Source organism: Escherichia sp. WS1152 (assembly GCF_046487665.1).
Lineage (GTDB): Bacteria > Pseudomonadota > Gammaproteobacteria > Enterobacterales > Enterobacteriaceae > Escherichia > Escherichia coli.
In genome coordinates this window covers 114,155-320,445 of record NZ_JBJQJA010000005.1, presented here as the reverse complement: position 1 = coordinate 320,445, position 206,291 = coordinate 114,155, and the positions used below count along the sequence as shown (strand labels likewise).

Below are 206,291 nucleotides of genomic sequence, written 5' to 3'. Positions count from 1 at the left end.
TGTGTTATCGCGCAGCTGTAAGCGGATATCCGCAGGCATTTTCCAGCCGGGGCCGAGGCTCCCCACCGGCGCGGGCGTTTTTGTCCGGTAACTGCTGTAGGTGCGGGAGAGGATGAACGGCAGCGGGGCGGGCAGGGCGATGTCGGTTTCACCGGGAAGGACCTTTGCACCGAGCAGGGGATTGACCGGATGGCCGGACGTCACTCCGCCGGGGCACCCCGAACAGGCCACACCGGTTGGGGCACCGATGCGCACCCCGGCTGAACCCTGAACAATGCTACCGCCATACTGCGTCATGTCGCCCTGACGCGCCGCCGGTTTTCCGCTCATCTGCTCATCCTTGTTTTATCGAGTTATTTGTCTGCTTCCAGGCAAAACCCTACAGATTTATAAGAAAGCCTTAAGTGAGATATCCATCAGATAGAAACAATTAGGAAAATATTTATATCACCATGATAAATATGTGATTTATTTGGAAGTAACAAACCATCAACATTTTCTGCCCTTTTTCCCATCACCAGGCCATACTGATATTTTTCCTCGCACAAAGGACTCGGCATGAAACTCGTCGGTAGCTACACCAGCCCGTTTGTACGCAAACTTTCTATTCTGTTGTTAGAAAAGGGCATAACTTTCGAATTTATTAATGAACTGCCCTATAACGCGGACAACGGCGTGGCGCAATTTAACCCGTTAGGAAAAGTGCCGGTGCTGGTGACCGAAGAGGGCGAATGCTGGTTTGATTCGCCGATCATCGCTGAATATATTGAATTAATGAATGTCGCTCCGGCGATGTTACCGCGCGATCCGCTGGAGTCGTTGCGGGTGCGCAAAATTGAGGCGCTGGCGGATGGCATTATGGATGCCGGGCTGGTATCGGTGCGTGAACAGGCGCGTCCAGCGGCGCAGCAGTCTGAAGATGAATTGTTACGCCAGCGGGAGAAAATCAACCGTAGTCTGGATGTGCTGGAAGGATATCTGGTCGATGGCACACTTAAAACCGATACGGTCAATCTGGCGACTATCGCCATTGCCTGTGCCGTCGGATATCTCAATTTCCGCCGCGTTGCGCCAGGCTGGTGTGTCGACCGCCCACACTTAGTCAAACTGGTCGAAAACCTGTTTAGCCGCGAAAGTTTTGCTCGCACCGAACCGCCAAAGGCTTGATGCGCGATATGTCCTCCTGACCCATCTCACGTTACAATCCGTGGTTATGTTAAACGCCCTTCTCCGTGTGAGAGGGCCTTGATCAGCCAGGTTTCCTATGACAACCGAAACGCGTTCCCTCTATAGTCAACTTCCGGCTATTGATCGCTTATTGCGCGATAGCTCCTTCCTTTCTTTGCGTGATACTTATGGTCACACCCGCGTGGTGGAATTGTTGCGTCAGATGCTTGACGAAGCGCGAGAAGTGATTCGTGACAGCCAGATGCTGCCCGCGTGGTGTGAAAACTGGGCGCAAGAAGTCGATGCCCGGTTGACGAAAGAGGCGCAGAGCGCGCTGCGTCCGGTGATCAACCTGACGGGAACCGTGCTGCATACCAATCTTGGGCGAGCTTTACAGGCGGAAGCTGCGGTGGAAGCCGTTGCGCAGGCTATGCGTTCGCCAGTGACCCTCGAGTACGATTTGGACGACGCCGGACGCGGACATCGCGATCGGGCGCTGGCGCAGCTGCTGTGCCGCATTACCGGCGCGGAAGATGCCTGTATCGTTAATAACAATGCGGCGGCGGTGTTATTGATGTTGGCGGCCACTGCCAGCGGGAAAGAGGTGGTGGTTTCTCGCGGCGAACTGGTGGAGATTGGCGGCGCGTTTCGTATTCCCGATGTTATGCGTCAGGCAGGCTGCACCCTACACGAAGTAGGGACCACCAACCGCACGCACGCGAATGATTATCGTCAGGCGGTGAATGAAAATACCGCACTGTTGATGAAAGTACATACCAGTAACTACAGCATTCAGGGGTTCACCAAAGCGATAGACGAAGCTGAACTGGTGGCGCTCGGCAAAGAGCTGGATGTTCCCGTAGTGACTGATTTAGGCAGTGGCTCGCTGGTCGATCTTAGCCAGTACGGTTTGCCGAAAGAGCCAATGCCGCAGGAGTTGATTGCGGCGGGCGTCAGTCTGGTGAGTTTCTCCGGCGACAAGTTGTTAGGCGGGCCGCAGGCAGGAATTATCGTTGGTAAAAAAGAGATGATCGCCCGCCTGCAAAGCCACCCGCTGAAACGTGCATTACGCGCGGATAAAATGACCCTCGCGGCGTTGGAAGCCACGTTGCGTCTTTATTTACACCCTGAAGCTCTGAGTGAAAAATTACCGACCCTGCGCCTGCTTACCCGCAGCGCAGAGGTCATTCAAATCCAGGCACAACGTTTACAGGCTCCCCTTGCCGCACATTACGGCGCGGAGTTTGCGGTACAGGTTATGCCATGTCTTTCGCAGATTGGCAGTGGTTCGCTGCCGGTTGATCGCCTGCCGAGCGCGGCATTAACGTTTACACCCCATGATGGACGCGGTAGCCACCTTGAGTCATTAGCCGCCCGCTGGCGTGAATTGCCAGTGCCGGTGATTGGTCGTATTTATGACGGACGATTGTGGCTGGATTTACGCTGCCTTGAAGATGAGCAACGGTTTTTGGAGATGTTGTTGAAATGATTATTGCGACTGCCGGACACGTTGACCACGGCAAAACAACCTTATTGCAGGCGATTACTGGCGTAAATGCCGATCGTCTGCCGGAAGAAAAAAAGCGCGGCATGACCATCGATCTCGGCTATGCCTACTGGCCGCAGCCGGATGGTCGTGTGCCTGGTTTTATCGACGTACCCGGTCATGAAAAGTTTCTTTCCAACATGCTGGCGGGCGTTGGTGGTATCGATCACGCGCTGTTGGTGGTGGCGTGCGATGACGGCGTGATGGCACAGACCCGTGAGCATCTGGCGATTTTGCAGCTGACCGGTAACCCGATGCTGACAGTGGCGCTGACCAAAGCCGATCGCGTGGACGAAGCGCGTGTTAATGAGGTTGAACGCCAGGTAAAGGAGGTGCTGCAGGAATACGGTTTTGCTGAGGCAAAACTGTTTATCACCGCAGCAACCGAAGGTCGGGGAATTGATGCCCTGCGCGAGCATCTGCTTCAGTTACCAGAACGTGAACACGCCAGCCAACATAGTTTCCGCCTCGCGATCGACCGCGCATTTACCGTAAAAGGTGCCGGGCTGGTCGTCACCGGTACGGCGTTAAGCGGGGAAGTGAAGGTAGGCGATTCACTATGGCTGACTGGTGTAAATAAACCGATGCGCGTGCGTGCGCTGCATGCGCAAAACCAGCCAACAGAAACCGCTCATGCCGGGCAGCGTATCGCGCTTAACATCGCGGGGGATGCGGAAAAAGAGCAGATTAACCGTGGCGACTGGCTGCTTGCCGATGTGCCGCCAGAGCCGTTCACGCGGGTGATTGTCGAGCTTCAAACCCATACGCCGCTGACCCAGTGGCAGCCGCTGCATATTCACCACGCCGCCAGCCACGTTACGGGACGCGTTTCGCTGCTGGAAGATAACCTTGCCGAGCTGGTGTTCGACACGCCGCTGCGGCTGGCGGATAACGATCGCTTAGTGTTGCGCGATATCTCGGCCCGCAATACGCTGGCGGGGGCGCGTGTGGTGATGCTTAACCCGCCGCGTCGCGGTAAACGTAAGCCGGAATATCTGCAATGGCTGGCGTCTCTTGCACGGGCGCAGAGCGATGCCGATGCGTTATCTGTTCATCTGGAACGCGGAGCGGTTAACCTTGCGGATTTCGCCTGGGCGCGCCAGCTCAACGGCGAAGGGATGCGCGAACTGCTGCAACAGCCGGGCTATATTCAGGCTGGTTATAGCTTGTTGAATGCGCCAGTTGCCGCCCGCTGGCAGCGGAAAATTCTTGACACATTAGCGACTTATCATGAGCAACATCGCGATGAACCTGGTCCTGGGCGCGAACGTCTGCGACGTATGGCGTTGCCAATGGAAGATGAAGCGCTGGTACTGCTGCTGATTGAAAAAATGCGCGAAAGCGGCGACATCCACAGCCATCACGGCTGGCTGCATCTGCCAGATCACAAAGCGGGCTTCAGCGAAGAGCAGCAGGCCATCTGGCATAAAGCAGAGCCGCTGTTTGGTGACGAACCGTGGTGGGTGCGTGACCTGGCAAAAGAGACGGGAACCGACGAGCAGGCAATGCGTCTGACGCTACGCCAGGCGGCCCAACAGGGGATAATTACCGCGATCGTCAAAGATCGTTATTACCGTAACGATCGGATTGTCGAGTTTGCCAATATGATCCGCGATCTCGATCAGGAATGTGGTTCAACCTGCGCGGCGGATTTCCGCGATCGCTTAGGGGTTGGGCGAAAACTGGCGATTCAAATCCTGGAATATTTTGACCGCATTGGCTTTACGCGGCGTCGCGGAAATGATCATTTATTGCGCGACGCATTATTATTTCCGGAAAAATAAGGAAATGATTAATTAAGTTTTAAAATAAATTAATACAAAATTCTTATGATTTTAAAAAAAGCACATTGTTTAATGAATACAATGTGCTTTTTATTAGATTAATTTTGCTAAACAATAATACTGATCATATTTTCGAATGAAAATCCTCAGTAAGCTGCCCGCCCTTTTTTACACTTTCAGGAGTGTGTTATGGCAGCTTCAACCTTTTTTATTCCTTCTGTGAATGTCATCGGCGCTGATTCATTGGCTGATGCAATGAATATGATGGCAGAATATGGGTTTCGCCGTACATTGATTGTCACTGACAGTATGTTAACGAAATTAGGTATGGCGGGCGATGTGCAAAAAGCACTGGAAGAACGCAATATTTTTAGCATTATTTATGATGGCACCCAACCTAACCCCACCACGGAAAACGTCGCCGCAGGTTTGAAATTACTTAAAGAAAATAATTGCGATAGCGTGATCTCCTTAGGCGGTGGTTCTCCGCACGACTGCGCAAAAGGTATTGCGCTGGTGGCAGCCAATGGCGGCGATATTCGCGATTACGAAGGCGTTGACCGCTCTGCAAAACCGCAGCTGCCGATGATCGCCATCAATACCACGGCGGGTACGGCCTCTGAAATGACCCGTTTCTGCATCATCACTGACGAAGCGCGTCATATCAAAATGGCGATTGTTGATAAACATGTCACTCCGTTGCTTTCTGTCAATGACTCCTCTCTGATGATTGGTATGCCGAAGTCACTGACCGCCGCAACGGGTATGGATGCCTTAACGCACGCTATCGAAGCGTATGTTTCTATTGCCGCTACGCCGATCACTGACGCTTGCGCACTGAAAGCCGTGACCATGATTGCCGAAAACCTGCCGTTAGCCGTTGAAGATGGCAGTAATGCGAAAGCGCGTGAAGCAATGGCTTATGCCCAGTTCCTCGCCGGTATGGCGTTCAATAATGCTTCTCTGGGTTATGTTCATGCGATGGCGCACCAGCTGGGCGGTTTCTACAACCTGCCACACGGTGTATGTAACGCCGTACTGCTGCCGCATGTTCAGGTATTCAACAGCAAAGTCGCCGCTGCACGTCTGCGTGACTGTGCCGCTGCAATGGGAGTGAACGTGACAGGTAAAAACGACGCGGAAGGTGCTGAAGCCTGCATTAACGCCATCCGTGAACTGGCGAAGAAAGTGGATATCCCGGCAGGCCTGCGCGACCTGAATGTGAAAGAAGAAGATTTCGCGGTTCTGGCGACTAATGCCCTGAAAGATGCCTGTGGCTTTACTAACCCGATTCAGGCAACTCACGAAGAAATTGTGGCGATTTATCGCGCCGCAATGTAATCATCATTCCAACAACGGCTGGCAAATTGTCAGCCGCTTTTTCAACTATCTCTGTAATCCTTGCCCGTAAATTCGTGATAGCTGTCGTAAAGCTGTTACCGACTGGCGAAGATTTCGCCAGTCACGTCTACCCTTGTTATACCTCACACCGCAAGGAGACGATCATGACCAACAATCCCCCTTCAGCACGTGTTCAGCCCGGCGAGTATGGTTTTCCTCTTAAGTTAAAAGCACGCTACGACAACTTTATTGGCGGCGAATGGGTAGCCCCTGCCGACGGCGAGTATTACCAGAACCTGACGCCGGTGACCGGGCAGCTGCTGTGCGAAGTGGCGTCTTCGGGCAAACGAGACATCGATCTGGCGCTGGATGCTGCGCACAAAGTGAAAGATAAATGGGCGCACACCTCGGTGCAGGATCGTGCGGCGATTCTGTTTAAGATTGCCGATCGAATGGAACAAAACCTCGAGCTGTTAGCGACAGCTGAAACCTGGGATAACGGCAAACCCATTCGCGAAACCAGTGCTGCGGATGTACCGCTGGCGATTGACCATTTCCGCTATTTCGCCTCGTGTATTCGGGCGCAGGAAGGTGGGATCAGTGAAGTTGATAGCGAAACCGTGGCCTATCATTTCCATGAACCGTTAGGCGTGGTGGGGCAGATTATCCCGTGGAACTTCCCGCTGCTGATGGCGAGCTGGAAAATGGCTCCCGCGCTGGCGGCGGGCAACTGTGTGGTGCTGAAACCCGCACGTCTTACCCCGCTTTCTGTACTGCTGCTAATGGAAATCGTCGGTGATTTACTGCCGCCGGGCGTGGTGAACGTGGTCAACGGTGCAGGTGGGGAAATTGGCGAATATCTGGCGACCTCGAAACGCATCGCCAAAGTGGCGTTTACCGGCTCAACGGAAGTGGGCCAACAAATTATGCAATACGCAACGCAAAACATTATTCCGGTGACGCTGGAGCTGGGCGGTAAGTCGCCAAATATCTTCTTTGCTGATGTGATGGATGAAGAAGATGCCTTTTTCGATAAAGCGCTGGAAGGCTTTGCACTGTTTGCCTTTAACCAGGGCGAAGTTTGCACCTGTCCGAGTCGTGCCTTAGTGCAGGAGTCAATCTACGAACGCTTTATGGAACGCGCCATCCGCCGTGTCGAAAGCATTCGCAGCGGTAACCCACTCGACAGCGTGACGCAAATGGGTGCGCAGGTTTCTCACGGGCAACTGGAAACCATCCTCAACTACATTGATATCGGTAAAAAAGAGGGCGCAGACGTGCTCACCGGCGGGCGGCGCAAGCTGCTGGAAGGCGAACTGAAAGACGGCTACTACCTTGAACCGACGATTCTGTTTGGTCAGAACAATATGCGGGTGTTCCAGGAAGAGATTTTTGGCCCGGTGCTGGCGGTGACCACCTTCAAAACGATGGAAGAAGCGCTGGAGCTGGCGAACGATACGCAATATGGCCTGGGCGCAGGTGTCTGGAGCCGCAACGGTAATCTGGCCTATAAGATGGGGCGCGGCATTCAGGCCGGGCGCGTGTGGACCAACTGTTATCACGCTTACCCGGCACATGCGGCGTTTGGCGGCTACAAACAATCAGGCATTGGACGCGAAACCCACAAGATGATGCTGGAGCATTACCAGCAAACCAAGTGCCTGCTGGTGAGCTACTCAGATAAACCGTTGGGGCTGTTCTGATGTAAGAAGCTGGTCGCATCGGGTATTCATTGCCTGATGCGACGCTTACGCGTCTTATCATGCCTACGGGGACCTGACCGTAGGCCGGATAAGGCGTACACGCCGCATCCGGCATAAACAAAGCGCACGTTGTTACAATTTACGTTTTAAACCTACGTGTGCAATAACCCAGACTACGCCAACAAAAGTGCGTTTCTGGGGCGTGTTTTGCCAGGAGTTTAATCTCGCGTTTCGATGGTGAGCGGGCAAACCAGACCGTAAATCACCATTGGTATTCCGAGGACAATCAGCAATAAACGGTAGATTATTGAAGGTTTAATACGCTTAATCTGCATTGTGGATGTTTTACGGTTTTTAATCATAAATTTGGCCAATAGTTCCATTATTTCAATATGATAAGCCTCGACCTGTTAAAAAGCCAGGCAGCACACTTCAGGAAGTATATAAAAAACAATATGTCGTTATATAAATAAGGAAATTGCACTGCATCATGGCATTTCATAATATGCGTTAATTGTTCTTTTTTATATTCTCTGAGGGAAATATGTTCCTGGACTATTTTGCACTGGGAGTGCTTATTTTTGTATTTCTGGTGATATTCTATGGGATTATTATTTTACATGATATTCCCTACCTGATTGCTAAAAAACGTAATCATCCTCATGCCGACGCCATTCATGTTGCAGGTTGGGTGAGTCTTTTTACGTTACATGTTATCTGGCCGTTTTTGTGGATTTGGGCCACGCTTTACCGCCCGGAGCGGGGATGGGGAATGCAAAGCCATGATTCATCCGTTATGCAACTGCAACAGCGCATTGCCGGGCTGGAGAAACAGCTCGCCGACATCAAATCCTCTTCTGCCGAGTAATACTTATGGATTTACTGATTATTTTGACCTATGTGGCTTTTGCATGGGCAATGTTTAAGATCTTCAAAATTCCCGTAAATAAATGGACCATTCCCACAGCGGCCTTGGGTGGAATATTTATTGTCAGCGGTCTAATTCTGTTAATGAACTATAACCATCCGTATACCTTTAAAGCGCAAAAAGCGGTTATTTCTATTCCTGTTGTCCCACAGGTGACTGGTGTGGTGATTGAAGTGACGGATAAGAAAAATACGCTGATTAAAAAAGGTGAAGTGCTATTTCGACTGGACCCGACGCGTTATCAGGCGCGGGTGGATCGGCTGATGGCGGATATCGTTACCGCAGAACATAAACAGCGGGCGTTGGGCGCAGAGTTAGATGAGATGGTGGCGAATACTCAGCAGGCAAAGGCCACGCGGGATAAATTCGCTAAAGAGTATCAGCGTTACGCACGCGGCAGCCAGGCGAAAGTAAACCCGTTTTCAGAACGCGATATCGATGTGGCGCGGCAAAATTATCTGGCGCAGGAAGCCTCCGTAAAGTCATCGGCAGCGGAACAAAAACAGATCCAGAGCCAGCTGGATAGCCTGGTGTTGGGTGAACATTCTCAAATCGCCAGCCTGAAAGCGCAGCTCGCGGAAGCAAAATATAACCTTGAGCAGACGATAGTGCGTGCGCCGAGCGATGGTTATGTGACCCAGGTACTGATTCGTCCGGGTACCTATGCCGCGTCGCTGCCGCTACGTCCGGTGATGGTGTTTATACCCGATCAGAAACGACAAATCGTGGCGCAGTTCCGTCAGAACTCCTTGCTGCGCCTGGCTCCCGGCGATGATGCGGAAGTGGTATTTAACGCTCTGCCAGGCAAAGTGTTCAGCGGTAAGCTGGCAGCCATTAGTCCAGCTGTTCCCGGCGGAGCTTATCAGTCGACCGGCACCTTACAGACGTTAAACACAGCGCCGGGTTCAGATGGCGTTATCGCGACCATTGAACTGAATGAGCACACTGATTTGAGCGCTTTACCAGACGGTATTTACGCCCAGGTGGCGGTCTACTCTGATCATTTCAGCCATGTCTCGGTGATGCGCAAAGTGTTATTACGTATGACCAGCTGGGTGCATTACCTTTATCTCGATCATTAATCTTCGCTTTCCGCCGCTTGTTCAGGCCGCAATTGCTGCGACTGAGCAAGCTGGTGGCGAATTTCACGCAGCATTTCATCCAGCACATACTGGACCCGCCAGGGCTGGTATTCCCGTTTACGGAAGATAGCCACCAGATCCAGCCACCATTCATACGGGTGCTGAAAGCAGGGCACCAGCGTGCCGTCTTGCAGATCGCTCTGCACACTTTTGTCTGGCGCAAACACAATCCCCAGGTGATTTCGTGCCAGCTCCAGCGCCGATTGCGTGTTGTCGCAAACGTAATTTCCCTTCACGCGATAATCCCGCACCTCTTTACTCCCGGCGACGTTGAAGCGCCAGATATTCGCGTCGTCGATCATCATCGAGTCGATCAAAATACAGGAGTGATGTTCGAGTTCGTCAGGACGGCTAATAGGATGTTTCTCAAGATAGCGCTGGCTGGCATAAGCGGTTACGGCATATTGTGTAATAAAACTGGCAACCAGCGATTCATCTTTTGGTGGAGCGTAGCTGATTAAAACATCACAGTCATCAGGAAATTCGACGCCTTCATAAAAGGCATTACGCTCAAGATTGCAGGTTTTTAGCGATAAGGTGATATCACCGATATCTTTAATTTTATCGATTACATGTTTGGATAAATAGGTAATTATGCCGGTTGGGGCGTAGATGGTGACCCGACCACGTTTCTCATGCTTATAATCTGCAATAAAATTATTAAGCTGCTCGTTTCTGTCCAGCATGTCGTTGATGTACGGTAACAGCGCGGTACCAAAAGGTGTGAGCATCAGCTGCCGGGTGGTTCGGTCAAAGACTTTTAAACCCACTTTTGATTCAAAATCAGCAAGATATTTGCTGACGTTGGCCTGTGCGATGCCAAGTACAGTCGCGGCATGGCTGATATTTTCACTGGCAGCGATTACCGAGATAATTTTTAACTCCCGGTACTTAAGTTGTAATTTTGTCATCGCAACAGCCCAATTATATATAATTTTATATATTACTATATAAATATGAATCTTGCACCGGAGAAATTGTAAGCATTACTATGCCGACTCTTTTTTATCTTATTTTAAAATGGAATACCGGACATGTTAATTAACCGCAATATTGTGGCGTTATTTGCGTTGCCTTTTATGGCAAGCGCAACTGCTTCTGAATTATCCATTGGTGCTGGTGCGGCTTATAATGAATCGCCTTATCGCGGTTATAATGAAAATACAAAGGCAATTCCGCTGATTAGCTATGAAGGTGATACTTTTTATGTTCGTCAGACCACGTTAGGTTTTATTCTGTCGCAAAGTGAAAAAAATGAACTTAGCCTGACCGCATCCTGGATGCCGCTGGAATTTGACCCTGCCGATAATGACGATTATGCCATGCAACAGCTTGATAAGCGTGATAGTACGGCTATGGCGGGGGTTGCCTGGTATCACCACGAGCGTTGGGGAACCGTGAAAGCCTCTGCAGCTGCGGACGTTCTGGATAACAGCAACGGCTGGGTGGGGGAGCTATCGGTATTCCACAAAATGCAGATAGGTCGTCTGTCGCTGACACCTGCGCTGGGCGTTCTCTATTATGACGAGAATTTCAGTGACTATTACTATGGCATTTCAGAGAGTGAGTCCCGTCGTAGCGGTCTGGCAAGTTATTCCGCGCAGGATGCCTGGGTGCCCTATGTCAGCCTGACGGCAAAATACCCGATAGGAGAGCACGTCGTATTGATGGCGAGCGCAGGATACAGCGAGCTGCCGGAAGAGATTACCGACAGCCCGATGATTGATCGTAATGAGAGTTTTACCTTCGTCACCGGCGTGAGCTGGCGTTTTTAATTCACCGGTGGATGTCGGTGCGGCTGGCCTACGCTCTCGCACCGACTTGTATGCCTGATAAGACGTGTTAAGCGTCGCATCAGGCAATGTGCTCCTTACGTTGGATGCGGCGCGAGTGCCTTATCCAACCTACGGATGGCAATGCTTTTCCTCATTCACCCAGATCCGCATTTCGCCTTCACCCCGGTTGGCCCAGCTAAACCACGGGATAAAGGTCAGAGTTTGCGTCTGGCGTTTGGCTGGCGCGCTGTCGTAATGCCACAGCGGTTGCTGCTCTGGATTGCTCTGTTCATACCGGTAACCCGGTGCCTGGATTAAGATCTTATGGCTAAACAATCCATTGCCTTCAAATGTCGTAAATGGCGCATCGGTGGGCAGCCACAGATTATGCAGTGACTCGCCGTTGTCGGCCTGTTCCAGGCAATACACCAGCGGGCCGCGCTGAATCGCCACTTTTCCGGCGACGTGACGCACCAGCGGGTTACCGTAAACGCGACGTACTGGCATCGGCAAAGTCAGATTCAGCGTGTCGCCCTCCTGCCATTCGCGGGTAATGTGCAAATACCCTTTACGAATATCCTGCTCGACCTCTTCCCCATTCAATATGATCTGCGGCTGTGTGCACCAGTCCGGCAGACGTAAAGCAAGTGTATGACGCACCGGCTGGGGCGATTCGACCGCAATCGTCACCTGTTCCTGCCACGGATAGTTCCCGCTAACCCGCAGGCGCAGCGTGCCATTTTCTACCGGCACTTCCATGCTGTTTCCTGCGTATATGTTGATATACAACGCATCTTCTCGCGGCGTGTAGAGATAATGACCAATCGAGGTCAGCACGCGGGCGATATTTGGCGGACAACAAGCGCAGCCAAACCAACGCTGGCGGATCGGTTTAACGTGATCGTAGATATGGTTGAATTTCAGCGATTTTGGATGTACTTCCAGCGGATTCACATAGAAGAAATGTTTGCCATCCAGCGCCATGCCGCCGAGCACGGTGTTGTACAGTGCGCGCTCCATCACATCGGCATATTGACTGTCGCCTTCCATTTCCAGCATTCGTCGGGCAAACATCATCAGGCCGATGGAGGCGCAACTTTCAGCGTATACCGTGTCATTCGGCAGATCGTAATCGCTGCTGAACGCTTCACCGCTGCTCTGTGAGCCAATGCCGCCGGTAATATATAACTGACGCTGGGCCATATTGTTCCACAGCCGCAGGCAGTTCTGACGCTTGCTGTCATCGTGACTTAAACGCGCGAGATGCGCGACGCCGGTCATCAGATAGACAAAACGTACCGCGTGACCGATGGCGGTTTGCTGTTGCGCAAGGGGCAAATGTGCCTGGCTGTAGGCTTTGTCTTTCACCATCCACGCCGGGCCGTAGGTGTGCCAGTGCGATGTCTGCCCGCGCTTTTCATATTCCTGGTCGTAATAGTGCGGTTGCGCACCACGTTGTTCGACAAAATAGTTCGTCAGTGCCAGGTAGCGCGGCTCTTCGGTCACTTCATACAGACGCATCAGTGCCAGTTCAATTTCCGGGTGACCAGGGTAACCGTGTAACTTACTTTCATCTGGACCAAACACGCTGTCGATATGATCGGCCAGACGGCAAACCACTTCCAGCAAGCGCCGCTTGCCCGTGGCCTGGAAGAAGGCGACTCCAGCTTCAATCAGATGACCTGCGCAGTAAAGTTCATGACACTCCGCCAGATTGCTCCAGCGTTCTTCGGGTGCTTTTACCGTAAAGTAAGTATTGAGATAGCCGTCTTCGCATTGGGCGGAGGCGATCAGTTCGATTACCTCGTCGGCGGTTTTTTCCAGTTCGGCGTCTGGCTTCTGGCACAGCGACCAGGCTACCGCTTCCAGCCATTTGGCGACATCGCTGTCCTGAAACACCATCCCGTAAAATTCACCCTCCTGAAGTCCGGCGGCAATGCGAAAGTTTTCAATCGCATGGCTGGGTTCCGCTTCTGGTATACGATCGTTCAAGGCATCCCACTGATAAGGAATCACCACGTCGCGGACCAGTTGTTGGTACTGACCGAGAAACGGATCGCTGACCGTCAGTTTATGCAGATCGACTTCCGAAATGTTCATCTTGTGCTCCTTAAGGCTGTACATGACGCTGACGCAGGTCGGTAGCAATGCGTGACATCATAGGGTTATTGAGTTTGCAAAAGCGGATCGCCCCTGCCAGCAGCAGGTGGAATAGCGCAGGCAGTAATGTTTCCATCGCCGTGATCCCGCCAAGCGAACTGGTGGTCTGGTTTTCCACGCCTGGCTGGTAGGCGACAAAAATAAACAGCAGGCTGATGATCCCGGCGCTGGAGGCCCAGGCCAGCTTGATGAAAAACAGATTGAAGGCGAAGTTCATGCCGGAAGAACGTACGCGGGTTTTCCACTCGCCGTAGTCATCGGCAAAGGCCATCAATGAGAAGTGCAGTGGCAATGTGAAGCCAAGAATCACGCCATTACCGAGGATCACCGCCAGCCACAGCGTTTGATAAGCCGGGCCGGAGGGCAGGAACCACATCAACACCGCCAGTGCAGCGAGGAGCAGGTTGGTGTAGTAATAAATTTTGACGGTATCGAAACGCCGCGTTAACGGGCTGACAATCACCGAGCCGATAATGGAGGCGAAGGTGACCATGGTGAAGAACAGCGACGTGTAGCCCGTGCTGCCTTGTAAGACGTAGGTAATGAAGTACATATACCCACCGCCGCGAATATTAAAGACGTTAATCAGCAGGAAAGACATGACCAGCATCAGCAGCAGTTGGTCGTTGTTCCGCAGCCCGGCAAGATGTTCGCGCAGGGTAAATTTCCCCATTGTGGAGAGTGGCACCCGTTCACGAACCCAGAAAAAACAGCACAGGAACATCACCACGGCAATGGCGCACAGCACGCCGACGCCCAATTGATAGCCGCGCGCGGCATTACCCTGACCGAAGAGATCTACCATCCACGGTAAGCCTACCGAAACCAGAAATCCCGCTACGCCACAGAGAACGAATCGCCAGGACTGGCAGGAGATCACTTCATTGTGGCGGGTGGTCATGGTGTTGATCAGCGCGCAGTACGGTACGTTGATGGCGGTATAACCGACTGAAAGGAGCAGGTAAGTACCGAACGCCCAGGCGATTTTTACTCCCATGCTGGCATCTGGCACGGTGAACGTCAGGATGCCGATAATGCCGATGGGAATGGCAATCCATAGCTGCCACGGACGAAAGCGCCCCCAGCGACTTTGCGTCCGGTCGGCAATGACGCCCATCACCGGGTCGGAGATGGCATCAAACACGCGCAGTGCAATAAACAGCGTGCCAACCAGCGCCGGAGTTAATCCAAAAACGTCGGTGTAGAAAAAGGTGAGAAAGTTCATGATCAGGCAAGTTATTACGGTGCCGCCTGCGTCACCCAGGCCGTAGCCTATTTTTTCCCGTACCGATAACGCATCGTCAATTTTACCTTTAGCGATATCAGCGGTAGTAATCGGTGTAGAGGTCATAGATATTCCTCGTGAATAGGGAGCAATTTTTAGTTTTATTGAAATGACCTGATTAATTCTGCCGTGAACGGGAATATCAACAAGGCGAGAAAAGAGTAAAAAAAGGTGACGATTCCGACCTGAATTTAAAAGTGTGAAATGGATCAGGTGAAATTAATGTTTTTTATTAATAATCAAAAGGTAATGTGTTTTGTCATTAATGAAGAAGCGGGAAATTACATATCAATGCTCGAATTATCCATGACGTTACCGATTAAAGTGCAAAATGGTGGATTATTTATTTCCCGTGGCGTAGGGAGGCATCCTGCAAGGCGGCTGGAGTCATGGGAAATTATCTTTGTCGAAAAAGGTCGATTAACGATTCAGGAAGAAGAACGGATATTTCTGGTCGATGCGGGAGAGAGTTTATTACTCTGGCCGAACCGACAACATGTTGGGGTGGAGGATTTTCCCGCCGATCTCAAATTTTACTGGCTGCATTTTGAGGTTAAAGCGCCGGACAACGACCCTCGCTGGCTTACTCATCTTAGCGTGCCGCAACAAACGAAGGTTGTCGATCCGCAGGCGCTGGTGGCCCTGTTTCGCCAGTTCTTAAGCGAACAGGAAAAGCATCAACGCACTCCGGCGCTGGAGTTTATTGTGCTGCTCATTTTGCAGCAGCTCACCCGTGACGCGCGTCTTGATGAACAGGCCGATGGCGCAGGCACCACCCTTGCCTGGAAAGCGCAGAAACTGATCCGCACGCAATATCATCGCCCGCTTTCTACGGTGCTTCTGGCCCGCGAGCTGTACTGCAATGCCGATTATCTTGGGCGCGTCTACCGGCGGGTGTTTCATCTGACGTTAACAGAAGCAATCCATCGCCAGCGGGTGCGCGAAGCCGAAAAGCTGTTAATTAGCGAAGCGCGATCGCTCACGGAAGTGGCGGCGTTGTGCGGGTTTAATGACGTTGGCTATTTCCGGCAGATTTTTCGCAAACACACCGGTTTAACGCCAGCAGCGTGGAAGCGGCGTTACAGCAAGGAACATATCAATTCGTAGTGCCGTGTCGATTTCGCTTTCGACATCACGTCTGAAACAGGTGGGGGAGAAAAATCTCCTGAAACCACTGCGTGAAACCGCGCAGGCTATTTCTAATGAACTGGGATTTACTGTCAGGGATGACCTTGGCGCGATCACATAACGCTTTGGACAAGTGCCAAAACTTTAACATTTCCTTCGTTGGATCAAAGCAGTAGGGACGTGCTCTCTGGCACTCTGCTGTTTTAGTGCAAAGGAGTGATCATGAACCGGTTTATTATTGCGGATGCGACGAAATGTATCGGTTGCCGTACCTGTGAAGTGGCTTGCGCAGTGTCGCATCAGGAGAATCAGGATTGCGCTGCGTTGTCACCAGACGAGTTTATTTCCCGTATTCGTGTTATTAAAGACCACAGCTGGACCACGGCAGTAGCCTGTCATCAGTGTGAAGATGCACCGTGCGCGAATGTCTGCCCTGTTGACGCGATAAGCCGCGAACATGGGCATATTTTCGTTGAACAATCACGTTGCATTGGCTGTAAAAGCTGTATGCTGGCTTGCCCGTTTGGTGCGATGGAGGTCGTTTCTTCGCGCAAAAAGGCGAGGGCGATTAAGTGCGATCTGTGCTGGCATCGGGCGACGGGACCGGCCTGTGTTGAAGCCTGCCCGACAAAGGCGTTGCAGTGCATGGATGTCGAGAAAGTGCAGCGGCATCGGCTACGGCAGCAGCCTGTTTGAAACGTTTTTCCGGCGTTTCTCAACGCCGGAATAGCGTATTAATGGCTTTCAGCCCAGGCGCGTTCAATCTCTTCCGCCAGAATCTTCACACCCGCCTCAATTTTCTCCGGCTCCGGCACGTAGTTCATGCGCATACATTGATGTGTATGTGGCCACGGTTTATCCAGTCCTGGGAAGAAGTTGTGCCCCGGCACCATCAGCACGCCGCGTGCTTTCAGGCGCTGATAGAGCTGCTCGGTCGTAATGGGCAAATCCTTAAACCATAGCCAGAGGAAAATGGCTCCTTCCGGTTTATGAATCAGGCAGCGATTTTCCGGTAAATAGCGGCGAATGATGGCGATAGTTTCCTGAACACGCTGGTAGTAAAACGGTTTGATGACTGTTTCAGACAGGCGCAGCAGATCGTTACGCTTAATCATTTCACACATCATCGCCGGACCAATACCGCCAGGTGCCAGGCTGATAATGCCGTTCATATTGGTGATGGCGGTGATGATTTTTTCATTGGCGATGATAATGCCGCAGCGGGAGCCAGGTAGACCCAGCTTGGAAAGACTCATGCACAGCACGATATTCGGATTCCATAGCGGGCGCGCTTCACTGAAGATGATACCCGGGAACGGGACGCCATAAGCGTTATCAATCACCAGCGGAATGCCGTGTTGATTCGCCAGCGCGTCAAGCTTCAGCAACTCTTCGTCAGTAATCACATTGCCTGTTGGATTCGTCGGCCGGGAGACGCAAATCATCCCGGTTTCTTCGCCAATATGCAGATGCTCAAAATCGACGTGGTATTTAAACTGGCCTTCAGGCAGCAGTTCAATATTCGGACGCGCAGAGACAAACAGATCTTCTTCCAGTCCGGCGTCAGCGTAGCCAATGTATTCCGGTGCCAGCGGGAACAGCACTTTTTTGACCCGACCATCGGCACGGCGTCCGGCAAATAGATTAAATAAGTAGAAAAACGCGCTCTGGCTGCCGTTTGTTAGTGCAATATTCTGTGGTTCGATATCCCAACCCAACTTCTCGTGCAGCATTCCGGCAAGCAGTGTGAGTAGCTCCGTTTTCCCCTGTGGACCGTCGTAATTGCACAGTGCATCAGTCGCTTTGCCACTTTCCAGCATGTCGGTCAGTAGCGTCTGGAAGTAGTCCTGCATTTCCGGGATCTGCGCCGGATTACCGCCGCCGAGCATAATCGCGCCAGGCGTGCGTAAACCGTCGTTCAGATCTTCCATCAGCAGCGTAATGCCGGAGTGGCGGGTAAATTTGTCACCAAAAAGGGAGAATGTCATAGCGGGATATCTGTCGAACTCTGTAGCAAGGAAGGTAACAATAACGCTACATTTGCTGGGGTGCAAATCAGTCTGTTGAAGAGTGAGTGGTGCTTTATCCTGCAACGCTGATTAGGGCTGACATTTTATCCTGGTTGGCGGCTTCCCGAGGTACTGACTAACGGGAAGCCGGAAAAGTCACTGTTGCCCAGCCCAGATGACCAGCACTTTATCGTCGCCATGCTCACGAACAAAGCCGTAGCCCTGCTTCAGCGAAAGTGTCGTTTGTTTGCCCGCGCCAATTGCGGGATGACGGGCGCGGAACTGGCTGATTTTCTGCCAGTGCGCGACGCTGGTGGCAGATTTACCGCTAACATCCTGCCAGTTCATATCCGAACGCGTACCTTGCAGCGGATCAGAACCGGTAGGACCGAACGGACGCGAGGATTCATCACCATAAAAGATTTGTACCGCGCCTGGCGCTAATAATAATAACTCTGCTGCTTTGTCGCCCCCTTCACGGAACAGGCGGGTATCATGCGACGAGAGGTAGCTCAACACGTTGAAACCCTGCAATTTCTCCGCCATTTGCTGCCAGGTCGTATCCATCTGCGCCAGACAATCGACTGCTTTCGCCGCCTGCTCCTGATAATCGAAATTGATCATCGCATCGAAGCCGTGGCGATAGTAGTCACTTTGCATCACGCCGTGGCCCCAGGCTTCACCGGTCATCCAGAAAGGTTTGTCATCTAATGCTTTGTCGGGGTTAGCTTTTTTCCATTCGCGAAGCGCGGCGCTGGCTTCGGTTTTCAGTTGCTGCCAGGCGGGCAACTCAACATGTTTGGCGGTATCGACTCGAAAACCATCAATCCCATAGTCGCGGACCCACTGACTTAACCAGTGGGTTAAGTAATCGCGAGGGGTAAAGCCGTCGATGACTTTAGCGTGGGTATCCGTTTTGTTTTTATAGAACACCGGCAGACCAGAAGCGGTCGTTGATTCGGTTTTGATATCCGGCAAAAAGGCCAGCGACATAGTGAGATCGTCAAATCCAGGATTGTCGTAATCGCCGATATCCGTTCTGATCCAGTTTTTTCCCCACCATTTATCCCAGCCTGTTTTGTCGCTGAAATTAATGTAATCGTTAAAGCTATGCCAGGTTTGCCCGGCGGCAGGTTTCCAGTCACTCCAGCGTTCACCCAGCGTTTTTTTCAGCTCGTCACCAGAAAGATATAACGCGCCAAACTGATACTCCTGCATATCCGCCAGCGTGGCATAGCCGGTGTGGTTCATCACGACATCAAAGAGAATACGAATACCGCGCTGATGCGCGCTATCAACCAGCGTCCGTAGATCGGCTTCGTTGCCCATATTGGCATCAAGATTCGTCCAGTCCTGTGTGTAATAACCGTGGTAGGCATAATGCGGGAAATCACCTTTTGTACCGCCGCCGACCCAGCCGTGAATTTGCTCAAATGGGGCGCTTATCCACAAAGCATTGACGCCCAGCTGCTGGAGATAATCCAGTTTGTTGGTCAGGCCGCGTAAATCGCCGCCGTGAAAAGTACCTATTTCCGCCATACCGTCTTTATGACGTCCGTAACTCTGGTCATTACTGGGATCGCCGTTTTCGAAACGATCTGTCAGCACAAAGTAAACCGTGGCGTTATGCCAGTCGAAAGGGGCAGGGGCGTCAGTTTCTGCCCGTTCCAGCAGGAGTAAACCGTTGCTGGTGGCAGCGGGTTGTAACGTTATTTGACCGTTCTTCACTATCGCAATTTGCTGGCTGTAATAATCCCGTACGGCGGCTCCTTCCGGAAAAGTGGCGCTGACATCCAGCGTGAGCGGTAATCCATCCCATTTCGGGCATACACGGACCTGGCTTGCTACCGGTTCGGCGGCGTTCTGGATGGAAATCATCAATGTTGGCGTGCCGGAGCGGGTGTCTATTTGCAGCGTATATTCGCCGTCCCTGAACAATCGCCATTGAGGCGGCGTGTTGCTACAAGGTTGCAGGGAAAGCATCTGATTGAGTTTTATCGCATCCGCAGGCTGCCAGCACTGTTGGTCAAAATTTAGCGTTAGTGGACGCGTACCTTTGGGCAACTGCGCGTGGCTGACAAATGTTCCCGTTCCCTGTTCACTAAAGGCAGGGAACCCCGGAGAAGTCCAGCTGGCGGCAACGGCGAAGCCAGGAAGGAGTGTCAGAAAACAGGCGGCGAGTTTCATGGCGGATGAGTCCTTATTGCTGCGATTTCAGACAGTTTGCCAGCGATAAGCCATACAAAACTCATCCCTGAGCGGTAAGTCCACAGGATGAGAAGCAAGGGTGAGCGATCTCGCGCAAAAAACGGCTGAATTTTGCGATAAACCCCACATTTTCTGCGATTTAGCGCCAATCTGAATCGTTAACACGTGACATAGTTTCAGATTTGGACTATTCCTTGGGGTGCTCTTGACAGCTATTTTTGATATGATTTGAGATTCAACTCTCAAATTTGTGAAAAATATAAGGTGTTGGAATGATTAAATCCGACCAGGAGACCTGATGATTTTGACTCCCATACGACGATATGGGGCGATGATTCTTATGTTACTCACTCTGGTGTTTTCGAGTGAGGTGTTAGCGAAGACGCACACAACAACAGCGAGTCAAAAGTCCCACTTAACTAAAGCTAGTAATAAACAGGTAAGCAGTAAACAAGAGTATTCTCGCAATAGTGCAAAGAGTAGTTCACTTCCTGATTTGCGAAAATACCCTTCCGGAACACCAAGGAAAAAGGCGTTTCTCCGGACCGTAATGCCTTACATTACCAGCCAAAATGCAGCCATTACTGCAGAACGTAACTGGCTGATTTCAAAACAGTATCAGGGCCAATGGTCACCTGCTGAGCGTGCGCGTCTGAAAGACATCGCCAAACGCTACAAGGTGAAGTGGTCTGGTAATACGCGAAAAATCCCGTGGAATACCTTGCTTGAACGCGTAGACATTATCCCTACCAGTATGGTGGCGACGATGGCTGCAGCAGAAAGCGGTTGGGGAACGTCGAAGCTGGCGCGCAACAACAACAATCTTTTCGGCATGAAATGCATGAAAGGACGTTGTACCAATGCGCCGGGTAAAGTGAAAGGGTACTCACAGTTTAGTTCTGTCAAAGAATCGGTGAGCGCCTATGTCACTAACCTCAATACGCATCCGGCTTACTCTTCGTTCCGTAAATCGCGTGCGCAGCTGCGTAAAGCTGATCAGGAAGTGACTGCCACAGCGATGATTCACAAGCTGAAGGGCTACTCGACCAAAGGGAAGAGTTATAACAACTACCTGTTCGCAATGTACCAGGATAACCAACGGTTAATCGCGGCGCATATGTAATTGTATTTCCTCGAGCCTTATCCGACTTGTCGGTCGGATAAGGCTTTTGATCGCATCAGGTGGTTGTGCTGAGTTACCTGATGCGACGCCGACAATTCTCATCATCGCTACAACATGACCTCGCTATTTACATCGCGATACTCTTTTGGCGTCGTGTCATATGCTTTTTTAAAAACAGAGTAGAAATATTGCAGCGATGGATAACCGCACATTTGCGATATCTCATTGATCGACAAGGTGGTTGAAATCAGCAGACTGCGCGCTTTCTCCAGCTTCTCGGCATGAATCATGGCATGGATGGTTTCACCCACCTCTTCTTTAAAACGCTTCTCAAGATTGGAGCGCGAGATCCCGACCGCATCGAGTACCTGATCCACTTTAATCCCTTTACAGGCGTGATTACGAATGTAATGCATGGCCTGAATAACGGCGGGATCGGTCAGCGAACGGTAATCTGTTGAGCGCCGTTCAATGACGCGAACTGGAGGGACCAAAATCCGCTGTAGCGGCATTTCTTCTTTATCTAATAATCGATGCAACAGTTTTGCCGCCTGATAGCCCATTTGCCGCGCGCCCTGAGCGACCGAAGAAAGGGCGACACGCGACAGATAGCGGGTCAGTTCTTCGTTATCGATGCCAATCACGCATAATTTTTCCGGTACGGGAATGTGTAGATGTTCACATACTTGCAGAATATGCCGCGCCCGGGCGTCAGTAACGGCAATAATCCCGGTTTGCGGTGGCAGCGTTTGTAGCCAGTCTGCCAGCCGATTTTGCGCGTGTTGCCAGTTCTCTGGTGCGGTTTCTAACCCCTGATAAACCACTCCGCGATACTTTTCTTCGGCGACAAGCTGACGAAATGCATATTCGCGTTCAGTGGCCCAACGTTTGCCGCTTGATTCCGGAAGACCATAAAAAGCAAAGCGGTTAACGCCTTTCTCTTTTAAATGCAAAAATGCGCTTTCAACCAGCGCATAGTTATCGGTGGCAATGTAATGAACGGGTGGGTAACTTTCTGCAAGGTGATACGAGCCGCCAACCCCAACAATGGGGACGTCGACATCAGCCAGCGCTTGCTCGATTTGTTTGTCGTCGAAGTCGGCAATGACGCCATCTCCTAACCAGTCCTTGATTTTATCAATGCGGGCGCGGAAATCTTCTTCAATGAAAATATCCCATTCCGATTGTGACGCCTGTAAATATTCCCCTACGCCTTCTACTACCTGCCGGTCATAGGCTTTATTGGCATTGAACAGTAATGTGATGCGGTGACGTTTAGTAAACATGGTTCTTTTCCTGCTGAATCATGCAAAAACTCAAAACCGGTAATACGTTACCGGCTTTGAGAAAATTTTTATCAAAATCAAGAACGGCGTTTGGTTGCGGAGTCCATCCATACTGCCAGCAACAGAATCGCACCTTTAACGATATACTGCCAGAAGGTCGGTACATCCATCATACTCATACCGTTATCCAGTGAAGCCATGATGAATGCCCCCATTACCGCTCCAGCCACGCTCCCGACGCCGCCTGCCAGACTGGTGCCGCCAATCACGCATGCTGCAATTGCGTCCAGCTCGGCGATATTCCCCGCAGAAGGTGAACCAGCGCCAAGTCGAGAACTGAGGATTAATCCGGCGATGGCTACCATTAATCCGTTAATAGCGAACACGGCAAGTTTGGTGCGTTCAACGTTAATCCCGGAGAGACGTGCTGCTTCCAGATTGCCGCCGATGGCATAAATGCGTCGTCCAAATGCTGTCCGCGTTGCCATAAACATTCCGCCGAGTAACAGCAACGTCAGCAGCAGAACAGGAGTGGGAACGCCACGATAATCATTCAACAGCCAGATTGCGCCTAATACGATGATAGCGGTTAAAGCCTGGCGACCGACTACTGCGGTAGAGGCCGGAGACTGCAAACCCAAAGCCTGACGGCGCATTCTTCCGCGCCATTGCCAACCAACAAAAGCCATTAAGCCAAGCGCGCCAATGATGAAGCCGGTGCTGGCGGGGAGATAGCTTTGCCCAATTTGTGACATCGCGGCGCTGGTGGGGGATACTGTCGTGCCGTTGGTGATGCCAATGAGTATGCCGCGAAATGCCAACATGCCCGCGAGGGTGACAATAAATGAAGGAACTTTACGATACGCGACCCACCATCCGTTCCAGGCACCGAGAAGCAGTCCCAGAACCAGCGTCACAATGATGGTAAGTGGTAAAGGCCAGCCTAGCCAGACGTCACAAATCGCCGCGACGCCACCTAATAGCCCCATCATTGAGCCGACGGAAAGGTCGATTTCAGCAGAAATTATGACGAACACCATTCCTACCGCGAGGATGCCGGTAATCGCGGTCTGGCGTAACAGGTTGGAGACGTTACGGGCGCTTAAGTAGGCACCATCGGTGGTCCAGGTAAAGAACAGCATGATTGCGATGATAGCTGCAATCATCACGAAGACCTGCAAATTCAGTGATTTCAGCCCGGAGAAGCCACCGGATGTCGGTACGGCCAATTTCACTTCAGACGGATTGCTTTTCGACATGATGTTCGCTCCTCAATGCGGCTTCCATCACCTGCTCCTGAGTCAGGTTATGATTTATCAGGTTGGCTTTTAGTTTCCCTTCATGCATCACTAGTACACGATCGCTAAGGCCGAGCACTTCAGGTAATTCAGAAGAGATGACAATAACGGCAATACCCTGCTGGACGAGTTGGTTAATTAATTTGTAGATCTCGTATTTCGCGCCAATATCGATACCCCTGGTGGGTTCATCAAGAATGAGAATGCGCGGGTTAAGTAACAGACAGCGAGCGAGGATCGCTTTTTGCTGATTGCCGCCGCTCAAACGTCCAATAGCAAGGTCGGGGGACGACGTTTTAACTTTGAGTTGCTGGATTGATTCCAGAATACATTTTTGCTCTGCCGCGTCATCAAGCTGGCTAATGCCACCGGTAAATTTATTGAGTGCGGCGAGGGTAATATTTTTACCAACCGCCATTACCGGAACGATGCCGTCGCGCTTTCTGTCTTCGGGGACCATCGCAATCCCCTGGGCGATGGCTTGCTGACAGTTACGAATATCTACCTGTTTGCCATCAATATAAATTTTTCCTTCCCATTGTCCGGGCCACACACCAAACAGGCACTGAATGGTCTCGGTACGTCCGGCACCAACGAGTCCGGCAATACCCAGTATTTCGCCACGTTTCAGGGAAAACGAGACATCATTAACTCGTTTAATATGACGATTAACCGGATGCCATGCCGTCAGATGTTCAATACGTAATATTTCATCTCCGGTGGTATGTGGTTCATTAGGGTAAAGCGCGGTTAACTCTCGCCCGACCATCATGGTGATAATATCGTCTTCACTCATTCCGGCAGCATCACGCGTACCAATGTGCTGTCCGTCGCGAATAACGCAAATCGTATCGGAAATCGCTTTGACTTCGTTGAGTTTGTGCGAAATATAAATACAGGCGATACCGTGCTGTTGTAGATCGCGAATAATATCCAGTAAAACCGACGTTTCCTGCTCAGTTAATGAGGCTGTCGGTTCATCGAGAATTAACAAGCGCACCTGTTTATTAAGTGCCTTGGCAATTTCAACCAGTTGTTGTTGCCCAAGCCCTAAATCGCCAACGCGGGTATCAGGTGAAATGGATAAACTGACCTGTGCGAGCAGCTTCTGACAGCGTAGCGTCATCAGGTCATAATCCATAATGCCATTGTGGGTTATTTCGTTACCCAGGAAGATATTTTCCAGCACGGTCAATTCTTTCACCAGGGCCAATTCCTGGTGAATGATGGCGATACCTTTGCGTTCGGTATCGCGGATGTGACTCGCCTGAATCTCTTCTCCCGCAAAAATAATTTCGCCTTCGTAGGAGCCATGGGGATAAATACCACACAGCACTTTCATCAGCGTTGATTTACCAGACCCATTTTCCCCACAGAGTGAGACGATTTCGCCAGCATTCAACCGCAAGCTGACGTTATCAATCGCCTTCACACTGCCGAAGGTTTTGGTAATGTTCTTCATTTCAAGTAGATAAGGCATAACGACTCCACCTAAGCCAATTCATTCACGCGGCATGGAGAGAAATCACGCCCCCGCTCCGCGCTGGGGCGTAACGCTTACAACTCGCTCTCTTTGTGGAATCCGTCTTTAATTACCGTATCTTTGATGTTGTTTTTATTCACATCTATCGGTGTCAGGAGGCGGGAGGGGACATCTTTCAAGCCATTATTCAGTGAGGTATCTGCTTTTGGCTCCTGACCATTGCCCAACTCAACGGCAATTTCTGCGGCAGTATTTGCCAGCAATGTAATAGGTTTATATACCGTCATAGTTTGCGTACCGGCAGCAATACGTTTAATACCTGCGAGATCCGCATCCTGGCCGGAAATTGCTACTTTCCCTGATAAACCTTGCGCGCTTAATGCCTGAATTGCCCCACCTGCGGTGGCATCGTTTGAGGCAACTACAGCATCAATTTTGTTATTATTGGCGGTTAGCGCGTTTTCCATAATTTTCAATGCGTTTTCCGGTAACCAGCCATCAACCCATTGGTCACCAACGACTTTAATTTTTCCGGAATCAACGTAAGGTTTTAACACTTTCATTTGTCCGGCGCGGAACAGCTTGGCGTTGTTATCTACCGGCGAGCCGCCCATCAGGAAGTAATTACCTTGTGGAACAATATCGACCAGGGCTTTTGCCTGCAGTTCACCGACTTTTTCGTTATCGAAAGAAATATAAAAATCGATATCCGCATCGTTAATCATACGGTCGTAAGCTAATACTTTAATGCCTTCTTGTTTGGCTTCTTTTACAACGTTACTTAATACCTGACCGTTATACGGAATAATGACAAGAACATCGACACCCCGGTTTATCATGTTTTCAATCTGCGACATTTGTGTTTCTTCATTGCCATTTGCAGACTGTACAAATACTTTCGCGCCGAGAGATTCTGCCTTTTTCACAAAGATATCTCGATCTTTTTGCCAGCGTTCAAGACGGAGATCATCAATCGCCATACCTATTTTGACTTCTTTGGCGTGTGCAGCAACGTTGGTAAGCAGGAGTGAGGTGCAAAGGGTGAGTAGAATGTTCTTTATTTTCATGGTGTAGGGCCTTCTGTAGTTAGAGGACAGCTTTAATAAGTAACAATCACCGCGATAAACGTAACCAATTTTTAGCAACTAAACAGGGGAAAACAATTACAGATTTTTATCTTTCGATTACGATTTTTGGTTTATTTCTTGATTTATGACCGAGATCTTACTTTTGTTGCGCAATTGTACTTATTGCATTTTTCTCTTCGAGGAATTACCCAGTTTCATCATTCCATTTTATTTTGCGAGCGAGCGCACACTTGTGAATTATCTCAATAGCAGTGTGAAATAACATAATTGAGCAACTGAAAGGGAGTGCCCAATATTACGACATCATCCATCACCCGCGGCATTACCTGATTATGGAGTTCAATATGCAAGCCTATTTTGACCAGCTCGATCGCGTTCGTTATGAAGGCTCAAAATCCTCAAACCCGTTAGCATTCCGTCACTACAATCCCGACGAACTGGTGTTGGGCAAGCGTATGGAAGAGCACTTGCGATTTGCCGCCTGCTACTGGCACACCTTCTGCTGGAACGGGGCGGATATGTTTGGTGTGGGGGCGTTTAATCGTCCGTGGCAGCAGCCTGGTGAGGCACTGGCGTTGGCGAAGCGTAAAGCAGATGTCGCATTTGAGTTTTTCCACAAGTTACATGTGCCATTTTATTGCTTCCACGATGTGGATGTTTCTCCTGAGGGCGCGTCGTTAAAAGAGTACATCAATAATTTTGCGCAAATGGTTGATGTTCTGGCAGGCAAGCAAGAAGAGAGCGGCGTGAAGCTGCTGTGGGGAACCGCTAACTGCTTTACAAACCCTCGCTATGGCGCGGGTGCGGCGACGAACCCAGATCCAGAAGTCTTCAGCTGGGCGGCAACGCAAGTTGTTACAGCGATGGAAGCAACCCATAAATTGGGTGGTGAAAACTATGTCCTGTGGGGCGGTCGTGAAGGTTACGAAACGCTGTTAAATACCGATTTGCGTCAGGAGCGTGAACAACTGGGCCGCTTTATGCAAATGGTGGTTGAGCATAAACATAAAATCGGCTTCCAGGGCACGTTGCTTATCGAACCGAAACCGCAAGAACCGACTAAACATCAATATGATTACGATGCTGCGACAGTCTATGGCTTCCTGAAACAGTTTGGTCTGGAAAAAGAGATTAAACTGAACATTGAAGCTAACCACGCGACGCTGGCAGGTCACTCTTTCCATCATGAAATTGCCACCGCCATTGCGCTTGGCCTGTTTGGTTCTGTCGACGCCAACCGTGGCGATGCTCAACTGGGCTGGGACACCGATCAGTTCCCGAACAGTGTGGAAGAGAATGCGCTGGTAATGTATGAAATTCTCAAAGCAGGCGGTTTCACCACCGGCGGTCTGAACTTCGATGCCAAAGTACGTCGTCAAAGTACTGATAAATATGATCTGTTTTACGGTCATATCGGCGCGATGGATACGATGGCACTGGCGCTGAAAATTGCAGCGCGCATGATTGAAGATGGCGAGCTGGATAAACGCATCGCGCAGCGTTATTCCGGCTGGAATAGCGAATTAGGCCAGCAAATCCTGAAAGGCCAAATGTCACTGGCAGATTTAGCCAAATATGCTCAGGAACATAATTTGTCTCCGGTGCATCAGAGTGGTCGCCAGGAGCAACTGGAAAATCTGGTAAATCATTATCTGTTCGACAAATAACGGCTAACTGTGCAGTCCGTTGGCCCGGTTATCGGTAGCGATACCGGGCATTTTTTTAAGGAACGATCGATATGTATATCGGGATAGATCTTGGCACCTCGGGCGTAAAAGTTATTTTGCTTAACGAGCAGGGTGAGGTGGTTGCTTCGCAAACGGAAAAGCTGACCGTTTCGCGCCCGCATCCACTCTGGTCGGAACAAGACCCGGAACAGTGGTGGCAGGCAACTGATCGCGCAATGAAAGCTCTGGGCGATCAGCATTCTCTGCAGGACGTTAAAGCATTGGGTATTGCCGGCCAGATGCACGGAGCAACCTTACTGGATGCTCAACAACGGGTATTGCGCCCTGCCATTTTGTGGAACGACGGGCGCTGTGCGCAAGAGTGCACTTTGCTGGAAGCGAGAGTTCCGCAATCACGAGTGATTACCGGCAACCTGATGATGCCCGGATTTACTGCGCCTAAATTGCTATGGGTTCAGCGGCATGAGCCGGAGATATTCCGTCAAATCGACAAAGTATTATTACCGAAAGATTACTTGCGTCTGCGTATGACGGGGGAGTTTGCCAGCGATATGTCTGACGCAGCTGGCACCATGTGGCTGGATGTCGCAAAGCGTGACTGGAGTGACGTCATGCTGCAGGCTTGCGACTTATCTCGTGACCAGATGCCCGCATTATACGAAGGCAGCGAAATTACTGGTGCTTTGTTACCTGAAGTTGCGAAAGCGTGGGGTATGGCGACGGTGCCAGTTGTCGCAGGCGGTGGCGACAATGCAGCTGGTGCAGTTGGTGTGGGAATGGTTGATGCTAATCAGGCAATGTTATCGCTGGGGACGTCGGGGGTCTATTTTGCTGTCAGCGAAGGGTTCTTAAGCAAGCCAGAAAGCGCCGTACACAGCTTTTGCCATGCGCTACCGCAGCGTTGGCATTTAATGTCTGTAATGCTGAGTGCAGCGTCGTGTCTGGATTGGGCCGCGAAATTAACCGGCCTGAGCAATGTCCCAGCTTTAATCGCTGCAGCTCAACAGGCTGATGAAAGTGCCGAGCCAGTTTGGTTTCTGCCTTATCTTTCCGGCGAGCGTACACCACACAATAATCCCCAGGCGAAAGGGGTTTTCTTTGGTTTGACTCATCAACATGGCCCCAATGAACTGGCGCGAGCAGTGCTGGAAGGCGTGGGTTATGCGCTGGCAGATGGCATGGATGTCGTGCATGCCTGCGGCATTAAACCGCAAAGTGTTACGTTGATTGGTGGCGGGGCGCGTAGTGAGTACTGGCGTCAGATGCTGGCGGATATCAGCGGTCAGCAGCTCGATTACCGTACGGGGGGGGATGTGGGGCCAGCACTGGGCGCAGCAAGGCTGGCGCAGATTGCGGCGAATCCAGAGAAATCGCTCATTGAGTTGTTGCCGCAGCTACCGTTAGAACAGTCGCATCTACCAGATGCGCAGCGTTATGCCGCTTATCAGCCACGACGTGAAACATTCCGTCGCCTCTATCAGCAACTTCTGCCATTAATGGCGTAAACGTTATCCCCTGCCTGACCGGGTGGGGGATAATTCACATCTATATATCTCAGCAATTAATTAATATTTAGTATGAATTTATTCTGAAAATCATTTGTTAATGGCATTTTTCAGTTTTGTCTTTCGTTGGTTACTCGTAATGTATCGCTGGTAGATATGGAGATCGTTATGAAAACCTCAAAAACTGTGGCAAAACTATTATTTGTTGTCGGGGCGCTGGTTTATCTGGTTGGGCTATGGATCTCATGCCCATTGTTGAGTGGAAAAGGCTATTTTCTTGGCGTGTTAATGACAGCAACTTTTGGCAACTATGCATATCTTCGCGCAGAAAAACTCGGGCAACTGGATAATTTTTTTACCCATATTTGCCAGTTAGTTGCGTTAATCACTATCGGTCTCTTGTTTATCGGTGTTTTAAATGCACCTATCAATGCTTATGAAATGGTGATCTACCCCATCGCCTTTTTTGTCTGCTTGTTTGGTCAAATGCGTTTGTTTCGCTCGGTATGAGCAACATAAAGCTCTTACACATTCAGGAATGAAAGGAATACTGTGATGGACAACAAAATATCAACCTATTCACCGGCCTTTAGTATTGTGTCATGGATAGCTCTCGTTGGTGGTATCGTTACCTATCTGTTAGGGCTATGGAATGCAGAGATGCAGTTAAATGAAAAAGGATATTATTTTGCCGTACTGGTATTAGGACTGTTTTCTGCGGCGTCTTATCAAAAGACCGTTCGGGACAAGTATGAAGGCATACCGACCACTTCCATTTATTATATGACCTGCCTGACTGTCTTTATTATCTCTGTTGCATTACTGATGGTAGGTCTGTGGAATGCGACATTATTACTCAGCGAAAAAGGTTTTTATGGACTGGCTTTCTTCTTAAGCTTGTTTGGTGCAGTAGCGGTGCAGAAAAATATTCGTGATGCCGGAATAAACCCACCAAAAGAAACACAGGTTACCCAGGAAGAATACAGCGAATAACTCACGTAAGCCCGGTCAGTCCAATGTGACCGGGCTTTTACTTAACTCACTAATCTGTTTCTGTCGATTCGTTGTACCAGCATAGAAAGTAACAAACTCGCTGCCAACGTCGCGCAAAAAATCCAAATAATATCCAGTATTGGCCAATTTTTAAGCTCAATTCCCCGGGTGCGCAGCGCATGAATAATCAAGGCGTGGAATCCGTATATACCCAACGAATGGCGGGAGATTAAGCCAAGTCCGCGAATGGTACGCGTATCCAGCGTGTTTTTAACCAGAGTCAATAGCGCGATTGCGCAGATAAAAACCATCGGCCCACTGTAAAGATACCAGGTATCGGCAAAATTTCCGCGCCACTGCAATTCATATAATGTCCCGCGAGAGATAATAAAAACTCCCGTCGCAAACAGTGCGGCGCTCACCCACGACAGTGCTTTATGCTGTGTGTCCATCATCCCTATAGCGCGGCCCAACATGCCATACAGAATGTAGTAAAAAGTATCGCCATTGATATATAAGTTAATTGGCAGCCATTCAAAACCGTCGATTTTCTGCGGCACGGTGTTTGGGTTAGCGATGATACCAATCACCACCATTAGCACCAGCAACATTTTTCCGCCGACGTTCTTCACCTGAATCAGCGGTGAAACCAGATAAATCACCGCAATCGCGAAGAAAAACCATAAGTGGTAAAACACTGGCTTTTGCAGCAGGTTTTTCAGCGCTAACTCCACATTAATGGAGGTAAACAGTGCAATGTAGAGCAGCGCGATTGCGCTATAAAAAAACAGACATAAGCCGATACGCAAGAAATGGCGCGGCTGGGCGCTGCGTTCGCCAAAAAAGAGATAGCCGGAAATCATGAAAAATAGCGGCACGCTGACACGAGAGGCAGAGTTCAGAACATTGGCGATATCCCAGGTGACGGGGCTAACACTATGAGCATTGGTCACATACCAGGTAGTGGTGTGAATCATCACCACCATTAAACACGCTATCCCTCGCAGGTTATCAATCCAGTAAATTTTGGGCTGCATCTGTGTCTCTGTATCTGGTTAAAAAAAGTCTGACCGATAAATCATTCAGTTGGCGCACTGGAATAATCTGAGTTTTAACACTACAGCTTATAGAGGCTTAAGGAAATTCGTAAGATATCAGCCACTATACCGATATAAATAATAAGACTCACCTGCAAACCAGACGGTAATTTAATGATGATGAACGCTTTCTTTCCGGCAATGGCGCTTATGGTGCTAGTGGGTTGTTCTACACCGTCACCCGTGCAGAAAGCACAACGGGTAAAGGTTGATCCTCTGCGTTCGTTGAATATGGAAGCGTTATGCAAGGATCAGGCGGCAAAACGTTATAACACCGGCGAGCAAAAAATCGACGTCACCGCCTTCGAACAGTTCCAGGGAAGCTATGAAATGCGCGGTTATACCTTCCGTAAAGAGCAGTTTGTCTGTTCTTTTGACGCAGATGGCCATTTTTTGCATCTTTCCATGCGTTAAGCCCTGCTTTTTCCCGTTTCATACTGTATATCTTCCATCCAGCGGGTATACTGATCCCTTCCTTTAAATCCACACGTATCCAGCACGAAATAATATGCAAAAGTTTGATACCAGGACCTTCCAGGGCTTGATCCTGACCTTACAGGATTACTGGGCTCGCCAGGGCTGCACCATTGTTCAACCATTGGACATGGAAGTCGGCGCGGGAACCTCTCACCCAATGACCTGTCTGCGCGCGCTGGGGCCAGAACCGATGGCGGCTGCTTATGTTCAGCCTTCTCGTCGCCCGACCGATGGTCGCTACGGCGAAAACCCCAACCGTTTACAGCACTACTATCAGTTCCAGGTGGTCATTAAGCCATCGCCGGACAATATTCAGGAGCTGTACCTTGGTTCTCTGAAAGAGCTGGGCATGGACCCGACTATCCACGATATCCGTTTCGTGGAAGATAACTGGGAAAACCCGACGCTGGGTGCCTGGGGACTGGGCTGGGAAGTGTGGCTAAACGGCATGGAAGTGACGCAGTTCACTTACTTCCAGCAGGTTGGTGGTCTGGAGTGTAAACCGGTTACCGGCGAGATCACCTACGGTCTGGAACGTCTGGCCATGTACATTCAGGGCGTAGACAGCGTTTACGACCTGGTCTGGAGCGACGGCCCGCTGGGTAAAACCACCTACGGCGACGTGTTCCATCAGAACGAAGTGGAGCAGTCCACTTACAACTTCGAATACGCGGACGTGGACTTCCTGTTCACCTGCTTCGAGCAGTACGAGAAAGAAGCGCAGCAGCTGCTGGCGCTGGAAAATCCGCTGCCGCTGCCAGCTTACGAGCGTATTCTGAAAGCCGCCCACAGCTTCAACCTGCTGGATGCGCGTAAAGCCATCTCCGTCACCGAGCGTCAGCGCTACATTCTGCGCATTCGCACCCTGACCAAAGCAGTGGCAGAAGCATATTACGCTTCCCGTGAAGCCCTCGGCTTCCCGATGTGCAACAAAGATAAGTAAGAGGCGGCTATGTCTGAGAAAACTTTTCTGGTGGAAATCGGCACTGAAGAGCTGCCACCAAAAGCACTGCGCAGCCTGGCAGAGTCCTTTGCTGCGAACTTTACTGCGGAGCTGGATAACGCAGGCCTCGCACACGGCACCGTTCAATGGTTTGCTGCTCCGCGTCGTCTGGCGCTGAAAGTAGCTAACCTGGCGGAAGCGCAACCGGATCGTGAAATCGAAAAACGCGGCCCGGCGATTGCCCAGGCGTTCGACGCTGAAGGCAAACCGAGCAAAGCGGCAGAAGGTTGGGCGCGTGGTTGCGGTATTACCGTTGACCAGGCTGAGCGTCTGACTACCGATAAAGGCGAATGGCTGCTGTATCGCGCCCATGTGAAGGGCGAAAGCACTGAAGCACTGCTGCCGAATATGGTTGCGACTTCGCTGGCGAAACTGCCGATTCCGAAACTGATGCGCTGGGGTGCAAGCGACGTGCACTTCGTGCGTCCGGTGCACACCGTGACCCTGCTGCTGGGCGACAAAGTCATTCCTGCAACCATTCTGGGCATTCAGTCCGATCGCGTGATTCGCGGCCACCGCTTTATGGGCGAGCCGGAATTCACCATCGATAACGCCGATCAGTATCCGGAAATTCTGCGTGAGCGTGGGAAAGTCATCGCCGATTACGAAGAACGTAAGGCGAAGATTAAAGCCGATGCCGAAGAAGCAGCGCGTAAGATTGGCGGTAACGCTGACTTAAGCGAAAGCCTGCTGGAAGAAGTGGCTTCGCTGGTGGAGTGGCCGGTCGTTCTAACCGCGAAATTTGAAGAGAAATTCCTCGCGGTGCCGTCTGAAGCACTGGTTTACACCATGAAAGGTGACCAGAAGTACTTCCCGGTGTATGCGAACGACGGCAAACTGCTGCCGAACTTTATCTTCGTTGCCAACATCGAATCGAAAGATCCGCAGCAAATTATCTCTGGTAACGAGAAAGTCGTTCGTCCACGTCTGGCTGATGCCGAGTTCTTCTTCAACACCGACCGTAAAAAACGTCTGGAAGATAACCTGCCGCGTCTGCAAACCGTGCTGTTCCAGCAACAGCTGGGTACGCTGCGTGACAAGACTGACCGCATCCAGGCGCTGGCTGGCTGGATCGCCGAACAGATTGGCGCTGACGTTAACCACGCAACCCGTGCGGGCCTGCTGTCTAAGTGTGACCTGATGACCAACATGGTCTTCGAGTTCACCGACACCCAAGGCGTTATGGGGATGCACTATGCGCGTCACGATGGCGAAGCGGAAGACGTAGCCGTGGCGCTGAATGAGCAGTATCAGCCGCGTTTTGCTGGTGATGACCTGCCGTCCAACCCGGTAGCTTGTGCGCTGGCGATTGCTGACAAGATGGATACTCTGGCGGGTATCTTCGGTATCGGTCAGCATCCGAAAGGCGACAAAGACCCGTTTGCGCTGCGTCGTGCCGCGCTTGGCGTGCTGCGTATTATCGTTGAGAAGAACCTCAACCTTGATCTGCAAACGCTGACCGAAGAAGCGGTGCGTCTGTATGGCGATAAGCTGACTAATGCCAACGTAGTTGATGATGTTATCGACTTTATGCTCGGTCGCTTCCGCGCCTGGTATCAGGACGAAGGTTATACCGTTGACACCATCCAGGCGGTACTGGCGCGTCGTCCGACTCGTCCGGCTGATTTCGATGCCCGCATGAAAGCGGTATCGCACTTCCGTACCCTGGAAGCAGCTGCAGCACTGGCGGCGGCGAACAAACGTGTATCTAACATCCTGGCGAAATCTGACGAAGTGCTGAGCGATCGCGTGAATGCCTCTACTCTGAAAGAGCCGGAAGAAATTAAACTGGCGATGCAGGTTGTGGTGCTACGTGACAAGCTGGAGCCGTACTTTGCGGAAGGTCGTTACCAGGATGCGCTGGTCGAACTGGCAGAGCTGCGTGAACCGGTCGATGCCTTCTTCGATAAAGTGATGGTCATGGTTGATGACAAAGAATTGCGTATCAACCGTCTGACCATGCTGGAGAAACTGCGCGAACTGTTCCTGCGCGTTGCGGATATTTCGCTGTTGCAGTAATAACGCCGTTATTAAAAAGCCTGCCATCTGGCAGGCTTTTTTTATCGCTAAATAATACAGCAACCTTTAATAATCTTCTGCTGAATAAAGATTATCTCATATATTAATTTTATGAGATTTTTTAGGATTATATCAAGGAGAAGAAACAAACTTATTAAGCTAGAATAGCCACGGGTGCTTGAGACTGTTTGTCTCAGGTATTCACCGAAAGGCAGACAGAGAAAAGCCCCACCTGACTATAAATCAAAGTGAGGCCCCTCTATGCATAGACACCATAAGGTTAGCCTCTTACTCGTTGGAAATCAACACAGGGGGCTGGGAATGCCGCAGAAATATAGATTGCTTTCTTTAATAGTGATTTGTTTCACGCTTTTATTTTTCACCTGGATGATAAGAGATTCACTGTGTGAATTGCATATTAAACAGGGGAGTTATGAGCTGGCGGCATTTTTAGCCTGCAATTTGAAAGAGTAAGAGTCTTCGGCGGGAAGTTATTCCCGCCTTTCTTACGGCGTTGCGCATTCTCATTGCACCCAAATTTATTTTTCACAAAAATAATACTAGATTTTATTACGCGATCGATTATTTATTTCCTGAAAAACAAATAAAAAAATCCCCGCCAAATGGCAGGGATCTTAGATTCTGTGCTTTTAAGCAGAGATTACAGGCTGGTTACGTTACCAGCTGCCGGGCCTTTAGCGCCGCTTTCGATGGTGAAGGACACTTTCTGACCTTCGTCCAGAGATTTGTAACCATCGTTCTGGATAGCAGAGAAGTGTACGAACACGTCTTTAGAGCCATCGTCAGGAGTGATGAAGCCGAAGCCTTTGTCAGCGTTGAACCATTTTACGATACCAGTCATTTTACCGGACATAGTGTATTACCTTTAATAATTAAGTGTGCCTTTCGGCGATATGGCGTGCTTTACAGATTTTGAAGCGTTAAAGGAATGTGCACTACGAGGGGTATCAACGATAACTCTTGAAGGGACTTGCCTTACTACACTGCTTTAATGGTCTGTACGTCAAACCGTTGATGTGCATTAAGCCACGCATTGGCGGGTGATGCAACAATTATTTTTCATATTTATGATTAATCGGTTGGAAAACGGTCCTGTCATCAGGACCGTAAACCGCAATAAAGTGGATAAAAGTCTATTCCATCAACTGCTTACTTAATGCCGGGTTGGCTTGAATCAAACGCATCAATTTTAGTTCGGCACTTGAAGGCTTCACGCGTCTGGATTCCCATTCCTTTACCATGGCGACTGATACGCCCAAAACCCGGGCGAAATCATCGATTTTTAATCCTGTCCCTTTTCGTAACTGCTCAATTTCGGTACAGGACGTTGTTCTGTGCGTCAGGGTAATTTTCTGCGTTTCATCTTTAAAAACAATCTGTTCCAGGCTGCTCAACAGCTCATGCATTGGATCTTTATATTCCATTGAAAACTCCTCAAATCACACTGCGGGATCGTGAATTGCATCGAAGCTCATTAAGAATAGTCGGGAAAAGCAGACACAGCGGGGTGAAGTCAGGGCATGCTCTGGCTATGATTCGATTCAGCCAGTCATTTAGCGTGACTTATAGCCACCTAACGATCTGATAAATGCCGATATATCTCTTACCACTCCTGGTTTGTAAAGATTTCGAAAATCTAACCTTCTGCGAAGGCGTAAATCTCTGGCTACAAAAAAGGCAACGGCAATATCATTTTTTAACAATGAAACAACAAATTAACCTTGTTTCATTTTCTCCATGATTTTACCAGGAAGATTACGTAGAAAGGGTATCCTGCAAGCCTGTCCTGGACTATCCTTGTCACGTCAGACACGCGTGTGTCGTTGTGCGCTTTTTTTGGGTGAAAGGAGTAAGAAAATGGCGACAGGAAAGTCCTGCTCTCGCTGGTTTGCGCCTCTTGCGGCGTTATTAATGGTAGTTAGCCTGAGTGGGTGTTTTGATAAAGAAGGCGATCAGCGTAAAGCGTTTATCGACTTCCTGCAGAATACAGTGATGCGTAGCGGTGAACGTCTACCAACCCTGACTGCCGATCAGAAAAAACAGTTTGGTCCTTTTGTCTCTGATTACGCGATTCTGTATGGTTATTCTCAGCAGGTGAATCAGGCGATGGATTCCGGTCTGCGCCCGGTTGTAGACAGCGTTAACGCAATTCGCGTACCGCAGGATTACGTTACGCAAAGCGGTCCGCTGCGTGAAATGAATGGTTCGCTGGGTGTGCTGGCGCAACAACTGCAAAATGCGAAGTTGCAGGCCGATGCTGCGCACTCTGCGCTAAAACAGAGTGATGACCTGAAACCGGTCTTTGATCAGGCATTCACCAAAGTGGTAACGACGCCAGCTGATGCATTGCAACCATTGATTCCGGCGGCACAAACTTTCACGCAACAACTGGTGATGGTTGGAGACTACATTGCCCAACAAGGTACTCAGGTGAGCTTTGTAGCAAATGGCATCCAGTTCCCGACTTCACAGCAGGCAAGTGAATATAACAAACTGATTGCGCCATTACCGGCACAGCATCAGGCGTTTAATCAGGCCTGGACTACAGCAGTTACTGCAACCCAATAAAGAGTAAAAGCCCGAGTGATTATCGGGCTTTACTCCACGCAGTCGCGGCTTAGTCCGCGACGTGCGGATTCACACAGTTCTTCTCAACCTTTCCTAGTAACGCATCAATCAAATTATCCACGGCACAGGCGGCCATGCCATAACGCGTCTCATGGGTGGCAGATCCAATATGCGGTACTGCGACGACGTTGGCCATTGAGAGCAACGGCGAATCTACGGAAAGTGGCTCTTGTTCGAAGACATCCAGCCCGGCGGCGTGAATTTCGCCTTTCTGCAATGCAGCAATCAGTGCATTTTCATCAACCACCGGGCCACGTCCGGCATTAATGAATATGGCGGAGGATTTCATTTTGGCGAATTGTTCTGCGCCAAATAGATGATACGTCTCATCAGTTAACGGCAGGATCAGGCAAACGAAATCTGACTCTTGTAACAGTGTATCCAAATCGCAGTAGCGGGCGTTGAAGCGTTCTTCTGCTTCTTTATGGTGGCGGCGCGCGTTATAGAGGATGGGCATGTTGAAGCCAAAGTGCGCACGTTGTGCCAGCGCCATACCGATCCGTCCCATCCCGACAATGCCCAGTGTTTTATGGTGAACGTCAGTGCCGTACCAGTCCGGGCCTATGCTCGCGGTCCATTCGCCTGCTTTTACCCGTTCTGCTACCTCCACAACCCGACGAGCGGTAGACAACATCAGCGCCATCAGCGTATCGGCGACGGTTTCTGTTAATACGGTTGGCGTGTGCATGAGCAGAATTTTTCGGGCGGTAAGCGCATCGACATCAAAATTGTCATAGCCGACGGAGATCGTTGATGTGGCACGCAGTTTCGGCATTTTTTCCAGCAATGCGGCATCTACATTCTCGTTTGAACCCAGTAAACCTTCAGCTTCTGCAAAAATTGCTGCATTTTGATCGACGGTTTGTGGGCTGAGGTTTGCCACCTGGTGAACGGTGAAATGCTCTTGCAGGCGTTGCAGTAAATCATCAGGTAAGGCTTTGTAGAGGATAACGGACGGCTTCATGCTTCTCTCCATTCACTGATAAGGCGATCACCTTAGCCTGAAATATGATGAAGGAAAACTGAAGAATGCCAGGTGATTTCTGCATCACCTGGCATGAAAGGGATTACAGCGGGCTTAAGGTAATTTCTACACGGCGGTTTTGCGCCTTACCTTCTGCGGTGCTGTTGCTGGCGATTGGGTTAGCCGGGCCAAGGCCCTGAGTACGGATGCGGCTGGCGTCCACGCCCTGGGTGATCAACGCGCTGGCAACGGAATCCGCACGCTGCTGGGAGAGACGCATGTTCAGATCGTGACCACCCGTGCTGTCGGTATAACCAATCACGTTAACCGCCGTTTTCGGATACTCTTTCAGCACCATTGCCACGCCGGTCAGGGTGTTAGCGCCCGCAGGTTTCAGGGTCGCGCTGCTGCTGTCGAAGGTCACATTGTTCGGCATATTGAGGATAATGTTATCCCCGCTGCGGGTTACGCTAACACCAGTGCCGCGCATTTTGTCACGCAGCTTCGCTTCCTGCACATCCATGTAATAACCCACGCCGCCGCCCAGAGCTGCGCCTGCTGCTGCGCCAATCAGCGCGCCTTTACCGCGATCTTTCTTAGAAGAAGAGAGCGCTCCAATACCCGCGCCCACGAGAGAGCCCAGACCTGCGCCGATAGCAGATTTACCTGCTTCGCGTTCGCCGGTGTAAGGGTTAGTTGTGCAGCCAGATACCGCCAGAGCGCCACTCACTACGGCGGCAATAAGATAAACACGTTTCTTCATTGTTAATCCTTAATAACCTTTTTATTCTTTGCCACGGGTTCCGTGGCGGGAGATTATGCCGCGTGAACATGAAGATTATTCCTGGGAATACTCGGAAATTTGTAAGTAATATTTAACTGCTCAATACATCTAACCTTTCAGGAGTCTTCGGTTTGGCCAACTCATCCTCACGATATTCCGTTCTGACTGCCGCCCATTGGGGGCCCATGCTGGTTGAAACCGACGGCGAAACCGTGTTTAGCTCGCGTGGCGCGTTAGCCACAGGAATGGAAAACTCCTTGCAGAGCGCGGTTCGCGACCAGGTTCACAGCAATACGCGGGTACGATTTCCAATGGTGCGCAAAGGCTTTCTCGCGTCACCGGAAAACCCGCAAGGCATTCGTGGGCAGGATGAATTTGTTCGCGTGAGTTGGGATGAGGCGCTGGATCTTATTCACCAACAACATAAACGCATTCGTGAGGCTTATGGTCCGGCATCGATTTTTGCTGGTTCCTACGGCTGGCGTTCAAACGGCGTGCTGCATAAGGCCTCGACATTATTACAACGCTATATGGCGCTGGCAGGCGGTTATACCGGGCATCTGGGGGATTATTCGACCGGTGCGGCACAGGCGATCATGCCGTATGTCGTGGGTGGCAGCGAAGTTTATCAACAGCAAACCAGTTGGCCGCTGGTGCTGGAACATAGCGATGTCGTGGTGCTGTGGAGTGCTAACCCACTCAATACGCTGAAAATTGCGTGGAATGCATCTGATGAGCAGGGGCTTTCTTACTTTTCCGCACTGCGTGACAGCGGGAAAAAGCTGATCTGCATTGATCCAATGCGATCGGAAACCGTCGATTTCTTTGGCGATAAAATGGAGTGGGTGGCACCGCACATGGGCACCGATGTTGCGCTGATGCTGGGGATCGCCCATACGTTGGTGGAAAATGGTTGGCACGACGAAGCGTTTCTGGCGCGTTGCACCACCGGTTATGCCGTCTTCGCCTCTTATTTGCTGGGCGAGAGTGACGGAATAGCGAAAAACGCCGAATGGGCGGCAGAGATTTGTGGTGTTGGCGCAGCGAAAATCCGCGAGCTGGCGGCTATTTTCCACCAAAATACCACCATGCTGATGGCAGGCTGGGGAATGCAGCGCCAACAGTTTGGTGAGCAAAAACACTGGATGATCGTCACGCTGGCAGCAATGTTGGGGCAAATCGGCACACCCGGCGGCGGTTTTGGTCTTTCTTATCATTTTGCCAATGGTGGTAACCCCACGCGGCGTTCTGCGGTGCTCTCTTCCATGCAGGGCAGCTTGCCGGGTGGCTGCGATGCGGTGGATAAAATCCCTGTTGCCCGCATTGTTGAAGCACTGGAAAACCCTGGTGGCGCATATCAACACAACGGTATGAACCGACATTTCCCGGATATTCGTTTTATCTGGTGGGCGGGCGGTGCCAACTTTACTCATCATCAGGATACCAATCGCCTGATCCGTGCCTGGCAAAAACCGGAGCTGGTGGTGATCTCTGAATGCTTCTGGACGGCGGCGGCAAAACACGCGGATATCGTTCTGCCTGCGACTACCTCTTTTGAGCGTAATGATCTCACCATGACCGGTGATTACAGTAATCAGCATCTGGTGCCGATGAAGCAAGTGGTGCCGCCACGCTATGAAGCGCGTAATGATTTTGATGTTTTTGCCGAGTTAAGTGAACGCTGGGAGAAGGGCGGTTATGCACGTTTTACGGAAGGAAAAAGTGAGCTGCAATGGCTGGAAACGTTTTATAACGTTGCCCGACAGCGCGGGGCAAACCAGCAGGTTGAATTGCCGCCATTTGCTGAGTTCTGGCAAGCCAATCAGTTAATTGAGATGCCGGAAAACCCGGACAGCGAGCGGTTTATTCGCTTCGCTGATTTTTGCCGCGATCCGCAGGCGCATCCATTAAAAACCGCCAGCGGTAAGATTGAAATCTTCTCGCAGCGTATTGCCGATTACGCTTATCCGGATTGCCCGGGGCATCCAATGTGGCTGGTGCCGGACGAATGGCAGGGCAATGCCGAACCGGAACAGTTACAGGTACTTTCTGCTCATCCGGCGCATCGTCTGCACAGCCAGCTGAATTACAGTTCTCTGCGCGAATTGTACGCGGTGGCAAACCGTGAGCCTGTCACCATTCATCCTGACGATGCCCAGGCGCGCGGCATACAAGATGGCGATACTGTTCGGCTGTGGAACTCACGCGGGCAAATTCTTGCCGGAGCGGTCATTAGCGAGGGAATTAAACCTGGCGTGATTTGCATTCACGAAGGGGCATGGCCGGATCTGGATTTAACCGCTGACGGTATTTGTAAAAACGGCGCAGTGAACGTGCTGACCAAAGATCTCCCCAGCTCGCGGCTGGGGAATGGCTGTGCGGGTAATACGGCGCTGGCATGGCTAGAAAAATACAACGGTCCGGAACTGACACTTACAGCGTTTGAACCACCGGCCAGCTCATAATCCAGGTGGGTAGTTGGGTTTCATCCTGCCATGCGCAATCGACAATGTGAAAACCCTGCGCCTGGTAAAAATCTATCGCCGGTTGATTTTTTTGATAAACCTCCAGCATCAGATGGGGATGGCGCTGTTGCACATACTGCATCAGCGCCTTACCAATACCGCGCCTGACGGCCTTCGGTGCGACAAACATCGCTGCCAGAAATCGGCCTTCCATAATGCTGACAAAACCAAGAAGCTTACTGTCTTCTTCCCAGACCCAGTTTTGTGCGTTGGCAAGATAGGCATCCCGCACCAGCGGAATGCACTCGCGCCAGTAATTCGCTTTTATAAAGGGATGGCCCCAGGTTGTACTTTCCAGCCACAGTTCGAGGATCGCGGGGAGTTCTGAACGTTGCGCTTCCCTAATCATGGTTTATTTCCCGGATAGCAACAGCAGCCAACCACATGATCATTCACCAGCCCACATGCCTGCATAAAGGAGTAACAGATTGTGGTACCGACAAACTTAAAACCACGTTTTTTCAGTGCCTTAGATAGGGCGTCGGAGGCGGGCGTAGATGTGGGGATTTCGCTCAACGTTGTGGCTTGTGTCACCTGTGGCTGATGATTTACAAACGACCAGACAAAGTCGGCAAACGGTTCGCCGTTCTGTTCCATTTGCAGGTACGCCCGCGCATTACCAATAATTGCCTGAATTTTCCCGCGATGGCGGATAATCCCGGCGTCCTGTACCAGTCTTTCGACATCCTCTTCCTGCATTGCGGCAACCTTCACCGGATCGAACTGATGAAAGCAGGCGCGATAGTTTTCGCGTTTTTTGAGGACGGTGATCCACGATAACCCAGCCTGCTGCCCTTCCAGGCAGATCATTTCGAACAGTTTTTTACTGTCAGTTTCAGGCACGCCCCACTCATTATCATGGTAGGCAATATAAAGCGGGTCCTGACTCACCCAGCCGCAACGTTCCATACTTTCCCTCGCTATGTACCCGATCGTAAAAATTTCAGCCGCTTTTCTTGACGCATCGGTGAAAAAGTCAATATTTAATACAGGGCTACTATGCCCGATATCCTTCATACAATGACAATAATATTGCCGAATTCGGCTCTTCCCTGGAGTCGTGTTAATGATCATAAAAAAAAGCGGTGGTCGCTGGCAGCTAAGCCTGCTGGCGAGTGTGGTAATCAGTGCCTTTTTTCTCAACACAGCTTACGCCTGGCAACAAGAATATATCGTTGATACGCAACCCGGGCATTCCACAGAGCGTTACACCTGGGATAGTGATCATCAACCTGATTACAACGATATTTTGTCGCAACGTATTCAAAGTAGCCAAAGGGCGCTGGGACTGGAAGTCAATCTGGCGGAAGAAACCCCTGTGGATGTGACCAGCAGTATGAGTATGGGCTGGAATTTTCCTTTATATGAACAGGTTACAACTGGCCCGGTCGCGGCATTACATTACGATGGCACAACCACCTCGATGTATAACGAGTTTGGCGACAGTACTACCACTCTGACCGATCCGTTATGGCATGCCAGCGTGAGTACCTTAGGCTGGCGTGTTGACTCCCGGCTTGGCGATCTCCGACCCTGGGCGCAAATCAGCTATAACCAGCAATTTGGCGAGAATATCTGGAAGGCGCAATCAGGCCTGAGCCGGATGACGGCGACAAACCAGAACGGCAACTGGCTGGATGTCACCGTAGGCGCTGATATGTTGCTCAATCAAAATATTGCCGCCTATGCCGCGCTATCTCAGGCAGAAAATACCACTAACAATAGCGATTATCTGTATACGATGGGGGTTAGTGCCAGATTTTAACGTAACAATCACAATTAAAACCATTGAATAACAATAGTTGTGGCGATAGTGGGTGCTAACTTACCAAATAATAAATTTGGTGAATAATTGTCGCGTCATTCATTCCTGAACTAAGGCATTTCATTCCGTTCTGATGGCATTTCATGCCGTTTTTCCCCAGGCATAAAGTGCACTTCGTTATGGTTGTCGGCAGAGATTTTTCCTTTTTATTACTGCAGGAATACTGCCATGACACCTTCAAATTATCAGCGTACCCGCTGGTTGACACTCATCGGTACTATCATTACCCAGTTTGCGCTGGGGTCGGTTTATACCTGGAGCCTGTTTAACGGCGCGCTTTCCGCCAAGCTGGATGCGCCGGTAAGCCAGGTCGCTTTCTCTTTCGGCTTGTTAAGTCTGGGGCTGGCAATATCGTCTTCTGTTGCGGGCAAATTGCAGGAACGTTTTGGTGTTAAACGCGTCACCATCGCTTCCGGCATTTTGCTGGGATTAGGGTTCTTCCTGACAGCGCATTCTGACAACCTGATGATGCTGTGGTTAAGCGCCGGTGTGCTGGTCGGTCTGGCGGATGGCGCGGGTTACCTGCTGACGCTCTCTAACTGCGTGAAATGGTTCCCGGAGCGTAAAGGTCTGATCTCCGCGTTCGCTATCGGTTCTTATGGTCTGGGTAGCCTGGGTTTCAAATTTATCGACACGCAGCTGCTGGAAACGGTCGGTCTGGAAAAAACCTTTGTGATTTGGGGAGCGATTGCGCTGGTGATGATTGTTTTCGGCGCAACATTAATGAAAGACGCACCAAAACAGGAAGTGAAAACCAGCAATGGCGTAGTGGAGAAAGATTACACGCTGGCAGAGTCGATGCGTAAACCGCAGTACTGGATGTTAGCGGTAATGTTCCTGACTGCCTGCATGAGCGGCCTGTATGTGATTGGGGTAGCGAAAGATATCGCCCAAAGTCTGGCACACCTTGATGTGGTTTCCGCAGCCAATGCAGTCACTGTTATTTCCATCGCCAACCTTTCAGGTCGTCTGGTGCTGGGCATTCTGTCTGACAAAATCGCCCGTATCCGTGTTATCACCATTGGTCAGGTAATTTCGCTTGTGGGTATGGCGGCCCTGCTGTTTGCACCATTGAATGCAGTGACGTTCTTTGCAGCGATTGCCTGCGTGGCATTTAACTTTGGCGGCACTATTACCGTCTTTCCGTCACTGGTCAGTGAGTTCTTCGGCCTCAATAACCTGGCGAAAAACTACGGTGTGATTTACCTCGGTTTCGGTATCGGTAGCATTTGTGGTTCGATTATCGCCTCACTGTTTGGCGGCTTCTATGTGACGTTCTACGTCATCTTTGCTCTGCTGATTCTGTCATTGGCGCTTTCTACGACGATTCGTCAGCCAGAGCAGAAAGTATTGCGTGAGGCGCATATTTAGCCAGGAACTACAGATTTTGAACGAAAGGGGGAGGAAATCCTCCTTTTTTATTGCATTTTAAAGAATAAAAATGAAAATATTTTATCTTATTATTTGTGTGGTGAATGTTTTTGTTTTGTTTAATTGATATTTTATATTTATTTATTCCTAAAAATAAACGATGGCTTTTTATGTGAAAATGTAACGCAATGATTTTTTTTAAGATTTAAAGTTGGATGCGCTATTAATATATTATTCGTATAATTTTATTATTCGTATTTCATTGTATAATCCTTCCTTCAAAGTTGTCGATTTTGATACATCAAGATTTTCTTTTTAATGTAATTTTTTAAATGGAGTTTTTCATGAAAAAGGTCGTTTTTGCCTTAACCGCACTGGCGTTAACTTCTGGCACTGTATTCGCAGCAGAGTCTGGTGACGGCACGGTTAAATTTACAGGCGAGATCGTGGATTCACCTTGCGTACTGTCCGTTGACTCTCAGAACCAGGAAGTTGTGTTGGGTCAGGTACAAAAATCTGTATTTGCTGCGGTTGGTGACAAATCCCCGGCAAAACCTTTCGAAATCAAACTGGAAGATTGCGATACCACCACGATGAAAAAAGCCAATGTGAGCTTTAGCGGTGTTGGTGATGCAGATCAATCTGATCTGATTTCTGTTAGTACTGAAGCCGGTGCGGCGAAAGGTGTTGGTATCGGTATTTATGATAACAGCAACACCCTGGTCGCTCTTAACGGTGGTAAAGCAAGTGTTGATCTGAGTAAAGGCCAGACGGTTCTCTACTTTACCGCCAACTACGTTTCAACTCTGGCAACGGTAACGACCGGTTACGGCAATGCGCAGGTCGATTTCAACCTGTCTTACGAGTAATCGTCTGTTTTACCCATGGCGGCGTAATTGCCGCCATTAGTCGTCAAAATTCATGGATCGAATGATGAAAAGTAAATTTGTTGCGTTGGCTCTGTCTCTGTTCCTCTCCCAGTCAGTTCTGGCGGGGGGCGTTGGGCTTAGTGCTACCCGTGTGATTTATGATGGCAGTAAGAAAGAAGCCTCGCTGACCGTACAGAATAAAAGTAAGACGGAAGAGTTTCTGATCCAGTCCTGGGTGGATGATGCCGCGGGCAGCAAAAAAACACCGTTTATAATTACCCCGCCGTTGTTCAGGCTCGATCCTGGAAAAAACAATATATTGCGTATTGTAAATACTACCCCTGGCCTGCCGCAGGATCGCGAATCGGTCTACTGGGTTAATGTGAAAGCCATTCCGTCTAAAAGTGACGACAGCGAAAACAAAAATGTATTACAGATTGCTGTTCGCACCCGAATCAAACTTTTTTATCGCCCGGCAGGTTTAAAGGGTGATGTAAAAACCGCGCCAAATGAACTGCGATTTACGCGTAACGGTAATCAGCTCCGCGTTGATAATCCGACAGTTTTTAATATTACCTTTAATCAATTTTTTGCGAATGACAAAGAAATTGAAAAAGCAGGCATGGTACCCGCTAAAGGGGCATTAAATATCACATTACCCGCCGGGGTAGGTAGCGTTTCTAAAATTAAATATAACGCCATCAATGACTTTGGATCGTCAGCGGAAATGATGACTAAAAATGTTGATTGATTAATATCTTTTCAGGAGAAATAGCTCAATGTCACGGAAGACCGTTTCACGTACTTTTTCTTCCTTTTCTATCTCTGTGGTGGCGGTTGCTGTTGCCAGCACGTTTTCTGCACATGCCGGAAAGTTTAACCCCAAATTCCTGGAGGACGTTCAGGGTGTGGGCCAGCATGTCGATTTAACGATGTTCGAAAAAGGCCAAGAACAGCAGTTACCCGGCATCTATCGTGTCTCTGTTTACGTCAATGAACAGAGAATGGAAACCCGCACACTGGAATTTAAAGAGGCCACAGAAGCACAGCGCAAAGCGATGGGGGAATCCCTTGTGCCTTGCCTTAGCCGGACGCAACTGGCAGAGATGGGCGTGCGCGTTGAAAGCTTTCCGGCCCTCAATCTGGTGCCTGCCGAAGCCTGCGTACCGTTTGACGAAATCATTCCCCTGGCCTCAAGCCATTTCGACTTCAGTGAACAAAAGCTGGTATTAAGTTTCCCTCAGGCGGCGATGCACCAGGTGGCGCGTGGCACGGTGCCGGAATCTTTATGGGACGAAGGTATCCCTGCGTTGCTGCTGGATTACAGTTTTAGCGGGAGCAACAGTGAATATGACTCGACGGGGTCTTCCAGCAGTTATGTCGATGATAATGGCACTGTTCATCATGATGATGGTAAAGATACGCTAAAGAGCGACAGCTACTACCTCAACTTACGCAGCGGGCTGAACCTTGGCGCTTGGCGGTTACGGAATTACAGTACCTGGAGCCATTCCGGTGGCAAAGCGCAGTGGGATAATATCGGTACGTCTTTGAGTAGGGCCATCATCCCTTTCAAAGCGCAATTAACAATGGGGGATACGGCGACCGCGGGGGATATTTTTGACAGCGTTCAGATGCGTGGCGCGATGTTAGCCTCCGATGAAGAGATGCTGCCCGACAGCCAGCGAGGCTTTGCACCCATCGTTCGTGGGATCGCCAAAAGTAACGCCGAAGTCAGTGTTGAACAAAACGGCTACGTTATTTATCGCACCTATGTGCAGCCTGGTGCCTTTGAAATAAACGATCTTTACCCCACTGCAAACAGCGGTGATCTCACGGTCATTATTAAAGAAGCGGATGGCAGTGAACAACGCTTTATTCAGCCATTCTCATCGGTGCCAATTTTCCAGCGTGAAGGCCATCTCAAATATAGCTTTGCCGCAGGTGAATATCAGGCCGGGAATTATGACAGCGGCTCGCCGCGTTTCGGGCAGCTTGATCTGATTTATGGTTTACCGTGGGGGACGACCGCCTACGGCGGCGCATTAATCTCCAATAATTACAATGCGTTTGCATTAGGGATAGGTAAAAACTTTGGTTATATCGGGGCGATTTCCATCGATGTGACACAGGCGAAAAGCGAGCTGAATAACGATCGCGATAGCCAGGGACAATCTTATCGCTTCTTATATTCCAAGAGCTTCGAAAGCGGCACCGATTTCCGCCTCGCGGGCTATCGATACTCTACCAGCGGTTTCTATACCTTCCAGGAAGCCACCGATGTTCGCAATGATGCCGACAGCGACTATAACCGTTATCACAAGCGCAGCGAAATACAGGGTAACCTGACGCAGCAATTAGGGTCATATGGCTCTGTTTATTTAAATTTAACGCAGCAGGATTACTGGAACGACGCAGGTAAACAGAACACGGTATCGGCGGGTTACAACGGACGTATTGGCAAGGTCAGTTACAGTATTGCATATAGCTGGAATAAAAGCCCTGAATGGGATGAAAGCGATCGCTTGTGGTCTTTCAATATTTCCGTTCCACTAGGCCGGGCCTGGAGTAACTATCGCGTCACGACCGACCAGGATGGTCGTACCAATCAACAGGTTGGGGTCAGCGGAACGCTGCTTGAGGATCGCAACCTGAGCTACAGTGTCCAGGAAGGCTACGCCAGCAACGGTGTGGGTAACAGCGGTAACGCTAACGTTGGCTATCAGGGTGGGTCCGGTAATGTCAACGTAGGCTATAGCTACGGGAAAGATTACCGGCAGCTCAACTACAGCGTTCGCGGCGGCGTGATAGTTCATAGCGAAGGCGTGACGCTTTCCCAACCGCTAGGCGAAACCATGACGCTCATCTCCGTACCCGGTGCGCGCAATGCCCGCGTGGTGAATAACGGCGGCGTTCAGGTTGACTGGATGGGTAACGCGATCGTGCCTTACGCCATGCCGTATCGTGAAAACGAAATCTCACTGCGTAGCGATTCGTTGGGTGACGATGTTGACGTTGAAAATGCGTTCCAGAAAGTGGTGCCAACGCGTGGAGCGATTGTCAGAGCGCGTTTTGATACCCGCGTTGGTTACCGCGTATTAATGACGCTGCTTCGTTCCGCGGGCAGCCCGGTGCCCTTTGGAGCAACGGCAACGCTAATCACCGATAAACAAAACGAGATGAGCAGTATCGTTGGTGAAGAAGGACAGCTCTATATTAGCGGAATGCCAGAGGAAGGACGGGTATTGATTAAATGGGGTAATGACGCGTCGCAGCAATGCGTGGCGCCTTATAAATTATCCCTGGAATTAAAACAGGGCGGAATTATTCCTGTTTCGGCCAATTGCCAGTAAGCAAGGAGAGCGAAATGAAAGCGGCAATAGCATTATCCTTATTAGGATGCGTATTCGGATTTTCTGGCAAGGCATTTGCCGGAGATGCGTGGGGGCCATGTACCCCCGCGGATGGCACGACTTATCACTATAATGTCGATGTGGATGTTGGTATACCTGATGCGGCAAAAAACGTCGCAGGAACGGTTTTACCGGATGTCCTTAACTGGTCTAATGGACAAAACGTATCGCTAATTTGTGAATGTCCTGATTCTTATAAGAATGAAAAAGATACTCTAGTACAAGGGGTGAGTATGCTTCCCCCTTCTGGCCGTTCGGTTGACAGTATGAAATATTATACTTTGACGGAGGAACTGGAGGTTGCGACGAAAATTCGCATCAGTACCAGTGTGTATGGATTTGTTCCTTTCAAAAACCAGCAGGCGCTGCAAACAACCGGATGCAACAAAGTCATTACTACGCCCTATATGGGCGGCGCAGGTCTACTTTCCTTTGCTATTACTAAACCCTTTATCGGCGATTCAGTCATCCCTCCCACGTTAATTGCCGAACTGTATGCCTCCAAAACAAATAAAGATTACGGAACAATGCCAATATCTTCCGTATCTATTCAGGGCCGCGTCACCATAACCCAGGATTGCGAAATTAAACCTGGCACGGTGCTGGATGTGCCATTTGGTGAATTCCCCTCCTCGGCATTCAAAAACAGGCAAGGGCAAATGCCTGAAGGTGCGACAGAGCAAGAAATTAACCTCGGCTTTGATTGCAACAATATCTCGGATGGTATCAAAGTCTCGTTGCGCCTTGAGGGGGCAACCAATGCTGACGATCCCCGAGCGGTGGATATGGGCAACCCCGATATTGGCGTACTGGTGAAAGATTCCAGCGGCAAAATTTTGGTACCGAATGATGCAAGCAGCACCACGTTATTAAATTTGAGCAGCCTGGATTCTAAAACTCACCGCAATGCCGCGATTCGACTGCTGGCTTTACCGATTAGCACGACGGGTAAAGCGCCTAAAGGCGGGACGTTTGAAGGCGTAACGACCATATATCTTGAAATGGAGTGATGCCATGAAATTCAATCTATTGCTGCATAGCGGCATCGCCAGTTTGAGTCTGTTTGCCTGCGGGGTGAATGCGGCGACGGATCTTGGCCCGGCAGGGGATATTCATTTCTCCATCACTATCACCACTAAAGCTTGCGAGATGGAAAAAAGCAATCTCGAAGTCGATATGGGAACAATGACGCTGCAAAAACCTGCGGCAGTCGGTACGGTGTTGAGCAAGAAAGATTTCACCATTGAACTCAAAGAGTGCGATGGGATATCCAAAGCGACCGTTGAGATGGACAGTCAGTCGGACAGCGATGATGATTCCATGTTTGCCCTTGAGGCTGGTGGCGCAACGGGTGTTGCGTTGAAGATAGAGGACGATAAAGGAACGCAGCAAGTTCCCAAAGGCTCCAGCGGAACGCCGATTGAATGGGCGATTGATGGCGAAACCACGTCGCTTCACTACCAGGCGAGTTATGTGGTCGTCAACACTCAGGCCACTGGTGGCACAGCGAATGCCCTTGTCAATTTTTCCATCACCTATGAGTAAGTTACTGGGCCAGCATCCTGGCCCAACCTATCTCTGAATAGTCGTTAATCCGTTAAAATGGTCTATTCCGGACTTGCACTTTTGTAAATTTGTGCTTCATGCACACTCTTTCCCCACACTTTTTCCCTTTGCTGTGGTCTACTTATTCGCGCGTGTAGATTTTACTTATCTGACTACCTCCGCACTTTTCCCCTGCTGGGCCTGAAAAGCCGCTAAGCAGGGTGTTATCACCTGTTTGTCCAGGGTTTGTTTGCATGAGATACATCAAATCGATTACACAGCAGAAGCTGAGCTTTTTGCTTGCAATCTATATTGGCCTTTTTATGAATGGCGCGGTTTTTTACCGCCGCTTCGGCAGCTATGCGCACGATTTTACCGTCTGGAAAGGCATTTCTGCTGTTGTTGAACTGGCCGCCACCGTACTGGTGACCTTCTTTTTACTACGTCTTCTTTCGCTGTTTGGCCGCCGCAGCTGGCGTATTCTGGCATCGCTGGTTGTGCTCTTTTCCGCAGGTGCCAGCTATTACATGACCTTCCTTAATGTGGTCATTGGTTATGGCATCATCGCTTCCGTCATGACCACCGATATCGACCTGTCAAAAGAAGTTGTTGGTCTGAACTTTATTCTCTGGTTAATCGCCGTTAGCGCATTGCCTCTTATCCTTATCTGGAATAACCGCTGTCGCTACACCTTGCTCCGACAACTGCGAACCCCAGGGCAGCGTATTCGCAGCCTGGCGGTCGTCGTACTGGCGGGAATTATGGTTTGGGCACCGATTCGTTTGCTGGATATCCAGCAGAAGAAAGTGGAGAGGGCGACCGGCGTTGATTTGCCGAGTTATGGCGGTGTCGTAGCGAACTCTTATCTGCCATCAAACTGGCTTTCTGCGTTGGGGCTGTACGCCTGGGCGCGGGTCGATGAATCTTCCGATAATAATTCATTGCTTAACCCGGCGAAGAAATTCACTTATCAGGCACCGCAAAATGTTAATGACACTTATGTCGTGTTTATCATCGGTGAAACTACGCGTTGGGACCATATGGGCATTTTCGGCTATGAGCGTAATACCACGCCGAAGCTGGCCCAGGAGAAAAATCTGGCGGCGTTCCGTGGTTACTCCTGTGATACCGCAACCAAACTCTCTCTGCGTTGCATGTTTGTACGTCAGGGGGGCGCGGAAGATAATCCGCAGCGCACATTAAAAGAACAGAACATTTTCGCGGTACTGAAGCAGTTAGGATTCAGTTCTGACCTCTACGCTATGCAGAGCGAAATGTGGTTCTACAGCAATACGATGGCGGACAATATTGCTTACCGTGAACAGATTGGTGCGGAGCCACGTAACCGTGGCAAGCCGGTAGATGATATGTTGCTGGTAGACGAAATGCAGCAATCGCTGGGGCGCAACCCGGATGGTAAGCATCTAATCATTCTGCATACCAAAGGTTCGCACTTTAACTACACCCAGCGTTACCCGCGCAGCTTTGCGCAGTGGAAGCCGGAATGTATTGGTGTTGATAGCGGATGTACCAAAGCGCAGATGATCAACTCCTATGACAACTCGGTGACCTATGTGGATCACTTTATCTCCAGTGTGATTGATCAGGTTCGCGATAAGAAAGCGATTGTGTTCTACGCAGCTGACCACGGCGAGTCAATTAATGAACGCGAGCACCTGCACGGCACGCCGCGTGAACTGGCACCGCCGGAGCAGTTCCGCGTACCGATGATGGTCTGGATGTCAGATAAATATCTGGAAAATCCGGTCAATGCGCAGGCGTTTGCGCAGCTGAAAAAAGCAGCCGACATGAAAGTGCCACGCCGTCACGTAGAGCTGTACGACACCATCATGGGTTGTCTTGGCTATACTTCACCGGATGGTGGAATTAACGAAAACAACAACTGGTGTCACATCCCGCAGACAAAAGAGGCAGCGGCTAACTAAGAGGCCTGCTGACTTTCTCGCCGATCAAAAGGCATTTTGCTATTAAGGGATTGACGAGGGCGTATCTGCGCAGTAAGATGCGCCCCGCATTCGGTGATTGGCGCAGCCTGGTAGCGCACTTCGTTCGGGACGAAGGGGTCGGAGGTTCGAATCCTCTATCACCGACCAATTTAGAAAAACCAGCCTACGGGCTGGTTTTTTGCTTTCTGCGACCTGAAGAGGATGAGAACCTCCGGGGGCAGGGAGGTTCGACTCGACGTAGGCCTGATAAGACGCGTCAGCGTCGCATCAGGCAACGGCACCGCACTCATTGTCGGATGCAGCGTACCCGTCTTATCCGACCTAAACGGCAGCACACCACACATTTCCCTGCCAAATTTGCGCCCCATATCTCACTATCCATTAACGGATTTGTGACAGAAACCATTGTCTTTTTTTATATTTGCTTAAATCTTTTTTTGCGTTACTTATGGCTGGCGCTGGCATTTTCCGCTGTGCGTTTTAGCGTTCATGGTATTAATCGCTCAGATATCCACCTTTTCCTCAGATTTTTTTCATTAAATGCATAAAACTTAATCACCAAATGTTGCTAAATATTAAGCTGATTGTTCTGGTCATGTTGGAGTAGCACAAATTTCTCTGCTGCAAATAGCTGTTTGAAGTTTTTTTAATCTTTGTTTGTGGATTCTCACCGTTGGTGTAAATCCCGGTTGGCTGTATTGACGTTTTCACATTCTGTTGACAGATTGTAGGTCACGAGGGGCATTTTATGGAGGAACCGCACTGTTACACTGATGTTAATTAGTACGGCATCCCCACCTCATAACGTTGACCCGACCGGGCAAAAAACAAAAAAGGTCAGGCAGCGACAACCCACTGCAAAGGGTTAAAACAACAAACATCACAATTGGAGCAGAATAATGCGTATTTCCTTGAAAAAGTCAGGGATGCTGAAGCTTGGTCTCAGCCTGGTGGCTATGACCGTCGCAGCAAGTGTTCAGGCTAAAACTCTGGTTTATTGCTCAGAAGGATCTCCGGAAGGGTTTAACCCGCAGCTGTTTACCTCCGGCACCACCTATGACGCCTCTTCCGTCCCGCTTTATAACCGTCTGGTTGAATTTAAAATCGGCACCACCGAAGTGATCCCGGGCCTCGCTGAAAAGTGGGAAGTCAGCGAAGACGGTAAAACCTACACCTTCCATCTGCGTAAAGGTGTGAAGTGGCACGACAATAAAGAATTCAAACCGACGCGCGAACTGAACGCCGATGACGTGGTGTTCTCGTTCGATCGTCAGAAAAACGCGCAAAACCCGTACCATAAAGTTTCTGGCGGTAGCTACGAATACTTCGAAGGCATGGGCTTGCCGGAGCTGATCAGCGAAGTGAAAAAGGTGGACGACAACACCGTTCAGTTTGTGCTGACTCGCCCGGAAGCGCCGTTCCTCGCTGACCTGGCAATGGACTTCGCCTCTATTCTGTCAAAAGAATATGCTGATGCGATGATGAAAGCCGGTACACCGGAAAAACTGGACCTCAACCCAATCGGAACCGGTCCGTTCCAGTTACAGCAGTACCAGAAAGATTCCCGTATTCGCTACAAAGCGTTTGATGGCTACTGGGGCACCAAACCGCAGATCGATACGCTGGTTTTCTCTATTACCCCTGACGCTTCCGTGCGTTACGCTAAATTGCAGAAAAATGAATGCCAGGTGATGCCGTACCCGAACCCGGCAGATATCGCCCGCATGAAGCAGGATAAATCTATCAACCTGATGGAAATGCCGGGGCTGAACGTCGGTTATCTCTCGTATAACGTGCAGAAAAAACCACTCGATGACGTGAAAGTTCGCCAGGCTCTGACCTACGCGGTGAACAAAGACGCGATCATCAAAGCGGTTTATCAGGGCGCGGGTGTATCAGCGAAAAACCTGATCCCGCCAACCATGTGGGGCTATAACGACGACGTTCAGGACTACACCTACGATCCTGAAAAAGCGAAAGCCTTGCTGAAAGAAGCGGGTCTGGAAAAAGGTTTCTCCATCGACCTGTGGGCGATGCCGGTACAACGTCCGTATAACCCGAACGCTCGCCGCATGGCGGAGATGATTCAGGCAGACTGGGCGAAAGTCGGCGTGCAGGCCAAAATTGTCACCTACGAATGGGGTGAGTACCTCAAGCGTGCGAAAGATGGCGAGCACCAGACGGTAATGATGGGCTGGACTGGCGATAACGGGGATCCGGATAACTTCTTCGCCACTCTGTTCAGCTGCGCCGCCTCTGAACAAGGCTCCAACTACTCAAAATGGTGCTACAAACCGTTTGAAGATCTGATTCAACCGGCGCGTGCTACCGACGACCATAACAAACGCGTTGAACTGTACAAGCAAGCGCAGGTGGTGATGCACGATCAGGCTCCGGCACTGATCATCGCTCACTCCACCGTGTTTGAACCGGTACGCAAAGAAGTTAAAGGCTATGTGGTTGATCCATTAGGCAAACATCACTTCGAAAACGTCTCTATCGAATAATTAAAAGCCATACAAGACTGATGGCAAAGGCAAAACTGCCTGATGCGCTCCGCTTATCAGGCCTACGAAAATTCTGCAATGTATTGAGTTTGCACGATTTTGTAGGCCGGATAAGGCGTTAACGCCGCATCCGGCATAAACAAAGCGCTCTTTGTCAACAATCTGCATACCCGGTGGTGCTGTGCCTCTGCGTGCAGCGCCATCCGGCAGCAATACTTCATTCCCTGCCCGACCTGGGCGGGAATTGATTTGTGAGCAATACAGACACGCAGTTCCAGGCTGCGGGTCACTACAGAGAATCCGGGTTATGTTGCAGTTTATTCTCCGACGTTTGGGACTCGTCATCCCCACGTTTATCGGTATTACCCTTCTCACATTTGCCTTTGTCCACATGATCCCGGGCGATCCGGTGATGATCATGGCGGGCGAACGTGGGATCTCCCCAGAGCGTCACGCGCAGTTGCTGGCTGAACTCGGCTTAGATAAACCGATGTGGCAGCAGTATCTCCATTACATTTGGGGCGTTATGCATGGCGATCTAGGCATTTCAATGAAAAGCCGCATCCCGGTATGGGAAGAGTTCGTGCCGCGCTTTCAGGCCACGCTGGAACTTGGCGTCTGCGCGATGATTTTTGCTACGGCAGTCGGTATTCCGGTTGGTGTGCTGGCTGCGGTTAAACGCGGTTCCATTTTCGATCACACAGCGGTTGGCCTGGCGCTGACAGGTTATTCAATGCCTATCTTCTGGTGGGGCATGATGCTGATCATGCTGGTTTCGGTGCACTGGAACCTGACACCCGTCTCCGGTCGCGTGAGCGATATGGTGTTCCTCGATGATTCCAATCCGTTAACCGGTTTTATGCTGATCGACACCGCCATCTGGGGTGAAGACGGTAACTTTATCGATGCCGTCGCCCATATGATCTTGCCCGCCATTGTGCTGGGTACTATTCCGCTGGCGGTCATTGTGCGTATGACACGCTCCTCGATGCTGGAAGTGCTGGGTGAAGATTACATCCGCACCGCGCGCGCCAAAGGGTTGACCCGCATGCGGGTGATTATCGTCCATGCGCTGCGTAACGCGATGCTGCCGGTAGTGACCGTTATCGGCCTCCAGGTGGGAACATTGCTTGCAGGCGCGATTCTGACCGAAACCATCTTCTCGTGGCCTGGTCTGGGGCGCTGGTTGATTGACGCGCTGCAACGCCGCGATTATCCGGTGGTTCAGGGCGGCGTATTGCTGGTGGCGACGATGATTATCCTCGTCAACTTGCTGGTCGATCTGCTGTACGGCGTGGTGAACCCGCGTATTCGTCATAAGAAGTAAGGGGACATCATGTCACAGGTTACTGAAAATAAAGTGATTAGCGCACCGGTGCCGATGACCCCATTACAGGAGTTCTGGCACTATTTTAAACGCAACAAAGGCGCGGTCGTCGGGCTGGTTTACGTCGTCATCGTGCTGTTTATCGCGATCTTTGCCAACTGGATTGCACCCTATAACCCGGCGGAACAGTTCCGCGATGCACTGCTCGCCCCGCCAGCCTGGCAGGAAGGCGGCAGCATGGCGCACTTGCTGGGCACCGATGACGTAGGGCGTGATGTGCTGTCGCGGCTGATGTACGGCGCACGCTTGTCGCTGCTGGTTGGCTGTCTGGTGGTGGTGTTGTCGCTGATTATGGGCGTCATTCTCGGCCTGATCGCCGGTTACTTTGGCGGCCTGGTCGATAACATCATCATGCGCGTGGTCGATATCATGCTGGCGCTGCCAAGTCTGCTGTTGGCACTGGTGCTGGTGGCGATTTTCGGCCCGTCGATTGGTAACGCCGCGCTGGCGCTGACCTTTGTTGCCTTGCCGCACTATGTGCGCTTAACCCGCGCCGCCGTGCTGGTGGAAGTTAACCGCGATTACGTTACCGCGTCTCGCGTGGCAGGTGCCGGGGCGATGCGTCAGATGTTTATTAACATCTTCCCGAACTGCCTTGCGCCTCTGATTGTTCAGGCGTCGCTCGGTTTCTCTAACGCCATTCTCGATATGGCTGCTCTTGGTTTCCTCGGCATGGGGGCGCAGCCGCCAACACCAGAGTGGGGCACCATGCTCTCTGACGTGTTGCAGTTCGCGCAAAGCGCCTGGTGGGTCGTGACCTTCCCTGGTCTGGCGATCCTGCTGACGGTGCTGGCATTTAACCTGATGGGTGACGGTCTGCGTGACGCGCTCGATCCCAAACTGAAGCAGTAAGAGGTTCGAGATGGCGTTATTAAATGTAGATAAATTATCGGTGCATTTCGGCGACGAAAGCGCACCGTTCCGCGCCGTAGACCGCATCAGCTACAGCGTGAAACAGGGCGAAGTGGTCGGGATTGTGGGTGAGTCCGGCTCTGGTAAATCGGTCAGTTCGCTGGCGATTATGGGGCTGATTGATTATCCGGGCCGCGTAATGGCGGAAAAGCTGGAGTTTAACGGTCAGGATTTGCAGCGTATCTCAGAAAAAGAGCGCCGCAACCTGGTGGGTGCCGAAGTGGCGATGATCTTCCAGGACCCGATGACCAGCCTTAACCCGTGCTACACCGTGGGTTTCCAGATTATGGAAGCGATTAAGGTGCATCAGGGCGGTAATAAGAGCACTCGCCGTCAGCGGGCGATTGACCTGCTGAATCAGGTCGGTATTCCCGATCCGGCATCGCGTCTGGATGTTTACCCGCATCAGCTTTCCGGCGGCATGAGCCAGCGCGTGATGATCGCCATGGCGATTGCCTGTCGGCCAAAACTGCTGATTGCCGATGAACCGACCACTGCGCTGGACGTGACCATTCAGGCGCAAATCATCGAACTACTGCTGGAGCTACAGCAGAAAGAGAACATGGCGCTGGTGTTAATTACCCATGACCTGGCGCTGGTGGCGGAAGCGGCACATAAAATCATCGTGATGTATGCCGGTCAGGTGGTGGAAACGGGCGATGCGCACGCCATCTTCCATGCGCCGCGTCACCCGTATACTCAGGCATTGCTGCGTGCGCTGCCGGAATTTGCTCAGGACAAAGAACGTCTGGCATCGTTGCCTGGCGTTGTTCCCGGCAAGTACGACCGCCCGAACGGCTGCCTGCTTAACCCGCGCTGCCCCTATGCCACTGACAGATGTCGCGCTGAAGAACCGGCGCTGAATATGCTCGCTGACGGGCGTCAGTCCAAATGCCATTACCCACTTGATGATGCCGGGAGGCCGACACTATGAGTACGCAAGAGGCCACCTCGCAACAACCGCTGTTGCAGGCTATCGACCTGAAAAAACATTATCCGGTAAAGAAAGGTATGTTCGCTCCGGAACGTCTGGTGAAGGCGCTGGACGGCGTTTCGTTTAACCTTGAACGTGGCAAAACGCTGGCGGTAGTAGGTGAATCTGGCTGCGGTAAATCGACCCTCGGTCGGTTGCTGACGATGATTGAAACGCCCACCGGCGGCGAGCTGTATTACCAGGGGCAGGATCTGCTTAAGCACGATCCGCAGGCGCAGAAGCTGCGTCGGCAGAAAATCCAGATTGTCTTCCAGAACCCTTACGGTTCGCTGAATCCGCGTAAAAAAGTCGGGCAAATTCTTGAAGAGCCGCTGCTGATCAACACCAGCTTAAGCAAAGAACAGCGTCGGGAAAAAGCCCTGTCGATGATGGCGAAAGTCGGCCTGAAAACCGAGCACTATGACCGCTATCCGCATATGTTCTCCGGCGGACAACGTCAGCGTATCGCTATTGCCCGTGGTCTGATGCTCGACCCGGACGTGGTGATTGCCGATGAACCGGTCTCCGCGCTGGACGTCTCAGTGCGTGCGCAGGTGCTCAACCTGATGATGGATTTACAGCAGGAACTGGGGCTTTCTTATGTCTTCATCTCCCACGACCTGTCGGTGGTGGAGCACATTGCTGATGAAGTGATGGTGATGTACCTGGGCCGCTGCGTGGAGAAGGGAACGAAAGACCAAATCTTCAATAACCCGCGTCATCCGTACACTCAGGCGCTACTTTCCGCTACACCACGCCTGAACCCGGACGATCGCCGCGAGCGCATTAAGCTCACCGGTGAACTGCCAAGCCCGCTCAATCCACCGCCGGGCTGCGCGTTTAACGCCCGCTGTCGTCGGCGCTTCGGCCCCTGCACCCAGTTGCAGCCGCAGCTAAAAGACTACGGCGGCCAACTGGTGGCCTGCTTTGCTGTTGATCAGGATGAAAATCCGCAGCGTTAACTCACAAAACCGGGGCCATGCGCTCCGGTTTACTCAATCAGCTTCAACAGTGGCGACAAGCATAGCAAAATGCCGTAAAGCAGAATCAGCCAGGCTTTAAATCCGCGAAGTTTTTCCAGTTGTGCGACTTTATAGATCAGGAAAAACGGAATGAGGCACGACACAATGCCATATAACGGGCTTCCCAACTGAAAGAACACCAGCACCGATACACGAAACGAAACCCAAATCGTCAACGTAATGACGATAAAAGCGCAGATCGCCAGAGTCAGCACGCGTGAGTTAATTTTCTTGGTATCAATAATTCGGCTTAACAGATTGAGAATAATGCCTTTAATGGCCTCGTGGAAACCGAGATAAATGCCAAAGAATGCGGTCAGTACGGCAAAGATATTCAGCACCGTAGAGGTGATATGAATGATATGCCCAGGGATCACCTGCGCGGCCAGTGCCAGTGCCGAGATATTTTGTTCAAAGGCAGAAACGGCTTCTTCGTGGCTAATTGAGAAGGTAAACGAAAAGGCAAAAAACAGTATCACCGCGATGAGCGTGATATAACTAATTCGGTGGGTACGCAGCGCGAGCCGGGTTGCCAGTACTTTATCCGCTTCCCGTTTACGATAGGCAATATTCATTGGGTTAAGTACCTGAATAAATACTGCAGAAAAGAAGCAAAATGGAATGGTAAGCAGGACATCGCGGAAAAAGACGGAGGCTTGCGGGAAGGCGGTTATATTGGCGAAATTCCAGTGCGGGATCATCGCAAAACCGAACACGACAATAATCCCTACTTTGACCACCACCATTGGCCCAGAAATCTTAAACAGTAATCGTTCACCACCAGACGCAATCGCTACCAGTACGGCGAAAATAGCGACTTTATAAAGTAGAGTTTGTGAAAGATCGGCATCGGTTAAACCGAAGGTTTTCAGGTACGAGGCGCTGTCGAAAACCACGGAGAGAGAGTAGATAAAAATCCCGTGGATAATCATCAAAAAGTAGATAACCCCGAGGAAAATTCCCCAGTTCTTCCCCAGGTAATGACTGATAATATCGGTGTAGTCATTACAGGAATCGCTTTCAGAAAGGGTTTTTAAATAAATGTCCTGCACTACCCAGGTGGCAGGATAAGCAATGATCGCTGCGGTAATAAATACCCAAATTCCCTTCAAGCCAATTTGTACTGGCATCAGCACGGTTCCGGCACCAATCGCCATGCCTATGCATAATAAAACCCAGCCGAAGTCGTAGCGTGTAAACGGCAATTTCTGATCGTGTTTCGGTAGTGTGTTGTGCTGCATAAAGTCCTGTCCAGAAAGAAGTCGGCCTCGCAAAAATGAATAAACCCAGTTTCTCTTGCGCAACAGGTGGAGAAGTCGAATACGCAGTATGTAAAAAATGAGGCAACAGATTCACTGGGGAGGTCGCGAGGAGGCGCAATTCTACAAAATTGCGCATTTCACTACCAGTCTGGAGTCAGCCCGGATATGAACTGCAACTATTGCAAATAAAGAAATTAAGCTGGAAGGCATCGCGCAATGAGGAAGATTGCCGGGTGCTGACAGTAAAAAGCAATCGTAAAATCAGCGGCAAGCCGGAAGGGTTCCGGTGAGGCGCAATGTTGCGGGGGCTTAATCCCTGGTGGCATTGGTTGCTGGAGAGAGAAAACCCCCGCACGTTGCAGGTATGCACCTGACAACACCACGGGGGCTAATCTTGAACCTAGACCACTCAAGAATAGCCGCGAAACGTTGTCATTACAACACAGGCGGCTATATGACGCTCGCAGAGCTGGGCATGGCCTTCTGGCATGATTTAGCGGCTCCGGTCATTGCTGGCATTCTTGCCAGTATGATCGTGAACTGGCTGAACAAGCGGAAGTAACGTGTCATGCGGGCGTCAGGCTGCCGTAATGGCAATTTGCGCCCGGACCAGGCCGCAGGGGGGAAACTCTGCGGCCTTTTTCGTAAGAAAAATGCAACGATTGCAAGCGGATAATATTCTGCGGAATGCGCAGCACAGAGTGAAGACGTGACTGATTCCGGAACAGAAAAACAGTCGTAGAATCAGCGATAAGCCGGAAGGATTCCGGTGAGGCGCAATGTTGCGGGGGCTTAATCCCTGGTGGCATTGGTTGCTGGAGAGAGAAAACCCCCGCACGTTGCAGGTATGCACCTGACAACATCACGGGGGCCATTCTTGCATCTAGACCATTCAAGAATAGCCGCGAAACGTTGTCATTACAACACAGGCGGCTATATGACGCTCGCAGAGCTGGGCATGGCCTTCTGGCATGATTTAGCGGCTCCGGTCATTGCTGGCATTCTTGCCAGTATGATCGTGAACTGGCTGAACAAGCGGAAGTAACGTGTCATGCGGGCGTCAGGCTGCCGTAATGGCAATTTGTGCCCGGACCAGGCCGCAGGGGTGAAACTCTGCGGCCTTTTTCGTAAGAAAAATGCAACGATTGCAAGCGGATAATATTCTGCGGAATGCGCAGCACAGAGTGAAGACGTGACGGATTCCGGAACAGAAAAACAGTCGTAGAATCAGTGGCAAGCCGGAAAGGTTCCGGTGAGGCGCAATGTTGCGGGGGCTTTATCCCTGGTGGCATTGGTTGCTGGAGAGAGAAAACCCCCGCACGTTGCAGGTATGCACCTGACAACACCACGGGGGCTAATCTTGACTCTAGACCACTCAAGAATAGCCGCGAAACGTTGTCATTACAACACAGGCGGCTATATGACGCTCGCAGAGCTGGGCATGGCCTTCTGGCATGATTTAGCGGCTCCGGTCATTGCTGGCATTCTTGCCAGTATGATCGTGAACTGGCTGAACAAACGGAAGTAACGTGTCATGCGGGCGTCAGGCTGCCGTAATGGCAATTTGCGCCCGGACCAGGCCGCAGGGGTGAAACTCTGCGGCCTTTTTCGTTCTTACTGCGGGTAAGGCACCCAGTCGCCGCCGTTCAGGCGAACGTACGGTTTATCCTGGTATTGAATAACTACTGCATTTGAGTTCTCGGAGACCGGTGCTGTTTGTGGCAACCCACTGGTGAGTTTTTTCCAGTCAACATTGTCTTCGGTGAAAATCTTGCCATCAAGAACGCGAACCACCAGATCGGAGATAGCCAGGAAGCTGCTCGGTTGGTCGATGACAATCGGTGCCCCCTGATGTGGTGCCTTCATGCCGAAGAATTTCACCCCAACGGGGACGTCGGTGATAGACGGGCTAGGGATATCACGTAGGCCAGATACCTGCATTCTGTCGCCCTTCAGCGCGCCGCCGTGTTCCGGCACCACGACCACCATCACTTTACGACCCGATTTCTCCAGTTCAGTAAAGAAGGCGTCCAGTTCATCAAAGAATTTCTGCGCCCGCGCTTTGTAATCCGCTGTTTTGCTGACCCCCGGATAATGGTTGCCGTCATGCAGTGGAAGCGTGTTGTAGAACGTGGCACTACGGCTGTTTTTATCTTTTTCGGTAACGTCCAGCCAGCGGTTAAGCACGGCGGTATCGTCATAAACCGGCGAACCATCAAAGCCCAGCAAAATAACCGGCAGATTTGTTTGATCCATCAATTCAGTCTGCATGCCGCCATTTTCGCGAACTTCTTTCAAAAAACCGCCGAACTGGCCGTTATGCCCCATCATCAGGTGCTGGGTAAAGCCCAGTTTCGAAAGGTTATCAAACAGATAGCAGTCGTTATTTGCCGGTTGATACAGATTAGTGTGCGAAGTCTGCCCGCAGCTGGCGCGCAGTAAACGGATCGCCGCCGGGCCACTGTAGGAGGTGGCGGAGTTAAAGTTCTTGAACTCAATATCGAAATGCGACCACAGTGGATGCGACATCAACCCGGCGGCTTCTATATCCGACCAGGAAAGCGAACAGATGTTAATCACCAGTAGTTCAAATGGCTGAGCATCAGCGGGCAGCGAAGACGGGAAGGTCGATTTACGTTTTGCCTCCGCGTTATAGAAATTATTCAGCCAGGCGTTAAGGTTCGCCGTTGTTGGCGGTGCAGTTTGTGCGGGCATATCACCCACTACCGGTGCGCCACCCGTCGCCGCAACGGTTGCCGCTGCGTTACCACCCGTCGTTGTTACAGTGGTCGTCGGTTGTCCGGCTGGCCACAAGGAGAAACTTGGTCCCGCCAGGGTAAGTACGTTCAGCCATAGCAGTATGGCAACCACAAAAACGGTAATGCGAATCCATTGTGACAGGAATAACCAGGCCACTAATAAAACAAAAATGGCCCCAATCATCTGCCAGTTAATAAAGCGTGTGACAAGGTCGATTAAATAATCGGTACTGAACCCCGCCACCTGCGAACCCTGGCTCATTATGCTTTCCGGGCCAGGCAACCAGGTGTCATGCCAGAACAAAGCAAAGCCGATCGGCAGGGCAATCCAGTGGCGCAAGCGATGCAGGCTGTAGCGCGGAATGGGCATCAGCAGAAACGCGGCAAACACCAAATTGAGGAGCGGATGGAAGTTAAGATATCCCGCCCACAACAGGCCGAACTTAACCAGAAAATAGAAGTTCCAGCCGGAAAGGCCGCGCCAGTATTGCCAGAGGGAAGAAGGCATGGCGGTATTTTGCGTAAATTGAGTCATTTTTTGGTTGCCCTGGCTTTTTCCGTGCGGCGTAACGTCCCGGCCGGTTTAACATAACGAGGTTTAGCAAAGAACAAACGTAAGGTGTCGCGAATGCGTCGCAAAGAGTGCCGCGCCAGATAGCCCAGCGGGAAAAATATCAGTGCGCAAACGACAATAATTTCAATGATATCGCTGATGGTCATCATGATGAGCGCTCCACAGCATCATCTAACAGTCGCATGGGTTCTGGTATTCGTCGCCAGTGGCGACCATCGTGCTCGGCATTGATGACCGGTTTAGAACTTTGCGTTAAAGGCAGCGGCATGCCCCATTGTTCTGGGGCAAGCAAGCGCATCTGCACCAGCTCGGCACTGATTTGATCATCTTCAAACCAGACCATACGGTTTGAGAAAATGTCGCCAGTAGGCAATGGGAAAATATGATTCAACGCGGTATCCAGATCGTTAATCCGACAGAATGAGAGAAACAGCACCAGCCGATTACCGCCAATGGTCATGATATCGCCGGTACGGTTAGGGCGACACAGCGTCAGGGCTTGTTCAACGCGGATACCCGGTACCGGACGTAGGGCAACCAGAACGCCTTTACCGTGGGCAGGCAAGAGAGGGTTATTCATCATGTTGTTGACGGCATTACAGAACACATCCCACTTCTGGAAACCACGCAGTTTGAGCGGCTGGGTCATTGACAGCAAGGTAGTGATATCTTCCGGCACATAGCGACTAAACTTCTGCCCTTGCACGCTTTCGATCATCGTCAGACAACGGGAGAGTGGCGCATTCCACGGAATAACCATATTTGCACCGCAGGCCAATAACAAACGTTCATCGGTGGCGCGCAGGCTAGCGGTATTTTCCCGCACGAGGATTTTCATCGCACTACCGCGCTGGCGACGCAGGGTATGAATGCTGCGGGCCAGTGGCTCGATTTGCGCATTTTGCTGTAAAGAAAAGACCACCGTCGCCGCCTGAGCGGTACGGGCTTCATTGAACAGGACTTCGTTATTGTTGAACAGTTGCCAGTGTTCCGATAGCGGCGGCGCACCTTCCAGTACAGCAACATTACTCAGAATGCGTTTTTCGTCGCTGCGTGGTTGGATCTCCGCCTCTTCGCTTTGAACTAATGTCCAGATACCATTTTGTTGCTGAACGCTAAGCTGCTGACGGGCGCTGACCCCTTTTTCGTTGCACCAGAAGGCAATATCCAGCAAATGTTGGTCACCCTGAAAACGCAAACTGGCAAGACCAAAAAGTGAACGGTATTCCTCAAGCAACAATGAAAATTGTTTATCGTTATTATTTCCGGGATTAATTACCAAAAGCGAACAATGGTTTAACCTGCTCCATTTATTCATTTTATCCAACCATGAGCGAAGCCGCTCGGCAGGAATGTTTTGCCATGCGTTATTTGCGCAAACAAGAATAAAAAGGTAATTATGGGGATCAATAGAACACTGCAAATCACGGGTCAAATAGTATAGACCTTTTTCATGATTTAGCATTGAAAATAATTTTATTTTTTCCGGCCCTTGAGAATCATCTAATTGAAAGATTTTCGCCGGATCGCTGTCCATGCTAATGACCGCGACGTGTGCGGTTGCAGCCTGGGATGCAATTGTTTGATTCGCCAGACTGATAGCATCTTCATGGCGATCGACGTTAAACCACCAGACGCCGCCTGCTGGCATATGTCGCAGCTCATCCCATAATGATGAGATACCGATAGAGAATACAGGGTCCACAATGTCCCTCATGTCACCATTTTGTCTGATTATCAGTTTACTAGCGAAAGCTAAGAAATAAACCTACCATTGAAATTAAAACTTATCAGATTTAGCATGTGAATCAATTTAGAAGGTCACAAGACGTGTGATTTTAGTCTTTTCGTTTTTAACTTTTTCTGTTGCGTAACGGAAAGTCAAAAAGTGAGCAAATTCCCGTCTCGCCGTAAACAATAAACCGGCGAAATGCTCACGGTTAGAATTGTCTCATGAACGGTACGGTTATTTCATAGGGATCAAGCAAAATGAATAACAATGAACCAGATACTCTGCCTGATCCCGCGATAGGCTATATCTTCCAGAATGATATTGTGGCGTTAAAGCAGGCATTTTCACTGCCTGATATTGATTATGCCGATATTTCCCAACGCGAACAGTTGGCCGCGGCATTAAAACGCTGGCCGTTGCTGGCAGAGTTTGCGCAACAAAAGTAGGGGATTGGTGAATGGCCGTACTGGGATTGCAGGGGGTGCGGGGAGGCGTGGGGACAACAACCATCACCGCCGCATTAGCCTGGTCATTACAAATGTTGGGAGAAAATGTTCTGGTGGTCGATGCCTGCCCGGACAACTTGTTGCGCCTGTCATTTAATGTTGATTTTACCCACCGTCAGGGCTGGGCCAGAGCGATGCTGGATGGCCAGGACTGGCGTGACGCTGGGTTGCGCTACACCTCGCAGCTCGATTTGCTGCCTTTTGGTCAGTTATCCATTGAAGAACAAGAAAATCCACAGCACTGGCAAACCCGGCTGAGCGATATTTGCTCCGGCTTACAGCAACTAAAAGCCAGCGGGCGTTACCAGTGGATTTTAATCGACTTACCGCGTGATGCCTCGCAGATAACCCACCAGCTGCTGAGTTTGTGCGATCACTCGCTGGCAATCGTCAATGTGGATGCCAACTGCCATATCCGACTGCATCAGCAAGCGCTGCCGGATGGCGCACATATTTTGATTAATGACTTCCGTATTGGCAGTCAGGTTCAGGACGATATTTACCAGCTTTGGTTGCAAAGCCAGCGCCGATTACTGCCGATGCTCATTCATCGTGATGAAGCGATGGCTGAATGCCTGGCGGCTAAGCAACCAGTAGGTGAATATCGCAGTGATGCGCTGGCGGCTGAAGAGATACTGACGCTGGCGAACTGGTGCCTGTTGAACTACTCCGGGCTGAAAACGCCAGTCGGGAGTGCATCATGAGTATCCTGACCCGGTGGTTGCTTATCCCGCCGGTCAACGCGCGGCTTATCGGGCGTTATCGCGATTATCGTCGTCACGGTGCGTCGGCTTTCAGCGCGACGCTCGGCTGTTTCTGGATGATCCTGGCCTGGATTTTTATTCCGCTGGAGCACCCGCGCTGGCAGCGTATTCGCGCAGAACATAAAAACCTGTATCCGCATATCAACGCCTCGCGTCCGCGTCCGCTGGACCCGGTCCGTTATCTCATTCAAACATGCTGGTTACTGATCGGTACATCGCGCAAAGAAACGCCGAAACCGCGCAGGCGGGCATTTTCAGGTCTGCAGAATATTCGTGGACGTTACCATCAATGGATGAACGAGCTGCCTGAGCGCGTTAGCCATAAAACACAGCATCTTGATGAGAAAAAAGAGCTCGGTCATTTGAGTGCCGGGGCGCGGCGGTTGATCCTCGGTATCATCGTCACCTTCTCGCTGATTCTGGCGTTAATCTGCGTTACTCAACCGTTTAACCCGCTGGCGCAGTTTATCTTCCTGATGCTGCTGTGGGGTGTAGCGCTGATCGTACGGCGGATGCCGGGGCGCTTCTCGGCGCTAATGTTGATTGTGCTGTCGCTGACCGTTTCTTGCCGTTATATCTGGTGGCGTTACACCTCTACGCTGAACTGGGACGATCCGGTCAGCCTGGTGTGCGGGCTTATTCTGCTCTTCGCTGAAACGTACGCGTGGATTGTGCTGGTGCTCGGCTACTTCCAGGTAGTATGGCCGCTGAATCGTCAGCCGGTGCCATTGCCGAAAGATATGTCGCTGTGGCCGTCGGTGGATATCTTTGTCCCGACTTACAACGAAGATCTCAACGTGGTGAAAAATACTATTTACGCCTCGCTGGGTATCGACTGGCCGAAAGACAAGCTGAACATCTGGATCCTCGATGACGGCGGTAGGGAAGAGTTTCGCCAGTTTGCGCAAAACGTGGGGGTGAAATATATCGCCCGTACCACTCATGAACATGCGAAAGCGGGCAACATCAACAATGCGCTGAAATATGCCAAAGGCGAGTTCGTGTCGATTTTCGACTGCGACCACGTACCAACGCGATCGTTCCTGCAAATGACCATGGGCTGGTTCCTGAAAGAGAAACAGCTGGCGATGATGCAGACGCCGCACCACTTCTTCTCGCCGGACCCGTTTGAACGCAACCTGGGGCGTTTTCGTAAAACGCCGAACGAAGGCACGCTGTTCTATGGTCTGGTGCAGGATGGCAACGATATGTGGGACGCCACTTTCTTCTGCGGTTCCTGTGCAGTAATTCGTCGCAAACCATTGGATGAAATTGGCGGTATTGCTGTCGAAACGGTAACCGAAGATGCGCACACGTCTCTGCGCCTGCACCGTCGTGGCTACACCTCTGCATATATGCGTATTCCGCAGGCGGCGGGGCTGGCGACCGAAAGTCTGTCGGCGCATATCGGTCAGCGTATTCGCTGGGCACGCGGGATGGTGCAAATCTTCCGTCTCGATAACCCGCTTACCGGTAAAGGGCTGAAATTCGCCCAGCGGCTGTGCTACGTCAACGCCATGTTCCACTTCTTGTCGGGCATTCCACGACTGATCTTCCTGACTGCGCCGCTGGCGTTCCTGCTGCTTCATGCCTACATCATCTATGCGCCAGCGTTGATGATCGCCCTGTTCGTGCTGCCGCATATGATCCATGCCAGCCTGACCAACTCCAAGATCCAGGGCAAATATCGCCACTCTTTCTGGAGTGAAATCTACGAAACGGTGCTGGCGTGGTATATCGCACCACCGACGCTGGTGGCGCTGATTAACCCGCACAAAGGCAAATTTAACGTCACCGCCAAAGGTGGACTGGTGGAAGAAGAGTACGTCGACTGGGTGATCTCGCGGCCCTACATCTTCCTTGTCCTGCTCAACCTGGTGGGCGTTGCGGTAGGCATCTGGCGCTACTTCTATGGCCCGCCAACCGAGATGCTCACCGTGGTCGTCAGTATGGTGTGGGTATTCTACAACCTGATTGTTCTTGGCGGCGCAGTTGCGGTATCGGTAGAAAGCAAACAGGTACGCCGATCGCACCGCGTGGAGATGACGATGCCCGCGGCAATTGCCCGCGAAGATGGTCACCTCTTCTCGTGTACCGTTCAGGATTTCTCCGACGGTGGTTTGGGGATCAAGATCAACGGTCAGGCGCAGATTCTGGAAGGGCAGAAAGTGAATCTGTTGCTTAAACGCGGTCAGCAGGAATACGTCTTCCCGACCCAGGTGGCGCGCGTGATGGGTAATGAAGTTGGGCTGAAATTAATGCCGCTCACCACCCAGCAATATATCGATTTTGTGCAGTGTACGTTTGCCCGTGCGGATACATGGGCGCTCTGGCAGGACAGCTACCCGGAAGATAAGCCGCTGGAAAGTCTGCTGGATATTCTGAAGCTCGGCTTCCGTGGCTACCGCCATCTGGCGGAGTTTGCGCCTTCTTCGGTGAAGGGCATATTCCGTGTGCTGACTTCTCTGGTTTCCTGGGTTGTATCGTTTATTCCGCGCCGCCCGGAGCGGAGCGAAACGGCACAACCATCGGATCAGGCTTTGGCTCAACAATGATGATAACGCGATGAAAAGAAAACTATTCTGGATTTGTGCAGTGGCTATGGGGATGAGTGCGTTCCCCTCTTTCATGACGCAGGCGACGCCAGCAACGCAACCACTGATCAATGCTGAGCCAGCTGTAGCCGCCCAGACGGAACAAAATCCGCAGGTGGGGCAAGTGATGCCGGGCGTGCAGGGCGCTGATGCGCCAGTCGTGGCGCAGAACGGTCCTTCGCGTGATGTGAAGCTGACCTTTGCGCAAATTGCGCCGCCGCCGGGCAGCATGGTGCTACGTGGCATTAACCCGAACGGCAGCATTGAGTTTGGTATGCGCAGCGATGAAGTGGTGACGAAGGCGATGCTCAACCTCGAATACACGCCATCGCCATCGTTACTGCCTGTCCAGTCGCAGTTAAAGGTTTATCTCAATGATGAGCTGATGGGCGTGCTGCCAGTGACCAAAGAACAGTTGGGTAAAAAAACGCTGGCGCAAATGCCCATTAACCCACTGTTTATTACCGACTTCAACCGTGTGCGGCTGGAGTTTGTCGGCCATTATCAGGACGTGTGCGAAAACCCGGCCAGCACCACGCTTTGGCTGGATGTTGGGCGGAGCAGTGGACTGGATCTGACCTATCAGACCCTGAATGTGAAGAATGACCTGTCACACTTCCCGGTGCCATTCTTTGATCCGCGTGATAACCGCACCAACACCTTGCCGATGGTCTTTGCGGGTGCGCCGGATGTTGGGCTGCAACAAGCCTCTGCCATTGTCGCCTCGTGGTTTGGTTCGCGTTCTGGCTGGCGTGGGCAGAACTTCCCGGTGCTCTATAACCAACTGCCGGATCGTAATGCCATTGTCTTTGCAACCAACGACAAACGGCCGGACTTCCTGCGCGATCATCCGGCGGTAAAAGCCCCGGTGATTGAGATGATTAACCATCCGCAGAATCCTTACGTCAAACTGCTGGTGGTGTTTGGTCGTGACGACAAAGACCTGTTGCAGGCAGCGAAAGGTATCGCTCAGGGTAACATTCTGTTCCGTGGTGAAAGCGTGGTAGTGAATGAAGTGAAACCGCTGCTACCGCGTAAGCCGTACGATGCGCCGAACTGGGTACGTACCGATCGTCCGGTCACATTTGGCGAACTGAAAACCTATGAAGAACAGTTACAATCCAGCGGTCTTGAGCCAGCAGCGATTAACGTTTCGCTAAACCTGCCGCCGGATCTCTACCTGATGCGCAGTACCGGCATTGATATGGATATTAATTACCGCTACACCATGCCGCCGGTGAAAGACAGTTCGCGGATGGATATCAGCCTGAATAACCAGTTCCTGCAATCCTTCAACCTGAGCAGCAAACAGGAGGCGAACCGCCTGCTGCTGCGGATTCCGGTATTACAAGGTTTGCTGGATGGCAAAACAGATGTCTCTATTCCGGCGCTGAAACTGGGCGCGACCAACCAGCTGCGCTTCGACTTTGAGTATATGAACCCGATGCCGGGCGGTTCGGTGGATAACTGTATTACCTTCCAGCCGGTGCAGAATCATGTGGTGATTGGTGACGACTCCACCATCGACTTCTCGAAGTATTACCACTTCATCCCGATGCCGGATCTACGCGCCTTTGCTAACGCGGGCTTCCCATTCAGCCGGATGGCGGATCTGTCGCAAACCATCACCGTGATGCCGAAAGCGCCTAACGAAGCACAGATGGAAACGTTGCTGAATACTGTTGGTTTTATCGGCGCACAGACGGGCTTCCCGGCGATTAATCTGACGGTGACCGATGATGGCAGCACCATTCAGGGCAAAGATGCCGACATCATGATCATCGGTGGTATCCCGGACAAACTGAAAGACGATAAGCAGATCGACCTATTGGTGCAGGCGACCGAAAGCTGGGTGAAAACACCGATGCGCCAGACCCCGTTCCCCGGCATTGTGCCGGACGAGAGCGATCGCGCGGCAGAAACCCAGTCAACGCTGACCTCTTCCGGTGCGATGGCGGCGGTGATTGGCTTCCAGTCGCCGTATAACGACCAGCGCAGCGTGATTGCGCTGCTGGCAGATAGCCCACGCGGTTATGAAATGCTTAACGATGCGGTGAACGATAGCGGCAAACGCGCCACCATGTTCGGTTCGGTCGCGGTGATCCGCGAGTCCGGTATCAACAGCCTACGTGTTGGCGACGTTTATTACGTAGGTCATCTGCCGTGGTTCGAGCGCTTGTGGTATGCGCTGGCAAACCATCCGATTCTGCTGGCGGTGCTGGCGGCTATCAGTGTGATATTGCTGGCATGGGTACTGTGGCGTCTGCTGCGAATTATTAGTCGTCGTCGTCTTAACCCGGATAACGAGTAATTGAAGATGAATGTGTTGCGTAGTGGAATCGTGACGATGCTGCTGTTGGCTGCCTTTAGTGTTCAGGCAGCCTGTACCTGGCCTGCCTGGGAGCAGTTTAAAAAGGATTACATCAGTCAGGAAGGGCGCGTCATCGACCCCAGCGACGCGCGCAAAATCACCACCTCCGAAGGGCAAAGTTACGGTATGTTCTTTGCCCTGGCGGCTAACGACCGTGTAGCTTTCGATAATATTCTCGACTGGACGCAGAACAATCTCGCTCAGGGTTCTTTAAAAGAACGTTTGCCCGCCTGGCTGTGGGGCAAGAAAGAGAACAGTAAGTGGGAAGTGCTGGACAGCAATTCGGCCTCCGATGGTGATGTCTGGATGGCCTGGTCGTTGCTGGAGGCGGGGCGTTTGTGGAAAGAGCAGCGTTATACCGACATCGGCAGCGCGTTGCTAAAACGTATCGCGCGGGAGGAAGAGGTGACGGTGCCTGGGCTGGGTTCCATGTTGTTACCGGGCAAAGTGGGTTTTGCTGAGGATAACAGCTGGCGTTTTAACCCCAGCTACCTGCCGCCGACGCTGGCGCAGTATTTCACCCGCTTTGGCGCGCCGTGGACCACGCTGCGCGAAACCAATCAACGTTTATTGCTGGAAACCGCCCCGAAAGGTTTTTCGCCAGACTGGGTGCGCTATGAGAAAGACAAAGGCTGGCAGCTAAAAGCCGAAAAAACATTGATCAGCAGCTACGACGCTATCCGCGTTTACATGTGGGTAGGCATGATGCCTGACAGCGATCCGCAAAAAGCGCGGATGCTCAACCGGTTTAAACCGATGGCGACATTCACTGAGAAAAACGGTTATCCGCCGGAAAAAGTGGATGTGGCTACGGGGAAAGCGCAGGGTAAAGGACCGGTCGGTTTTTCTGCCGCCATGCTGCCCTTTTTACAAAACCGCGATGCGCAGGCCGTTCAGCGCCAGCGCGTGGCCGATAACTTTCCCGGCAGCGATGCCTATTACAACTATGTGCTGACCCTGTTTGGACAAGGCTGGGATCAACACCGTTTCCGCTTCTCGACAAAAGGTGAGTTATTACCTGACTGGGGCCAGGAATGCGCAAATTCACACTAAACATATTCACGCTTTCCCTCGGTCTGGCCGTCATGCCGATGGTCGAGGCAGCACCAACCGCTCAGCAACAGTTGCTGGAGCAAGTTCGGTTAGGCGAAGCGACCCATCGTGAAGATCTGGTGCAACAGTCGTTATATCGGCTGGAACTTATTGATCCGAATAACCCGGACGTCGTTGCCGCCCGTTTCCGTTCTTTGTTACGTCAGGGCGATATTGATGGCGCGCAAAAACAGCTCGATCGGCTGTCGCAGTTAGCGCCGAGTTCAAATGCGTATAAATCGTCGCGGACTACGATGCTACTTTCCACGCCGGATGGTCGTCAGGCACTGCAACAGGCACGATTGCAGGCGACGACCGGTCATGCAGAAGAAGCTGTGGCGAGTTACAACAAACTGTTCAACGGTGCGCCGCCGGAAGGTGACATTGCTGTCGAGTACTGGAGTACGGTGGCGAAAATTCCGGCTCGCCGTGGCGAAGCGATTAATCAGTTAAAACGCATCAATGCGGATGCACCGGGCAATACGGGCCTGCAAAACAATCTGGCGCTATTGCTGTTTAGTAGCGATCGCCGTGACGAAGGTTTTGCCGTCCTGGAACAGATGGCAAAATCGAACGCCGGGCGCGAAGGGGCCTCTAAAATCTGGTACGGGCAGATTAAAGACATGCCCGTCAGTGATGCCAGTGTGTCGGCGCTGAAAAAATATCTCTCGATCTTTAGTGATGGCGATAGCGTGGCGGCTGCGCAATCGCAACTGGCAGAACAGCAAAAACAGCTGGCCGATCCTGCTTTCCGCGCTCGTGCGCAAGGTTTAGCGGCGGTGGACTCTGGTATGGCGGGTAAAGCCATTCCCGAACTACAACAGGCGGTGCGGGCGAACCCGAAAGACAGTGAAGCTCTGGGGGCGCTGGGCCAGGCGTATTCTCAGAAAGGCGATCGCGCCAATGCAGTGGCGAATCTGGAAAAAGCCCTCGCACTGGACCCGCACAGCAGCAACAACGACAAATGGAACAGTCTGCTGAAAGTAAACCGCTACTGGCTGGCGATCCAGCAGGGCGATGCTGCGCTGAAAGCCAATAATCCTGACCGGGCAGAACGCCTGTTCCAGCAGGCGCGTAATGTCGATAACACCGACAGTTATGCAGTGCTGGGGCTGGGCGATGTGGCGATGGCGCGAAAAGATTATCCCGCCGCCGAACGTTATTATCAGCAGACCTTGCGTATGGACAGCGGCAACACTAACGCCGTGCGCGGGCTGGCAAATATTTACCGCCAGCAATCGCCAGAAAAAGCTGAAGCGTTTATCGCCTCGCTCTCTGCCAGTCAGCGGCGTAGCATTGATGATATCGAACGCAGCCTGCAAAACGACCGTCTGGCACAGCAGGCAGAGGCACTGGAAAACCAGGGCAAATGGGCGCAGGCGGCAGCACTTCAGCGGCAACGACTGGCGCTGGACCCCGGCAGCGTATGGATTACTTACCGACTTTCGCAGGATCTCTGGCAGGCCGGACAACGCAGCCAGGCCGATACGTTAATGCGCAATCTGGCGCAGCAGAAGCCGAACGACCCGGAGCAGGTTTACGCTTACGGGCTGTACCTCTCTGGTCATGACCAGGACAGAGCGGCGCTGGCGCATATCAACAGCCTGCCGCGCGCGCAGTGGAACAGCAATATTCAGGAGCTGGTTAATCGACTGCAAAGCGATCAGGTGCTGGAAACCGCTAATCGCCTGCGAGAAAGCGGCAAAGAAGCTGAAGCGGAAGCGATGCTGCGTCAGCAACCACCTTCCACGCGTATTGACCTCACGCTGGCTGACTGGGCGCAGCAGCGACGTGATTACACCGCCGCCCGCGCTGCATATCAGAATGTCCTGACGCGGGAGCCAACTAACGCCGATGCCATTCTGGGGCTGACGGAAGTGGATATTGCTGCCGGTGACACAGCGGCGGCACGTAGCCAGCTGGCGAAACTGCCCGCTACCGATAACGCCTCGCTGAACACACAGCGGCGCGTGGCGCTGGCGCAGGCGCAGCTTGGAGATACCGCAGCGGCGCAGCAGACGTTTAATAAGTTGATCCCGCAGGCAAAATCTCAGCCACCGTCGATGGAAAGCGCGATGGTGCTGCGCGACGGTGCGAAGTTTGAAGCGCAGGCGGGCGATCCAAAGCAGGCGCTGGAAACCTACAAAGACGCCATGGTCGCATCCGGTGTGACTACGACGCGTCCGCAGGATAACGACACATTCACCCGACTGACCCGTAACGACGAGAAAGATGACTGGCTGAAACGCGGCGTGCGCAGCGATGCGGCGGACCTCTATCGCCAGCAGGATCTTAACGTCACCCTTGAGCACGATTACTGGGGTTCGAGCGGCACCGGTGGTTACTCCGATCTGAAAGCGCACACTACCATGTTGCAGGTGGATGCGCCGTATTCTGACGGGCGGATGTTCTTTCGCAGTGATTTCGTCAATATGAACGTCGGCAGTTTCTCCACTAATGCCGATGGCAAATGGGATGACAACTGGGGCACCTGTACATTACAGGACTGTAGCGGCAACCGCAGCCAGTCGGATTCCGGTGCCAGCGTGGCGGTCGGCTGGCGAAATGACGTCTGGAGCTGGGATATCGGTACCACGCCGATGGGCTTCAACGTGGTGGATGTGGTCGGCGGCATCAGTTACAGCGATGATATCGGGCCGCTGGGTTACACCGTTAACGCCCACCGTCGGCCCATCTCCAGTTCTTTGCTGGCCTTTGGTGGGCAAAAAGACTCCCCGAGCAATACCGGGAAAAAATGGGGCGGCGTGCGTGCCGACGGCGTGGGGCTAAGCCTGAGCTACGATAAAGGTGAAGCAAACGGCGTCTGGGCATCGCTTAGTGGCGACCAGTTAACCGGTAAAAATGTCGAAGATAACTGGCGTGTGCGCTGGATGACGGGCTATTACTATAAGGTCATCAACCAGAACAATCGCCGCGTCACAATCGGCCTGAACAACATGATCTGGCATTACGACAAAGACCTGAGTGGCTACTCACTCGGTCAGGGCGGTTACTACAGCCCGCAGGAATACCTGTCGTTTGCCATACCGGTGATGTGGCGGGAGCGCACGGAAAACTGGTCGTGGGAGCTGGGGGCGTCTGGCTCGTGGTCGCATTCACGCACCAAAACCATGCCGCGTTATCCGCTGATGAATCTGATCCCGACTGACTGGCAGGAAGAAGCTGCGCGGCAATCCAACGATGGCGGCAGCAGTCAGGGCTTTGGCTATACGGCGCGGGCATTACTTGAGCGTCGCGTCACATCCAACTGGTTTGTCGGCACGGCAATTGATATCCAGCAGGCGAAAGATTACGCACCCAGCCATTTCCTGCTCTACGTACGTTATTCCGCCGCCGGATGGCAGGGTGACATGGATTTACCGCCGCAGCCGCTGATACCTTACGCCGACTGGTAAGTTTTCAGATAGCGCCTCTCTTAATGCCGCTGCGATCGGGTATACTCGGGCGGCAATCTGGGATTTCCGGGGGGAGACAATTTGCGCGTAAGTCGCTCGTTAACAATCAAGCAGATGGCAATGGTGGCAGCCGTTGTCCTGGTGTTCGTTTTTATTTTTTGCACCGTTTTGCTGTTCCATCTGGTCCAGCAGAATCGCTATAACACGGCTACGCAACTGGAAAGCATTGCTCGCTCTGTCCGCGAACCTTTATCTTCAGCCATTTTGAAAGGCGATATTCCCGAAGCGGAAGCTATTCTTGCCAGCATTAAACCGGCAGGCGTGGTCAGCCGTGCCGATGTAGTGCTGCCCAACCAGTTCCAGGCGCTGCGTAAAAGTTTTATTCCAGAGCGCCCGGTGCCGGTAATGGTTACTCGCCTGTTTGAGCTACCGGTTCAAATCTCGCTGGGCGTCTACTCGCTCGAACGTCCGGCAAATCCGCAGCCAATTGCCTATCTGGTGCTACAGGCGGATTCCTTCCGTATGTATAAGTTCGTGATGAGCACCCTCTCAACGTTAGTGACCATTTACTTACTTTTGTCGTTAATATTGACGGTGGCGATTAGCTGGTGCATTAACCGCCTGATTTTGCATCCGTTACGCAATATTGCTCGCGAACTTAACGCCATCCCAGCCCAGGAGCTTGTTGGTCACCAACTGGCATTACCGCGTCTGCATCAGGATGATGAAATCGGTATGTTGGTGCGCAGTTACAACCTCAACCAGCAATTGCTGCAGCGCCATTATGAAGAACAGAACGAAAATGCGATGCGCTTCCCAGTGTCGGATTTGCCGAACAAAGCCTTGCTGATGGAGATGCTGGAGCAGGTTGTCGCGCGTAAACAAACCACCGCGCTGATGATCATCACCTGTGAAACCCTGCGTGATACTGCGGGTGTGCTGAAAGAGGCGCAACGAGAAATTCTGCTGCTGACGCTGGTGGAAAAACTCAAATCGGTACTGTCGCCACGTATGATCCTCGCGCAGATTAGCGGTTATGACTTTGCTGTCATTGCCAATGGTGTACAGGAACCGTGGCACGCAATCACCTTAGGTCAGCAAGTGCTCACTATCATGAGCGAGCGCCTGCCGATTGAACGTATTCAACTCCGTCCGCACTGTAGCATTGGCGTGGCGATGTTCTACGGCGATCTCACCGCCGAACAGCTTTACAGTCGCGCTATTTCTGCGGCATTTACCGCTCGCCATAAAGGCAAGAATCAGATTCAGTTCTTTGATCCGCAGCAGATGGAAGCCGCCCAGAAGCGGTTGACGGAAGAGAGCGATATCCTTAATGCACTGGAAAATCATCAGTTTGCTATTTGGTTACAGCCACAGGTCGAGATGACCAGCGGTAAACTGGTCAGTGCGGAAGTGTTACTGCGTATCCAGCAACCGGATGGCAGTTGGGACCTGCCGGATGGCTTAATCGATCGCATTGAGTGCTGTGGGCTGATGGTTACCGTCGGTCACTGGGTGCTGGAAGAGTCCTGTCGACTGTTGGCTGCCTGGCAAGAGCGCGGCATTATGCTGCCCTTGTCGGTAAACCTCTCTGCGCTGCAACTGATGCACCCGAATATGGTGGCGGATATGCTGGAACTGTTAACCCGCTATCGCATTCAGCCGGGAACACTGATTCTGGAAGTGACAGAAAGCCGACGTATTGACGACCCTCATGCTGCGGTGGCAATCCTCCGTCCGCTGCGCAATGCCGGAGTTCGGGTGGCGCTGGATGATTTCGGCATGGGCTACGCAGGGCTGCGTCAGCTGCAGCATATGAAATCGTTGCCAATCGACGTTCTGAAAATCGACAAAATGTTTGTTGAAGGCTTGCCGGAAGATAGCAGCATGATTGCTGCAATTATCATGCTGGCGCAGAGCCTGAACTTACAAATGATTGCCGAAGGCGTGGAGACTGAAGCACAACGCGACTGGCTGGCAAAAGCGGGCGTTGGTATTGCCCAGGGCTTCCTTTTTGCTCGCCCACTCCCTATTGAAATCTTCGAAGAGAGTTACCTGGAAGAAAAGTAGCTACCCCAAACTGATTACAAAACTTTAAAAAGTGCTGGTTTGTGCGAGCCAGCTCAAACTTTTTAACCTTTTTGTTTCAATTATGATCCAGGTACATTTCTGTGATGTTGTCTGGGTGTTATTTTAAGGCCGCAGGTACCCCATAACCTTACAAGACCTGTGGTTTTACTAAAGGACACCCTATGAAAACCTCTCTGTTTAAAAGCCTTTACTTTCAGGTCCTGACAGCGATAGCCATTGGTATTCTCCTTGGCCATTTCTATCCTGAAATAGGCGAGCAAATGAAACCGCTTGGCGACGGCTTCGTTAAGCTCATTAAGATGATCATCGCTCCTGTCATCTTTTGTACCGTCGTAACGGGCATTGCGGGCATGGAAAGCATGAAGGCGGTCGGTCGTACCGGCGCAGTCGCACTGCTTTACTTTGAAATTGTCAGTACCATCGCGCTGATTATTGGTCTTATCATCGTTAACGTCGTGCAGCCTGGTGCCGGAATGAACGTCGATCCGGCAACGCTTGATGCGAAAGCGGTAGCGGTTTACGCCGATCAGGCGAAAGACCAGGGCATTGTCGCCTTCATTATGGATGTCATCCCGGCGAGCGTCATTGGCGCATTTGCCAGCGGTAACATTCTGCAGGTGCTGCTGTTTGCCGTACTGTTTGGTTTTGCGCTCCACCGTCTGGGCAGCAAAGGCCAACTGATTTTTAACGTCATCGAAAGTTTCTCGCAGGTCATCTTCGGCATCATCAATATGATCATGCGTCTGGCACCTATTGGTGCGTTCGGGGCAATGGCGTTTACCATCGGTAAATACGGCGTCGGCACACTGGTGCAACTGGGGCAGCTGATTATCTGTTTCTACATTACCTGTATCCTGTTTGTGGTGCTGGTATTGGGTTCAATCGCTAAAGCGACTGGTTTCAGTATCTTCAAATTTATCCGCTACATCCGTGAAGAACTGCTGATTGTACTGGGGACTTCATCTTCCGAGTCGGCGCTGCCGCGTATGCTCGACAAGATGGAGAAGCTCGGCTGCCGTAAATCGGTGGTGGGGCTGGTCATCCCGACAGGCTACTCGTTTAACCTTGATGGCACATCGATATACCTGACAATGGCGGCGGTGTTTATCGCCCAGGCCACTAACAGTCAGATGGATATCGTCCACCAAATCACGCTGTTAATCGTGTTGCTGCTTTCTTCTAAAGGGGCGGCAGGGGTAACGGGTAGTGGCTTTATCGTGCTGGCGGCGACGCTCTCTGCGGTGGGCCATTTGCCGGTAGCGGGTCTGGCGCTGATCCTCGGTATCGACCGCTTTATGTCAGAAGCTCGTGCGCTGACTAACCTGGTCGGTAACGGCGTAGCGACCATTGTCGTTGCTAAGTGGGTGAAAGAACTGGACCACAAAAAACTGGACGATGTGCTGAATAATCGTGCGCCGGATGGCAAAACGCACGAATTATCCTCTTAATCTCATCACTTATGCCCGCACTCCCTTCCCCGAGTGCGGGTGTTTGCGCATAATTGACCCCTGTGCCTGAACTTACCACCTGGGTGAGTTCAGGTTTATTTCACTTCTTCCGTGACATTTTCATGTTCTTGCGGTCTAACACGAAGTGTTTTTAACGTCATTTAGACTGACCGACAACGGGCAGTTTTTTTATTACCAGGATAGTTGATCAGGGGTTCACATGCAGGGCACAAAAATTCGACTTTTAGCGGGCGGTTTGCTGATGATGGCCACTGCTGGCTATGTGCAGGCAGATGCGCTCCAGCCTGATCCAGCATGGCAACAGGGGACGCTTTCCAACGGTTTACAGTGGCAAGTGCTGACCACCCCCCAGCGTCCCAGCGATCGTGTTGAAATTCGCCTGCTGGTTAATACCGGTTCGCTCGCCGAAAGTACACAACAGAGCGGTTACAGTCACGCCATCCCTCGTATTGCGCTAACGCAAAGCGGTGGCCTTGACGCAGCACAGGCGCGTTCATTGTGGCAGCAGGGGATCGACCCTAAACGCCCGATGCCGCCGGTAATTGTCTCTTATGACACCACGCTGTTTAATCTGAGTTTGCCCAATAACCGTAACGATTTGCTGAAAGAGGCGCTCTCTTATCTGGCAAATGCCACTGGCAAACTGACTATCACGCCAGAAACCATCAACCACGCGCTGCAAAGTCAGGACATGGTGGCAACCTGGCCTGCCGATACTAAAGAGGGCTGGTGGCGTTATCGTCTGAAAGGATCAACCCTGTTAGGTCACGATCCTGCCGATCCGCTGAAACAACCCGTTGAAGCGGAAAAAATTAAAGATTTCTATCAGAAATGGTACACCCCGGATGCAATGACGCTGCTGGTGGTGGGAAACGTGGATGCGCGCTCGGTTGTCGACCAAATCAACAAAACGTTTGGCGAACTGAAAGGCAAACGTGAAACACCGGCTCCGGTGCCGACGCTTTCTCCGCTGCGTGCGGAAGCGGTGAGTATTATGACTGACGCGGTGCGTCAGGACCGGTTATCTATCATGTGGGATACGCCGTGGCAGCCGATTCGTGAATCAGCCGCACTGCTGCGCTACTGGCGTGCGGACCTGGCCCGCGAGGCGCTGTTCTGGCATGTTCAGCAAGCGTTAAGCGCCAGTAACAGCAAAGACATCGGTCTTGGATTTGACTGCCGTGTGCTGTATCTGCGTGCGCAGTGTGCCATCAACATCGAATCACCAAACGACAAGCTGAACAGCAACCTTAATCTGGTGGCGCGTGAACTGGCGAAGGTTCGCGATAAAGGTCTGCCGGAAGAAGAGTTCAATGCGTTAGTGGCGCAAAAGAAACTGGAGCTGCAGAAACTGTTTGCCGCCTATGCGCGGGCTGATACCGATATTCTGATGGGTCAGCGGATGCGTTCGTTGCAAAATCAGGTCGTCGATATCGCGCCGGAGCAGTATCAGAAACTGCGGCAGGATTTCCTTAACAGCCTGACGGTGGAGATGTTAAATCAGGATCTGCGTCAGCAGTTGTCGAATGATATGGCGTTAATACTGCTGCAGCCGAAAGGCGAGCCGGAATTTAACATGAAAGCGTTGCAGGCGGCCTGGGATCAAATCATGGCCCCATCTACCGCCGCTGCGACCACCTCTGTCGCCACGGATGACGTACATCCTGAAGTGACGGATATTCCACCTGCACAGTAATGCCTGATGGTGATGAGTTAGCACAATCATCAGGTATTTATGGATGAGCTGGATAGAGGGGTAACACTTTATCCAGCCTTTTGCATATGCTGCTTTTACGCTGGCATCGCCTCACGCGGGATAATCGCGCCGCGATACTGAATAACGGTACTTGCGGTCAGGTGCCCGCGTTTCGCCGCGTTTTCCGCACTGCCGCCCGTTAAACGTACCGCCAGATAACCGGCACTGAAAGAGTCGCCAGCTGCGGTGGTATCGATCACTTTTTCTTTCGGCAGTTTCACCGCCGGAACATCCACTAACCCTTCGCCAGCAATGGACACCAGGCAAGAATCCGCCCCGCGTTTCACCACCACTTCTTTCACGCCCGCGTTATGGGTGCGCGCAATGACGTCTTCCACCGGCTGTTGACCCCACAGCGCGTCTTCGTCGTCCAGCGTCAGGAAGGCGATATCCGTGCATTCCAGCATTTGTTGGTACACCTGCTGTGTCTCTTCTTTGCTGGCCCACAGGCGCGGACGATAGTTATTGTCGAAAATCACTTTTCCGCCGTTGGCGCGGCATTCGCGCAGCAGGGAAAGCAGCTTTTCGCGGCTGGTCGGGCTTAAGATCGCCAGGCTAATCCCGCTCAGGTAGAGATAATCGAAATTCGCCAGCTCTGCACAAATCGCCGCAGACTGCTCGCTCTCCAGCCAGAATTTGGCAGCGGCTTCGTTACGCCAGTAGTAGAACGTACGTTCACCGGTGCTGTCGGTTTCAATGTAGTAAAGGCCCGGCAGACGGTTTTCCATCCGTTGGGTCAGGGAAGTATCAACGTTCTCGCCGTGCCAGGCGTCCAGCATCTGCTGGCTAAAACTGTCCGTTCCCAGCGCCGTTACGTAATGAACGGTTAATGCCGCAGGATCGACCTGACGGGCGATATAGACGGAAGTATTCAGTGTATCGCCGCCGAAACCGCGCTTAACGTCCGCGCCTTTCTCGGAAAGCTCAATCATGCATTCGCCAATCACGGCAATCTTTTTGGACATAGTCGTGAACCTGATCTGTAAAAAATTAGCGTTAGTTTGCGCTGTGGTGGTTTGCTGGTCAACCATATTAAAACAGTGTTCCATTATTTTTTTGAGCCAGAACGTATTCCTGAAAGATTCCGTTGTGGAGAGGGGAAATTTACCCCGGCCAGGCGGTAAAGTTCTGCCCTTGCGCGCCGATAATCTTTGTCGAGTCCGGGCAGCATCACTTTTAAACACAGGACATCTTTGATGATAAGGCAGGTTATCCAGCGAATAAGCAACCCTGAAGCAAGCATCGAGAGCTTGCAGGAACGGCGTTTTTGGTTGCAGTGTGAGCGTGCTTACACCTGGCAGCCGATCTATCAAACATGCGGGCGGTTAATGGCCGTGGAGCTATTAACGGTGGTCACGCATCCCTTGAACCCTTCGCAACGCCTGTCGCCGGATCGCTATTTTACTGAAATCACCGTCAGCCATCGGATGGAGGTTGTGAAAGAGCAGATTGATTTGCTGGCGCAAAAAGCCGACTTCTTTATAGAGCACGGCCTGCTGGCATCGGTCAATATTGATGGCCCTACGCTCATCGCCCTGCGTCAGCAACCAAAAATCCTGCGCCTGATTGAGGATCTTCCCTGGCTGCGTTTCGAACTGGTGGAACACATCCGCCTGCCGAAAGATTCAACCTTTGCCTCGATGTGTGAATTTGGCCCGCTGTGGCTGGATGATTTTGGTACCGGGATGGCAAATTTCTCTGCACTAAGTGAAGTGCGTTATGACTACATCAAAATCGCGCGAGAACTGTTTGTGATGCTGCGTCAGTCACCGGAAGGACGCACACTCTTTTCTCAGCTTTTACATCTAATGAATCGCTATTGTCGCGGGGTGATTGTTGAGGGCGTAGAAACGCCGGAAGAGTGGCGTGATGTTCAGAACTCGCCCGCATTCGCCGCACAAGGCTGGTTTCTTTCACGCCCGGCACCGATAGAAACGCTGAATACGGCGGTTCTGGCGCTATAAGCTGCCTCATTTTCCGCCTGGCTGGACTATCTTTAGGACTGGCACAGGAAGAATATGAGGAAGCGAACGATGAGCAAGGCAGGCAAAATAACCGCTGCGATTTCAGGGGCTTTCTTGTTGTTGATTGTCGTGGCGATCATTTTGATTGCAACTTTTGATTGGAATCGACTCAAACCGACCATCAACCAGAAAGCCTCTGCGGAGTTGAATCGTCCGTTCGCTATCCGTGGCGATCTGGGCGTGGTGTGGGAGCGGCAAAAACAGGAAACCGGCTGGCGCAGCTGGGTGCCGTGGCCCCATGTACACGCGGAAGACATCATTCTTGGCAATCCACCGGATATTCCCGAAGTCACAATGGTGCATTTGCCGCGAGTAGAAGCGACGCTGGCCCCGCTGGCGCTGCTGACCAAAACGGTCTGGTTGCCGTGGATCAAACTGGAAAAGCCCGACGCGCGCCTGATTCGCCTCTCTGAAAAGAACAATAACTGGACGTTTAATCTCGCCAACGATGACAACAAAGACGCGAATGCAAAGCCGTCGGCGTGGTCGTTTCGGCTGGATAATATTCTTTTCGATCAAGGGCGGATCGCCATTGATGACAAAGTAAGCAAAGCGGATCTGGAGATTTTTGTTGATCCCTTAGGCAAGCCGCTGCCGTTCAGCGAAGTTACTGGATCGAAAGGTAAAGCGGATAAAGAAAAGGTGGGCGATTACGTTTTTGGCCTGAAGGCGCAGGGACGTTATAACGGTGAACCGCTCACGGGTACGGGAAAAATAGGCGGTATGCTGGCGCTGCGTGGCGAAGGGACGCCGTTTCCGGTACAGGCTGATTTCCGTTCAGGTAATACCCGTGTTGCTTTTGATGGCGTCGTGAATGACCCAATGAAGATGGGCGGTGTCGATTTACGGCTTAAATTTTCTGGCGATTCACTGGGTGATCTCTATGAACTGACGGGCGTTCTGCTGCCCGATACCCCGCCGTTTGAAACGGATGGTCGGCTGGTAGCGAAAATCGACACTGAAAAATCGTCGGTCTTTGATTATCGCGGCTTTAATGGGCGAATTGGCGATAGCGATATCCACGGTTCTCTGGTCTACACCACCGGCAAGCCACGACCAAAAATGGAAGGTAATGTCGAGTCGCGGCAATTGCGGCTGGCGGACCTGGGACCGTTGATTGGCGTTGATTCCGGGAAAGGGGCAGAAAAGTCGAAACGGTCTGAACAGAAGAAGGGCGAAAAAAGCGTTCAGCCTGCGGGCAAAGTGCTGCCTTATGACCGCTTCGAAACCGATAAATGGGACGTTATGGATGCCGATGTTCGCTTCAAAGGGCGGCGCATTGAGCATGGCAGTAGCCTGCCGATTAGCGATCTTTCTACTCATATCATCCTCAAAAATGCTGACTTGCGCCTGCAACCGCTGAAATTTGGCATGGCGGGTGGCAGCATTGCGGCGAATATTCATCTGGAAGGCGATAAAAAGCCGATGCAGGGGCGGGCAGATATTCAGGCTCGTCGACTGAAACTGAAAGAACTGATGCCCGATGTGGAACTGATGCAGAAGACGCTGGGGGAAATGAACGGTGACGCGGAACTGCGCGGTAGCGGTAACTCGGTGGCGGCACTTTTAGGCAACAGTAACGGCAACCTGAAACTGTTGATGAATGACGGGCTGGTGAGCCGCAACCTGATGGAGATTGTTGGGCTGAATGTCGGCAACTACATTGTCGGTGCGATATTTGGTGACGATGAGGTGCGGGTGAACTGCGCGGCGGCGAATCTGAATATTGCCAACGGCGTGGCACGCCCGCAGATTTTTGCTTTCGATACTGAGAACGCGTTGATTAACGTTACCGGCACGGCAAGTTTTGCTTCGGAACAGCTGGATTTGACTATTGATCCGGAGAGTAAAGGTATTCGGATTATCACACTGCGTTCGCCGCTGTATGTGCGTGGGACGTTTAAAAATCCTCAGGCTGGGGTGAAAGCCGGACCGTTGATTGCCCGTGGTGCTGTTGCTGCGGCACTGGCAACGCTGGTAACACCGGCGGCGGCGTTACTGGCGCTGATCTCACCTTCCGAAGGGGAGGCTAATCAGTGTCGGACGATTTTGTCGCAGATGAAGAAGTGATGATAATTGCCGGATGTCTGACATCCGGCAATTAAACAGATTTAGATTGTTGGCAAAGTGTGCTTTGTTCATGCCGGATGCGGCGTGAACGCCTTATCCGGCCTACAAATCCTTGCGAATTCAATATATTGTATGGAAATTCAGGCCTGATAAGCGTAGCGCATCAGGCTTTTCACTCTTATTACAACGACTGATGTCGCGTCTCATGGGTCAGCAGCAGGGCGATTAACGTCAAGCCAGCCATCGCCGCCAGATATAACCCCACCGCACCTAACCCGTAGTTAGTCTGCAACCAGGCTGCGATATACGGCGCAACGGAAGCCCCGAGAATCGACGCTACGTTGTAAGAGAACGATGCTCCGGTGTAACGCACTTCTGTCGGAAACAGCTCTGGTAACAGCGCACCCATTGGCCCGAAGGTCAGCCCCATCAGACTTAACCCCAGCAGCAGGAAGGCAAAAACCAGAATCGGGTTGCCAGAACCGAGCAGCGGGTTAAAGGCGAACAGCGCGAACAGGATGATCAGCGTGGTGATAATTACCATGCTTTTACGGCGACCAAAGGCATCAGCCAGTAATCCGGCGACTGGCACCATCACGCCAAAACCAATAACTGCCATCATCAGCATCCACAACACTTCGTTACGCGGCAGGCCAAGCCCAACTGGCGCGGCGGCGGTACTAAAGGTCATAGAGTAGACCGTCATGATGTAAAATAGCGTATAGGTTGCCAGCATGATGAACGTACCCAGTACGGTTACGCGAACATGTTTGGTCAGCAGCGTACCCAGCGGGATCTTCACCTGTTTTTTCGCTTTAGCGACTTTCTCAAACACCGGCGACTCATGCAGCGACACGCGAACATACAGGCCGATAATGACCAGCACCGCCGAGAAGATAAATGGCACACGCCAGCCCCAGCTCATAAACTGCTCGTCGGTCAGTAGCCAGGAAAGCAGCAAGAAAGTGCCGTTGGCAAAGAAGAAGCCAATCGGTGCGCCCAGCTGTGGGAAGGAGCCATACAGAGCACGTTTGCGCGGTGGGGCGTTTTCAGTCGCCAGCAGCGCCGCGCCGCCCCATTCACCGCCTAAGCCCAGACCCTGACCAAATCGAGCCAGCGCCAGCAGCAGCGGGGCGAAAATACCAATCGTGGCATAGCCCGGCAGCAGACCAATCACCACGGTCGAAATCCCCATCGTTAGCAACGAGGCGACCAGCGTCGCTTTACGCCCAACGCGATCGCCAAAATGACCAAAAACGGCAGAGCCAATGGGGCGCGCGACGAAGGCGATGGCGAAGGTGGCGAGCGACTGGAGCGTTGCTGCCGTAGGATCGCCCTGCGGGAAGAAGATATGCGGAAACACAATAACGGCCGCAGTGGCGTAAATGTAAAAGTCGAAGAACTCAATGGCCGTGCCAATGAGAGAGGCGACAAGGACTTTATTACGCGAGTTGATCGGCGTGTATTCTTGCTCGTGGTCGAGTGTTGTGGCTGTTGCTTGCATAATCTTTTCTTATTTTTTGGCTAACGAATAGCCATATTACGCACAGCAAAAGTGATATTTCAATGTGTAACAAATCGCGGAAATGGTCAAAAAACAGGCAAAAAGGGGATAATGTTTAGGCCAGTGATTTTTCTTCTATGAAATGCTTCACATAATTTTATAAATGGTGGATAAAACTGGTTTCAGGTTAAATAAAAGTTACCAACTGGATTTATATGCTGGGGTTATGAGTTGGCATGAAATTGTTTGCTCCCAAATAGATGGCTGAAGAGGCTCTGGGGAAGAGTTTCAAGAGGTTATGTGCGCATTATAGCCGGATGCGATGCTGGCGCATCTTATCCGGCCTACGGGGAGCCAGGCCGAATAAATTCGTACGCCGCATTCGGCCTATTTTAAGGCTGCGTTTTCCCCGGCATTCGCGGGTCGTCTTTATATTCGGCGGTGGCAATCCACGCCGCGCAAAACAGCGTCAAACGGGCGAAGAAGTAGAAAAATGCCATCAGCCCCAGCACGGAACCAAATGCTGCACCAGAGGGGGATTTCATCAACGATGGCAGGGTGTAGGTCATCACGATTTTAATCACTTCAAAACCAATAGCAGCCAGAAATGTTCCGCGAATCAGGGCTTTTTTGCGCGGACGGTGGCGCGGCAACCGCCAGAAGATCCAGAAGAAAAGCAGATAGTTGGCGAAGATGGAAATCGCCAGGCCAATCAACCGCCACGTCGGTTTCAGCCACTCAATGCTGTTCAGGTGCAGGGCGCTAATAATCATTTGCTGCGCCGAACCGGCAACCGAGGTGATCGAAAGCGTCACAATCAGCGCAATCAACAAACCAATCAGCGAAATAAAATCACGCAGATATTTTACCCAGAACTTCTCCTGATCTTGCGGCGAGCGTTCCCAGACATCGCGCGACTGGGCGCGAATCGCTTCACGCAGGTTACCCATCCAGTTGATGCCGGAATAAAGCGCCACCGCCAGGCCGACAAGCCCTACAGTCGTACGCTGCTGAACGGCGGTGTTGATGGTGTTTTTCAACGTAGCGGCTAGCGTCGGATCGCTGATGTTTTGCAGAATTTTGTCGAAGATATCCTGTAGCAACATCGGATGGGAGGCCAGCACAAAGCCCCCTGCGGCAAACGACACCATCAAAATCGGGATCATCGACAAAAATGAGAAATAGGTGATAGCCGCACCAAACTGGTTACCCAGCCGATCGTTAAAGCGTTCTGTCGCGCGAATAAGGTGCGCAATAATCGGTTGGCGTTGGACTTTTTCGGCAGTGGTGGTGACGGTTTCCAGCGCCTGGCTAACTTTGCCGCCTTTCTCGCTATTATCCAACGGCTTAATCGGCTCGTGCTCCAGATCCTGGGTGGGACGTTTGATCTCGTTTTCCTGCGTCATCCGCTCTTTTGTCCTTCTGTCGTGGTCATTCTTAAAAAGTATAGTCGGTCAGTCCAGGTACTCTTTCATTACGCCAGCCAGCCACTGCATAAACAGGTTTACACGCCGGGAAAGCTCCCGACGCTGCGGATAAACCAGCGAAAGGGAGAGCGGCTCGGCACGGTAGCCTGGCAACACTTCAATAAGCCGCCCGGCACGCAGGGCTTCGCGCACGGCAATGCGCGGGATCTGAATAATCCCCAGACCGGCAAGACCGGCGGCGAGATAGTTTTCGCTACTGTTTACCGTCAACATGCCGCCAGACTTAAACCACTGGACGCCATTAACGCTGGCAACCTCAAAACCTAACGGATGTACACCCAGGTGCGGTGTATAACGCACTATTGCGTGTGAAGTCAGATCATCGGGGCTTTGCGGATAACCAAAGCGCGTCAGATAGTGCGGACTGGCACAGTTGACCATGGTCAGTTTGCCGAGGGGACGGGCGATAACGCCATCTTCCGGTAACGCGCCAGTGCGTATCACGCAATCAAAACCATCATGAAGAATATCTACCGGACGGTCATGGCTACTCAGTTCCAGCTCAATTCCCGGATGCAGATAGAGAAATTCCGACAGGCGCGGCAGTAACAGGCTTTTCGCGATTCCTGGCGGGATGTCGATGCGTAATTTACCGCTGATACTGGTGGCATCCTGTTGAAACAGACCGTCCAGTTCGCTGAGATTACTCAACACATCTTTTGCCCGTTGATAATAGGTCATGCCTTCTGGCGTGAGTTTGACCCGTCGCGTGGTGCGCTGGAGAAGCTGGGTGCCAAGTTGATGTTCCAGTGCCTGTATCTGGCGCGAAACACTTCCCTTTGGCAAAGCAAAGAAATCCGCCGCGCGGGAAAAACTTTCCAGCTCCGCGACTTTAATGAACAACTGCATTGCGTGAATTTTATCCATTTCTTTGACCGATTGTTGTTCACAGCGAAACAGTAACGCACATATCGCATTGTTTATTGTTTTTTCTAACATCTAATGCCGGGTTTTACAATGTTGTCATAACGAATGTGGCGATTTCTCAGCAGGAAAAGGGCGGAATAGCTTTCTGAGAAAGGTGAATCCCCTTAAACAGAGCGTATTTTTCAGCGATTCCCTTTAAAGTGAATAGAGGATGTATTGGCTATTTGTGCTTATTTTTGTCTCATTGCCGTTTGTTATTTTGGCTTGTGGTCGCGGAATTTCATTTTTAATTGCATGCGTACTAACCACCAATATAAGGAAATCCTCAAAATTGTTTTAAATAGTGCCCTCGACATGTAATTTCAGGCGTTTAGCTGTAACTATTTATATCGGTAACTATTTTCTACGCGTCATCTCTGTAGAATGGCCACCGCCAAATGGCGAATTCTTATTTTTTCTCGCGGGTAATACCCTTCCACTACTTAAGTCTTTTTAACATATTCAGGTGGAGATTCAGTTATGCAAATAGTCATGTTTGACAGGCAGTCAATATTTATTCATGGAATGAAAATCAGTTTACAGCAGCGTATTCCAGGAGTGAGTATTCAGGGGGCCAGTCAGGCAGACGAGTTATGGCAAAAGCTGGAAAGTTACCCTGAAGCCTTAGTTATGCTCGATGGCGATCAGGATGGTGAGTTTTGCTACTGGTTGCTGCAAAAAACCGTGGTGCAATTTCCTGAGGTTAAGGTGTTAATTACGGCGACGGATTGCAATAAACGGTGGTTACAGGAAGTTATCCATTTTAATGTGCTGGCCATTGTGCCTCGTGATTCAACCGTCGAGACATTTGCGTTGGCGGTAAATAGTGCGGCGATGGGGATGATGTTTCTGCCTGGAGACTGGCGGACGACGCCGGAAAAGGACATTAAAGATCTCAAATCGTTAAGCGCCCGCCAGCGGGAGATTTTAACCATGTTAGCGGCGGGCGAATCAAATAAGGAGATCGGCAGAGCGCTGAATATCAGTACCGGAACGGTAAAAGCGCATCTGGAATCCCTGTATCGCCGTCTGGAAGTGAAAAATCGCACCCAGGCGGCAATGATGTTAAATATCTCCTCCTGAAGAGGATAATTTTACAGCCAGCAGGAAGTTAGCGGCTGGCTGTAAAAATATTATGGTTCGCCGTACAAACCAATTAAACGGCGTACCACACCGTTAGTCCAGCCAAACCCATCCTGCAACGGATACTCGCCACCGCCGCCTTCGCGGGGAACACCATCGGCAATATGGTATTTTTCGATCAGTTTGTGCTGTTCCAGATAGAACTGATTCACCGTCTTCAGCCAGCTTCGCGCGATTTCATCACCCAGAAGGTCATCGCCATACATTTTAAATCCCTGAATTGCCATCCACTGTAACGGTGCCCAGCCGTTGGGTTTATCCCACTGTTCACCGGTTTCGTACTCGCTTGCCAGAATCCCGCCAGGTGTCAGTAACCGACTGCGCACGGCGTTTGCCAGACGATCGGCCTGTTCATGGTTCGCCATACCGACATAGAGTGGCACAATGGCGGCAGCGGAAAACAGCGCCAGTTGTTCGCGTCGCCAGTCGTAATCGCGGTAGATGCCGTTTTCATCATCCCAGAGGTAACGGTTTACCGCATCGCGACGGGCACTGGCCTTCTGGCGGAACAGTGCTTCTGTCTCTTTCTCACCTTTCAGCGCCGAGATGTTGGCGATGGCGCTCTCCAGTTTAAACAGGAAGGCATTCAGATCGATGGGGATGAACTGGGTGGTACGAATGCTCGCCAGACGACCAGTATCACGCAGCCAACGGGAAGAGTAATCCCAACCGGAGGCCGCCCCCGCGCGTAAATCGCGGTACACCTCGTTGGGCGGGCGACCAGAATGTTTCGCGGTTTCAACGTCCTCAAGCCAGGATTCGTCACGCGGCGTGTCGCGATCGTCCCAGTAACGGTTGAGCAGCGATCCGTCCGGCATCCGCACAACATGGCGATAGGCCTGATTAGGGATCAACGATTCTGCACCGTCCATCCAGAAGGCATATTCCATTTTCAGGTGGTCGAGATAGCGGCGTGCACCGCGTACACCATCTTCTTCAAACAACTCCACCATCAGCGCAAAAACCGGTGGTTGCGAGCGGCTCAAATAATAGGTGCGGTTGCCGTTGGGGATGTGACCGTAGTTTTCGATCATCCAGGCGAAGTTATCGGCCATGCATTTCAGCAAATCTTCCCGACCACTTTCCGCCAGCCCCAGCATGGTGAAGTAGGAATCCCAATAGTAGGTTTCGCTAAAACGGCCGCCCGGGACAATATATGACTGCGGCAGCGCCAGCAGAGAAGACCACGGAATGTGATCCTGTGGTTCGCGGGTTAGCACCGGCCACAACTGGTCGATATGCTCTTTCAGGGAATTTTGCGGGTCCGATACATACTCGCTGGAGTAGACCTCCGGCAGCCAGAAGTGATTTTCAACAAACTTGCGCAAGTCAAAATCACGATGACGGCGCACTTTACGGTAGCGGATTAAAATATCCAGCGGGTCCATTTTGGGTGCGCAGTCGGGAAAGGTTTTACTGTCGGGGAAAATTTTCGCCGACTGAACATGCTCGAACAGTTCGAGATAGCGATCGGCAGGCGTCAGCGCATCAGAGGCGGGCAGCCCTTCAATCATCTCGGGTTCCGGTTCTGCCTCGATCATCTCATCCAGTTTTAATTCATACGGGTCCAGTTCATAGCAGAGATCGACCTCGATCATCAGTTCGTCTGGATTAGGGTTTTGAATTTTCTGATTGAGCATAAGGATCCAACCTCCGAAATTCGTCGCTAATTATCGGCTTTTCTTTAAGGGTAGTCATTCGCTCCGCCTGGTGGGCGACAAAGCGTGCGGTGGATCACGTTTATTAACCTGTCAAAAAATATAACGCACTAATATCAATGGAATTTATAAAAATACAGATTTCGTGTTGTTTTTCATTTTCAGAACATTCAATCCTGCTCTCGCCGCAATCATGATATGCCATTCCTGATCTGGGTAATAGGCACAGGCTATCTTATTGATAGTTTATATTCATGTAATTGATTGATTCCTATCAAAAAGCGTATCTCCCTGTTTTTTATGATGGCTTTGTCTCGCAGAGACGTTTGCAGCATTCTGGAAAATTTTCTGGGTCACAATAACTCACCACCGTGAGGGAAGAATAATGAAAATGGTCTCACGTATTACCGCGATCGGCCTGGCTGGCGTCGCGATTTGCTATTTAGGGTTATCTGGTTATGTGTGGTACCACGATAATAAACGCAGTAAACAGGCCGATGTTCAGGCATCTGCTGTCAGTGAAAATAATAAGGTTTTAGGCTTTCTCCGCGAAAAAGGATGCGACTATTGCCACACGCCTTCGGCAGAATTACCCGCCTATTATTATATTCCTGGCGCGAAACAGTTGATGGATTACGACATTAAGCTTGGATATAAATCTTTTAACCTCGAGGCCGTGCGTGCGGCACTGCTGGCTGATAAACCCGTTTCGCAAAGCGATCTGAATAAGATTGAATGGGTGATGCAGTATGAAACTATGCCACCAACGCGTTATACCGCGCTTCACTGGGCGGGTAAGGTGAGTGATGAAGAGCGGGCGGAAATACTGGCCTGGATTGCAAAACAGCGCGCGGAATATTACGCCAGCAATGATACTGCTCCGGAGCATCGCAATGAACCGGTGCAGCCCATCCCGCAAAAACTGCCTACCGATACGCAAAAAGTGGCGTTGGGCTTTGCGCTGTATCACGATCCCCGTTTATCGGCTGATAGCACCATTTCATGCGCTCATTGCCATGCGTTGAATGCGGGGGGCGTCGATGGCAGAAAAACATCGATTGGTGTTGGTGGCGCAGTTGGGCCGATTAACGCGCCGACGGTATTTAACTCAGTATTTAACGTTGAGCAGTTCTGGGATGGTCGTGCGGCAACATTGCAGGATCAGGCTGGTGGACCGCCGTTGAACCCGATTGAAATGGCGTCAAAATCCTGGGACGAAATTATTGCTAAGCTGGAAAAAGATCCGCAGCTTAAAGCGCAGTTCCTCGACGTCTATCCGCAAGGTTTCAGTGGCGAAAATATTACTGATGCCATTGCTGAATTTGAGAAAACATTAATTACGCCGGATTCCCCATTTGATAAATGGTTGCGTGGGGATGAAAATGCGCTGACGGCGCAACAGAAAAAAGGCTATCAATTATTTAAAGATAATAAATGTGCAACTTGTCATGGTGGAATTATTCTCGGCGGACGTTCCTTCGAACCGTTGGGGCTGAAAAAAGACTTTAACTTTGGGGAAATTACGGCGGCGGATATTGGTCGTATGAATGTGACTAAAGAAGAGCGTGATAAATTGCGTCAGAAAGTACCCGGTTTACGTAACGTTGCTTTAACGGCACCGTACTTCCATCGCGGTGACGTGCCGACGCTGGACGGGGCGGTGAAACTGATGTTGCGCTATCAGGTAGGCAAAGAGCTGCCGCAGGAGGATGTGGATGATATCGTAGCTTTCCTGCACAGTCTGAACGGGGTGTACACGCCGTATATGCAGGATAAACAATAATTAATTTGATCGCCCGAACAGGAATGTTTGGGCGATTTTTATTACGATAATAAAGTCTGTTTTTAATATTATCATGTTAAATGTTTATATTATAAAAAGTCGTTTTTCTGCTTAGGATTTTGTTATTTAAATTAAACCTGTAATGCCTTGCTTCCATTGCGGATAAATCCTACTTTTTTATTGCCTTCAAATAAATTTAAGGAGTTCGAAATGGACCAGAAGCTGTTAACGGATTTCCGCTCAGAACTACTCGATTCACGTTTTGGCGCAAAGGCCATTTCTACTATCGCGGAGTCAAAACGATTTCCGCTGCACGAAATGCGCGATGATGTCGCATTCCAGATTATCAATGATGAATTATATCTTGATGGCAACGCTCGTCAGAACCTGGCCACTTTCTGCCAGACCTGGGACGACGAAAACGTCCATAAATTGATGGATTTGTCGATCAATAAAAACTGGATCGACAAAGAAGAATATCCGCAATCCGCAGCCATCGACCTGCGTTGCGTAAACATGGTTGCCGATCTGTGGCATGCGCCTGCGCCGAAAAATGGTCAGGCCGTTGGCACCAACACCATTGGTTCTTCCGAGGCTTGTATGCTTGGCGGGATGGCGATGAAATGGCGTTGGCGCAAGCGTATGGAAGCTGCAGGCAAACCAACGGATAAACCAAACCTGGTGTGCGGTCCGGTGCAAATCTGCTGGCATAAATTCGCTCGCTACTGGGATGTGGAGCTGCGCGAGATCCCTATGCGCCCCGGTCAGTTGTTTATGGACCCGAAACGCATGATTGAAGCCTGCGACGAAAACACCATCGGCGTGGTGCCGACTTTCGGCGTGACCTACACCGGTAACTATGAGTTCCCGCAACCGCTGCACGATGCACTGGATAAATTCCAGGCCGACACCGGTATCGACATCGACATGCACATCGACGCTGCCAGCGGTGGCTTCCTGGCACCGTTCGTCGCCCCGGATATCGTCTGGGACTTCCGCCTGCCGCGTGTGAAATCGATCAGTGCTTCAGGCCATAAATTCGGTCTGGCTCCGCTGGGCTGCGGCTGGGTTATCTGGCGTGATGAAGAAGCGCTGCCGCAGGAACTGGTGTTCAACGTTGACTACCTCGGTGGTCAGATTGGTACTTTCGCCATCAACTTCTCCCGCCCGGCGGGTCAGGTGATTGCGCAGTATTATGAATTCCTGCGCCTCGGTCGTGAAGGCTATACCAAAGTACAGAACGCCTCTTACCAGGTTGCCGCTTATCTGGCGGATGAAATCGCCAAACTGGGGCCGTATGAGTTCATCTGTACGGGTCGTCCGGACGAAGGCATCCCGGCGGTTTGCTTCAAACTGAAAGAGGGTGAAGATCCGGGATACACCCTGTACGACCTCTCTGAACGTCTGCGTCTGCGCGGCTGGCAGGTTCCGGCCTTCACTCTCGGCGGTGAAGCCACCGACATCGTGGTGATGCGCATTATGTGTCGTCGCGGCTTCGAAATGGACTTTGCTGAACTGTTGCTGGAAGACTACAAAGCCTCCCTGAAATATCTCAGCGATCACCCGAAACTGCAGGGTATTGCCCAGCAGAACAGCTTTAAACACACCTGATAACATAACGTTGTAAAAACCGAATGCCCAGCCATTAAAAAAAACAGCTGGGCATTCGGTTGCTTATTAATCGCAATAATATATTGGCTGTCTATTCATCGTGTTGATAAGATATATGTTATATGAATGTTTATTAAATGTAGCGATTACCTTTAATGTCACGACAAGGGATTATTTGCTTACTATTAATTTCCCTGCGTTCTTAAACACGTTTTTGTATTATAAATCCAGTCATCCTGCCCGTAGAACATCACACATTATCATCCTGTTCTCCCGCTTCGTTTAAATTTATTTATCAATCAATTTGACTTAAGAGGGCGGCGTGCTACATTAATAAACAGTAATATGTTTATGTAATATTAAGTCAACTATGCAATCATTACATGGGAATTGTCTAATTGCGTACGCAAGACATAAATATATTCTCACCATGGTTAATGGTGAATATCGCTATTTTAATGGCGGTGACCTGGTTTTTGCGGATGCAAGCCAAATTCGAGTAGATAAGTGTGTTGAAAATTTTGTATTAGTATCAAGGGATACGCTTTCATTATTTCTGCCGATGCTCAAGGAGGAGGCATTAAATCTTCATGCACATAAAAAAGTTTCTTCATTACTCGTTCATCACTGTAGCAGAGATATTCCTGTTTTTCAGGAAGTTGCGCAACTATCGCAGAATAAGAATCTTCGCTATGCAGAAATGCTACGTAAAAGAGCATTAATCTTTGCGTTGTTATCTGTTTTTCTTGAGGATGAGCACTTTATACCGCTGCTTCTGAACGTTTTACAACCGAACATGCGAACACGAGTTTGTACGGTTATCAATAATAATATCGCCCATGAGTGGACACTAGCCCGAATCGCCAGCGAGCTGTTGATGAGTCCAAGTCTGTTAAAGAAAAAATTGCGCGAAGAAGAGACATCATATTCACAGTTGCTTACTGAGTGTAGAATGCAACGTGCTTTGCAACTTATTGTTATACATGGTTTTTCAATTAAGCGAGTTGCAGTATCCTGTGGATATCACAGCGTGTCGTATTTCATTTACGTCTTTCGAAATTATTATGGGATGACGCCCACAGAGTATCAGGAGCGATCGGCGCAGAGATTGTCGAACCGTGACTCGGCGGCAAGTATTGTTGCGCAAGGGAATTTTTACGGCACTGACTGTTCTGCGGAAGGAATAAGATTATAGAATTTTACTCAGACATAAAAAAAACCCGGCATAGGGGACCGGGAAGAGGATAGTCTGCCGTCTCCAGACTAATAAACCGTTATAACACTCCCTGTTGGCACGGGAAACTTTGTGCTCTCAGTAAGTTAAATATAACTTTTACTGGAAATAAGATCAGCCATTTTTTTATAAACATAAGCTATACGCTGTGCGAAAATATATTCGTGTTGCATTTACTTATTATCAATTAACTGTTATGCAAAACTACTTTGTGGATAAATTTTGGTCCTACCAAATCTGGCAGTTTTTGCGCTAAGAAACAGTCTGGCATCATTTCATTAGTATACTGAAATTGAAATAATCGCAGTATGAAATATAAGGGATAATCATGACTCATGTCTGCTCGGTGATCCTCATTCGTCGTTCATTCGATATTTATCATGAACAGCAAAAAATATCGCTGCATAACGAGAGTATCCTGCTGCTGGATAAAAATTTGGCAGACGATTTTGCGTTTTGTTCACCTGATACGCGACGGCTGGATATCGATGAGCTGACAGTTTGCCATTACTTACAAAATATTCGTCAGCTACCACGCAATTTAGGGTTACATAGCAAAGACCGTCTGTTAATTAACCAGTCACCCCCCATGCCGCTGGTGACGGCGATTTTTGATAGTTTCAATGACTCCGGGGTAAATTCGCCGATACTGAGCAAAATGCTCTATCTTTCCTGTTTATCGATGTTTTCTCATAAGAAAGAACTGATCCCCTTACTTTTCAATAGCATCAGTACTGTTTCAGGAAAAGTTGAACGCCTTATTAGCTTTGATATCGCTAAACGTTGGTATCTGCGCGATATCGCGGAAAGAATGTATACCAGCGAGAGTCTAATCAAAAAAAAGTTGCAGGATGAAAATACCTGTTTCAGTAAAATATTACTCGCCTCCAGGATGTCGATGGCCAGACGATTACTCGAGTTACGTCAAATTCCTCTGCATACTATTGCGGAAAAATGTGGCTATAGCAGTACATCGTACTTTATAAACACATTTCGACAATATTATGGTGTAACGCCACATCAGTTTGCGCAACATTCGCCAGGTACCTTTTCCTGACATATTTCGCATTTGAATATTGGTCAGGATCTCACACCTGCTTCATGTGAAACTCTTCCCTGATGATTTCTGCCGGGCTACCGGCTAGTTCTCTTTCGCAGTTTGCCAGGCGGTATAGGTATTTTCAGGAGGAAAAGACTCGGCATGTTTGGGATTATTAAGCTGACAATTCATACGATTACGGGAATGTGGGTCAGTATTGTGCTGTTCAAATTGATGACGAATGGCTGGAGTGGTTTCTACTTTCAGTGCTGTGTACTAAGCCTGGTATTCCTGACGGTTAGCTGGTTGTTGAGTGGTGAATGGTTAGCAGGAAAGAGTAAGGCTGAACCTTCACGTTCAACCTTACTCTCATTTACACGTTACGCTTTTTTAAAGCGGGCAAAGAGATGTTCCACTACAACGAAAAAGACCGGAACAAAGTAAATTGCCAGCACTGTTGCGGCAAACATCCCGCCCATCACGCCGGTACCTACCGCGTTTTGCGCGCCAGAACCGGCACCATGACTGATAACCAGCGGCAGCACGCCGAGAATAAAGGCCAGAGAGGTCATCAGGATTGGGCGTAAACGCATCCGCGCCGCTTCGATGATTGCCTCTATCGGCGTTTTCCCTTCTTTCTGCATCATCTCAACGGCAAATTCGACAATCAGGATGGCGTTCTTGGCGGAAAGCCCGATGGTGGTCAGCAAACCAACCTGGAAGTAGACGTCATTACTTAAGCCACGCAGATCGGTGGCCAGTAATGCGCCAACGACGCCTAACGGAACAACCAACATCACCGAGAACGGAATTGACCAGCTCTCATAAAGTGCGGCGAGGGCGAGGAACACCACGACCAGTGAAATGGCATATAGCGCGGGAGCCTGATTTGAGGATAACGCTTCCTGATACGACAGTCCGGTCCATGAGTAGCCGACGCCTGCCGGAAGTTTAGCGACCAGGTCTGCCATAAATTTCATTGCGTCACCGGTACTTTTCCCGGCCGCCGCTTCACCTAAAATCTCCATTGACGGGATGCCGTTGTAGCGTTCCAGTCGCGGTGAACCATAGGTCCATTCGGTAGACGAGTAGGCAGAAAGCGGTGCCATCGTGCCAGAGGCGTTGCGTACATACCATTGGTTGATGTTATCCGGCAACATACGGAACGGCGTGCCTGCCTGGACATACACTTTTTTCACCCGCCCCTGGTTGAGGAAGTCGTTCACGTAGCTGCTGCCGAAGGCGGTGGAAATTGTCTGGTTGATATCAGACAGCGCCACACCCATTGCCTCAGCTTTCGCGGCGTTGACGTTCACTTTGAACATCGGCGTATCTTCCAGGCCGTTCGGGCGTACCCCGGTGACCTGATTCGGTGATTGCGCTGCCAGTGATAACAGCTCGTTTCGTGCCTGGGTTAGTTTTTCGTGCCCCAGGTTACCGTTGTCCAGCAGTTCCATATCAAAACCTGACGCGGTACCCAGTTCAGCCACCGCGGGTAAGTTGAACGGGAAGACGACGGCTTTATTGATACTGCTTAGCGCAATCATTGCCCGCTGAATGATCGCGGTAACCGAGTTTTCCTCACCGACACGTTCAGACCACGGCTTGAGACTGATAAACGCCAGGCCGTTGTTTTGCCCCTGGCCGCTGAAGCCAAAGCCGCCAACGGTAAATACCGACTGGACATTATCTTTCTCTTTAGTCAGATAATAATCCGTCACCTGTTGCAGCACTTTCGTGGTGTTAACCATGGTGGCACCGGAAGGTAACTGCGCGGTGGTCATAAATACCCCCTGATCCTCTTCTGGTAAGAAAGAGGTCGGTGTACGCAGGAACAGCACCGCCATCCCGGCGCAAATCAGCAGGTAGACCACCATGTAGCGACCGGTACAACGCAACAGCGAGCGGGTGCTATCGGTATAGTGCTGAGTTGATTTTTCAAACAGCGTGTTGAAGCGTGCGAACAGGGCGTTAGGTTTGTGACCGCCTTCCGGCGCGGCTTTCAGAATGGTGGCGCACAGGGCAGGGGTCAGGCTCATTGCCACAAATACTGAAAGCAGCATGGAGGAGATCAGCGTGATGGAGAACTGGCGGTAGATCTCCCCGGTTGCACCGCTCATAAAGGCCATCGGCATAAACACTGCGGAAAGAACAACGGCAATACCGACCAGCGCACGTTGGATCTGCCCCATCGATTTATGCGTCGCTTCCTTTGGCGGTAGCTTATCTTCCGCAATGACACGCTCGACGTTCTCCACCACCACGATGGCGTCATCCACCAGTAACCCTATCGCCAGTACCATCCCGAACATAGTCAACGTGTTGATGGTGAAACCGACCGCCGACAAGATCGCAAACGTCCCGAGAATAACCACCGGTACGGCAATCGTCGGGATGATTGTGGCACGGAAATTCTGCAAAAACAGATACATGACCAGGAAGACGAGGATGATAGCCTCAACCAGTGTTTTGAAAACTTCCTGAATAGAAATTTCGATAAACGGCGTGGTGTCGTAAGGATAAACCGTCTTCAGACTTGCCGGGAAATAGGCTGATAAGCGGTTCAGCTCCTCTTTGACTGCCCGCGAGGTATCCAGGGCGTTTGCACCGGCAGCCAGTTTGATGGCGATCCCGGCAGCAGGTTTGCCGTTATAGCGCGCTACGGTGGAATAATCTTCCGCCCCAAGTTCGACGCGGGCGACATCACGCAGCAGCACTTGCGAACCATCTTGCTGAACTTTCAACAGGATTTTGCCAAATTCTTCCGGCGTTTGCAGACGCGTCTGCACAATGATCGAGGCGTTTAGTTGCTGGTCTGCCGCCTGTGGCATGCCACCCAGTTGACCACCGGAAATCTGGTTGTTTTGCACCTTAATCTGGGAAATAACATCGGAAGGTACCAGATTGTATTTATTGAGTTTTTGCGGGTCCAGCCAGATACGCATGGCGTACTCGGAACCAAAGAGCTGTACGCTACCAACGCCCGCGGTACGGCTTAGCGGGTCTTTGATATTAGACGCTACATAGTCCGCGATATCGTACTGGTTGAGGCTGCCGTTATCAGAAATAAACGCCGCTACCATCAGGATATTACTGCTCGATTTATCGACGCTAATCCCCTGCTGCTGCACTGCTTCAGGTAATGAAGGCATAGCGAGTTGCAGTTTATTTTGCACCTGAACCTGTGCGATATCAGGAGATGTCCCAGTCTCGAAGGTCAGAGTGATAGAGGCATTACCCGCCGCATCACTGGTTGAAGACATGTACATCAGGCCATCAAGCCCATTCATATTTTGCTCAATCACCTGAGTGACCGAGTCTTCTACCGTTTGCGCATCGGCACCCGGATAGGTAGCGCTGACGGTAATGGTCGGTGGCGCAATCTGCGGATACTGCGCAACCGGTAAGTTCATGATCGCCAGACCACCTGCAAGCATCATAATAATGGCAAGTACCCAGGCAAAAACCGGGCGATCAATAAAATAGTTAGCCATGAAAGTCCCCTTAAGCCTGCAACGTTATTGTTTCGATTCGGTGCTGGCGTTTTCCTGGCTGGAGGAAATTGCTCGTGCTTTGATACCCGGACGAATGCGTTGCAAACCGGAAACGATCACCCGATCGCCAGCCTGCAAGCCAGAGGTGACAACCCACTGGTCGCCGATGGCTTTGCTGGCTTCAATTTCGCGTAGCTGCACGACATCGTCTTTATCCAGAATGAGCGCCGTTGCTTTACCCTGGGCGTTGTGGGTGACGCCTTCCTGCGGCACCAGTAATACATTCTGGCGGCTACCTTCATCCACTAATGCCGTGACATACATGCCAGGCAGCAAGTCACCATTTGGGTTGGGGAAAATCGCCCGTAACGTCACGGAGCCCGTGGTTTCATCAACCGTCGGGTCGGAGAATTTCAGCGTGCCGGTCTGGCTGTAACGTTTACCATTTTCCAGATTGAGCTGTACTGGCGTACTGCCCTGAACCTGTTTGATTTGCCCACTGGCGACCTCTTCTTTCATGCGTAAGAAATCTTGCACCGACTGCGTGAGATCGACATAAATCGGGTCCAGACGTTGTACGGTAACCAGCGAATCTGCCTGATTAGCGGTAACGAGTGCGCCGACGGTCACCGACGATTTCCCGCTGACGCCCGTAATCGGCGAGGTGACATTCGCGTATTGCAGATTGATCGTCGCCTGTTCAACAGCCGCTTTGGCGACGGTGACATTGGCTTCTGCTTCATTCAACTGGGTGCGCGCGGTGTCGTAATCCTGACGGCTAACGTAGTTGGTCTTCAGCAACGATGCCTGGCGGTTAAAGGTGATGCGGGCATTGCTGGCGGTAGAGAGCGCTTTCGCCAGCGAGCCTTTGGCGGAGTTTAGCTCGGCCTGTAAAGGTGCAGGATCAATCTGATACAGTGAATCGCCCTGGTTCACTTTATCGCCTTCGATAAAGTTGCGTTTAATGATAATACCGCCCACCTGGGGACGTATCTCGGCAACTTCATAAGGAACGGTTCTACCGGGCAATTCGCTCAACACATTGACCGACCCAGGGGAGAGTGTGACGACACCGACCTCAGGCGTCATGGCGGCGGTGTTTTCCGCCGATTTGTCATCGCAGGCGGTGAGCATCGCGCCGCAGAATAACAACGGTATTAACAGCTTTCTTCTTCTGTTCATTTTATTCCCTGAAAATTCTTGAGAAATAACGGTTCTTTAAATTGCGCGCGAGGAGAGATATGAGGGATTTACAGACCAGCGGCATAGTGGGGTTGTCAGCCAGTAAGGTGGGATACAGGCATAGTGATCGACATGGTGAGGTCAACGACAAAAAAAATGTTGCCGTTCTGCCAACAGTTCCTGCCAGCATTCGGGCAACGAAGGGTTCGACTGGTGGATACACATACCAGGGGAATAAAGTCGTTTTAGCCTCTCCTTTAGTAATCACCGGGGGTAATGAAATCAGCATCTGCATCCCTCGTCATGCCAGCCATCAATTTCAGTTGCTTATGTCCTGACTAAAAATAAGATGTGATACCCAGGGTGACGATGTCGCTCATACGTCTTAGTTTCAGCTTGTACATAATGTTGAATTTCTGAATCTTTAATGTTTGTTGCGAAATATTGAGCGTCGACGTGATATTGCTTTCATTTTTATTTTTCAGAATCAGTTGCATAATTTTGAACTGATTATGTGAAAAACATAATTGTGAATTCTTATGGGGCAAGTGTTTACCATAAGTAATCTCAAGAAGATTTTTGATACTTTCTTTGCGGCTAACAAAATAAATAGGCGCTTTAGCTTTTAGTTTACTGATGTGATAAGGTGCCAAAACAATAATTCTCTCGGCATCTAATTTCTCCAGAAATTTAATCGCTTCTTCATCAAGGATATGATTGTGATAGGTATCAATGATAACCTTGAAGGGTTTATTGCCTACTTTTTTGATCTCTGACAGGGAATTGATTTTTATCATTTCGTGATTATCTTTCAACTGCCAAAAGCCCTGTAAAAGAAAAGAATCTTTCGTCATGAGAAAAATCATAACTTGCTCCTTAGCCGTTATCGTTTCGAACATGTCATCCTTTTCATTATTTACATCCTTGTCCGAATCGTTGTTCAATATAGTAAACGCCTATAAGAACTTTGCCCTTCGTGAACTAATACGTCTATTAACACTAATCAATACTTCAGATTTATCCATCACGCACTCCATATATTGATCCTAAGTAAGATTCCTGGTTGTTATCAGCTTGTAAATAGTAAACAAAAAGTTAACGTTTGCGGATTACTGCCCAAGAATAAGTTATCAATAACCAGTTTGTGATCTCTGAAGAATATTACTAAAGTTAAAATGTAATCCGATTTAAATATCGAGTCTCCTTGTTTCGACTTAAGCTGGCAATTGGATTGCCAGCTTTCTTTTAACGCATTGAAATTACCTGAGTAAATAACGCATTCATGTCTTCAGGTTTTTATATAGCGTCTGGAGACATGGATATTTATGCAATGTAATCAACGCCAGTTGCAAAAAAATGAACCCGGATTACTTATTTAACCGCCCATAGCATCAACGCTTACGGAACTCTTTGTTCACTTTCCCACAGCACTTTTAAAACATTAAACCTGACTACGGAAAATATCAGCCATGATAATGTTTGAAATGGCTAATTTGCCATGGAGTGAAAAAAATTAGATGAAATTCAGTAGGTTGAAATAATCACTAGCAGGTAATTATTTCAATGATAGTGCGCAATTGATCTACAACACTGCGTAGCGGAGAGAGTATTAATCGGATCATAGTCACATCAAGTGACTATGATCCGGGTGACAACCGGGATAATTATTGCTGCTTAACGAACAAACTGGCGAAGCTGAACAGGCTGGCGGCGCTAAATATCAGTTCAATTCCCACCAGTGTGGAAACCAGCGTTACAGACACCATCGGCGTTGCACCAAGGAATATCCAGGCAATGACGATATCCAGCACACCAATAACGAGCTGTAGCCAGCTGCCTTTCATTGAACGCTGACGATACCAACTCATCAGGCGAATAACCCCTGCAACACAGAACAAACCGGCAATAAATGCCGCAATGGCAAAAATGCCCAGCTCCGGTGCGCGGATGAAGAAATAGCCGATCAATAAATAGGCGACTGCGACGAGGAAACCGGATAATACCGGCCAGAAATTATGACTGCGGTTGCTGAATAACCCGACAATAAGCGCAATACCCGAGCAGATTAATAATGCACCCACTACTGTGCTTAAAATATCGCCAGAGACGAACGGGAAACTGATACACAGCAACCCGACGATAAACAGCAGCACGGCAATAAACTGGATTGCTCTGCGATGCTTTTTAAGCATCTCCAGATCAAACTTCAAAATTGTTGCCTTATCTATATATAACATAGAACCACCCTATAAAATTAAGAAGAAAATCCCCTGCTATCAATCTATGCCAAAAACGCGTCTAAGAATGCAGTCGATTTAATAAAAATTTCCTAATTGCAGTATCTGATGCATCTGTAACTCATTGTATTGAAATAAAAATATCTTATTTTGATATTTTCCATCAACATGACATATACAGAAAACCAGGTTATAACCTCAGTGTCGAAATTGATTCGTGACGGCTCTTTCACTTTATAGTTGAGGATATTACGATGAAAAAAGTATTAGGCGTTATTCTTGGTGGTCTGCTTCTTCTGCCAGTTGTGAGCAATGCAGCGGATGCGCAAAAAGCAGCTGATAACAAAAAACCGGTCAACTCCTGGACCTGTGAAGATTTTCTGGCTGTGGACGAATCCTTCCAGCCAACTGCAGTTGGTTTTGCTGAAGCGCTGAACAACAAAGATAAACCAGAAGATGCGGTTTTAGATGTTCAGGGTATTGCAACCGTAACCCCAGCTATCGTTCAGGCTTGTACTCAGGATAAACAAGCCAACTTTAAAGATAAAGTTAAAGGCGAATGGGACAAAATTAAGAAAGATATGTAATTCCGGGAATGCGTTACATCGTACTTCCTTGCATATTGAACAGGCCGGAATATCTTCTTTAAAAGCAGCTATTCCTCCTGTTCATATATAATCTCTATATTGAATGGGTTACAAAATGAATATTTCATCTCTCCGTAAAGCGTTTATTTTTATGGGCGCTGTAGCGGCTTTGTCACTGGTGAACGCACAATCTGCGCTGGCAGCCAATGAATCCGCTAAAGATATGACCTGCCAGGAATTTATTGATCTGAATCCAAAAGCAATGACCCCGGTTGCATGGTGGATGCTGCATGAAGAAACAGTATATAAAGGTGGCGATACCGTTACTTTAAATGAAACCGATCTCACTCAAATTCCTAAAGTGATCGAATACTGCAAGAAAAACCCGCAGAAAAATTTGTATACCTTCAAAAATCAAGCATCTAATGACTTGCCGAATTAATGAGGTACAAGTAAAAAGGAGTAGCAAGTTGAGCCATCTTGCTGCTCCTTTTTGCATTTTTATATGACAGCAGAATTTATTATACGTCTTATACTCGCGGCAATTGCCTGTGGCGCTATTGGCATGGAAAGGCAAATGCGCGGCAAAGGAGCAGGGTTACGCACACATGTATTAATTGGCATGGGAAGCGCCCTGTTTATGATTGTTTCGAAATATGGTTTTGCTGACGTGCTGTCTTTAGATCACGTCGGACTGGACCCCAGCCGTATTGCTGCTCAGGTGGTGACGGGCGTCGGGTTTATCGGTGCAGGTAACATTCTCGTTCGTAACCAAAATATTGTAGGTCTGACGACTGCAGCGGATATCTGGGTGACCGCCGCCATTGGTATGGTTATTGGCAGTGGTATGTACGAACTGGGTATTTATGGTTCAGTGATGACCTTGCTGGTGCTGGAAGTCTTCCATCAATTAACCTTCCGCCTGATGAACAAAAATTACCATTTACAGCTGACACTAGTGAACGGTAATACGGTATCAATGCTCGACTGGTTTAAGCAGCAAAAAATAAAAACTGATTTAGTTTCGTTGCAGGAAAATGAAGATCATGAAGTGGTCGCCATTGATATCCAGCTTCATGCCACAACGTCGATAGAAGATCTGTTGCGATTATTAAAAGGTATGGCAGGGGTGAAAGGCGTTTCAATTAGCTAATCTGTATAGTTATTTATTCGCAGGAGTACCAGTGCGGTACTCCTGTTGCTTTTAATGATCGAGGACGATCAGTGGTGAATGGTTGGCAGGATCTTCAAGTACGGTAATATCCGCGCCGTAGAGCATTGTCAGCGCCTGCTGTGTCAATACGTCCTGCGGTTTACCATTTGCGATAACCTTTCCTTTTTGCATTAATACAATACGGTCTGCATAACGCGCGGCAAGATTTAGATCATGCAATACGCAGCAAACATTGAACTGCCGCTCGTGAACTAACTGGCGTAATAAACGAAACAAGTGCTGCTGATGGTGAATATCCAGCGCCGAAGTTGGTTCATCAAGAAATAACCATTTCGGTGAGGGAGTAGGTTCCCAGAGTTGCACCAGCAGGCGCGCTAGTTGCACGCGCTGTTGTTCACCACCGGATAATTGCCGATAGTCGCGGTTTGCTAACGCCTGACAGTCACATAACGCCATTATTTGTGCTGTTTCATTATCCTGATTACCAGTACGATGCGGATGCCGCCCCATCTGGATAACTTCTTGTACGCTGAATGGAAACGCCATGTGGCTATTTTGACGCATCACGGCCCGGTGTTTCGCCAGTTCAGTAATCGACCATTCATTCAAGGGCTTATTAAACAACCGACATTCGCCGCTATCAGGTTGAAGATAGCCGGTTAACTGGCGAAGCAGCGTAGATTTTCCCGCACCATTAGGGCCGAGAATGGCAACAATTTCCCCACCGGGAAAAGTCAGCGAGACATTATCAGTCAGACGCCGCCCCTGAAGGCTATAAACCAGATTCTGGGCGCTGATCATGTGATCCTCCGATTTCGCAGAATCAACCACATAAAATAAGGGCCACCAAGCAGGCTGGTTAATAATCCCACGGGCATTTCTGCTGGCTGTACCAGCGTGCGGGCAAGCGTGTCTGCCATCAGCAATAAACAGGCTCCGGCGAGGGCGGAACAAGGGATGAGCCAGCGGTGATTTGCTCCGGTAGTCATGCGAATCAGATGCGGGATCACCAGGCCAATAAAGCCGATAATGCCGCTTACCGATACGGCAGCACCAACGAGCAGTGAGCTCACTAACAGTAATTGCTGGCGTTTACGCTTAACGTTCACGCCGAGGTAATGGGCTTCTTCATCACCGAGCTGCAGTAAATTCAGCGTTCCGGCGAGATAAGTTGTTGCGATAATGGCCGGTAGGATGAATAAACTGGCAACCAATAACGTCGGCCATTGCGCCTGTCCAAGATTGCCCATCATCCACAATGTGAGTTGTCGTAGCTGCTGCTCATCGCCGATATAGCTCAGGATGCCGATCGCTGCGCCGCACAGGGCATTGATGGCGATACCGGCGAGTAATAATTGCATCATGCTGCCATCGCGATGGCGCTGCGTGATGAGAAAAATGATGGTGCAGACCACTAAACTTCCGGCAATGGCAAACACCATTTGCTCATAGAGCACCAGCACCACTGGGAAGGAGAAGGGCAGCACAATTGCAACGCCAACCATTAATGCAGAACCGCTACTGACGCCGAGTAATCCAGGGTCAGCCATTGGGTTGCGAAAAAGCCCCTGCATAATTACCCCTGCGGTTGCCAACGCTGCACCTACCAGCACCGCCAGCAAAACCCGTGGTAGACGAATATTGAGCCAGATATCGCGGTATTCCTCATCAAAAAGGGCATCAAAACTGATCTTTAACGCTCCCTGACTGGCACCGAACAGCACCAGAGCTAGCAATAATAGCGATAGCCCCATAAAGACCCTGGCGGAAGAGAGTGAATCCTTGAGCACGCAAAACTCCGTTACGACATTACGGCGCGGACATGCCGCGCCGGGGTATCACGCCGGTTTCAGGTCCGGTTCAATCAGACTGTAGACCTGCTGGTTAAGTGCTGGCGCATTTGCCAGTTCATGGATATGTGCGGCGACATCGGCACGGTGAACAAAACCATGACACTCCTGATTTTGTATCCGTTGTGCTTTGCCCGTTGCCGCACCATCAAGCAGACCGCCAGGGCGGAGAATGGCGTAATCAAGCTGGCTGGTTTGCAACCAGCTTTCCGCCAGCGTTTTTTCCCGTACCGCCTGACCAAACGCAGCCTTTGCCCGCTCCGATAAAAACGGCCAGCTATCGCCGCATCCCAAAGAGGTCACCAGAATCATGCGACTGATGCCGGCCTTTTCGGCCTCATCAATCACTGTTCTGTGCGCCAGATAATCCTGAGCTCCTCCCATTGTTGAGATGATAAGCGCATCCGGGCCAGCTGCGCGGCAAGCAGCCGCGACTACGCTGGCATCACAGGCGTCGCCTGTAAAAACCTGTACGCCTTGTTGCGCCAGTTTCGTGGCGGCATCGGCATGACGAATGACAGTAACGACCGGACGTTGTTCCGCCAGCGCCAGTTCAAGCGTTCTGGCACCCACACCTTTTCCGCCTGCGCCAAAGAGTAGCCACGGCGTCATCAGGCGTGTTCCTTTAACGATGCCGCCAGAGTATGGAAGGCGCTGACTTGTTCGCTCAGGAGCTGACGATGGTCATCCCTACCGAGGAAGATTTTCAGCATGGCGCTGCCTTCTTTGTTGAAAAAGAGAATGGACGCGGTGTCCATGCCCATAAATTTACGTTCGATTAAGGCAATATGCGTGCAGTTTTCTGCTTTGATATGCCCGGACATGCCGTGCTTTCCGCGTAGGTTGAAATAGCCGTGGCGATGGAAACCCGAAGGCAGTTCGCCGCTAAATTCGAGGATTACATCGGCAGTATGTACTAACGTGGTGACGTTGCCCCATTCGCAGACGGTATCCCAGACAGTATCGAATTTATCGCCTGGCACTACGGTAGAGGAGGGTAGATTTCTCACTACCTCCAGCAGTGTGGTGTTGTATTGTTCGGCTACCACCTCCAGCGTACCGTCCGGCTCCGTTTTCAAAAATTCTTGTAACGAGACATGGCTCATAAATCACTCCTGTTATGGTTTTTCACGCACAATCGCTGGCGCATTAAGTACCTGAATTAGTTCATTAAGAGACTGCAAAATATTGCTTGCCCAGAAACGACCTTCATTAGTCAGCCGCAGGCAAGTTGAAGCATCGCGACTTAAGCCTTTTTGGTGCCATTGAGCCAGTAACGGCGCGAGTTTTTCGGCATGTGGTGTAAGTTCATCCAGCGGTACACGCGCTGTTTCAACACCTGACTGCAAGGTATGACGCCATTGCGCATTACGTTCGGCGTTACGCATGATCATCATCAGCGGTTTTTTGCCTGCCGCGACGGATTCATGCCAGGTCTGAAGATTGCGTTCGTTCATCCAGGAGTAACCATTAATCGAACCACCGGCTCCGGAACCAAAGGCCAGACAATCGGCACCTTGTTTTATCAGCAGGTTATAGAGATTGCGTTCGCGTGTGGTACGGCCCCAGTGGCTGTTACTAATACAGCGCCAACCGGCTTCGTCCATGAAGTCACACCCTTGCAGATAAAGATCGCGACGTTCTGCCGGAGAGGGCACGGTAGTACGCCCATTTTCCACGGCTTTGCCCAGCGGTGTATTGGGCAGGACATTGAGCGCATAGAGATCGACGCCATCGAGACCGATATCGCGGGCAATAGCCAGATCTTCTCCCCAGGTTTGCGCATCCTGACCCGGCAGGCCAAAAAGCAGGTCACAGACCACCGCAGCACGGTCGTGTTTGACCAGGCTTTCCATAAACGCAATGGCGGTTGGGCCATCCGAGGTGCGGGCCATTTTCTTGCGGATTTTGCTGTTAAACGACTGAATACCAATTGAGAAGCGGTTTGCTCCTGCATCAAGGCAAGCATCGATTCGCTCAGCGTCAAAATTCAGTACCCGGCCTTCGATAGTGATTTCACAATCAGGGGCAAGTGGCAGCTTTTCTCGTAATGTGGTGATGATTCTGGCCAAATCGTGTGCCGAAAGCGCGGAAGGCGTACCGCCACCGAAATAGACCGCGTGGATGGGGGCAGACTGATGCAATACGCTGTCCGCTTCCATTTCTATTTCACGAATCAGGGCGTCGGTATAATGAGCACACGCATCTTCATTAAAACGGTTCTGATAAAAACCACAAAACGTGCAGTGTGTCGCACAAAAAGGAATGTGTAGGTAAACCAGTCGCTTACGTGGTGATACCGTTTGATTGATCATCTCTTGCCAGGTCTGTGCCAGTTGCTCTTTGGCAACTGGAATGGCCCCACGAAACGGCATCATGGCGCGCCTGTCTTTAAATGGCTGATCACCGTCTAAAGCAAAATGTGGCGTGAGATCCAGGGTGTTATTTGCGTTCATTCGTCTGATTTAAATCCATTTATTGCGGCCAAAGCTGCTGGTGTAAAGACTCAACGACATCAGCAATACGCGGACCCATTCCCAGAATCAGGTTTTGATCAACGGTGATAATGCGCTGGTTTTTCCATGCGGCAGTGTGGGTAATTCCAGCAATAGAACGTAGCCGATTAATATCGCCATCGACCATTTGTGAGGTTACGACAATCACTTCAGGGTTAGCCGCAATCAGTGATTCTGCACTGTAGCTTTTGTACTGCTGGTGGGTAGCGACGTTTTCTGCTCCGGCAAGCGAAAGAATGGCGCCCGCGACGCTGCCTTTACCGGCAACTTGTGGCGCACTTCCGCCTGCGGAGAGAATAAACATGGCTTTAACCGGGGCTTTTTTGGCTGCCACGTTTTGCTGTACTCGCTCCAGGCGTTGGTTGATCTGTGTCACCAGCGCGTCCCCTTGTTCAGGAACCTGTAACGTTTTTGCCAGTTGGCGAATGTTGGCGTACATCTGCTCAAGGGTGGCAGGCACACGCGGCAGGGTAACGACGTTGACTTTCTGCGCCCGTAGTTGGTCGAGCACAATTTGTGGCCCGGCATCCTGCCAGGTAATTATGCTATCCGGGCGAAGTGACAAAATGCCTTCGCTGCTGAGTTGTTTCCAGTAGCCAATATGCGGCAGTTTGGCGGTTTCTGGTGGATAAGATGTCGTTTCATCGACACCAACCACGCGTTCGCCAGCGCCCATCGCGTAGATTAGCTCCGTCAGCGATCCTCCTGCGACCACGATACGTTCGGCAGCCGTTACGCTAAAAGCCCAGCTAAGAGCCAGTACTGCCGTAAACAATTTTTTTCGTTTTACTGCGGTCTTCGCGGCAGAGGCCACGGCTGAAATACATAACGTCAGTGGGGAAAAAAGAAACGGCCTGGTGATGATCCTTGGCATAATATGAGAACTCTTATCAAATTGAGAATGATAATGATTATCATTTGAGTTATATATGAAATACAACCGTCGATTCAATACGCAAGGCATTACAAGCGTATTTATTTTTGATTTTTATCAAGATGCTTCGTCAGCTAACGTTCTTGTTACCGACTAAATTTCATCGCGGGAAAAAGCTGAGAACCCAGAGATATCGAGGCTTGCAGAGCAAAGAGAAGAAAAAATTATCACTGTTAACGACAAAATTTAGTGATGAGGCATGGGGGGGATAACCATAAAAACAAGGTGGTTTACAGGGCGCAGGATAGGTTTCATAACCCCCTGTTTATTGTGTTAATGGTGGTTAAAAAAAACTTGATCATAAAAAATTGATCGATAATAATTCTCATTATCACGTTTGCATTTAACAAAACACGACCATATGGATAACAAAACCATATCATTTGCAAGGGATAACGCACAGCTCTCTTCACTCCTGATGGGACATATCGTTTTGCCTGACAAAGAGGGTGTGCTTTTGCGTAATTGCCGAGTTATCAGGCAATTTCATGGGATATAAACGCCTGTAAACTCACCCGGCGAATATTATCGCTCTGAATTTTAAATAAATTTATTTTTCGCCAGCCACCCCGGTATTAACCCAGGCAGCCAGCATTTTTTATTTTCCTCATGGAGAATCGCTATGTCACGTCCGCAATTTACCTCGTTGCGTTTGAGTTTGTTGGCTTTGGCTGTTTCTGCCACCTTGCCAACGTTTGCTTTTGCTACTGAAACCATGACCGTTACGGCAACGGGGAATGCCCGTAGTTCCTTCGAAGCGCCTATGATGGTCAGCGTCATCGACACTTCCGCTCCTGAAAATCAAACGGCTACTTCAGCCACCGATCTGCTGCGTCATGTTCCTGGAATTACTCTGGATGGTACCGGACGAACCAACGGTCAGGATGTAAATATGCGTGGCTATGATCATCGCGGCGTGCTGGTTCTTATCGATGGTGTTCGCCAGGGAACGGATACCGGACACCTGAATGGCACTTTTCTCGATCCGGCGCTGATCAAGCGTGTTGAGATTGTTCGCGGACCTTCAGCATTACTGTATGGCAGTGGCGCGCTGGGTGGAGTGATCTCCTACGATACGGTCGATGCAAAAGATTTATTGCAGGAAGGACAAAGCAGTGGTTTTCGTGTCTTTGGTACTGGCGGCACGGGGGACCATAGCCTGGGATTAGGCGCGAGCGCGTTTGGGCGAACTGAAAATCTGGATGGTATTGTGGCCTGGTCCAGTCGCGATCGGGGTGATTTACGCCAGAGCAATGGTGAAACCGCGCCGAATGACGAGTCCATTAATAACATGCTGGCGAAAGGGACCTGGCAAATTGATTCAGCCCAGTCTCTGAGCGGTTTAGTGCGTTACTACAACAACGACGCGCGTGAACCAAAAAATCCGCAGACCGTTGAGGCTTCTGAAAGCAGCAACCCGATGGTTGATCGTTCAACAATTCAACGCGATGTGCAGCTTTCTTATAAACTCGCCCCGCAGGGCAACGACTGGTTAAATGCAGATGCAAAAATTTATTGGTCGGAAGTCCGTATTAATGCGCAAAACACGGGGAGTTCCGGCGAGTATCGTGAACAGATAACAAAAGGAGCCAGGCTGGAGAACCGTTCCACTCTCTTTGCCGACAGTTTCGCTTCTCACTTACTGACATATGGCGGTGAGTATTATCGTCAGGAACAACATCCGGGCGGCGCGACGACGGGCTTCCCGCAAGCAAAAATCGATTTTAGCTCCGGCTGGCTACAGGATGAGATCACCTTACGCGATCTGCCGATTACCCTGCTTGGCGGAACCCGCTATGACAGTTATCGCGGTAGCAGTGACGGTTACAAAGATGTTGATGCCGACAAATGGTCATCTCGTGCGGGGATGACTATCAATCCGACTAACTGGCTGATGTTATTTGGCTCATATGCCCAGGCATTCCGCGCCCCGACGATGGGCGAAATGTATAACGATTCTAAGCACTTCTCGATTGGTCGCTTCTATACCAACTATTGGGTGCCAAACCCGAACTTACGTCCGGAAACTAACGAAACTCAGGAGTACGGTTTTGGGCTGCGTTTTGATGACCTGATGTTGTCCAATGATGCTCTGGAATTTAAAGCCAGCTACTTTGATACCAAAGCGAAGGATTACATCTCCACGACCGTCGATTTCGCGGCGGCGACGACTATGTCGTATAACGTCCCGAACGCCAAAATCTGGGGCTGGGATGTGATGACGAAATATACCACTGATCTGTTTAGCCTTGATGTGGCCTATAACCGTACCCGCGGCAAAGACACCGATACCGGCGAATACATCTCCAGCATTAACCCGGATACCGTTACCAGCACTCTGAATATTCCGATCGCTCACAGTGGCTTCTCTGTTGGGTGGGTTGGTACGTTTGCCGATCGCTCAACACATATCAGCAGCAGTTACAGCAAACAACCAGGCTATGGCGTGAATGATTTCTACGTCAGTTATCAAGGACAACAGGCGCTCAAAGGTATGACCACTACTTTGGTGTTGGGTAACGCTTTCGACAAAGAGTACTGGTCGCCACAAGGCATCCCACAGGATGGTCGTAATGGAAAAATTTTCGTGAGTTATCAATGGTAATCATCTGCCCCGATTTTTCGGGGCATTTATCTGGAAGGAAGAGAGACAATGAACCACTACACACGCTGGCTTGAGTTAAAAGAACAAAATCCCGGAAAGTACGCGCGTGACATCGCAGGTTTAATGAATATCAGCGAAGCAGAACTGGCATTTGCACGCGTCACGCACGATGCGTGGCGGATGCGCGGCGATATCCGTGAAATTCTGGCGGCGCTCGAAAGTGTTGGCGAGACCAAATGTATTTGCCGTAATGAATATGCAGTCCATGAGCAAGTTGGTGCGTTCACAAACCAGCATTTGAACGGACATGCCGGATTAATCCTCAATCCACGCGCGCTGGATTTACGTCTGTTTCTCAATCAATGGGCCAGTGTTTTCCACATCAAAGAAAACACGGCTCGTGGCGAACGCCAGAGTATTCAGTTCTTTGATCATCAGGGCGATGCATTACTAAAAGTTTATGCCACCGACAATACCGATATGGCGGCATGGAGTGAGCTTCTGGCACGGTTTATCACCGATGAGAATACGCCGCTTGAGTTAAAAGCCGTTGATGCACCAGTTGTTCAAACGCGAGCCGATGCCACTGTGGTCGAGCAAGAGTGGCGGGCGATGACCGACGTTCATCAGTTTTTTACGTTGCTCAAGCGCCACAACCTGACGCGCCAACAGGCGTTCAATCTGGTGGCAGACGATTTGGCCTGCAAAGTATCCAACAGTGCGTTGGCGCAAATTCTTGAATCTGCACAGCAGGATGGTAATGAAATCATGGTGTTTGTTGGCAACCGTGGCTGCGTACAGATTTTCACCGGTGTGGTAGAAAAAGTGGTGCCAATGAAAGGTTGGCTGAATATTTTCAACCCGACGTTTACTCTTCATCTATTAGAAGAGAGCATTGCTGAAGCCTGGGTTACCCGTAAACCGACCAGCGATGGCTACGTAACCAGTCTGGAATTGTTTGCCCATGATGGTACGCAGATAGCGCAACTTTATGGTCAACGTACAGAAGGCGAACAGGAGCAAGCGCAATGGCGTAAGCAAATTGCTTCGCTGATACTGGAAGGCGTTGCTGCATAACGTATAATTAACGGGAGGTCTGGCTATTTATTGCTGGGCCTCTTTATATTGATCAATCGTTCACACCAGATAATCAATATGCTGATGGCGTACCAGCTCATTGATCCGCTTAAGATTGAGGATCATCATGATATTGTGTTTATGGCAGTAGAACGTTTTTAGCGATATTTTCAGTTTCTCCAGAATATCTTCCGTTGTCATTTGATTCGCAATGCAGCTCAGAACCTGATGTTGCTTGCGCGAAAGTGACACATTCGCTTCAGGCACAGAGCAGTAACTGCCATTGATGAGTGCGACAAAATCAATGATAGTGATAGTCCGCGGAACAAAGGTCACCGGCACTTTCCCCAGGCAGCGTTTAATATTAAAGGGGGAGAAAATAATGACATGGACAGGTTTTAATCGTTCAATTTGAGTGAGAAAATTAGAATGAAATACATTATTCATTAATGTATCAATAATGACGAAGGCATTCTGATGCAACATTACGTCGATCTCTTCTTCGTTCTGTATATGAACGACATTACCTTTACTCAGAATGTTTTTCATCGCGGTGAAGAACATCGTATCCCTGGTAATTATAAGAAACATAACCGACTCCTGGTGCGGACATTAACTTTATAATCAGTTTGCCAAAGGTAATTAACAGGACAGGGCTTATAATAATAATAGTTAGCTTACTGTATATTAATTTTATGTAATACATGATGCAGATGCTCAGAAAGCATCTGCATCTTTCGGTGGTGTTATTTGACCAGCTCAGGTGTTACCTGACTCACCGCATTGGTGTAGTAAGGCGCACCCCAGCCCGGTTCCGGCCAGAATGCACCATAGCCGTAATCCCACAGGTTATAGGTGGTATTAACCACTTCTCTCAAATGCCACACCTGGATGCCCTGCATATTCACTTCCAGGAAGTTATACGGGACTTTATTGATAAAGCCTGGTTGTTCACCCTGAATGGTGCCGAGGATGGTAACAAAGTGATTACGATAGTTCACTGGGTCAAGGAAGCCGCTTTGTCTGGCGAGCAGTCGGCCCTGATAGTTGGCTTCAATATCAGGCTTCGCATAGCTATCCAACGGTAATACAGCGATTTCTAACAACGTATCCGTTTTGCCATTGATAACGTTGATAACCTTCCCACCAAAGCGCGCTTGTTGACCAACATATAACCCCGGCTGGTTATGAACAGCAACAAAACTTTTTTGAATATCAGGTTGGTTATTGCCTTTGATATTTTGCGGAATTGAACTACATGCGGCAAGCAAAAATGAAAGGCTGAGTATGAGTGCACCTTTTGTCATGTTCATGTTACTATCCTTATCAACAAATATTAAAACCATAATAGATATTTCTTTATAGTTTTCATCTGATTCTGAGGCGATATGCCTGATAGTAACGTAAACCTGTCTGATGTTTATATCCCTTCTGTTTAGTTCAATTCCGTTATTTTGGGGCGTGGCATGAGTATCCATCGCCCCATAATATAACCCTTTGTTTTAAAATTACATAAAATCTATTTTTATTCAAGGATTATAAAGTGCTAATAATCAATATTATGGTATTATATTCTGATAATGATTTGATAAGCGAATTCTTTTGCCATATGGTATTTCTATTTCCACCCCATAATTTATATCTTTTTCATTAGGCAGATCTCTCTTTAAATAAAAGGGGTATGAAATCTTTTCGGGTTGAAGTGTCTCGTAATGAAATGCTATGAATTCATTTTCAGACATTGTTGCCCATTTTTGAATTTTATTGTATAGAGATGGTGTTGTAAACTCTTGAAGTTGCTTATAACATATTTTTTTGAACTCTTGCTTATATTTTGATATATCATCAAATGAAAGATTTACTACCTTTGCCTCTAAGAAATCAATTATTCTCGAAGCAATTTCCGCTTTCGCGCGTAAAGAGTTGTTATTAATAGTTAACAATGTAGAAAACAAGCCATCGATTTGTTTGTCAAGATGCTGTTCATATTCATGTAGTTTGGGGATTGGATTTTCCTTGTGTGAAAAAATAGTGTTAAATAAATTTGCGTCAGTGAAATTTATATTAAGTAGATCTTCAAAATAAAATTTTGATAAGGTTAGGACTAGCCTGGACATATCTTGCCCTGTCATGTTGAAATCAATAAAGTCGCATCCAGCAAGGGCTTCCATCCTATTTTCATTTTCACTGTGCTCAATATACAGCTTCGCCATTTTTAGGTACAAGCTTTGAATGTCTCTTATATCAGTTGGTAAGTCAGCTCGTTGCCCAGCAAAATTTTTATTATCAGAAGAAACGGTTTGGACACTGAATCTTTCGGGTATTCCTTCTTCTACGAGAATTTTAGTTATGATTGGATTGTTGGGTTCTGGATTAACGACAACAATGATTTGACATACAGAATCCTTATCCTTTTCGTATCTAATGTTATGAATCTGATTAAGTATTGATTGTGTCTGTTGCGTAAGTGGTGTCGAACTTATCGTTTCAATGTTATTAATAAGACTTACAAGTTGAGCCACAACTTTTGAGTAGTCTGCATTTGTATATGTAGTGTTCGTGTGGCACTCATTAATTTGTTGGAGTTGTTGTTGGGCTAAATCAAATTGTTCAGGGTTGTATTCTTCTCCAGAGAATGTGGAATTAATGGGTTGTTGTTCTTCCCAATTATCACAAGGCCACTTCGGTGTGTCTGGTGTTTTAACATCGTCAGTATTTGTTGTGCAGTTATAAATATCGCCGTGATATGTATTTATTATACCTGGGGTAAAGTCAATTGACATAACATTCCTTATTCATCATTTGTTTTATGCTAAGATTTTTAAATTGGATAATTAGAACAGGAATGGATTTTCTTCTACACATAATAAATATAATGCGTTATATCTTCCTGATATAATTACCTTTGACTTCCCTTTTATCTCCACCCGTTAATATTTGTGTATAAAAAAGGGCAGTGATAGTATCGTAAAAGAAAACGTTAACAACTATCAAAAAGCGCTCATTTTAAAAAGTTATTATGTTCTCTGATAGTGTGTGAAGTGATATTTTTGTGATGTTTTAGGTGTGTAATAATAAAATGGGTTAAGGTATCTTATAATTATTTAATAATTTGTTGTGTAAATCACTGATAAATCATAATGCAGTACGTCTTTAAACTACTGCACTGTATCGCTGATAACTAAGCAGCTCACTGATACACCATGCTGGACGCGATAATTGGAATCTCACGCAGGGAGTACTGTGTAAATAGCAAAATCGCCTGATGCGCTACGCCTGTCAGGCCTACAAATAACATACAATTCATCGAATTTTCATAACATTGTAGGTCGGATAAGACGCGCCAGCGTCGCATCCGACATAAATAAAGCGCACTTTTCTAACAACCTGTGGGGGGGATATAGCCGCTTTATTTCAGGCGCTTACCCGCTTCATCAACCACTTTCTCGCCATCTTCCTTGGTGAATGCGCCTTTTTGCGCATCTGGCAGAATTTCCAGCACCACTTCTGAAGGGCGGCACAGGCGAGTTCCCAGCGTCGTCACCACAATCGGGCGATTAATCAGAATCGGGTGCTGAAGCATAAAGTCGATTAACCGATCGTCAGTAAATTTATCTTCCGCAAGGCCCAGCTCCTCATACGGTTCGACGTTTTTACGCAGCAGCGCGCGTACGGAAATCCCCATATCGGCAATGAGTTTGACCAGTTCATCGCGCGTTGGCGGAGTTTCCAGATAATGGATAATGGTCGGTTCTGTGCCGCTGTTGCGGATCATCTCCAGCGTATTACGCGACGTGCCGCAGGCCGGGTTGTGATAAATGGTAATGTTGCTCATATCAGTATCTCATTACAAAGTGAAAGAGAGACGTAGCGCCAGCGCAGCCAGCGTCACAAACAGCACAGGCAGGGTCATGATAATCCCTGTACGGAAGTAATATCCCCAGCTGATAGTCATATTCTTCTGCGAAAGTACGTGCAGCCAGAGCAGCGTTGCCAGGCTACCAATCGGGGTGATTTTCGGCCCCAAATCGCAGCCAATCACGTTGGCATAAACCATCGCTTCTTTGATAACGCCAGATGCCGTGCTGCCATCAATGGACAACGCGCCAACCAGTACCGTCGGCATATTGTTCATAATAGAAGAGAGGAAGGCGGTGAGGAATCCGGTGCCGAGCGTCGCGGCCCACAGGCCGTTATCCGCCAGCACGTTGAGTACGCCAGAAAGATATTCCGTTAATCCGGCATTGCGCAGGCCATAAACCACCAGATACATGCCGAGCGAGAAGATGACAATCTGCCAGGGCGCACCGCGCAGCACTTTACCCGTATTAATCGCATGACCGCGTTTAGCGACGACAAATAATATCAACGCGCCCACTGCCGCAATGGCGCTGACCGGAATGCCGAGCGGTTCCAGGACGAAAAATCCCACCAGCAGAAGCAGTAAAACAACCCAGCCAGTTTTGAACGTAGCAGGATCTTTAATCGCTTCTGCGGGAGATTTCAGCAGCGCCATGTCGTAGTTCTGCGGAATATCTTTGCGGAAATAGAGATGCAACATCACCAGCGTGGCAACAATCGCGGCGATATCCACCGGCACCATCACCGAGGCATATTCGCGAAAGCCGAGGCCAAAGAAATCTGCGGAAACGATATTCACCAGGTTGGAGACAATAAGCGGCAGGCTGGCGGTATCGGCAATGAATCCGGCCGCCATCACAAACGCCAGCGTAGTGCCTTTACTGAACCCTAAAGCCAGCAGCATGGCGATGACAATCGGTGTCAAAATAAGCGCCGCGCCATCATTGGCAAACAGGGCGGCAACGGCAGCACCGAGCAGGACAATCCAGGTAAACAGCAAGCGACCGCGTCCATTGCCCCAGCGTGAAACGTGCAGTGCCGCCCATTCAAAAAAGCCGGACTCATCCAGCAGCAGGCTGATGATAATAACGGCAATAAACGCAGCCGTCGCGTTCCAGACGATATTCCACACCACCGGAATATCGCCCGGATGTACTACGCCCGTAACTAACGCCAGTACTGCGCCGAGCGTTGCACTCCAGCCGATGCCTAAACCTTTCGGCTGCCAGATAACCAATACAATGGTCAGGACAAAGATAGCGCCTGCCAGTAACATAATGCCTCCCGGAAAAACACATGTGCAAATCCATATGTGTTTAGATAAATTTTTTAACTACAAGTGTTCTTACTGTCTACGGAACAATTTTGTCTGGCCAGGTTGCGGACAATCACCTGAACCTTTTCCTGTTCGCATCGCCAGGCCTGCTCAATAATTTTCGCGGCCCATGATGGAATATGCGGTGATAAGCGGTAATGAACCCACTTACCCTGCTTGCGATCCAGCAACAAACCGCTTTCACGAAGAAGCGCCAGATGGCGGGAGATCTTGGGCTGCGACTGGTCGAGAGCAGTGCAGAGATCACAGACGCATAACTCTCCCAGCTCGCTGAGCAGTAAAACGATGCCCAGACGGGTTTCATCGGCAAGAATTTTGAACAGTTGGATGGGTAACAGAAATGACATATTGCGCTCCTGATTGTTGCAGGTAGTGTCTCTCTTCGAAGTGGATAAGTCAAAAACATATATGGTTTAACGAATGCGTATGTGCAGAGGAAGGTAATAGGTGTGAATTTTGAGTTGGCTATTCATTTGAAAGGAGGTCTGAATCAGGACGTAAAAAAACCGACTTTGCGTCGGTTTTTTACTTTCCAGCCCTGAGTTGGTGGCTCTGGCTGGAGTGAGAATGCCCACATCTAACGGTTCAATACTATTAGCCAGTGGCTAACATTGCAAGCGTTAGCGATTTCTTCAGCTGGCGGAGGGGGCACTTCGGTATATATCGCAGTGACGATTTATATACTTTCACTGGGTCATCGTCATATTAAGCCTTGTCCGAATCCGGACGTAAAAAAACCGACTTCGCGTCGGTTTTTTTACTGTTCAGCCCTGAGTTGGTGGCTCTGGCTGGAGTGAGATAGCCATCATCTAACGCATCAATGCTAATACCATACTGAAACTATTGCAAGGACGTGCTGGTTTTATAACCTGCATGTACTGTATGATTATCCAGTTAGCTCTGAGGCATTTTCACTCTGGCAATGCGCATAAACGCTTTCAAAGTCCTGGTCAGAAGTACGGGTGGTGCCGTTAACTGATGCTCTGGCCGGAGTGAGATAGTCGTCATCTAACAATGAGACATGCACCGTGACAGGCAGTGGATGAGTAAGCGGATGCATTCTCACTCCATCGCATGGAGAAAACGGGTGATTGATAAAGCAATCATCGTTCTTGGGGCGTTAATTGCGCTGCTGGAACTGATCCGCTTTCTGCTTCAGCTTCTGAACTGATAGCGGAAACGTAATTAAGGGCTAAGAGCACACTACTCTTAGCCCTTTAACATTTAACGCATGGTCACGAACTCTTCTGCCGCCGTTGGGTGAATGGCGACGGTATTATCGAAGTCTTTTTTGGTTGCACCCATCTTCAGCGCCACCGCGAAGCCCTGCAACATTTCGTCCATACCAAAGCCAATGCCGTGAATACCGACAATCTTCTCTTCTGGCCCAACGCACACCAGCTTCATGCGGCACGGCTGGCGGTGAGTGGTGACGGCGGTATACATCGCGGTGAAAGAGGATTTATACACTTTCACCTGATCGTCGCCATACTGCTCGCGCGCCTGCGGTTCCGTTAAACCAACAGTACCAATCGGCGGATGGCTGAAGACCACGGTCGGAATGTTGCTGTAATCCAGATGCTCATCCGGCTTGTTATTAAACAGGCGTTCAGAGAGACGGCGACCCGCTGCAACTGCCACCGGTGTCAGTTCTACTGCACCCGTGTTATCGCCCACCGCGTAAATACCTTCAACGTTGGTGTTTTGATATTTATCGACGACGATATAGCCTTTTTCGTTGGTTTTAACGCCAGCGGCTTCGAGGTTGATGTTGTCATTGGCAGGCTCGCGGCCAATCGCCCAAATCAGGCAATCCACCGTTTCACTGCGACCATCTTCCAGCTCCAGCGTCAGGCTACCATCGGCATTTTTCACTACCGCTTTCGGGATGGCGTTGGTGTGCAACTGCGGGCCTTCGGCGTTCATCACTTCGACCAGCGTTTCAGAGATCATCGGGTCGAAGCTGCGCAGCGGCGCATGTTTACGCACAAACAGATGCGTTTTCGCGCCGAGGCCGTTAATCACGCCAGCCAGCTCAACGGCGATGTAACCCGCGCCAACAACCGCCACACGCTCTGGCAAAGCAGGAAGGGCAAAGAAACCATCAGAATCAATACCGTATTCCACGCCCGGAATATCCGGGTGGCTCGGACGACCGCCGGTGGCGATCAGAATATGATCGGCTGTGATGGTTTCACCGTTAACTTCCAGCGTTTTGGCATCAACGAAGCGGGCAAAGCCTTTGATTACATCAACGTTATTTTTACCGAGCACGTTTTCATAGGAAGTATGAATACGGTCGATATAGGCGGTACGGCTGGCGATCAACGTTTCCCAGTTGAATTTATTGATAGTGGTATCAAAACCATAATCCGGGCCGTACATATGGATCGCTTCACGGATTTGCGCCGCGTGCCACATCACTTTCTTCGGTACGCAGCCGACGTTCACGCAGGTGCCGCCCAGCTCTTTGGCTTCAATCAGCGCGCATTTCTGACCGTACATAGCCGCGCGGTTGATGGAGGCGATACCGCCGCTGCCGCCGCCGATGGCGATGTAATCATAGTGTTTAGTCATGACAGAGTGTCCTTATCGTTGATTACCGCGATTGTAGCGCGAGACGTAATAGGTGCCAGCGATGGCTGCAATTACTCCGGCACGATCCAGCTTACGGTGGCGTGCCCGGTACCTGCCGGAACCAGTTTGCTGTGCAGCCACGGCAGCACGTTATTCATCTGTTGTTCCAGCTTCCACGGCGGGTTAATCACAATCATGCCGGAAGCGGTCATGCCACGGCGATCGCTGTCTGGCAGTACCGCCAGTTCAATTTGCAGAATTTTGCGAATGCCAGTCGCTTCCAGGTCGTGGATCATGCGCTTAATTTGCTGGCGCAGCACCACCGGATACCACAGTGCGTAAGTACCAGTGGCGAAACGTTTGTAACCTTCTGCTATCCCGCTGACCACCGCCTGATAGTCGGTTTTCATTTCATACGGCGGGTCGATAAGGATTAAACCACGGCGGGAAACCGGCGGCAGTTTGGCCTTAAGCTGCTGGAAACCGTCGGCTTTTTCGACTCGCGCACGGCTGTCTTTCTGAAATTCAGAACGCAGCAACGGGTAATCGCTCGGGTGCAGTTCGGTCAGTTGCAGGCTGTCTTGTTCGCGCAGTAGCTGGCGAGCAATCAACGGCGAACCGGGGTAGTAACGCAACTGACCACTACGGTTGAAGTGTTTTACCACATTGATGTACGGCTCCAGCTCCGCAGGCAAATCGTCCTGCTGCCAGATACGGGCGATACCTTCGAGATATTCGCCGGTACGCTCGGCATGTTCGCTGCCTAACTGATAACGCCCGGCCCCTGCGTGGGTGTCGAGATAGAGAAACGGTTTATCTTTCTCTTTCAGCGACTCGATGATCAGGCTCTGAACGGTATGTTTAAGGACGTCGGCGTGGTTGCCAGCGTGAAAGCTGTGGCGATAACTGAGCATGGGTAAAGGTGTTCCGGTAAGTAAAAATCGGCCCGTATTCGGGGCGCACAAAAGCCTATCAGGACAGTATACCGAAAAGAGGCCGCCGCCGCGAAAGCGTAACGTTTCTCATTGAAATTCACTACACTTAACCCCATGCTACACACATTATGTAAAGCGCCTGTTGAGCGCTTCCTTAACCTCTTTAACCAGGACTGCGCTAATGACGAATCCGTTACTGACTCCCTTTGAATTGCCTCCGTTTTCTAAAATTCTCCCGGAACATGTCGTTCCAGCCGTGACTAAGGCATTGAATGACTGCCGCGAAAATGTGGAGCGCGTAGTAGCGCAAGGAGCACCGTACACCTGGGAAAATCTCTGCCAGCCGTTGGCGGAAGTGGACGATGTGTTGGGGCGTATTTTCTCCCCGGTCAGCCACCTGAACTCGGTGAAAAATAGCCCGGAATTGCGCGAAGCGTACGAACAAACTCTGCCGCTGCTGTCGGAATACAGCACCTGGGTAGGGCAACATGAAGGGCTGTATAAAGCGTACCGCGACCTGCGCGATGGCGATCATTACGCCACGCTGAACACGGCTCAGAAAAAAGCGGTTGATAACGCACTGCGCGATTTTGAACTCTCAGGCATCGGTCTGCCGAAAGAGAAACAACAGCGTTACGGCGAAATTGCCACTCGTCTTTCTGAACTGGGCAACCAGTACAGCAACAACGTCCTTGATGCGACGATGGGCTGGACTAAACTCGTTACCGACGAAGCGGAACTGGCGGGGATGCCAGAAAGCGCGCTGGCTGCGGCAAAAGCCCAGGCCGAAGCGAAAGAGCTGGAAGGCTACCTGTTGACGCTGGATATCCCAAGCTACTTGCCGGTAATGACCTACTGCGACAACCAGGCCTTGCGTGAAGAGATGTATCGTGCTTACAGCACCCGCGCTTCAGATCAAGGTCCAAACGCCGGTAAATGGGATAACAGCAAGGTGATGGAAGAGATCCTCGCGCTGCGTCACGAACTGGCGCAACTGCTGGGCTTTGAAAACTACGCGTTTAAATCACTGGCTACCAAAATGGCGGAAAACCCGCAGCAGGTGCTTGATTTCTTAACCGATCTGGCAAAACGCGCGCGTCCGCAGGGCGAAAAAGAGCTGGCGCAACTGCGTGCCTTCGCCAAAGCCGAATTTGGCGTCGATGAGTTGCAACCGTGGGATATCGCATACTACAGCGAAAAACAAAAACAGCACCTCTACAGCATCAGCGACGAACAACTGCGTCCGTACTTCCCGGAAAACAAAGCGGTTAACGGCTTGTTTGAAGTGGTAAAACGTATTTACGGCATCACCGCTAAAGAGCGTAAAGATGTTGATGTCTGGCACCCGGATGTACGTTTCTTCGAACTGTATGACGAGAACAACGAACTGCGCGGCAGTTTCTACCTCGACCTGTATGCCCGTGAAAACAAGCGCGGCGGGGCGTGGATGGATGACTGCGTAGGCCAGATGCGTAAAGCCGATGGTTCGCTGCAAAAACCGGTCGCGTATCTGACCTGTAACTTCAACCGCCCGGTGAATGGTAAACCGGCGCTGTTCACTCACGACGAAGTGATCACTCTGTTCCACGAGTTCGGTCACGGCCTGCACCATATGCTGACCCGCATCGAAACCGCCGGTGTTTCCGGTATCAGCGGTGTGCCGTGGGATGCGGTCGAACTGCCGAGTCAGTTTATGGAAAACTGGTGCTGGGAGCCGGAGGCGCTGGCGTTTATCTCTGGTCACTACGAAACCGGCGAACCGCTGCCGAAAGAGTTGCTGGATAAAATGCTGGCGGCGAAGAACTACCAGGCGGCGCTGTTTATTCTGCGCCAGCTGGAGTTCGGCCTGTTCGATTTCCGCCTCCATGCCGAGTTCCGCCCGGATCAGGGAGCGAAAATCCTCGAAACTCTGGCAGAAATCAAGAAACTGGTTGCCGTAGTACCGTCTCCATCCTGGGGCCGTTTCCCGCACGCTTTCAGCCATATTTTCGCCGGTGGTTATGCCGCAGGTTACTACAGCTACCTGTGGGCTGACGTACTGGCGGCAGATGCTTTCTCGCGCTTTGAGGAAGAGGGCATTTTCAACCGTGAAACCGGGCAGTCGTTCCTCGACAACATTCTGAGCCGTGGCGGTTCAGAAGAGCCGATGGATCTGTTCAAACGCTTCCGTGGTCGTGAACCGCAGCTGGATGCGATGCTGGAGCATTACGGCATTAAGGGCTGATCATTCAGTGAAAATCTGCTTAATTGATGAAACAGGCACCGGAGACGGTGCCTTATCTGTTCTGGCGGCCCGCTGGGGGCTGGAGCACGATGAAGACAACCTGATGGCGCTGGTGTTAACGCCGGAACATCTGGAATTGCGCAAGCGTGATGAGCCAAAACTTGGCGGCATCTTTGTTGATTTTGTTGGCGGAGCGATGGCGCACCGACGCAAATTCGGCGGTGGTCGCGGTGAGGCGGTGGCGAAAGCGGTGGGCATTAAAGGCGATTATTTGCCGGATGTGGTGGACGCTACCGCAGGGCTGGGGCGCGATGCCTTTGTGCTGGCTTCGGTCGGCTGCCGCGTGCGGATGCTGGAGCGTAATCCAGTCGTTGCCGCGCTACTCGACGACGGCCTGGCGCGTGGATATGCGGATGCGGAAATCGGCGGCTGGTTGCAGGAGCGTTTGCAGTTAATTCACGCCTCCAGCCTGACGGCGCTGACCGATATTACCCCGCGCCCGCAGGTGGTCTATCTCGACCCGATGTTCCCGCATAAGCAGAAAAGCGCGCTGGTGAAAAAAGAGATGCGCGTCTTTCAGTCGCTGGTGGGACCGGATCTTGATGCCGATGGATTACTGGAGCCTGCACGCTTGCTGGCGACCAAACGCGTGGTGGTAAAGCGCCCGGACTACGCGCCACCGCTAGCGAATGTCGCCACGCCAAACGCGGTTGTGACTAAAGGGCATCGCTTTGATATCTATGCAGGTACGCCAGTGTAAAAGTAAAGCAGGGTAGCGATAACGCTACCCTGCTTTCTGCAAGAATAATTAATGGCTTTCCGGCGTCGCAATCATGCGTTTCAGCCACGGCACCATCAACAGCATCACTACTGCAACGCCCAGCGTGACCAGACCAATCTTACCAAACACGTTGGTATAGACGGGCAACGTCTCAAGCGGATCGGTAATGTTGTCCGGCACCGCGGTAAATGTTGCCACATAGCCGCCCAGCAAGAACGCGGCAGCCTGCGTCAGGAACCACATCCCGAGAATAAAGCCCATCAAATGCTGCGGCACCAGAGCAGCAATCATCGCCAGGCCAAGGGCGCTAATAAACAGTTCACCTAAGCTCTGGAATAAGTACACCAGCACGATAAACCATGGCGATGTCAGCCCTTGTGCATCCGCAAACCACATTCCCGCAGCTGCCGCCGTCAAAAAGCCCAGTGAGCACATAAACATGCCGAGAGTAAATTTCATCGGCATCGAGAGGTCTTTGCCTTTGTTACCCAGATGCGTGTAAATGCCTGCCAGTATTGGGCTGGCGAGTACCACCCAGAACGGGTTAAGCGCCTGGAAGCTGACCGGGTTGATGGAAAAACCGAGAATTTCATGATGCACGTTGTTGATGGCAAAGAAGTTCAGCGACGTTGGCATCTGGGCGTAGAGAATGTAAAACACCACCGCTTCGAGCATCAGGACAAAGGCGACAAACATTTTATTGCGCCCGGTTTTATCCAGCTTGAATGCCTGACGAAAGAAGATAATGGTGACGACGATGGAGAGAACAATCAGCACCAGATTGGCGACTTCTACGTTGTGCATCAGCCAGGCGCAGACGAAGATCATCACCACGCTGCCAAGTAATACGTACAACAGTTTGCTGAAGCTCATTGGCCGGAAGTCAGGCTCAGAACCAATATCTTTCACCATTCCACGACAGGCGATGTAAACCAGTAATGCGATAATTAACCCCGCACCGCACAGGTTGTAGGTGACTGAATAGCCGAATTTATCAGCGATCACAGGGGCCAGCGATAACGCTATCAACGAGCCGATATTGATCGACATATAGAACAGGGTGAATGCGCCATCAAGGCGCGGATCTTTCGGCGGATAGCACTTCGAAAGCAAGCTGGCTGGGTTAGCTTTAAACAGGCCGTTACCGACAGCGATAGTCCCCAGGGCGATGAAAATCAGGTCAGGCTTAAGTAGCGACATGCCGGTCATGAAGTAGCCAATCGCCAGCACAAGTGCTCCAAGAACGATGGTGCGTTTGGTCCCCAGCAGGTGGTCGCCGACATAGCCGCCAATGGAAATGAGGCCATAGACCAGCGCAGCAAAAGCACCAAAAGTGACAAAAGCCTGCTCTTGCGAGAATCCAAGCTGTTTAACGAAGAAAACCGCCAGTACGCCCTGCACGCCGTAGTAGCCGAATCGCTCCCATAACTCGACAAAAAAGATCATGAAAAATGGGCGAGGTTGCTGCAGCATCCCCATGGGTGTTGTTGTATTCATATTTATTAACCTTCCAATACCATCCTGAAAAGTATGAACGCGTAAGGGATAACGCGCGAAAAAGTTTACATCTGTCAGAGATTCTTAATATTGATGCGGTGAATAGATTAATACACTATTACAACAGAAAATAACCAGATGATCACACTAATGATGGAAAATATGATGGTGTTAAATATTGTATTGGCTGGGGATTTTGATTGCGAACGCAGACCGTAGGCCAGATAAGGCGTTTACGCTGATCAGGTAACAAGGCGCGCCAAAAAGCAAAACGCCCGCATATGCGGGCGTTCAGGAACACGTCGTGGAGGGAAGATTATTCTTCTTCGTCGCGCAGCGGAACAATCAGCATATCAACGTGAACGGTGTTGATCAGCTGACGTGCGGAAGACATCAGTTTGCTCCAGAAGTCCTGGTGGTGACCACAAACCACCAGATCCATATCGTATTTCTTGATTGCATCGACCAGAACCTGGCCCAGGTCGCCGCTGCCGCTCAGGGTTTCAGTGATTGGGTATCCTGCATTAGTGGAAAGCTCGGTCAGCGCATGATGTGTCTCTTCAGAGATGCGTTTCTGCATATCACCCAGATTCACATCAATAAGCCCGGTGTATAGGTCAGAGTAGTTTACATCTACGTGGATCAGAGAAACTTTCGCATTGTATGGGCGAGCCATAGAGACTGCTTTCTCTACCAGAACTTTGCTTTCCGGGGAGAGATCGACCGCGATGAGAATGTGTTTATAAGCCATAGTGTTACTCCTTCCATAAAGTTGTCGATGACTGGCCAGCTAGCGTTTCTTGTGCCGTTACGTCACCCGCGTCCTGCGAACTACGTGCGCGGGGCTAACCCAGCCGTAAAGATTCAGTGTTAAGACCATCCTTACCTTATAGCGACCCGGATGATCCGTCAATCCGCCTTGCTTACCCGTTAGATAAACAAATTTTCGACATGAATATATTGATAGTGGTTAACCTTCTGGAAAAAAAACAACCTGATCTCCTACACTATCTATAGAGCCGCTCGGATGTTGGTCACCACAAAAGCGGTTTCTCCAGGACCTGGTGTTAACTGATTGGCAGCGTATCGGGAGCGGTAGCCCCGGGGTGGAACTCCGCGGGCAGGTCGCCGGGGAGGAGGTATGATAAGCACCGTCGCATTATTTTGGGCTTTATGTGTCGTTTGCATTGTTAACATGGCGCGCTATTTCTCATCACTACGCGCGTTGTTAGTGGTACTGCGTAACTGCGATCCATTGCTCTATCAATATGTTGATGGAGGGGGCTTTTTTACCTCACATGGCCAACCCAACAAACAGGTGCGTCTCGTTTGGTATATCTATGCCCAACGTTATCGCGATCATCACGATGATGAGTTTATTCGCCGCTGTGAGCGGGTGCGTCGGCAGTTTATTCTGACCAGCGCATTGTGTGGTCTGGTGGTGGTCAGCCTGATTGCCTTGATGATTTGGCATTAAGCACTTCAGCAATAATAACGCATAAAAAAAGCGGGCCAGTAAACTGACCCGCTCGTTTTGGTGCGTACGATTACAGGAACTGCAAGGAGAGCCAGTACAGCCCGCCGGAAAGCAGTACCGCAGCCGGAAGGGTAAACACCCAGGCCATCAGAATGCTGGTCACGGTTTTACGCTGTAAGCCGCCACCATCTACCACCATCGTCCCCGCGACAGAAGAGGAGAGTACGTGAGTAGTGGAAACCGGCATCCCGGTATAACTCGCCAGGCCGATAGACACTGCCGCAGTCATCTGGGCAGACATCCCCTGAGCGTAGGTCATGCCTTTCTTACCGATTTTTTCACCGATAGTCGTTGCCACACGACGCCAGCCAATCATCGTACCGATACCTAACGCCAGCGCGACCGCCATGATGATCCACACCGGTGCATACTCGATGGTGCTAAGCATGTCGGACTTCAGTTTCTTCAACAGGCGCTGATCGTCAGCACTCACGCCAGGCATCTTCACCACTTTGTCGATAGTGTCAGAAACGCACAGCATAATGCGGCGCATCTGGCTACGTTGATCAAGCGACAGCTTGTCGTAGCTTTCCACATCGGTAGTCAACATGCCTTTCAGGCGGTTGAGCGCGTTAATGGTATTCGACGGATGGCAATGGAACTCCGCAGGTTGCGTTGCGCCAGCTTCCGGAGCCGGTACTAACTGATCAGCACCGGTAGCTTGTTTCAGCAGCGCAGGATGCTGCTCAAAGTAAGCTTCGACGTTGTTGATGGCATCACGGGTACGGGTGATTTCGTAGCCAGTGGCATTCATGTTCACCACGAAGCCTGCTGGTGCGACGCCAATCAATACCAACATAACCAGACCAATGCCTTTCTGACCATCGTTCGCGCCGTGCGAAAACGCCACGCCGATAGCGGAAAGGATCAGCGCAATACGCGTCCAGAACGGCGGCTTTTTCTTGCCGTCTTTCTTTTCACGCTCCGCTGGGGTCAGGTGGATACGGGCGCGTTTCTTGGTGCCGCTCCAGTAGCGACGCAGCAAGAAAATCAGACCGCCAGCAAACACCAGGCCGACAATAGGGGAAACGATCAGAGAACCGAAAATACTTAATACTTTCGGGATATTGAGTGCATCCACCACTGACGTCCCGGTCATCAACGCATTGGTTAAACCAATCCCGATGATCGCGCCAATCAGCGTATGAGAGCTGGATGCAGGCAAACCAAAGTACCAGGTACCCAGGTTCCAGATAATCGCCGCCAGCAACATAGAGAACACCATGGCAAGGCCATGAGACGATCCCATATTAAGCAGCAGATCCGTCGGCAGCATATGCACAATGGCATAGGCAACACTCAGACCACCCAGCAAAACACCCAAAAAGTTGAACACCGCTGCCATAACCACGGCGAGCTGAGAACGCATCGCGCGGGTATAGATAACGGTTGCCACGGCGTTGGCTGTGTCATGGAAACCATTGATGGCTTCGTAGAACAGCACAAAAGCCAGTGCAAGCAATAATAACAGCCCGGTATGCAAATCCAGGCCAGCAAACAAATGTAGCATAGGACGTTACGCCATTTTGAGGACATGAACGCGGCGCATTATCAGTGACTTTCGCGGCGCGGGCAAAGTGAAATATAGACTTTTTTTGATTTGCCTCCTGTATGGATTTCACTCAAAAAATAATTATCTTATATAATTCAGGCAAATACTTCCTTTTAGTAATATTGATGCTGGTGCGACCACTGAGGAATCTTTACAATTCACGCCCGTTTTTTCTAAGAGGAGCGCAACGTGGAAAGGTTTGATGCCATTATTATAGGCGCTGGTGCGGCGGGTATGTTCTGTTCTGCGCTGGCAGGTCAGGCAGGACGCCGGGTTCTGCTGATCGATAATGGTAAAAAACCAGGGCGCAAAATCCTTATGTCTGGCGGTGGGCGCTGCAACTTTACCAACCTTTATGTCGAACCGGGCGCTTATCTGAGCCAGAATCCGCATTTTTGTAAGTCTGCACTCGCGCGTTTTACCCAGTGGGATTTCATTGATCTGGTCAATAAACACGGCATCGCCTGGCACGAGAAAACGTTAGGGCAACTCTTCTGCGATGACTCCGCTCAGCAGATTGTCGACATGCTGGTGGATGAGTGCGAGAAGGGCAATGTGACCTTCAGATTGCGTAGCGAAGTGCTGAGCGTGGAGAAGGATGATACAGGCTTCACGCTTGAACTGAACGGCATGACTGTCGGTTGCGAAAAGCTGGTCATCGCGACCGGTGGACTGTCAATGCCGGGGCTGGGCGCGTCGCCGTTTGGTTATAAGATTGCTGAACAATTTGGCCTCAACGTGCTGCCGACCCGCGCGGGTCTGGTGCCATTCACTCTGCATAAACCGTTGCTCGAAGAGTTACAGGTGCTGGCGGGCGTGGCGGTGCCTTCCGTGATTACCGCTGAAAACGGCACCGTTTTCCGTGAGAACTTACTCTTCACCCATCGCGGCTTGTCTGGACCGGCGGTGTTGCAAATTTCCAGCTACTGGCAACCGGGGGAATTTGTCAGTATCAATCTGCTACCGGATGTGGACCTCGAAACCTTCCTGAATGAGCAGCGTAACGCACATCCGAATCAAAGCCTGAAAAACACACTGGCGGTTCATCTACCGAAGCGGTTGGTTGAACGCTTACAGCAACTCGGGCAAATCCCGGATGTCTCGCTAAAACAGCTCAACGTGCGTGACCAACAGGCACTGATTAGCACATTGACCGACTGGCGCGTACAACCCAACGGCACTGAAGGCTATCGCACTGCCGAAGTGACGCTCGGCGGCGTGGACACTAACGAACTCTCTTCACGGACGATGGAAGCGCGCAAAGTGCCTGGGCTGTACTTTATCGGCGAAGTGATGGACGTTACCGGCTGGCTGGGGGGCTATAACTTCCAGTGGGCGTGGTCGAGTGCATGGGCTTGTGCGCAGGATTTGATTGCAGCGAAGTCGTCCTGAGCTATTTTTCCTAAAGATGAAAATTATTAGAGTCGCATTAAAAATGAGCTAATTTTGATAGTGGCTATCTTGTGATTATTTTCTAATGAGCCCGTGAACTGAACCCCCCATGCTTAATATAAGGTGGAGGGAAAGGTGATTGAAAACTCACCCAGTGGGCTGATCTTTATAAAATATGAACAGGTTGAAAAAAAACAGTAACTTTGCTGTTTTTTATACTTAACCACTATGCATTAATGCTGCGTTATTTCATTCTACCTAAGAAAAACCAGCGTTACGCAAATGGTCAACGCTGGTTTTATCCGGTACGTTGCAATTATTTTTTAGCAGAACCCGCTTCTAATATTGAAACGATTGAGAACAACGTAAAGCATACCGCTCCCAAACCGACCAGAACCCGCGAAGGAATAAAATATCCCATATCGGTCTGCGCCATTTCCGCAAGAAACGATGCCAGGAAAAGGCAAAACAGGCAGGTGAAGACGGGAATCATCGGTATTCTGTTGGCTAACGAACAGGTACGTCTCCAGACCAGTGCCAGTAGCCAGACTTTTGAGAATATGCTGTAACAGATCATTCCCAAGCAAATGAGGATAATACCGGGAGCCAGTCGGGCGCTTGCATCAGAACTGACTAAGACGTATATGCCCTGCAGCACCGTGATTGAGCCGAGAAAAATAACCCAATAACACCACAGCCAGTGCTCTTTCGTTGAAAACGTATTACGTGTTTGATGGACGATTGTGGCAACAAGGCCAATTAGACAGGCACAGATTGCGGTTAACCCGAGCAATACGTGACCGGCGACATAATGCGGAGTTATGTCGGCACTACGTAACAGCGTAATAGACCAAATGAAACCGAGCAGGGTGAGTAACACGGGAACGGCAATGAGGCAATTACCGATTAATGAAGAATAAGCCTGTACCGGTGTTCCGTCGCTCTTGCTCCCCGCTGCGTTTTTAGGAATGAGCAGAAAGTGACCGGATGACGCTGCCACCGTCGATACACAGGCGGCAATCATACCAACGCCGAAAATAACATGGCCGGCGACAAACTCGTCTGCCATCACATCATTACCTGCTAACAGTGCCCAACCCCATATCATGGTGATAATTGACCCCGCATAGCCAATAATGGGGAACAATGTATTGTAAAACGTATTAACGCCGCGCGTGAGCTGCGAAATGATAATAAATGCGGTAGTGAATAATGCCAGGCATATGGCTGCCAGAGAAATGAGCACATGACCCGCGACGAAATACTCGCTTTGCCCTGAACTTTCCAGCACAAAGCCACCTAACGCGATACAAATCAAGCCCATAATTAAAGGGATTAATTTGAAAAGCCACCCGATATATATGTTCACTTTAAACTCCTCAGGTATCCCTGCTAATATTGAAATGTGCATTAATGATAATTTCAGCCTGTTAATACAATGACGAGATATCATTAAAGACAAATGCATAGCATAACTATAGCGGGGTTTACTTTGCAGAGCGCTACTTTTCAGAGTTCAAAAGGCCATGATAAATAAATATTTATCCTAAGATTAATTCTTATTCTGTTATTTTTTACAATTATCTTCCAGGGAGGGATTCTTTTTCATTATTTGGTAAAAGACCGGATGGTCTCGGTGCTTAAAATCAGCGAGCATATACGCATTATTGCTTTATATCGTCGAAAATATGTCTTTCAGACATGTATCATTTATTTTGTTACTAACAAGTCAAAAATATCACGGGTTATTTATGAAAGTATTTCACAATATATTTAAGCACATCTCTTCAAACCATCAAGATAAGCATCCAGATAAAGTTAACAGTCATCAACACCATGGCAAGGTTGATAAAAAACATCGTTCAAAGATAGTTGAAATTGATAAGATGGATAAACATTCGCAAATAGATAACGATTTTGGCCTGCATATCATCTATTTCCTGCAACATGGCTGCTGGAACGTAACTGAACATAGTCCTCAGATAGAAAAAATATGGTTTTACAATAGTGAGCCATCTATAGATATTAAAGAATATAATAGTTTCGCCGACAATACTACTGACACGTTTATCTTTACAATTATACCAGACAATAACCATGTGATAAAATTATCGTCTCCCATTACCGTTACGATTGAGCGTAGGGACGGTTATTATTTTATTAATTTCTCCGGGGATAAATCAGACATAATTTATAAAGTTGATGGGTTTTCTATCAAAGAGAGAAATTTCTTTACTCTTCTTAGTGGTAATTTCAAACCTGACTGGCGTTGGGCTGTCTCTAAAGAGACGTTTCCTAAGGAAAAGTTTGATAGCTATGTTGAATCTGTTTTTTCAAAAATAGACTTTTATAAACAGTGTGGTGTGATTAACCCACAAAATGCCAACACGGCTTATTTTGGCGATACAGATGGAAGAGTAGGCGCTGTACTTTATGCATTGCTCGTTTCAGGGCATATAGGCATCAGGGAAAAGGGGTGGAGTTTATTATGTGATTTATTAGAACACGAAGACATGGCTTCATTCGCATATGAAAATAAAAAATTGGGAAAACTCTTCACTTTATTAGATAAGAGAGACATGTTCTTGAATGAGTTGCATCAACATGTTTTTTTAAAATGCGATGCGATTACCCCTTGTATCTTCCTTGGGGATCATACAGGCGATAGATTTAGTACTATTTTTGGTGATAAATATATCCTTACTTTGCTAAATTCTATGCGAAATATGGAGGGTAATAAAGATAGTCGTATAAATAAAAATGTCGTTGTTCTGGCTGGAAATCATGAAATCAATTTTAATGGTAACTATAGTGCACGACTAGCAAATCATAAACTCTCTTCCGGTGATACATATAACTTAATTAAAACGCTCGATGTTTGTAATTATGACTCAGAAAGGCATGTTTTAACCAGTCATCACGGAATAATAAGGGATGAAGAAAATAAATGTTATTGTCTCGGTGCTTTGCAGGTTCCATTTAATCAGATGAAAAATCCAACTGATCCTGAGGAATTAGCATATATATTTAATAAAAAACATAAACAACATATGGATGATCATCTTTTTCATCTAATTAGAATCAATACTATGGAACCCACACCTGTATATGCTGATTATTTAAATAACACTACTGATTTCAGACCAGCACGTGAACGTATCTTCATATGTGGGGAGACACTCAAATGTGAAGACCCCAGCAAACACATTAGACAAAAATATGGCCATCATGGGTTAGGGGTAAATCAGAATCAAAAAATTGATGATATTATCATGGGGCTAAACTCCAAGATGGCAGTATTTGATGAAAATAAAAAAATAATAGGCTCTTCCTCAGGGCTTAGTTGTTTTCAACCTCGTTAAAACTCCATGAGTGCTGTGGTATGTTTTTTTAATCCTGCCAGTATTTCATAGGTTTTCTTAATCGATTGTAGAGGTATGTACTGATGACGCCTCTACAATCTTTAGGGACTTTCTCTACTATGAGATAAGAAATTTCATATTATGCTTTAAGGCTGAATGATTTGTGCAAAATATAATTATTTTTCCATCGAACATGAGGTGTATGTCATAAGATTAAATGATAACTATGTATTCCTCGCGGTGAATTATATGAGGTAAAAGATGAAAATTGGAACTGTGGCAGGTACTAACGACAGTATAACGACAATCGCAACAAATGATATGGTGCAAGAGCATGTTACCAACTTCACTAAAGAACTGTTTGGGTATATTGCAAATGGTATAGGTGATGATATATCAAGTATTGCCAGGACAATGCTCGGTGAGGTTGTGGAAAAAATAGATGATTGGCAAATAGAACGGTTCCAACAATCTATTCAAGATGACAAAATATCATTTACCATACAAACGGATCATTCAGAAAAATATAGTATGCTATCGGGCATGCGTGCCCATATTCTACGTAGGAATAATAGTTATCAGTTTATCGTGACAATTAATAGTAAAAATTACGGTTGCCCTCTTGATGATACCGATATTAATTGGTGCAGCATTGTTTATTTACTTAATAATATGACAGTAAATGATAATGCTAATGATGTTGCAGTTACTGAGTCGTACAAACCCATTTGGAACTGGAAAATATCGCAATACAATGTATCTGATATTAAATTCGAAAAAATTATAAAACCCCAGTTCGCTGACAGAACCTATTTCTCCAATTGTTCACCTGTTGATCCCACAAGTACCAGACCAACCTATTTTGGTGATACCGATGGCTCAGTTGGTGCAGTTTTGTACGCGCTTTTTGCAACGGGACATTTGGGAATCATGGCTGAAGGAGAAAATTTCCTTAGCCAGTTGCTTAATATAGAAGATGAAGTTCTCAATGTATTGCTAAGGGAGAACTTTAATGAGCAACTTGATACTAATGTTAATACAATAATCAGTATCCTGAACAGAAGAGACATTATTTTAGAAAGTCTTCAGCCTTATTTAGTTATTAATAAAGACGCAGTGACGCCATGTACGTTTTTGGGTGACCAAACCGGCGATCGATTTAGTAATATCTGTGGCGATCAATTTATCATCGATTTGTTAAAACGCATAATGAGCATCAATGATAACGTTCATGTATTAGCTGGAAATCATGAAACGAATTGCAATGGTAACTATATGCAAAACTTCACGCGTATGAAACCACTTGATGAGGATACCTACGCTGGGATAAAAGATTATCCTGTATGTTTCTATGACTCCAAATACAAAATAATGGCAAATCATCATGGGATAACTTTTGATGATCAGCGAAAACGTTACATTATAGGACCGATAACGGTCTCTATTGATGAAATGACCAATGCTCTCGATCCGGTAGAATTAGCGGCAATTATTAATAAAAAGCATCATGCTATAATTAATGGTAAAAAGTTTAAAACTAGCCGGGCTATCTCTTGTCGATCCTTTAATCGTTATTTTTCTGTTTCGACAGATTACAGACCTAAACTTGAAGCACTATTAGCATGCTCACAAATGTTAGGTATAAATCAAGTTGTTGCACATAACGGTAATGGTGGAAGAGAACGTATAGGTGAAACGGGGGCAGTTTTAGGTCTTAACGCCCGTGACAGTAAACATGCTGGAAGAATGTTCAGCATGCATAATTGCCAAATTAACCCTGGTGCAGGGCCTGAGATAACCACTCCCTGGAAGTCTTACCAGCATGAAAAAAACAGAAATGGACTTATGCCTTTGATTAGAAGGCGCACAATGTTACAGCTCTGAACCATAGACAACATGAATATTAATGTTACTATCTGGTTGAGACTGTTGATAAAACGTAAAAAGGAATGCTCTGTTCCTGCAACTGAACAGGCGTGAAACGCTATCCAACAGGATGGATACCGTTTTGTCAGCCAGTTTTATAGATCACATTTATGAGTATGCGTGTTTCATTTACGGCCAGGAATGCTGATGATGACAACATTACTACCCGTTTTCACTAAGCCTTCCCCGTTGGCGCTCAATGCTCTGCGCGCTGGTCGTATTTGTCGTTTCCTTCTTATCCCGGATGGAATAATCCGCTGAACGTCGTTCGGCGGCAGTTGTAACACGCGTCGTTTGCTTACAGGGATTATGGCGGGTCGATTATGGATAAGAGTAAGCGCCATCTGGCGTGGTGGGTTGTCGGGTTACTGGCGGTGGTTGCTATCGTGGCGTGGTGGCTGTTGCGCCCGGCAGGTGTGCCGGAAGGCTTTGCCGTCAGCAATGGGCGCATTGAAGCGACGGAAGTGGATATCGCCAGCAAAATTGCCGGGCGTATCGACACCATTCTGGTGAAAGAAGGCCAGTTTGTTCGCGAAGGCGAAGTGCTGGCGAAGATGGATACTCGCGTGTTGCAGGAGCAGCGACTGGAAGCCATCGCGCAAATCAAAGAGGCACAAAGCGCCGTTGCCGCCGCGCAGGCTTTGCTGGAGCAACGACAAAGCGAAACTCGCGCCGCACAGTCGCTGGTTAATCAACGCCAGGCCGAACTGGACTCCGTGGCTAAACGTCATACGCGTTCCCGCTCGCTCGCCCAACGGGGGGCTATTTCTGCGCAACAGCTGGATGACGATCGCGCCGCCGCTGAGAGCGCCAGAGCGGCGCTGGAATCAGCAAAAGCTCAGGTTTCGGCTTCTAAAGCCGCTATAGAAGCGGCCCGTACCAATATCATTCAGGCCCAAACTCGTGTCGAAGCGGCACAAGCCACTGAACGGCGCATTGCCGCAGATATCGATGACAGCGAACTGAAAGCCCCGCGTGACGGACGCGTGCAGTATCGGGTTGCCGAGCCAGGCGAAGTGCTGGCGGCAGGCGGTCGGGTGCTGAATATGGTCGATCTCAGCGACGTCTATATGACCTTCTTCCTGCCAACCGAACAGGCGGGCACGCTGAAACTGGGCGGTGAAGCCCGGCTGATCCTCGATGCCGCGCCAGATCTGCGTATTCCTGCAACCATCAGTTTTGTCGCCAGTGTCGCCCAGTTCACGCCAAAAACCGTCGAAACCAGCGATGAACGGCTGAAACTGATGTTCCGCGTCAAAGCGCGTATCCCACCGGAATTACTCCAGCAGCATCTGGAATATGTCAAAACGGGCTTGCCGGGCGTAGCGTGGGTGCGGGTGAATGAAGAACTTCCGTGGCCTGACGATCTCGTGGTGAGGTTGCCGCAATGACGCATCTGGAACTGGTTCCCGTCCCGCCTGTCGCGCAACTGGCGGGCGTGAGCCAGCATTATGGAAAAACCGTTGCGCTGAACAATATCACACTCGATATTCCGGCCCGCTGTATGGTCGGGCTGATTGGTCCGGATGGCGTCGGGAAGTCGAGTTTGTTGTCGTTGATTTCCGGAGCCCGCGTCATTGAGCAGGGCAATGTGATGGTGCTGGGCGGCGATATGCGCGACCCGAAGCATCGCCGCGACGTCTGCCCGCGCATCGCCTGGATGCCGCAGGGGCTGGGCAAAAACCTCTACCACACCTTGTCGGTGTATGAAAACGTCGATTTTTTCGCTCGCCTGTTCGGTCACGACAAAGCGGAGCGGGAAGTCCGAATTAATGAGCTGCTGACCAGCACCGGGTTAGCACCGTTTCGCGATCGTCCGGCAGGGAAACTCTCCGGCGGGATGAAGCAAAAACTCGGGCTGTGCTGCGCGTTAATCCACGACCCGGAACTGTTGATTCTTGATGAGCCTACGACGGGGGTTGACCCGCTCTCCCGCGCCCAGTTCTGGGATCTGATCGACAGTATTCGCCAACGGCAGAGCAATATGAGCGTTCTGGTCGCCACCGCCTACATGGAAGAGGCGGAACGCTTCGACTGGTTGGTGGCGATGAATGCCGGAGAAGTGCTGGCAACCGGCAGCGCCGAAGAGTTGCGGCAGCAAACGCAAAGTGCCACGCTGGAAGAGGCGTTTATAAATCTGTTACCGCAAGCGCAACGCCAGGCGCATCAGGCGGTAGTGATCCCACCATATCAACCTGAAAACGCAGAGATTGCCATCGAAGCGCGCGATCTGACCATGCGTTTTGGTTCCTTCGTTGCCGTTGATCACGTTAATTTCCGCATTCCACGCGGGGAGATTTTTGGTTTTCTTGGTTCGAACGGCTGCGGTAAATCCACCACCATGAAAATGCTCACCGGACTGCTGCCCGCCAGCGAAGGTGAGGCGTGGCTGTTCGGGCAACCGGTTGATCCAAAAGATATCGATACCCGCCGTCGGGTGGGCTATATGTCGCAGGCGTTTTCGCTCTATAACGAACTCACCGTGCGGCAAAACCTGGAGTTACATGCCCGTTTGTTTCACATCCCGGAAGCGGAAATTCCCGCGCGAGTGGCTGAAATGAGCGAGCGTTTTAAGCTCAACGACGTTGAAGATGTTCTGCCGGAGTCATTGCCGCTCGGCATTCGCCAGCGGCTTTCGCTGGCGGTGGCGGTGATTCATCGCCCGGAAATGTTAATCCTCGATGAGCCTACTTCTGGCGTCGATCCGGTGGCGAGGGATATGTTCTGGCAGTTGATGGTCGATCTCTCGCGCCAGGACAAAGTGACCATTTTCATCTCCACCCACTTTATGAACGAAGCGGAACGTTGCGACCGTATCTCACTGATGCACGCCGGAAAAGTGCTCGCCAGCGGTACACCGCAGGAACTGGTTGAGAAACGCGGAGCCGCCAGTCTGGAAGAGGCATTTATCGCCTATTTGCAGGAAGCGGCAGGACAGAGCAACGAAGCCGAAGCGCCTCCCGTGATACACGATGCTACACACGCGCCGCGCCAGGGATTTAGCCTGCGCCGTCTGTTTAGCTACAGCCGGCGCGAAGCACTGGAATTGCGCCGCGATCCGGTCCGTTCGACGCTGGCGCTGATGGGAACGGTGATCCTGATGCTGATAATGGGTTACGGCATCAGTATGGATGTGGAAAACCTGCGCTTTGCGGTGCTCGACCGCGACCAGACCGTCAGTAGTCAGGCGTGGACGCTCAACCTCTCCGGTTCCCGTTACTTTATCGAACAGCCGCCGCTTACCAGTTATGACGAGCTTGATCGTCGGATGCGTGCGGGCGATATCACGGTGGCAATTGAGATCCCTCCAAATTTCGGGCGTGATATCGCGCGTGGTACGCCTGTGGAACTCGGCGTCTGGATCGACGGAGCGATGCCCAGTCGTGCCGAAACGGTAAAAGGTTACGTGCAGGCTATGCACCAGAGCTGGCTACAGGATGTGGCGAGCCGACAATCCACACCCTCCAGCCAAAGCGGGCTGATGAACATTGAGACGCGCTATCGCTATAACCCGGACGTAAAAAGCCTGCCAGCGATTGTTCCGGCGGTGATCCCGCTTCTGCTGATGATGATCCCGTCAATGCTAAGCGCCCTTAGTGTGGTGCGGGAAAAAGAACTAGGGTCGATTATCAACCTTTACGTGACTCCCACCACCCGTAGCGAATTTTTGCTTGGCAAACAGCTACCGTACATCGCGCTGGGGATGCTGAACTTTTTCCTGCTCTGCGGTCTGTCGGTGTTTGTGTTTGGCGTACCGCATAAAGGCAGTTTCCTGACGCTCACCCTGGCGGCGCTGCTGTATATCATCATCGCCACCGGAATGGGGCTGCTGATCTCCACCTTTATGAAAAGCCAGATTGCCGCCATTTTCGGTACGGCGATTATCACGTTAATCCCGGCGACACAGTTTTCCGGGATGATCGATCCGGTAGCTTCGCTGGAAGGTCCAGGACGTTGGATCGGCGAGGTTTACCCGACCAGTCATTTTCTGACTATCGCCCGCGGAACGTTCTCGAAAGCGTTGGATCTGACTGATTTATGGCAACTTTTTATCCCGTTGCTGATAGCCATACCGCTGGTGATGGGCTTAAGCATCCTGCTGCTGAAAAAACAGGAGGGATGATGCGCCATTTACGCAATATTTTTAATCTGGGTATCAAAGAGTTGCGCAGTCTACTCGGTGATAAAGCGATGCTGACATTGATTGTCTTCTCGTTTACGGTGTCGGTGTATTCGTCAGCGACCGTCACGCCAGGATCGTTGAACCTGGCACCGATCGCCATTGCCGATATGGATCAATCGCAGTTATCGAACCGGATCGTTAACAGCTTCTATCGCCCGTGGTTTTTGCCACCGGAGATGATCACCGCCGATGAGATGGATGCCGGACTGGACGCCGGGCGTTATACCTTTGCGATAAATATTCCGCCTAATTTTCAGCGTGATGTCCTCGCCGGATGCCAGCCAGATATTCAGGTGAACGTCGATGCCACGCGCATGAGCCAGGCATTTACCGGCAATGGGTATATCCAGAATATTATCAACGGTGAAGTGAACAGCTTTGTCGCGCGCTACCGTGATAACAGCGAACCGTTGGTATCGCTGGAAACCCGGATGCGCTTTAACCCGAACCTCGATCCCGCGTGGTTTGGCGGGGTGATGGCGATCATCAACAACATTACCATGCTGGCGATTGTATTGACCGGATCGGCGCTGATCCGCGAGCGTGAACACGGCACAGTGGAACATTTACTGGTGATGCCGATAACGCCGTTTGAGATCATGATGGCTAAGGTCTGGTCGATGGGGCTGGTGGTGCTGGTGGTATCGGGATTATCGCTGGTGCTGATGGTGAAAGGCGTGCTGGGCGTACCGATTGAAGGCTCGATCCCGCTGTTTATGCTGGGCGTGGCGCTCAGTCTGTTTGCCACCACGTCAATCGGCATTTTTATGGGGACGATAGCGCGTTCAATGCCGCAACTGGGGCTGCTGGTGATTCTGGTGCTGCTGCCGCTGCAAATGCTTTCCGGTGGCTCCACGCCGCGCGAAAGTATGCCGCAGATGGTGCAGGACATTATGCTGACCATGCCGACGACACACTTTGTTAGCCTCGCGCAGGCCATTCTCTACCGGGGTGCCGGATTCGAAATCGTCTGGCCGCAGTTCCTGACGCTGATGGCAATTGGCGGCGCGTTTTTCACCATTGCGCTGCTGCGATTCAGGAAGACGATTGGGACAATGGCGTGAGGAAGGGAAACTTGACTTCATACTGTGATGTCATACTATTGATGTCATAAAGTGAAGTCATAAGGACATGCCATGAGAACCAAGGTACAGGCTTTACGGAAGAAACAAAAAAATACATTGGATCAAATATTTAAATCTCCTGTTCCTCAAGGGATCAAGTGGTCTGATATAGAGTCACTGGTTAAAGCATTAGGCGGAGAAATTAAGGAAGGAAGAGGTTCGCGTTGTAAGTTCATACTAAATATGAGCGTTGCGTGTTTCCATCGGCCTCATCCGTCGCCAGATACCGATAAAGGCGCTGTAGAAAGCGTGCGTGACTGGTTACTAAGTATAGGGGTAAAACCATGATCAAACTGAAGACGCCAAACTCTATGGAGATTGCCGGGCAACCTGCTGTTATCACTTACGTGCCAGAACTGAATGCATTTCGTGGCAAATTCCTGGGCTTGTCAGGTTATTGTGATTTTGTCTCTGACAGCATTCAGGGGCTGCAAAAAGAAGGGGAACTTTCCCTGCGAGAGTATCTTGAGGATTGTAAAGCTGCGGGTATTGAGCCGTATGCGCGTACAGAAAAGATTAAGACCTTTACGTTACGCTATCCAGAATCGCTGAGTGAACGCCTTAATAATGCGGCTGCGCAGCAACAAGTCTCTGTTAATACCTATATTATTGAAACACTGAATGAGCGTTTGAATCATTTATAACTTATAGCGGCCCAACAATTTCTGTTGCGCCGCTATATTTTTGTGGCTCTTAAGATGCCTTTCTAACCAACCGATGCCCCTCATTCATCATCAGGATTTTGCTATACACATCTTCCTCGACGGCGTTTTTTGCTGATGCCATGACTCGTGCCAGATTCGCCTCGTTGTGATTATTCACATACGCTTTGCCGACGGTGGTGATAAACGCTTTGCGCAGATCGCTGGCGATATTTACTTTAGCGACGCGATAATTAACAAAGCTGCGTAATATCTCCGGGGCGATACCGGAGCCGCCGTGAATAACCAACGGCACCGGACAGACTTCGGCAATGCGCTTCAGCAGGGGGATATCGATACGCGGTATATCGTCCAGGCCATGAACGTTGCCAATAGAAACTGCCAGCATGTCGCAACCGGTACGCTCGACAAAGGTCTTCACCTTTTCCGGTTCCGTTTTGCAATCGGCTTCGCTGACGTGATCATCTTCTTTGCCGAGAATCGCCCCCAGCTCCGCTTCAACCGGTACACCATAGGATTTACAGAAATCGACAGCTTCCTGGGTGAAAGCGATATTCTCTTCAAAAGAGAATGCGGCACCGTCAATCATGACCGAGGTAAAGCCCGCGCGCACCGCCTGTTTCACATCCTCCTGAGTTTTCCCGTGATCCAGATGAAGACTGACCGGAACATCCATTTTATCGGCGTGACGTTTCACGATTTCATAAATGTAATCGTATCCCGAGAGTTGTGCATTGGTTGGCGCAATCTGAATGAAGTTGGGTAATCCCGAACGCTCAATAGCGTTTAAAATTGAAATTGTCGTCTCCAGATTGGTGGTATTAAATGCGCCCGCTAATACCCGTTTTTCCTGAATGCGGTCGAGCAGTATCCGTCCATTAACTAATGGCATATTGAAAACCTCATCTTTTAATATCAGTTAATTATTCAGCTTCACCGAAGCGGTCGCGAAATAAGTCGGTGAGAGTCTGTATGGCCTCGTTTTCATCATCACCGTCGCAGCGTATTTCCACCGTTTTTCCGCCTTTTATTCCGGCGCGCATAATATTCATCATGCTGGTGGCATTAATATCATTACCCTCATAGTGCAGCGTCACTTTACAGCTATATTTTTTGGCGGCTTTCGCCAGACAGGCCGCCGGACGTGCATGCAGGCCAGTACTGTTTCTGACCTCCACGGTTTTATTCAACATAGTGTTCCTCCCGATGATGTAATGGCATCACGCCTTCTTGTTGTAATTTCAACTGATACCAGCTTTTCCATTTGTGCTGATAACGCTGTAATTGATGGTATCTCGCCCGATTCGGTAACAAACGTTGGGCTATAGCGACTGGCGGCGGTGGAATATCCGGTGCGGCGGTTAATAATGCTCCGACAGAAACCGCCTCGTTAAATGCAATTGCTTCAACCGGACGCTGTAAAATATCCGCCTTTAATTGCAGCCAAAGAGGATTATGGGTTGCCGGACCGATCACTTTTAACGCGCTGGTGCCAGGCACGTTAAAACAGGCGAAGCAGTTGGCAAATTCCATGGTTAATCCCAGTGATACGCTGGCAATTAACATGTCGATACTTAACGTATCGCCAAGCCCATAAAATAATCCACGGGTATGGCGATTTTTATAGGGCGAACCCGAACCGCGAAGATGTGGAATAAAGACGGGAATGTCATCGAGCAACCAATTCCCCGCCAGATAATCAGCATGTCCGCGAGTAAGTGATGCGGCGATCTCCTCATCGGTTAGCCGGAACGTGTTGCGCAGCCACTCCAGCGCGAAACCGCCCACGGGCAGCGACGCAAACAGGGTGAACTGGTTGGCAAGTGAGTAACAGCCGTTTGCCAGCTTGTCACGTTTAGCCTGTTCATCCAGCGTCGGTTGTGTATCCAGTTGCAGAATGCCTTCCGTGGTCCCCGTCGAGTTAAGGATATCGCCTGGCATCATCTGCAACGCTCGCGCACCCACCATATGGTCATGTCCGGCCAGCGTCACGCTGACCGGTTGCGAGAACCCAAGCGTCTTGCAAAGTGACTCGCTGACCCATCCGGCGTGCTCGCCTGGCTGCACCAATGGCGCAAATGCCGTACAGGGAACGTGTAACAACGCCGCCGCTTTCGCTGACCATTCGCCTTTGCGCACGTCCAGACACAGCGTGCGGCTGGCTAAGGTGATATCCGTGCGCTGTTCGCCAGTCAGCCGCCAGAGCAGCACTTCCGGCGCATGTAGCCAGCGCAAGCTGCGGCGATTACGCAGCGGGTAATGTTCCAGCAACCAGCGCATTTTGAAGGCAGAGTAATTACTGTGTAGTGGTAGACCGCAGATGTCATAAAGTGCCGCACTGTCTGCCTCGCTAAGCGTTGCCAGATACTCTTCACCGCGACGGTCATACCATGCCAGCATTGGCGTCAGGATCTCGCCATGCTCGTCAAGGAACACGCCTGATTCGCCAAAACTGGCAATGCTGATCCGTCTGACTGGCAGCGGCGAAGCGGCGTTCAGTTGCGCTATCGCCTGGCGGACCTCCTGCCAGAGGGCGTCGATATCGAAATCGACATCGCCCTGTGGGGAGATCTGCTTTGCCGTCACGAATTTATGCGCGCCCAACGTCGTTGCGTCCAGGCAGGAAAAGCAGGTGACTTTGCAATTGGTGGTGCCAATATCGATAACGATAGCTGCGCTGTTATCAGGCATAAACCGTGCTCCGCGTCATTCGGAAAATGCCATACAGTACCAGGGCGATAACCGGCACCAGACCAATGGCGATGATATTGCCGTTGAAGATTTCCAGCAGCCAGAAGCGGAACGGGTTACCGCCATCAAGGAAACTGGAAACCTGGCCGCTGGAGCCTTCGGCAAATTTGAAGTTAACGTCTTTCGCCATGCCGGTAATAAACGGTGCGATTTTAGTCGCAATCCACAGGTCGGCAATAATCACCGGGATCGCCGCCAGAACGGTGCGGAAAATATTGCCACGGCTGGCTAAAGCAATCATCGACGCCATTACCGCCAGGTTGGCAAGGTCGCCAAGTGGCAGGACTTCATTACCTGGGAGGACAAACGCGATAAAGACCGAGATTGGCGTTAGCAGCAGGGCGGTGGAGATAATCGCCGGGTTACCTACGGCAACGGCGATATCCAGTCCGATATAGAGATCGTCACGGTCAGGGTATTTGGCATTGAGATACTTTTTAATAGCTTCAGACAGCGGTAATAAACCTTCCATCAGGATGCGTACCATGCGTGGCAGGATGAACATCACACCGCCAATGCTGATGCCAAGCAGCAATACTTTTTTGAAATCGTATCCGGCAATTACGCCGAGCAGAATGCCCAGAATGGTGCCAACCATCATCGGTTCACCGAAGATGCCAAACTTTTTCTGTACGGTTTCCGGGTCGATATGAATACGATTGAGGCCAGGGATATGGTCGATGATTTTGTCGACCAGCAGACCGACCGGGAAGAACACCACCGAAGAGAGCGTCGGCAATGAGATCCCTTCCAGGCCAAAGTATTTTTGTACCAGTGGCGCAGACCAATCGGCGAGTTTAAGTACTACCACCGCAGCAATCGCCGCCGCCAGCAAACCAAAAAACAGGCTGCCGGTGCTGTAATAAACCAGCGTACCAGCAAGGGCAAAATGCCAGTAGTTCCACATATCTACGTCAACGGTGCGGGTTTTATTTAACGCCAGCATCGCCACGTTAATCAGAATGGTCAGGGGAATAACAAACGGGGCAATTGGCGAACCCCATGTAATAGCGGAAAGCGGCGGCCAGCCTAAATCTACCACCGGTAAATTAATTCCGGTGCGTTCAACCATCGCCTGGGCCGCTGGCCCGACATTGCTGGTCAGAATATCGAAAATGGCATAAATACCGACAAAACCAATGCCGACTGTTAATGACGAACGTAAGGCTTTAGCGGGTTTTACTTTAAAACAGAGAGCAAGAATAAATAACACCAACGGCAACATTACCGTCGGGCCAAATCCCAATATATATTGCACAATATTATAGAGGGTATGCGCGATATCGTTCATAATAAACCTCTTTTTCAGGCGAGAGCGCACCTCGCGTTAGCGCCTGATGGAGTGGGTTGAAATTAATTATTATTAATTACTTTTTAAGGATCGAAACAATTTGCGCCAGTACTTTCTCTTCGCCAATACCGGTAATAATAGGCAAGCCGTTAACCACCGGGACGTCGAGTTCATAAGGCACTTTAGTCGTTGAGACTACCAGTGCTACGCCGTCAGTATTTCCAGGTAAAGAGGCAACGTTGGTTTGGGAATAATTGACGTTAAGACCTTGCTCTTTGCAATATTCCATGACTTTTTCTGTTACCGCCGTGGATGTGGCAATACCCGTGGCGCAGACAAATAAAATGGTTTGACTCATATTTCACCTCGTTCTTTCATTTTGTTTAAGATTACTGTGTGTATTTCTGTTGTTTCCATCGTAAGCAGGGCTTGCATAAAGGGCGTATCCTGAATCATTTCCATAATCCAGCCCAGGGCATTTAATTGTTTGTTACTTTCGCTTAAGGCGAGCAAAAAAATCACCCTGACAGGTACGGGGTCAGGATCGCCGCCCATATCGGCAAACTCTACCGGTTCCGGCAGGATGCCGACGGCAATTGCATTGTGCCTGACATGTTTATGGTCCGTGTGTGGAATAGCGACGCACGGTGGTTCGGTAGGCAGCCCCGTTGGGTACGTCGCCTCACGTTTCAGTACGTGATCGGCAAAGTCAGGGACCACCAGCTCGGCGGCAACCAACGGTTGCGCTAACTGACGGATGATCTGTTCAACGCTTAACCCTGCCGGAAGTCGTTGAATATAATTTTCCTGAAACTGTATGCCTTGCATTTTATTCCTCTTAAAAAAGTGTACTTAACTCACTTCCCGCCGTTGCAGCACGGTGCCAAGATAATATTTATTTCCTTTTAACCAGACGTTGCCAAACTCAACGGGTAATCCTCGGGAGAAAAAGACTAACTGCTCCAGATGCAAAACGGGTGCATCTTCACTGATATCTAAAAAATGACCGCGTTCATTACCAATTAATCGCGCGGCATAGCGACTTTCCGAGTAACGAATTTTTCTTTGCGACAAACTTTCTATTGTTGGAAATAAATTGTGTTGATTAAAATCGATTTCCGCGATGCCGGGGCATAGCTCAATATTGATACGGTTCTCTATCAGCATCGCTTTTTCATCACCAATCGAACGTAAACGTTCAAGGTAAAGAATATCCTGACCGGGCGTTATTCTTAATTTCTCTGCTACATAACGATTAGCCGGTTCAATCCGTGACGTAATAACTTCAGTGGTAAAATGTATTTTCTGGCTTTCCAGCGATTCCGCGAATGACAATAATCCTTCACCTAACGGATAGGCCACGTTCTCTTTTTTGACAAATGTTCCCTTGCCCTGGACCTGAATCAACACGCCTTCTTTTACCAGTTGGGCGACCGCTTTTTTAACGGTTCCCCGACTGACTTCCAGCATATCCATAATCTGGTATTCCGAAGGGATGCGATCGTCTTCCACCAGATCTCCGGTATAAATACTTTCTCTTATCCACTCCACCACTTGTTGATAGAGCGGTATTTGTGACGACTTACTTAATGATTTCATGGCGCGCACCTGAACATTTACAGTTGTCTATGGACAATCATGGACAACTTCAAGCGTATAGTAGGTGAACAGGCGAAAAAGAGGATCGAAGCGTCTCACATTTTGAGGGACCAAATCGTGATCAAAAAAATGTGATGGAAGTCGAAGTTTGGCAGGAATTTACTGCGCCGTGAGGAAATAACGGCGCGTTGGGAGGTGTTAATCTTCCTTCGGCAGGCACTGTAAATGCCCGTGCCGCACGCCGCGCTGGGCGATAACGTCATCGGCAAAATGCTGCACGTCACCCATGTCGCCTTTCAACACGGCGATTTCCAGACAGTCGTCGTGGTTGATATGGACATGCAGCGTGGCGACGGAGAGGTCGTGGTGATGATGCTGGGTGGAAACAATACGGCTGGCTAAGTCGCGTTTTTCGTGTTCATACACATACGACAGCACCGCGAAACCTTGTGTGCCGTGCTGCTGGGTAGCTTCCTGCGCCAGGGCGCTACGCAGAATATCGCGGATAGCTTCGGAACGGTTGTTATAACCACGACGCTGGCTCAGGCTGTCCAGCGTCTCCAGTAAATCGTCATCAAGCGTGATGGTGACTCGTTGCATTTGCGTTAAACCTTTTCTGAGGTGCGACGGCGCACGGGGAATGCGGGTAATACCGCGTTTTGTAGCACACGTCCGGCGTCAGAGGAAAAGGTTAATTTATCTCCCACCGCCTGGGTTTCGACGATTTGTCCGTTGTCCATCACCATCACTCGCTGGCAAAAGCGTTCCACCAGGCGTAAGTCGTGGGTGATGAACAGGCAGGCAGTGCCAAACTGTTGTTGTAGCTTTTTCAGCAGGCGAATGACGCCCGCCTGTAACACGAGATCAAGGTTAGAAACGGCTTCATCCAGAATCAGTAGTTTCGGTTCGACCGCCAGTGCGCGAGCCAGGCAGACACGTTGGAGCTGGCCGCCGCTTAACTGCGGTGGGCGCTTGTCGAGCACGCTGTCGTCGAGATCGACCGCCTTCAGCATTTCGCTGGCGCGCGCCAGTTGTTCGGATTTTTTCAGTGATAGCAGGTGGCGCATCGGTTCACGCAGGATCTCGCGCACGGTTTTGCGCGGATTCACGGCGCTGATGGAGTCCTGAAATACCATCTGAATATCGCGGCGGAACGCTTTACGCTGGGCGCGATTGAGCTTTGCCAACGATTCGCCGCGCCAGCTAATATTCCCTTGTGAGGGAGACTCTAAGCCTACCAGCAGCCGCGCGAGGGTGCTTTTCCCGCAGCCGCTGCGCCCCAGCAGGGCGACGGTTTCGCCGCTTTTCAGGGTCAGGGAAACGTTATTAAGCACCGCCTGGTGCTGATGTTTTCCGCTAAATCCACCGTGCGCATAGTGATGGGAAAGGCCGGAAACGTTAAGTAAAGTCATGATGCCAGCTCCATACCGTAGAGGGCGAGATGAGCGGAAACCAGGCTGCGCGTCACCGCATGTTTGGGGGCGTTAAACAGCGTTTCGACATCGCCCTGTTCGACAATCTTACCGTGCGACATCACCGCCACGTCATCCGCCAGACGCGCCACTACGCCCATATCATGGGTGACCAGCAGCATCCCCGGTGCCTGTTTTTGCATAATGCTTTCCAGCAGATCGAGGATGCGCGCCTGTGCTACCACGTCGAGGTCGGTGGTTGGTTCATCGGCGATGATAAACGGTGATTCGCAAAGCACCGCCATCGCAATCATCATGCGCTGCAACATGCCGCCGCTCATCTCGAACGGGTACAGCTTCAGCACGCGTGCGGCGTTTTCCAGCCCCACCGCTTCTATGGCAGCGGTAAGCGTAGCGTCATCGGCGGGTTTCCCTAACGCCAGGCAGGTTTCCCGCGCGTGGGTGTGCATGGTGTGCAGTGGATTAAAGGCGCTGCGCGGGTTCTGCATGATGGTGGCAATTTTGATGCCGCGCAGGGCGCAAGGCGAAACCGGTTTGCCATCGGCTAAAATTTCCCCCGCCGTCTGGCGAACGCCAGCGGGCAGAATGCCCAGCGTCGCGGCGCAGGTCAGTGATTTCCCGCTGCCGCTACCGCCGACTAACGCCAGCACACGCCCGCGTTTAAGGGTTAACGATACGCCGTGCACCAGCGGCTGCGCGGCCTGTAGCGCGATATTACGCAGTTCAATCTGTTGCGGCATTAGTGTGCGTGCTCCGTCACCAGATGAGGATCCAGATGATCGCGCAGTGCGTCACCCACCAGGTTAAAGGCCATCACGCTGATAAACAGCGCCAGCCCCGGCCAGAACATTTGCAGTGGCTGGGTCCAGATATACTGGCGCGCGTCGTTAATCATCACGCCCCATTCGGCGGTCGGCGCGGTCACGCCGAGGCCGAGGAAGGACATCCCCGCGACGTGCAGCATCATATGGCCGATATCCAGCGTTGCCAGCACCAGCAGCGAGGGGATCACCGCACCTGCCAGATGATCAACAAACACCCGCACATGGCCTGCGCCAGAAAGCCGTGATGCCAGCACAAACTCGCGCTGGCGCAGGGAAATCACCAGGCTTCGCACCATGCGCGCGTACCACGCCCAGTGCGACAGGGCGATGGCGATAATTACGTTGGTCAGCCCAGTGCCGAGCACGCCAACCATAAAGAACGACAGAATCGAGGTCGGGAAGGTCATAAACATATCGGCGACGCGCATGGTGGCCTGATCAACGCGTCCGCCAATCAGTCCGGCGCTGCCGCCAATAACCAGCCCCAATGTCAGCACCAGCAGTAGGCAGGCCATTACCGAACCGAGCGACACGCGGGTCGCTGCCATCAGCCGCGAGAAAATATCGCGACCTAAGTGATCGGTGCCCAGCCAGTGCTGCGCATCCGGCGAAAGCAGGCGCGACGGCAAATCAATCGCCTGGGGGTCATACGGCAGCCACCACTGGCTGGTGAGCGCAATCAGCGCCAGCAGGGCGATAATGATCAGCGCCAGGCGTACCGACCAGCGGGAAGAGAGGAAAAAGTTCACGCGTGCGCTCCTTCATGACGACGAATGCGCGGGTCCAGCGCGGCGTTGAGCAAATCGACAATCAAATTACAGACCACAAAAACCACCACCATCATCAGCGTAAAGCACTGGATCACCGGATAGTCACGGTTAAAAATCGCCGACACCGCATAGCGCCCGACGCCCGGCCAGGCAAAGATGTTTTCGATAATCATCGTCCCGCCAATCAGTTCGCCGATGTGCATCCCCACGGCGGTGATCATCGGCAGCGAGGCATTGCGCAGGATGTGGCGACGTTCGGTCTGTTTGTCATTCAGGCCGCGTAGCCGCGCCCAGGTGACGTGACGCTGACCGGCTACGTCCAGCATACTGGCGCGCAGCAGCCGCGCGTTAATCGCCAGCGACATAAAGGCAATGGAAACCGCAGGCAAAATGATGTGCTGCCAGCCGCCGTAACCCATCGCGGGTAGCCATTGCAGATACACCGAAAACGCCATCACCAGTAAAAACGCCAGCCAGAAGTTAGGCATCGACACGCCAAGAAACGCGATGAAACGTACGGCGAAATCCGGCAGACGGTCACGATGGCGCGCCGCCCAGATACCGAGCGGTACGGAAGTGAGCAGAATTAATACCAGCGCCGCACCCGCCAGTTCCAGCGTAGCAGGCAGGAAGTTCAGCATATCGTCCAGCACCGGGCGCTGCGTGGCAAATGAGATGCCGAAATCAAGATGCAGCGCCTTCCACAACCAGGTGCCGTACTGCACATACAGCGGCTGATCCAGTCCGAGCATGGTGCGGGTAGAGGCCAGCATCTCTGGCGTCGGCGGCAGGTTAGACAGACGCAAATAATCGAGCGCCGGGTCGCCGGTACCGAGGCGCAGCATCAGAAAAATGATCACCGAGGCGGCGAGCACCATGGGGATCAGCAGCAGAAAGCGGCGTAATACGTAACGCAACATTAAGGTTTCACCGGTTTAATCTGTTCGAACGGAATTTCGGTGGCGATCGGCGCGTAGGGGATGTTACCCAGCTCCGGTTTTGATACCACCATCATTGAGATGTAACTGATAGGCAGATAAACCGCCTCGTCATGCAGACGGGTCAGAATGTCGCGATACAGCGCCTGACGTTGCGTTTCGTCATGGGTCGCCAGCACTTCGCCGATCTCTTTATCAATCAGCGGTTTGTCGGCTAATCCTTGCTGTGCCTGGAAGTCAGCGTGTGACGGTACGCGCATTGAACTGAGGAAGGCGTGTGGATCGTATGGCGCGCCCCAGGTGCGGTGGAAAATCATGCCAAAACGACCGTCGCGCTGACGAGCATAGATACTGCTCTCTTCTTCGCCAATCAGCGAGACATCTGCGCCAATCTGGCGCATATCAGCCTGAATGATTTCCGCCATCGATTTGCTTAACGCATCGGTGCCGATGAACGACAGTTCAATGCGCAGCGGCTGACCATTTTTCTCGCGGATGTCTTTGCCCGCAGGCAGCGTCCAACCGGCTTTTTCCAGCAACGCTTTCGCTTTCTGCGGATCGTACTGGCGCGGTTTCAGGCCGAGGTTGGCGTAGGGCACAGAAGGGGCAAACAGGGTGTCGGCGACCTGCTGGGTGCCATACAACGCGTTATCAATCAGCGATTTTTTGTTTACCGCGTAATTAAGAGCTTCACGTACTGCCAGCTCATTGGTGGGGGCTTTGGCGGTATTGAGCGCCAGCATCACGGTTTCGATCGGCTGTGACAGTTGGGTGTGGTAAGCCGGGTTCTGGCTAAAGCGGGCGAAGGTATCGAGCGGTAATAACCCTTCGTTTCCGTACAGCAGGTCGATATCGCCAGTTTCAAACGCCACCGCGCGGGTAGTCGGGTCCGGGATCACGTTAAAAGTGATCTTCTTAATCGCCGGCTTTTCGCCCCAGTAGTTTTCGTTACGGACGAAGACATCGTACTGATTCAGTTTCGATTCCTGCAAAACCCACGGCCCGGTGCCAATCGGCGCTTTAATCCCGTTCATGGTTTCATGGTTTTTAAACTGCGAGGGGGCGATAAAGCGGAAAGGGCGCGGCAGGGCCAGTTCTTGCAGGAAAGGATAGTAGGCGCTTTTCAGGGTGATTTGCAGCTCTGTTTTACTGAGTGCTTTGACATCAACAATCTGGTTTGCCAGCTCCAGCCAGGCGTGACGTTGACGGTTATCGAGCACTGCGCGGAAGTTTTCTGCCGCTGCCTCTGCATCAAACGGTTCGCCGTTGGAGAATTTCACGTCATCACGCAGGGTGAAGGTCCAGGTTTTACCATCTTCTGAATGAGTCCAGCTTTTTGCCAGCCACGGGATCACCGAACCGTCTGCCTGATATTTCACCAATGGTTCATAAACCATGCTCTGGGCGAACATCTGGTTAGGCGTGTAAAGGTGCGGGTTTAGTGGCCCGACATTCACCGGCCAGGCGGTGGTGATTTCATCTGGTGCAGCGGCATGGACGATAAAAGACGCACAAGCCAGCAGCGCAAATAGAGTGCGGCGGAGTGTGGAGAGCATGGTAACCCCAATGGATTAAAATAGATGGCGGAAATAAGTATGACGATTTTAAGTATTCGTCATACTGATTACCTGTTCTGGATCAATAGATGGGCAGTCGGGTGGGCGGATCAGTTAACTGAATCGATCCATTGCACACTGTCGGCGGTGAGCGTAAAGGGGGTGGGGGTGCAGATCGCAAGGCTTAAATTTTCTAGCTGACAATGGCTGACTGACAGCGAGGAGTGATAGGTGCTATCTACGCTGACGATTTGCCAGGCGCTGCCGCCACGCTGTTTAACGATGGCTTCTTTGCGCGTCCAGATGCGCCAGAACATTTCCAGTTGCTGATCAGGATGCACGGCGTCCATCTCAGCGTGTTCCCCGAGGCTGAATACGGCGTTCGCCAGCCAGCGCCAGTTGGCGCGCGGGCGAATCACTTCGATATCGCAGCCGACTTCGCCTTCATCACTCAACAGCAGAGCGATATCGTCACCGCTATGGCTTAAGTTGAACCATAGCGGCGTTTCCGGCGCGAATGCAGGTTTGCCTTGTTCGCCATAGATGATCTCCGGTAGCGGGGAAAGCGTGTGCGAAAGCAATGCACGCCCCGCCAGCCAGCGTTCGCGTCGTGGACCTTGCGGTGCTTGCTCGCGTAAACCCGGTGGCAGTGGAGCTGCGCTTAAGGTCGAAACTTTCCCCAGAACTATCCGATACATATCAGGGCCAACGTTTAATGATGATGGATGTATTAATGCCGCCAAAGGCAAAGTTGTTACTCTGCAAAAACTCACAATCAACCTTGCGGGCTTCATGCATGATGTAATCCAGCGCGCCACAATTCGGGTCTGGTTTATTCAGGTTTAGCGTAGGCGCAAACCAACCTTCGCGCATCATTTGCAGACTCATCCAGGCTTCGAGCGCGCCACAGGCACCAAGCGTATGACCAAAATAACTTTTCAGCGAGGAGAGCGGCACATTATCACCGTAAATGGTTGCTGTCGCCAGACTTTCTGCCATATCACCGCGATCGGTCGCCGTACCATGCGCTGAAATATAGCCGATATCTTGTGCGCTTAACCCGGCGATTTTCAGCGATTGCTCCATACAATACTGCATGGTTTCGCGCTGCGGCTGGGTAATATGTGCCGCGTCGCAGTTAGTCGCAAAGCCGACGATTTCACCGTAAATGGTCGCGCCGCGCGCTTTGGCGTGCTCCAGTTCTTCGAGAATGAGCGTACCTGCGCCTTCACCAATCACCAGCCCGTCGCGGTTTTCATCGAACGGTGAAGGTGTGGTTTTCGGCGCATCATTGTGCTGGCTGGTGGCGAAAAGCGTATCAAATACCGCTGCTTCTGAAGGACATAACTCTTCGGCACCACCAGCAACCATCACCGTTTGATAACCGTGGCGAATGGCTTCCCACGCATAACCGATTGCCTGGCTGCCGGAAGTACAGGCGCTGGAGGTTGGGATCACCCGCCCGCGCAGGCCGAAAAAGAGGCCAGTATTAACGGCGGTGGTGTGCGGCATCATCTGCACATAGGTGGTGCCAGTGATGTTATTGGTGTGCTTTTCCGTCAGCATGGTGGCGAACTCGCTTACCGGGCCGGTACTGCCGGTCGATGAACCGTACGCAATGCCCGTTTCGCCGCTGGTTAATATCGGATCGCCAATCAACCCTGCCTGCTCTAACGCCAGCTCGCTGGCACGGGTCGACATTTGCGACACGCGGCCCATCGCACGGATACGCTTGCGGGTGTAGTGCTCCGGTAGCGTGAAATCATCAACAGGCGCGCCAAGCAGGGTGTGCAGCCCGTCGTAGACCTGCCACTCCGGCATTTTGCGCACCGCATTTTCATACGCCAGTAAGCGTGCAGAAACGTCCTGCCAGTTTTCACCAAAGGCAGTCACGCCACCCATTCCTGTAATCACTACGCGACGTGTCATAACATCCCTCCGTTGATGGAAATAACCTGGCGGGTGACGTAACCCGCAATATCAGACATTAAATAACTGGCAAGCCCGGCAACTTCTTCCGCCTGGCCCATACGTTTCATGGGGATCATCGACATTGCCTCTTTCAGAGCGCTCTCTTCCATTTCGATCATCCCGGTATCAATAAGCCCTGGCGCGATGCAATTGACGGTGATTTTGCGCTTTGCGAGTTCGATAGCCAGCGCTTTTGTTGCGCCGATAATTCCGGCTTTGGCAGCGCTGTAATTCACCTGGCCGCGATTGCCCATTACGCCGGAAACCGAGGACAGCGTGATGATGCGCCCACCCTGGCGCGCGCCGATCATTGGCATAATGCACGGCTGAATGACGTTGTAGAAACTGTCGAGATTGGTGTGGATCACCGCATCCCAGTCGTCATCGCTTAAAGCCGGAAAAGCGGCATCGCGGGCGATCCCGGCGTTACTGACCACGCCGTACCAGGCACCGTGTTGCGCGATCTCATGCTCCAGCACTTCCCGACACTGTTCGCGGTTTGCGACGTCGAAACTGAGCAAACGCCCGTTACCCCCGTTGGCGACAATGGCATTCAGCGTTTCCTGAGCGCCTGTGGCGTCACGGTGATAGTGAACGCCAATGTTAAAGCCGTCTGCCGCCAGTTGGCAGGCGATGGCGCGACCAATGCCTTTGCTGGCACCAGTAACCAGAACTGAACGACTCATCAGGACGCTCCTTGTTGAAACAGGGTGGTAAGTTCTTCCGCGGTCGGCTGGAAGGTGTTAATGCGGCCCGTCGCCTCGCCGTCGTTGATGCTGCACTCAAAACTGCCGAAGCGATCGTCCTGCATCAGCAGTTTGACGGTAATGGTCAGCGTCTGGCCTGCGGGCAGAATGCCAGCGGCGCAAAGCAATTCACGCGCGCCCAGTATCATCCCTAACTCAATACTGTTTTTGCCCTGCTGGTGGCGATGCCAGCCAGACCAGACGCCGACGGTTTGCGCCATCAGTTCAAGGGCAAACCAGCCAGGGAGATTGCCGTCCGGGTCGAGAAACGGTGCCAGTACGCCACTGGGCGAAACCGTCACGCGGCACACCGCGCTGTCATCGCTGACGCTCACCACGTCTTCCAGCAGTAACATGGGCGCGTCGTGGGGCAGATAAGCGCCGGGGGATAAATAGTGGCTCACGAAACCCTCCCGAGCAGAATGCTGGCGTTATTGCCGCCAAAGGCGAAGGAATTGGACAGGATCACCGGACGTGCCAGCGGCTGCGGTTTTTCGATAATGCCGCAGGGTGGCAGCGTGGGATCGCGTGGCGACAGGCTGAAATCTTGGGCGGGCAGCGGTAAATCACGCTGTAAGATCAACATACTGATTGCTGCTTCGGTAATGCCCGCCGCGCCCAGCGTGTGGCCGGTCAAATGTTTGGTGGAGCTGCACGGTACGCGTTCGCCAAACAGGGCGTTAACCACCATCGATTCAATCTGGTCGTTGAGTTGCGTGGCGGTGCCGTGCAGGTTGATATAGCCGACGTCATCTGGCGTAAGCTGCGCATCGGTCAGTGCCTGATTAATGGCGCGGATCGCCCCTTCGCCCTGCGGATGCGGGGCCGAAATATGGTAAGCGTCACTCGATTCACCAACGCCCAGCAATGCGATGGGCTGCGGTTCGCGGGTTAATAACATCAGCCCCGCGCCTTCGCCAATGGTGATACCTGCGCGGTCACGACCGAACGGCTGACATAAAGTTGGCGAGAGCGATTCGAGGCTGTGAAAACCGTTAATCGGCATCCGGCTCAGGGTGTCTGCGCCACCCACAATGGCGGCATCGACCAGCCCCGTCTCGATAAGCCTGCGCCCGCTGATCATCGCTCTGGCGCTGGAGGAGCAGGCGGTTGAAAGGGTATAGGCCGGGCCGTCGAGCGCCAGCCAGTGGCTGAGAAAACGCGACGGATCGCCAAGTTCCTGTTGTGCGTAGTGCCATGTGGTGCTCGGCAGCCCGTGGGTGCGCAGGTTAACGTGCGTGTCGCCTTCATGCAGGCCGGAGGTGCTGGTGCCAAGTACAATCGCGATGCGCTCGCGACCATATTTCGCTATAGCGTCATCAACCTGCGGCTGGAGCTGCGCCAGCGCCGCCAGCAGGATCTGATTGTTGCGCGAGCGATGCGCAGCGAATTTTTCCGGGATAAGCGGAAGCTCGCCATCCACGCCAGCCAGGACCGCCTGCGGATGCCCCTGCAACCAGCCTGCGCGTGGGCGCATTCCGGGGGCGACACCGCGAGCCAGGTTGGCTGCGATTTCGTCAAGATTATTTCCCAGGGCGTTGATCATGCCGACGGCGGAAATATAAATCATATCAGTCACCTAAGTATTGAATGGTGATGTGGTATTTAAAGACATGCTGTTCAATGCTGATTGGCACGCGTTTGCCCTTGCGATTCAGATAGGTGATTTCCGTGACCAGCTTGCCGCTGGCGTTACGCAGCTCGCGTTTGTCACCGTTGTCGCGAAGTGTCCAGCCAGTGGGAAGTTGCGGTTGCCAGGCGCTAATCGGCCAGTGGCTGAGCATTACGTCAGCCAGCACCTGACTTGCGGGCGGCAACTGTGGGACGACGATGGATTGCTCGGCGCGTAGCCCTTGCGCATCGTAGGTCAACAGAAACAGGCGAATGCCGACCGACGACAGCCCGGCAAGGGTGATTTTCTGGTCGTCGGCGTTAAGCATCACTAACAGCGACTGGGTTTTGCCGTTGAAGCTGCCGGTCAACAGTTGCTGGGAATTGACGGCGGGTGAAATCCCTGGTGCCGGCAGCGTGATGCGCGTGCCAGGTTGCAGCCACGCCTGCGGGCGGCCTTCCTGTTCCGGTTGCGAGTGGCTACAGCCGGTGAGGATAAGCGTAGCGGTCAGGGCGAGCGCTCGCCAGAATGTGGGTTTGATCATTTTTTTGTTCTCTTTTTATCGGGCATCGCCAGCGGCGAAAGCAGGAAGGCGGTGAAAATACCGCTCACCAGCACAATGCCAAAACTGCTGATGGCCTGGGTGGCGCTGAATACCAGCATTCCCAGCGTCAGCAAGGTGGTGAGCATTGCCAGCGTGATCGCCAGTAGCGAAGTTAATGGTGTACCGCGCGGATTACTGAAAAACAGCGTGTAGTTGATGCCGATGCCAAGCACCAGCACCAGCGCCAGCAGCGAAAAGAGATTCACCGCCTGCCCGCTCATCGCCAGCACCGCCAGACCACAACCCAGCGAAAGCACCGAAGGTACAAGGCTGATAAGCCCTTTGCGCCAGCCGAGACGGGCCACTGCGCCGCAGGCAATCACCGCCAGCGCCACCAGCAACAAGCCGGTTAAGACATAACGGTAAAGCGCGAACAACTCATCAAAGGTGCTTTTGCGATCAACCCAGGCAATGCCGCAAGGGTAATATGTGGCGATTTCCTGCATCAACGCGCTACTTTTAACCCCTTCAACCGGCACCAGTACGCCGCTTTCGCCGTTTTCCAGCGTCAGCCACAGCAGACGCCAGCCTTCACTGGCGGGGCTTGCCAGCCATTCATCAACGTTCACTGGCATGGCGTTGAGATCCGGGTTCACTGCCGTCAGCCCGGCATTTTGCAGCGCTTTTGTTACTGTCGGGGCCGCCGTTTTCAGCAGTTGTAAATCTTCCTCCTGCCGCGCAAGGGAGTTCAGCGGAATGGTGCGGTAGTTGCTGATAAGCCCCTCTTTTTTCGCATACTCAAGTGAGGCGGTATATTTCTCCAGTCGCCGCAATGTTTGCTGTGGCGAATCGCCGTAAACCACAAACCATTTTTGATCGACGCTTTGTCCGGTCAGGGCGGTAATGGCTTTCTCCTGGGTCAGAATATGCTGCGGCAGCGCCTGTAACTGCGAGATATCGTCATCGACGCGCAGCATTGACATCCCCGCCAGCGAAAACAGCGCCAGCGCGACGGGCAGACCCAGCGACAGTTTTTTATTGCGCCGCCACGCTGCCAGCCAGCGCAGCATCAGCGCCATCGCCGGAACCGGACGCACCGGCAGGCCACGGCACAGCCACGGATGCCAGAACAGGACGGTCAGACAGGAGGCGCTCAACCCGACGGCGGCAAAAATCGCCATCTGGCGAATGCCGGGGAAGGGGGCGAGCATCATAATCAGATATGCCGCCACGGTGGTGAGCAGCGCCAGCAGCAGGGCATTGCGTACTTTCGCCAGGCTTTGCCACGGCGAAACGTCGTTGCCGTGCACCATCCGCTCGGTGAGATAATAGAGCGTGTAGTCAGCGGAAATGCCGATAACGCTCATGCTCATCACCAGCGTCATCAGGTGTAATTCACCGAAAATCAATAAAGTGGCGACCGTTCCCGCCAGCGCGCCGATGCCGATGGAAATCACGCAAAGCAGCAACGGGCGCAAAGAGCGGAACACCGCCACAATCAGCAATATCACCCCCAGCAGCGTTGCCACGCCCAGGGTTGAGATATCCTGCTTCGCCTGTTGGCTGGCGTAATCGCTGTAAAACACCGTGCCGCGCGAAAGCAGCTGCGCCTGCGGGTAACGCGTTTTCAGATCCTTTTCCAGCGTATTCAGGGTCGTGATGAGCTGGTGGGTTTGCTGCATATCAAACGACGATCCCGCCAGTTCACCGTGCAGCAGATACCAGTAGTTGCCCTGGGGATCCTGCGTCACCAGCCAGCCGTCCATCAGCCGCAAACGCTGGCCGTTTTTCGCCATCGCCAGCTGCGAGCCGCGCATTAACATCAGCGGATCGTTTTGCAGCTCCTTGCCGCTTACCCCGGAGAACGCAGAATAAAGCTGGGAGAGGATCCACTGCGCCTGCGCTTCGCCGCCGTTTTGCAGGCGCGCGCGGGTGTCGGGGTCAATCAGGCCGTTGCGGTGCTGCCAGAAAAACGCTCCCCACGCTTGCTGGCTGGCGGCATCCATTGGCCCTTTAACGTCGCCGAGCGCAGCGGATTTTTGCAGCAGCGTCAGCCACTCCTGAGCGACCCTGGGATTAGCCTCTTTACCGGGGCTGACCAGCCACACCAGTTGGCGGTCCAGACGCTGCATAAAGCCGTCATTCAGCGCTGGGGGAATATCGCCCATAGCCTGTTTGGGTAACATAGCCAGCACGCTACTGTTCAGCCGTGATTGCGGCAGCAGGATCAGCAACGCCGCCGCCATGACCAGGCAGACTAGCCCCCATAACAGCGCGGGGCGTTTACTGGGCGGCAAAACGTTGGCGTTCGTCATCGGTCAGTTGCGCTGGCGTCAGTTGATGTTGGGTAAGAGCAATATCGGTGCGATCGCCCTGTTTATCATTAAGTTGAATGCTCTCCAGATAGGTTTTCCCGGCGAGATCGATGGTGTTGAAAATTTTATCCAGCGGCGTGGTGGTCGGCGTCAGGCGCAGCGTCCAGCGGCCTTCGCCTTTGTCAGCAAATTCGACGCGGAAGTTTTGTTCCAGCACTTTGCGATCGGCCTGGAACAGCGCGCGCAGCAGGTGGTTAAACTGGAACATCTGCGGGTTGTTTTCTGCCGTGATGATTTGCGGCGGCTGACCGTTGATCACCTGCACCATGCGTTTATCATCCAGCAATAGCTGCATGGGGAACGGTGAGGTTTGATCCCACAATAACCCCTGGTCGCGGGCGATCAACATCTGACCCTGAGATCGCAGCGGCTGCGGCAGATCTTTAATCGTCCGGGTTTGATCAAAATGGGCGCGGATCACCGGTTGTTCGGTAAAGCGTTGCTGAAGATCGTCCAGGGTCAGGGCGCTCACAAACGGGCTAATCAGCAGCGCCAGCAGCGGTAAAAATTTCATGGTTTGACTCCCATGCGTTCAAACAGAATATCGGGGCTGACAAAGCACAGTTCGCGACTTTGCTCGTCGACCGCGACCTGAATGGTGTATCCGGTGGTGGCGCGTTTGCCCGTTTCGGCATCGAAAATCTGATAGCCAATCCGCAGACGGTTTTCGAACTCTTCGATATGCGCACGCACGCGGATGCGTTGCTCAAAGGTGAGGGCGTGGCGATATTTCACCCGCGCATCGACCACTGGCCACAAATAACCGGACTCTTTCATCTGCCGATAGCCGTAATTGAACTGGTTGAGCAGCGCCTCGCGGGCCACTTCAAAGTAGCGAAAATAGTTACCGTGCCAGGCCACGCCCATCATATCGACGTCGTGAAAGGGAATGGTCAGCTCGACTTCAGCGGTAAATCGGGGATCGTTAAGCACCCTTTACTCCTTGTCCTGAATTTCCGGCAGTTGCCAGAAATCGAAAAAATTAAACCAGTCGAGGGGCGACTGGAGCGCGTAATGTTCCAGACGCGCGGCGTAGTGGTCGATAGCGTTTTGCAGCGCCTGCTGGCGTTCGCCACGCGGCAGTTGCAGCGGGTCGGCAAAGCTTTCGCAGTGAATATGCAGCTTGCCGTGCTGGCGTAGGGCGAAAATCAGATTCACTGGGCAGCGCAAAATAGAGGCGAGAATAAACGGCCCCTGTGGGAAGGGCGCAGGCTGGCCCATAAACGGACTCCAGCAGACGCGCCAGTCGCCGCCGCGTTGCGGGGTGACGGCGATGCGGTCACCGACAATCGCCACCCATTCGCCGTTATCCAGCTTCTCTTTCAGCAGGATGGCGGTTTCTGGGCCGATATCTGTTACCGGCATCAGGTTAATGCCTGCCTGAGGAGCCATCTCCTGCATTATCTGTTTAAAGCGTTGGGCGTTTTCGCTAAACACCAGCGCGTTAATGGTTTTGTAGCCCTGAATTTTTGCCAGCGCCCGGCACACTTCCACATCGCCAAGATGCGAGGCCAGCAGCAATTTGCCGCGCGGATCGCGGACGTCAAGCGCCGCTTCTGCGCCTGGCGCAAACAGCACATCACGCCCCAGTTGTAGCTCGCCGCGCCAGCTGGCGATTTTGTCGAGCATGGCATTACCGAAACGTAGAAAGTGCTGATAGCTGTTGAGTTTTGCCGCCTGTGGTTGATGCTGTCGTACACGGGCGAGCCAGTCTTGCGACGCTTTGCGCGCACGAGAAGCAGTGAGCCAGTAGACGCCCACCACCGGGTAAAGCAGCGCGCTAAACGCCGTTCTTCCCAGCAGACGCCAGACCAGCAGCATCAGGCGCATTCCCCATAATCCTTTCACTTCACTCTGCCGCGCCCAGTGGCTGGAAGAGCGGCGCATCAGCAGTGAAGGAATACGCGGTAACATGCCGAAAAATAGACGCGTGTGCATGAGCGAGATGCGGACGTTATCTTTCAGGGCATCAAAATGCGAAAGCCCGTCCAGTGGATAGGTGACGCGGGTCGGCACGAAATAGCTGGTGTTTCCCTGCCAGTAGAGGCGCACCATCACTTCAGTGTCGAAATCCATCCGCTTGCCGATGGTGGCGTGTTTTGCCAGTTGCAGCGTTGGCGCAACCGGATAAACGCGAAAGCCGCACATGCTGTCTTTCAGTTGCAGGGAGAGCGTTTCGATCCATACCCAGACGTGGGTGACCCAGCGCCCGTAAAGCCGTGAGCGGGGGATGGAGTCATCGTAAATTGGCTGGCCGGAGATCAGCGCCGCAGGGTGTTGTTCAGCGACTGCCAGCAGTTTGGGGATATCTTCAATCGCATGTTGACCGTCAGCATCCACCTGCACTGCATGGCTGAACCCTGCGTCTGCCGCTGCCTGTAAGCCACGCATCACTGCCGCGCCTTTACCTGCGTTTTCTGCTAAGCGAATTAAGGTCACGCCAGGCTGTTCGCTAACCAGATTATCCAGTTGCTGTTGCGTGGCGGCATCGCTGCCGTCGTCCACCACAATACAGGGGAGATTAAATGGCTTAAGACGCGCCAGCACGCCCGGCATCATCGCGCCGTGGTTATAGCAGGGGATCAACACGCAGGGAGAAAAGTTTACCGACATAGGCGGATCTTCCCGCTACTGGCGGTGTGGCGGGCGTCACCGTCGTGACGCTGATAGCTAAAGCTCAGAATCTGGCGTTCTTCCTGCCAGTTAAGCGCGAGCGTGACGCGGTTTTCCGGCAGCAACGGAGACTGGAATTTTATGTTCTGAATGGAGTGAAAACGCCAGCCAGGCGCGAGCAGATTGAGCGCGTAGCTCATCGCCCAGTCGATTTGCGCAACTCCTGGGAGTAATGGTTGCACGGCAAAATGACCGCGAAACCAGAACAGATCCGCCCTGAGATGCAGAACAATTTCAAGGTGATTCGTTTGTGCCTGATGGCGCTCGATTTCATGGGGCTTCATGAAATAACTCCTGTAATTGCGCATAGACACGCTTGTTCATACTGTTTACTGGCATTTCATCAATAACGCGCCAGTAACGCGGAATAGCAACTGGCTCCAGCGTCGGGCGCAGTAAACGCCGCCAGGTCATTTCCTGGCTATGCCCGCCGCCGTTCTGCCATTGCAGATGAGCTTCGTCATCCAGCACCAGCAAAACGCCTATGCTCTGACGCCCGCCGCGCGTAACGGGAACTGCCGCCGCCTCGCGAATGCCGTCCAGCGCCAGTAGACGTTGTTCTACTTCCTGGAGTGAAATACGTTTTTCTTCAATCTTAACGATGCGCCCACGACGCCCCATCAGATGGAACTGACCATCTTCGCTAAGCTGTAAGATATCGTCGAGTAACAGGCCGTTATCTTCCGCTATCAGCGGTGAAAAGAGGCGAAAGGCATCGCCTTCGGCTTGGAACTGCATACCTGGGAGGGGTAGCCAGCGGCGTTGCTCTTGTTCGCGGTAACGCCAGGCGATGACGCCGGTTTCCGTGCTGCCGTAGATTTCATCAGGCCAGACGCGCAGCCAGCTTGCGGTGTGTTGTACATCCTGCCACGGCAGCTCACCGCCAGCAGAGAGAAGCACCTGAACGGGTGGCGGAGAAAGCTGGGTATCCAGGCGCTTCAAAAATGCCGGGCTGCTGATGAAGATATAGCGATGCTGATGACTCAACGCGGCAAACTGTTCGACATACCAGAGCATGGCGGCGTGCAGCGGTAATCCCAACGCCATGGGCAGGAAAACACGAAAAGTCAGGCCGTACAAATGCTGCGGCAATACGGAACCGACGACACGACAACCCGCCAGACGTGCGCCTAATCGTTCAGCCAGCAGTTCTGCTTCACGATCCAGCAAATGAACAGGTTTAATCACCCGTTTCGGCTGTCCCGTGGAACCGGAGGTAAACAGCTCGATAAAAGCCTCTGGCGCTATAGCGGCAAAGGTGAAGGATTGTGTCGCGACTTGTGGGGAACTTGCTACCAACAGCCATGAACCTTGCCAGTTAAGTTCGCTGTCGCTAAGCACACCATCGAACAGTTCACGTTGCTCGTTAAGCTGGATGACACGGTTATGCCCCGGAAGCACCGGTGTTTTTCCGGCGTGTAGCGTGGCGAGCAGGGCAACGATAAACAGATAGCTGTTCTCAAAGCACAGCGCCCAGCGTTCACCCGGCTGTTGCTGCAAGCGGCAGATAAGTTGCGCGACATCGTGACGCAAATCGCCCAGCGTCCAGGTGCTTTCGTCCAGCCACGCAATGGGCGTGTCATCAGGGCGTGGCGCAGTCAGCCAGCGTGCAAGCGGTAAGGTCTGCTTCATGCGCGATCTCTTTTCATCACCTGACGGCGCACCAGCCATTCACCAGCCATTAATGTTCCCATCAACAAATAAGCAATCATGCCGTTCCAGGCGGTCCATAACGACATATCGGCATAAAGCGCGGTAAAGAGGGCAATTCCACCGTTAATGATGAAAAAGCCGCACCAGATTTGCGTGACGTGGCGGGTATAGCGCACGCCCTTTTCCGGGAGGTCTGGCTCCTGCAACCGCGCCAGCCGCTCAACTATCGGCATTGCCGACCACAGCGAACCGCCAAAAACCGCCAGCATGACCGCGTTAACCACTACCGGGTAAAACAGCAGTAGCTGGTGCGTTTTCAACATAAAGCTGGCGACACATAATGCGATGCCCACGACAGCGACGAGTTGCGTGACGGCTTGTAAAGGCCCCGCCTGGCGACGGGTCTGGCGCAGACGCAACAAAAGCAGCAACGCCATTAGCGGTAACAGCCAGTGCAGGCCGTTATGCGCTAAGCCAAACCAAATCACAAACGGCCAGGCGAGCAGCAATAATCCAGTCAGCAGCTTAATCATCGGTAGCGAGCGAATGCCCGACATCAGATCAGGCTTCTTGTAGCAGGCGTTCTACAGCCTCGACGACATCCTGGACTGTACGCACGGCTTTAAACTCTTCCGGCTTGATTTTCTTACCGGTTTTCTTTTGCAGGTGCACAATCATGTCAACGGCGTCGATGCTGTCCAGTTCCAGATCTTCGTACAGGCGCGCTTCAGGTTTGATGTCCTGCGGATCGATTTCAAACAGCTTAACCAGCAGGGCTGAGACTTCCTGATAGACGGTTTGTTGTTCTGTCATGATGGCTTTCCTCAGGCACGTTGCGCAGCAATGAAAGAGGCCAGAGTGGCGACGGAGAAAAAGTGCTGACGCATCTCTTCGCTTTCCGCAGAGAGCACGATGCCGTACTCATTTTTTACTGCCAGTCCCAGTTCCAGGGCATCGATAGAGTCCAGCCCTAAACCGTCGCCAAACAGCGGCGCGTCGGTATCGATATCATCAGGCGTCAACTCGTCCAGATTGAGGGTGCTGATGATGAGGTTTTTAATTTCCAGATAAAGCGCTTGCATTATTTATTCCTGAGAGAGGTAAACAACCTTGTTGTAATTGAAGCAAAAGATGCCGGTTTAACTGCCTTGCTGCCAGCGCCGGTTCTTGTGAAGTTGCATCGTAAAATTTATTGATTTCAACCCGACCATGGACTGCAACCGTAAAAAACGGCCGGTCAGGTGGAACGTCATACCATTTACTTTGTTTATCCAGCAGATGCTCGCTACAGCCGATCGTCACGATGCGTAAATCGCTGGCACAGCGCACGGCAATATTCGCCGCCCCGCGCTGCAGCGTCATTTTTTCACCGGGCTTCGTTCGCGTGCCTTCGGGGAAAATCAGGATAGTGTCACCCTGTGCCAGTCGCTGTTGGCAGCGGGGTAACAGGGTTTCAGCTTCGCTGTTGATTAAATAATCTGCCGCCCGCACGACGCCGCCAAGAAAAGGATTTTTTAACAGCGCGCTTTTCACCAGGCAGTCAGTTTCTGGCATGACTGACGCCAGCAGCACGTAATCGATCAGCGTGGGATGATTGGCTACGACGAGGCAACCGCGTTCCTGACGTAAAATTTCAGCGCCATCAATACGATAATCCAGCACGCCAAGCCCTTTCGCGACAGTTAAAAACAGGCGAAAACTGGCGGCAATGCTGCGACGCGCCAAACGACGGCGGCGGGAAGTATCCCACACCAAAACTAACAATATGTTAAACCACACGACAGAAAGCAGCAGGCCGCCGAGACCAAACAGGGCAAAACATAACCCGGTCATGACCAGTCGCCAGGTCCACTCCAGACGTGACAGCAGCTTACTCATCCACGGCTCCAGCGCCACTGTACGCGCTCGCCAGGCAGTGAAAATGTGTCCGCATTTTGTAAATAGTGCTGTAAAAACAACATGCTTTGCGGCAGTGTTGTTTCATTACCCGCAATGGCTGACTGCGTTTCACATTGCCACTCATCGCCAGCTTCAATCACCAGCGCGACGGCGTACGGCCAGGTCGGCATTTCTGCGGGCAGTTGTGGATGATAGAACTCAGGCAGAAAGCCATCAAAATCGACCATCAGCACGCGCTGGTATCCCGCTTGTAACAGGCTAAGCACTTCACACAAACCTTGCTGGAAAGTGTCGCGACCAGCAGAAAGCGATGACGAAACGATCGGCTGTTTGGCCGCAATGGTCAGGTTACCCACGGAAGAGTTGTGTACTGAAAGTGCAAAGTCGGTCGGAGAAAGCGCCTGTTCGGTTGCCAGTGCATGAACAATGCGGTAATTGCGCTCCAGTTCGCCATGACGACTGGTATACAAAACGGCGTCTGGCTGATGGCGGCGTAGCATTGCCAGACCGCATTCAACAGCCAGTTTGCTGCCTGAACTGAGGCGGCGGGCGGTCATCATTGGCAGTTCACTTAATTTTGCCAACGGCGCGGCAGGGTCAATCGCCCACGGCTGGCGCGACCATGCTTGCCATTGCTGCGCTTCGCTAAGTCCAGGCGCCAGTGCCTGCCAGTCGGTAATATTTAATGTAAATTTCATCAACGCGCGCCCGCGGTAAACCAAAATTATTAAGTGACGATTATTTCTTTTGGCATATCAAAAGTGTATGCCCAACGCCTAAATTATCGTGGCGCTCTGCTACCTGGAATCCTGCTTTATTCAGATAGTCGTAAAATTTCTCTGCACTATAGAAACGGCTGTTACCGTTTGCCATGCAGGTAAAATAAAGTGAGGACGCGTTCAGGCTAAATGATGCTGCTTCAAACCGCTGCGCATCCCAGAACAACTCCATGATGCAAACTTTTGCGCCAGGCTTCATTACGCTGGCAATTTTGCTGAGTATGCTAATTATTTGTTCGGGTGAAAAACAGTCTAAAAATTGGCTCATCCACCAGATATCAGCCTCGCCCGGTAATGGGGCATCGCTTAGCATATCCACCGCATGGAAATCTATGCGATCAGAAAAACCTGCATTCGCGATATTTTCTTTCGCTAGTACGATTTGTTGTGGCAGATCTAATAACGTCACGGCGATGTTTTCATTGTATTTGCAGCAACGCAAAGCCCACTTACCCGTATTGCCGCCTACATCGTACAATGTTGTGGGGTTGTTGGCGAATACATAAGGCAGTGCGGCGTTAAATGCGCCATCTGAATAGTAATGATCAAACGCAAACCAGCTTTCACGAGCGGCGTCTGGTAATTGCGAAAGTGCCGGATATATCGTCGACCAGTCGCCAAATACTTTTAACCCGGAAGGTTTTCCTTCATTGAGTGAATCGGCGAGGAAGAAGAGCCCCTGGTAACAGACATCCTGGGTGAAATCCATATTCACGCGAGTCATAGTGTCATGCAGGAGGTAATGACCGATTTTCGCCAGGTAATAAATTCCCTCTTTACAGGTAATAATTCGCCCGCTTAAGCCCATATCTAACAGAACGCTGGCAGCATATTCGTTGATATGGCTATGTTCGGTGATATCAGCCAGCGTTGCGCCATGTTTGCCTTGCCGATCCAGATATGAAAGTACACCCGCATTACGTAGGCAGAGTGCTGTTTGAAAAAGCATAGGGGCAAAGGCAATGCGTTGAGCTTCGGTAATCGCATCCAGTGCGCTAAGAGAATCCTGTTCGTACATGTTGGGCACAACCTGTTAAGAGGGAATTAAATTATTATCGGACCGCAACGGCCCGACTTTAGGAAGAATTATAAATCTGCGCCCGCTGACAAATTCAGTTGAATATCTTTGTCGAGATTGCGGACCCAGCGATTGTAGTTTTTATGAATTTGTCCGCCTGACGCTTGTAGGTTCTGGCTATTTTCATAATTGATATCGTAGCTGGATGCCGTGTAGTTAATGCGTATTTCCGCTGAATGATCGCGTGACTGTTGACGTGCTTTAATTATGCCTTGTCCGGCTTCGGACATAATCCATTTGCGTTCAACGCCAGCTTTCAGAATCGCTTTTTTCACTTGTTCCTGGGTATGACCAGCGCTGACGGTTGAGTGAACCTGATCAATTGGCGCAGTACGCGCGCAACCTGCTAAAGCACCCACAACAGCAATAGCCGCAAACCATTTCATGTAATGTCTCATTAGAACCCCATTAAAGTATTGTTTTTACGAGTAAAGCAAGATTTAACTGTAATTGCTGGCATCACTATTCTTTATTTAGAGAAAAAATTACTTGTGAGATAAGTCAGTAAGTGCACATCAGAGTAAAAATCTCTGAAATGACTAAATTACTGCCAGCAGGGACCAACTATAAGTGAGTGAGAAAAATGAGGCAATAAAAATAACACAATGTTATCAGTGCATTCTTTGAGAAGGATTTAATCGCTATTCGGCGTTTATATATATTTGACTTAAGGAATGGTTTTTTTAAATTAATTTTCTGAATAATGTTTCATCATTTCCTCAAATCAAATGGCCACTGTTAGATAAACGGTGGCCATTGCCTGCTCAGGAGGTGCTATTAACCCGGTAACCGACTTTTCGGTCTGCCCGGCCCCAGTAAAATCGCCAGTTTGCTACCGCCTTTGGTGGTTTCCATCCAGATTTTACACACGCTGGTTAATGGCACCGAAAGTAGCATCCCTACCGGGCCGAGCAGCCATCCCCAAATTAACAATGAAAGAAATACCACCATGGTGGACATCCCCAGGCGATGGCCCATCATCCGTGGTTCTAAAATATTGCCGATAACCATATGGACAACTAAAAACAATGCGCCGACCAGAATACATTCGTAAACACCATTAAACAGCAGCACCTGAATCATTGGCGGTACGGCGGAAATTACCGCGCCGATATTGGGCACGTAGTTGAGCAAAAACGCCAGTACTGCCCACATCAGCGCAAACTGCACCCCCATCAGCTCCAGCCCCAGCCAGACGATGACACCTGTCCATAAACTGAGTAGCGTCTTTAACGCCAGATAATGCGAAACGCCTTTAAGTGCGCGGTGTAATCCTGCGATGTGAATCTGTGGGTTATTCAGCGCAAAACGCATTTTGTAAGGGACGTGGCGCACTTCAAATAGCATGAAAACAACGGTCATCACCAGCAAAAGCACGCTCGCCATTGCCCCGGAAAGCCCGGTCATTAGCGCTGTGGTGAAGGTAACCACTTTTTCCGAGTCCATCCGCTGCAGCATTCGCTCCGGCGACATATGCAAATTAAGAAAAGGCAACATCTCCTGCAATTTAAAAAGTTTGCGCGTCAGCTCCTTATTAAACTTCGGCAGCATAGAGATAAATTCGTTAAACGATGCCGCCAGTACGCCGACCAGCGCGGTTAGAGTGATCAGCATCACCACCACCACAATCGTAATGGCAACGGGGCGTTTTACTCCCCGTCGAATAAACCAGGTAACGAGCGGGTTGAGGACGATGGCAAAAAACAGCGCCAGTAACAGCTGCACAATGATATCTGCCGCTGCGTGAATGCCCGCGAGGATCACTACCAGCGAGGCCAGCTTGAGCAGAATGTGCATGCCCGTTTTATCGGGTTGAGGGGTTTCCATTGGGGCTTCCTTGTGACTTTTTGTATTAAGTGTAGCGGGAGTCACGCCAGCAATATTCTGATTCTTACTGCTGATTTTCACGTCAGCACGTGGTAAAAATGAAACACTGTTGTAAAAATGTGGTGATCCTCATGCCCGAACCCGTAGCCGAACCCGCGCTAAACGGATTGCGCCTGAATTTGCGCATTGTCTCCATTGTCATGTTTAACTTCGCCAGCTACCTCACCATCGGGTTGCCGCTCGCTGTATTACCGGGCTATGTCCATGATGTGATGGGCTTTAGCGCTTTCTGGGCAGGATTGGTTATCAGCCTGCAATACTTCGCCACCTTGCTGAGCCGCCCTCATGCCGGACGTTACGCCGATTTGCTGGGACCCAAAAAGATTGTCGTCTTCGGTTTATGCGGCTGCTTTTTGAGCGGTCTGGGATATCTGACGGCAGGATTAACCGCCAGTCTGCCCGTCATCAGCCTGTTATTACTTTGCTTGGGACGCGTCATCCTTGGGATTGGGCAAAGTTTTGCCGGAACGGGATCGACCCTGTGGGGCGTTGGCGTGGTTGGCTCGCTGCATATCGGACGGGTGATTTCGTGGAACGGTATTGTCACTTATGGGGCGATGGCGATGGGTGCGCCGTTAGGTGTCGTGTTTTATCACTGGGGCGGCTTGCAGGCGTTAGCGTTAATCATTATGGCCGTGGCGCTGGTGGCCATTTTGTTGGCGATCCCGCGTCCGACGGTAAAAGCCAGTAAAGGCAAACCGCTGCCGTTTCGCGCGGTGCTTGGGCGCGTCTGGCTGTACGGTATGGCGCTGGCGTTGGCTTCCGCCGGATTTGGCGTCATCGCCACCTTTATCACGCTGTTTTATGACGCTAAAGGTTGGGACGGTGCGGCTTTCGCGCTGACGCTGTTTAGCTGTGCGTTTGTCGGTACGCGTTTGTTATTCCCTAACGGCATTAACCGTATCGGCGGCTTAAACGTAGCGATGATTTGCTTTAGCGTTGAGATAATCGGCCTGCTACTGGTTGGCGTGGCGACTATGCCGTGGATGGCGAAAATCGGCGTCTTACTGGCGGGGGCCGGGTTTTCGCTGGTGTTCCCGGCATTGGGTGTAGTGGCGGTAAAAGCGGTTCCGCAGCAAAATCAGGGGGCGGCGCTGGCAACTTACACCGTATTTATGGATTTATCGCTTGGCGTGACCGGACCACTGGCTGGGCTGGTGATGAGCTGGGCGGGCGTACCGGTGATTTATCTGGCGGCGGCGGGACTGGTCGCAATCGCGTTATTACTGACGTGGCGATTAAAAAAACGGCCTCCGGAACACGTCCCTGAGGCCGCCTCATCATCTTAAAACTTACTGAATAACCAGCGTATTAATGATGTTTTCTGCGGTTGTCTGCGCTTTTTGCTGATCGTCAGCTGGCAGCGTAATTTGCATGGTTAGCAGTTGATTACCCACGTTACCCAGAATAACGGAAGAGTACGCCGTCTGGCCTTTCGCGGAGATAATACTGTCTAACTGCTGCATTTTGTGACCTTTCAGCTCAATGGCTTTATTGGTTACCACTTGCAGCTGCGGATCGCGGCTACGTTGCTGATCTTCCAGACGCTTCGCCAGCACCGCCAGATCTTCTTTCGGATCATCGCCCATGATGACGATGACTGCTTTCTGACCGGTGGCGTCGGACCAGACATGCATGTTATTGGCCTGCGTTCCCAGCTTACCGCTCTGGTCGGTCATATCCGCTGGCAGCGAGAAACTTAACTTGCCATCAAGCAGGTTGACGGGATTCCCGGTAGCGTTACTTTCCGCGACCGAACCCTGCGCCGTAGCGTTAGTGTCTTTATCATCACAGGCCGCAAGCCCCATAACCAGCAGGCCAATTCCGACATATTTAACCAGATTGCGCATTGACTTCTTCCTTTCGATAAACGGCCATAACGGCTCATTCATCCATCTTATCACAACTCTGATAACGAACCTTTAACTCGCCTGCAAAGCGTTGATTTCGGATTTATCTGCCAGTCTTTTCAACAGCATATTGAGTAATACGCCATACATTGGCAGGAAGAAAACGATACTGATTAACACTTTGAAACAGTAATCGACCAGCGCGATTTCCATCCAGTGTTCAGCCATAAAGGCATCCGGGCTACGCCAGAAGGCAATGAAGAAAAAGGCCAGCGTGTCGCTGACGTTACCGAACAGTGTGGACGCTGTCGGTGCCAGCCACCAGCGGCGACTCTGACGCAGGCGGTTAAAAACGTGCACGTCGAGGATCTGTCCCAGCGCGTAGGCCATGAAACTGGCGGTGGCGATACGGGCGACAAACAGGTTGAAGTGGGCGAGTGCGCCGAATCCCTGCCAGGAACCCATATAGAATAGCGACGAGATGACGTAGGAGATCAGCAACGCCGGGATCATCACCGCAAAGATGATACGACGGGCCAGCGGTGCGCCAAAAATACGTACGGTCAGGTCGGTAGCGAGAAAGATAAACGGAAAGCTAAACGCGCCCCAGGTGGTATGGAAACCAAAAATGGAGACGGGAAGCTGAACCAGATAGTTACTGGAGGTGATCACCAGCAGATGAAATAAAGATAACCAGAACAATGCTTTATAGCGTTGAGTTTGCGAGAAAACGTTCATATTGTACCTTTTTGATTAACCATTGGGGTGAGGGAACCCAATACGTACGACACGTCTGTTACCTTAACATAATAACGTGCTTACCCTTTTTTCGAGCCGCCGCATGATACTGCTTTACGTTGACAATGCAATGGTTAATTTTCACGCAATCGTTAACCTGGTTTGCTTACGGACTCACAGGGCGTAAACTAGCGCCGTTTTTTTATGTGATGAGAAGAAAATGACCGATCTCTTTTCCAGCCCTGACCACACACTCGACGCACTTGGCCTGCGCTGCCCGGAACCCGTAATGATGGTGCGCAAAACAGTGCGCAATATGCAGCCAGGTGAAACGTTGCTGATTATTGCTGACGATCCGGCGACGACCCGCGATATTCCTGGGTTTTGTACCTTTATGGAACACGAACTGGTTGCTAAAGAGACGGATGGATTGCCTTATCGTTATTTGATTCGTAAAGGCGGTTGATGGGGGCAGATTGGCTTCGATGCCGCCTTTTCCCCTCACCCTAACCCTCTCCCCAGAGGAGCGAGGGGACCGATCGCGCTCAATGTTGCGATCGGTTTGCCTTATCTCCTGCGCAACAATCTTAACGCATTCGCTGTCACCAGCACCGTCGCACCCGTATCTGCCAGCACCGCCAGCCATAGTCCGGTCATTCCTAACAGCGTGGTGACGAGGAAGATCCCTTTCAGCCCCAGCGCAATAGTGATGTTCTGGCGGATATTGGCGTGAGTGGCGCGTGCCAGTTCAATCATTTGCACCAGACCGCGCAGGTGGTTATGGGTTAATGCTGCGTCGGCGGTTTCCAGCGCCACGTCTGTGCCGCTGCCCATTGCAATCCCGATGGCGGCAGCTTTCATCGCTGGCGCGTCGTTAATACCGTCACCGACCATCGCCAGCGGCGCATGTTGATTCAGCTCGGTCACCGCTTTGACTTTATCTTCCGGCAACAGGCCCGCTTTAAACTCCAGCCCCAGCTCCCCGGCAATTGCCGCCGCTGCGCGTGGATTATCGCCGGTGAGGATCACCCCTTTGACGCCCAGCGCGTTCAGTTCACTGATGGCTGTTGCAGCATCGGCGCGCAGGGTATCCTGTAACGCAATGACACCAAGCACGTCATCGTTACGTACTACCAGCACTACCGTTTGCCCGGCGCTTTCCAGTTCGTTAATTAAACCAGCAAATGCATCAGCGGGATGTTTCCCGGCAGCGCATATCAACACGCGCTCACCGTTAACCTGCGCTTCAATGCCAGACCCGACCAGTGCCCGCTGTGATTCGGCGGCGGGAATGGCGAGTGCAGCAACCTGTGCTTCGCGCACGATGGCCTGCGCCAGTGGATGCGTCGCGCCTTGCTCGACCGCCGCCGCCAGTGTCAGCAGTTCAGATTCACTAATACCCGTTGCCGGATGAATCGCGGTAACGCGCGGTTTACCGACGGTCAGCGTACCGGTTTTATCAAACGCCACCTGGGTAACACGACCTAGCTGCTCCAGCGCCGCACCGCCTTTAATTAACGCCCCACGACGTGCCGCTGCTGCCAGCCCGGAGGTAATCGCCGCGGGCGTGGAGATAACTAAAGCACACGGGCAGCCAATCAGCAGCAGCGTCAGCCCTTTATAAATCCACTCCTGCCAACTTGCGGCAAACAGCAGCGGCGGCACCAGCGTTACCAGCAGGGCGACGGCCATAATCGCTGGCGTATAAATACGGCTGAAACGGTCGATAAACCGCTCAATGGGAGCGCGACGCTCTTCGGCTTCTTCGATCAGTTTCAGAATCCGGTCAATGGCGCTGGCACCCGGTTCTGACAGCACTTCCAGCGTTACCAGACGGTCTACGCTGGTGGCTCCTGCAGGAACTTTATCGCCCGTCGCGCGCTCCACCGGAATGGATTCTCCGGTCAGGGCGCTTTCATCAAAACTGGCAAACGGTGAGAGCAGTTTACCGTCGGCAGGCAAACGTCCACCTGCGGCGACTTCAATCACATCGCCAGGGCGCAGGCTGTGAATCGCCACCTCTTCCCGCTCACCGTTACGCAGGCGCGTGGCGGTTTCTGGTTTCAGCGCCATCAACGCGCTAACGCCCTGACGCGCGCGGCTGGCGGCCCAGCCTTCCAGTCGTTCACCAATCAAAAACAGCAGCAACACCATCGCAGCTTCAGCCGTTGCGCCAATAAACAGCGCACCAATAGCAGCTACGCTCATTAAGGTTTCAATGGCGAAGTAGCTGCCGGATTTGATCAGCCGTAATGCCTGACGAGCAATCGGGTACAGCCCAACCAGCGTGGTCGCGATAAACGCCAGTTGCCCGAACGGATGATTGAACTGCTCCAGACCCCAGCTGATTGCCATCATCACGATTAGCGTAATCAGCGGCAGATTCTCTTTCAGGCGCGATTCTTGTGGCTCGTCGGCGGCCTGCTCATCGCGCAGGGAATAGCCCGCTTTTTGCACCGCAGATTCAACCTGGGCACGGATGTCATTGTCGGCATCAACCACCAGTTTTTCGGTGGCGAACAGTACCTGCACCTGATTCACGCCTGCAAGCTGGCGCACGGCATTTTCTACCTTGCGCGCACAGGCGGCGCAGTCCATGCCGCTGACTTTCCAGCTATAGCGGGTGCCGGAGACGTTTTCAGAGAGCGTTGGCGTGCTGGAACATGCGCCGTCGCAGCAACAGTCGTTGGCGTTCTGTACCGTGGTTAGCGGTTTGAACGCAGCAAATTGAGGGGCTTTCTTGCCGTGATTGTCAGGAGTCGACATGGCATCCTCCGGTTAAGTTTTTTCTCATTAACCGAAGGATACACTCTGGAGTCGACTCCAGAGTCAAGTTTTATCAGAGATACAGCGAGCGGACGATGAGGAAGTGACCGGCAAAGTAGCAGGCCGCAGCAATCGCGTTATCCGCACGGAAGCGTCGGCGATAGTGGCTACCCAGCCAGACAAAGTTACTGATAAACAGCAACGAAGCGCCGACAAACGCGGAGAGCGCCGGAGCGGTCGGACGGAAGAACCACAGTTCACCTGCCAGCCACACCATCACCAGCGTCATGCCGATAAACGTGCAGATGGGCCAACGATACTCTTCCAGCCGCGTCCAGATAATCGCCAGTAACAGCGCGCCCAGAACCAGCAGTACCAACGGCAGAGGCCAGAAGAAAGAGAGCGTCATCTGACTGGCGAAATAGATGGTGTACAGCAGGTGCGAGAGGAAAAACGCGCCGATGGCGTACATCAGACGTTGACGTGGCAACAGGGTTAGCGCATCGCCCAGCAGTGAGGCGCACAGCCCCGCCAGCACCAGATAGCTAATGGCGTCGAACATCGGCGCTTGCCAGGCCAGTAACAACAGGAGAAGAAGGGTTAACGGTTTAAACACCCAGCGTTGCCAGGTTGGCCCACGATACGATGCATCCACAGATAGCCATGCGGAAAGACAGACAGCGATAAACGACCAAAGCATCTTAGTTCCTTGAATTCGTTATTTTTTCGTAAGCGGAATGCCTACGGTCTTGCTTCCAGTTTAGTGGCGAGGGTGGACGGATGACAACACCATAACTGGCAGGGTATGCTTAATTCCGCATTTTCCGATGAGGGATAAAGATGAGCAAACCACCTCTTTTCTTTATTGTTATCATTGGCTTAATCATCGTCGCCGCATCGTTTCGTTTTATGCAACAGCGACGGGAAAAAGCTGATAATGATATGGCACCGCTCCAGCAAAAGCTGGTGGTGGTGAGCAACAAGCGGGAAAAACCGATTAACGATCGCCGTTCGCGCCAGCAGGAAGTGACTCCGGCAGGCACCAGTATGCGCTATGAGGCAAGCTTCAAACCGCAAAGCGGAGGAATGGAGCAGACGTTTCGCCTCGACGCCCAGCAGTACCACGCCCTGACAGTGGGCGATAAAGGTACGCTGAGCTATAAAGGAACGCGCTTTGTTAGCTTTGTAGGCAAACAATAAGGTTATTTTTTAACTTTAAATTTCTTCTGCCAGACCAGCAGTTCAAACACGCCGAAAAGGAAAATCCGCACCTTTTCGGCGGTGGTCATCTGCGGGCCATCTTTCGGCAAGGTCGATTTCAACAGCGCCAGCTGCATACCATGCATCAGCACGGTAAAAATCAGCGCCACGTTAACGAAAATATTCAGCGGGCGCGGGAAGGGATGCACCAGGTTGAGGATTAAAAATCCCCAAACGCAGAGCATTAACAAACGACCAATATTAATCAGCATCACTTTCTCCTTGTGCTTCGCGTTGATACAGCCGATAAGCCACCTGACCCGCCACTTTTTCCCGATGTAACGACCAGTTTGCCGGAACAGTGGGCAGACCGTTTTCGACTTCGCTTTCGACATAAATCAGGGCTTCGTCAGCCAGCCAGCCGTTATCTTCCAGTAAATTTATCGTCTCTTCTAACAAGCCACGGCGGAACGGTGGATCGACAAACACGATATTATGCGGTGTGCCTTTTTGCGCCAGGAATGACATTGCGTTGCTGTTCACCACGCGTGCATTGCCTGCTTTTAGTGTCGCCAGGTTCTTAATTAACTGCTGAGAAACTGCACGATCCATCTCAATCAACGTGGCCCCCGCAGCGTAGCGCGATAACGCTTCCAGCCCCAGCGCGCCGCTGCCGGCGAAGCAATCCAGACATTGGGCGTCAACAATGACCGGAGCCAGCCAGTTAAACAACGTTTCGCGTACGCGGTCGGTGGTGGGGCGCAGACCTGGACTATCAGGAACCGGGAGTTTACGGCCTCGCCACTGCCCGCCAATAATGCGGATTTGGCCGCTGCCGGAATGATTCGGTTTTTTCATGATAAATTGCTCAATCCGCCAGATAACACATACTTGCAGGCGGTGATGTGAATTAAGTTAAGTGATAGACTATTTCATCATTTTTTTAGCTGCTATGTACATAGCGTTAACGCTGTGCCATGAAGCAACAGCGAGGAGTGTAGTCGCAAATGGCGAAAGAAAAAAAACGTGGCTTTTTTTCCTGGCTGGGCTTTGGTCAAAAAGAGCAGACCCCGGAAAAAGAGACAGAAGTTCAGAATGAACAACCGGTTGTAGAAGAAATCGTTCAGGCGCAAGAGCCTGTGAAGGCTTCGGAACAAGCCGTTGAAGAGCAGCCGCAGGCGCATACTGAAGCCGAGGCGGAAACTTTTGCTGCCGACGTTGTGGAAGTCACTGAACAGGTAGCTGAAAGTGAAAAAGCGCAGCCTGAAGCGGAAGTCGTTGCACAGCCGGAACCGGTCGTAGAAGAAACGCCGGAGCCAGTGGCTATCGAACGTGAAGAACTGCCGTTGCCGGAAGGCGTCAACGCCGAAGAGGTTTCGCCAGAAGAGTGGCAGGCTGAAGCGGAAACCGTAGAGATTGTCGAAGCGGCGGAAGAAGAAGCGGCTAAAGAAGAAATTACCGACGAAGAGCTGGAAGCACAGGCGCTGGCTGCCGAAGCGGCAGAAGAGGCGGTGATGGTGGTTCCTCCGGCAGAAGAAGAGCAGCCGGTGGAAGAAATCGCTCAGGAGCAGGAAAAACCGACCAAAGAAGGTTTTTTCGCGCGCCTGAAACGCAGCCTGTTAAAAACCAAAGAAAATCTCGGTTCCGGATTTATCAGCCTGTTCCGCGGTAAAAAAATCGACGATGATCTGTTTGAGGAGCTGGAAGAGCAGCTTTTGATCGCCGATGTGGGTGTGGAAACCACACGTAAAATTATCACCAATCTGACGGAAGGCGCATCCCGCAAGCAGCTTCGTGATGCCGAGGCGCTCTATGGCCTGCTGAAAGAAGAGATGGGCGAGATTCTGGCGAAAGTCGATGAGCCGCTGAATGTTGAAGGCAAAGCGCCGTTTGTGATCCTGATGGTGGGCGTCAACGGTGTGGGTAAAACCACGACGATTGGTAAGCTGGCACGTCAGTTTGAGCAGCAGGGTAAATCGGTGATGCTGGCGGCGGGCGATACTTTCCGTGCAGCAGCGGTTGAACAGCTTCAGGTCTGGGGTCAGCGCAACAATATTCCGGTGATTGCCCAGCATACCGGTGCGGATTCCGCCTCTGTTATCTTCGACGCCATTCAGGCAGCTAAAGCGCGTAATATCGACGTCTTGATTGCCGATACCGCCGGACGTCTGCAGAACAAATCGCATCTGATGGAAGAGTTGAAGAAAATCGTCCGCGTGATGAAGAAACTCGACGTTGAAGCGCCGCATGAAGTTATGCTGACTATTGATGCCAGCACCGGGCAGAACGCGGTAAGCCAGGCCAAACTGTTCCACGAAGCTGTTGGCTTAACCGGCATCACGCTAACGAAACTGGACGGCACGGCGAAAGGCGGGGTAATTTTCTCGGTGGCTGACCAGTTTGGTATCCCTATCCGCTACATTGGTGTCGGCGAACGTATTGAGGATTTGCGTCCGTTTAAGGCGGACGACTTTATAGAGGCACTTTTTGCCCGAGAGGATTAACAATGATTCGCTTTGAACATGTCAGCAAGGCTTATCTCGGTGGGAGACAGGCGCTGCAGGGCGTTACGTTCCATATGCAGCCGGGTGAGATGGCGTTTCTGACCGGTCATTCCGGCGCAGGGAAAAGTACCCTCCTGAAGCTGATCTGTGGGATTGAGCGGCCCAGCGCCGGGAAAATCTGGTTTAGCGGCCATGACATCACGCGTCTGAAAAACCGTGAAGTTCCGTTTCTGCGCCGCCAGATTGGCATGATTTTCCAGGATCACCATCTACTGATGGACCGTACTGTCTACGATAACGTGGCGATCCCCCTGATTATCGCTGGTGCCAGCGGTGACGATATTCGTCGCCGGGTGTCGGCGGCACTGGATAAAGTCGGGCTACTGGACAAAGCGAAGAACTTCCCTATTCAGCTTTCTGGCGGTGAACAACAGCGTGTTGGCATTGCCCGCGCGGTGGTGAATAAGCCCGCGGTACTGCTGGCGGACGAACCGACTGGTAACCTGGACGACGCGTTGTCGGAAGGGATTCTACGTCTGTTTGAAGAGTTTAACCGCGTTGGGGTAACCGTATTGATGGCAACGCACGACATCAACCTGATTTCGCGGCGTTCCTATCGCATGCTCACCCTGAGCGATGGTCACTTGCATGGAGGCGTGGGCCATGAATAAGCGCGATGCAATCAATCATATTCGGCAGTTTGGCGGGCGTCTGGATCGCTTCCGTAAATCGGTCGGCGGCTCAGGCGACGGCGGTCGTAACGCGCCGAAACGCGCGAAATCCTCGCCAAAACCGGTAAATCGCAAAACCAACGTTTTCAACGAACAGGTGCGCTATGCCTTCCACGGCGCATTGCAGGATCTGAAAAGCAAACCGTTCGCCACGTTTTTAACGGTGATGGTTATCGCCATCTCTCTGACGCTGCCCAGCGTCTGTTATATGGTGTACAAAAACGTTAACCAGGCGGCGACGCAATATTATCCGTCACCGCAAATCACTGTTTATCTGCAAAAAACGCTGGACGATGACGCTGCTGCGGGCGTGGTGGCACAGTTGCAGGCCGAGCAGGGCGTGGAGAAAGTGAATTATCTTTCTCGTGAAGACGCACTGGGCGAGTTCCGTAACTGGTCTGGTTTTGGTGGTGCGCTGGATATGCTGGAAGAAAACCCGCTTCCGGCAGTGGCGGTGGTGATCCCGAAACTCGATTTCCAGGGTACGGAATCACTCAATACGCTGCGTGATCGTATCACGCAGATTAACGGCATTGACGAAGTGCGGATGGATGACAGCTGGTTTGCCCGTCTGGCGGCGTTGACCGGGCTGGTCGGGCGCGTTTCGGCGATGATCGGCGTGTTGATGGTGGCGGCAGTGTTCCTCGTCATCGGTAACAGTGTACGCCTGAGTATCTTTGCTCGCCGTGACTCCATCAACGTGCAGAAACTGATTGGTGCGACGGATGGTTTCATCCTGCGCCCGTTCCTGTACGGTGGCGCACTGCTGGGATTTTCTGGCGCATTGTTGTCATTAATTTTGTCAGAAATTCTGGTGCTGCGATTGTCATCGGCGGTTGCGGAAGTGGCACAGGTTTTCGGAACGAAGTTTGATATCAATGGCTTATCGTTCGATGAATGCCTGCTATTGCTGCTGGTATGCTCGATGATTGGCTGGGTGGCAGCGTGGCTTGCCACGGTACAACATTTACGCCACTTTACGCCTGAATAATAAAAGCGTGTTATACTCTTTCCCTGCAATGGGTTCCGTAGCAGGGAAAGAGACCCCGTTGTCTCTTCCCGGTATTTCATCTCTATGTCACATTTTGTGCGTAATTTATTCACAAGCTTGCATTGAACTTGTGGATAAAATCACGGTCTGATAAAACAGTGAATGATAACCTCGTTGCTCTTAAGCTCTGGCACAGTTGTTGCTACCACTGAAGCGCCAGAAGATATCGATTGAGAGGATTTGAATGACTGACAAAATGCAAAGTTTAGCTTTAGCCCCAGTTGGCAACCTGGATTCCTACATCCGGGCAGCTAACGCGTGGCCGATGTTGTCGGCTGACGAGGAGCGGGCGCTGGCTGAAAAGCTGCATTACCATGGCGATCTGGAAGCAGCTAAAACGCTGATCCTGTCTCACCTGCGGTTTGTTGTTCATATTGCTCGTAATTATGCGGGCTATGGCCTGCCACAGGCGGATTTGATTCAGGAAGGTAACATCGGCCTGATGAAAGCAGTGCGCCGTTTTAACCCGGAAGTGGGTGTGCGCCTGGTCTCCTTCGCCGTTCACTGGATCAAAGCAGAGATCCACGAATACGTCCTGCGTAACTGGCGTATCGTCAAAGTTGCGACCACCAAAGCGCAGCGCAAACTGTTCTTCAACCTGCGTAAAACCAAGCAGCGTTTGGGCTGGTTTAACCAGGATGAAGTCGAAATGGTGGCCCGTGAACTGGGCGTAACCAGCAAAGACGTACGTGAGATGGAATCACGTATGGCGGCACAGGACATGACCTTTGACCTGTCTTCCGACGACGATTCCGACAGCCAACCGATGGCACCGGTGCTCTATCTGCAGGATAAATCATCTAACTTTGCCGACGGCATTGAAGATGATAACTGGGAAGAGCAGGCAGCAAACCGTCTGACCGACGCGATGCAGGGTCTGGACGAACGCAGCCAGGACATCATCCGTGCGCGCTGGCTGGACGAAGACAACAAGTCCACGTTGCAGGAACTGGCTGACCGTTACGGTGTTTCCGCTGAGCGTGTACGCCAGCTGGAAAAGAACGCGATGAAAAAACTGCGCGCTGCTATAGAAGCGTAATTTCCGCTATTAAGCAGAGAACCCTGGATGCGAGTCCGGGGTTTTTGTTTTTTGGGCCTCTACAATAATCAATTTCCCCTCCGGCAAAACGCCAATCCCCACGCAGATTGTTAATAAACTGTCAAAATAGCTATTCCAATATCATAAAAATCGGGTATGTTTTAGCAGAGTATGCTGCTAAAGCACGGGTAGTCATGCATAAAACGAAATAAAGTGCTGAACAACAACATCACAACACACGTAATAACCAGAAGAATGGGGATTCTCAGGATGAACATAAAGGGTAAAGCGTTACTGGCAGGATGTATCGCGCTGGCATTCAGCAATATGGCTCTGGCAGAAGATATTAAAGTCGCGGTCGTGGGCGCAATGTCCGGTCCGGTTGCGCAGTACGGTGACCAGGAGTTTACCGGCGCAGAGCAGGCGGTTGCGGATATCAACGCTAAAGGCGGCATTAAAGGCAACAAACTGCAAATCGTAAAATATGACGATGCCTGTGACCCGAAACAGGCGGTTGCGGTGGCGAACAAAGTCGTTAACGACGGCATTAAATACGTGATTGGTCACCTCTGTTCTTCATCAACGCAGCCTGCGTCTGACATCTACGAAGACGAAGGCATTTTAATGATCACCCCAGCGGCAACCGCGCCGGAGCTGACCGCCCGTGGCTATCAGCTGATCCTGCGCACCACCGGCCTGGACTCCGACCAGGGGCCGACGGCGGCGAAATATATTCTTGCGAAAGTGAAACCGCAGCGTATTGCTATCGTTCACGACAAACAGCAATACGGCGAAGGTCTGGCGCGAGCGGTGCAGGACGGCCTGAAGAAAGGCAATGCTAACGTGGTGTTCTTTGATGGTATCACCGCCGGGGAAAAAGATTTCTCAACGCTGGTAGCGCGTCTGAAGAAAGAGAATATCGACTTCGTTTACTACGGCGGTTATCACCCGGAAATGGGGCAAATCCTGCGTCAGGCACGCGCGGCAGGGCTGAAAACTCAGTTTATGGGGCCGGAAGGTGTGGCTAACGTTTCGCTGTCTAACATTGCGGGCGAATCAGCGGAAGGGCTGCTGGTGACCAAGCCGAAGAACTACGATCAGGTTCCGGCGAACAAACCCATTGTTGATGCGATCAAAGCGAAAAAACAGGACCCAAGCGGCGCATTCGTTTGGACCACCTACGCCGCGCTACAATCTTTGCAGGCGGGCCTGAATCAGTCTGACGATCCGGCTGAGATCGCCAAATACCTGAAAGCGAACTCGGTTGATACCGTGATGGGTCCGCTGACGTGGGATGAGAAAGGTGATCTGAAAGGCTTTGAGTTCGGTGTGTTTGACTGGCACGCCAACGGCACAGCGACCGATGCGAAGTAATTGTTAATCGGCAACTTTGGGTTGCCGCCAAATTGCTAATATAGAGTACGTTGCTTCATGCCGGATGCGGCGTAAACGCCTTATCCGGCCTACAAGATCCAAAGAAATCAGTAAATTGCAACACACATTGTAGGCCTGATAAGCGTAGCGCATCAGGCAATTTCTCGTTGGTCATCACTTTTGAAATCAAACTTGACGATTAACGCTTCTCCCAGCCGCCCTGCTGTGCCGTAAATCCCAGTGCCTGCATAAACGCCGTCATCACACCGCGATCTTCCACGCCTACATCCGCCATCCACCAGCATGAAACGCCAGGATTGTTACGCAAAACCTCTTCCAGCAGATATTGCCCCACACCGCGACGTCGAGTGACTTCCCGCACGCGCAGGGAATCCAGTGCCCCCTCGGTGCCGCTTAAGGTTACCCGCACGGCCGCAAGCAGGCGCTCGTTAAAACGCGCGGCGTAGATGCGGTGGTTATCGTCAACCTGTAAAGAGGAAGGGGAATACTCCGGCCAGATCTTTTGCAGGTCAATCCGGTCCTGGTCGCTAAATTTTTCTAATCGAATGATGGTCAGCTTCATGGGTAACCCGTGTAAATCACAAAAGTGGAACCAGTGTAGCGAAATAATTTAATCGGAGGCTTTCTCTTTTTTATTTCTTTTGGCAGGTGATTAATTTTTTAACAGCAATAATTACAAAGTTAAAACATTAGAGAATGAAAAATGTCCAGCATAATCCCCTGAATGATAGTGAATTATTCCGCCCTTTGTGCCGTTATTTTATGCTGACAAAGGCACTTTTTTCTGTTTATCTATCAATAAATTCAGAATATTATCTGTTCTTAATCGACTGAAAAATAGGGATTTTAATCGCTATCATCACAAAATACTGCGCTAAACCCTTAATCAGACAGGCAAAAACAGTGCAGTATAAAAAAAGAACAGTCTGATTTGTTAACACATAAAAACAAAGCAACACAACATCACGAATGGGGATTTTTGACTATGAAACGGAATGCGAAAACTATCATCGCAGGGATGATTGCACTGGCAATTTCACACACCGCTTTAGCCGACGATATTAAAGTTGCCGTTGTCGGCGCGATGTCCGGCCCGATTGCCCAGTGGGGCGATATGGAATTTAACGGCGCGCGTCAGGCGATTAAAGACATTAATGCCAAAGGGGGAATTAAGGGCGACAAGCTGGTTGGCGTGGAATATGACGACGCCTGCGACCCGAAACAAGCCGTTGCGGTCGCCAACAAAATCGTTAATGACGGCATTAAATACGTTATTGGTCATCTGTGTTCTTCTTCTACCCAGCCTGCGTCAGATATCTATGAAGACGAAGGTATTCTGATGATCTCGCCGGGGGCGACCAACCCGGAGCTGACCCAACGCGGTTATCAACACATCATGCGTACTGCCGGGCTGGACTCTTCCCAGGGGCCAACGGCGGCAAAATACATTCTTGAGACGGTGAAGCCCCAGCGCATCGCCATCATTCACGACAAACAACAGTATGGCGAAGGGCTGGCGCGTTCGGTGCAGGACGGGCTGAAAGCGGCTAACGCTAACGTCGTCTTCTTCGACGGCATTACCGCTGGCGAGAAAGATTTCTCCGCGCTGATCGCCCGCCTGAAAAAAGAAAACATCGACTTTGTTTACTACGGCGGTTACTACCCGGAAATGGGGCAGATGCTGCGCCAGGCCCGTTCCGTTGGCCTGAAAACTCAGTTTATGGGGCCGGAAGGCGTGGGTAACGCGTCGCTGTCGAATATTGCTGGCGATGCTGCCGAAGGCATGTTGGTCACTATGCCAAAACGCTATGACCAGGATCCGGCAAACCAGGGCATCGTTGATGCGCTGAAAGCAGACAAGAAAGATCCGTCCGGGCCATATGTCTGGATCACCTACGCGGCGGTGCAATCTCTGGCAACTGCCCTTGAGCGTACCGGCAGCGATGAGCCGCTGGCGCTGGTGAAAGATTTAAAAGCTAACGGTGCAAAGACCGTAATTGGGCCGCTGAACTGGGATGAAAAAGGCGATCTTAAGGGATTTGATTTTGGTGTCTTCCAGTGGCACGCCGACGGTTCATCCACGGCAGCCAAGTGATCATCCCACCGCCCGTGAAATGCGGGCGGGTTTAGAAAGGTTACCTTATGTCTGAGCAGTTTTTGTATTTCTTGCAGCAGATGTTTAACGGCGTCACGCTGGGCAGTACCTACGCGCTGATAGCCATCGGCTACACCATGGTTTACGGCATTATCGGCATGATCAACTTCGCCCACGGCGAGGTTTACATGATTGGCAGCTACGTCTCTTTTATGATCATCGCCGCGCTGATGATGATGGGCATTGATACCGGCTGGCTGCTGGTGGCGGCGGGATTCGTCGGCGCAATCGTCATTGCCAGCGCCTACGGCTGGAGTATCGAACGGGTGGCCTATCGCCCGGTGCGTAACTCCAAGCGCCTGATTGCACTCATCTCGGCAATCGGTATGTCCATCTTCCTGCAAAACTACGTCAGCCTGACCGAAGGTTCGCGCGACGTGGCGCTGCCGAGCCTGTTTAACGGTCAGTGGGTGGTGGGCCATAGCGAAAACTTCTCTGCCTCTATTACTACCATGCAGGCGGTGATCTGGATTGTTACTTTCCTCGCCATGCTGGCGCTGACGATTTTCATTCGCTATTCCCGCATGGGGCGCGCGTGTCGTGCCTGTGCGGAAGATCTGAAAATGGCGAGCCTGCTTGGCATTAACACTGACCGGGTGATTGCGCTGACCTTTGTGATTGGCGCGGCGATGGCAGCGGTGGCGGGCGTACTGCTCGGTCAGTTCTACGGCGTCATTAACCCCTATATCGGCTTTATGGCCGGGATGAAAGCCTTTACCGCTGCGGTGCTCGGTGGGATTGGCAGCATTCCGGGAGCGATGATTGGCGGGCTGATTCTGGGGATTGCGGAGGCGCTCTCTTCTGCCTATCTGAGTACGGAATATAAAGATGTGGTCTCATTCGCCCTGCTGATTCTGGTGCTGCTGGTGATGCCGACCGGTATTCTGGGTCGCCCGGAGGTAGAGAAAGTATGAAACCGATGCATATTGCAATGGCGTTGCTCTCTGCCGCGATGTTTTTTGTCCTGGCGGGCGTCTTTATGGGCGTACAACTGGAGCTGGATGGCACCAAACTGGTGGTCGACACGGCTTCAGACATCCGTTGGCAGTGGGTGTTTATCGGCACGGCGGTGGTCTTTTTCTTCCAGCTTTTGCGACCGGCTTTCCAGAAAGGGTTGAAAAGCGTTTCCGGACCGAAGTTTATTCTGCCCGCCATTGATGGCTCCACGGTGAAGCAAAAGCTGTTTCTCGTGGCGCTGCTGGTGCTTGCGGTGGCGTGGCCGTTTATGGTCTCACGCGGGACGGTGGATATCGCCACCCTGACCATGATCTACATTATCCTCGGACTCGGGCTGAACGTGGTTGTTGGTCTTTCTGGTCTGCTGGTGCTGGGGTACGGCGGCTTTTACGCCATCGGCGCTTACACTTTTGCGCTGCTCAATCACTATTACGGTTTGGGCTTCTGGACCTGTCTGCCGATTGCCGGGTTAATGGCGGCGGCGGCGGGCTTCCTGCTCGGCTTTCCGGTGCTGCGTCTGCGCGGTGACTATCTGGCGATCGTTACCCTCGGTTTCGGCGAAATTGTGCGCATATTGCTGCTCAATAACACCGAAATTACCGGCGGCCCGAACGGTATCAGTCAGATCCCGAAACCGACTTTCTTCGGCCTTGAGTTCAGCCGTACCGCCCGCGAAGGCGGCTGGGACACGTTCAGTAATTTCTTTGGCCTGAAATACGATCCCTCCGATCGCGTCATCTTCCTCTACCTGGTGGCGTTGCTGCTGGTGGTGTTAAGCCTGTTTGTCATTAACCGCCTGCTGCGGATGCCGCTGGGGCGTGCGTGGGAAGCGTTGCGTGAAGACGAGATCGCCTGCCGTTCGCTGGGCTTAAGCCCGCGTCGTATCAAGCTGACTGCCTTTACCATCAGCGCCGCGTTTGCCGGTTTTGCCGGAACGCTGTTTGCTGCGCGCCAGGGCTTTGTCAGCCCGGAATCCTTCACCTTTGCCGAATCAGCCTTTGTACTGGCGATAGTGGTGCTCGGCGGTATGGGCTCGCAATTTGCGGTGATTCTGGCGGCTGTTCTGCTGGTGGTGTCGCGCGAGTTGATGCGTGATTTCAACGAATACAGCATGTTAATGCTCGGTGGTTTGATGGTGCTGATGATGATCTGGCGTCCGCAGGGCTTGCTGCCCATGACGCGCCCGCAACTGAAGCTGAAAAACGGCGCAGCGAAAGGAGAGCAGGCATGAGTCAGCCATTATTATCTGTTAACGGCCTGATGATGCGCTTCGGCGGCCTGCTGGCGGTGAACAACGTCAATCTCGAACTGTACCCGCAGGAGATCGTCTCGTTAATCGGCCCTAACGGTGCCGGAAAAACGACGGTCTTCAACTGCCTGACCGGTTTCTACAAACCCACCGGCGGCACTATTTTACTGCGCGATCAGCATCTGGAGGGTTTGCCGGGGCAGCAAATCGCCCGCATGGGCGTGGTGCGTACCTTCCAGCATGTGCGTCTGTTCCGTGAAATGACGGTAATTGAAAACCTGCTGGTGGCGCAGCATCAGCAACTGAAAACCGGGCTGTTCTCAGGCCTGTTGAAAACGCCGTCTTTCCGTCGCGCCCAAAGTGAAGCGCTCGACCGCGCCGCCACCTGGCTTGAGCGCATTGGTTTGCTGGAACACGCCAACCGCCAGGCGAGCAACCTGGCCTACGGTGACCAGCGCCGTCTGGAGATCGCCCGCTGCATGGTGACGCAGCCGGAGATTTTAATGCTCGACGAACCTGCGGCAGGTCTTAACCCGAAAGAAACGAAAGAGCTGGATGAGCTGATTGCCGAACTGCGCAATCATCACAACACCACTATCTTGTTGATTGAACACGATATGAAGCTGGTGATGGGAATTTCGGACCGAATTTACGTGGTCAATCAGGGGACGCCGCTGGCAAACGGTACGCCGGAGCAAATCCGTAATAACCCGGACGTGATCCGTGCCTATTTAGGTGAGGCATAAGATGGAAAAAGTCATGTTGTCCTTTGACAAAGTCAGCGCCCACTACGGCAAAATCCAGGCGCTGCATGAGGTGAGCCTGCATATCAATCAGGGCGAGATTGTCACCCTTATTGGCGCGAACGGGGCGGGGAAAACCACCTTGCTCGGCACGTTATGCGGCGACCCGCGCGCCACCAGTGGGCGAATTGTGTTTGATGATAAAGACATTACCGGCTGGCAGACGGCGAAAATCATGCGCGAAGCGGTGGCGATTGTCCCGGAAGGGCGTCGCGTCTTCTCGCGGATGACGGTAGAAGAGAACCTGGCGATGGGTGGTTTCTTTGCCGAACGTGACCAGTTTCAGGAGCGCATAAAGTGGGTGTATGAACTATTTCCACGTCTGCATGAGCGTCGTGTTCAGCGGGCGGGAACGATGTCCGGTGGTGAACAGCAGATGCTGGCGATTGGTCGTGCGCTGATGAGCAACCCGCGTTTGTTGTTGCTTGATGAGCCATCGCTCGGTCTTGCGCCGATTATCATCCAGCAAATTTTCGACACCATCGAGCAGCTGCGCGAGCAGGGGATGACTATCTTCCTCGTCGAGCAGAACGCCAACCAGGCGCTAAAGCTGGCGGATCGCGGCTACGTGCTGGAAAACGGCCATGTGGTGCTCTCCGATACTGGTGATGCACTACTGGCGAACGAAGCGGTGAGAAGTGCGTATTTAGGCGGGTAAATTATCGAATACCCGGCAGCCACGTTCTGTCGGGCTCTTCGTCCGTATACAGACTTGTTTCAACTGACCGGGAGGATTAAAACCAGACCACTTATTTGCCACGGAAAGGTTCCCTCCCATGCATTATGCCGTTGTCGCCATGCTTGAAATGCTTTGCTGTATCCACGCTTACCGTACCGGACAAGAGCGATATTGGTTTTTTATCATCTTCTGTTTTCCGGTGATTGGTTGCGTGGCGTATTTTGTCATGGTGATGCTGCCAGAAACGGGCGCTGACCGTCACGGGCGTACCTTTCTGATGCGCCTGCAGGACAAAATCAATCCGGAACGTCACCTGCGCAAATTAACCGAAGAACTGGCGATTGCCGAGACGAATCAAAACCATTATGCGTTGGCTAATGAACTGGCGCGTCTGGGGCGTTATCACGAAGCTGTTCCCCATTATCAGCAGGCGTTAAGCGGGATATTCGCCCATGAAGCGGCAATGATGCTAAGCCTGGCGCAGGCACAGTTTGCTATTCAGGAGTTCGCCGCCTGTCAGCAGACGCTGGAAGATGTGATGCGTTATAACCCTGATTTTCAGTCGGCAGACGGGCATTTGTTATTTGCCAGAACGTTAGCCGCACAAGAAAAATACGCTGATGCGGAAAGTGAGTTTGAAGTGTTGGTTTCTTATTACCCCGGCCCGCAGGCGCGTATTTACTATGCGGAAATGCTGGAGAAAATGAGTCGGTTACGTGAAGCCAACGAGCAGTATGTTGCTGTAGTTGATACGGCTAAACGCTCAAGACCTCATTATAGAAAACACCACCGGGAATGGATTAAGACCGCCAATGAGCGGCTGAAGCAGAGTGTGGTGCAATGAAAATCTTCTTTGCCGTTAGACCAGTGTCGCGGCAATCTTTTGTTAAAATTGAAAAATGTAGCTCTCATCGGGCAGCAAAACTGGACGCAGAATTTGCTGCCATTTTTGCTCTTCATGGTAAGGAGTTCTGGCGATTAGCTGGCCGTTAATCGCCTCTTTTCAGTGCATTCTCGGGATATCCGTGCCCCATCTCCCATTTTCCCTCACCCGTACCGTCACCGCCTTGTCATCTTTCTGACACCTTACTATCTTACAAATGTAACAAAAAAGTTATTTTTCTGTAATTCGAGCATGTCATGTTACCCCGCGAGCATAAAACGCGTGAATTCGCGCATTCGGTACAACAAGAGAGATAAACGATGAAACCGTTACATTATACAGCTTCAGCACTGGCGCTCGGACTGGCGTTAATGGGGAATGCACAGGCAGTGACGACCATTCCGTTCTGGCATTCTATGGAAGGGGAACTGGGTAAAGAGGTGGATTCTCTGGCCCAACGTTTTAACGCCGAAAACCCGGATTACAAAATTGTACCGACCTATAAAGGCAACTACGAACAGAATTTAAGCGCGGGGATTGCCGCATTTCGTACCGGCAACGCTCCGGCTATTTTGCAGGTTTATGAAGTTGGCACCGCCACCATGATGGCGTCGAAAGCCATTAAACCGGTGTATGACGTGTTTAAAGAGGCGGGGATTCAATTCGATGAGTCGCAGTTTGTGCCGACGGTTTCCGGTTACTACTCCGACAGCAAAACGGGCCACTTACTCTCCCAGCCGTTCAACAGCTCGACCCCCGTTCTCTATTACAACAAAGACGCCTTCAAGAAAGCAGGATTAGACCCGGAACAGCCGCCGAAAACCTGGCAGGATCTGGCGGACTATTCTGCAAAACTGAAAGCCTCCGGAATGAAGTGCGGCTACGCCAGCGGCTGGCAGGGCTGGATCCAACTGGAAAACTTTAGCGCCTGGAACGGTCTGCCGTTTGCCAGCAAAAACAACGGCTTTGACGGCACGGATGCGGTGCTGGAGTTCAACAAGCCGGAGCAGGTGAAACACATCGCCATGCTCGAAGAGATGAACAAGAAGGGCGATTTCAGCTACGTCGGGCGTAAGGATGAATCCACCGAGAAGTTCTATAACGGTGATTGCGCGATGACCACCGCCTCTTCCGGTTCTCTCGCTAATATTCGCGAGTACGCCAAATTCAACTATGGCGTAGGCATGATGCCTTACGACGCCGATGCGAAAGATGCACCGCAAAACGCCATTATCGGCGGGGCCAGCCTGTGGGTGATGCAGGGCAAAGATAAAGAAACTTATACCGGCGTGGCGAAGTTCCTCGACTTCCTCGCTAAGCCAGAAAATGCTGCCGAGTGGCATCAGAAAACTGGTTATCTGCCAATCACCAAAGCGGCGTATGACTTGACTCGTGAGCAGGGCTTTTATGAGAAAAACCCAGGGGCGGATACCGCGACGCGTCAGATGCTGAATAAGCCGCCGTTGCCGTTCACCAAAGGGCTGCGTCTGGGCAACATGCCGCAGATCCGCGTGATTGTGGATGAAGAGCTCGAGAGCGTGTGGACCGGCAAGAAGACGCCACAGCAGGCGCTGGATACCGCCGTTGAGCGTGGGAATCAGTTGCTGCGCCGTTTTGAGAAATCTACGAAGTCTTAATCAGTGTAATGTCGGATGCGTTTCGCTTATCTGACCTGGCATCGCGTGTAGGCCGGATAAGCGAAGCGCATCCGGCACAGTTCAGGAATTAACCGTAATGTCATCATCCCGTCCGGTGTTCCGCTCGCGCTGGCTGCCTTATCTGCTGGTCGCGCCGCAGCTCATCATCACCGTTATCTTTTTTATCTGGCCTGCGGGCGAAGCGTTGCGGTACTCGCTGCAAAGCGTCGATCCGTTTGGTTTCTCCAGCCAGTTTGTCGGCCTGGATAACTTCGTCGCGCTGTTTCATGACAGCTACTATATCGACTCCTTCTGGACGACGATAAAATTCAGCACCTTTGTCACCGTCAGCGGTTTGCTGGTATCGCTGTTCTTTGCGGCGCTGGTGGAGTACATCGTGCGCGGCAGTCGTTTCTATCAAACCTTGATGCTGCTGCCGTATGCCGTGGCTCCCGCCGTTGCCGCCGTATTGTGGATATTTTTGTTTAACCCCGGTCGCGGGCTGATCACTCATTTTCTCGCCGAGTTCGGCTACGACTGGAACCACGCGCAAAACAGCGGTCAGGCGATGTTTCTGGTGGTGTTTGCCTCGGTGTGGAAGCAAATCAGCTACAACTTTCTGTTCTTCTATGCCGCGCTGCAATCCATTCCCCGTTCGTTGATTGAAGCCGCAGCCATTGATGGCGCAGGCCCGATTCGCCGCTTCTTTAAGATTGCGCTACCGCTTATCGCTCCGGTGAGTTTCTTCCTGCTGGTAGTGAACCTGGTGTATGCCTTCTTCGACACCTTCCCGGTGATCGACGCCGCCACGTCCGGTGGGCCGGTGCAGGCCACCACGACGCTGATTTATAAGATCTACCGTGAAGGCTTTACCGGACTGGATCTGGCTTCGTCTGCCGCACAGTCGGTGGTGTTGATGTTCCTCGTCATCGTGCTGACGGTGGTGCAGTTCCGCTATGTTGAAAGCAAGGTGCGTTACCAATGATTGAGAACCGTCCGTGGCTGACGATATTCAGCCATACCATACTGATCCTCGGGATCGCGGTGATCCTATTCCCGCTGTACGTGGCGTTTGTCGCGGCGACGCTGGATAAACAGGCCGTCTACGCCGCGCCGATGACGCTCATCCCCGGCACGCATCTGCTGGAAAACATCCACAACATCTGGGTAAACGGGGTAGGCACAAATAGTGCGCCGTTCTGGCGGATGTTGCTTAACAGCTTCGTGATGGCGTTCAGCATTACGCTCGGCAAAATTACCGTCTCGATGCTCTCGGCATTTGCCATTGTCTGGTTTCGTTTTCCGCTACGTAACCTCTTCTTCTGGATGATTTTTATCACCCTGATGCTGCCGGTTGAAGTGCGTATCTTCCCGACGGTGGAAGTCATCGCCAACCTGAAAATGCTCGACAGCTACGCCGGTTTAACGCTGCCGCTGATGGCCTCGGCGACCGCTACCTTCCTGTTCCGCCAGTTCTTTATGACGCTGCCGGATGAGCTGGTGGAGGCCGCGCGGATCGACGGCGCGTCACCAATGCGTTTCTTTTGCGACATCGTTTTTCCGTTGTCCAAAACTAATCTGGCGGCGCTGTTTGTGATCACCTTTATTTACGGCTGGAACCAGTATTTGTGGCCGTTGTTGATTATTACCGACGTGGATCTCGGCACCACCGTGGCAGGGATCAAAGGGATGATCGCCACTGGCGAAGGCACCACAGAATGGAACTCAGTGATGGCGGCGATGTTGTTAACGCTTATCCCTCCGGTGGTGATTGTTTTAGTGATGCAGCGTGCCTTCGTGCGCGGCCTGGTCGATAGTGAGAAATAAGATGGCAGGACTGAAATTACAGGCAGTAACCAAAAGCTGGGATGGCAAAACCCAGGTCATTAAACCGCTGACTCTTGATGTGGCGGATGGCGAATTTATCGTGATGGTCGGGCCGTCAGGCTGCGGGAAATCGACGCTGCTGCGCATGGTTGCCGGGCTGGAGCGGGTGACGGAAGGCGATATCTGGATCAACGACCAGCGGGTGACCGAAATGGAGCCGAAAGATCGCGGGATTGCGATGGTGTTCCAGAACTACGCGCTTTATCCGCATATGAGTGTTGAAGAAAACATGGCGTGGGGGCTGAAAATTCGCGGCATGGGCAAGCAGCAAATTGCCGAGCGCGTTAAAGAGGCGGCGCGCATTCTGGAACTGGACGGTCTGCTTAAGCGCCGCCCGCGCGAGCTTTCCGGCGGTCAGCGTCAGCGTGTGGCGATGGGCCGCGCGATTGTGCGCGATCCGGCGGTGTTCCTGTTTGATGAGCCACTCTCTAACCTCGATGCCAAGCTGCGCGTACAGATGCGTCTTGAACTGCAACAGCTGCACCGTCGCCTGAAAACGACATCACTCTACGTTACTCACGATCAGGTTGAGGCGATGACCCTCGCCCAGCGAGTAATGGTGATGAACGGCGGCGTTGCCGAACAGATTGGCACGCCAGTTGAAGTCTACGAAAAGCCCGCCAGCCTGTTTGTGGCGAGTTTTATTGGCAGTCCGGCGATGAATCTGCTGACAGGCCGCGTGAATAATGAAGGCACGCATTTTGAACTGGACGGCGGTATCGTGCTACCGCTAAACGGTGGCTACCGTCAGTATGCCGGGCGTAAAATGACTCTCGGCATTCGCCCGGAACATATTGCGCTAAGCTCGCAGGCAGAAGGCGGCGTACCGCTGGTGATGGACACGCTGGAGATCCTCGGCGCAGATAACCTGGCGCACGGACGCTGGGGCGAACAGAAGCTGGTGGTGCGACTGGCGCATCAGGAGCGCCCGACGGCAGGCAGCACGCTGTGGCTGCATCTGGCGGAAAATCAGCTGCATCTTTTTGATGGTGAAACAGGACAACGAGTATGAGTAACTGGCCTTATCCCCGCATCGTCGCACATCGTGGCGGCGGTAAGCTGGCCCCGGAAAACACCCTGGCGGCAATCGACGTCGGGGCAAAATACGGTCATAAGATGATCGAATTTGACGCGAAGTTGTCGAAAGATGGCGAAATCTTCCTGCTCCATGACGACAATCTCGAACGTACCAGCAACGGCTGGGGCGTCGCGGGTGAACTGAACTGGCAGGATTTACTACGTGTGGATGCAGGCAGTTGGTACGGCAAAGCGTTTAAAGGTGAGCCGCTGCCGTTGCTTTCGCAGGTGGCGGAACGCTGTCGCGAACATGGGATGATGGCGAATATCGAAATCAAACCCACCACTGGCACCGGGCCATTAACGGGCAAAATGGTGGCGCTGGCGGCACGCGAACTGTGGGCCGGTATGACGCCGCCGCTACTGTCATCGTTTGAGATTGATGCTTTAGAAGCCGCACAACAGGCAGTACCAGAACTGCCGCGCGGTTTGTTGCTGGATGAGTGGCGCGACGACTGGCGAGAACTGACCGCGCGGCTGGGCTGCGTCTCTATTCATCTCAATCATAAGTTGCTTGATAAAGCGCGAGTAATGCAGTTGAAAGACGCCGGATTACGGATTCTGGTTTATACCGTCAATAAACCCCAGCGCGCGGCAGAGTTGCTGCGCTGGGGCGTGGATTGCATCTGTACCGATGCGATTGATGTGATTGGTCCGAACTTTACGGCCCAATAGTTTTCAGCGGTATATCAGGCTGCGGCGTGCCGGGCTGATTCAGCATGTCGCCGTTTCTCCTCTCCGGCAACATATGCTGCTGATTCAACGAACTATCCGGATTACGGTTGCTGTTTAACATCCCGCCATTGGTGTTGGGCAGCATTTGCTGCCGGGCGGGATTTCGCTCCCCCGGCTGTGACTGCAACACCCGCTGAGAATTATTGTTTATCTGGTTTTCTAAATGCTGTTGTTGCAACTGAGTTTGCGTTTTCAGTTGCTGATTCAGCATCCCTTTTTGCTGGATTTGCTGAGTCTGCATCTGGGTTTGCATCCGCTGCTGACTGGGGATCTGATACCCCGGCTGGTTAGGGTTGTTCAGAGTATTAATGGGCTGTGCAAAGCCGACAAACGGCAGGAGTGCCGTAAGAATCAGAAGTCGTTTCATCGCGTATCCTCCTCTGAAGATATTCTTTAAGTTTACTCCTTTCCTGCAATCATCAGGATTAATTCAGAGTTATATACCAGGCTTAGCTGGGGTTGCCCCTTAATCTCTGGAGAATAACGATGATAAAACCGACGTTTTTACGCCGGGTGGCCATTGCTGCTCTGTTCACAGGAAGTTGTTTTAGCGCCGCCGCTGCGCCTCCTGTTTCTTACGGCGTGGAGGAAGATGTCTTCCATCCGGTACGCGCGAAACAGGGGATGGTGGCATCTGTAGATGCTACTGCCACTCAGGTGGGGGTGGATATCCTCAAGGAGGGCGGGAATGCCGTTGATGCCGCCGTGGCTGTGGGCTACGCGCTGGCGGTAACGCATCCGCAGGCAGGGAATCTGGGCGGTGGTGGTTTTATGCTGATCCGCTCGAAAAATGGCAATACCACCGCTATCGATTTCCGCGAAATGGCACCCGCCAAAGCGACCCGCGATATGTTCCTTGATGATCAGGGTAACCCGGACAGCAAAAAATCACTCACTTCGCATCTGGCTTCCGGCACGCCCGGTACGGTCGCTGGTTTCTCGCTGGCGTTGGATAAATACGGCACAATGCCGTTGAACAAAGTGGTGCAGCCAGCGTTTAAACTGGCACGCGATGGTTTTATCGTTAACGACGCGCTGGCAGACGATCTCAAAACCTACGGTAGCGAAGTGCTGCCGAATCACGAAAACAGCAAGGCTATCTTCTGGAAAGAGGGCGAGCCGCTGAAAAAGGGCGACAAGCTGGTGCAGGCGAACCTGGCAAAGAGCCTGGAGATGATTGCCGAAAACGGCCCGGACGAATTCTACAAAGGCACGATAGCGGAACAGATTGCCCAGGAGATGCAGAAAAACGGTGGCCTGATCACTAAAGAAGATTTAGCGGCGTATAAAGCGGTCGAACGCACACCGATAAGCGGCGATTATCGCGGGTATCAGGTTTACTCCATGCCACCGCCATCCTCCGGCGGGATCCATATCGTACAAATCCTCAATATTCTGGAAAACTTCGATATGAAGAAATACGGTTTTGGCAGCGCCGACGCGATGCAGATCATGGCAGAAGCGGAGAAATATGCCTACGCTGACCGCTCGGAATATCTTGGCGACCCGGATTTTGTCAAAGTCCCGTGGCAGGCGCTGACCAATAAAGCCTATGCCAAATCTATTGCCGAGCAAATCGATATCAATAAAGCGAAACCGTCCAGCGAGATTCGCCCCGGCAAGCTTGCGCCTTATGAGAGTAATCAAACTACCCATTACTCAGTGGTGGATAAAGACGGTAACGCCGTGGCGGTGACCTATACGCTGAACACCACCTTCGGTACGGGTATTGTCGCGGGCGAGAGCGGTATTTTGCTCAATAACCAAATGGATGATTTCTCTGCCAAACCGGGCGTACCGAACGTTTACGGGCTGGTGGGCGGTGATGCCAACGCCGTCGGGCCGAACAAACGCCCGCTGTCATCGATGTCACCAACCATTGTGGTGAAAGACGGTAAAACCTGGCTGGTCACCGGTAGCCCTGGCGGGAGCCGGATCATCACTACAGTGCTTCAAATGGTGGTGAATAGCATCGATTATGGCATGAACGTCGCCGAAGCGACCAATGCGCCGCGTTTCCACCATCAGTGGTTGCCGGACGAGCTGCGTGTCGAAAAAGGGTTTAGCCCGGATACGCTCAAGCTGCTGGAAGCAAAAGGTCAGAAAGTGGCGCTGAAAGAGGCGATGGGCAGTACACAAAGCATTATGGTTGGGCCGGACGGTGAGTTGTACGGCGCATCCGACCCGCGCTCGGTGGATGATTTAACGGCGGGGTACTAAGGTTAGCGGCCCTCTTCGTGGGAAGAGGGCTGTTTTCTTGAACAAGATAAATTAGTGTCTGGATTGCTTTTACTATTGCTCCGTAATATATAATCATAATTATCCTGAATGCTTTTAAGGGGCTTAGGTTATGCTTTCTTTTCAAGAGTATGCAGAATAGTTTTTCATTTACCGTGAAAATAGGACGTGCGATAATTACTTCCTGATATTCAGGAAAGGAATTAACTATGCTATTAAATAAACTGTAGTTATAGTTCATTTTAGAGTGTAATTTATTGATTTAAATATCACGCTTTGTGTTGTTTATGTGCATAATGGCATTCATCATGACTTTGATCGATTTTGTAAAGTGTTTTTAAGGGGGCATAATGAAAGCAAAATACGTGATTCTCTCTGTACTTAATAAACAAGAACTCTTCTATTTAAAATCAAGATACAAAGAAATGAAGAAACTTGCTAATAAGCATGAAGTCTCTCTCGTAGAACAAAATTTCATTGATGCTATTATTTCAATGGTGGGTTATTGCTCTTTGGGGTTTGGGTTGGTAAGTATAGTTAATGGGATATTGCTTGTATTCTCATTTTTTCAGGATAACATGTTGAAAAGTTTTTTTCTGTCTTCAATCGTTAGTATTGCCATGTTCGCTATTCTTAGCATACACAGAAAACTGGATACTAAATTCTCTTACCAATTATGCCTCAAAATGTTTTATCTTAAAATTAAGTTATTCTGTTATTGTATTCCTGCACCAGTTGTAGTTCCTGATATATTCATTAATAATTGATGTGGCATATGATTATTGAGGCCATGTTTTATCCTCAAATTTGTATTTTTCATCATAAAATGTAACCTTGAATTTTTTTACAGTAGAACTAATTTGTATGATTTTTAAAGGGGTAGGTTTTAATGAGAATTTATTTTTAAAATCAACTGATGTGTAATGAAATAATCGTCCTGTACCAGGTCTATTTCCTAATGAAGGACGAATCAATCTATTATACTTAGGTACGATTTTCATGCCTGAATATCCACCATATGCAGTAATCGAAAAGTCCACGATGCTGTATGCATAATCAGCAGAATTAATATCACCTCCCATTTTTTTTGCTATTACTCTGTAGAGTTCACGTATTAGACCTGAATCATACTCGTTAAAAAATAAAGGTGATAAGCTTTCATAAAAATTATTCGCCCCATGAGCAACTAATGTGACGCCTATACCTTTTATTCGGTTTGAATGCACTACCTTACCAAATTTCAACGCGCCAACCCCGCCTACGACCTGTCCTACAGATGCAACAATATCGAAACTTAAGTTCACATATTTTATCAAACCATGTTCTTCGAAAATATCAGTAGTGATATATTTATCATAATTTCCTTGTCTGAAAAGTTGATATTCTTTTCTTGCTGTTTCTGACTCCATTTTTAATTCATTGATAAGTCGTGTTTTTTCATTGATGTCATATGAAGAATTGAATCTGTGAGTAATATCATTAATAGTATTTTCTATTTCTTGCAGATACTCGAATCTAACTAATGGGGACTCAATAAAAAATGTTGAAGCAAGTGTTGCGGTTTTGCGTAAAGAAAGGGCATATTTGTTAAGATCATATCGTAAATGACTTATAGCTGCTGTACCCATTAAGTAGACTCTCTATCCATAAACAAACAGTAATAACTATTGCTTGCGAAAATATGTTCTCTTTAATAAGAAATATTAACGAGTAATGATTCAAAAGTCTCTTGATGTTACAAATTATTTCAAAATGATGGTGGTAATATAAGGAAAAACTCAAATTAGATGAACAAAACTAATTATTCACATTGGTAACAGGCAATTTGAGAATATTCTTTACTTCACCCGCGCCATATAATACGCATCGACATATTCACCATTACGCAATGCGTACTTCTTACCAGTCCCTTCAATTTCAAAGCCGTATTTTTTATAGACCTTAATTGCTGGCGCGTTATCGACGAACACCGTTAGCTCGATACGATCTACCCGCAACCAGTTGTCGCACATTTCAATCATCTCTCGCATAAGGGCGCTGGCGACGCCGCGATTCTTCCAACGGGCGTCGACACAGATACCAAAATCGGCAACATGACTGCGGCGTGGGCGCTGTTGCACGTCAATGGTGAGGTGACCCACGACGGTTCCATCAATACAGGCAACTAACTGTTTGATGCCGGGACGATCGGCGAGTCGCTCCTGCCACATATGATCGGAAGGATGAGGCACCTGTAGTGTGTTGCAATACACCTCCGGCTGGGCGTGAATCTGCCTGATGGCCTCGTAATCGCGCGTTTCAGCATGGCGTATCACTATCTCACTCATTCCTTTGTCCTCTTTGGGGTAAATGTCCCTTTCAACATCATTGACTTTCGAATGCGAGTCAAATGCATTTTTTTTGCAAAAAGTGTTGGACAAGTGCGAATGAGAATGATTATTATTGTCTCGCGATCAGGAAGACCCTCGCGGAGAACCTGAAAGCACGACATTGCTCACATTGCTTCCAGTATTACTTAGCCAGCCGGGTGCTGGCTTTTTTTTTGATCTTTCGTTCTCAATTTATCCTCGGGAAGTGCTTGTGTTCGTTATGCGCACTCCAGTAGGAACCACGTCCGCTTTGCGCTAAGGTGTAAATAACCACCTTAAAAAGGACGAAATCATGGTCATCAACTGCGCCTTTATTGGCTTCGGCAAAAGCACCACCCGTTACCATCTGCCGTATGTACTTAACCGCAAGGATAGCTGGCATGTCGCGCATATTTTTCGTCGCCATGCGAAGCCGGAAGAACAGGCTCCCATTTACTCTCATATCCATTTCACCAGCGATCTCGACGAAGTGCTAAACGATCCCGATGTTAAGCTGGTTGTGGTCTGCACCCACGCGGACAGCCATTTCGAGTACGCGAAACGCGCGCTGGAAGCCGGGAAAAATGTGCTGGTCGAAAAACCGTTCACTCCGACACTTGCGCAGGCGAAAGAGCTGTTTGCACTGGCGAAAAGCAAAGGGCTGACCGTCACGCCATATCAGAATCGTCGCTTTGATTCCTGCTTCCTGACAGCGAAAAAAGCGATTGAAAGCGGCAAGCTGGGAGAGATTGTCGAAGTGGAAAGCCATTTTGACTATTACCGCCCGGTGGCAGAAACCAAACCTGGGCTGCCGCAGGATGGCGCGTTCTATGGCCTTGGTGTGCATACGATGGACCAGATTATTTCTCTGTTCGGTCGCCCGGATCACGTCGCTTATGACATCCGCAGCCTGCGCAATAAAGCCAATCCTGACGATACTTTCGAAGCGCAACTGTTTTATGGCGATCTAAAAGCCATCGTCAAAACCAGCCATCTGGTGAAAATCGATTATCCGAAATTTATCGTTCACGGTAAGAAAGGTTCGTTTATTAAATACGGTATCGACCAGCAGGAAACCAGCCTGAAGGCTAATATTATGCCGGGCGAACCGGGATTCGCAGCGGATGATTCGGTCGGTGTGCTGGAGTATGTCAATGACGAGGGCGTGACGGTCAGAGAAGAGATGAAGCCGGAGATGGGCGATTACGGGCGCGTTTATGATGCGTTGTATCAAACCATCACCCACGGTGCGCCAAATTACGTCAAGGAATCTGAAGTTCTTACGAATCTGGAAATCCTTGAACGCGGATTCGAGCAAGCCTCTCCCTCCACCGTGACTCTCGCGAAGTAAGTTTGATGGCCCCTCAAATAGTTCAATTTTTTTGAACAGAGGGGTCAATTTTCACCCTCTATCATCCCAGGCAGATCGGGTCCACACTAAGCCCATCGAAATCATTCAGGGGGCGAATACAAATGATCTACTTACGCAAAGCAAATGAACGTGGTCATGCAAATCATGGCTGGCTGGACTCCTGGCATACTTTCTCTTTTGCCAACTATTACGATCCGAACTTTATGGGCTTCTCCGCGCTGCGCGTGATTAACGACGACGTGATTGAAGCAGGGCAGGGCTTCGGCACTCACCCGCATAAAGATATGGAAATTTTGACCTACGTGCTGGAAGGTACTGTTGAGCACCAGGACAGCATGGGCAATAAAGAGCAGGTTCCGGCGGGCGAGTTCCAGATTATGAGTGCGGGTACGGGTATTCGTCACTCAGAGTACAACCCAAGCAGCACCGAGCGTCTGCATCTGTATCAGATCTGGATCATGCCTGAAGAAAACGGTATTACGCCGCGTTATGAACAGCGTCGCTTCGATGCCGTGCAGGGCAAACAACTGGTGCTTTCGCCAGATGCGCGAGATGGTTCATTGAAAGTGCATCAGGATATGGAACTGTACCGCTGGGCGTTGCTGAAAGATGAGCAGTCGGTGCATCAGATTGCCGCTGAACGCCGCGTCTGGATCCAGGTGGTGAAAGGCAATGTCACCATTAACGGCGTGAAAGCCTCGACCAGCGATGGTCTGGCAATCTGGGATGAGCAGGCAATCTCCATCCATGCGGATAGCGACAGCGAAGTGTTACTGTTCGATCTGCCGCCGGTTTAAAACTCAACGGCATCTTTGAAGCCTGCCCTTTTGCAGGCTTCCTCGCTCGCTCCGGTCGCGTGCTGATGTACGCTTCCGGGGTTTTGCCGCGTCGTTAGCACAATGCGATGCAATTGATTTAGTGTATATCTAATAATTGTAAACAAGCACTGTTTTCCCCGGGAAGGTTCTGATGCGTCCGTGTTAAACTAAGAGAATCTATCTCTTTTGTACCTTCAGGACGATGAAAAAGAAAAGACCCGTACTTCAGGATGTGGCTGACCGTGTAGGCGTGACCAAAATGACGGTCAGCCGTTTTTTACGCAACCCGGAGCAGGTTTCCGTCGCTCTACGCGGCAAGATTGCCGCGGCTCTTGATGAACTGGGCTATATTCCCAATCGTGCGCCCGATATCCTCTCTAACGCCACCAGCCGGGCGATTG

At 51.0% G+C, this 206,291-nt stretch carries 192 protein-coding genes, 1 tRNA gene and 2 pseudogenes (1 of these 195 cut by a window edge); 100 read left to right on the top strand and 95 right to left on the bottom strand.

The features are described from left to right. Nucleotides 1–330, bottom strand: a 330-nt coding sequence (locus ACJHW7_RS11060; protein ID WP_198583838.1) for a DUF6531 domain-containing protein, incomplete at its 3' end; no start/stop codon positions are given. 228 nt (nucleotides 331–558) lie between these two features. Here ACJHW7_RS11060 and ACJHW7_RS11055 point away from each other — a divergent pair. The 5 genes from ACJHW7_RS11055 (at nucleotide 559) to aldB (ending at nucleotide 7,541) form a co-directional block, all read left to right on the top strand. Next, nucleotides 559–1,167 (top strand): glutathione S-transferase, encoded by a 609-nt coding sequence (locus ACJHW7_RS11055; protein WP_000779792.1) that lies wholly within the window; start codon nucleotides 559–561, stop codon nucleotides 1,165–1,167. A gap of 97 nt (nucleotides 1,168–1,264) precedes the next feature. Further along, on the top strand, nucleotides 1,265–2,656 hold the full coding sequence (gene selA / locus ACJHW7_RS11050) for an L-seryl-tRNA(Sec) selenium transferase (RefSeq protein WP_000206235.1): 1,392 nt from the start codon (nucleotides 1,265–1,267) through the stop codon (nucleotides 2,654–2,656). Then, nucleotides 2,653–4,497, top strand: coding sequence for a selenocysteine-specific translation elongation factor (gene selB / locus ACJHW7_RS11045; RefSeq protein ID WP_021557317.1), 1,845 nt, complete (start codon nucleotides 2,653–2,655; stop codon nucleotides 4,495–4,497). The genes selA and selB overlap by 4 nt, the downstream gene beginning before the upstream one ends. 189 nt (nucleotides 4,498–4,686) lie before the next feature. Continuing rightward, nucleotides 4,687–5,838: an L-threonine dehydrogenase gene (gene yiaY, locus ACJHW7_RS11040; RefSeq protein ID WP_000741486.1), complete on the top strand. Its 1,152-nt coding sequence runs from the start codon at nucleotides 4,687–4,689 to the stop codon at nucleotides 5,836–5,838. A gap of 164 nt (nucleotides 5,839–6,002) precedes the next feature. Beyond that, nucleotides 6,003–7,541: an aldehyde dehydrogenase AldB gene (gene aldB, locus ACJHW7_RS11035; protein ID WP_001362511.1), complete on the top strand. Its 1,539-nt coding sequence runs from the start codon at nucleotides 6,003–6,005 to the stop codon at nucleotides 7,539–7,541. 218 nt (nucleotides 7,542–7,759) lie between these two features. Here aldB and ACJHW7_RS11030 read toward each other — a convergent pair whose 3' ends face one another. Further along, nucleotides 7,760–7,903 carry a hypothetical protein gene (locus ACJHW7_RS11030; RefSeq protein ID WP_152936587.1) on the bottom strand — a complete coding sequence of 48 codons (144 nt, stop codon included), beginning with the start codon at nucleotides 7,901–7,903 and terminating at the stop codon, nucleotides 7,760–7,762. Between the two features lie 182 nt (nucleotides 7,904–8,085). Between ACJHW7_RS11030 and ACJHW7_RS11025 the strand changes: the two genes are divergently transcribed. Together ACJHW7_RS11025 and ACJHW7_RS11020 are read left to right on the top strand one after the other, a co-directional pair. Next, nucleotides 8,086–8,409, top strand: coding sequence for a DUF3302 domain-containing protein (locus ACJHW7_RS11025; protein ID WP_000478195.1), 324 nt, complete (start codon nucleotides 8,086–8,088; stop codon nucleotides 8,407–8,409). A gap of 5 nt (nucleotides 8,410–8,414) precedes the next feature. Then, complete coding sequence (locus ACJHW7_RS11020; RefSeq protein ID WP_021557316.1) at nucleotides 8,415–9,551, top strand: HlyD family secretion protein; 1,137 nt, start codon at nucleotides 8,415–8,417, stop codon at nucleotides 9,549–9,551. Here the strand turns inward: ACJHW7_RS11020 and ACJHW7_RS11015 are convergent. After that, nucleotides 9,548–10,522 carry a LysR family transcriptional regulator gene (locus ACJHW7_RS11015; protein WP_000164033.1) on the bottom strand — a complete coding sequence of 325 codons (975 nt, stop codon included), beginning with the start codon at nucleotides 10,520–10,522 and terminating at the stop codon, nucleotides 9,548–9,550. The genes ACJHW7_RS11020 and ACJHW7_RS11015 overlap by 4 nt on opposite strands. Nucleotides 10,523–10,645: 123 nt before the next feature. Between ACJHW7_RS11015 and ACJHW7_RS11010 the strand changes: the two genes are divergently transcribed. Then, the gene (locus tag ACJHW7_RS11010) at nucleotides 10,646–11,386 is read left to right on the top strand and encodes a MipA/OmpV family protein (RefSeq protein ID WP_001592887.1); all 741 of its coding nucleotides are present in this window, start codon (nucleotides 10,646–10,648) and stop codon (nucleotides 11,384–11,386) included. Nucleotides 11,387–11,515: 129 nt separating this feature from the next. Here ACJHW7_RS11010 and ACJHW7_RS11005 read toward each other — a convergent pair whose 3' ends face one another. Both ACJHW7_RS11005 and ACJHW7_RS11000 read right to left on the bottom strand, forming a co-directional pair. Further along, nucleotides 11,516–13,486: a glycoside hydrolase family 127 protein gene (locus ACJHW7_RS11005; protein WP_021557315.1), complete on the bottom strand. Its 1,971-nt coding sequence runs from the start codon at nucleotides 13,484–13,486 to the stop codon at nucleotides 11,516–11,518. A gap of 10 nt (nucleotides 13,487–13,496) precedes the next feature. Further along, nucleotides 13,497–14,897 (bottom strand): MFS transporter, encoded by a 1,401-nt coding sequence (locus ACJHW7_RS11000; RefSeq protein WP_000204815.1) that lies wholly within the window; start codon nucleotides 14,895–14,897, stop codon nucleotides 13,497–13,499. Between the two features lie 225 nt (nucleotides 14,898–15,122). Here ACJHW7_RS11000 and ACJHW7_RS10995 point away from each other — a divergent pair, with 225 nt between their 5' ends. From ACJHW7_RS10995 to ACJHW7_RS10985, 3 genes and pseudogenes are all read left to right on the top strand, one after another. Continuing rightward, on the top strand, nucleotides 15,123–15,938 hold the full coding sequence (locus ACJHW7_RS10995) for an AraC family transcriptional regulator (RefSeq protein ID WP_024227191.1): 816 nt from the start codon (nucleotides 15,123–15,125) through the stop codon (nucleotides 15,936–15,938). 1 nt (nucleotide 15,939) lies between these two features. Beyond that, nucleotides 15,940–16,080 (top strand): annotated as a pseudogene (locus ACJHW7_RS10990) (IclR family transcriptional regulator C-terminal domain-containing protein); the annotation flags it as partial. A gap of 101 nt (nucleotides 16,081–16,181) precedes the next feature. After that, nucleotides 16,182–16,655, top strand: a complete 474-nt coding sequence (locus ACJHW7_RS10985) for a 4Fe-4S binding protein (protein WP_001296520.1) — start codon at nucleotides 16,182–16,184, stop codon at nucleotides 16,653–16,655. A 38-nt stretch (nucleotides 16,656–16,693) separates the two neighbouring features. Here the strand turns inward: ACJHW7_RS10985 and avtA are convergent, their stop codons facing one another. Next, the gene (gene avtA, locus ACJHW7_RS10980) at nucleotides 16,694–17,947 is read right to left on the bottom strand and encodes a valine--pyruvate transaminase (RefSeq protein ID WP_000144337.1); all 1,254 of its coding nucleotides are present in this window, start codon (nucleotides 17,945–17,947) and stop codon (nucleotides 16,694–16,696) included. Between the two features lie 177 nt (nucleotides 17,948–18,124). Beyond that, entirely contained in the window at nucleotides 18,125–20,155 is a 2,031-nt protein-coding gene (gene malS, locus ACJHW7_RS10975) for an alpha-amylase (RefSeq protein ID WP_021557313.1), read from the bottom strand. A gap of 319 nt (nucleotides 20,156–20,474) precedes the next feature. On the opposite strand from malS, the gene ACJHW7_RS10970 reads away from it, so the two are divergent. Continuing rightward, nucleotides 20,475–21,299, top strand: a complete 825-nt coding sequence (locus ACJHW7_RS10970) for a protein bax (protein ID WP_001297957.1) — start codon at nucleotides 20,475–20,477, stop codon at nucleotides 21,297–21,299. Between the two features lie 107 nt (nucleotides 21,300–21,406). Here the strand turns inward: ACJHW7_RS10970 and xylR are convergent, their stop codons facing one another. From xylR to xylF, 4 genes are all read right to left on the bottom strand, one after another. Then, entirely contained in the window at nucleotides 21,407–22,585 is a 1,179-nt protein-coding gene (gene xylR, locus ACJHW7_RS10965) for a D-xylose utilization transcriptional activator XylR (RefSeq protein WP_000494484.1), read from the bottom strand. Between the two features lie 77 nt (nucleotides 22,586–22,662). Further along, nucleotides 22,663–23,844: a xylose ABC transporter permease XylH gene (gene xylH / locus ACJHW7_RS10960; protein WP_000045978.1), complete on the bottom strand. Its 1,182-nt coding sequence runs from the start codon at nucleotides 23,842–23,844 to the stop codon at nucleotides 22,663–22,665. Beyond that, on the bottom strand, nucleotides 23,822–25,363 hold the full coding sequence (gene xylG, locus ACJHW7_RS10955; protein WP_001146509.1) for a D-xylose ABC transporter ATP-binding protein: 1,542 nt from the start codon (nucleotides 25,361–25,363) through the stop codon (nucleotides 23,822–23,824). Before xylG ends, xylH begins: the two co-directional genes overlap by 23 nt. Before the next feature lie 77 nt (nucleotides 25,364–25,440). After that, a complete protein-coding gene (gene xylF / locus ACJHW7_RS10950) occupies nucleotides 25,441–26,433 on the bottom strand; it encodes a D-xylose ABC transporter substrate-binding protein (protein ID WP_001300957.1) in 993 nt (330 codons plus the stop codon). Nucleotides 26,434–26,798: 365 nt separating this feature from the next. Between xylF and xylA the strand changes: the two genes are divergently transcribed. From xylA to yiaA, 4 genes are all read left to right on the top strand, one after another. Beyond that, nucleotides 26,799–28,121: a xylose isomerase gene (gene xylA, locus ACJHW7_RS10945; RefSeq protein ID WP_001149592.1), complete on the top strand. Its 1,323-nt coding sequence runs from the start codon at nucleotides 26,799–26,801 to the stop codon at nucleotides 28,119–28,121. Nucleotides 28,122–28,192: 71 nt separating this feature from the next. Beyond that, nucleotides 28,193–29,647, top strand: a complete 1,455-nt coding sequence (xylB, locus tag ACJHW7_RS10940; protein ID WP_000275381.1) for a xylulokinase — start codon at nucleotides 28,193–28,195, stop codon at nucleotides 29,645–29,647. A 168-nt stretch (nucleotides 29,648–29,815) separates the two neighbouring features. After that, a complete protein-coding gene (gene yiaB, locus ACJHW7_RS10935) occupies nucleotides 29,816–30,157 on the top strand; it encodes an inner membrane protein YiaB (RefSeq protein ID WP_000858193.1) in 342 nt (113 codons plus the stop codon). Nucleotides 30,158–30,202: 45 nt separating this feature from the next. Beyond that, entirely contained in the window at nucleotides 30,203–30,640 is a 438-nt protein-coding gene (gene yiaA / locus ACJHW7_RS10930; protein ID WP_001296808.1) for an inner membrane protein YiaA, read from the top strand. Nucleotides 30,641–30,681: 41 nt separating this feature from the next. On the opposite strand, the gene wecH is transcribed toward yiaA, so the two are convergent. Next, on the bottom strand, nucleotides 30,682–31,677 hold the full coding sequence (gene wecH / locus ACJHW7_RS10925; RefSeq protein ID WP_021557312.1) for an O-acetyltransferase WecH: 996 nt from the start codon (nucleotides 31,675–31,677) through the stop codon (nucleotides 30,682–30,684). Between the two features lie 174 nt (nucleotides 31,678–31,851). Between wecH and ACJHW7_RS10920 the strand changes: the two genes are divergently transcribed. The 4 genes from ACJHW7_RS10920 (at nucleotide 31,852) to hokA (ending at nucleotide 35,710) form a co-directional block, all read left to right on the top strand. Beyond that, a complete protein-coding gene (locus ACJHW7_RS10920; RefSeq protein ID WP_000980111.1) occupies nucleotides 31,852–32,151 on the top strand; it encodes a YsaB family lipoprotein in 300 nt (99 codons plus the stop codon). 94 nt (nucleotides 32,152–32,245) lie between these two features. Beyond that, a complete protein-coding gene (glyQ, locus tag ACJHW7_RS10915; RefSeq protein ID WP_001168544.1) occupies nucleotides 32,246–33,157 on the top strand; it encodes a glycine--tRNA ligase subunit alpha in 912 nt (303 codons plus the stop codon). A 9-nt stretch (nucleotides 33,158–33,166) separates the two neighbouring features. Beyond that, the gene (gene glyS, locus ACJHW7_RS10910; RefSeq protein WP_001291788.1) at nucleotides 33,167–35,236 is read left to right on the top strand and encodes a glycine--tRNA ligase subunit beta; all 2,070 of its coding nucleotides are present in this window, start codon (nucleotides 33,167–33,169) and stop codon (nucleotides 35,234–35,236) included. A gap of 321 nt (nucleotides 35,237–35,557) precedes the next feature. Further along, nucleotides 35,558–35,710 (top strand): type I toxin-antitoxin system toxin HokA, encoded by a 153-nt coding sequence (gene hokA, locus ACJHW7_RS10905; protein ID WP_001135738.1) that lies wholly within the window; start codon nucleotides 35,558–35,560, stop codon nucleotides 35,708–35,710. Here hokA and ACJHW7_RS10900 read toward each other — a convergent pair. From ACJHW7_RS10900 to ACJHW7_RS10890, 3 genes are all read right to left on the bottom strand, one after another. Further along, a complete protein-coding gene (locus ACJHW7_RS10900; RefSeq protein WP_212734940.1) occupies nucleotides 35,687–35,758 on the bottom strand; it encodes a hypothetical protein in 72 nt (23 codons plus the stop codon). The two genes, hokA and ACJHW7_RS10900, sit on opposite strands and share 24 nt — an antisense overlap. Nucleotides 35,759–35,897: 139 nt before the next feature. Then, nucleotides 35,898–36,110 carry an RNA chaperone/antiterminator CspA gene (gene cspA, locus ACJHW7_RS10895; protein ID WP_000014594.1) on the bottom strand — a complete coding sequence of 71 codons (213 nt, stop codon included), beginning with the start codon at nucleotides 36,108–36,110 and terminating at the stop codon, nucleotides 35,898–35,900. A gap of 280 nt (nucleotides 36,111–36,390) precedes the next feature. After that, nucleotides 36,391–36,681 carry an HTH-type transcriptional regulator gene (locus ACJHW7_RS10890; RefSeq protein WP_000455798.1) on the bottom strand — a complete coding sequence of 97 codons (291 nt, stop codon included), beginning with the start codon at nucleotides 36,679–36,681 and terminating at the stop codon, nucleotides 36,391–36,393. Nucleotides 36,682–37,114: 433 nt separating this feature from the next. On the opposite strand from ACJHW7_RS10890, the gene ACJHW7_RS10885 reads away from it, so the two are divergent. After that, the gene (locus ACJHW7_RS10885) at nucleotides 37,115–37,825 is read left to right on the top strand and encodes a DUF3053 domain-containing protein (protein ID WP_000190516.1); all 711 of its coding nucleotides are present in this window, start codon (nucleotides 37,115–37,117) and stop codon (nucleotides 37,823–37,825) included. A gap of 49 nt (nucleotides 37,826–37,874) precedes the next feature. Here ACJHW7_RS10885 and ghrB read toward each other — a convergent pair whose 3' ends face one another. Both ghrB and ACJHW7_RS10875 read right to left on the bottom strand, forming a co-directional pair. Continuing rightward, nucleotides 37,875–38,849, bottom strand: a complete 975-nt coding sequence (gene ghrB / locus ACJHW7_RS10880) for a glyoxylate/hydroxypyruvate reductase GhrB (RefSeq protein ID WP_021557311.1) — start codon at nucleotides 38,847–38,849, stop codon at nucleotides 37,875–37,877. Nucleotides 38,850–38,952: 103 nt separating this feature from the next. Further along, the gene (locus tag ACJHW7_RS10875) at nucleotides 38,953–39,612 is read right to left on the bottom strand and encodes an OmpA family lipoprotein (RefSeq protein WP_000747625.1); all 660 of its coding nucleotides are present in this window, start codon (nucleotides 39,610–39,612) and stop codon (nucleotides 38,953–38,955) included. 152 nt (nucleotides 39,613–39,764) lie between these two features. Between ACJHW7_RS10875 and bisC the strand changes: the two genes are divergently transcribed. After that, nucleotides 39,765–42,098, top strand: coding sequence for a biotin sulfoxide reductase (gene bisC, locus ACJHW7_RS10870; RefSeq protein ID WP_071843989.1), 2,334 nt, complete (start codon nucleotides 39,765–39,767; stop codon nucleotides 42,096–42,098). On the opposite strand, the gene ACJHW7_RS10865 is transcribed toward bisC, so the two are convergent. Then, nucleotides 42,067–42,507, bottom strand: a complete 441-nt coding sequence (locus tag ACJHW7_RS10865; protein ID WP_000617485.1) for an N-acetyltransferase — start codon at nucleotides 42,505–42,507, stop codon at nucleotides 42,067–42,069. The genes bisC and ACJHW7_RS10865 overlap by 32 nt on opposite strands. After that, nucleotides 42,504–43,067, bottom strand: a complete 564-nt coding sequence (gene tag, locus ACJHW7_RS10860; RefSeq protein ID WP_000438948.1) for a DNA-3-methyladenine glycosylase I — start codon at nucleotides 43,065–43,067, stop codon at nucleotides 42,504–42,506. Before tag ends, ACJHW7_RS10865 begins: the two co-directional genes overlap by 4 nt. 157 nt (nucleotides 43,068–43,224) lie before the next feature. Between tag and ACJHW7_RS10855 the strand changes: the two genes are divergently transcribed. From ACJHW7_RS10855 to dppA, 10 genes are all read left to right on the top strand, one after another. Beyond that, nucleotides 43,225–43,923 (top strand): autotransporter outer membrane beta-barrel domain-containing protein, encoded by a 699-nt coding sequence (locus tag ACJHW7_RS10855; protein WP_000584472.1) that lies wholly within the window; start codon nucleotides 43,225–43,227, stop codon nucleotides 43,921–43,923. 228 nt (nucleotides 43,924–44,151) lie between these two features. Next, nucleotides 44,152–45,354, top strand: a complete 1,203-nt coding sequence (locus ACJHW7_RS10850; RefSeq protein WP_000189016.1) for an MFS transporter — start codon at nucleotides 44,152–44,154, stop codon at nucleotides 45,352–45,354. Nucleotides 45,355–45,698: 344 nt separating this feature from the next. Continuing rightward, the gene (gene lpfA1, locus ACJHW7_RS10845; RefSeq protein ID WP_021557309.1) at nucleotides 45,699–46,223 is read left to right on the top strand and encodes a long polar fimbria major subunit LpfA1; all 525 of its coding nucleotides are present in this window, start codon (nucleotides 45,699–45,701) and stop codon (nucleotides 46,221–46,223) included. Nucleotides 46,224–46,287: 64 nt separating this feature from the next. Beyond that, a complete protein-coding gene (gene lpfB, locus ACJHW7_RS10840; protein WP_021557308.1) occupies nucleotides 46,288–46,974 on the top strand; it encodes a long polar fimbrial biogenesis chaperone LpfB in 687 nt (228 codons plus the stop codon). 28 nt (nucleotides 46,975–47,002) lie between these two features. Further along, nucleotides 47,003–49,576, top strand: a complete 2,574-nt coding sequence (lpfC, locus tag ACJHW7_RS10835; RefSeq protein WP_021557307.1) for an outer membrane usher protein LpfC — start codon at nucleotides 47,003–47,005, stop codon at nucleotides 49,574–49,576. 14 nt (nucleotides 49,577–49,590) lie between these two features. Further along, nucleotides 49,591–50,646: a fimbrial protein gene (locus tag ACJHW7_RS10830; protein WP_021557306.1), complete on the top strand. Its 1,056-nt coding sequence runs from the start codon at nucleotides 49,591–49,593 to the stop codon at nucleotides 50,644–50,646. A 4-nt stretch (nucleotides 50,647–50,650) separates the two neighbouring features. Further along, the gene (gene lpfE, locus ACJHW7_RS10825; RefSeq protein WP_001626224.1) at nucleotides 50,651–51,181 is read left to right on the top strand and encodes a long polar fimbrial protein LpfE; all 531 of its coding nucleotides are present in this window, start codon (nucleotides 50,651–50,653) and stop codon (nucleotides 51,179–51,181) included. 254 nt (nucleotides 51,182–51,435) lie between these two features. Next, nucleotides 51,436–53,127: a kdo(2)-lipid A phosphoethanolamine 7''-transferase gene (eptB, locus tag ACJHW7_RS10820; protein ID WP_001269211.1), complete on the top strand. Its 1,692-nt coding sequence runs from the start codon at nucleotides 51,436–51,438 to the stop codon at nucleotides 53,125–53,127. Between the two features lie 91 nt (nucleotides 53,128–53,218). Continuing rightward, a tRNA-Pro gene (locus ACJHW7_RS10815) sits at nucleotides 53,219–53,295 on the top strand. A gap of 752 nt (nucleotides 53,296–54,047) precedes the next feature. Beyond that, the gene (dppA, locus tag ACJHW7_RS10810) at nucleotides 54,048–55,655 is read left to right on the top strand and encodes a dipeptide ABC transporter substrate-binding protein DppA (protein ID WP_001222883.1); all 1,608 of its coding nucleotides are present in this window, start codon (nucleotides 54,048–54,050) and stop codon (nucleotides 55,653–55,655) included. Nucleotides 55,656–55,717: 62 nt separating this feature from the next. On the opposite strand, the gene ACJHW7_RS10805 is transcribed toward dppA, so the two are convergent. After that, a complete protein-coding gene (locus ACJHW7_RS10805; RefSeq protein WP_032153267.1) occupies nucleotides 55,718–55,945 on the bottom strand; it encodes a hypothetical protein in 228 nt (75 codons plus the stop codon). Nucleotides 55,946–55,962: 17 nt separating this feature from the next. On the opposite strand from ACJHW7_RS10805, the gene dppB reads away from it, so the two are divergent. Genes dppB through dppF form a run of 4 tightly spaced genes read left to right on the top strand, consistent with a single transcriptional unit; the run spans nucleotide 55,963 to nucleotide 59,889 of the window. After that, nucleotides 55,963–56,982: a dipeptide ABC transporter permease DppB gene (gene dppB / locus ACJHW7_RS10800; protein ID WP_000938855.1), complete on the top strand. Its 1,020-nt coding sequence runs from the start codon at nucleotides 55,963–55,965 to the stop codon at nucleotides 56,980–56,982. A 9-nt stretch (nucleotides 56,983–56,991) separates the two neighbouring features. Beyond that, nucleotides 56,992–57,894, top strand: a complete 903-nt coding sequence (dppC, locus tag ACJHW7_RS10795) for a dipeptide ABC transporter permease DppC (RefSeq protein ID WP_000084677.1) — start codon at nucleotides 56,992–56,994, stop codon at nucleotides 57,892–57,894. A 10-nt stretch (nucleotides 57,895–57,904) separates the two neighbouring features. Continuing rightward, nucleotides 57,905–58,888 (top strand): dipeptide ABC transporter ATP-binding protein, encoded by a 984-nt coding sequence (gene dppD / locus ACJHW7_RS10790; protein WP_001196486.1) that lies wholly within the window; start codon nucleotides 57,905–57,907, stop codon nucleotides 58,886–58,888. After that, on the top strand, nucleotides 58,885–59,889 hold the full coding sequence (gene dppF, locus ACJHW7_RS10785; protein ID WP_000107036.1) for a dipeptide ABC transporter ATP-binding subunit DppF: 1,005 nt from the start codon (nucleotides 58,885–58,887) through the stop codon (nucleotides 59,887–59,889). Before dppD ends, dppF begins: the two co-directional genes overlap by 4 nt. A gap of 29 nt (nucleotides 59,890–59,918) precedes the next feature. Here dppF and ACJHW7_RS10780 read toward each other — a convergent pair whose 3' ends face one another. Next, entirely contained in the window at nucleotides 59,919–61,190 is a 1,272-nt protein-coding gene (locus tag ACJHW7_RS10780) for an aromatic amino acid transport family protein (RefSeq protein ID WP_021557305.1), read from the bottom strand. 475 nt (nucleotides 61,191–61,665) lie between these two features. On the opposite strand from ACJHW7_RS10780, the gene ACJHW7_RS10775 reads away from it, so the two are divergent. The 3 genes from ACJHW7_RS10775 to ACJHW7_RS10765 all read left to right on the top strand — a co-directional run bounded on the left by ACJHW7_RS10775 (nucleotide 61,666) and on the right by ACJHW7_RS10765 (nucleotide 62,739). Continuing rightward, complete coding sequence (locus tag ACJHW7_RS10775) at nucleotides 61,666–61,773, top strand: type I toxin-antitoxin system toxin Ldr family protein (RefSeq protein WP_001295224.1); 108 nt, start codon at nucleotides 61,666–61,668, stop codon at nucleotides 61,771–61,773. A 375-nt stretch (nucleotides 61,774–62,148) separates the two neighbouring features. After that, nucleotides 62,149–62,256: a type I toxin-antitoxin system toxin Ldr family protein gene (locus ACJHW7_RS10770; protein ID WP_001295224.1), complete on the top strand. Its 108-nt coding sequence runs from the start codon at nucleotides 62,149–62,151 to the stop codon at nucleotides 62,254–62,256. Between the two features lie 375 nt (nucleotides 62,257–62,631). Further along, a complete protein-coding gene (locus ACJHW7_RS10765) occupies nucleotides 62,632–62,739 on the top strand; it encodes a type I toxin-antitoxin system toxin Ldr family protein (protein WP_001295224.1) in 108 nt (35 codons plus the stop codon). An 86-nt stretch (nucleotides 62,740–62,825) separates the two neighbouring features. Here ACJHW7_RS10765 and bcsG read toward each other — a convergent pair whose 3' ends face one another. The 3 genes from bcsG to bcsE are packed head-to-tail and all read right to left on the bottom strand — an operon-like array spanning nucleotide 62,826 to nucleotide 66,261. Then, a complete protein-coding gene (gene bcsG, locus ACJHW7_RS10760; protein WP_000191596.1) occupies nucleotides 62,826–64,505 on the bottom strand; it encodes a cellulose biosynthesis protein BcsG in 1,680 nt (559 codons plus the stop codon). After that, complete coding sequence (bcsF, locus tag ACJHW7_RS10755) at nucleotides 64,502–64,693, bottom strand: cellulose biosynthesis protein BcsF (protein ID WP_000988308.1); 192 nt, start codon at nucleotides 64,691–64,693, stop codon at nucleotides 64,502–64,504. The genes bcsG and bcsF overlap by 4 nt, the downstream gene beginning before the upstream one ends. Beyond that, nucleotides 64,690–66,261 carry a cellulose biosynthesis c-di-GMP-binding protein BcsE gene (gene bcsE / locus ACJHW7_RS10750; protein ID WP_001204906.1) on the bottom strand — a complete coding sequence of 524 codons (1,572 nt, stop codon included), beginning with the start codon at nucleotides 66,259–66,261 and terminating at the stop codon, nucleotides 64,690–64,692. The genes bcsF and bcsE overlap by 4 nt, the downstream gene beginning before the upstream one ends. A 272-nt stretch (nucleotides 66,262–66,533) precedes the next feature. Between bcsE and bcsR the strand changes: the two genes are divergently transcribed. The 9 genes from bcsR (at nucleotide 66,534) to ACJHW7_RS10705 (ending at nucleotide 82,275) form a co-directional block, all read left to right on the top strand. After that, on the top strand, nucleotides 66,534–66,722 hold the full coding sequence (gene bcsR, locus ACJHW7_RS10745) for a cellulose biosynthesis protein BcsR (protein ID WP_001063318.1): 189 nt from the start codon (nucleotides 66,534–66,536) through the stop codon (nucleotides 66,720–66,722). Nucleotides 66,723–66,733: 11 nt separating this feature from the next. Continuing rightward, a complete protein-coding gene (gene bcsQ / locus ACJHW7_RS10740; protein WP_000279528.1) occupies nucleotides 66,734–67,486 on the top strand; it encodes a cellulose biosynthesis protein BcsQ in 753 nt (250 codons plus the stop codon). After that, nucleotides 67,483–70,101, top strand: coding sequence for a UDP-forming cellulose synthase catalytic subunit (bcsA, locus tag ACJHW7_RS10735; RefSeq protein ID WP_021557304.1), 2,619 nt, complete (start codon nucleotides 67,483–67,485; stop codon nucleotides 70,099–70,101). Before bcsQ ends, bcsA begins: the two co-directional genes overlap by 4 nt. A gap of 10 nt (nucleotides 70,102–70,111) precedes the next feature. After that, nucleotides 70,112–72,451: a cellulose biosynthesis cyclic di-GMP-binding regulatory protein BcsB gene (bcsB, locus tag ACJHW7_RS10730; RefSeq protein WP_001307454.1), complete on the top strand. Its 2,340-nt coding sequence runs from the start codon at nucleotides 70,112–70,114 to the stop codon at nucleotides 72,449–72,451. Between the two features lie 6 nt (nucleotides 72,452–72,457). After that, nucleotides 72,458–73,564, top strand: coding sequence for a cellulose synthase complex periplasmic endoglucanase BcsZ (gene bcsZ / locus ACJHW7_RS10725; protein ID WP_021557303.1), 1,107 nt, complete (start codon nucleotides 72,458–72,460; stop codon nucleotides 73,562–73,564). Further along, nucleotides 73,546–77,019, top strand: coding sequence for a cellulose synthase complex outer membrane protein BcsC (gene bcsC, locus ACJHW7_RS10720; RefSeq protein WP_001225111.1), 3,474 nt, complete (start codon nucleotides 73,546–73,548; stop codon nucleotides 77,017–77,019). Before bcsZ ends, bcsC begins: the two co-directional genes overlap by 19 nt. An 81-nt stretch (nucleotides 77,020–77,100) precedes the next feature. Continuing rightward, on the top strand, nucleotides 77,101–79,089 hold the full coding sequence (hmsP, locus tag ACJHW7_RS10715; RefSeq protein WP_001266306.1) for a biofilm formation regulator HmsP: 1,989 nt from the start codon (nucleotides 77,101–77,103) through the stop codon (nucleotides 79,087–79,089). A 182-nt stretch (nucleotides 79,090–79,271) separates the two neighbouring features. Continuing rightward, nucleotides 79,272–80,558 carry a C4-dicarboxylate transporter DctC gene (dctA, locus tag ACJHW7_RS10710; protein WP_000858214.1) on the top strand — a complete coding sequence of 429 codons (1,287 nt, stop codon included), beginning with the start codon at nucleotides 79,272–79,274 and terminating at the stop codon, nucleotides 80,556–80,558. A gap of 220 nt (nucleotides 80,559–80,778) precedes the next feature. After that, nucleotides 80,779–82,275, top strand: coding sequence for a M16 family metallopeptidase (locus tag ACJHW7_RS10705; protein ID WP_001163137.1), 1,497 nt, complete (start codon nucleotides 80,779–80,781; stop codon nucleotides 82,273–82,275). A 95-nt stretch (nucleotides 82,276–82,370) separates the two neighbouring features. Here the strand turns inward: ACJHW7_RS10705 and kdgK are convergent, their stop codons facing one another. Continuing rightward, the gene (kdgK, locus tag ACJHW7_RS10700) at nucleotides 82,371–83,300 is read right to left on the bottom strand and encodes a 2-dehydro-3-deoxygluconokinase (RefSeq protein ID WP_001308127.1); all 930 of its coding nucleotides are present in this window, start codon (nucleotides 83,298–83,300) and stop codon (nucleotides 82,371–82,373) included. A 231-nt stretch (nucleotides 83,301–83,531) separates the two neighbouring features. On the opposite strand from kdgK, the gene pdeH reads away from it, so the two are divergent. Together pdeH and ACJHW7_RS10690 are read left to right on the top strand one after the other, a co-directional pair. Beyond that, nucleotides 83,532–84,299, top strand: coding sequence for a cyclic-guanylate-specific phosphodiesterase (gene pdeH / locus ACJHW7_RS10695; protein ID WP_021557302.1), 768 nt, complete (start codon nucleotides 83,532–83,534; stop codon nucleotides 84,297–84,299). A gap of 69 nt (nucleotides 84,300–84,368) precedes the next feature. Then, a complete protein-coding gene (locus tag ACJHW7_RS10690; RefSeq protein ID WP_021557301.1) occupies nucleotides 84,369–86,429 on the top strand; it encodes an AsmA family protein in 2,061 nt (686 codons plus the stop codon). 181 nt (nucleotides 86,430–86,610) lie between these two features. Here the strand turns inward: ACJHW7_RS10690 and ACJHW7_RS10685 are convergent, their stop codons facing one another. The 3 genes from ACJHW7_RS10685 to ACJHW7_RS10675 form a co-directional block, all read right to left on the bottom strand. Further along, a complete protein-coding gene (locus ACJHW7_RS10685) occupies nucleotides 86,611–87,933 on the bottom strand; it encodes an MFS transporter (protein WP_001149003.1) in 1,323 nt (440 codons plus the stop codon). 392 nt (nucleotides 87,934–88,325) lie between these two features. After that, on the bottom strand, nucleotides 88,326–89,339 hold the full coding sequence (gene yhjD, locus ACJHW7_RS10680) for an inner membrane protein YhjD (protein WP_021557300.1): 1,014 nt from the start codon (nucleotides 89,337–89,339) through the stop codon (nucleotides 88,326–88,328). A gap of 48 nt (nucleotides 89,340–89,387) precedes the next feature. Then, nucleotides 89,388–90,287, bottom strand: a complete 900-nt coding sequence (locus ACJHW7_RS10675) for a LysR family transcriptional regulator (protein ID WP_001493482.1) — start codon at nucleotides 90,285–90,287, stop codon at nucleotides 89,388–89,390. A 519-nt stretch (nucleotides 90,288–90,806) separates the two neighbouring features. Between ACJHW7_RS10675 and ACJHW7_RS10670 the strand changes: the two genes are divergently transcribed. Continuing rightward, on the top strand, nucleotides 90,807–91,409 hold the full coding sequence (locus ACJHW7_RS10670) for a helix-turn-helix transcriptional regulator (RefSeq protein WP_001167676.1): 603 nt from the start codon (nucleotides 90,807–90,809) through the stop codon (nucleotides 91,407–91,409). 50 nt (nucleotides 91,410–91,459) lie between these two features. Here ACJHW7_RS10670 and ACJHW7_RS10665 read toward each other — a convergent pair whose 3' ends face one another. Then, nucleotides 91,460–93,109 (bottom strand): alpha,alpha-trehalase, encoded by a 1,650-nt coding sequence (locus tag ACJHW7_RS10665; protein WP_000934216.1) that lies wholly within the window; start codon nucleotides 93,107–93,109, stop codon nucleotides 91,460–91,462. Between the two features lie 403 nt (nucleotides 93,110–93,512). Between ACJHW7_RS10665 and ccp the strand changes: the two genes are divergently transcribed. From ccp to gadW, 4 genes are all read left to right on the top strand, one after another. Continuing rightward, nucleotides 93,513–94,910: a cytochrome c peroxidase gene (gene ccp, locus ACJHW7_RS10660; protein ID WP_000784831.1), complete on the top strand. Its 1,398-nt coding sequence runs from the start codon at nucleotides 93,513–93,515 to the stop codon at nucleotides 94,908–94,910. A 210-nt stretch (nucleotides 94,911–95,120) separates the two neighbouring features. Then, nucleotides 95,121–96,521, top strand: a complete 1,401-nt coding sequence (locus ACJHW7_RS10655; protein WP_000372242.1) for a glutamate decarboxylase — start codon at nucleotides 95,121–95,123, stop codon at nucleotides 96,519–96,521. A 370-nt stretch (nucleotides 96,522–96,891) separates the two neighbouring features. Beyond that, nucleotides 96,892–97,716, top strand: coding sequence for an acid resistance transcriptional activator GadX (gadX, locus tag ACJHW7_RS10650; protein ID WP_021557299.1), 825 nt, complete (start codon nucleotides 96,892–96,894; stop codon nucleotides 97,714–97,716). Nucleotides 97,717–98,083: 367 nt separating this feature from the next. Further along, a complete protein-coding gene (gene gadW, locus ACJHW7_RS10645) occupies nucleotides 98,084–98,812 on the top strand; it encodes an acid resistance transcriptional activator GadW (protein ID WP_000149994.1) in 729 nt (242 codons plus the stop codon). A gap of 362 nt (nucleotides 98,813–99,174) precedes the next feature. On the opposite strand, the gene mdtF is transcribed toward gadW, so the two are convergent. Together mdtF and mdtE are read right to left on the bottom strand one after the other, a co-directional pair. Next, nucleotides 99,175–102,288: a multidrug efflux pump RND permease MdtF gene (gene mdtF / locus ACJHW7_RS10640; RefSeq protein ID WP_000024872.1), complete on the bottom strand. Its 3,114-nt coding sequence runs from the start codon at nucleotides 102,286–102,288 to the stop codon at nucleotides 99,175–99,177. A gap of 24 nt (nucleotides 102,289–102,312) precedes the next feature. After that, a complete protein-coding gene (mdtE, locus tag ACJHW7_RS10635; RefSeq protein WP_306308297.1) occupies nucleotides 102,313–103,422 on the bottom strand; it encodes a multidrug transporter subunit MdtE in 1,110 nt (369 codons plus the stop codon). 107 nt (nucleotides 103,423–103,529) lie between these two features. Here mdtE and ACJHW7_RS10630 point away from each other — a divergent pair, with 107 nt between their 5' ends. Beyond that, nucleotides 103,530–103,808, top strand: coding sequence for a hypothetical protein (locus ACJHW7_RS10630; RefSeq protein ID WP_001205329.1), 279 nt, complete (start codon nucleotides 103,530–103,532; stop codon nucleotides 103,806–103,808). On the opposite strand, the gene gadE is transcribed toward ACJHW7_RS10630, so the two are convergent. After that, nucleotides 103,809–104,336, bottom strand: a complete 528-nt coding sequence (gadE, locus tag ACJHW7_RS10625) for an acid resistance transcriptional activator GadE (RefSeq protein WP_000576690.1) — start codon at nucleotides 104,334–104,336, stop codon at nucleotides 103,809–103,811. Between the two features lie 798 nt (nucleotides 104,337–105,134). Next, nucleotides 105,135–105,707, bottom strand: a complete 573-nt coding sequence (gene hdeD, locus ACJHW7_RS10620) for an acid-resistance protein HdeD (RefSeq protein ID WP_000965672.1) — start codon at nucleotides 105,705–105,707, stop codon at nucleotides 105,135–105,137. Between the two features lie 254 nt (nucleotides 105,708–105,961). Between hdeD and hdeA the strand changes: the two genes are divergently transcribed. The 3 genes from hdeA (at nucleotide 105,962) to ACJHW7_RS10605 (ending at nucleotide 107,447) form a co-directional block, all read left to right on the top strand. Then, entirely contained in the window at nucleotides 105,962–106,294 is a 333-nt protein-coding gene (hdeA, locus tag ACJHW7_RS10615; protein WP_000756550.1) for an acid-activated periplasmic chaperone HdeA, read from the top strand. A 115-nt stretch (nucleotides 106,295–106,409) separates the two neighbouring features. Continuing rightward, nucleotides 106,410–106,736: an acid-activated periplasmic chaperone HdeB gene (gene hdeB, locus ACJHW7_RS10610; RefSeq protein ID WP_001298717.1), complete on the top strand. Its 327-nt coding sequence runs from the start codon at nucleotides 106,410–106,412 to the stop codon at nucleotides 106,734–106,736. Between the two features lie 63 nt (nucleotides 106,737–106,799). Beyond that, the gene (locus tag ACJHW7_RS10605) at nucleotides 106,800–107,447 is read left to right on the top strand and encodes an MgtC/SapB family protein (protein WP_001296814.1); all 648 of its coding nucleotides are present in this window, start codon (nucleotides 106,800–106,802) and stop codon (nucleotides 107,445–107,447) included. Between the two features lie 51 nt (nucleotides 107,448–107,498). On the opposite strand, the gene ACJHW7_RS10600 is transcribed toward ACJHW7_RS10605, so the two are convergent. From ACJHW7_RS10600 to shuT, 6 genes are read right to left on the bottom strand one after another with little or no spacing between them, the layout of a single operon-like run. Beyond that, a complete protein-coding gene (locus tag ACJHW7_RS10600; RefSeq protein WP_001626196.1) occupies nucleotides 107,499–108,269 on the bottom strand; it encodes a heme ABC transporter ATP-binding protein in 771 nt (256 codons plus the stop codon). Continuing rightward, entirely contained in the window at nucleotides 108,266–109,258 is a 993-nt protein-coding gene (shuU, locus tag ACJHW7_RS10595) for a FecCD family ABC transporter permease (RefSeq protein WP_208487417.1), read from the bottom strand. Before shuU ends, ACJHW7_RS10600 begins: the two co-directional genes overlap by 4 nt. Before the next feature lie 48 nt (nucleotides 109,259–109,306). After that, nucleotides 109,307–109,930 carry an anaerobilin reductase gene (gene chuY, locus ACJHW7_RS10590; RefSeq protein ID WP_021557298.1) on the bottom strand — a complete coding sequence of 208 codons (624 nt, stop codon included), beginning with the start codon at nucleotides 109,928–109,930 and terminating at the stop codon, nucleotides 109,307–109,309. Further along, nucleotides 109,930–110,424 (bottom strand): heme utilization cystosolic carrier protein HutX, encoded by a 495-nt coding sequence (gene hutX, locus ACJHW7_RS10585; RefSeq protein ID WP_000020049.1) that lies wholly within the window; start codon nucleotides 110,422–110,424, stop codon nucleotides 109,930–109,932. The genes chuY and hutX overlap by 1 nt, the downstream gene beginning before the upstream one ends. Before the next feature lie 12 nt (nucleotides 110,425–110,436). Continuing rightward, nucleotides 110,437–111,774 (bottom strand): heme anaerobic degradation radical SAM methyltransferase ChuW/HutW, encoded by a 1,338-nt coding sequence (gene hutW, locus ACJHW7_RS10580; RefSeq protein WP_021557297.1) that lies wholly within the window; start codon nucleotides 111,772–111,774, stop codon nucleotides 110,437–110,439. 19 nt (nucleotides 111,775–111,793) lie between these two features. Next, entirely contained in the window at nucleotides 111,794–112,708 is a 915-nt protein-coding gene (gene shuT / locus ACJHW7_RS10575) for a heme ABC transporter substrate-binding protein ShuT (protein WP_021557296.1), read from the bottom strand. Nucleotides 112,709–113,390: 682 nt separating this feature from the next. Between shuT and chuA the strand changes: the two genes are divergently transcribed. Further along, nucleotides 113,391–115,373: a TonB-dependent heme/hemoglobin receptor ChuA/ShuA gene (chuA, locus tag ACJHW7_RS10570; RefSeq protein WP_021557295.1), complete on the top strand. Its 1,983-nt coding sequence runs from the start codon at nucleotides 113,391–113,393 to the stop codon at nucleotides 115,371–115,373. Between the two features lie 48 nt (nucleotides 115,374–115,421). After that, nucleotides 115,422–116,450, top strand: coding sequence for a hematinate-forming heme oxygenase ChuS (gene chuS, locus ACJHW7_RS10565; protein WP_072847828.1), 1,029 nt, complete (start codon nucleotides 115,422–115,424; stop codon nucleotides 116,448–116,450). A 60-nt stretch (nucleotides 116,451–116,510) separates the two neighbouring features. Here chuS and ACJHW7_RS10560 read toward each other — a convergent pair whose 3' ends face one another. The 7 genes from ACJHW7_RS10560 to ACJHW7_RS10530 all read right to left on the bottom strand — a co-directional run bounded on the left by ACJHW7_RS10560 (nucleotide 116,511) and on the right by ACJHW7_RS10530 (nucleotide 122,707). Continuing rightward, nucleotides 116,511–117,041, bottom strand: coding sequence for a helix-turn-helix transcriptional regulator (locus tag ACJHW7_RS10560; RefSeq protein ID WP_000478621.1), 531 nt, complete (start codon nucleotides 117,039–117,041; stop codon nucleotides 116,511–116,513). Between the two features lie 155 nt (nucleotides 117,042–117,196). Further along, nucleotides 117,197–117,763: an outer membrane lipoprotein Slp gene (gene slp / locus ACJHW7_RS10555; protein ID WP_001057453.1), complete on the bottom strand. Its 567-nt coding sequence runs from the start codon at nucleotides 117,761–117,763 to the stop codon at nucleotides 117,197–117,199. A gap of 246 nt (nucleotides 117,764–118,009) precedes the next feature. After that, nucleotides 118,010–119,233, bottom strand: a complete 1,224-nt coding sequence (locus ACJHW7_RS10550; protein WP_021557293.1) for a hypothetical protein — start codon at nucleotides 119,231–119,233, stop codon at nucleotides 118,010–118,012. A gap of 626 nt (nucleotides 119,234–119,859) precedes the next feature. Next, entirely contained in the window at nucleotides 119,860–120,285 is a 426-nt protein-coding gene (arsC, locus tag ACJHW7_RS10545; RefSeq protein WP_000065773.1) for a glutaredoxin-dependent arsenate reductase, read from the bottom strand. Nucleotides 120,286–120,297: 12 nt separating this feature from the next. Then, entirely contained in the window at nucleotides 120,298–121,587 is a 1,290-nt protein-coding gene (arsB, locus tag ACJHW7_RS10540) for an arsenite/antimonite:H(+) antiporter ArsB (protein WP_000922639.1), read from the bottom strand. Between the two features lie 53 nt (nucleotides 121,588–121,640). Further along, on the bottom strand, nucleotides 121,641–121,994 hold the full coding sequence (gene arsR, locus ACJHW7_RS10535; protein ID WP_000008967.1) for an As(III)-sensing metalloregulatory transcriptional repressor ArsR: 354 nt from the start codon (nucleotides 121,992–121,994) through the stop codon (nucleotides 121,641–121,643). 539 nt (nucleotides 121,995–122,533) lie between these two features. Then, complete coding sequence (locus tag ACJHW7_RS10530) at nucleotides 122,534–122,707, bottom strand: hypothetical protein (protein WP_001362224.1); 174 nt, start codon at nucleotides 122,705–122,707, stop codon at nucleotides 122,534–122,536. A gap of 27 nt (nucleotides 122,708–122,734) precedes the next feature. Here ACJHW7_RS10530 and dinQ point away from each other — a divergent pair, with 27 nt between their 5' ends. Next, a complete protein-coding gene (gene dinQ / locus ACJHW7_RS10525) occupies nucleotides 122,735–122,818 on the top strand; it encodes a damage-inducible type I toxin DinQ (protein ID WP_001295215.1) in 84 nt (27 codons plus the stop codon). 53 nt (nucleotides 122,819–122,871) lie between these two features. On the opposite strand, the gene gorA is transcribed toward dinQ, so the two are convergent. Both gorA and rlmJ read right to left on the bottom strand, forming a co-directional pair. Then, nucleotides 122,872–124,224, bottom strand: a complete 1,353-nt coding sequence (gene gorA / locus ACJHW7_RS10520) for a glutathione-disulfide reductase (protein WP_000160811.1) — start codon at nucleotides 124,222–124,224, stop codon at nucleotides 122,872–122,874. A 71-nt stretch (nucleotides 124,225–124,295) separates the two neighbouring features. Further along, a complete protein-coding gene (gene rlmJ / locus ACJHW7_RS10515; protein WP_001308123.1) occupies nucleotides 124,296–125,138 on the bottom strand; it encodes a 23S rRNA (adenine(2030)-N(6))-methyltransferase in 843 nt (280 codons plus the stop codon). 202 nt (nucleotides 125,139–125,340) lie between these two features. Between rlmJ and prlC the strand changes: the two genes are divergently transcribed. After that, nucleotides 125,341–127,383, top strand: a complete 2,043-nt coding sequence (gene prlC / locus ACJHW7_RS10510) for an oligopeptidase A (protein WP_001298719.1) — start codon at nucleotides 125,341–125,343, stop codon at nucleotides 127,381–127,383. A gap of 7 nt (nucleotides 127,384–127,390) precedes the next feature. After that, a complete protein-coding gene (gene rsmJ / locus ACJHW7_RS10505; RefSeq protein WP_000686620.1) occupies nucleotides 127,391–128,143 on the top strand; it encodes a 16S rRNA (guanine(1516)-N(2))-methyltransferase RsmJ in 753 nt (250 codons plus the stop codon). A 48-nt stretch (nucleotides 128,144–128,191) separates the two neighbouring features. Here rsmJ and dtpB read toward each other — a convergent pair whose 3' ends face one another. After that, nucleotides 128,192–129,661: a dipeptide/tripeptide permease DtpB gene (gene dtpB, locus ACJHW7_RS10500; protein ID WP_001098636.1), complete on the bottom strand. Its 1,470-nt coding sequence runs from the start codon at nucleotides 129,659–129,661 to the stop codon at nucleotides 128,192–128,194. A gap of 165 nt (nucleotides 129,662–129,826) precedes the next feature. Between dtpB and ACJHW7_RS10495 the strand changes: the two genes are divergently transcribed. Both ACJHW7_RS10495 and ACJHW7_RS10490 read left to right on the top strand, forming a co-directional pair. Next, a complete protein-coding gene (locus tag ACJHW7_RS10495; protein WP_212734132.1) occupies nucleotides 129,827–129,880 on the top strand; it encodes a hypothetical protein in 54 nt (17 codons plus the stop codon). Beyond that, complete coding sequence (locus ACJHW7_RS10490; protein ID WP_223375011.1) at nucleotides 129,858–129,911, top strand: hypothetical protein; 54 nt, start codon at nucleotides 129,858–129,860, stop codon at nucleotides 129,909–129,911. The genes ACJHW7_RS10495 and ACJHW7_RS10490 overlap by 23 nt, the downstream gene beginning before the upstream one ends. Nucleotides 129,912–129,977: 66 nt before the next feature. On the opposite strand, the gene uspA is transcribed toward ACJHW7_RS10490, so the two are convergent. Further along, nucleotides 129,978–130,412: a universal stress protein UspA gene (gene uspA, locus ACJHW7_RS10485; RefSeq protein WP_000323571.1), complete on the bottom strand. Its 435-nt coding sequence runs from the start codon at nucleotides 130,410–130,412 to the stop codon at nucleotides 129,978–129,980. Between the two features lie 390 nt (nucleotides 130,413–130,802). Between uspA and uspB the strand changes: the two genes are divergently transcribed. Beyond that, complete coding sequence (gene uspB / locus ACJHW7_RS10480; protein ID WP_000626187.1) at nucleotides 130,803–131,138, top strand: universal stress protein UspB; 336 nt, start codon at nucleotides 130,803–130,805, stop codon at nucleotides 131,136–131,138. 70 nt (nucleotides 131,139–131,208) lie between these two features. On the opposite strand, the gene pitA is transcribed toward uspB, so the two are convergent. Further along, nucleotides 131,209–132,708 carry an inorganic phosphate transporter PitA gene (pitA, locus tag ACJHW7_RS10475; RefSeq protein WP_000902780.1) on the bottom strand — a complete coding sequence of 500 codons (1,500 nt, stop codon included), beginning with the start codon at nucleotides 132,706–132,708 and terminating at the stop codon, nucleotides 131,209–131,211. A gap of 231 nt (nucleotides 132,709–132,939) precedes the next feature. Between pitA and ACJHW7_RS10470 the strand changes: the two genes are divergently transcribed. Beyond that, nucleotides 132,940–134,142: an NAD(P)/FAD-dependent oxidoreductase gene (locus ACJHW7_RS10470; RefSeq protein ID WP_000439188.1), complete on the top strand. Its 1,203-nt coding sequence runs from the start codon at nucleotides 132,940–132,942 to the stop codon at nucleotides 134,140–134,142. A gap of 316 nt (nucleotides 134,143–134,458) precedes the next feature. Here the strand turns inward: ACJHW7_RS10470 and ACJHW7_RS10465 are convergent, their stop codons facing one another. Then, the gene (locus tag ACJHW7_RS10465) at nucleotides 134,459–135,511 is read right to left on the bottom strand and encodes a DUF2776 domain-containing protein (RefSeq protein WP_001028905.1); all 1,053 of its coding nucleotides are present in this window, start codon (nucleotides 135,509–135,511) and stop codon (nucleotides 134,459–134,461) included. 382 nt (nucleotides 135,512–135,893) lie between these two features. On the opposite strand from ACJHW7_RS10465, the gene ACJHW7_RS10460 reads away from it, so the two are divergent. From ACJHW7_RS10460 to ACJHW7_RS10425, 8 genes are all read left to right on the top strand, one after another. Then, nucleotides 135,894–137,504, top strand: a complete 1,611-nt coding sequence (locus tag ACJHW7_RS10460) for a DUF4049 domain-containing protein (RefSeq protein WP_021557292.1) — start codon at nucleotides 135,894–135,896, stop codon at nucleotides 137,502–137,504. A gap of 261 nt (nucleotides 137,505–137,765) precedes the next feature. Continuing rightward, complete coding sequence (locus tag ACJHW7_RS10455; RefSeq protein WP_021557291.1) at nucleotides 137,766–139,388, top strand: DUF4049 domain-containing protein; 1,623 nt, start codon at nucleotides 137,766–137,768, stop codon at nucleotides 139,386–139,388. 189 nt (nucleotides 139,389–139,577) lie between these two features. Further along, complete coding sequence (yhiY, locus tag ACJHW7_RS10450; protein ID WP_212736213.1) at nucleotides 139,578–139,691, top strand: hypothetical protein; 114 nt, start codon at nucleotides 139,578–139,580, stop codon at nucleotides 139,689–139,691. Between the two features lie 62 nt (nucleotides 139,692–139,753). Next, the gene (locus tag ACJHW7_RS10445; protein WP_000361517.1) at nucleotides 139,754–140,821 is read left to right on the top strand and encodes an HlyD family secretion protein; all 1,068 of its coding nucleotides are present in this window, start codon (nucleotides 139,754–139,756) and stop codon (nucleotides 140,819–140,821) included. After that, the gene (gene rbbA, locus ACJHW7_RS10440; protein ID WP_000149130.1) at nucleotides 140,818–143,553 is read left to right on the top strand and encodes a ribosome-associated ATPase/putative transporter RbbA; all 2,736 of its coding nucleotides are present in this window, start codon (nucleotides 140,818–140,820) and stop codon (nucleotides 143,551–143,553) included. The genes ACJHW7_RS10445 and rbbA overlap by 4 nt, the downstream gene beginning before the upstream one ends. After that, a complete protein-coding gene (locus ACJHW7_RS10435; RefSeq protein ID WP_021557290.1) occupies nucleotides 143,553–144,677 on the top strand; it encodes an ABC transporter permease in 1,125 nt (374 codons plus the stop codon). The genes rbbA and ACJHW7_RS10435 overlap by 1 nt, the downstream gene beginning before the upstream one ends. Nucleotides 144,678–144,749: 72 nt before the next feature. Further along, the gene (locus tag ACJHW7_RS10430) at nucleotides 144,750–145,025 is read left to right on the top strand and encodes a type II toxin-antitoxin system HicA family toxin (RefSeq protein WP_001259382.1); all 276 of its coding nucleotides are present in this window, start codon (nucleotides 144,750–144,752) and stop codon (nucleotides 145,023–145,025) included. Then, nucleotides 145,022–145,381 carry a type II toxin-antitoxin system HicB family antitoxin gene (locus tag ACJHW7_RS10425; protein WP_000593555.1) on the top strand — a complete coding sequence of 120 codons (360 nt, stop codon included), beginning with the start codon at nucleotides 145,022–145,024 and terminating at the stop codon, nucleotides 145,379–145,381. The genes ACJHW7_RS10430 and ACJHW7_RS10425 overlap by 4 nt, the downstream gene beginning before the upstream one ends. Nucleotides 145,382–145,430: 49 nt before the next feature. On the opposite strand, the gene ACJHW7_RS10420 is transcribed toward ACJHW7_RS10425, so the two are convergent. From ACJHW7_RS10420 to ACJHW7_RS10260, 33 genes are all read right to left on the bottom strand, one after another. After that, a complete protein-coding gene (locus tag ACJHW7_RS10420) occupies nucleotides 145,431–146,291 on the bottom strand; it encodes a class II aldolase (RefSeq protein ID WP_021557289.1) in 861 nt (286 codons plus the stop codon). Between the two features lie 31 nt (nucleotides 146,292–146,322). Next, a complete protein-coding gene (locus tag ACJHW7_RS10415; RefSeq protein WP_000933060.1) occupies nucleotides 146,323–146,592 on the bottom strand; it encodes an HPr family phosphocarrier protein in 270 nt (89 codons plus the stop codon). Next, the gene (locus ACJHW7_RS10410; protein ID WP_021557288.1) at nucleotides 146,582–148,090 is read right to left on the bottom strand and encodes an FGGY-family carbohydrate kinase; all 1,509 of its coding nucleotides are present in this window, start codon (nucleotides 148,088–148,090) and stop codon (nucleotides 146,582–146,584) included. Before ACJHW7_RS10410 ends, ACJHW7_RS10415 begins: the two co-directional genes overlap by 11 nt. Further along, nucleotides 148,083–149,441 (bottom strand): PTS galactitol transporter subunit IIC, encoded by a 1,359-nt coding sequence (locus ACJHW7_RS10405; RefSeq protein WP_001308116.1) that lies wholly within the window; start codon nucleotides 149,439–149,441, stop codon nucleotides 148,083–148,085. Before ACJHW7_RS10405 ends, ACJHW7_RS10410 begins: the two co-directional genes overlap by 8 nt. Before the next feature lie 76 nt (nucleotides 149,442–149,517). Further along, the gene (locus ACJHW7_RS10400) at nucleotides 149,518–149,799 is read right to left on the bottom strand and encodes a PTS sugar transporter subunit IIB (RefSeq protein WP_000084025.1); all 282 of its coding nucleotides are present in this window, start codon (nucleotides 149,797–149,799) and stop codon (nucleotides 149,518–149,520) included. After that, complete coding sequence (locus tag ACJHW7_RS10395; RefSeq protein ID WP_001161650.1) at nucleotides 149,796–150,269, bottom strand: PTS sugar transporter subunit IIA; 474 nt, start codon at nucleotides 150,267–150,269, stop codon at nucleotides 149,796–149,798. Before ACJHW7_RS10395 ends, ACJHW7_RS10400 begins: the two co-directional genes overlap by 4 nt. A gap of 24 nt (nucleotides 150,270–150,293) precedes the next feature. Further along, nucleotides 150,294–151,040, bottom strand: a complete 747-nt coding sequence (locus ACJHW7_RS10390; RefSeq protein WP_001308115.1) for a GntR family transcriptional regulator — start codon at nucleotides 151,038–151,040, stop codon at nucleotides 150,294–150,296. 198 nt (nucleotides 151,041–151,238) lie between these two features. After that, the gene (nikR, locus tag ACJHW7_RS10385) at nucleotides 151,239–151,640 is read right to left on the bottom strand and encodes a nickel-responsive transcriptional regulator NikR (RefSeq protein WP_001190062.1); all 402 of its coding nucleotides are present in this window, start codon (nucleotides 151,638–151,640) and stop codon (nucleotides 151,239–151,241) included. A gap of 5 nt (nucleotides 151,641–151,645) precedes the next feature. After that, a complete protein-coding gene (nikE, locus tag ACJHW7_RS10380; RefSeq protein ID WP_021557287.1) occupies nucleotides 151,646–152,452 on the bottom strand; it encodes a nickel import ATP-binding protein NikE in 807 nt (268 codons plus the stop codon). Beyond that, on the bottom strand, nucleotides 152,449–153,213 hold the full coding sequence (nikD, locus tag ACJHW7_RS10375; RefSeq protein WP_001136211.1) for a nickel import ATP-binding protein NikD: 765 nt from the start codon (nucleotides 153,211–153,213) through the stop codon (nucleotides 152,449–152,451). Before nikD ends, nikE begins: the two co-directional genes overlap by 4 nt. After that, nucleotides 153,213–154,046, bottom strand: a complete 834-nt coding sequence (nikC, locus tag ACJHW7_RS10370) for a nickel ABC transporter permease subunit NikC (protein WP_001008963.1) — start codon at nucleotides 154,044–154,046, stop codon at nucleotides 153,213–153,215. The genes nikD and nikC overlap by 1 nt, the downstream gene beginning before the upstream one ends. Continuing rightward, a complete protein-coding gene (gene nikB, locus ACJHW7_RS10365) occupies nucleotides 154,043–154,987 on the bottom strand; it encodes a nickel ABC transporter permease subunit NikB (RefSeq protein WP_000947082.1) in 945 nt (314 codons plus the stop codon). The genes nikC and nikB overlap by 4 nt, the downstream gene beginning before the upstream one ends. Further along, entirely contained in the window at nucleotides 154,987–156,561 is a 1,575-nt protein-coding gene (gene nikA, locus ACJHW7_RS10360; protein ID WP_000953368.1) for a nickel ABC transporter substrate-binding protein, read from the bottom strand. The genes nikB and nikA overlap by 1 nt, the downstream gene beginning before the upstream one ends. 110 nt (nucleotides 156,562–156,671) lie before the next feature. Continuing rightward, complete coding sequence (gene acpT / locus ACJHW7_RS10355) at nucleotides 156,672–157,259, bottom strand: 4'-phosphopantetheinyl transferase AcpT (RefSeq protein WP_000285784.1); 588 nt, start codon at nucleotides 157,257–157,259, stop codon at nucleotides 156,672–156,674. A gap of 1 nt (nucleotide 157,260) precedes the next feature. Then, nucleotides 157,261–158,490, bottom strand: coding sequence for a beta-ketoacyl-ACP synthase (locus tag ACJHW7_RS10350; RefSeq protein WP_000198472.1), 1,230 nt, complete (start codon nucleotides 158,488–158,490; stop codon nucleotides 157,261–157,263). Continuing rightward, nucleotides 158,487–159,218, bottom strand: a complete 732-nt coding sequence (locus ACJHW7_RS10345) for a 3-ketoacyl-ACP reductase FabG2 (RefSeq protein ID WP_000091664.1) — start codon at nucleotides 159,216–159,218, stop codon at nucleotides 158,487–158,489. The genes ACJHW7_RS10350 and ACJHW7_RS10345 overlap by 4 nt, the downstream gene beginning before the upstream one ends. Then, nucleotides 159,218–159,682 (bottom strand): 3-hydroxy-fatty acyl-ACP dehydratase, encoded by a 465-nt coding sequence (locus ACJHW7_RS10340; protein ID WP_000020240.1) that lies wholly within the window; start codon nucleotides 159,680–159,682, stop codon nucleotides 159,218–159,220. Before ACJHW7_RS10340 ends, ACJHW7_RS10345 begins: the two co-directional genes overlap by 1 nt. After that, the gene (locus ACJHW7_RS10335) at nucleotides 159,679–160,848 is read right to left on the bottom strand and encodes a beta-ketoacyl-[acyl-carrier-protein] synthase family protein (RefSeq protein WP_001308114.1); all 1,170 of its coding nucleotides are present in this window, start codon (nucleotides 160,846–160,848) and stop codon (nucleotides 159,679–159,681) included. The genes ACJHW7_RS10340 and ACJHW7_RS10335 overlap by 4 nt, the downstream gene beginning before the upstream one ends. 1 nt (nucleotide 160,849) lies before the next feature. After that, the gene (locus ACJHW7_RS10330) at nucleotides 160,850–161,434 is read right to left on the bottom strand and encodes a DUF3261 domain-containing protein (RefSeq protein WP_000595150.1); all 585 of its coding nucleotides are present in this window, start codon (nucleotides 161,432–161,434) and stop codon (nucleotides 160,850–160,852) included. Continuing rightward, a complete protein-coding gene (locus tag ACJHW7_RS10325) occupies nucleotides 161,431–163,749 on the bottom strand; it encodes an MMPL family transporter (RefSeq protein ID WP_000180189.1) in 2,319 nt (772 codons plus the stop codon). Before ACJHW7_RS10325 ends, ACJHW7_RS10330 begins: the two co-directional genes overlap by 4 nt. Next, entirely contained in the window at nucleotides 163,718–164,323 is a 606-nt protein-coding gene (locus ACJHW7_RS10320; protein WP_000670562.1) for a LolA family protein, read from the bottom strand. The genes ACJHW7_RS10325 and ACJHW7_RS10320 overlap by 32 nt, the downstream gene beginning before the upstream one ends. Beyond that, entirely contained in the window at nucleotides 164,320–164,742 is a 423-nt protein-coding gene (locus tag ACJHW7_RS10315) for an acyl-CoA thioesterase (RefSeq protein WP_000930891.1), read from the bottom strand. The genes ACJHW7_RS10320 and ACJHW7_RS10315 overlap by 4 nt, the downstream gene beginning before the upstream one ends. 3 nt (nucleotides 164,743–164,745) lie before the next feature. Next, on the bottom strand, nucleotides 164,746–166,422 hold the full coding sequence (locus ACJHW7_RS10310) for a glycosyltransferase family 2 protein (RefSeq protein ID WP_000115639.1): 1,677 nt from the start codon (nucleotides 166,420–166,422) through the stop codon (nucleotides 164,746–164,748). After that, complete coding sequence (locus ACJHW7_RS10305; RefSeq protein WP_001301597.1) at nucleotides 166,413–166,766, bottom strand: 3-hydroxyacyl-ACP dehydratase FabZ family protein; 354 nt, start codon at nucleotides 166,764–166,766, stop codon at nucleotides 166,413–166,415. The genes ACJHW7_RS10310 and ACJHW7_RS10305 overlap by 10 nt, the downstream gene beginning before the upstream one ends. Beyond that, complete coding sequence (locus tag ACJHW7_RS10300) at nucleotides 166,753–168,114, bottom strand: AMP-binding protein (protein ID WP_000815052.1); 1,362 nt, start codon at nucleotides 168,112–168,114, stop codon at nucleotides 166,753–166,755. The genes ACJHW7_RS10305 and ACJHW7_RS10300 overlap by 14 nt, the downstream gene beginning before the upstream one ends. Beyond that, nucleotides 168,111–168,692, bottom strand: coding sequence for a hypothetical protein (locus ACJHW7_RS10295; RefSeq protein WP_000014371.1), 582 nt, complete (start codon nucleotides 168,690–168,692; stop codon nucleotides 168,111–168,113). Before ACJHW7_RS10295 ends, ACJHW7_RS10300 begins: the two co-directional genes overlap by 4 nt. Nucleotides 168,693–168,696: 4 nt before the next feature. After that, the gene (locus ACJHW7_RS10290) at nucleotides 168,697–168,948 is read right to left on the bottom strand and encodes an acyl carrier protein (RefSeq protein ID WP_000139646.1); all 252 of its coding nucleotides are present in this window, start codon (nucleotides 168,946–168,948) and stop codon (nucleotides 168,697–168,699) included. Nucleotides 168,949–168,959: 11 nt separating this feature from the next. Beyond that, on the bottom strand, nucleotides 168,960–169,217 hold the full coding sequence (locus ACJHW7_RS10285; protein WP_001148684.1) for a phosphopantetheine-binding protein: 258 nt from the start codon (nucleotides 169,215–169,217) through the stop codon (nucleotides 168,960–168,962). Next, the gene (locus ACJHW7_RS10280; RefSeq protein WP_001308112.1) at nucleotides 169,192–170,013 is read right to left on the bottom strand and encodes a lysophospholipid acyltransferase family protein; all 822 of its coding nucleotides are present in this window, start codon (nucleotides 170,011–170,013) and stop codon (nucleotides 169,192–169,194) included. Before ACJHW7_RS10280 ends, ACJHW7_RS10285 begins: the two co-directional genes overlap by 26 nt. Further along, entirely contained in the window at nucleotides 170,010–170,732 is a 723-nt protein-coding gene (locus tag ACJHW7_RS10275) for a beta-ketoacyl synthase chain length factor (RefSeq protein WP_001308111.1), read from the bottom strand. The genes ACJHW7_RS10280 and ACJHW7_RS10275 overlap by 4 nt, the downstream gene beginning before the upstream one ends. A gap of 40 nt (nucleotides 170,733–170,772) precedes the next feature. Next, on the bottom strand, nucleotides 170,773–171,831 hold the full coding sequence (locus ACJHW7_RS10270) for a methyltransferase (protein WP_000273196.1): 1,059 nt from the start codon (nucleotides 171,829–171,831) through the stop codon (nucleotides 170,773–170,775). A 68-nt stretch (nucleotides 171,832–171,899) separates the two neighbouring features. Next, nucleotides 171,900–172,277: a lipoprotein gene (locus tag ACJHW7_RS10265; RefSeq protein WP_001301470.1), complete on the bottom strand. Its 378-nt coding sequence runs from the start codon at nucleotides 172,275–172,277 to the stop codon at nucleotides 171,900–171,902. A gap of 391 nt (nucleotides 172,278–172,668) precedes the next feature. Then, nucleotides 172,669–173,718, bottom strand: coding sequence for an AI-2E family transporter (locus ACJHW7_RS10260; RefSeq protein WP_001383612.1), 1,050 nt, complete (start codon nucleotides 173,716–173,718; stop codon nucleotides 172,669–172,671). A gap of 131 nt (nucleotides 173,719–173,849) precedes the next feature. On the opposite strand from ACJHW7_RS10260, the gene ACJHW7_RS10255 reads away from it, so the two are divergent. Then, nucleotides 173,850–175,067 carry an MFS transporter gene (locus ACJHW7_RS10255; RefSeq protein WP_001308109.1) on the top strand — a complete coding sequence of 406 codons (1,218 nt, stop codon included), beginning with the start codon at nucleotides 173,850–173,852 and terminating at the stop codon, nucleotides 175,065–175,067. A 3-nt stretch (nucleotides 175,068–175,070) separates the two neighbouring features. On the opposite strand, the gene dcrB is transcribed toward ACJHW7_RS10255, so the two are convergent. Both dcrB and ACJHW7_RS10245 read right to left on the bottom strand, forming a co-directional pair. Continuing rightward, nucleotides 175,071–175,628 (bottom strand): phage sensitivity protein DcrB, encoded by a 558-nt coding sequence (dcrB, locus tag ACJHW7_RS10250; protein WP_001245295.1) that lies wholly within the window; start codon nucleotides 175,626–175,628, stop codon nucleotides 175,071–175,073. Nucleotides 175,629–175,700: 72 nt separating this feature from the next. Then, a complete protein-coding gene (locus ACJHW7_RS10245) occupies nucleotides 175,701–176,366 on the bottom strand; it encodes a 7-cyano-7-deazaguanine/7-aminomethyl-7-deazaguanine transporter (RefSeq protein ID WP_001100467.1) in 666 nt (221 codons plus the stop codon). Between the two features lie 220 nt (nucleotides 176,367–176,586). Between ACJHW7_RS10245 and tusA the strand changes: the two genes are divergently transcribed. Beyond that, the gene (gene tusA / locus ACJHW7_RS10240; RefSeq protein WP_000130621.1) at nucleotides 176,587–176,832 is read left to right on the top strand and encodes a sulfurtransferase TusA; all 246 of its coding nucleotides are present in this window, start codon (nucleotides 176,587–176,589) and stop codon (nucleotides 176,830–176,832) included. Nucleotides 176,833–176,933: 101 nt separating this feature from the next. On the opposite strand, the gene zntA is transcribed toward tusA, so the two are convergent. Next, the gene (zntA, locus tag ACJHW7_RS10235) at nucleotides 176,934–179,132 is read right to left on the bottom strand and encodes a Zn(II)/Cd(II)/Pb(II) translocating P-type ATPase ZntA (RefSeq protein WP_001626134.1); all 2,199 of its coding nucleotides are present in this window, start codon (nucleotides 179,130–179,132) and stop codon (nucleotides 176,934–176,936) included. 73 nt (nucleotides 179,133–179,205) lie between these two features. Continuing rightward, entirely contained in the window at nucleotides 179,206–179,832 is a 627-nt protein-coding gene (locus ACJHW7_RS10230; RefSeq protein WP_000964718.1) for a lysoplasmalogenase, read from the bottom strand. A 140-nt stretch (nucleotides 179,833–179,972) separates the two neighbouring features. On the opposite strand from ACJHW7_RS10230, the gene ACJHW7_RS10225 reads away from it, so the two are divergent. Continuing rightward, a complete protein-coding gene (locus ACJHW7_RS10225; RefSeq protein WP_000042887.1) occupies nucleotides 179,973–180,332 on the top strand; it encodes a DUF2500 domain-containing protein in 360 nt (119 codons plus the stop codon). Nucleotides 180,333–180,334: 2 nt separating this feature from the next. Here ACJHW7_RS10225 and ACJHW7_RS10220 read toward each other — a convergent pair whose 3' ends face one another. After that, on the bottom strand, nucleotides 180,335–180,604 hold the full coding sequence (locus ACJHW7_RS10220) for a DUF1145 family protein (RefSeq protein WP_001295207.1): 270 nt from the start codon (nucleotides 180,602–180,604) through the stop codon (nucleotides 180,335–180,337). Then, nucleotides 180,594–181,190: a 16S rRNA (guanine(966)-N(2))-methyltransferase gene (gene rsmD / locus ACJHW7_RS10215; protein ID WP_000743193.1), complete on the bottom strand. Its 597-nt coding sequence runs from the start codon at nucleotides 181,188–181,190 to the stop codon at nucleotides 180,594–180,596. Before rsmD ends, ACJHW7_RS10220 begins: the two co-directional genes overlap by 11 nt. Nucleotides 181,191–181,339: 149 nt before the next feature. Between rsmD and ftsY the strand changes: the two genes are divergently transcribed. From ftsY to livJ, 5 genes are all read left to right on the top strand, one after another. Beyond that, nucleotides 181,340–182,836 carry a signal recognition particle-docking protein FtsY gene (gene ftsY, locus ACJHW7_RS10210; protein WP_021557285.1) on the top strand — a complete coding sequence of 499 codons (1,497 nt, stop codon included), beginning with the start codon at nucleotides 181,340–181,342 and terminating at the stop codon, nucleotides 182,834–182,836. Nucleotides 182,837–182,838: 2 nt separating this feature from the next. Beyond that, entirely contained in the window at nucleotides 182,839–183,507 is a 669-nt protein-coding gene (ftsE, locus tag ACJHW7_RS10205) for a cell division ATP-binding protein FtsE (RefSeq protein ID WP_000617723.1), read from the top strand. Beyond that, complete coding sequence (ftsX, locus tag ACJHW7_RS10200) at nucleotides 183,500–184,558, top strand: permease-like cell division protein FtsX (protein WP_001042003.1); 1,059 nt, start codon at nucleotides 183,500–183,502, stop codon at nucleotides 184,556–184,558. The genes ftsE and ftsX overlap by 8 nt, the downstream gene beginning before the upstream one ends. 244 nt (nucleotides 184,559–184,802) lie before the next feature. Further along, the gene (rpoH, locus tag ACJHW7_RS10195; protein ID WP_000130217.1) at nucleotides 184,803–185,657 is read left to right on the top strand and encodes an RNA polymerase sigma factor RpoH; all 855 of its coding nucleotides are present in this window, start codon (nucleotides 184,803–184,805) and stop codon (nucleotides 185,655–185,657) included. A gap of 270 nt (nucleotides 185,658–185,927) precedes the next feature. Continuing rightward, entirely contained in the window at nucleotides 185,928–187,031 is a 1,104-nt protein-coding gene (livJ, locus tag ACJHW7_RS10190; protein ID WP_001626133.1) for a branched chain amino acid ABC transporter substrate-binding protein LivJ, read from the top strand. Nucleotides 187,032–187,230: 199 nt separating this feature from the next. Here livJ and panM read toward each other — a convergent pair whose 3' ends face one another. Continuing rightward, the gene (gene panM / locus ACJHW7_RS10185; RefSeq protein WP_040235041.1) at nucleotides 187,231–187,614 is read right to left on the bottom strand and encodes an aspartate 1-decarboxylase autocleavage activator PanM; all 384 of its coding nucleotides are present in this window, start codon (nucleotides 187,612–187,614) and stop codon (nucleotides 187,231–187,233) included. A 423-nt stretch (nucleotides 187,615–188,037) separates the two neighbouring features. Between panM and livK the strand changes: the two genes are divergently transcribed. From livK to ugpQ, 11 genes are all read left to right on the top strand, one after another. Beyond that, a complete protein-coding gene (gene livK, locus ACJHW7_RS10180) occupies nucleotides 188,038–189,147 on the top strand; it encodes a high-affinity branched-chain amino acid ABC transporter substrate-binding protein LivK (protein WP_001308107.1) in 1,110 nt (369 codons plus the stop codon). A 47-nt stretch (nucleotides 189,148–189,194) separates the two neighbouring features. Then, nucleotides 189,195–190,121: a high-affinity branched-chain amino acid ABC transporter permease LivH gene (livH, locus tag ACJHW7_RS10175; RefSeq protein ID WP_001295111.1), complete on the top strand. Its 927-nt coding sequence runs from the start codon at nucleotides 189,195–189,197 to the stop codon at nucleotides 190,119–190,121. Continuing rightward, nucleotides 190,118–191,395 carry a branched chain amino acid ABC transporter permease LivM gene (gene livM, locus ACJHW7_RS10170; protein ID WP_001626130.1) on the top strand — a complete coding sequence of 426 codons (1,278 nt, stop codon included), beginning with the start codon at nucleotides 190,118–190,120 and terminating at the stop codon, nucleotides 191,393–191,395. Before livH ends, livM begins: the two co-directional genes overlap by 4 nt. After that, complete coding sequence (livG, locus tag ACJHW7_RS10165; RefSeq protein ID WP_000082101.1) at nucleotides 191,392–192,159, top strand: high-affinity branched-chain amino acid ABC transporter ATP-binding protein LivG; 768 nt, start codon at nucleotides 191,392–191,394, stop codon at nucleotides 192,157–192,159. The genes livM and livG overlap by 4 nt, the downstream gene beginning before the upstream one ends. 1 nt (nucleotide 192,160) lies before the next feature. Further along, nucleotides 192,161–192,874: a high-affinity branched-chain amino acid ABC transporter ATP-binding protein LivF gene (livF, locus tag ACJHW7_RS10160; protein WP_021557284.1), complete on the top strand. Its 714-nt coding sequence runs from the start codon at nucleotides 192,161–192,163 to the stop codon at nucleotides 192,872–192,874. Between the two features lie 118 nt (nucleotides 192,875–192,992). Then, nucleotides 192,993–193,739 (top strand): tetratricopeptide repeat protein, encoded by a 747-nt coding sequence (locus ACJHW7_RS10155; RefSeq protein ID WP_021557283.1) that lies wholly within the window; start codon nucleotides 192,993–192,995, stop codon nucleotides 193,737–193,739. A 359-nt stretch (nucleotides 193,740–194,098) separates the two neighbouring features. After that, complete coding sequence (ugpB, locus tag ACJHW7_RS10150) at nucleotides 194,099–195,415, top strand: sn-glycerol-3-phosphate ABC transporter substrate-binding protein UgpB (RefSeq protein WP_000803204.1); 1,317 nt, start codon at nucleotides 194,099–194,101, stop codon at nucleotides 195,413–195,415. Nucleotides 195,416–195,512: 97 nt separating this feature from the next. Beyond that, nucleotides 195,513–196,400: a sn-glycerol-3-phosphate ABC transporter permease UgpA gene (ugpA, locus tag ACJHW7_RS10145; protein ID WP_001626128.1), complete on the top strand. Its 888-nt coding sequence runs from the start codon at nucleotides 195,513–195,515 to the stop codon at nucleotides 196,398–196,400. Continuing rightward, complete coding sequence (gene ugpE / locus ACJHW7_RS10140; protein ID WP_021557282.1) at nucleotides 196,397–197,242, top strand: sn-glycerol-3-phosphate ABC transporter permease UgpE; 846 nt, start codon at nucleotides 196,397–196,399, stop codon at nucleotides 197,240–197,242. Before ugpA ends, ugpE begins: the two co-directional genes overlap by 4 nt. 1 nt (nucleotide 197,243) lies before the next feature. Then, on the top strand, nucleotides 197,244–198,314 hold the full coding sequence (gene ugpC, locus ACJHW7_RS10135; RefSeq protein ID WP_000907798.1) for a sn-glycerol 3-phosphate ABC transporter ATP binding protein UgpC: 1,071 nt from the start codon (nucleotides 197,244–197,246) through the stop codon (nucleotides 198,312–198,314). Then, nucleotides 198,311–199,054: a glycerophosphodiester phosphodiesterase gene (ugpQ, locus tag ACJHW7_RS10130; protein ID WP_000073575.1), complete on the top strand. Its 744-nt coding sequence runs from the start codon at nucleotides 198,311–198,313 to the stop codon at nucleotides 199,052–199,054. Before ugpC ends, ugpQ begins: the two co-directional genes overlap by 4 nt. Here ugpQ and ACJHW7_RS10125 read toward each other — a convergent pair. Then, complete coding sequence (locus tag ACJHW7_RS10125; RefSeq protein ID WP_000825994.1) at nucleotides 199,041–199,481, bottom strand: DUF2756 family protein; 441 nt, start codon at nucleotides 199,479–199,481, stop codon at nucleotides 199,041–199,043. The two genes, ugpQ and ACJHW7_RS10125, sit on opposite strands and share 14 nt — an antisense overlap. A 119-nt stretch (nucleotides 199,482–199,600) precedes the next feature. Between ACJHW7_RS10125 and ggt the strand changes: the two genes are divergently transcribed. Continuing rightward, the gene (gene ggt, locus ACJHW7_RS10120) at nucleotides 199,601–201,334 is read left to right on the top strand and encodes a gamma-glutamyltransferase (RefSeq protein ID WP_021557281.1); all 1,734 of its coding nucleotides are present in this window, start codon (nucleotides 199,601–199,603) and stop codon (nucleotides 201,332–201,334) included. 368 nt (nucleotides 201,335–201,702) lie between these two features. Then, nucleotides 201,703–202,119, top strand: a complete 417-nt coding sequence (locus ACJHW7_RS10115) for a hypothetical protein (protein ID WP_021557280.1) — start codon at nucleotides 201,703–201,705, stop codon at nucleotides 202,117–202,119. On the opposite strand, the pseudogene ACJHW7_RS10110 reads toward ACJHW7_RS10115, so the two are convergent. Together ACJHW7_RS10110 and yhhY are read right to left on the bottom strand one after the other, a co-directional pair. Further along, nucleotides 202,068–202,980 (bottom strand): annotated as a pseudogene (locus tag ACJHW7_RS10110) (DUF4225 domain-containing protein). The gene ACJHW7_RS10115 and the pseudogene ACJHW7_RS10110 overlap by 52 nt on opposite strands. Before the next feature lie 210 nt (nucleotides 202,981–203,190). Continuing rightward, nucleotides 203,191–203,679: an N-acetyltransferase gene (yhhY, locus tag ACJHW7_RS10105; RefSeq protein ID WP_001626123.1), complete on the bottom strand. Its 489-nt coding sequence runs from the start codon at nucleotides 203,677–203,679 to the stop codon at nucleotides 203,191–203,193. 334 nt (nucleotides 203,680–204,013) lie between these two features. Here yhhY and ACJHW7_RS10100 point away from each other — a divergent pair, with 334 nt between their 5' ends. From ACJHW7_RS10100 to gntR, 3 genes are all read left to right on the top strand, one after another. After that, nucleotides 204,014–205,051, top strand: a complete 1,038-nt coding sequence (locus tag ACJHW7_RS10100; RefSeq protein WP_000236293.1) for an oxidoreductase — start codon at nucleotides 204,014–204,016, stop codon at nucleotides 205,049–205,051. A gap of 122 nt (nucleotides 205,052–205,173) precedes the next feature. Beyond that, nucleotides 205,174–205,869, top strand: a complete 696-nt coding sequence (yhhW, locus tag ACJHW7_RS10095) for a quercetin 2,3-dioxygenase (protein WP_000639811.1) — start codon at nucleotides 205,174–205,176, stop codon at nucleotides 205,867–205,869. Nucleotides 205,870–206,092: 223 nt separating this feature from the next. Continuing rightward, a protein-coding gene (gene gntR, locus ACJHW7_RS10090) for a gluconate operon transcriptional repressor GntR (protein ID WP_000730247.1) crosses the window boundary here: on the top strand, nucleotides 206,093–206,291 show its start. The gene runs 797 nt beyond the window's last position; 199 of the gene's 996 nt are visible here — the first part of the coding sequence; it begins with the start codon at nucleotides 206,093–206,095; its stop codon lies off the right edge, out of view.

Bases quoted from the DNA above. Each gene is read 5' to 3' on its own strand.
- hutW (WP_021557297.1), bottom strand. From the start codon at position 111,774: ATGAACGCAAATAACACCCTGGATCTCACGCCACATTTTGCTTTAGAC.
- yiaA (WP_001296808.1), top strand. From the start codon at position 30,203: ATGGACAACAAAATATCAACCTATTCACCGGCCTTTAGTATTGTGTCA.
- ACJHW7_RS10415 (WP_000933060.1), bottom strand. From the start codon at position 146,592: ATGTTGAATAAAACCGTGGAGGTCAGAAACAGTACTGGCCTGCATGCA.
- ACJHW7_RS10770 (WP_001295224.1), top strand. From the start codon at position 62,149: ATGACGCTCGCAGAGCTGGGCATGGCCTTCTGGCATGATTTAGCGGCT.
- ACJHW7_RS10865 (WP_000617485.1), bottom strand. From the start codon at position 42,507: ATGATTAGGGAAGCGCAACGTTCAGAACTCCCCGCGATCCTCGAACTG.
- ACJHW7_RS10460 (WP_021557292.1), top strand. From the start codon at position 135,894: ATGAAAGTATTTCACAATATATTTAAGCACATCTCTTCAAACCATCAA.
- yhhY (WP_001626123.1), bottom strand. From the start codon at position 203,679: ATGAGTGAGATAGTGATACGCCATGCTGAAACGCGCGATTACGAGGCC.
- gadW (WP_000149994.1), top strand. From the start codon at position 98,084: ATGACTCATGTCTGCTCGGTGATCCTCATTCGTCGTTCATTCGATATT.
- hdeD (WP_000965672.1), bottom strand. From the start codon at position 105,707: ATGTTATATATAGATAAGGCAACAATTTTGAAGTTTGATCTGGAGATG.
- yiaY (WP_000741486.1), top strand. From the start codon at position 4,687: ATGGCAGCTTCAACCTTTTTTATTCCTTCTGTGAATGTCATCGGCGCT.
- ggt (WP_021557281.1), top strand. From the start codon at position 199,601: ATGATAAAACCGACGTTTTTACGCCGGGTGGCCATTGCTGCTCTGTTC.
- ACJHW7_RS10350 (WP_000198472.1), bottom strand. From the start codon at position 158,490: ATGACACGTCGCGTAGTGATTACAGGAATGGGTGGCGTGACTGCCTTT.
- ACJHW7_RS10125 (WP_000825994.1), bottom strand. From the start codon at position 199,481: ATGAAACGACTTCTGATTCTTACGGCACTCCTGCCGTTTGTCGGCTTT.
- uspB (WP_000626187.1), top strand. From the start codon at position 130,803: ATGATAAGCACCGTCGCATTATTTTGGGCTTTATGTGTCGTTTGCATT.
- ftsE (WP_000617723.1), top strand. From the start codon at position 182,839: ATGATTCGCTTTGAACATGTCAGCAAGGCTTATCTCGGTGGGAGACAG.
- livF (WP_021557284.1), top strand. From the start codon at position 192,161: ATGGAAAAAGTCATGTTGTCCTTTGACAAAGTCAGCGCCCACTACGGC.
- ACJHW7_RS11000 (WP_000204815.1), bottom strand. From the start codon at position 14,897: ATGACCTCTACACCGATTACTACCGCTGATATCGCTAAAGGTAAAATT.
- ACJHW7_RS10830 (WP_021557306.1), top strand. From the start codon at position 49,591: ATGAAAGCGGCAATAGCATTATCCTTATTAGGATGCGTATTCGGATTT.
- ACJHW7_RS10390 (WP_001308115.1), bottom strand. From the start codon at position 151,040: ATGAAATCATTAAGTAAGTCGTCACAAATACCGCTCTATCAACAAGTG.
- uspA (WP_000323571.1), bottom strand. From the start codon at position 130,412: ATGGCTTATAAACACATTCTCATCGCGGTCGATCTCTCCCCGGAAAGC.
- dppB (WP_000938855.1), top strand. From the start codon at position 55,963: ATGTTGCAGTTTATTCTCCGACGTTTGGGACTCGTCATCCCCACGTTT.
- arsR (WP_000008967.1), bottom strand. From the start codon at position 121,994: ATGTCATTTCTGTTACCCATCCAACTGTTCAAAATTCTTGCCGATGAA.
- rsmD (WP_000743193.1), bottom strand. From the start codon at position 181,190: ATGAAAAAACCGAATCATTCCGGCAGCGGCCAAATCCGCATTATTGGC.
- hutX (WP_000020049.1), bottom strand. From the start codon at position 110,424: ATGAGCCATGTCTCGTTACAAGAATTTTTGAAAACGGAGCCGGACGGT.
- livH (WP_001295111.1), top strand. From the start codon at position 189,195: ATGTCTGAGCAGTTTTTGTATTTCTTGCAGCAGATGTTTAACGGCGTC.
- yiaB (WP_000858193.1), top strand. From the start codon at position 29,816: ATGAAAACCTCAAAAACTGTGGCAAAACTATTATTTGTTGTCGGGGCG.
- shuT (WP_021557296.1), bottom strand. From the start codon at position 112,708: ATGCCAAGGATCATCACCAGGCCGTTTCTTTTTTCCCCACTGACGTTA.
- ACJHW7_RS11015 (WP_000164033.1), bottom strand. From the start codon at position 10,522: ATGACAAAATTACAACTTAAGTACCGGGAGTTAAAAATTATCTCGGTA.
- ACJHW7_RS10705 (WP_001163137.1), top strand. From the start codon at position 80,779: ATGCAGGGCACAAAAATTCGACTTTTAGCGGGCGGTTTGCTGATGATG.
- mdtF (WP_000024872.1), bottom strand. From the start codon at position 102,288: ATGGCTAACTATTTTATTGATCGCCCGGTTTTTGCCTGGGTACTTGCC.
- ACJHW7_RS10600 (WP_001626196.1), bottom strand. From the start codon at position 108,269: ATGATCAGCGCCCAGAATCTGGTTTATAGCCTTCAGGGGCGGCGTCTG.
- ACJHW7_RS10335 (WP_001308114.1), bottom strand. From the start codon at position 160,848: ATGATTTATATTTCCGCCGTCGGCATGATCAACGCCCTGGGAAATAAT.
- lpfE (WP_001626224.1), top strand. From the start codon at position 50,651: ATGAAATTCAATCTATTGCTGCATAGCGGCATCGCCAGTTTGAGTCTG.
- dppF (WP_000107036.1), top strand. From the start codon at position 58,885: ATGAGTACGCAAGAGGCCACCTCGCAACAACCGCTGTTGCAGGCTATC.
- ACJHW7_RS11030 (WP_152936587.1), bottom strand. From the start codon at position 7,903: ATGATTAAAAACCGTAAAACATCCACAATGCAGATTAAGCGTATTAAA.
- dppC (WP_000084677.1), top strand. From the start codon at position 56,992: ATGTCACAGGTTACTGAAAATAAAGTGATTAGCGCACCGGTGCCGATG.
- nikD (WP_001136211.1), bottom strand. From the start codon at position 153,213: ATGCCGCAACAGATTGAACTGCGTAATATCGCGCTACAGGCCGCGCAG.
- selA (WP_000206235.1), top strand. From the start codon at position 1,265: ATGACAACCGAAACGCGTTCCCTCTATAGTCAACTTCCGGCTATTGAT.
- ACJHW7_RS10410 (WP_021557288.1), bottom strand. From the start codon at position 148,090: ATGCCTGATAACAGCGCAGCTATCGTTATCGATATTGGCACCACCAAT.
- bcsG (WP_000191596.1), bottom strand. From the start codon at position 64,505: ATGACTCAATTTACGCAAAATACCGCCATGCCTTCTTCCCTCTGGCAA.
- ftsY (WP_021557285.1), top strand. From the start codon at position 181,340: ATGGCGAAAGAAAAAAAACGTGGCTTTTTTTCCTGGCTGGGCTTTGGT.
- ugpB (WP_000803204.1), top strand. From the start codon at position 194,099: ATGAAACCGTTACATTATACAGCTTCAGCACTGGCGCTCGGACTGGCG.
- ACJHW7_RS10290 (WP_000139646.1), bottom strand. From the start codon at position 168,948: ATGACAGAACAACAAACCGTCTATCAGGAAGTCTCAGCCCTGCTGGTT.
- ACJHW7_RS10100 (WP_000236293.1), top strand. From the start codon at position 204,014: ATGGTCATCAACTGCGCCTTTATTGGCTTCGGCAAAAGCACCACCCGT.
- ugpQ (WP_000073575.1), top strand. From the start codon at position 198,311: ATGAGTAACTGGCCTTATCCCCGCATCGTCGCACATCGTGGCGGCGGT.
- ACJHW7_RS10395 (WP_001161650.1), bottom strand. From the start codon at position 150,269: ATGCAAGGCATACAGTTTCAGGAAAATTATATTCAACGACTTCCGGCA.
- yhhW (WP_000639811.1), top strand. From the start codon at position 205,174: ATGATCTACTTACGCAAAGCAAATGAACGTGGTCATGCAAATCATGGC.
- ACJHW7_RS10230 (WP_000964718.1), bottom strand. From the start codon at position 179,832: ATGCTTTGGTCGTTTATCGCTGTCTGTCTTTCCGCATGGCTATCTGTG.
- ACJHW7_RS10255 (WP_001308109.1), top strand. From the start codon at position 173,850: ATGCCCGAACCCGTAGCCGAACCCGCGCTAAACGGATTGCGCCTGAAT.
- ACJHW7_RS10275 (WP_001308111.1), bottom strand. From the start codon at position 170,732: ATGAAATTTACATTAAATATTACCGACTGGCAGGCACTGGCGCCTGGA.
- dctA (WP_000858214.1), top strand. From the start codon at position 79,272: ATGAAAACCTCTCTGTTTAAAAGCCTTTACTTTCAGGTCCTGACAGCG.
- lpfA1 (WP_021557309.1), top strand. From the start codon at position 45,699: ATGAAAAAGGTCGTTTTTGCCTTAACCGCACTGGCGTTAACTTCTGGC.
- ACJHW7_RS10780 (WP_021557305.1), bottom strand. From the start codon at position 61,190: ATGCAGCACAACACACTACCGAAACACGATCAGAAATTGCCGTTTACA.
- aldB (WP_001362511.1), top strand. From the start codon at position 6,003: ATGACCAACAATCCCCCTTCAGCACGTGTTCAGCCCGGCGAGTATGGT.
- gadE (WP_000576690.1), bottom strand. From the start codon at position 104,336: ATGATTTTTCTCATGACGAAAGATTCTTTTCTTTTACAGGGCTTTTGG.
- ACJHW7_RS10310 (WP_000115639.1), bottom strand. From the start codon at position 166,422: ATGTCGGTAAACTTTTCTCCCTGCGTGTTGATCCCCTGCTATAACCAC.
- ugpC (WP_000907798.1), top strand. From the start codon at position 197,244: ATGGCAGGACTGAAATTACAGGCAGTAACCAAAAGCTGGGATGGCAAA.
- ccp (WP_000784831.1), top strand. From the start codon at position 93,513: ATGAAAATGGTCTCACGTATTACCGCGATCGGCCTGGCTGGCGTCGCG.
- ACJHW7_RS10445 (WP_000361517.1), top strand. From the start codon at position 139,754: ATGGATAAGAGTAAGCGCCATCTGGCGTGGTGGGTTGTCGGGTTACTG.
- ACJHW7_RS10330 (WP_000595150.1), bottom strand. From the start codon at position 161,434: ATGATCAAACCCACATTCTGGCGAGCGCTCGCCCTGACCGCTACGCTT.
- wecH (WP_021557312.1), bottom strand. From the start codon at position 31,677: ATGCAGCCCAAAATTTACTGGATTGATAACCTGCGAGGGATAGCGTGT.
- ACJHW7_RS10665 (WP_000934216.1), bottom strand. From the start codon at position 93,109: ATGCTCAATCAGAAAATTCAAAACCCTAATCCAGACGAACTGATGATC.
- nikR (WP_001190062.1), bottom strand. From the start codon at position 151,640: ATGCAACGAGTCACCATCACGCTTGATGACGATTTACTGGAGACGCTG.
- ACJHW7_RS10345 (WP_000091664.1), bottom strand. From the start codon at position 159,218: ATGAGTCGTTCAGTTCTGGTTACTGGTGCCAGCAAAGGCATTGGTCGC.
- ACJHW7_RS10430 (WP_001259382.1), top strand. From the start codon at position 144,750: ATGAGAACCAAGGTACAGGCTTTACGGAAGAAACAAAAAAATACATTG.
- ACJHW7_RS10405 (WP_001308116.1), bottom strand. From the start codon at position 149,441: ATGAACGATATCGCGCATACCCTCTATAATATTGTGCAATATATATTG.
- dcrB (WP_001245295.1), bottom strand. From the start codon at position 175,628: ATGCGCAATCTGGTTAAATATGTCGGAATTGGCCTGCTGGTTATGGGG.
- eptB (WP_001269211.1), top strand. From the start codon at position 51,436: ATGAGATACATCAAATCGATTACACAGCAGAAGCTGAGCTTTTTGCTT.
- dppA (WP_001222883.1), top strand. From the start codon at position 54,048: ATGCGTATTTCCTTGAAAAAGTCAGGGATGCTGAAGCTTGGTCTCAGC.
- ACJHW7_RS10920 (WP_000980111.1), top strand. From the start codon at position 31,852: ATGATGATGAACGCTTTCTTTCCGGCAATGGCGCTTATGGTGCTAGTG.
- ACJHW7_RS10560 (WP_000478621.1), bottom strand. From the start codon at position 117,041: ATGTTTCTTATAATTACCAGGGATACGATGTTCTTCACCGCGATGAAA.
- livJ (WP_001626133.1), top strand. From the start codon at position 185,928: ATGAACATAAAGGGTAAAGCGTTACTGGCAGGATGTATCGCGCTGGCA.
- bcsZ (WP_021557303.1), top strand. From the start codon at position 72,458: ATGAATGTGTTGCGTAGTGGAATCGTGACGATGCTGCTGTTGGCTGCC.
- ACJHW7_RS10970 (WP_001297957.1), top strand. From the start codon at position 20,475: ATGATTTTGACTCCCATACGACGATATGGGGCGATGATTCTTATGTTA.
- nikA (WP_000953368.1), bottom strand. From the start codon at position 156,561: ATGCTCTCCACACTCCGCCGCACTCTATTTGCGCTGCTGGCTTGTGCG.
- ftsX (WP_001042003.1), top strand. From the start codon at position 183,500: ATGAATAAGCGCGATGCAATCAATCATATTCGGCAGTTTGGCGGGCGT.
- pdeH (WP_021557302.1), top strand. From the start codon at position 83,532: ATGATAAGGCAGGTTATCCAGCGAATAAGCAACCCTGAAGCAAGCATC.
- ACJHW7_RS10775 (WP_001295224.1), top strand. From the start codon at position 61,666: ATGACGCTCGCAGAGCTGGGCATGGCCTTCTGGCATGATTTAGCGGCT.
- ACJHW7_RS10300 (WP_000815052.1), bottom strand. From the start codon at position 168,114: ATGAAGCAGACCTTACCGCTTGCACGCTGGCTGACTGCGCCACGCCCT.
- ugpE (WP_021557282.1), top strand. From the start codon at position 196,397: ATGATTGAGAACCGTCCGTGGCTGACGATATTCAGCCATACCATACTG.
- ACJHW7_RS10425 (WP_000593555.1), top strand. From the start codon at position 145,022: ATGATCAAACTGAAGACGCCAAACTCTATGGAGATTGCCGGGCAACCT.
- selB (WP_021557317.1), top strand. From the start codon at position 2,653: ATGATTATTGCGACTGCCGGACACGTTGACCACGGCAAAACAACCTTA.
- prlC (WP_001298719.1), top strand. From the start codon at position 125,341: ATGACGAATCCGTTACTGACTCCCTTTGAATTGCCTCCGTTTTCTAAA.
- ACJHW7_RS10550 (WP_021557293.1), bottom strand. From the start codon at position 119,233: ATGTCAATTGACTTTACCCCAGGTATAATAAATACATATCACGGCGAT.
- ACJHW7_RS10220 (WP_001295207.1), bottom strand. From the start codon at position 180,604: ATGCTGATTAATATTGGTCGTTTGTTAATGCTCTGCGTTTGGGGATTT.
- ACJHW7_RS10890 (WP_000455798.1), bottom strand. From the start codon at position 36,681: ATGGAATATAAAGATCCAATGCATGAGCTGTTGAGCAGCCTGGAACAG.
- ACJHW7_RS10260 (WP_001383612.1), bottom strand. From the start codon at position 173,718: ATGGAAACCCCTCAACCCGATAAAACGGGCATGCACATTCTGCTCAAG.
- malS (WP_021557313.1), bottom strand. From the start codon at position 20,155: ATGAAACTCGCCGCCTGTTTTCTGACACTCCTTCCTGGCTTCGCCGTT.
- dppD (WP_001196486.1), top strand. From the start codon at position 57,905: ATGGCGTTATTAAATGTAGATAAATTATCGGTGCATTTCGGCGACGAA.
- ACJHW7_RS10630 (WP_001205329.1), top strand. From the start codon at position 103,530: ATGAGGGATTTACAGACCAGCGGCATAGTGGGGTTGTCAGCCAGTAAG.
- xylR (WP_000494484.1), bottom strand. From the start codon at position 22,585: ATGTTTACTAAACGTCACCGCATCACATTACTGTTCAATGCCAATAAA.
- ACJHW7_RS10225 (WP_000042887.1), top strand. From the start codon at position 179,973: ATGAGCAAACCACCTCTTTTCTTTATTGTTATCATTGGCTTAATCATC.
- zntA (WP_001626134.1), bottom strand. From the start codon at position 179,132: ATGTCGACTCCTGACAATCACGGCAAGAAAGCCCCTCAATTTGCTGCG.
- tag (WP_000438948.1), bottom strand. From the start codon at position 43,067: ATGGAACGTTGCGGCTGGGTGAGTCAGGACCCGCTTTATATTGCCTAC.
- ACJHW7_RS10435 (WP_021557290.1), top strand. From the start codon at position 143,553: ATGCGCCATTTACGCAATATTTTTAATCTGGGTATCAAAGAGTTGCGC.
- rlmJ (WP_001308123.1), bottom strand. From the start codon at position 125,138: ATGCTCAGTTATCGCCACAGCTTTCACGCTGGCAACCACGCCGACGTC.
- arsB (WP_000922639.1), bottom strand. From the start codon at position 121,587: ATGTTACTGGCAGGCGCTATCTTTGTCCTGACCATTGTATTGGTTATC.
- ACJHW7_RS10655 (WP_000372242.1), top strand. From the start codon at position 95,121: ATGGACCAGAAGCTGTTAACGGATTTCCGCTCAGAACTACTCGATTCA.
- cspA (WP_000014594.1), bottom strand. From the start codon at position 36,110: ATGTCCGGTAAAATGACTGGTATCGTAAAATGGTTCAACGCTGACAAA.
- avtA (WP_000144337.1), bottom strand. From the start codon at position 17,947: ATGACATTCTCCCTTTTTGGTGACAAATTTACCCGCCACTCCGGCATT.
- ACJHW7_RS10885 (WP_000190516.1), top strand. From the start codon at position 37,115: ATGGCGACAGGAAAGTCCTGCTCTCGCTGGTTTGCGCCTCTTGCGGCG.
- hdeA (WP_000756550.1), top strand. From the start codon at position 105,962: ATGAAAAAAGTATTAGGCGTTATTCTTGGTGGTCTGCTTCTTCTGCCA.
- hdeB (WP_001298717.1), top strand. From the start codon at position 106,410: ATGAATATTTCATCTCTCCGTAAAGCGTTTATTTTTATGGGCGCTGTA.
- glyQ (WP_001168544.1), top strand. From the start codon at position 32,246: ATGCAAAAGTTTGATACCAGGACCTTCCAGGGCTTGATCCTGACCTTA.
- ACJHW7_RS10765 (WP_001295224.1), top strand. From the start codon at position 62,632: ATGACGCTCGCAGAGCTGGGCATGGCCTTCTGGCATGATTTAGCGGCT.
- bcsE (WP_001204906.1), bottom strand. From the start codon at position 66,261: ATGAGGGACATTGTGGACCCTGTATTCTCTATCGGTATCTCATCATTA.
- ACJHW7_RS10690 (WP_021557301.1), top strand. From the start codon at position 84,369: ATGAGCAAGGCAGGCAAAATAACCGCTGCGATTTCAGGGGCTTTCTTG.
- ugpA (WP_001626128.1), top strand. From the start codon at position 195,513: ATGTCATCATCCCGTCCGGTGTTCCGCTCGCGCTGGCTGCCTTATCTG.
- ACJHW7_RS10995 (WP_024227191.1), top strand. From the start codon at position 15,123: ATGCTCGAATTATCCATGACGTTACCGATTAAAGTGCAAAATGGTGGA.
- yhiY (WP_212736213.1), top strand. From the start codon at position 139,578: ATGATGACAACATTACTACCCGTTTTCACTAAGCCTTCCCCGTTGGCG.
- ACJHW7_RS10295 (WP_000014371.1), bottom strand. From the start codon at position 168,692: ATGTCGGGCATTCGCTCGCTACCGATGATTAAGCTGCTGACTGGATTA.
- bcsQ (WP_000279528.1), top strand. From the start codon at position 66,734: ATGGCCGTACTGGGATTGCAGGGGGTGCGGGGAGGCGTGGGGACAACA.
- mdtE (WP_306308297.1), bottom strand. From the start codon at position 103,422: ATGCTCACCGCCTGCGATGACAAATCGGCGGAAAACACCGCCGCCATG.
- panM (WP_040235041.1), bottom strand. From the start codon at position 187,614: ATGAAGCTGACCATCATTCGATTAGAAAAATTTAGCGACCAGGACCGG.
- ACJHW7_RS10985 (WP_001296520.1), top strand. From the start codon at position 16,182: ATGAACCGGTTTATTATTGCGGATGCGACGAAATGTATCGGTTGCCGT.
- ACJHW7_RS10685 (WP_001149003.1), bottom strand. From the start codon at position 87,933: ATGCAAGCAACAGCCACAACACTCGACCACGAGCAAGAATACACGCCG.
- pitA (WP_000902780.1), bottom strand. From the start codon at position 132,708: ATGCTACATTTGTTTGCTGGCCTGGATTTGCATACCGGGCTGTTATTA.
- ACJHW7_RS10270 (WP_000273196.1), bottom strand. From the start codon at position 171,831: ATGTACGAACAGGATTCTCTTAGCGCACTGGATGCGATTACCGAAGCT.
- ACJHW7_RS10850 (WP_000189016.1), top strand. From the start codon at position 44,152: ATGACACCTTCAAATTATCAGCGTACCCGCTGGTTGACACTCATCGGT.
- livG (WP_000082101.1), top strand. From the start codon at position 191,392: ATGAGTCAGCCATTATTATCTGTTAACGGCCTGATGATGCGCTTCGGC.
- ACJHW7_RS10285 (WP_001148684.1), bottom strand. From the start codon at position 169,217: ATGCAAGCGCTTTATCTGGAAATTAAAAACCTCATCATCAGCACCCTC.
- ACJHW7_RS10530 (WP_001362224.1), bottom strand. From the start codon at position 122,707: ATGCATCCGCTTACTCATCCACTGCCTGTCACGGTGCATGTCTCATTG.
- nikE (WP_021557287.1), bottom strand. From the start codon at position 152,452: ATGACTTTACTTAACGTTTCCGGCCTTTCCCATCACTATGCGCACGGT.
- xylG (WP_001146509.1), bottom strand. From the start codon at position 25,363: ATGCCTTATCTACTTGAAATGAAGAACATTACCAAAACCTTCGGCAGT.
- chuS (WP_072847828.1), top strand. From the start codon at position 115,422: ATGAACCACTACACACGCTGGCTTGAGTTAAAAGAACAAAATCCCGGA.
- livK (WP_001308107.1), top strand. From the start codon at position 188,038: ATGAAACGGAATGCGAAAACTATCATCGCAGGGATGATTGCACTGGCA.
- chuY (WP_021557298.1), bottom strand. From the start codon at position 109,930: ATGACGCCGTGGCTACTCTTTGGCGCAGGCGGAAAAGGTGTGGGTGCC.
- gorA (WP_000160811.1), bottom strand. From the start codon at position 124,224: ATGACTAAACACTATGATTACATCGCCATCGGCGGCGGCAGCGGCGGT.
- bcsF (WP_000988308.1), bottom strand. From the start codon at position 64,693: ATGATGACCATCAGCGATATCATTGAAATTATTGTCGTTTGCGCACTG.
- ACJHW7_RS10875 (WP_000747625.1), bottom strand. From the start codon at position 39,612: ATGAAGAAACGTGTTTATCTTATTGCCGCCGTAGTGAGTGGCGCTCTG.
- lpfC (WP_021557307.1), top strand. From the start codon at position 47,003: ATGTCACGGAAGACCGTTTCACGTACTTTTTCTTCCTTTTCTATCTCT.
- ACJHW7_RS10305 (WP_001301597.1), bottom strand. From the start codon at position 166,766: ATGAAGCCCCATGAAATCGAGCGCCATCAGGCACAAACGAATCACCTT.
- bcsR (WP_001063318.1), top strand. From the start codon at position 66,534: ATGAATAACAATGAACCAGATACTCTGCCTGATCCCGCGATAGGCTAT.
- ACJHW7_RS10245 (WP_001100467.1), bottom strand. From the start codon at position 176,366: ATGAACGTTTTCTCGCAAACTCAACGCTATAAAGCATTGTTCTGGTTA.
- bcsB (WP_001307454.1), top strand. From the start codon at position 70,112: ATGAAAAGAAAACTATTCTGGATTTGTGCAGTGGCTATGGGGATGAGT.
- lpfB (WP_021557308.1), top strand. From the start codon at position 46,288: ATGAAAAGTAAATTTGTTGCGTTGGCTCTGTCTCTGTTCCTCTCCCAG.
- ACJHW7_RS10280 (WP_001308112.1), bottom strand. From the start codon at position 170,013: ATGAGTAAGCTGCTGTCACGTCTGGAGTGGACCTGGCGACTGGTCATG.
- xylF (WP_001300957.1), bottom strand. From the start codon at position 26,433: ATGAAAATAAAGAACATTCTACTCACCCTTTGCACCTCACTCCTGCTT.
- slp (WP_001057453.1), bottom strand. From the start codon at position 117,763: ATGAACATGACAAAAGGTGCACTCATACTCAGCCTTTCATTTTTGCTT.
- ACJHW7_RS11055 (WP_000779792.1), top strand. From the start codon at position 559: ATGAAACTCGTCGGTAGCTACACCAGCCCGTTTGTACGCAAACTTTCT.
- rbbA (WP_000149130.1), top strand. From the start codon at position 140,818: ATGACGCATCTGGAACTGGTTCCCGTCCCGCCTGTCGCGCAACTGGCG.
- dtpB (WP_001098636.1), bottom strand. From the start codon at position 129,661: ATGAATACAACAACACCCATGGGGATGCTGCAGCAACCTCGCCCATTT.
- ACJHW7_RS10325 (WP_000180189.1), bottom strand. From the start codon at position 163,749: ATGACGAACGCCAACGTTTTGCCGCCCAGTAAACGCCCCGCGCTGTTA.
- xylA (WP_001149592.1), top strand. From the start codon at position 26,799: ATGCAAGCCTATTTTGACCAGCTCGATCGCGTTCGTTATGAAGGCTCA.
- ACJHW7_RS10400 (WP_000084025.1), bottom strand. From the start codon at position 149,799: ATGAGTCAAACCATTTTATTTGTCTGCGCCACGGGTATTGCCACATCC.
- xylB (WP_000275381.1), top strand. From the start codon at position 28,193: ATGTATATCGGGATAGATCTTGGCACCTCGGGCGTAAAAGTTATTTTG.
- ACJHW7_RS10115 (WP_021557280.1), top strand. From the start codon at position 201,703: ATGAAAGCAAAATACGTGATTCTCTCTGTACTTAATAAACAAGAACTC.
- hokA (WP_001135738.1), top strand. From the start codon at position 35,558: ATGCCGCAGAAATATAGATTGCTTTCTTTAATAGTGATTTGTTTCACG.
- arsC (WP_000065773.1), bottom strand. From the start codon at position 120,285: ATGAGCAACATTACCATTTATCACAACCCGGCCTGCGGCACGTCGCGT.
- ACJHW7_RS10605 (WP_001296814.1), top strand. From the start codon at position 106,800: ATGACAGCAGAATTTATTATACGTCTTATACTCGCGGCAATTGCCTGT.
- ACJHW7_RS10670 (WP_001167676.1), top strand. From the start codon at position 90,807: ATGCAAATAGTCATGTTTGACAGGCAGTCAATATTTATTCATGGAATG.
- ACJHW7_RS10675 (WP_001493482.1), bottom strand. From the start codon at position 90,287: ATGGATAAAATTCACGCAATGCAGTTGTTCATTAAAGTCGCGGAGCTG.
- tusA (WP_000130621.1), top strand. From the start codon at position 176,587: ATGACCGATCTCTTTTCCAGCCCTGACCACACACTCGACGCACTTGGC.
- acpT (WP_000285784.1), bottom strand. From the start codon at position 157,259: ATGTATCGGATAGTTCTGGGGAAAGTTTCGACCTTAAGCGCAGCTCCA.
- rpoH (WP_000130217.1), top strand. From the start codon at position 184,803: ATGACTGACAAAATGCAAAGTTTAGCTTTAGCCCCAGTTGGCAACCTG.
- kdgK (WP_001308127.1), bottom strand. From the start codon at position 83,300: ATGTCCAAAAAGATTGCCGTGATTGGCGAATGCATGATTGAGCTTTCC.
- ACJHW7_RS11005 (WP_021557315.1), bottom strand. From the start codon at position 13,486: ATGAACATTTCGGAAGTCGATCTGCATAAACTGACGGTCAGCGATCCG.
- bcsA (WP_021557304.1), top strand. From the start codon at position 67,483: ATGAGTATCCTGACCCGGTGGTTGCTTATCCCGCCGGTCAACGCGCGG.
- ACJHW7_RS10155 (WP_021557283.1), top strand. From the start codon at position 192,993: ATGCATTATGCCGTTGTCGCCATGCTTGAAATGCTTTGCTGTATCCAC.
- nikB (WP_000947082.1), bottom strand. From the start codon at position 154,987: ATGTTGCGTTACGTATTACGCCGCTTTCTGCTGCTGATCCCCATGGTG.
- ACJHW7_RS11025 (WP_000478195.1), top strand. From the start codon at position 8,086: ATGTTCCTGGACTATTTTGCACTGGGAGTGCTTATTTTTGTATTTCTG.
- ACJHW7_RS10420 (WP_021557289.1), bottom strand. From the start codon at position 146,291: ATGCCATTAGTTAATGGACGGATACTGCTCGACCGCATTCAGGAAAAA.
- xylH (WP_000045978.1), bottom strand. From the start codon at position 23,844: ATGTCGAAAAGCAATCCGTCTGAAGTGAAATTGGCCGTACCGACATCC.
- glyS (WP_001291788.1), top strand. From the start codon at position 33,167: ATGTCTGAGAAAACTTTTCTGGTGGAAATCGGCACTGAAGAGCTGCCA.
- bcsC (WP_001225111.1), top strand. From the start codon at position 73,546: ATGCGCAAATTCACACTAAACATATTCACGCTTTCCCTCGGTCTGGCC.
- ACJHW7_RS10455 (WP_021557291.1), top strand. From the start codon at position 137,766: ATGAAAATTGGAACTGTGGCAGGTACTAACGACAGTATAACGACAATC.
- ghrB (WP_021557311.1), bottom strand. From the start codon at position 38,849: ATGAAGCCGTCCGTTATCCTCTACAAAGCCTTACCTGATGATTTACTG.
- ACJHW7_RS10265 (WP_001301470.1), bottom strand. From the start codon at position 172,277: ATGAAATGGTTTGCGGCTATTGCTGTTGTGGGTGCTTTAGCAGGTTGC.
- gadX (WP_021557299.1), top strand. From the start codon at position 96,892: ATGCAATCATTACATGGGAATTGTCTAATTGCGTACGCAAGACATAAA.
- ACJHW7_RS11020 (WP_021557316.1), top strand. From the start codon at position 8,415: ATGGATTTACTGATTATTTTGACCTATGTGGCTTTTGCATGGGCAATG.
- yhjD (WP_021557300.1), bottom strand. From the start codon at position 89,339: ATGACGCAGGAAAACGAGATCAAACGTCCCACCCAGGATCTGGAGCAC.
- ACJHW7_RS11010 (WP_001592887.1), top strand. From the start codon at position 10,646: ATGTTAATTAACCGCAATATTGTGGCGTTATTTGCGTTGCCTTTTATG.
- ACJHW7_RS10855 (WP_000584472.1), top strand. From the start codon at position 43,225: ATGATCATAAAAAAAAGCGGTGGTCGCTGGCAGCTAAGCCTGCTGGCG.
- chuA (WP_021557295.1), top strand. From the start codon at position 113,391: ATGTCACGTCCGCAATTTACCTCGTTGCGTTTGAGTTTGTTGGCTTTG.
- ACJHW7_RS10320 (WP_000670562.1), bottom strand. From the start codon at position 164,323: ATGAAATTTTTACCGCTGCTGGCGCTGCTGATTAGCCCGTTTGTGAGC.
- livM (WP_001626130.1), top strand. From the start codon at position 190,118: ATGAAACCGATGCATATTGCAATGGCGTTGCTCTCTGCCGCGATGTTT.